We start from the raw sequence: 230,686 nt of genomic DNA, 5'->3' as shown, positions 1-230,686 counted from the left end.
GAGTAGGCTCCGCACGCGTATTGAACGCCGCGATCGGAATGATGCACGAGGCTCCCGGCCACGGGCTGGCGATCGGTGATAGCCATCTCGAGAGCTTCGATCGCAAGGCTTGCTCGGAGATGCGTATCCAATGCCCATCCGACCACCCGGCGGCTAAACGCGTCAAGCACAACGGCAAGGAATGCAAACTCCTCAGCGAGATGAAGGAAGGTGATATCGGCAACCCATAGCTGGTTGACCCCATTGAGGATCATGCCCCTGGCGAGGTTCGGCACGACTTGCCAACCATGCCTCGAGTTGGTCGTTGTAGGAACAAAGGGTCTTGCGCGCAGGCACAACAGATTGTCTTCACGCATGATGCGTAGAATGCACTTGTGGTTGACTTGCCACCCCTCCCGACGCAACAGGGCTCCGATCCGGCGGTAACCGTAGTGCGCGTTGCCGAGAGCCATCTTTTGAATGAGGTCTCGCAAACCTGTTTCGGCCCGACGAGGGGCCGAATCCAGCCAGTGACGGTAATAACTCGCGCGGCTGACGCCCGCGAGCCAGCACATTCGGTCGATGTTGAATTCGCCTTGCGACAGGCCGGTTGTCATCTTTTCGATGACTTTGAAGATCCCGTTTCGCCAGGAGCGCTGCTCCGACGCTGATCTTCCTCGAAGTGCCGCAAGGCTTCGCGAAAAAAATCGAGATCGAGCTGCTGTTGCCCGACTTTCTGCTCCAATTCCCTGATCCGGCGCCTGGCCTTGGTCAGTGCCTTTTCCTGAGGCGCTGGCTGTTCGACGGCGCTCTGCAGCTGCAAGTCCCCGTCAACTCCTGCTGTCGATCTGGCCGGCCGCCCGCGCCGACGTGACTTCAGATTACCATGAAGCCTCAGCTGATCACGCCACTCGTAAAGACGTTGGCGACTGATGCCAACCTCATCTGCCAACTTGCTGACGGTTTCACCCGCCTCCATGCGCTGGAGAAGCTCCAGTTTTTGGTCCTCATCAATAATACCAACGAGCGGTGATCATGACCGATGCGCCCATTCGCGGAGTCCGATGGACATGATCTTCCACGGCTGGTCGACGAGCTTGTTCCACGCGGCGCAGCAATGGGCGACGATGTCGTCGTAGTCTTTGAAGATGCGGTTCGAGAGCCAGTTGTCGCGCAGGAACTGCCAGACGTTTTCCACGGGGTTCAGTTCCGGCGAACGAGGCGGCAGGAACATCAGGGTGATGTTGTCCGGCACTTTGAGCTTCGGCGTGACGTGCCATCCGGCCTGATCGAGGATGAGCACGGCATGCGCTCCCTCATCGACGGCCTGGCTGATCTCGGCGAGATGCTGCTGCATGGCTTCGGTATCACAATAGGGCAGGACAAGGCCCGCACCCTTTCCCTTCCGCGGGCAGACGGCCCCGAAGATGTAGGCCCACATGGTGCGCTGATCCAAGGGTGCGGAGGGTCTGGTTCCGCGACGCGCCCACCGCCGCGTGATCTTGTTCTTCTGGCCTATGCGCGCTTCGTCGGCCCACCAGAGCTCGAGGTCGGTGCCGCGCGGGAGCCGGCCTCGGATTTCCGCCAGAGCGGCGGGGAAGTCTTTTTAAAAGCTTCTGCCTCCAGCTCGTTCTGGGCGTAGTGGCGCGGGCGGGCCGACAGCTTGGCGAAGCCGAGCGCCTTCAACTCACGGCCGACAGTCGTCTCGTCCATCGCGATGCGGAATTCCTGGAATATCCACTGCACCAGGTCCTTGCGCCGCCAGCGGACGACACCGTGGATCGCAGGGATCGGGCCGCTTTCGACGATCTTCGCCAGCGCATGGCGCTGAGCGACGTTCAGCTTCGCTCGGCCGCCGGGTGCTTTGCCGTTCACCAGCCCGTCGGGGCCGCGCGCATTGAACCGCAGCACCCAGTCACGGACGATCTGCAGCGTCACGCTGCCGATCCGTGCCGCATCCGAGCGCGAGCCGCCGTCATAAATCTCGGCGAGCGCCAGCAACCGCCGCGCCTGGTTGGCATCCTTCGTTTGCCGTGCGAGCTGTCGAAGAGCACGCCCATCGAAATCATCACGCAACAAAATTGCTGAACCCATCGCAAACCTCCCGTTTGCTGCATGGATTCAGATTCGAAGCCCCGTGGGAATCCCTGAGAGTCGGAAACGGCGCTCGTTGGTATAACTCTTTGCCGTCCGGCCATGCCCCAGTTTCCTCTCCTTGCGGGGAAACTGTCCGCGATTTTCCTTGTCTCAGTCTGGGGTGCACTCCAACTGTGTCCGGAGATTACCGGAAACCCTGTCCGGACTTTGCCGAAACCCGCAGGTCAGGGCATGACCCAGTTCTGGCGGGCGCTTTGCGAGCTAAACATCGAGATTCTTTGCGCAAACTCCAGTCAGGCCAAAGGTCGCGTCGAGCGGATGAACCGGACGCTACAGGACCGTTTGATCAAGGATCTGCGGCTGGAGGGCATCTGCGGTATGGATGACGGCAACGCTTTCCTGCCTCGGTTCATGGAGCGCTATAACCGGCAGTTTGCCATTGCCCCTGCCCGATCTGATGATCTGCATCGGCCGCTGAATCTTGCACCGGATCGGCTGCGGGACGTCCTGTGCAAACGGGAGCAGCGTTATGTCGGCGCCCAACTGACGTTCTCCTACGAGCGCCAGCGCATCATGTTCGAGGAGACCGAGGTGACGCGCGGACTGGTCGGGCGCTATGTCGAGACCTACGCCTATGCCGACGGCCGGCTCGATGTGCGCTGGAAGGGGCATTCCCTGCCCTACCGGGTGTTCGACAAGGACCAGCGGGTGACGCATGCGGCGATCATCGAGAACAAGCGGCTTTCCGATGTGCTGGCCTATATCAAGGAGCGGCAGGATCAGTTGCCGTCGCCGAAGGTCAAGACCAACAGCGAGAAGATTGGCTACAAACCGCGGGGCCGCAAGCCGGGCAAGCGGACGGAATTTCGTGAACGATCCAGCGGTCATTGCTCGGCGGCGACAGGCGCTTTCCCAGCAAGGTGCGGTGGAGCAAGGGCAACCCTACCCGGCACAGTTCAATGGAGAGTGAGTTCGGATTGCATGTCGGAGTCCAGCTTTAAACAGGCAGCCCACAACGGTGTCTTGTGGTAGGTTCCATGCTGCCAAATAGTCAGCCCCTCGCGATCTTCGTGCAGCTATCCCAACCAGCACAGCGGGCGAATGATATCGTAGCGGAACGCCGACCGTTCCGCCCAGGCTTCGACAGTCATTTCTGCTGGCTCGGGGTACGATTCGCTCGGGTATAGCTCGTTCGCCAGGTCGTCCAACGAACAGCCCGTTTCTGCTTTGATATTGATAAGATTGAGAAAGACGTGCCACCAACGCATCCGATTACGGACAGCCTCCTGCGTCTGCCCGTAGTGGATATAAGCATAAAGATAATCCGTCGCGATCAGATCGAAGAAGGCCTGCGGTCTCGCCAGAAAGTCTCGGCCGCGTTGGGTTGGTACCAGTACGTCCTTGCGCCGCCGAAGAAGCCGCAAGTACTTGAGCATGTCACGGACGACCAAAAGCGGCGGCATATCGGCTTCGTTGAGAACCTTGTTGATGCTGTATAAGTCGTCCGACGTGTAGCCGGGCCAATCGAAGTGAACAGCGGCCCAGTGGACGAACTTGCGGTTCATCGCCCCCGACGCGGTCAGACCGATCCCTCCCTGGGTCTCTGCGTAGGAAACCGTCATGGCCATGCCGCGAAGCAGTGGCGACAAAGCGGCGACATCGACGTCACCCATCAGCCTGATTTCCGGAAGCATCGCGAGATCCTGGCCCTGCACATTCAGCTGCCAGCAACATCTACCAGGAACGCATTAATTGAAACTGAGAAAGCTAAAGCCGAAGGGGTGCCCTACGCCCGCCCCCTCCCTTCCCTTGCAACCCGGCCCAGCCGGTCCGGTCGGGGGCTTGCCTCAGCGCAAGTGGAGATGTCGGGTGTCGCATTTCTAAATGGCTGAAGACGTATCCAAAGTGACATTTCTACTTTGCGCCGGAACGGACATTTCAACCTGGCCGCCACATTTGAGCACAGAACGAGAACACCTGCCGCGCGATAGAAAAACCGCGTTTGGCTGTGGCCAGATCTGAAGCCGGCGAATGATAGTCGGGACATCAAGCAGTCTTTTGAAGCATCTCAAAAAGTGGAGTTCCACCTCGGTCGAAATGCTCTCGGCTCTCCCAAACGCGCCAACGGTTGATTGGGGCTGGGTCCCGGCCTAGCTCGCCATCTTCAAGATTGGCGAGGCTGTAGTAGTAAGTGTTATATCTTCCTCTGCCTTGCGGAGGGCGAAAAGCCATGACAAGGCCGGATTTCGCCAGAAACAAGCGGGCGCTTTCGTGCGTATAATGGTGACGACACGCTGTTTCGCTTCCGTGCTCCTCCTCTAGCACCCAATCGTGTCCGTACGACAAGCACGCATCATCCAAGGATGTCGCGTGCCACGTCATGGTCTCGGTGAAATCTTCGGACGGCAAAACACCGAAAAGACCTTCATCATCATTTAACCGCTTGAGGAAGAGGACGATGGCGGCGCTGCTTCCAAACGACATCCTCAACAACTCGCCGGGCTCGAGGTCCGCCATCCTCATTACGGCCAACTGACTTTTCCTATGCATCACGCTTAACCTTTGCCCTAAAGTCTCTGATGTTGGTGAACGTATCTTCGGCGTGGATGGCCTTTTCCATCTCTTCCCGCAGATCCGAATCCGCATTGATCATGTTCAGGAAATCGCAAATCAGGTTCTTGGCGAGCAGCCCCGTTCGGCCCGACATTTGGCCATCCAGATAGATTGCGCAGGCCATTTCGAGATCGTTGGCGAGCTCTTTAAACTCGCTCTCCCACGCAGCTAGGTCGTCGTTTGTTTTGGCTTGGTGCAGTCGATCAACTCTCTGCATGATACTGGCACGCATCTCTCCTATGGCGCCAGCAGACACAGCCAATCGATCGTTCTTCATTTGTCGTCCCACAAACAAAAGGCCGACGAGAGCGATCGGAAACCCAAAAACTGTAACGAGGTTAGACAAGAGCGAGAGATTTGCTGGCTCAAAAAGCCAGTCAAGCGCAGCCTTCATTTTCCGCTGCCAGGCTTGGGCTTTCCGATCTTGTCGGGCACGTAGTTGGTCGTGAATGACTTCTGAGTTTTAACGGACCCGATGCTTGATTCGCCAAATCGACCAGGACGTGGTGCTGGAATAGACGCGGGCTTTGGTGGTTTCTTGTCGGTCATATCGAATTCCAATTATTTATCTGCTGTAGCTAAAGAACGGCGAGCCGTAGCCCGCCGCCTTTTCACTCGTCACTTCGTCTTGGTGGGATCCGTAATACCAACGAGCGCCGTTTCCGACTCTCAGGGATTCCCACGGGGCTTCGAATCTGAATCCATGCAGCAAACGGGAGGTTTGCGATGGGTTCAGCAATTTTGTTGCGTGATGATTTCGATGGGCGTGCTCTTCGACAGCTCGCACGGCAAACGAAGGATGCCAACCAGGCGCGGCGGTTGCTGGCGCTCGCCGAGATTTATGACGGCGGCTCGCGCTCGGATGCGGCACGGATCGGCAGCGTGACGCTGCAGATCGTCCGTGACTGGGTGCTGCGGTTCAATGCGCGCGGCCCCGACGGGCTGGTGAACGGCAAAGCACCCGGCGGCCGAGCGAAGCTGAACGTCGCTCAGCGCCATGCGCTGGCGAAGATCGTCGAAAGCGGCCCGATCCCTGCGATCCACGGTGTCGTCCGCTGGCGGCGCAAGGACCTGGTGCGGTGGATATTCCAGGAATTCCGCATCGCGATGGACGAGACGACTGTCGGCCGTGAGTTGAAGGCGCTCGGCTTCGCCAAGCTGTCGGCCCGCCCGCGCCACTACGCCCAGAACGAGCTGGAGGCAGAAGCTTTTAAAAAGACTTCCCCGCCGCTCTGGCGGAAATCCGAGGCCGGCTCCCGCGCGGCACCGACCTCGAGCTCTGGTGGGCCGACGAAGCGCGCATAGGCCAGAAGAACAAGATCACGCGGCGGTGGGCGCGTCGCGGAACCAGACCCTCCGCACCCTTGGATCAGCGCACCATGTGGGCCTACATCTTCGGGGCCGTCTGCCCGCGGAAGGGAAAGGGTGCGGGCCTTGTCCTGCCCTATTGTGATACCGAAGCCATGCAGCAGCATCTCGCCGAGATCAGCCAGGCCGTCGATGAGGGAGCGCATGCCGTGCTCATCCTCGATCAGGCCGGATGGCACGTCACGCCGAAGCTCAAAGTGCCGGACAACATCACCCTGATGTTCCTGCCGCCTCGTTCGCCGGAACTGAACCCCGTGGAAAACGTCTGGCAGTTCCTGCGCGACAACTGGCTCTCGAACCGCATCTTCAAAGACTACGACGACATCGTCGCCCATTGCTGCGCCGCGTGGAACAAGCTCGTCGACCAGCCGTGGAAGATCATGTCCATCGGACTCCGCGAATGGGCGCATCGGTCATGATCACCGCTCGTTGGTATAAGCCGGTATGTTGATCCCGGCTTAGGAGTCGGCGGAAGAGGTTCGCCGCGGGTAACGGTTCTTTACGGGCCCTTGCCGCCGCGCGGACCTGTGATTTCATACTGGCCAGATCTGGGAGCAATCTGGCCAGGCTTAAAGGTTGGCGTCTTCGCCATCGTTTTAGTCTCCCTGGTCTTGCCAAAGAAGCCCCTGGGACCTATGACGGCGTTGTCTAGACTACCGCTGCAGCATCACTGTTCGTCTACGGAGACCAGTATAACCGCAGCCCAAACAAACAAAGGCACGCCCGAATCACTCGGCGCGTGCCTTTTTATTGCGCCACTGCCCCATTCTTAGCAAGTTCAATTAAGAGTTTTACCCCCAAGCTTTCACCTGAAAAATGCGAAGGAAGTATATTTCGAGTATACCATATGCTGATATCTTTATATGAGTATACGGATCTAAAGAAGAGATGCCTGATTGCTAAATCGCGTGAGTCTGACGCCACATGTAGTAGGTGAGATCGGTACAACCCGGCATATTCGGCCAACAGCAACGCACACGGCTGAACGCACGGCTTTGTTGAGGCGCTTATAGGTGGCCCCGTCCGCGTCGTTGCGTCGTTGCTCTATCGGGATGATGAGACTGCCGATCTCACCTGCCAATCAGCAGACCGGCGGTTAGCATCGAGATAAGTGCCGGCGCTTGGCACACATTTCCGCCCGATCCAGCGCGCGTGTTACACAGCTACTGGTAGAGTGCTTCTATGAGCGGTTAATCTGAGGACGAGCGAAATAGTCGCCTGCTACCAACGACGCTCAACCCACCAGTTGTCTCGAAGAGTAAGGGGGTCAAGTTGCGGGACGCGATGGGTTGCGACATGCGGAACGAGATATTAAACTCCGAGTATGTGAAAACTAGCGCGGTCGGAGCAATTCGGTGTGACCGAGGTACGAATTGCCAGGCTCTTTTCCGATCTCAGATCCGGCACCTCGAAACTGCTCATATAGGTCGGCCTTCATCGACCCATGTGCGCATGGCTTCGACCATTTGAACCGTTGGATAAGCTTTGATGTCGTCCTCTGACGCGCCCGTGGCGAGTTCACGCTCCCAGTACCATTCCTGAAACGCGGTGTAATGCCCTAAAATACGAGCGGGGCCGACGGGCTCAGCGCCCGCCTGTCTCACGACCAATTGCGAACATGACGAACTGCTGTGATGTGATCTCCGTCATGGGCGTGAATATCCCAACCGGATATATCAGATAGGCTCTTCTGGTAATCGTAACGCGCCTGCTCAAGGATCAAAATCGCCTTCCGGGAGGACTGGCCATTTCCGAATCGGTGTGCCCCGTGGTCTATGCCAAGCTCAAAAGGCATGTTCAGCCGGGCATATTCGTCTGCTGCAGCCGACTTGCATCGGCTCAAATCATGAATCCCGAATCTAGATCCGCGGATCAGTTCGATAATCCGATCCAATCGATTCGCGGCGTTGTCCGCATTCTCAGGAGCGAGCCGAGGAAAGAACCCTAGTGGTGAAAATCCAACGCTTGGTACCCGAGGCGAATACAACTCACGCCCCCTTTTCTACCCTTCCCGCCGAAGAGTCCGAAGGGGAAGTCGTGACCCATCCAGTCATTCGTTCGACCAGTCACTCAGCCTCTGGAATCCGCCTGCAAATATGTTCCCGTTACGAACTCGTGCGGTCAGCGCCGAGCTTTCAATCCAGGCCTGGATTTCGGTTGTCAGCGGGCCGAGAAAGATGACTTCCGCCAATGTCGCCGCCGCATGCAACGCGGTCATTTCGGGCCAGCTCATGGCGATGTCGTGGTGCCCGATCCAAGCGTCAGGATTTTTGTAGTCGATGACGCCGCGCGCTGTCCTCTCCGATGCGTTCACGAAGAACCTGTAGGACAGGACTCCCGGATGACCTTCGGCTTCGACCCGCCTTGCCAGCGCGCCTACCGCAATCTCGAAGTCTTCCGGCGTCTTCTTCAGCTCGTATAGATTCAGGACGGTGAGGCGGTTGTCGATCATGATTGAACCTCGGTCCGAAACAGCATCTCTTTGCATAACCCGCCCCAGCACTCCCCAGGTCGGCACGGGACCAATGTAGCAGGCACCCCATACCATCGACAGGCCGTTTCCTCGCAGTCATCGAAGTCAGCATAGTACGCTGGTTGCTCGTTCTAATGGCGAACGCGAACGGAAAATCCTACCCAGAGCGGTCTTCCACGACGGGTATCAACCGTCAGGTTTTCACCACTAGGTCCGTGACGCAGAATGCAATAGCTTGCAGCAACGGGGCGAAGTCTTCATCGAAAGGACAGTTGATGAAGACAGACCGCTCAAACGAAGGCGGCTCACTCATCCTTTGGGCGGAATCGGATCGTTGCCATACGAGTTGCGCTCGCGAATACGCCCATCTCGACCATGAATATAGAGTTCAGTCTTCTGCGCAATCTTAGTGGCGGCGGCAATCGCTTCAGCCTGGGTTTGGTGAGTGCTTGTAGCTCGCGCAGAACCCGCCTTCTTAACGCTCCAACCATCCGCGCTTGGAACGACGTGCTGCCCCTTCTTCGACATGCTCAAGGTACCTCCTGAACGAGATATAATCGCTTTTCGGGTATTCCGCTAGCTTGCAAACGCTGGCTTGGTGCGGACACTGAGATCCAAAGGTCGGCTGCAGACAGAAGCGCTGTTGCGACGCATTTAAACCGATGCTCGCGTCCATCTAATGCATGTGAGTCACAGAGCTCTTTTGCAACGTTGAGATGTGTTTCGGCATGCAAATTTGGCTCTGACTCACTTTTGATGAAATCAAGTGCTGGCTGATGTTGGTTTCACATAAGGAATCAGCACCATGGGTTATTCGCTGCGACCGTCGACGCTCCTCGCGGCTTTGTAGTCGACAATACAGCCGTTGATGACGAGGTTATGTTGATCGCGGTTCGGCCGGCGAGTAGAACAAGCCTTTGCCCGATCTGCGGAACAAGGTCGGAGCGAATCCACAGTCGATATCAACGACGCTTGGCTGACCTGCCCTTGGTGGGAAAGCCCGTTCGGCTTGTCATTGAAGCGCGACGGTTCCACTGCGACGCAGTGTTGTGCGGCCGGCGAATCTTCGCCGAGCGCTTCGACGGGGACGTTCTCGCGCCTTCAGCGCGGCGAACTGCGAGGCTCGACCACATCGTCCATCATCTCGGGCTTGCACTGGGTGGCAGGCCAGCGGCCGCCTTTGCCAAGCGGCTGATGTTGCCGGTAAGCAATGATACGCTGCTGCGCGTCGTGCGGCGGCGCGGCAGTCCGCGCTTTGTCCCGCCGATCGTGATCGGGATCGATGATTGGGCGTGGCGACGTAACCAACGCTATGGGACCATCATTTGCGATCTGGAACGGCGCAAAACCATTGCTCTCCTGCCAGATCGGGAGCCGTCGACGGCCCAGGCTTGGCTCTCGGACCAACCTCAGATCAGCATCGTCGCCCGCGACCGCGGCGGTGGTTACGCGACGGCTGCAGCCAAGGCATTGCCACAGGCGACCCAGGTCGCTGACCGCTGGCACTTGATGGAGAATGCCAGCCGGGCATTCGTCGATGCGGTGCGCAAATCCATGCGCCAGATCCGAACCGCGATCGGAGCCGCCACGATCAATCCCGAGCTGCTGACTGCCGCCGAGCGCATCCAGTACGAGGGATATCTTCGCCGCGAAGACACCAACGCCGCCATTCTCGACCTGGCCAAGTCGGGAGCCGCAATCAAGGAGATTATGCGCCGGACCGGATACAGTCGCGGCCTGGTCCGACGCGTGCTGCGTGGTCAACGTTCGGATGTCTTCCGCGTCCGCGAGAACTCGCTCGAACTCTATCTGCCATGGCTTGACGCTCAGTGGTCGGCCGGACACCGGAATGGAACGGAGCTATGGCGGCAACTCAAGAGCCAAGGGTTCCGTGGCTGCCTTCGAGTTGTCACCGAGTGGGCCACACGCCGTCGAAAAGCAGAAAAGGTCGATGACGGTGCCTTGAGCCGAGCGCCCTCGGCCAGGACCATTGCGCGTCTTATGACCATCGGTCGCGACGACCTCTCCAAATCTGAGACCGTGACGGTCGCGGCGATAGAGAGCGGTGTACCGTTGCTCGTCGAGGCGCGGGAAGCCATCGCCGCCTTCCAGGCGATGATCCGCAAGAAATCCCTCGCTGATCTCGATCCATGGTTGGAGAAAACCCGAACGGGTTTAGTAGCCTCCTTCGCCAACGGCATCGTCAAAGACCGCGCAGCCGTCAGCGCCGCGCTAACTTCGCCGTGGTCGAACGGCCAGACGGAGGGGCAAATCACCAAGCTCAAGCTCGTGAAGCGTCAGATGTATGGTCGCGGAAAGATTGACCTCCTCCAAGCCCGCGTCATTGGCGCGGGATAAAATCCGTCACCACCAAAACTGCGTCAGAGCCAATTTTGCACGCCGATTGACAAGCGCTCGACGCCAACTGTGCTAAGAACCGTCTTCCGCCACTTCCTGCTTTTGGACGGGTTCGGCAAGTGGGTAGCTTCCGTTAGTTCGACATTTTGTTCGGCCAGAGCCTTGCGAAAGGCTTTGGCCATGAATTTCGAGCGTGCGAAAACACTAATGGTTCTTTCCCTTTCTGGGGCGTAATGGAGGTCAGTGCTCGCGTTTCTGACGAGCCGCCCACAAGGGTCAAGCCATGAATTTGTGCATTCACCATTCCGGAGCGAGCGGCGGGCTTGATGGGCCGACTCGGATGGTAGCCAATTGCCGTTGAGGTCAACGAGGCACAGTCCGCTGTCGCGCCCAAAAAGAAGCGAAACTGTGATAGAAGTGTTCGTCAGGCCGGAGCAAAGGCCAACGAAGGGCAGCGCAGCAATGCTGAAAACCGATACCCGCCAAGCGAATTGGCGCCGTGCCAATCCAGGGAAGTATGATGCTCATCTCGCTGTGCAGCGCGCAGTGAATGCAGGCGAACTGGAGAAGCAAACGTGCGAAGTCTGCGGGATCGAAGCAGTCGATGCCCATCACGACCAATATGACGAGCCTTTGAAGGTACGGTGGTTATGCCGGCGGCATCACACACGACTTCACCACTACGGCGAAGACATGTTTCCGATCAGGGATGCATTTTAGTTGCCCTTTGGACTTGCCAGGCGGCAGACCTCGGGCTCCGTGGCTATCTCTGGGAGGTTTCGGTGTGACGGAGCATATGCTGCTTTCCAGGCAGCCCCGGTCGTCTATCGCGGGGCGACGCAGATGCTCGAGTGCCGCGGTATGAGGCGACACAAAAAAATTTGGTGGGCCCGGCAGGACTCGAACCTGCAACCAATCGGTTATGAGCCGACGGCTCTAACCATTGAGCTACAGGCCCCTCCTCCAGACGGCTTACGGCAGCAGTGAGAGATTTGCAATATTTCAATCTACTCCCGACCGACGTTTGCGCTTGGGCGCTGCGGTCTGCAGCGCGACATATGTGGAACGACCCGCTTGGCAAGGGCATTTTTCAGCGATTCATCCCGCGGGAACGGTGCGGTCATATGTCCGGCCTATCAGCGCGGTTCTGTGGACCGCTGGCCTCGATGAAGTCCGCGAAACGAGTGACTGATCAACCAAACGCGCTCGAAGCGCAATGGCGCGCTGGCCTCTCTCGCCTCGGGATTTCGTCCCGTTGTGGAATCATCGCTTGTTTGTGCACCTTGCCACTGGCGGCTACCGTGCCGCGCAGTTCGTGATGTTCGTTGTCAGCTTATGAGCTGGCCGCACTGCTCTCGAGACCGCGATATGTTCCGCCCTTGGTCAGGAGCGCCCAGATGATCCGCGCCATTTTGTTGGCGAGCGCGATCGCAACGACCTTGAAAGGCCGTCGCGCTAACAGTGCGACTAGCCACATTCAAGAACTCGTCTCGCAGCCGCCCATTGAAGCTTTCGATGAAGGCGTTCTGGATCGGCTTGCCAGGCGCGATGTAGTGCCAATCCACCTTGCCCCGGTCCGTCCATTGCAGGATCGCGTTGCTGGTGAATTCGCTGCCGTTGTCGCTGACGATCATCCTGGGCTTGCCGCGTGCCTGGATGATCCGGTCCAGCTCACGGGCAACCCGCAGGCCGGACAGCGAAGTATCGGCGATGAGGCCCAAGCATTCTCTGGTGCAATCGTCGACGACCGTCAGAATCCGGAACCTGCGTCCATCGGTGAGTTGATCCGACACGAAGTCCAGCGACCAACGATCATTGGCAGTCATCGGGATCAGCATCGGCGCTCGGGTGCCAATCGCTCGCTTACGGCCGCCGCGCTTGCGCACCGTCAGCTTCTCCTCCCGATAGAGCCGGAAGAGCTTTTTGTGGTTCACTAGGTGTCCCTCACGTCTGAGCAGCACATGAATGCGTCGATAGCCGAAGCGGCGGCGTTCATGTGCCAGCGCCTTCATTCGCTCGCGAAGGCCATGATCGTCGCTGCGCCTGGTTTCATAACGGATCGTCATTCGGCAAAAGCCGATGGCTTTACACGCCCGCCGTTCGCTCATCCCATGTTGGCTCATCAGATGCGCGACAGCACTCCGCTTGGCTGCGGGCGTCACCACTTCTTTCCCAAAAGGTCTTTCAGAGCAGCATTGTCGAGCATCGCATCCGCCAGAAGCCGCTTCAGCTTCGCGTTCTCGTCCTCCAGCGTCTTCAGCCGCTTGGCTTCGGACACGTCCATGCCGCCGAATTTGGCCTTCCATTTATAGATGCTCGCATCGCTGACGCCGTGCTTGCGGCAAAGCTCCGAGACCGGCGTGCCCGCCTCGTGCTCCTTCAGAATCCCGATGATCTGTTCGTCTGTGAAACGGTTGCGCTTCATTCTCTGGTCCTCTCAATGGGCCAGAGCTTACTTCAAAATGGATTATTTCAACGGGGCAAGGTCAACCACGTTAGCACGTTGATGCTGTGGTAGCGGGTCGTTCCACCTCATCAACCAAGATGAGACAGTCAGGCACCATGACGCTATGTCATCAATGCGGCTGGTGGCAAAGGCCGTGGCGGCTGCAGCGCGACGCGCTGTTCATTGACAGATCCGCATAGCGCACGATTGGGATGCGGCGCAGGAGACTTCCCGCTCGATCAGATTCCGAGCGAAGTTGGTATTACGGTAGCAAGCGCCATGCCTAACTATCGGCAGGTGGTCAGGCGGGCTTCACGCCGAAGCTTGCCGCCACTCTCAGTCCCCACACCGGGCATATCCGCCGTTTGGGAAAATATGCACTCGACATGGACGACCAGCCAGCGCCGCTCGTGCCAAAATGATTGCCGTTCGAATTGCCCGCGTGAATTTTACCCAAATGGGCGATATCCATTACTGCCAGGCCTTGCTAGTGGATGGAATCTAACACTTGGTGCCCCCGTTTGACGGCAGCGATGATTTTGTCGGGATCGGCGGTCCAGGTGAAGGGCTTGGGTTGTTGGTTGTGCTCTGTAAGGAAGCGGTTGATGGCGGCCTGGAGGTCAACGACCGAATGAAAGACGCCGCGCTTGAGGCGACGCTTCGACAGTTTGGCGAAGAAGCCCTCGACGGCGTTGAGCCACGAGCAGGACGTCGGCGTGAAGTGGAAGGTAAAGCGCTGATGGCGGTCGAGCCAGGCGCGCACCTTGGGATGCTTGTGGGCGGCATAGTTGTCGAGGATGACGTGGATCGCCTTGTCGGCCGGCACTTGGGCGTTGATGGCGTTGAGAAAACGGATGAACTCCTGATGCCTGTGACGCTGCATGTTCCTGCCGATGACGGTGCCGTCGAGCACGTTGAGGGCGGCAAACAACGTGGTCGTGCCATGCCGCTTGTAGTCGTGGGTCATGGTGCCGAGCCGGCCCTTCTTCAGGGGCAGGCCGGGCTGGGTGCGGTCGAGCGCCTGGATCTGGCTCTTCTCGTCGACCGACAGCACGATGGCATGGGCCGGCGGGTCGACGTAGAGGCCGACAACGTCTTTGAGCTTGGCGACGAACTGCGGGTCGTTGGAGAGCTTGAAGGCCCGCCAGCGGTGGGGCTGGAGACCGTGCGCCTTCCAGATGCGGCGCACCGCGCTGGCGCTGACGCCCACCTCGGCCGCCATCATGTCGGCAGTCCAGTGCGTCGTCTCGCCCGGCGGGTCGGCAAGCGAAAGCGCCACCACCTGCTCGCCGATCTCCGGCCCGAGCGGCGCAATGCGCGAGGGGCGCGTCTTGTCGCGCAAGAGACCCTCGAAGCCTTCCGTGGCGAAGCGCTCCTGCCAGCGCCACACGCAGGTCTTCGACTTGCCGGTCTGTCGCATGATCTCGACGGTGCCGACGCCATCGGCACTCAGCAGGATGATCTCGGCGCGCCAGACGTGCTTCTGCGGCGCATTGCGATCACTGATGAGGGCTCTCAGGCGTTGGCGATCGGTCGGCGAAACGGTGAAGGCTCTTCCTGTGCGCATGCGCCACACTCGCATACGCACTCGCCAAAGGGAATCCCATACAGACTCTTATGTTAGGCGGATACCACTAGCCATGATAGTCATAAGAGCTTTGTTACCGCTACAATCGCATTAATTCGGTCGCGAACGTAACCGCAATTGTTCGAGCAATAACGTTAATTGGTTTTCGAGTTCTCGAAGAGAACGTTCCGTTGCTATAAAGTGAACCTCGGCGCCCGCTACGGTTGAAATTGATAACATTCCCGAATTGGAGCCATCGGCGGCCAGACCAGCTCTGACGCTGAATCCGGCTGCAGCAAAGGGCTTGAACTTTCTTTCCTCCTTCCCCGTTCTCGTAGCGATTTGATGTTGGAGCTGTCCGCATGCGGCCATGAACGAAGCAGCTATTCTGCTGCCCATTTCTGGACCGAATGCTACTGTGGTTGTTTCCCCTTGATCAGCAATCAAACTGACAAATGCTAGTTGATCATCCGCGGTCGTTCCTATTCCGTTTACGTCTGTTATCAATATTGCGTCGATCTCGACCATCTTACCTCTTCCCAGAAGCCACGCTACCCGATAAAATACCTTCGAGTCAGATGTACTTAGCGCCGACCAGCCCATTGTTGGTTTTGGGGCCGAATTGGAGTTGCGCCTGATACGACAGGAAGCCGTCGCTTTTACACACGCCTGACTTCGTCAGGCACCATGGCACTCAGCCAACTCGATCCATTAGTTCCGATTGAATGGTCATTGCGGTATACAGCGAAGCATCCAAAGGCAAATCTCCAAACGCGACCTGACAAAGGAGATAGTTAGCACCTGCTTCGTCGACTTGATCAAGCAGAGCCCGTCGCACGACAGGCGCCGTTCCTACGACGCACAATTCACTTTCGATTGCTGCATCGAAGGTCAGAGGCAGATTTGGCGGAACTGGAATTGCATGGAGGTCGTACAGGAATTTGAAGTTATTCAGCCATCGTTCGAAGGCAGGAGCCGCAAGCGAGTATGCATGTTCTGCAGATTGCCCGACGACAATCATGCGGAGCAGTCCGAGAAATGACGCGTTGCAGTTCGCGCCAGAACTGAGTCCTTCCTCGGAACGGAAGGCATCAGTAATCCTGCGAACAAGCGAGGCGGGTCCCACACATGCGACATTTGCGCCGTTTGTAGCGGCCCAGCGTGCAGACTCAGGTCGGTTGGTGGCGATCCAAGTCGGCGGGTGCGGGCGTTGATGAGGCCTCAGGATCAAGGGGACATTGTTTAGTTCAAAGTGGTCGCCGCGGTAGGAAAGATTGCCGCCCCTCATCGCCTCCATCAGGATTTCGCTGGCTTCGAAATAGCGTCCAGCCACCGCGTCCGGATCGATCCCGAAGTAACCTAGCTCGATCGGAAGAGAGCCGCGCCCTATGCCCAACTCGGCCCTACCGCCGCTCAAATGGTCAAGCATGCAGATCTCCTCAAACGCACGCAGCGGATGAGAAAGGCTAAGCAGCATGACAAGCGGGCCAAGACGAAGTTGACGGGTGCGCTGCGCGACGCTCGATAGGAACAGATTCGGCGATGGGCTTCTCCCATGCGGCGAAAAATGGTGCTCCGCTAGGTGGTAAGCGTAAAAGCCGAGACGATCACATGCTTCCGTTAGCGTGAGGCGGTCTGCGTATTGCCGTGCCATGGCGTTACCGTCCTCGTCCAAATGGTCGAATATGCCGAAAGCTAGCTTTGAAGGAAGGATTTTTCTCATTTAACGTCTCACTTTACCCTGGTAGCCCCGGACTTCAATTCGAGCGAAATGAGACCTGGGGGCTTTATTTGGCCGAACATCGCTATTCACGGTGAGCCTGCCCTTGCAACGGTGGCGGAAGCCAAATCGTTAAGCCGCCGACGGCACACATCCCTGCGTGCTCGGCTATTGCTCAACAGTTTTTCAGTGCACCTACCGGCAGATGTTTCCGTCCCAGCGACCTTGTGTTGTGGAGCACGCCTTTAGACACATGCAGGCGCCAGGCTATGAACTCAGCTTCCTCACGGGCGTGGCGTAGTTAGCGCTGTGGGAGACCAGTCTTCCGGTCGTCGCTCTCTTTCCTGTCGCCACTGTCTTTTCCTACGTGCAAAAGAGCCGAGCCTGAAGCGGCTATACGTCCCATCATCGAGATTGTCTGAGCTCCCGAAATGTCCTCGACAGCCGCAAGAAACGCATCCATTTGTGGTTTCGTCCCGATGCTGACGCGAATGCAATCTTCCAGACCTTCATCGGGAAGAACGGCCACGAGTATCTTTTTCCGTTTCAAGCAGGCGTGCCACCAAACGCCGTCTCGTCCTGCAGGCACCCGCGCCAGCAAAAAGTTTGCATGGGAGGGCGTTACAGAGAACCCAAGTCGCGACAGCGCCCCCCTCACCCGCTCTCTCTCATGCCTGATATGGCGGTGGTTCTCATTATAGGTGGCGCGGTGGGCCAGGATGCTGACGCCAACCGCATGGCCGATCACATTCATATTGAACATGTTCTGGATATTGCGCAGCCTCCCTATCACCTCAGGATGACCGAAGCCGAAGCCGACGCGAATGCCGGCCGCAGCATAGCTCTTCGAAAACGTTCTTAAGAGCAGAAGATTCGAATAGCGGCTAACGAGGCGCAGAGCGCTGTCGGGAGCGAAGTCCACGTAGGCCTCATCGAGTACCACCAACTGGTCAGATAGTGCGACGAGGCTTTCAATATCAGCAATCGGGACAAATGTTCCTGTCGGGTTGTTCGGATTAGCCAGCAGGATGAACTTTGCCTGCTTTGCAGGACCGAAGAGCAATTCGTGTATCGGCAACAAGGAAGACTCGCCCCATTTTATTTCAAGTAATCGAGCACCTTGCAATTGGGCGAGCTTGCGGTTGTATGCAAAGCCGGGCGACAGCATCGCGACACTGTCACCCGGACCAAGGAATGCTTTATATATGAGCGAAAGAAGTTCGGACGAACCGTTACCGGCGATCACCTGATCCGCGGAAAGATCATAGGATGCAGCGGCGGCTTCCCGCAAACTGATGTTGTCATCCTCTGGATATAAATACTGCCGCTCGAGAGCAGCAACTGCGCTCTGCATTACCGCTTTTGGCAACGCAAATGGATTCTCGTTTGTATCGAGTTTGACATAGCCGGCGTCGGATGCCTGACTGGACGGCAGAGAATTTAGCTGTCTGTACACTTCCGTAAGAGACGAAAGTACGCGCTGCAGCTTTGCATCAGACATAGTTCTCTCCATTCAATTCGCAGAGGATAGTCGCTTTGTCCGACAGTCAACGCGAGTTGGGCTAACAGTGCCGCGCATTCACTGACTCCAACTTGATGAGCGTTCTTCTATTTCGCCCGCATCTATTCAGTAAAATCGTTTGTTTTCATCGCAGCTATTGATGATATGAATTTAACGCTTTATCGACTTTTGATTACTCATCTTCGTCAGTCCGATACCGCCGCTGGCCTCGGCCGGTCACCTCGATCCATTTCATGCCTGGTTCACCCATGCCTTCAAAAATGGCGTCTGTGATCTCCAACCCGTTCCGTTCCGCGCCTGCCGATGAAGAATACTCGCGGCCTCGGTCAGCAAAAGGCGGAGTATTCGTCGCTCTCATGACAAAACGCTAAAATCTCTCAAGGTGCGATAAAGCAGGCGGTGATTTCTTCTATTGCTTGAGCACTGGAGCCAATACTGCCACCAAGGCTGCGAATAGTCCGACGATAAAAAAGCATAAACGCATTGTGGTTGCCTCGGCGAGGAGTCCAATTGCAAAGGGCCCCAACGTCATTGCGCCATATGCGAAGATTGCAACGGACGCGATGGCTTTCCCCGCCGGCACTACAAGATCGGCTGCTGCCCGACTGAAAGCCAATGGTAGGACGGCCGCATAGCCGACCCCCATCAGCACGAAGCCCGCCACGACTAACGGCAAGGTTTCACCGAGGACGATCAACAAAATGCCAAAGACAGCCGAGAAACCGCTTATGCGTGCAACAGTGACTGATCCCCATCGCGTAACCAGAGAATCCGCCTTAAGCCTCATCATCACCATGGCCGCAGAAAAGCCCATGTACCCCAAGGCGGCGTCCGATTCTTCGGTCCCGACTACATCATGCAAATATACAGCACTCCAGTCGAGAGCTGTACCCTCTCCTAGTCCAGAGGCGAGAGCAATGAGCCCCACAAGAAAAAGGCCACTGTTAGGTAACACCAATCCCACTGCACCACTTTCATGCGTTCGGATGGTTGATTGCCAATCGAGCAGAAGGAAGGGTCCGAGCAACCCGCCGATCGTCACGGCCGTAACAAGAAAATGGACGTACACTGGGGTCTGAAAGACTGTAGCAATGTAACCGCCTGCTGCGCCGAGAACGGCCCCCACACTCCACATGGCGTGAAACGACGACATCACTGGCCGTCCCATGTGTTTCTCCACTTCGCTCGCCCAACTATTCACCGCTACGTCCATCGAGCCATGACACATGCCAAAGAGAAATAGGGCGATCGCCAGCAGCGGTATTGTGGGCGCAAGCCCTAGAGCGGCAATCGAAACCAGGAACGGGATCGCGATCATTCGGGCGACCCGCACTGCACCCAAGCTATCGGACAGCCTTCCGGTAATGGGGAACGAAATTAATGCGCCCAACCCTAAAAGCAACAGCAAAACCCCAAAGCTCGCTTTGGCAACGTGAAAGTGACCCATCACGGCGGGAACGCGAGAAGCCCAGGTCCCGAGGAGGATCCCGTTCAACAGAAAGCCTGCAGCGACACCGCGCCAGGGAGTAAGCAACCTACGCATTTCTTCTCCAACATCCCGTAGCTTCTGACGTCGATTGATTGTCCGGTCGTATTCCGGCGCTTGCGTAGCGGACCCTGAGAACTCAGGTCAGCGCTCGCCCATTCCGCGGCAGGCTACAAATGAAAAGATCTCGATCTCCCGTTCTGAGGTCTCAGAATAGGAAATCCGGGCCGGCTGGACTCTTCTTTTCCGCCCTGACCGGTGAAACCGGTGTAGAAAGCATCGCTCGCTTCAAGTCGGATCGTGGTCGGCGACTAAAGCTGCGCTCAAGCTAGCACGAATGAACTACAGATGAATTGATTGAGATCATAGACAGGTTTGCGCAAAAACCACGTTCAATGGCTTTTCAGTGTGGTGAGTCCCGGAGCGATTTTGCCTATAACGCTACTCGGCAATTGCAAATATCGGCCGCCACAATAGACCAACGAACGGCCGTTGCCCTTGCAAATGTCGACAAAACGGCCGAGCATATTCGCATGGGCGTGTCGTTCTATGACATCCTCAAGCTCGCAGTCGATGGTCGCCGCAGCATCCCGAAGGACGGGCGCGGCGCTCAGCCCGCCAAGATTCGGAGAATTGATCGGCGAGTATCGCCTTGGTATTTCAGGACGTTTAAAGGGTGAAGGGCCGTACGAGAGTATCGGACAGACTGGTGACTCATTTCCCAGTGCGGTGGTGCTTGTCTGACTTTATAGAGACACTCTGTCTCCACACAGAAGCGGCCCCATCCATACATCACCGCTCGTGTGCGCCCAAAGACTTGACCAGCATCACGATTCGGCGGCGCAGACGATAGTCGCCCACGCGAGAAAAGGCCCTGATGAGCTCGATCCCTTCCTTGCTTACAACGAATTCAACGACTTCGGGTGGGATGTTAATCTGATTTGAAGCGGACCGCTCCTCCGACCGGATTTTATTAAGCGTATCCTCAAAGAAGTAGGAAGGCTCCACTTTCAGAGCCTTCGAAATCTGCTGAAGCCGACCCGCACCGACGCGGTTCACGCCCTTTTCGTATTTTTGAACCTGTTGAAACGTCACCCCGATAGCTTCGCCGAGAGTCGTTTGGGACATGTTCTGCCACTCACGCCTCTGGCGGATTCGTTGACCGACATGGGCATCCACAGCGTTTGGCTTACGTCTTGTTTGTTCAGAGTTAGTACTCAGCACATTCGTCTCCTCAATTTCGGCTATCTTAGTTCTTCGGGAGATATGATATGAGCTCCACCTCCCGCACATACACTCCTTTAACATACCTCAACTGAAAGTCAGAAACTCAATTGAGACATCTGGAGTCTTCGGCGGCCACCCTAAGCACATTCAGATTATGCTTCAAGTGTGAAGCCTTAGCGGTGGTGCTGATGCGCTTTCGTGAGTAACGCGAGAACCGCTGCTGCAGGGTCAAGCAGTCTCGTTGCCAGCAGGTCACCAGCATCGCAGGAGCAGTCGTGCTAGAGAGCATTCGCCTGTTTGCGCCGAGACACCACATTCTCTCCTGCCGTCGGGCGGAGGGAGGCTGCGATGCGGGACCTCCCTTGCTGCTTCAGGAGTCGCATAGAGCCTGGAATCGAACATCTGGTGACCGCGAGAGGTGATCTTGACTACCCCCATCCCAAGGTAGGACGCTGCCAGCCTAGCTTTCCTTTGGACGGTCATCGGTTCGTTCCCTTGAGGGACGGTCCAACAGTCATTACGGTGGGGTCGGCGGAGAGCAGCCGTTTCGCGACTGCCCGTACGTCCTCCACGGTGACGGCCTGGATCAGTTGTTTGCGACGCTCGACGTAGTCGATGCCGCGATCTTCGAGTTGGATTTGGACCAATGTTTGGGCGACCGCACTAGATGAGTTCAGATTTTCGATCGCATAACCGCCGATGAGCTTTTTCTTTGCCGCAGTGAGCTCGTCCTCACTGACGCCCTCCTCTGACATTCGCCTGACCTCGGCTCGGATGAGGGAGAGCGTCTCTGCGGCCCGATCCGGGCGGGTTCCCGTGCCGATGACGAGCGCCGAAGCATGGTCGATGTTCTCCAAGGTTGAGTAAATGCCGTAAGCGAGGCCCCGCTTCTCGCGCACCTCATTCCAGAGCCTGGATGTGAACGCGCCTCCGCCAAGGATTTGGTTCATGAGATTGGCTGCAAAGAACTGCGGGTCCTTTCGGGGGATTCCCGGGTAAGCTAGGCTCAGTTGGGTCTGAGGTAAGTCATACGCGACGCGAATGGCGCGCCCCAGCTTAGGCACTGCGTCAACGACCGGCGTTAGGGAGGGGCCAGCAGGCAATCCGCCGAATATTCGATCCAGATCACGCTTGAGTGTGCCGGGATCGATCGCTCCCACCACGGCAATGGTAAGGTTGCCGCGCGCGAAAATCCGCTCATGAACCGCCTTCAGATCGGAGGTAGTGACAGCGGCAAGTGTTTGCACGGTGCCCTCCTCCCGACGCGAATACGGATGATCACCATAGATCGCCCTCATCCATGCGAACTGTGCGGCCGTCTCCGGATCCTTGGCTCTTGCCAGGATGCTGGAGACGATTTGGGCACGAAGGCGGTCCACCGGCTGTTGGTCGAAGCGCGGCTGCTCGATTGCCAGCCGGAGAAGTTGGAAAGCCTCATCCTTTCGCGCCGCAAGCACCCGCATATAGCCGTAGACTGCATCGGGCCCCGCCTCAAAGAGCATCTCGGCGCCAGCATCGTCCAGCCGCTCCTGAAAGGCATCGCTGTCAAGATTTCCGGCCCCTTCGTCCAACAGCTCTGTGATCAGATTCACAATGCCTTCCTTCCCAGATGGATCCTGCGTCCTGCCGCCCCGAAATGCGAAGCGGGTGGTGACGATCGGTAGCGAATAGTCCTGCACCAGCCACGCCTTTATCCCGCTCGATGTCTCGACCTCCTCTATGGCCATGCCCGCAAGCGCTGGACACGCGGCAAGGCCCAGCAATATGCATGCCACGACGAGTGAGGGCTTGGCCCCGATGCGCAGTCGGCTGAACGATATCATCGGCTTTTATCTCCTGAGGTAGCGCTTTCGCGGGGCAGCAGATACCCCGCTACGGACCGGTCGGGACTGAGGTATTTCCTGGCAGCCGCTTGCACCTCTGCCGCCTTTACGGCGCGGATCCTAAGTGGCCACGCCTCTACGTCGTGTGCAGTATCGCCTGTCGCAAGCGCCGCCCCATAAATGCCGGCCATTCCCGACTGGCTGTCGCGCGCGAAGATTATCGAGCGCACGAAGCGGTTTTTGGCCTTCTCGAGCTCGACATCCGTAATGCCGAACTCGATGATCTTCCGAATTTCAGCGTCTATCGCATCCTCCACCTCCTCAATCTTCGCCTCGCCGCGCGGCGAGCCAAAAACCGTGAAGCTCGACGGATCGAGCGACCTTCCGTTGAAATAGGCCCCGCCAGATGAGGCTATTGCCTGTTTGACTACCAGCTCCTGATAGATCCGGCTGCGCGTTCCCCCGCCGAGAATCTCCGACAGGATATCGAGGGCTTCCGCTTCGCCCTGCTCAGCTGTTCCGTAGGACGTCGTTACCCAGGATTTTTGGAAGCTCGGCACCGTGACGCGCGGGTCGGTGAGCGCGACGATACGTTTAGTGTTCTGCTCCGGCTCCTGCGGCCTCACCCGCGCCGGCAGATCCGGACCGCGAGGCAGGGTCCCGAAGGTCTCGTCCGCTAGCCGCCGCACCCTGCCGGCGTCCACGTCGCCTGCCACGACCAGAATGGCATTGTTGGGGGCATAGTAGCGGTCGTAGAACTTTAGTGCGTCTTCGCGATTAAGCTGTTCCATTTCATGCATCCAGCCGATCGTCGGGATGCGGTAAGGGTGGTTCTGATACAAGGTCGCCTGCATCTCCTCCTCAAGTAGCTGCTCCGGACTGTTCTCGACGCGCCAGCGTCGCTCCTCAAGAATGACATCGCGTTCGGGTACGATCACCGCATCGGTGAGAACGAGATGGCGCATCCGGTCAGCTTCGAATTCCATTATTGTTTTGAGCGACTCTGGCGTGACCGTCTGATGGTAGGCGGTGTAGTCGGAACCCGTGAAGGCGTTCTCCTCACCGCCGATCTCCGCGATCTTTGCGCTAAACTCTCCGGACGGATGCTTCTTCGTTCCCTTGAACATCAGATGCTCCAGGAAATGAGCAATGCCGGATTTGCCGGGTGGCTCGTCGGCATTGCCGACCTTATACCAGATCATCTGCGTGACGATCGGCGCCCGGTGATCAGGTATGACGACTACCTCCATGCCGTTGCCCAGCATGAAATTTGCAACCTCGGCTTCGCGAAGGGGGCTCTCGTCGGCCGCCATTGCTGAGGTCATCAGAAATTGCAGTGCGACCATACATAGGACAAATGCACAGATACGCGAACACACTCCATCATGGCTCGTCGACCGCTGTGGCAAATGCGACCGTGCAGTGCCAGCTCGACCATCGCTTGGCGAGTACCACCTCTTCCTTCTTCTCCAAGGTTCTGCAGTAGGGTGGCCGGGCGCGGGCCCCGACCCCGGCATAAAGAACGGTTCTGACATTTCGACATTCTTCGCACAATTCTCGTCGACGCTGGCACGTCAGCAGAGCAAAATACGTGCCACGGAAAAACCGTTTAGATTCAAGCACCTTTGGATCGAACTAGCTATGTCAGCATTCTAACATTGTCGTATGTCGAACAATGACAGCCTGGCGGCTAAAAGTGGACCGCCGCGTCCAAAACCGACAGGCGGCGATCCGTAGAGGCTGGCCTTCTGCCGAGTAGGCGAGCGCGCTCGGTCCCGCCCGACATGGTTCCGCGCGGTCATTGGCACTATAACGGTGCCATACTTCCCGTTCACGCCTGCCGATCGTCTTATTGCTCCGTTCCTGGGTCTATGCGGCGCCGCATATTCGTGTCCGCCAAGGCGCTCCCTGCGACATGCAGGGCTTCGTCGAAAAAGCCGATAAGAAACCCAAGCGCCGCAATGCGCTCTCTGTGCCGGCCATGATCAAGGCAATGGTAGCTGGGTCCGATTTGCAAGATGAATGGTGTTGAACCCAGTCTACCAATTTCTTCATCGGCATCGCCAACCGCCACTCGCCAAAGACATCGACGCGCTCATGCGTGGGTCCATGCACAACGGATCAGCGTCTCACAAGTAGCTGAGACTCCCCGACGTGCTCATGGCGATCTCACAACGGCAGAGCGCTTGGGCGGAAACGCCGCGTACGATCCATCGGACAATGAGATGGTTATTAGCCCTATTGCCGATGGGCCTTGATTCAAGTCAAGGCCCCGCACCACGCATTACCTCATCCTTGAGCACGGAAGATTACCTTAGAGAAATCACGGAAAGGGACTGGAGTGTATGATCGCTAGGATCAAGACGTTTGCGCCCCCCACAAACCGGTCATTAGCTCCAGCCACCGCCGATCGGCTGGCCTTATTGGCAGGTTCTCACGAGGACCAACTGGCTCTCTGTGACCGTCTCGAGGCCATTGCAAACGGCCTTCCGTACGGAGTCGACCGTAGTATATGCGCTCACGCCGGAAAGATGCTTGGCCCGCACTTACGGAATCTTCACGAGAGAGAAGAAGCTGCTGTTTTCGCGTGGACAGAGGAGAAGCTGGGGGACGATCCATCAGTGTTAAGTACTTTGGGTCTGCTCAAGTATGAGCATTGCGAAGACGAATGCTTCGCCGAGGAATTGGCGGAAGTGTTGGGTCGGCTGGCGACGGCGGATGCTACTGTCAATCCGGAGGCAGCGGGCTATATGCTCCGTGGTTTCTTCACCAATTTGCGTCGGCATGTGCGCTTCGAGCAGCAGTGCTTTCGTAACCTAACTGCTGATCGCTCAGGCTGCTGACGCATCCCGTTCCTGACCGATGCCAACGGGGCATTCGAAGATCCTCTCTGAGTGCCCGCGCCGCCAATTGCCTCCTGACTCCAAGGCAGGGATTCACCCTGAATCACGCGAGGAAATCAATGTCGTGCCAATTCTGTCTCATTCCGAGTTCGGCGGACTTGCTCTGGCTCTCAGGTGGCTGGGCAGTTCGTTGTTCTACGTCGGCTGCTAGCTGCGGGACGGGGTCGACGGTCGGCGATGTCTACGTCTTTCGTCAGCTTGCGCGACGGCAAAGGCTCTTTGGGGACTGTCGTTTCGACTACGATTGCATTTATAGCGGCCAAAGTCGTTTTCCGGAGTCCGTTCGTCAGATCAAGCAACAATTTTGTCGGCCGCTACATGGGTCTGGCAGTTCTTCGGGCAGACGCGGGCGCAGGCTCCGCAGCCGATGCAGCGGCCGGCGTGATCGACAACCATGATCGTGCGGCTGAGCTCGCCATCGAAGTCGTCGTCCTCGCCATCGCAGGCCCCGAGGATCTCACCGGATTCGTCGATGCCGTGCAGATGCATGACCTCGCGCGAGCAGACCTTGAAGCAGCGGCCGCAACCAATGCACGTCATGGCGTCAATGGCCGTCAGATATTGCGGCATCCATGTGGAGCCGTCGCGGGTAAAGAAATGACTTGTCATCGTTGGTTCTCCAATCAGGATCTGTCTCTCCGCATCCGCCACAGGCAAAAAAGTAAAATCTCTTCCGAGATCGGACGTGACCTCATCCGTCACATCCGCTGAAATTCCGGTCTTGTCGGCCGACTTTTCGGGGCGGTCTGCTAGTCAGCGGCCATTGCAAAGACTTGGCTAGGCATTTTTGAGCCTCGCCCTGTGGAAAGATCGCGGCAGCGGGACCGGTGCGCGTGGGGAGGAGTGGTCCCGCTGCCTGACGTCGGCTCTCCAGGGGAAATGAGAGCCGGCGGTTCGTCATCGCCTAGATCGACCGTCAACCGCGCCACTTGGGTGCGTGGATGGCGGTTATCGCTTCGGTCTCCGGCGAGCTTCCTATTGGAAGACTGACGGATGGTGTTCCGTCAATACGACTCTGCCCGGTCGTGAGAAGCACCCCGAAGCCCTCGTACACGGAGCGAACGGACGGTTCGAGCGCAAGCCCGGCGGTGGTGTGGAAAGCTTTGAGCCTCCACGGCACGTCCGCATCGAAATCGCGGATGATCGCGTACCACGCTGGCGCGCTGTCCCGCGGCATTGATTCCAGGATGAAGCGGCCGGAGTTACTCTTCAGGTTGCCGCCGACACTACCGACTTTCGGTCCGAGATCAAAAAAAACAGCGAGCGCATTCTGGGCGGCGGTGCACGTGTCGATGCCTCCCTCGCAGCCGAATGCGACCTGACCTAGACCTGCCACGTTGCTTGCCTCATTCGTACCCTGCCGATCCCCGGCTTTCCAGCCTCTTAGATGGCATGTCGGCAAGACTCGTGCCACTCGGGTGCTCGACTTGAAAAGAAGCTTGTTATGTTAGCATTTCAGGCATTTAGCCGGGAGGCAAGGAAGGGAACAGTCGACAAGAATGTGTCGCTTTACCGACAAGAGTGTCGAAGCGGCTGTTTGAATTACTACACATGGTTCTCATCGGCGGCTACCGAACTAGTACTCAAGCGGTACAGATAAAGTGCCCGGGGCAGACGGCGGCGCGCGTCGCTGAGGTTGATGCACGGGCTCATACCCTCCGTTTCGGAAAAATCCACTATTTACTCGCCCTCAAGCCGCCCACGGGCGTAGCCCTAATCCTTGGCCGATCGCCTTGGCGCCGGCAGCATGCCTTTTGCCGGATCGATCGTCAGGCCCGAGCCACTTCGGGATAGGTTTCAATGGCGGCGGTCGCATCATCCACCAGCTTTGCACCGGCTTCCGCGAGCTTGCGAAGTGTCGCGAAGCCGAAGCGGTGGACGTCGCGCACTGTTTTCGAAAATACGACCAGCCGTCCGGTCGTTAGAAGCACTCGTCCGAAGCCCTCATGGCTGATCATCGTGATCGGCGACGCTACCAAACCGGTACGTGCTTCGATTGAAAGCGCGACGGCGGTATAAAAGATATTGAACCGCAACATGACGTCCGGACCGGGATCGCCGATGATCGGGATTTCTCGACGCTGCTCTTCAGTGATGACGAAGTTGGCCAACAACTCCGCGTCCGATGCGCGGTCTTGCGATCCGTAGGTATCCTGCGCGCGGACCAGCCGCGCGAGGCATTTGACAAACGGCGTGACAAGGGCCGCCTCGTCCACCTTGACATCAGGCGTGCCCGTATTGATGGACGTTTTTTTCATGATTAAGTCCTCGTCCTCGAATGGTTTTTTCTCTGCGACGCCCGCTTGCGCCAGCACCTTGCGCAACCACGGCGGAGGGGCCGTCTTGAGCATTTTCTGGGTTCGTGAAAGTACGTCTTGAATGGCTTCCGGCTCTCCCACTCTAATCGGATGAATTTTCGCAGAGACGACCCTGGCTGCGGAAGGGCCGCCGATAGCCCGACAAAAGAGGAGATGACAGCCTGTCAACGCGGTCACCTTTGGGGTGATGCGGTCCTCGCCCTCGATCGGATGCTTCCCGGATTCGTCGGAGACGTCATCGAAGCTCACAGCTTCCACGAAATCCCAGCCGTCGCGCGACACGTCGTAGACTGCAAAGTGCTTGGCCGACCCGAAATGGGCGTTTAGGACTTTCATGTCCTGCGTCGCGATCGCTATGCGCAATGCGCCGGAACGCCGCGGCTGGATTTCGTCAGTGACGAGCGAGAGGCGACGAACGGAATTCATCCGGCATTTCTCCGCTTTCGCATTGCATCGATTTTCTCAAGCGACGGCGCGGGCTGGTTGGCCTGGATGATGTTGGCCGCCTCGAAGATCAGGTCGCGCGTGCCACGATAGAGAACTGTGAGTTTGTGCTGGCTGCCGAGGCGGTCGAATATCGGGAAGCCGATCCGCAGCAGAGGGATGCCGAGGCGCTCCGCTGCCTGGCGTCCGTGCGAATGGGTAACGAGAAGATCAGCGCCGCCTGCTAGCTCTTCGAGATCACCGAGATCGCCGATCTGGACCTTTTCGGCCGGGACTTTCTCGATAATTTCTGACTCACCCGTAGTCGTAACGGCCGAGATGATCTCGGCGCCAAGTCCCGTAAAAAAGGTGGCAAATTGGTACAGCTGGTCCGGCTCGGTGGCGATCGCGATCTTCTTGCCGGCGAAATGGAAGTGTCCGTCGAGAAGCGCGTCTTGCAGCTGTGAGCGGTGACGGTGGATTTTCGCCGGCGCCGGCACGCAGGAAATCTCGGAAAGAAGCGAGACAAACTGGTCGACGTTCTTCAATCCCGTTAGTGACTGGACCAATACGTAAGGCACACCCGTCAACGTCTGCAGTAGCTCAGCCGGGCGCCGCATATGTTCCCCGATGGCGATGCACTGCACCGCCCTACCCAACTCCTGTATATCCTCGATGCTTGTACCTCCATACGTTGTCGGCATCCAGCGGTCGGGCACCGTACCGTCGAGGGAGCCTGAGACGTCCGGCACGATCACCGGCCTCAGCCCGAAACCTTCCACCATCTCGCGCAGATGCTCGATATCGCCTACCGTGAGGTGCCATCCGGGCAGGATCGCAACCTTCTTTTGCTTCCACGGCTGCTCGCTAGGTTTTGTAATCCTCTCGATCAGTGTTGCCTTTCTCGAGCGAGGCGCCTGCTGACCCCGCAGTGTAATCTGTTGGATCATCGCGGCGACGGCCCTCGCCCAGCCCTCCTCCAAGGCGCCATCGAAATCCGGCGTGTTTGCCAGCACGACCTCTGTGCCTGCAAGTTTCTCCGCATGCGTCATTTTGATGTTGGCGATTTGCCTTGCGAAATCTTCAGAACGGGTTTCCACAAGTGCCGTCGTGCAGATCCCGATCAGCCGCGGATTCGCCCGCTTTTTCAAGTTCAGAATCGCCTCTTCCAGATGGGCTGCCCCGCCCAAGACTGTTGCCAATTCGTCCATTGCCGTCGTCTGCAGCGGGATCGTTTCCTTGAAATGGCGCACGCATAGCACTAGCGCGAAGCTAGTGCAGCCTTGGCTGCCGTGGAACAGCGGTATCGCGCCATCGACCCCGAGAAAGGCTAACGCGGCACCCAGCGGTTGGGACGACTTGAGCGGATTGACCGTCGCTGATTTAGATTGGCGATGGATGTGGACCATTTGCTTTCCTCAACACTCAACGAAGTAACCGGCGTCGTGCCGGCGAATTGAGCGCCCGACACTCGTAGCATCAGAGTCGGGGCGCGTGTTCGGCAGCGGTTCCTGTGTAGCAGGACGGCTTTCCCAGGGTGCCGGCTCCCTCACCTGCGACCAGACCGGGTTGTGAATCGCAAGGTCAATCTGGCGCACGAGTTCCACCGTGCCGTCATAGCCCGCATAGGGGCGGTGACGCTCTTGGTTGATATCAACCCAGGGCATCTTGGCCTTCAGCGCAATGAATTGCGTGCGCCCGCCCGACAGCATGATGTCAGCCTTATGTTCTGAGAGCATGGCATAGAGCTCTCGGGGCGACATCGACTCGAACATCTGGAGATCGTCCTTAAGCACCTGTCTGATGCGCTCCTTGTCCTCGACCGTCGATTTCTTGACCGAGGTGCCAACGATCTCCATGCCGATCTCCATCAGCGCATGAACAAGCGACCAGGATTTCACGCCGCCGGTGTTGATGAGCACCCGCTTGCCTTTAAGTCGCGGCCGGTATTCCTCGAGCTTTTTCCACGCAATCGCCTCCTCCTCCGCAATGAGTGCATCGGTGCGGTCGAGGATCTCTTGATCGGCACCCTTCTTTACGAGCAGATCGGCAATCTGTCGGAGTGCTTCCGAGGTGGCGGTGATGCCGTAGAAGGATCCCTCGAAGAACGGGATATCCCAGCGCTCCTCCATTTTGCGGGCAAGGTTGATCAACGCCGTAGAGCACACCAACATGGCTGCTCGAGCGCGATGAGCGGAGGCAATGTCGAGATAGCGGGCGTCACCGGGAATGCAGGCGCGAACACGGATGCCAAGCCTCTCCAAGAGTGGCCTTACCAACCAGAACTCACCAGACAGGTTGAACTCGCCAAGGATATTGATGTCGCAAGGGCCGGCATCATCTGGCTCCACCGTGCCGATGACATGGTCGAGCAACGCCTCGCCAGCCAGCTTGTTGCCGAGGTTCTTCGGACCGACGAAGCCCGGCGAATTGATCGGCACCACCGGTAGGCCGCACGTTTCCTCAGCGCGCTTGCAGACCGCTTCGATGTCGTCGCCGATAAGCGCCGTTACACACGTCGCATAGACAAAGATTGCCGGCGGCTGATACGCTTCTTTAATCTGGCGGATCGCTTTGAAGAGCTTCCGCTCGCTGTTCCCCATAACTATGTCTTGCTCGGTGAGATCGGTCGTGAAGCTGGTGCGCCAAAGCGTCGGACCGGACGACGCCGTACCTCGGTTGTCCCAGGAATTGCCTTCGCAGGCGAGTGGAGCATGAACCAGATGCGCAACGTCGGTGATCGGCTGCAGCACGATCTTGGCGCCATCGAAGGCGCAGCCTCCGGCCGCCGCGCCGGGGGTCAGCGGTTTCGAACAGCCTTTACTGCGTGCGTTGGAATCCTTGCTGCGATTTCTCTCACAGGCAGGCTCATCGAAGACATCTTGGATTTTGACATTGAGCGAAGACATTCGCTAATCTCCAGATTGCATCAGGAGACGGCCGGCGTTTTGCCGACCGCCGCTCTAGCGGGTCAGGTCATAGGAATAATCGGTCACCGCCGTCTGCATCGTTTCGCGATCGAGGCGGTCGAAGATCGTGTCGAGGATCGTCGTCAGCAGGCGCAGGCCGCCCTGGTAGCCCATGAGCGGAAAGCGGTGGTGGTGGTGGCGGTCGAAGATCGGGAACATCAGCCGGATCAGCGGCGTGCCGGTATCGCGCTCGAGATACTTGCCGTAGGAATTGCCGATCAGCAGGTCGACCGGCTCGGTGAAGAGCAGCGAGCGCAAGGCCCAGAGATCCTTTCCCGGCCAGACCTTTGCCTGCTTGCCGAAGGGAGAAGAGGCGAGCAGCTCGGTCATCTCGGCCTGCCAGGCCGCCGTGCCGTTGGTGGCGAGGCAATGCCGCGGCTCGCCGCCGGTCTCCATGACGAAGCGGGCCATGGCGTAGACGAAGTCCGGATCGCCGTAGATCGCGTATGTCTTGCCATGCAGCCAGGATTGGCTGTCGGCCATGGCGTCGACCAGCCGGCCGCGTTCCAGGCGTATCGTCTCGGGGATTTCCCGGCCGGAAATCGCCGACACCTTCATCAGGAACGCGTCGGTGGCGTTGATCCCGAGCGGGTAATGGAAGACGGCGGTGGCCTGACCGACCTCCCGGCAATATTCGAGCGTCTTGCGGCTGTTGTAGTGCTGCAGCGACAGCGTCGCCTCGGCATTGAGTGCCGCCCTCAGCGCCTTGATCGTCGTGCCCCGTCATACATGCGGTATTCGCCGTCGGACGGCGTATCGAACTGGTCGGAGGCATCCTGGATGAAGGTGTAGGACACGCCCATCAGGGTGAGCAGGCGCTGGAGCTCGCGGTTGTTGCCGACGCAAAAGCCGTCGAAGCCCGGGATGATGTTGATCGTGCCGGCCGCTTGCGTGCGCGCCTGGCCCTTCCAGAAGTGCTCCAGGATGCCCTTGACCATGCTGTCATAGCCGTCGACATGGCTGCCGACGAAGGCGGGCGTGTGAGCGAACGGCACGTCGAATTCGGGCGGGACTGCGCCTTCGCTCTTGGCGTTCTCAATGAAGCCATGCAGGTCGTCGCCGATGACCTCGGCCATACAGGTGGTGGAGACGGCAATCATCTTCGGATCGTAGAGCGCGTAGGTATTGGCGAGCCCGTCGACCAGGTTCTTCAGGCCGCCGAACACCGCCGCATCCTCGGTCATCGAGGACGAAACGGCCGAAGCCGGCTCCTTGAAGTGGCGCGACAAGTGCGAGCGATAATAGGCCACGCAGCCCTGACTGCCATGGACGAACGACATCGTCCGCTCGAAGCCGGCGGCTGCGAACACCGCCCCCAACGGTTGACAGGCCTTGGCGGGGTTGACGACGAGCGCCTCGCGGGCGAGGTTTTTCTCGCGATATTCCCAGCCCTTGCTGTATTCGCGCTGGTCCGTGACGAGCCGTTCGGGGTGCGGACATTCGAAGTTCAGCTTCTTCTCCGCGAGCATCTGCCGGTATTCCGGCTCGCGAAACAGCGGCGCATGGTCGAGTATCTTCTCAGCCGATTGCGGCATGGTGTTTGACCCTTCTTGATCTGGCCTCTTAGGCCAGGGATGTTCGAGAGGTTTCCGGTCTTGCCGCGGTCCTCGTGCCGCGCAAGACCGGACGATCATTCGGCTGCAACTGCGGCCGTCGGCACGGTCATTTTCTTCCAGGGCGCGTCGTAAAGATCCCAGACCGGATTGTTGATGGCGAGATCCATGTCGCGGGCGAAGATGGCGAAGCCGTCATAGCCGTGATAGGGGCCGGAATAATCCCAGGAGTGCATCTGGCGAAACGGGATGCCCATCTTCTGCACCGGATACTTCTCCTTGATGCCGGAGCCGACCAGATCGGGGCGGATCCGCTCGATGAACGTGTCCAGTTCGTAACTGGTCGCGTCGTCATAGATCAGCGTGCCCGTCTTCACGTAGTGGCCGGTGCGCTGATAGTCGTCGTTGTGGGCGAATTCGTAGCCGGTGCCGACGATCTGCATGCCGAGGTCCTCATAGGCGGTGATGACGTGGCGGGGGCGCAAACCACCGACATAGAGCATCACTCGCTTGCCCTGGAGGCGCGGCCAGTACTTGTCGATCACGGCGTCGACCAGCGGCCGGTACTTGGCGATGACCCTCTCGGCCCGTTCTTCGATCGTCGGGCCGAAATGCCTGGCTATCTTGCGCAGAGAGGCTTCGATCTGGGAGGGGCCGAAGAAGTTGTATTCCATCCAGGGGATGGCGTATCTTTCCTCCATGTGCCGGCAGATGTAGTTCATCGACCGGTAGCAGTGGATGAGGTTGAGCTTGGCCCTGGGGGCCCGCTCCACTTCCGCGAGCGTGGCGTCGCCCGACCAGTTGCCGACGACGCGCAGCCCGATCTCCTCGAGCAGGATGCGCGACGCCCAGGCGTCGCCGCCGATGTTGTAATCGCCGATGACGTTGACATCGTAGGGACCGGTTTCGAACTCGACGTCCGTCTTGTCGTCCGCCTTGTCGAACACCCAGTCGCGGATGGCGTCGTTGGCGATGTGATGGCCGAGCGACTGCGAGACGCCGCGGAAGCCTTCGCAGCGCACCGGCACGATCGTCGTTTCGTGTTCGACGGCCTTCTTGCGCGACACCGCTTCGATGTCGTCGCCAATCAGGCCGATCGGACATTCGGACTGGATGGTGATGCCGTTGTTGAGGGGAAACAGCTCCTCGATCTCGTCGATGACCTGTTCCAGCTTCTTGTCGCCACCAAAGACGATGTCCTTCTCCTGAAAGTCGGAGGTGAACTGCATCGTCACGAAGGTGTCGACGCCGGTGGTGCCGACATAATAGTTGCGGCGCTGCGACCAGGAATACTGACCGCAGCCAACCGGGCCGTGCGAGATGTGGACCATATCCTTGACCGGGCCCCAGACCACGCCCTTCGAGCCCGCATAGGCGCAGCCGCGGATCGTCATCACCCCGGGGATCGACTTGATGTTCGACTTCACGTCGCATTCGGAGAGGGTCTCGCCCTCCTCCCCGACCGCCTCGCGGTCCGATGCGACACTGAGGTGCTTTTGGCGACGCTTGGCCGCCTTGTGTGGGTACTGCGACAGCACTTGCGTGATCAGCTCCTGATGGAGCGCACTGTCATTCTCGTAATCGAGGCTCATTGGCCTGCCCCCTTTTTTGCGTGTCCTCCAAGAAGAGGCACCATTGGTGGAATGTCGCACCGGATCACCGTCCCGGGCAGCGTCTGCGGCGGCGGTCACTGGGCCGCTGCCGCCGCTTCCTTGGCCTGAAGTTCGGCAAGCATCTGCTCGTCGGTCTTCATGACGCCGAAATCGAGCAGCATGTCCTCCAGCTCCTCCATGGTGATCGGGGTCGGGACGGTGCCCTGGCCGGAATTGGCATGGATCTTGTCGGCCAGCGCGCGATACTCCGCAGCCTGTTGCGACTCCGGGGCATACTGGATCACCGTCATCTTCCTGAGCTCGGCGTGCTGGACGATGTTGTCGCGCGGCACGAAGTGGATGAGCCTGGAATTGAGCTTGGCCGCCAGCGCCTCGGCGAGATCGAGCTCGCGGTCCGTCTGGCGCTCGTTGCAAATCAGCCCGCCGAGCCGCACGCCGCCCGAATGGGCGTATTTGAGGATCCCCTTGGCGATGTTGTTGGCGGCATAGAGCGCCATCATCTCGCCGGACATGACGATGTAGATTTCCTGCGCCTTGTTCTCGCGGATCGGCATCGCGAAGCCGCCGCACACCACGTCGCCCAGCACGTCGTAGGAGACGTAGTCGACATCGTCATAGGCGCCATTTTCCTCCAGGAAGTTGATCGAGGTGATGACGCCGCGGCCGGCGCAGCCGACGCCCGGTTCGGGGCCGCCGGACTCGACGCATTTGATGCCCTTGTAGCCGACCTTGAGCACGTCCTCGACCTCGAGATCTTCCACCGATCCCTCCTTGGCCGCCAGATGCAGGACCGTGTCCTGCGCCTTCGCGTTGAGGATGAGCCGGGTGGAGTCGGCCTTGGGATCGCAGCCGACGATGAGGATCTTCTGCCCGAGGTCGACAAGGGCGGCGAGCGTGTTCTGCGAGGTGGTGGACTTGCCGATACCGCCCTTGCCGTAAAACGCGATTTGACGCAGACCTGCCATGTTGCTTTCCTTCGTTGTTCGAAACCATCGCGGTTGCCCGCAACACGAATACAGCGGCAGCTTCAAGCCGCCTGCACAAGAGTGGCTACAAGACCCGTGCCAAGTCGAGGAGGGTGAGCCCAGCAGAAGCTGGTTTACTTTCTTTTACAGCTACTTAGATTAGGAGAAGTAGCCGACCCAGACGCAAGCCTGTGTCGCGGAGCCGACAATTTCACAAACAATTGTCGAAAGCGTTGCCTATCAGGCGCTCGGAGCCCACTGCCGCTGATCAGGTACAAGCCGCGGGTTTGGGGAGCATCTTCTCGGAGGCTTTGCCAGCCCTAAGTGTCCGCCGTCCGATCAAGTTTGCTTAAGATGGCTATTTCCGGCCCTCGTCCGATTAAAATCGCGGACTGAACTATCGGAGCTCAAATGCGTACTGCCGCCGGTAGCCTGCTTGTCTGTCGTGCGAATGGTATGCGACCCATGACGCCCATGAGCCACTTTCACGAGGAGTTCAGCTGTAATCTGTGCCGACATTTACGATGGCTTTTGAAACTTGCCGGGCATTCTGACGGCGCCTGAGGAAGTGAGCTGACCCGAAGGTCAGGACGGTATAAACTCAAGCCTGCGACTGCCCGAGAGATTTCTGGACTGCCGGGATTATCTTGTCTCCCCAAAGCTCGATCTGGCGCAACATCGTGTTTTGGTCAAAATCTCCCAGCTGGGTCTGAATTGCAATCTGGTCCGGCTTCAAGACATCGATCTCCTCCAGAAGGCGATCAATCACGCGATTGATACTGCCAATGGGCAGGTTCTTGCGCATAGTGTCGAACGATAGATCCTGATGCGTCGGCATCTCCTCCAACATATAGCCGTCCTTACTTTGTTGCCGACGCTGTCGCAGTGCCTCGGACAGCCGGCGCTGGAAGCGGGCGTTATCGATATAGCTGTTGATTTCCGCTCCATCATCACTGGCATAGCAGCACCGCAGTAGCGATACCTTGGAGTCGCGAACCTCCTTGCCCTCGGATGCAGCGGCGGTCTTAATGATGCCACGCAGCAAGCCCAGAGTTTCCAAGCCGTCATGGAGAGCCGTGACGAAAAGATTGTGACCCTCACGATAGGCTCGGGCCATAGTTTTGGAGGATGCGCTAGCAATCCAGATCGGTGGCGTCGGCTTTTGGAGGGTGCGCACCGAAATCGCCGTCGGGGGTATCTGCATGTAGCGACCGCTGTGGGTGAAGATTCTTTGCTTTAGTCCCTTCAGCAAAATGTCCAGGCATTCCGAAAAGATGGCCGGCGCCTCATCTATATTGACGCCGAAGCGGTCGAACTCGAACTGCTGGTATCCCGAGCCAACGCCGAGTTCGAGTCGACCGTTGGCAACGACGTCGACAAAGCCGATTTCCGCCAGCAGGCGCTGTGGTTGGTAGAGCGGCAGCACGCAGACTGCGGTTCCGAGCCGAATGGTGCTCGTCAATCCGGCACAGTGGGCTACCATCAGTAATGGCGACGGGACGAGACTGTAGTTGTTGAAGTGGTGCTCGGCGAACCAGGCTGTGCTGAAGCCAGCCTGCTCCGAAAAAATTGCCTGCTCTATCGAGTTGCGGACGACGCTAGCGGAAGACTGATGATAGCCGCGCTGGGCAGCGAGAATGAACGTTGCGAACTCCATGGTGTCTCCTTGTTTTCGGATCTGGAATCGCGCAGTCGTGGGTCGCGCCTCGATTGACGAGAAGGTTTCCCTATGGCCCTGCTCATGGCCCCCTAACGCATTCAGAGCGCCAAGCGCTAAAAGCGTGCAAATGCAATTCAGGGAGAGAGCAACCGCCATCGCGCCGCCGGCCGGCGCTGCGGCCTCATCTCCGTCGAAATTGCTCCATCGACTTCGCTGCCCCACCCCGCTTCTCTGGACGAGATCAAGCCTCCGTCCACGTGCAGGATCGAGCCGTTGATGTAGGAGGCATCAAACGAGGCCAGAAAGTAGGCAGCCTCGGCGACTTCTTCTGCGTCCCCGACCCTGCCCAAAGGAATTCGCTGTCGGAGCGAAGCCGAATCCATGCCGGCGACCGCTGCCAGCCGGTTGGCGGCACATGTGCGGATGTAACCTGGAGCGACTGTGGCTGTGCGGATGCCCAATGGCCCGAGTTCGGCCGCCATGCAGCGGGTCAGCATGTCTATGCCAGCATTGTATGCTCCATAGGCGTGACTTGGCGCGAGCGGTGAAAGGCTTAAACTTGACCCGAGATTCAGGATTACGCTGCCAGAGCGCATCGATATGGCGGCCTCGCGAACGCAGGTGAAGGCGCCAGTAAGATTGACATCCAGTATGCGTTTGAGGACTTCCGGCGACTCCTCGATATTGGGGACGAGTATCTCATTCATGCCGTTGACGAAGACGTCGAGGTGGCCGAAGCGCTCCCGCAATTCTTCGAAGAGCGAGACTACCTCGGTTTCGACGGTCCTGTCCACGCGCCTTGACAGGTGCTTGTCGCCGAGCAAGCCGGCGAGCTTTACCGCTTCTTCACCGTCTCCGTCGGCGATCACAACCGTGTCGCCGTTTTCGGCAAAGCGCCGAGCGATGGCCGCGCCTACGCCTGTAGCGCCGCCCATGACGATCACTGTTCGCGCATCGGTGTCCTCGACCGGCCGCATGAATTCTGCTCCGGGCGTCCTATCCTGAGCCTGATGGGCACCACCCGGTTGGTTGACTGACATCCAGCCCCCATCGACCACAAGCGTCGACCCGGTTATGTAGCTCGCCTGTGCGCTCGCCAAAAAGCGCACGGCCCGCGCGATTTCGTCGGGGCGCGCTATTCGGCCCAACGGTACGCGGCGCCTTATCGCGCTGACGTCGAGCTTGCCAGCGCGTTCCAATTCGGCAACCATAGGCGTGCGCACGTGACCGGGCGCTACCGCTGTCACACGGATGCCGCGCGATGCCCATCGGCACGCCAGCGATTTCGTGATTGAGATCAGACCAGCTTTCGAAGCGGCGTAGGCACTGCGCTTCGGATTGCCGAGCAGCCCAGCCAGCGAAGCGACATTGACGATGGCGGCGCCAGGTTTCATCAGCTTCGCGGCTTCGCACGCCATCGAATAAGCCCCGACAAGGTTTATCGCTAGAGCGCCTTGAAAATCTTCGAGAGCAGTATCGGCGGTCGCAGCCATGGTCGGCCCAATCCCCGCATTATTGACGAGCACTTCAATCCGCGAGAATCGTTTTTCCAGAAGGGCACGCAATGCGACGACATCGTCCTCTCGCGACACGTCAACCTCGAGGCCAAGATGGGGCTCTCCGAGATTTTGGCCAAGTTCGATTACGCCGCTGTCCGGGAGGTCCACCGCGACAACGACATCTCCATTCGCGGCAAAAATATCGACGAGCGCGCGGCCGATACCCCCTGCGGCACCTGTGACGACGATGACCCGCCCTGGCTGAACCTGGCGATCGTCCATGCGTCTCTGTGCTCCACGGGCTCGGCCTCGAGGAATCGGAGGGTAGCGCAGTCGTATCATGGTTATTCTTCTCCACTGCCGATCAGGTCCTTTGGATGATTTTTCGCAGCAACTCGCCGCTTCGAAAGTTCGTAAACGGGATCATTCGGATGCGGTGCCCCAATCGGTTGGCGAGGACCGAACCGCTCTGCTTCCGAGGACTTCGGTGGTCTCTGTTTCTCAACCCAATCATAGACTACCGTCCGTTCGACGATGCGCCACTCCCCTTCCCTTTTCTGAAACAGATCACAGTAGCGTCCGCACAAGAGCACCTGCTTTATCTCGCCTGTTGCGTCGGGACCGCGCTGCAGCGCGGTGAAATAACTCTCGACGGCGGCCTCTGTCGCGCCCAGGAACTCAATGATTATGTTCGCAAGCTGGTGGATGTTGCGCGGCTTAGTTTTGAAGACGTTGAGTGCATGCTGAATAAACCCTGCGGCAGAGCCGGAGTAGCTTCCGTGATTGTCGCGTGCATCGGGCCAATAACAGCTGCGCAGTGCAGCCTCGTCTGCCCGGTCGATTCCTCGACAGTAGCGATGGAGACAGTCGCGGATTGCTTCTCGGTCGAATAGATTGGTTATGCTTTCTTCATTCATCATGGTGCGGTGAGATGCGGTAAGCGATGAAGACTTGGGAGCGATCGGCGCTTCATTGCTACCGCCTCGCCCGTCCAATCAGGCCCAAGTTAGGATGATATTACTGATCCCGAATACATGGCCGCCATGAGTTATCGGCGCCGTACCTTCCTTGATGCGGAAAGCTGGGATGCGCGCTAACCATTCACGTAGGCCAATGACGATTTCTCGCCGTGCGAGATGCGCTCCGTGGCAAAGGTGTGGTCCATAGCCAAAGGCGGTGTGCTGATTATCCTGTCGTGCCAGATCGATAGTGTTGGGGCACTTAAATTCAGACGGATCTCGATTAGCAATCATCGCGGGACAGGAAACATAATCACCCTCACGGATAGGCACGCCTTCGAACTCGGTGTCCTTCGTGGCCACGCGGATTATCTGAACGGTTGAATAGGCGCGCAGCAGTTCCTCAGCGGCGAGCCCGAGCCGATCCGGTTCGTTTCGCAACAACTCCTGGTGCTTTGGATTGCGTGCAAGATAGGCCATGTCAAAGCCAATGGCGGCGGCAACCGTGTCGAGCCCCGCGACCAAGAAAAGCACACCGATGCCGCGGACTTCCTCTTCTGTTAAAGAGCGGCCCTCGATTTTCGCCTGCAGGGCGAAGGTCATGAAATCGACGGCTGGCGACTTGCGGCGCATCGCTGCCATTTCGTCAATAAAGGCCACGACCGAGCGGGCTGCTGCCGTTCGCTTTTCTGCATTGCCGTGGAGCAAATCGCTTACCCAGCCGACAAGTACTTCGGATCGCCTCTGGGAAAGTCCCAGAAAGCTGAGGAAAACGCTGACCGTAAAGGGCAAGGCGAAATCCTTCATCACGTCACAGCTGGTCTTCTCTTTCGCAATGCAGTCGATCAGCGCGCCTGCTCTGGCATGGATAGTCGGCTCCAGCGCCAACACCCGCCTGGATGAGAACAGAGGGTTTAGCAGTGCACGAAACACTCCATGGGCCGGGGGGTCCAATTCGAGGGGGATGACCGGCCAGTTTTCGCCAAGTGCCGAGGCGAAGATGCTGCGATGGCTGGAAAAGGTCTCTGTATCCTCAAGGACCCGGCGCTGGTCTCTCGCCCGTGTTATGACCCAGGTACCTCGTCCATCGCGCGTGTTGGAAGGAGAGTAAAAGATCGGCGGGCCATTATCATGAACGCAAGCCACGGCGGCGTGCGGATCCCCGTTAGGCGTCGGCGCCATGCCAGGCGACGTGAAAAGACTGAAGTCCCGCACCAGTGCGGGCGGAACATGATCTGGAATGGGGTTGGTCTTCACTCGCTTTCTCCTTAAGTCACTCATAAGCTTAGCGGACCGCCGAAGACCTGAGCGGAATGATCGGGAGCAATTCGACGGGAATCGCGCCCCCCTGGGCGACCGGCAAGAGCACGATCTGCGGAGTTGGTTGCAACAAACAGCACTTTTTGTCCGAGTTCAACAGTGTCACTCCGCTGACTTGACAAACCCGACATGGTCTCGACCGGCGCCTTGCCTGCAAGGGTGGTTGCAAGCTGCGCCGGGGCAAGCTCGCCTTCCCACTTCGCCACCACAATCGTTGCGACCGCATTGCCGATTATGTTGGTGAGCGCCCGGCACTCGGACATGAAGCGGTCGATGCCGAGGATCAGCGCCATGCCGGCGACCGGCACGGAGGGAACCGCGGAGAGGGTTGCGGCAAGCGTGATGAAGCCAGCGCCGGTAATGCCAGCTGCCCCCTTCGAACTCAGCATGGCGATGAGGAGCAGCAGGATCTGATCGCCGTAGGAGAGCGGCGTATCGGTCGCCTGGGCGATGAAGAGCGCCGCGAGCGTCATGTAGATGTTGGTGCCGTCGAGGTTGAATGAGTAGCCGGTCGGAATGACTAGGCCGACAACCGAGCGCTTGCAGCCTGCCTTCTCCATCTTGCTCATCAGCCCCGGCAGCGCTGCTTCCGAGGAGGACGTCCCGAGCACGAGCAGCAGTTCTTCCTTGATGTAGCGGATGAGCGCCACGATCGAGAAGCCGTTGTAGCGTGCGACCGCGCCGAGCACCATGAAGACGAACAGGAACGAGGTGAGATAGAAGGTGCCGATCAGCATCGCGAGATTGGCAATGGATGCCACGCCGTACTTGCCGATGGTGAACGCCATAGCACCGAAGGCGCCGATCGGGGCGGCCTTCATCAGGATCGCCACCAGCCGGAAGATCGGCAACGTCAGCGCGTGCAGGAAATCGACGACGGCCTCGGCCTTCTTGCCGACCATCGCGAGCGAAATGCCGAAGAGGACCGAGGTGAACAGTACCTGGAGGATGTTGCCCTCGGCGAAAGCACCGACCAGCGTCGTCGGGATGATGTTCATGAGAAAGCTGGTGACCGACTGCTCATGCGCCTTCTCGGCATAGCTCGTGATCACCTTCATATCGAGCGAGGCCGGATCGATATGCATGCCCGCACCCGGCTGGACGATATTCGCGACGATGAGGCCGAGAATGAGCGCGAGGGTGGAAAAGGTCAGGAAGTAGATCATCGCCTTGCCGGCGACGCGGCCGACCTTGGCGAGATCGGTCATGCCGGCAATGCCGGTCGCGACCGTCAGAAAAATCACCGGCGCGATGATCATCTTGACGAGCATGATGAAGGCGTCGCCGAGCGGCTTCATCTTGGAGCCGACATCCGGATAGAAATACCCGAGCAGGATGCCCACGGCGATCGCCGCGAGGACCTGGACGTATAGATGTCTATAAGGGGGTGTCTTGCCGCGGACCACCGCCACGTTTTCTACGATCAAGATGATTTCCTCCACTTGGTGCATGCGCACTCGTAATCCGCGCATGCAGAGATCACGAAAAGGCCTCCCAGCCGTCTATAGCCGGCCTAGGCGGCGCTTAAGCTCAGCCTCTCCGCCAACTTTCCCGACCGGTGAAGCACTTTCGCCTTCCTCAGGGCCAAAGCAGCTCTCCAATTCCTTGCATTGCGGGCAAGAAGGCGCCGTGCACAGCGAATAGCCCTCGGCCTCACACAGCTTGCGATAAAAGTACTTCTTCCACCGCATGTTTTGGGTATTGCCGGCTGCAAGCGTTGGGAAATGGCTGGCGAGCAATCGGCTGAGTTCGACTCGATCAAAAAGACCAAGCTCCCTCCAGAGATGGTCGTGGCGCAAGGCACGCCGGGCTATGATTTTGGCGAAAAGCACGCTCGCCGAATCGCCCGCTCGAGCATGCGCGAGCAGCAGACCGCGCAGAAGTTCCTCCTCGGGGCCGGGCTCCGAATCTCTTACCTCTTCCAAGCGAAAAACATGAATAGTTGGGGCGGGAAAACTGCGGTTCAGGATGTCCCGCAGCTCTACTTGCGAAAGACCAGTTGCCTCTGTTGCCGTTGCCTCGCCGGCATCGATTTCCTCGAGTGCACGCGAAAGGACACATGCAAGCACGTACTGGTCGAAATCCATTTCGAGGTCCGTAGGCGGCCATGGTTCGAGGTCCAGCAATTCGGATAACTGTCGCCAACCGGGCCGATCGGTCATTCTGATTCCGAGTGTTACTCTCCCTTTCGACAAAGCGCGGACCTCAGCTAGATTTGACATGTTCCCATCCTTCCCTGCTTTCGTTCCACACGAGGGCGCCCCAGAGATGCCTGCACGGCAATTGTGCCCCCCGGGGGCGTTTCAAAATTCGTGCCAATCCAGTCTACTGAGCCGAAGGGTTAAGTTCGTGCGTTCCATTCAAAGGCTGAACGGAGGTCTGTAGGAAGCAGGGGGAAATGCGGCCGTGTCGGAAGGGCGACAAAGGCGACATGATGTCGGCCCTCTGACAAGAGCACGGGTCGAGTTTCTTAACCGGAAACGCGGAACGGTCGATTCGGCAAGTTCCTGTTAAAATGAACTTTGCAGGCGGCACGTTGATACGCGCGGCCGCCGCAGCTTGTCGCAGACGGGTTGAGCCACGAGAAGGTGTGTGCGCGTCCAGTTTACGCCAATAGCCAGTCCGCGCACAAGATTGCCATGCCCGTACCGAAGCAGTGCTGTTTGAGCTTGGATCTAAAGTGGCACGCCGCTTGCTGTCTGTTCGTTGGCCGACGAGCTGATTATTCAAGTAACGGTGCTTCGCCAGAGGGTCCAGAGGCGGCGAATGCTCAGTTCTTTTTTCGAAGGAGCGATGCTCAATGCCTGTGAAAAAAAGAATCCCTTTCGTTGCCTTTCGCACGCGTGTTCGCGACGAGACAATAGGAGGGCCAAACCCATACCGATGGGAAGTCAGAACAACCGAGGATTACTTCAGTGGCAAGCGCGTCGTTCTGTTTTCGCTTCCCGGTGCGTTCACCCCGACCTGCTCAACTCAGCAATTGCCTGACTTTGAGAGACTTTACGACGAATTCCGGAAGGTAGGAATCGAAGCGGTCTACTGCCTGTCAGTTAATGACGCCTTCGTCATGAACGCATGGGGCAAGGCGTTGGGCTTAGAGAAGGTCAGGCTTATCCCGGATGGTTCGGGCGAATTCACTCGCAAGATGGGCATGCTGGTTGCAAAGGACAATCTCGGCTTCGGAATGCGCTCGTGGCGCTACGCTGCCGTGGTCAATGATAGCGTGGTGGAGCAATGGTTCGAAGAAGAAGGTTTCTCGGACAACTGCGAGTCCGATCCTTATTCGGCATCTTCTCCGCAGAACATTCTTGAAACGCTGAGGACTTTCGATACCGCACGTCTCGGTCGTGTCCCGATTAAATTTTGATTTTTGCCATGTGAGCTATCCAGTCTGATGTTGCGGAGCCGGTGCTGACAGTGAGCGCCGCAGCTACCCACTGAGCAGCCCTCAGCGCAATTTCATGAACCCCGCGCAGCAGGAAAATCGCCGCTCAAGGTGACTTGCCGGTCTGCTCGCGGACGATCCCTCGATCCATTGAGCTAATGCGTGCCATCGAGATAATCGATTTCACCGAGATACTGCTTCCTGCTATGCCGCTTTTCGGGCACGGAACCGAAGTTAAAGGCGAGTTCCCATGAGCAAGTCTGTCATCACAATTGATGTCGTGATCGAACTCGCGTTCGCAAGAGGAGCATTTGGCCTATGTACACCGACATGAAGGAATTGCGCCGGAGCAGTTCATGCTGCGGCACGGGACGGTACGGCACATTCCCGCTGAGGGTTTAGTTTCCTTCAATCGACCGGGTATCCAATCTCCGCGCCGGAGTCTCAGCAGCCCCTGCCGAGGATAAACGTCGATGCTCGGCGCGTCGCGGAGAGCCTCACACGAACTCGGTTTAACACCCAAATGTCGTAACTACGACTGTGTCGTACAAACGACATGGCTGTGTTTGAACAACGTGTTGTTTTCGTGATGGTTTCTGGTTGGCACACTAGGTGCATCGTTCGCAAGCGACTCGAAACCAGGAGAAACGAACCCATGATAACGCTCACCGACAGTGCGATTGCCGCAATAAAGTTCGCGCTTTCACAGACTTGCGAGCCGGCGGATGGGCTACGCATCAAAGTGGAAGCGGGCGGCTGCTCGGGTTTTAAATACCACCTGGGCTTGGACCGCGAGTCGCGCGACGGCGACGCTGTCATTGAGGCGGGTGGGGTCAAGGTGTACGTAGACTCAGCTTCTCAACCTCATGTCAGCGGCATGACTGTGGACTTCACCACGGGTGTCGATTCCCCCGGATTCATCTTTGAGAACCCCAACGCGCGAGAGAACTGCGCCTGCGGGAAGTCTTTCGGCTGATCGCATCAACAGAGGGGAACGAGAATGCTAGGTCATCCACGAGAGGGATCAGCAACACACTTCATGCTGTCGCTTTCCGCGCACAAGTTCCAGGGGCCGAAGAGCTTCGGGGCACTTTACATAAAGCGGGAGTTTGCAACCACTTCGCCGTTATCACGTCGGATCTTTAGGATGCTAGAGGAGCGCAAGCGGACCAAAGCAGTGCGCCTAACCGCACATTTGTCATTGGGACTCGGCCTAAAATCATCGGGAAACGACACGTACGGAGCGGTTGCGACGATTCGATGTCATGAAGCCGACAACGCTATCACGCAGGCCGCCGTCCTGTGTGCCGAAAAAGCTCCTTAGATTTCATGGGCTTCTTGAACCACAGTTGGTTGGCATGGTTGGTGCTTGGAAGGGAGGCGAAAGACGTCATCTTACATGCGATCGGAGCCAGAGAGACCTCATGCACATCGTAGTCTGTATCAAGCAAGTCCCGGATTCGGCGCAGATACGCGTCCATCCGGTGACGAACACGATCATGCGCCAAGGCGTGCCGACTATCATCAACCCTTACGACCTGTTTGCCCTCGAACAGGCACTCCAAGTGCGTGACCACCATGGCGGCGAGGTCACGGTGCTCACCATGGGCCCGCCCATGGCCGAGGAATCTTTACGCAAGGCGCTCACTTATGGCGCAGACCGCGCGATACTTCTGACCGACCGGCACTTTGCCGGCTCCGACACGCTGGCGACTTCATTTGCTCTTTCTCAGGCAATCGCGAAGATTGGCAATAGCTTTGGATCGCCTGATATCGTCTTCACAGGTAAGCAGACGATCGACGGCGATACCGCCCAGGTCGGCCCCGGAATAGCCAAGCGCCTCGACCTCGTGCAGTTGACCTATGTCGCAAAGGTCACTTCCATTGATCTCCGCACGCGCGCGATTACGGTCGAGCGTCGCTCGGAAGGCGGCACGCACGTCCTGAAGAGCGAATTGCCTTGCCTGATCACCATGCTGGAAGGATCGAATGCCATTCGCCGCGGCTCACTTGATGATGCCTTGCGGGCCGCACGCAGCGAAATCGTCAAGTGGAATGCGGTGGAGGCTGGCATTGAAGACATCACAAAATGCGGGCTGCGCGGTTCGCCGACGGTCGTCAAGCGGGTCTTTGCCCCTACCCCGCGCGAGCAAAAAGCGGTGCAGATCGACACCGTCGAGAAGGCAGTGCAGGACGTAGCTAACGAGCTGGTCACTTCAATCTTCGCCCATCAGCCGGCACTGGAGCACGAGCTCTCCTCCACTCGTAGCGTGAGCAGATAGGAGCAGATTATGGGAACTCGAAAAAGTAAAGCACCACCACCGGCCCAAGCCCGTGCCAGCATGAAAAAGGACCTGCCTGAGCAATTCAGAGACTACCGGCACGTCTGGGTTTTCATGGAGCTGGAACGCGGCCATGTCCACCCGGTCTCGTTCGAACTTCTCGGCGAAGGCCGCAGACTTGCCGACCAACTGGGGGTTCAGCTCGCAGGTATTATTCTCGGGCCTCCGGGGGATTCTACCTTGCACGCCGCTGCTGAGGCCTTCGCCTATGGTGCGGATCTGGTGTATCTCGTCGAGGAGCCGCTGCTCACGGATTATAGAAACGAGCCTTTCGCCAATGCACTGACAGATCTGGTCATTACCCATAAGCCAGAGATTCTGCTTCTCGGTGCGACGACGCTGGGTCGCGACCTCGCCGGTTCCGTCGCGACCACACTGCTGACGGGGCTTACAGCCGACTGCACCGGACTTGATGTCGACGAGGACGGTTCGCTTGCAGCTACCCGGCCCACGTTCGGTGGCTCGTTGCTTTGCACGATTTATACGCTCAATTGCCGGCCCCAAATGGCAACTGTGCGGCCAAGGGTCATGCGCATGCCACAGCGGTCAAACAAGCCGATCGGGCGGGTAATCAGGCACGATTGGCGGATGTTGGAGGAAGATATCGTCACGAAGGTCGTCGGTTTCCTTTCCGACGACCGATCGGGCAACGCCAATCTCGCCTATGCGGATGTGGTGGTTGCCGGCGGGCTGGGCCTCAGCAATGCAGAGAACCTGCTGCTTATCAAAGACCTCGCGCTGACGATCGGCGGTGACTACGGCTGTTCCAGGCCGCTCGTCCAAAAGGGCTGGATGCCAGCTGATCGGCAGATCGGCCAAACTGGAAAAACGATCCGCCCGAAGCTCTATATAGCGGCTGGAATATCAGGCGCGGTCCAGCACCGCGTCGGTGTCGAGGGAGCTGACCTGATTGTCGCTATCAACACCGATCCACACGCGCCCATCTTCGATTTCGCCCATGTCGGTGTTGTCACCGATGCTGTCAGCTTTCTGCCGGCGTTGACGGAAGCTTTCACCAGACGGTTGGCGCCGGCCAATCGTCTGAGACTTGTGAACTGAGGTAAAACCTATGACCGAGGAAAGATTCGACGCCATCGTCGTCGGTGCCGGTATGTCTGGAAACGCGGCTGCATACACCATGGCAAGTCGCGGTCTAAAAGTGTTGCAGTTGGAGCGCGGAGAATATCCGGGCTCCAAGAACGTCCAAGGCGCTATCTTGTACGCCAACATGCTGGAGACAATCATTCCCGATTTCCGGGATGATGCACCTCTTGAGCGGCATCTGGTCGAGCAGCGATTCTGGGTAACGGACGATACGTCACACACCGGAATGCACTACCGGTCGGACGACTTCAATGAGCCGGCGCCAAACCGTTACACGATCATTCGTGCCCAGTTCGACAAGTGGTTTTCGCGGAAAGTCCGAGCGGCGGGCGCGATAGTTTTGTGCGAGACGACGGTGACGGAACTGGCTCTCGATGCTGCCGGCAAGGTGATAGGCGTCCATACCGATCGAGCGGGTAGCGTCATCCATGCGGACGTGGTCGTGCTCGCCGAAGGCGTAAACGGCCTCCTCGGCACGAGAGCACGATTTCGCAAGGTGCCGAAACCCGAAGCCGTGGCACTCGCTGTCAAGGAAATGCATTTCCTACCGGAAGAGGTCATCAATGAACGCTTCGGCCTTACCGGCGATCAAGGCTGTGTTATTGAGGCGGCAGGGACAATCTCGCGCGGAATGGCCGGCTTGGGATTCCTCTACACCAACAAGGAATCGATCTCGCTTGGCATCGGCTGCCTTGTCTCCCATTTCGCAGCGACCCTGGAAAGTCCTTACGCGCTACTTGACGCATTCAAGAACCACCCATCAATCCGGCCGCTACTTGCGGGCTCGGAGATTAAGGAATATGCGGCGCACCTCATTCCGGAGGGCGGATTCAAGGCAATTCCGCAGCTCTTTGGCGATGGCTGGGTCGTGGTTGGCGACGCGGCGCAGCTCAACAACGCCGTGCACCGCGAGGGCTCGAACCTCGCCATGACGTCGGGCCGCATCGCCGGCGAGGCGATCGCCGCAATCAAGAGCCGAAAACACCCGATGACGAGTGACAATCTCTCACTTTACAAGGCCATGCTGGACAAGTCTTTCGTTCTGAAAGACCTCAGAAAGTACAAGGACATGCCCGCCCTGCTCCACACGAATTCACGCAATTTCTTCACGACTTATCCGCAGTTGATGTCGCAAGCGGCGCAAAACTTCGTGCGCGTCGACGGCACACCCAAGATCGAGAAGGAAAGAGCGACCACAGCCGCTCTTATTAAAGCGCGTTCGCGATGGGGACTGGTCAGCGACGCAGTCCGCTTGGCACTGGCATGGCGCTAAAGGGGAGCATTGAGATGACAGCTTCAGTCGTTCGCATTGAAGACAAGCTTTACCAAAACCGTTACCTGGTGGACGCGGGGCGGCCGCACATCAAGGTGCGGCAGCATCAGTCTCCGAGCCCAAACCTGCTTGCGCTGACCGTTGTTTGCCCCGCGAAATGCTACGAGGTGAATGAAGACGGCCAAGTAGAGGTTACTGCGGATGGATGCATGGAATGCGGGACATGTAGAGTGCTGTGCGAAGAGAGCGGTGACATTGATTGGAGCTATCCGCGAGGTGGATTCGGTGTGCTCTTTAAATTCGGATGACTTGCATCTCACTTTTGTCTAACAAGATGGTTACGTTGACGGGCGCTCACAGGTGCAATCGCAAGCACTTGATAATGTCAGCAAGGCGGCATTTTCTCGTAGGGAGCCAAGAGCCGTTCGTACGACGCTCAGGGTGTTTCCTCGTAAGAATTGGCTCGATGAGTGTATGACTGAATTATCCCCTAAAACCATGCACAAACGGGACTTGGGGTGCAGCGGTCTCTATCGGATATCGAAGGTTTTGATCACTTCAGCCAGCCTCGAGATCAAGCTTGCCAATGTGATTAACACCCTCCCCGCACTTTTGCCAATGCGGCGCGGCGCAATCGTCGTTGTGGGCGCTGAAGGAGAGCCCGAGACAACTGCGACGTTCGGGGTTGAGCCTCCATCATCAGGCGCGCGCCACATTGCTGCGAAGGCTGCAATAGATAGAATCGTCGCAAAAGGTGCGCCGCTGGTCGTACCGGACACTTGCAGGTCGGAACTGTTCCAGGATGAGCTTCAGAGTATCGTGAGCGGCACTGGCCTAGTCACCTTCATTGGTGTCCCGATGAAGGCCGATCAAGAAACGCTTGGAACATTATGGATCGACCGCGCCAAGGATGGCGCAGCCACCAGAACACAATTTGAGGAAGAGGTGCGTTTCCTGTCGATGGTCGCCAACCTTGCGGCCCGAGCGGTTCGGCTGGATGGCCACGAGAGCCGCGATAGTCGGCCGATCGGCGAGGAGGGCGATCGCAAGATTAGTGCAGGCGACAAGGAACTGCCTGAACCAACCCGACAACGGCCTACGAGAATCGACTGGATTGTCGGGGAAAGCCCCGCACTCAGGCAAGTGGTTGAAAGCGTCAAAGTCGTTGCACAAACCAACTCTGCGGTGCTCCTCAGGGGCGAAAGCGGCACAGGCAAGGAATTCTTCGCAAAGGCAATCCACGAGCTTTCACCTCGCAGAAAAAAGCCGTTCGTGAAGTTGAATTGCGCGGCACTGTCTGCAGGCGTCCTGGAATCGGAACTGTTTGGGCATGAAAAGGGCGCCTTTACGGGGGCCATCTCTCAGCGCGCAGGCCGTTTCGAACTGGCGGATGGCGGGACGCTCCTGCTCGACGAGATTGGCGAGATCTCGCCGGCCTTTCAAGCGAAACTGTTGCGCGTCTTGCAGGAAGGAGAGCTTGAGCGAGTTGGCGGCACAAAAACGCTCAAAGTGGACGTCCGACTCATATGCGCCACCAACAAGGACCTGGAGACGGCGGTGGCCGAGGGGGAGTTCCGGGCTGACCTTTATTATCGCATCAATGTAGTGCCTCTCTTTTTGCCGCCTCTCAGGGAGCGAAATGGAGATATTCCACGCCTTGCGAAGGTTTTCCTCGACCGGTTCAACAGGGAAAACAATCGCAATCTCGAATTCACGCCTGCGGCACTCGAGATCCTGTCGAGATGCAAATTTCCCGGCAACGTCCGAGAGCTTGAAAACTGCGTCCGCCGGACCGCCACTCTCGCGCGTTCGGGGACGATTGTTCCATCGGATTTCTCCTGCCAGAATGCCCAGTGCTTTTCTTCAATGCTCGGGAAAACCGCTGATAGACCGCTTGGCACCCATTCGCTCAACGGATTGACTATGAGCAGACGTTTGCCAGTCGAATCGCCGGTCGGTCTCGGTTACCCCAATAGTCCTGGCGACTTAACGGTGGCACCAAATCTAACGGACCGCGAGCTTCTCATCAGCGCGATGGAGAAGGCCGGCTGGGTTCAGGCGAAGGCAGCTCGGATCCTCGGCCTCACACCGCGGCAAGTCGGCTATGCTTTACGCCGGCATGGTATACAGGTGAAGAAGATCTAAATTCGGTGAGCCCACTTATCATGGGCGTGGCCACCCGTCTTCCTCAGGCGCGCAGGTCTATTGTCCAATTTGGCAGCTTCCTGTCGCGACTTCGACAAAACCCGCTTCGGAGCATTGGCCTAAATCGAACACGGAACGCCAATCCTTTGAAATTCCCATCTTATTGTGTTGGCACAGCGCTTGCAGGTCCGACAACGACCCTTTGTCACCAGTGGAGCCGTTCGATGAGTGCACCAATAACGTGGCTTGAAAGCCTGACCAACACGACATCCTCTGGGCAGTTGCTGACAGCCGCAAAATCCGGTGACTGTGCATCCTCGTCCTGCGGTTCGTCCTCACGGCCAACCGACATGGATTCGGCCACCTGGGAGAAGGTCAAGGATCACCCTTGCTTTTCAGAGGAAGCGCACCACTATTTCGCCCGTATGCACGTCGCAGTCGCGCCAGCCTGCAATATCCAATGCAATTACTGCAATCGTAAATATGATTGCGCCAACGAAAGTCGGCCTGGTGTCGTGTCGGAAAAGCTGACACCGGACCAGGCGCTGCGCAAGGTGATTGCGGTTGCCAACGAAGTCCCGCAGCTTTCCGTTCTCGGCATCGCGGGTCCGGGCGACGCTTGTTACGACTGGAAAAAGACAAGGGCGACTTTCGAACGCGTCGCAAGCGAGATCCCCGACATCAAGCTATGCATTTCCACCAATGGACTTGCCCTGCCGGAGCATGTCGACGAGTTGGCGGAAATGAACATCAGTCACGTGACAATCACCATCAACATGGTCGATCCCGCAGTCGGCGAGAAGATCTACCCGTGGATTTTTTATGGCCATCGCCGCTACACTGGCATCGCCGCTGCCAAAATCCTGCATGAGCAGCAGATGTTGGGACTTGAGATGTTGAGCGAACGCGGCATCCTCACGAAGATCAATTCGGTGATGATCCCCGGCGTCAATGACCAGCACCTCATCGAAGTCAACAAATGGGTCAAGGAGCGCGGCGCGTTTCTGCACAACGTCATGCCGCTGATTTCCGAACCGGCCCACGGCACCTGGTTTGGCCTGGCCGGACAGCGCGGCCCAAATGCGCTCGAACTGAAGGCGTTTCAGGATCGTCTCGAAGGCGGTGCCAAGCTGATGCGTCACTGTCGACAGTGCCGTGCCGATGCAGTCGGCCTTCTCGGCGCTGATCGTGGCCAGGAGTTCACGCTCGACCAGATTCCGCTCGAACTTGATTACGACGGTGGCAAGCGACACGCCTACCGGGAGGTAGTTGCACGCATACGCGATGACCATTCAGCGGCTAAGAAGGAGGCGATCGCAACGGTCGCATCAGTGAACATCCCTGGTTCGCTTCAAGTGGCTGTTGCGACCAAGGGCGGAGGACGCATCAACGAACATTTCGGCCATGCGAAGGAGTTCCAGGTTTACGAAGCCTCGCAAACAGGGATCAAGTTCGTGGGGCACCGTAAGGTCGAGCCGTATTGCCATGGGGGCTGGGGCGAGGACGCCACGCTCGGCGACATTATCGCCGCACTCGAAGGCATCGATTTCGTGCTTTGCGCCAGGATCGGAGATTGCCCCAAAAAGCAGCTCTTGGAAGCTGGAATACAGGCAACGGACGCCTTTGGCTATGATTATATCGAAGCCGCGATCAGCGCTCTTTACGCCACTAAGCATGGTTCCGACCGATCGCAGCTAACCGCTTGAGGCGGCTCACCCGACCGAACCAGGAGTTCAATGATGGCCTACAAAATCATCGCATCCCAATGCACCCAGTGCGGCGCCTGCGAGTTCGAATGCCCTTCCAGCGCCATCGAGTACAAGGGCGAGAAGTACGTGATTGATCCTGACAAATGCACCGAATGCAAGGGAGCTTTCGAGCTACAGCAATGCGCCTCGGTATGTCCGGTGCCGAAGACCTGCGTGCCGGCTTAAGCGCCGAATGCAGTGGCCAGGCCTCCGCGCGCGGCAGGCCCTGGTTTTCCCTGCGTAGCCCCGACAATGAAAGGAATGGCGATGGGTCTTGGACGCGAAGAGGAGGTCGAAATCCATAATCCTCCACGTTTCATGCCGGGTGAGAAAGTCTGTGCCACACGCCACATCAAGAATGACGGCACCTACCCGGGCAAGGAAATCGGAGAACGCCTCGTCAGGAAAGGCGACGCGGGTTTTATACGCGATGTGGGGACCTTTCTCCAGCAGTTTTACATCTATGCCGTCGATTGGATTGATCGCGGCATCGTCGTCGGAATGCGTGCGCGTGAACTGATGAGCCTCGACGAGGTCTCAACCCTGGCAACTGCTGAATGCACTGATCGGAGCGAAGGAAAAGCCCGATGAAAGTAACAATCCGCAGAACTGGCAATGGTTTATCAGCGTATGTTCCCAAGAAGGATCTGGAAGAGCCGATCGTCCAGGTTGAGAATGAAGGCCTATGGGGCGGCATTGTGGTGCTCAGGAACGGCTGGCGGCTCTTATTGCCTGATCTTCCGAAGGACACTCAGTTACCCGTCACCGTCGAGGCAAAGAAGATGGTGGATGATGCAGCGCAAAGAAAAACATCATGAATACAACACAGACTTCCGGTCTGCTCGTTCGGAGCAGCCTTGCCGAAAGTGGTTTGAACTGGCGTGGCTGGACCTGCGGTTTCGAATGCCTCCGACAGCGCTATTGCCTCCGATCTGCTTGATGCCTTCTTGCCAACGCGCCCTCGAGCATCCGTCCCTTGCCCTTGCCCTTGCTTAAGCTTAACGACGCAGTGCGCCTGTTGGCCGAAGGGTACTCAAGGTCCCGGCGGCGCAATCGGTCCAGCGGGCGCCTGCGTGGCGACCCAAGCCCACTGATGAAGGAGTTCACAATGACGACCGGAAAGGCAGCTATCCTGCGCCGCCCTTGGGAGCTGAAGTCTAAGGACCGCACGCGCCGAACCGCTTGTCACGTGCGAGGTTTCGACCAGCGCGCTTAAGGGCGTTACCGTCTTGGGCGTCGGCGTCCCAATCGGCCTGCGGAGATCGCGTGATGGTTCTCGACGCCAAGCGATCGCACAAATCGGCGACGTCCACTGCGTGCTTATCCCGACGACGCGGCCTCGATCCGGCAAGGGCGCCGCACCGCAATCCGCTCGGCAATTCAATTGATGCGTGTCTATTTCGATCGCGCACAAACGTCACACATTCCGAGGCTGTGGCGTCCTATGGTCTATGATGCGTAATCCGGGTGCGTCAGTTCAGTTGCGACATTTTCCCTGACTCTCGCGCTGGCAGCGTTTGGCGGCTGGGTTATGTGGCATTTCGATATGCCGCTCGCCTGGCTCGCCGGCGCAATCATCGCCACCGGCGTGGGTGCGCTGTTCGGGCTGCCTGTGGCTATCCCTCCCTTCGCTCGACTGCCAATGACCGCCGCTATTGGCGCAATGCTCGGAACGTCGTTCTCGCCTGCAGTGTTCGAGCATGCCGGTTGGTGGCCTAGCGGTGTTCATCGTGGCCGCGAGCGCATTGGGCTACATCTATTTTTGGCGTGTGGCGGGATTTGACCATCCCACGGCCTTTTTCTCGGCAATGCCGGGAGGCGTTGTCGACATGGTGACACTCGGCCTGGAACGCGGCGGCGACGAGAAGAAGATCGCGCTCGTCCAGACCACTCGGATCATCTTGGTGGCACTTTCCTTGCCGTTCCTGATACCGAGCGTTGCCGGAGGCGCGCCGCATGGCACCCGCGTCGCTTTCGTTCCGCTCGCGAGCTTCTGCGTCAAGGACGTTGTGTGGTTCTCCGCAGCCGTTTTGCTCGGAGTGGTTGCCGGAAGATTGCTGCGCCTGCCAGCGCGCTATTTGCTCGGGCCCATGTCTGCAAGTGCCATCATGCATTGGGATTGACGCAATTCGAGTTGCCGACTGCGGCACGCGCCGTGGCGCAAGTCGTCATCGGGGCAACCATCGGCTGCCGTCTCGCAATGCCGCCGCCTCGAAAGATCGTGGAAGTCATCGGCTTGTCCTTCGGCTCTACAATCCTGTTTTGTCCGTGACGCTGGTCTTCGCGAGCGTTCTCTCCTTCCTGACAGGAGACCGGTTCACCGCTCTCATGCTCGCCTACTCGCCGGGAAATGTCGCCGAGATAAGCCTCATTTCTTTGTCGCTTGGCGTCGAGATGCCCTATGTTGTCCTCCATCAAATTGTCCGGCTCTTTCTGGTAGCAGCAGGAGCAGCGGCCGTGTTTCGGTGGGTGAAGCGCTAAAGAGGTCGGAATTCCCTGCAAGGCTACATAGGTTCGCGTGGTGCTGAAATCGGCGGGTCATGCAGATGGTGGGCGAAACCTTCGCCCGTGTTCTCTTCCCCAATCCTGACGCGCGACCTGCTCGGAGCCTGATGACCATCCTTATGTCTAACTGTTAGTAAGGCCGAACTTTTAACCTCCTTGGAGTGCGCCCTTTGGGCTGGACATGTATCAGGCTGCGGATTTGCCAGTTTTGGGGCGAGCCACCTCAACGGGCGTTATGATTTCCGGTGGATGTGGTTCTGTGCGTCAAGTTCAGGAAATTGAGGTGGGCATGGCGCTGGACATGCGGCGCGAAGCAGAATGTCTTGGACGGCGGCGACGGCAGTCCGATCTTCAGTCTTGGTCGGTTGAGTTCCTCGTGGGGGCATCAGGTGACGGGAACATCACCGGCCTGCCACCGCCCCTCTCAGAGAATTTGCAGAACTCTCAGCACATTACCGTGAATCTTTACGGAGCTTGGAGCAAAAGATCGCGCGTCCGTCGAAGTGCATCGGCGCTGCTCCTGGTTCGCACAGTCTATTCTAACGCTGCCTATGAGATCCTACCTTCCTAAGTAGGTGCACGGGGCCGACGCTGCCGTTTAAAGGTTCCAGGCCACCGCCAAAACTCCAGTCGTACTAAGGTTTGGGATCCACCTGAGAGCGGGTCGTTGCGGGCATATGGGCCGCACACGTCAGGCGGGGCCATCCTGATGGACTTGTGAACGGTCATGCACCAACTTTCAAGACGGCAGTACTCATACCGCGATCTTTTAAGAGCCTGACTCGAAAAGGTCTCAACAATATCCGTACCTTGCCAAGCGTCGTGTCAGGACCCGGATGTGGGCGATAGTGATCCAAGCCTCGGCTGATGCGATGGACTTCTCCCAATCCTTAGCCAATCGTCGGCATCTGCCAAGCCATGCGAAGGTGCGCTCCACGACCCAGCGCCGCGGCAGAACTTCGAAGCCCTTGGCCTTGTCGGTCCGCTTGACGATCTGGAGAGTGAAGGCAGCGATCTTTTGGAGTGCGCCCTTCAGCTTCGGTCCGGCATAACCACCGTCGGCGAAGATATGTCTCAGCCACGGCCAGCGCTTGAGAATGGTTTTGAGGACGGCAGGTGCGCCGTCGCGATCTTGGATATCGGCGCTGTGAACCCTGAGGCCGACCATCAACCCGAGCGTGTCGACGACGATATGACGCTTCCGTCCCTTGATCTTCTTGCCCGCGTCATAGCCCGAAATTCCGCCGCTTTCCGTGGTTTTCACGCTTTGACTGTCAATCACGCCAGCAGATGGCGAGGCTTCCCGGCCTTCCAATTCGCGCGCCTCCATCACAAGATGATGGTTGATCCGACCCCATAACCCTGTCGCTCGCCATTCGTAGAAATAGGACTGGACAGTTGTAAAAGGCGGAAAATCCTTGGGCATCATCCGCCACTGGCACCCCGTCGTGGCGATGTAAAGCAACGCATTCACGACCTCGCGAAGATCGGTGCTGCGCGGCCTGCCCAACCGCCGCGGTCCAGGCAGGCAAGGCGAGATCAATCCCCATTCCCGGTCCGTCAGATCGCTTGCATACCGCCTTGCGCGTCGGGCATATTGCCGACGGGTGAAATCAGTCCAGCCCATTGTGGTCTCCGTTCGTCCTAAGCAAACAAACAGAATCACAACTGGCTGATTTCACTCAACTCTTTTTCGGTCAGGCTCTAAGATGGTGCAAATTAGCGAAGGTGTTGGCTTGGACTGCAGCGAAAGTGTTCAGCGACAGTTCAAATCCCACCATCATTGTTGACTTGAAGACGGATCCGGCCAGTTCCTGTGACTCAATAGCATGCGTCAACTGCTCGCCCCTTTTGATTGCCGTGGATTGACCGACGATCGAGTTTTCGACAGTTTCGAAGGGCTTTTCTGCGGTCCTGGACATTTCGCTTTCCTCTCGTTACAGCGGCTCTGGCGACCATCTTGCACATCGTCAACGCCCATTTGTCGCAAGAACTCAATTGAATAGTATTGTGAAATCTTCATACGTGGCGCAGTCGAGGCATAGGATTGTTGCCGCAATGAGCAGCTCCGCCGCCTCGCAATGAGCAGTTTCAAGATTTGTGCCAGTTCTGTCGGTGGCGCCAAAAATCAGTCATCTCGCTATCCTCCACCCGGGTCTTTATCGACAATCGATGCAGCGGCTGCGGACTTTGGCTGGAGGCCGATTAAGATGTCTCGGCGGTCATTTGTTGGAGGCAAATAACATTTCTTGCCGGCCAAGGTTTGCCTTGAGACAAAGGTGAGAATTATGGACAGAAGGCGGTGAGGTGGCAGTCCCGTCGTGCCAGACCGATGGTGTTCGCGCACTCAAATTCGTGGATCACGTCGGCGGCGAAGAGCTTGGCGATAATGTCAGAGGCGTCGTCCTAATCGCCTGCACTACCATCAGTATGTCGCCGTGGCCGGTTACCGGGATGGCGGGGCTGGCCGGGTCGAGAACAGTAAGCACTTCGGGCGTCAGGATCTGCGGTTTAGTCGATCGTGAAGAACTCGCTTTCAGGCAGGTTGCTGCGGCATTGGTCGGCTCTGGAACGTGAGGAGTAGTGCGGCGAGCAGACACAAAAGCTGCCTGAACCATCGCAGCAGGAGGGAGAAGTTGTATCCGGCGGCGGCCAGAACGGCATTGACGGCATCCCCCTGTTCGCCAGCGAGATAATTCCGGTCCATTCTGTGTTCGCTCTTGAGGTGTCCAATGACGGGTTCGACCGCCGATCGTCGTCGCATCTGGCGTTTGATGGGGGGCGTGAGGCGGCGCTTCTGGCCACTGGTGAAGACCCTCAGCTTGTGCCTTTCGGGAGCATTATGGCCGCGGTATCCAGCATCGGCCAGAATGCGGGAGAGCTCGTTGCCAAGCATCTTTTCCATATCCGGAATGACGGTCGCGAGCGTATGGCCGTCGTAGGGATTGCCGGGCAGCGCCGTCGCGTGCAGGGCGAACTGCCCGCCCTTTGAACGGTTCAGTGTTGTGGCCACGGACACCTTCACTCCGAACTCATAGGGCTTGTGCGCCTTGCCTTTACCAATGCACTCGACTTCGTCGGCATGCAGGCTGTAGATCTTGCGGCCACGCTGACGTTGCCGCTGCGCGATGACCGTTTTTGCCTGATAAAGCGACCATTTGAAGATCGCGTCGAGTTGTTCGTCGCCGGCGATCTGACGCTCGATGTCGCGAACGGTCCGGCCGAGATAGGTCTTCAACTTGCGCAGCGCCTTGCCGGCCCGTTTGAATTGCTTCGCATGAGCGTAGCGCTGGTGTGAATAAGCTTGGCATCCGTCGGGAACATGACGTTCTTCGGTTGAACGGTCGTGTCCACGATCACCTGCCGCGTATCCTGCGGCTTCATCGCGCCTGTCTTGACTGCCACGGCCAAGCTCTCCTGCAAGAGCCCGCCGATCCGTTCCTCGCCCATGCGCTGCCGCCAGCGCGTCATCGAGGAGCGGTCGAACGATAGTTCGTGCCGAAAGAACTCCTCGCCGCACAGGTACTGAAAGTAGGGGTTCTCCACCCAGCGCTCGCACAGCGCCTCGTCCGACAGGTTGAACGTGTGCTTCAGAATGGCCAGCCCGCCATCAGCCGCGTCGGCAATGGCGGCATGCCCGCTCCGTCCGAATAGACCGTCCCAAAGCGGCCTTCCAACACAGGCCAGTCAATAGCCTGCGCCAGACGCACCAGTTCGTGCTTCATATTGATGATCTGGTCGAGCCGGGATCGGAATAAATCCTGTTCACCCGTTTGGCGCCGTTCGCGTGGTTTACCCATTCCTGGTTCTCCGATTCACCGCGATAAACCCAGTGAATCACGCTTCGCCAACCAGGCAAACCTCAAACTGATTTTGCAAGGAACAGCCCGTTCGGCGGCTGTTTCCGGCAATTAGAAGATCTGCAGATCCCTCGATTCTTACGTCAAATCAGCGGCTTCCGAGTTCTTCACGGCCGACGGTTTAATGGCAACTGGCACGGCCATTGCTCATCAGCTTCACATGACAGTCGCCGCTGTCGGCTTTCGGAAAATCGGCCTGGCAGGCGACCGGGCGCGCGCCATATGGAGGATCTCCTGATGACCATTGAGCATTCCGCGGAGACCCGCGCCAAGCCACCCTTATATCGCCATCTCTATGCCCAGGTTCTGGCAGCGATCGCGGGCATCCTGTTTGGATATTTCTATCCGGACATCGGAAAGCTTGGAATGATCATTGCACCGGTGATCTTCCTGAAGGTCGCGACGGAAATCGCAGGCATAACCGGTCTCGCCAAGGTTGGTCCCATCGCCGGCAAGGCGAGTTTGATACCTGACCTCGACTTTGGTACTTGCCGTCCACCTCGCGGTCATCAACGTGATGCAGTCGGGTGCGGGCAGTGCTTATCGATCCGGCCTCGCTCAATGCCGAGGCGGTCGCCGGCTGTGTGGAAAAGGCGCAAGAACAGTTGATGACCGGTTTCCTGATGCTGGTTATCCCGTCGACGCTTGTCAGCGACGAAGGAAGACTTTGCGACACTGGTCGACATCCACGTCATCGCCGCCGCCAGAAAAAGTGACAGCGGGTACAGCGACACAGGCCGCGACCCTACCAGGCAAAAAGCTCCGCATATCCATAGACGCTATGAACAGAATTTAGAAAATCAATTTTTGAGGAGTGTGAATTGCCCATATCTAGGGACGATCGGCCACTGGCATGCCGATCCTGCAACGACTTGGAGCCGCCCCACAAACACCGTGGCGGCGAATGGATAAAAACAAGGAGAAAGGACGAGATGCTGGACATCGGCGTCATTGGAAGACTGAAGTTTGCGACCGCGTTCATGGCCATGTCCTTACTACTGGTGCCGGCTGCGGAGGCTCATGAGCAGCCGGTCTGGCACTACGGACTGTCGCTCGTCGATGATCTCAAATATCCGCCCGGCTTCAAAAAGTTCGACTATGTGAATCCCGAGGCACCTAAGGGCGGAGATCTCAGGCTTTCACAGACAGGCACCTTCGACACGTTCAATCCCCTGCTGGTGAAGGGCGAAACGGCCGTCGGCCTGGATTTCGTCTTCGACACGCTCATGAAACCGTCAGAGGACGAGATTTCGACGGCCTACGGGCTTCTGGCCGAAGGCGTTTCCTTCCCCGACGACATCTCCTCGGCCACGTTCCGGCTGAGGCAGGAAGCGAAATGGGCCGACGGCAAGCCGGTGACGCCGGAAGACGTCGTCTTCAGCTTCGACAAGGCGAAGGAACTGAACCCGCTCTATCAAAGCTACTATCGGCATGTCGTGAAGGCGGAAAAGACAGGGGATCGGGACGTCACCTTTCACTTCGACGACAAAAACAATCACGAACTTCCTCATATCCTCGGGCAGATCCGGATTGTGCCGAAGCACTGGTGGGAGGGCACTGGACCGGACGGCAAGCCGCGCGACATTTCGCGAACGACGCTTGAACCGGTGATGGGGTCAGGTCCCTACCGGATCGCTTCGTTCGCCCCCGGCGGGACCATTCGTTATGAGCGCCGGCCCGATTACTGGGGCGTCGCGCTCAACGTCAATGTCGGGCAGAACAATTTCGATTCGATCACCTATTCCTTTTTTGGCGATCGCGACGTCGAGTTCGAGGCCTTCCGCTCCGGCAACACCGATTATTGGCGGGAGAACCAGGCGATGCGCTGGGCTACGGCCTTCGATTTTCCGGCGGTGAAGGATGGCCGCGTTAAACGCGAGGAAATTCCCAACCCCTTCCGGGCAACGGCCGTGATGCAGGCGATGGTGCCGAACATGCGCCGCAAGCCCTTCGACGACGAGAGGGTGCGCCAGGCATTGAACTATGCGCTCGACTTCGAAGAACTGAACCGGACCATCTTCTACAATCAGTATCAGCGCGTGAACAGCTTCTTCTTCGCCACAGAACTCGCTTCCTCCGGTCTGCCGGAAGGCAAGGAACTGAAGAACCTGAACGAGGTCAAGGACCTCGTGCCGCCCGAAGTGTTCACCACCCCTTATAGCAACCCGGTCGGCGGCACGCCGCAAAAGGCGCGCGAAAACCTGCGCAAGGCGATCGAGCTCCTGAACAAGGCGGGGTTCGAGCTCAACGGTAACCGGATGGTGAATACTGAGACGGGCAAGCCGTTCTCCTTCGAGATCATGTTGAGCAGCCCGTCATTCGAGCGCGTCGCCTTGCCCTATGCGCAGAACCTGAAGCGGATCGGTATCGAAGCGCGCGTGCGCACGGTGGACCCATCGCAATATACCAATCGCAAGCGTGCCTTCGACTACGATGTGACCTGGGAAGTTTGGGGTCAGTCCTTGAGCCCCGGAAACGAACAGGCGGACTACTGGGGATCGGCAGCCGCCACACGCCAGGGCTCCAGGAATTATGCCGGCATCTCCGACCCTGGCGTCGACGCATTGATTGAGCGCGTGATCTTCGCAAAGGATCGCGAAACGCTGGTTGCCGCAACGAAGGCACTCGATCGCGTCCTGCTCGCCCATAATTACGTCATTCCGCTCTATTACAAGCTGGCCGCCCAAATCGCCTATTGGGACGCGCTGGCCCGGCCGAAAGAGTTGCCGAAATACGGACTGGGCTTCCCCGAGGTGTGGTGGTCGAAGAGCGCTGCCTGTCATTTGCCCGCTTCGCTGTAGTTGCATTTGTGGGAGCTCTGGCGAAGCCGGGCGTCTCCAGTTCACGCCCAACCGTGTTCTCATCCGAAATGCGCAACTTCTGGACCAATCTGCGCGCCAGTGAATTTTTAGGATAGCCTGCTTTCGACGTCCTTTGCCAGCCCCGGGCGCTGACGTCATTCAGTGTCACTCGGTCGCGCGGTGCACCGTTCGTTGGGGTCCGAGTCGGATCGCAGCACCCGGCCCAACACTGCAGCATCTCGCTGGCGAATGGCGCTGCCTCCGAACGCGGGCCGCCATCGTAGAGTGAGGCAAGTGCCAGCAATCGCCGCTATGGCTGGCATCCTCCGTCTGCCATCAAGCTTTCGAAGAGCTGCGCCGCCGAAGTCATCACATCGCATCCTGTTTGCGGCACAGAGGCGCTCTTTGGTGTGGGCTAATTCGACAATGTCCGATTTCCGACATTATCGGACAAATGTCATACCGATGTTTGAGTTTCGGTGTTGTTTCAGAACCGTTTTTTCGTTGGCATAGTTTGTGCTTGACCGATTTGCAAAGGCCTTTTCGAACCAGGAGAAACGATCCATGATAGGTCTCAACGGAAGAGCCGTTAGTGCAGTGAAGCTCGCTCCTTCCCGCGATTCTGAACCCACCGATGGCTTATGCATATGACGGTTCAAGCGGACGGCTGTGCATATACCATTTTGCATTAGAGACTGAGTCGCGCGAGGGCGACACTGTTATCGAGAAGGATGGGATCAACATATTTGTTGACTCGGACCCCCAACCCCATGTGGCCGGCCTGGCCCGGGACGTCATCCCAAGGACGTCATCCCAAGGGTGGATTCGCCCGGGTTCGTCTTCAACGTTTCAACACGCGGGAGAGGTGAGCCTGCGGCAAATCGTTCGGCTGATCGCCACGCACGGGAGAACAGTAATGCTGGATCAAAAAGCACTTCTACAATGCCACGATCGCCATTTGTAAACCTTTCGTCGTTTCGGTAGCTGGAGAATTATCTTGAGGCCTATCTATCTCGACAACAACGCAACGACGCGCGTCGATGCGGAAGTTCTCCAGGCGATGCTGCCATTCTTCGCAGATGTGTTTGGCAACGCTTCCTCGATGCATGACGCTGGTGCTACTGCCGGGGCAGCGATTAACGTAGCGCGCAGGCAGTTGCAAGCACTGATCGGTGCAAAGTTCGACCCAGAGATCACCTTTACCTCGGGCGGGACCGAAAGCAACAATGCGGCGATCCTTTCGGGGCTCGAGGCTATGCCTGAGCGCACTGAGATCGTAACTTCGGCGGTCGAGCATCCTGCGGTGCTGACGCTCTGCACCCATCTGGAGAAGACACGCGGCACCAAGGTGCACAAGGTCCCAGTGGATCACCAGGGCCGACTTGACCTTGACGCTTATCAGGACGCCCTTACACACCGTGTAGCAATCGTTTCGATCATGTGGGCCAACAACGAGACGGGAACGCTCTTTCCTGTGGTAAAGCTAGCTGAGATGGCCAAAAAAGTCGGCGCAATTTTCCACACCGATGCGGTGCAAGCAGTCGGCAAGCTACCGATTGACTTGAAATCAACGGCGATCGACATGCTGTCGCTTTCCGCGCACAAGTTCCATGGCCCGAAGGGCGTCGGGGCACTCTACATAAAGCGCGGGGTGCCCTTTCACGCACTCATTAAGGGTGGCCACCAGGAGCGCGACCGGCGCGCGGGCACGGAGAACACGCCCGGGATAGTAGGTCTGGGCAAGGCGGCAGAACTCGCGTTGGATTGTATGGACAAGGACAATGCGATAATAAGATCATTCCGCGATCGATTGGAGAAAGGACTTCTCGAGCGTGTCCCCCAAGTCTTCGTAATGGGTGATCCGGTGACGCGGTTGCCCAACACAACGAGCATTGCCTTTGAAGGCGTCGGTGGTGAAGCCATGCAGTTTCTGCTCAATCGCCATGGCATCGCCTGCTCCTCCGGAACCGCCTGTACCTCTCGTTCTTTATCGACGAGCCATGTTCTAAAAGCCATGGGTACTCCCCACAGGCAGGCGGTCGGAGCAGTCCGCTTCTCGTTGTCAGGCTATAACTGTGAAGAGGATATAGATCGGGTGTTGCAGGTGATACCCGCAGTTGTGAAAAAACTGCGTGAATCTCGTCCAGTATTTGCCGGGTAGACGCTCTGCCGGCACATACGATCGTTTCAGCGCTTGGGAATGTCCGAATACCCGTCACTGATGGCGTCTCGATCACAGCTCTTCCCAGGGTCATCATGGGGTGCAGGGCCGGGACCATGTGTTGGAACGAAAGCAGCTATTCCGCGGCCAGTAGGAGAATGCAATGTCTTATGATGATGCGACCTTTGCCCCTGATGGCACTGACATTCTGACTTGGCTGAAGGATTTGTCGGCCGCCGAGGAGTTCTTCGATGCCCTCGGCGTCACCTATGACCCAAAGGTGCTAAACACATCACGGCTCCACATAATGAAGCGCATGGGTCAGTATCTGGTCGCGGAGGACTTTTCCGATCTCCCCACAGGCACGGCCGCCACCCGTGCGCGCGCCGCACTCGAGCGCGCTTACAGGGACTTTGCAACTTCGTCGCCACTCAAACATCGTGTTTTCAAGGTGCTTGAGGATCGCGAGCCGACCAAAGCTGCTGCGCCGATCCAAGTCTTCGTACCATTGGAAGAACTCTTGCAGCCATCCGAAATCAGTGACTGCGGCGGGGTTGCGACACAGCGATGTCATCAGTCCGACAAAGTAGTCGCGGCTCCGGACGCGCTGGAATGAAGCGGTTAGCAGGTTGTAATAAAACTCGTTGGCACGTGGTGCATGGAAGGGTCGGAAGACCAAGGCGATCGAAACCTAGACAGATCATAATGCACATCGCTGATACCGAGTCGGCGCAGATGCGCGTCCATTGCTAATGCGTCGGTGCCTAAAGTGCCAACCCGATGCCGTCGGCCTGCTTCAGCGCTGGTCGCGGTCAGGGTTGCATGAGCCTGGGTCATGTCCATGATACGCATACAGCTCTGATCTCCCCACCGCCGCGGGGGGTCGTCGACCTGCTGTGCCGGCCGTTTGGCAGTGCGTGATTCGTCGACGCTTCTCTCTGACGCCGCTACGCCGTCGTCACGCTTTTGAGCGTATCCCGATGTTTCACTGAATGAATCGACTGGCGGAATCCGCAACTGAGCGGGCAAAAAGAGAGCGCTGTCCTTAGTGAAGAATTTTGCGGATGTCTACATTTCGGAGCGGCCGATTGGCCGGTTCGGGACTAAAGGTCGGCAAGTTGACAATGCATGCACTCTGAAAATGCACAAAATGACGACATTTTTAGGTTGGCACGGCGCTTGCTCGTTCACGGCATCATCCACGCCGGCAAGAGCGAGGCGGTGTAATTGGCAACTATGAGCAAAGGAATTAGCTATGGCGCGAGCTGACGTAGAGCGATTCGTCAACGATTTGGACAAAGGCAGGCTGCCTGCAAACCTCAAGCCAAGTGCCACGGGTCTTGCACCAATCGTAGCGATCGGAAAGAGTCTCGGCTACAACATAACGCTTGACGAAGTTCAAAACTACATCCGATTGGACAGCCGACGGAAGTCTACTGGCAAGAAGCTCGACGCGATGGCGAACAGCAAGCGTGGCTCGCGCGTTCCGGCCTTGCCGCGCTTTGTACAATCTACTGCCTTAGATAGTCCCGTTACGGATGGACTCACGCGGCCGTTGCATATGGCTGAAAAGGGCGCCGCCGTCGCCGCGGTCGTTCAACTTGTTGTAATTGTTGTTCATGTTTCAAGCTGATTTTTTTACCGGAGCGCATTGGCTTGGACGATCGGTGCGAAGAGAGCATGACAGCAAATATCATCGGGAACGAGACATGCGATCTGGCCTACAAGAAACGGCTTCAAGGGCTCACCTTAGAGCCTGACTCGAAAAGGTCTCAACAATATCCGTACCTTGCCAAGCGTCGTGTCAGGACCCGGATGTGGGCGATAGTGATCCAAGCCTCGGCTGATGCGATGGACTTCTCCCAATCCTTAGCCAATCGTCGGCATCTGCCAAGCCATGCGAAGGTGCGCTCCACGACCCAGCGCCGCGGCAGAACTTCGAAGCCCTTGGCCTTGTCGGTCCGCTTGACGATCTGGAGAGTGAAGGCAGCGATCTTTTGGAGTGCGCCCTTCAGCTTCGGTCCGGCATAACCACCGTCGGCGAAGATATGTCTCAGCCACGGCCAGCGCTTGAGAATGGTTTTGAGGACGGCAGGTGCGCCGTCGCGATCTTGGATATCGGCGCTGTGAACCCTGAGGCCGACCATCAACCCGAGCGTGTCGACGACGATATGACGCTTCCGTCCCTTGATCTTCTTGCCCGCGTCATAGCCCGAAATTCCGCCGCTTTCCGTGGTTTTCACGCTTTGACTGTCAATCACGCCAGCAGATGGCGAGGCTTCCCGGCCTTCCAATTCGCGCGCCTCCATCACAAGATGATGGTTGATCCGACCCCATAACCCTGTCGCTCGCCATTCGTAGAAATAGGACTGGACAGTTGTAAAAGGCGGAAAATCCTTGGGCATCATCCGCCACTGGCACCCCGTCGTGGCGATGTAAAGCAACGCATTCACGACCTCGCGAAGATCGGTGCTGCGCGGCCTGCCCAACCGCCGCGGTCCAGGCAGGCAAGGCGAGATCAATCCCCATTCCCGGTCCGTCAGATCGCTTGCATACCGCCTTGCGCGTCGGGCATATTGCCGACGGGTGAAATCAGTCCAGCCCATTGTGGTCTCCGTTCGTCCTAAGCAAACAAACAGAATCACAACTGGCTGATTTCACTCAACTCTTTTTCGGTCAGGCTCTTATAAAGGCGAGTATTGGCGCCAGATCTTTAACCGGCGCACGCCGGAGCAACGGCGCACCTTGTCGCACATCAAGCGTTTCATGGAACGGCTGGCTGGTGACATAAAGTTCCGCACCGCGGTTTCGGAGAGCGCCGACGCCCCTCGCGCGGTAACAGAGCGCTATGGCATTGAAGTTGACCCACTGGAGATACTGCCGCTCTGGCGCGATGATCATCTTACTTACCGCTACAAGCCGGAGTCTGCACCATGGCCGCTGTCGATAATGTGGGACGAGTACATGCGCGACATGTTGCGCCATCGCGACCTCCTGCGCGACCATGGCGATATGTCAATGACCAACCCTCGCTTTCATGCCTGGCGCGAGCGCCAAATTCGGCGTTGTAATGACGAATTGGGCGGATCAGCACCGTCGATCACACACCCCATCATCGCTTTCGAGCTGAGGGAAGGGTGCACCGTCGGTTGCTGGTTCTGCGGCCTCTCGGCCGCTCCGTTCAAAGGCTATTACGAGTATAGCAAACAGCATGCAGAGCTTTGGCGCGGCGTGGTTGGTGTCGCGAGCGAGGTGTTTGGCCCGGCAGCTCGTACTGGGTTCTGCTACTGGGCCACAGAGCCAATGGACAACCCGCAGTACGACCGCTTTCTCTTCGACTACTATCAGATCACGGGCGCATTGCCGCAAACAACGACGGCCGCCCCGCTCAAGGATGAGGCACTCACCAGGCGCGTGCTCGGCCTCTTCAATCTTTATGGCACTACGATGAATCGCTTCTCTGTGCTCAGCACGGCACATCTCAATCAGATCCACAGGGCGTTTTCGCCTGAAGAACTGACAGGGGTCGAACTCATCATGCAGGGCAAGGACGCCCCGACCGCAAAGGCTTTCACGGGGCGTGCGCGCAAGCGGAAGGAGAAACTCAGTGCGAGGCAAGAGGCAATCGCCTTGACGGAGCGCAATCACACGACGATCGCCTGTGTTTCCGGCTTCCTCGTAAATATGCCGCAGAGACGTTTGCAACTAGTGACGCCGGTACCGGGTAGCGAACGCTGGCCCCTCGGGTATCGCATAGTGGGTCAACGGTCATTCAGGACGCCTGACGAGTTCCGGGACGGGCTCAAGAGCATGATTGATCAACATATGCTCGAGAGCCCAGCCCCCGACCTGCCGATCCGCTTTCGCAGGGACCTGGAGTACACAGCGGGAGACCGCTGCTTCCATCTCCGCTCGCGAAGCATGGAACACCGGGTGCTCGACTACGCTCCGATCTCGGTTGGCCATCTAATCGCGTGCGGCAACTTTACAGCCTCGGAGTTGGTTATGCGGGCCTCGACGGATGGAATGAGCGTACTTGCAGTCGCCGACCTGCTCGATCAGTTATACGCGGCCGGCGTGATCGAAGAGGACCTCGGTGACCGCTATGCTTGGCAGACCAGCGACGGCATGAAAGACCGCATTGAAGAAGCTCAAGGATAGCGGCAGGCGGGTTCCTTTACCTATCGGGACCACTGCAAATGGCACGGGCGGGTGCCACAGGAAAACCTTCAGCCGCCGATCCGGGACGATCCGCCACCCGAACCCGCGCGATCGTGCTGCAACATGCCAGATCACGGTGAAGAGAAGAAGCTCAATCCGTGACCAATTGAGCACTTATAGACCAGGCTCGTTCCTTTTCGCTCGTAACTGGGCACATTGAAGACGACCATGGTGAATTCGGCGCCACCGTCCGGCCGGATCCGGTAACGAAGAAACTGGACAACCGGCTTACCGTCACGATCTATGGTAAAATGCTGATCTGCAAAAGCGAGGGTGCCGTCAGATGTGATCCTATAGCCGTCTATGCTAACGCCTCCACGCGTCTTGGTCGACGGTGTATCGGCAGTCGCCGGAGTGCACATGCCTAAATCGACCGTCACACTCACCGGTTTGCCGGTAGTCAGCGCGCGTTCAAGCTCGCCAGTGCATGACTATCGCCGGCGGCATTGGCAGCTGTAGCAAACAGTATCCCGAATAAGGTTGCAACGATATGTTTCACAGGTGGTCCTCTTTAGAGCGACTATACGGTTGACACGGCCCCTGCGGGCGAACCGGGGCTCGGCGGTTTCAAACAGGGCGCGGGTGGATTCATGGTGAGAGTGCGGCTTCGGACCGGAGCAGTTTGCCGACAGCCCATACCACTCGATGCGGCAGCCGTGTGTGGAGAAGGCTCCGCGTCTACTGCTATCCTTGTCCCAATTGAATTCAACCCAAAATGCCACGCTATTCTAATGGGAAATCTCAGCTGCAGCGCGACAACCAAGATGAGACGAAGCGTCAATCAAGATGAGACTCGGCAGCAGCGGTGGAACGCAGAGAGGGCGTAGCCCGAACGGAGTTCTACCGCTGCTGCCGCGCCGATTCATCTGGTGATTGCGGTTCGACCGGTACGTTGGGTTCTTCGAAGAACGGGGAACCACCTTTGTGCCAGGTCGTCACATAACCGATCATCAGATGAGGCTTTTCATGAAGTTACGACAAGAGCACAGGGTTGAGGTCGCCGCCGCGAAGGCGTCGCTCAGCAGAGCAACGGCCTATCGCATCGAGAAGAACGCGCAACTGCCATCACAAGTGAAGAAGCCGCGCGGCCGTCGGCGTCCCGATCCACTCGCCGACATCTTCGATGCCGAGGTCGTGCCGCTGCTGAAGGCGGCACCTGGCATTCGTCCGGTCGCCGTCTTCGATGAGATGTTGCGCCGCCATCCTGAGCTCAGCGAAGGCGTTCGCCGGACAATGGAACGGCGGATCCGTGCCTGGCGGGCCATCAATGGCGACGAGCAGGAAGTCATCTTTCGCCAGGTTCATGAGCCCGGCCGACTGGGGCTTTCCGACTTCACCAACATGAACGAACTGGGGATCACGATCGCAGGCCAGCCGCTCGATCACCTGCTTTATCACTTCCGGCTCGCCTATTCCGGCTTCGAACACGCCCACGTCGTCCTCGGTGGCGAAAGCTTCGTGGCGCTGGCCGAAGGGCTGCAGAACGCTCTCTGGTTCCTCGGCGGCGCGCCGCTTTACCATCGCAGCGACAGCCTGTCGGCGGCCTTCCGCAATCTCGATGCCGATGCCAAGGAGGACCAGACGCGGCGCTACGCAGAGCTTTGCGCGCACTACCGAATGACGCCGACCCGCAACAACAAGGGCATTGCCCACGAGAACGGTGCGATTGAGAGCCCGCATGGCCACCTCAAGAATGCGATCCGCGATGCCCTGCTGCTGCGCGGCACCCGTGACTTCGACGATCTCGATGGCTATCGCGGCTTCATCGATGAGATCGTCAGCCGGCGTAATGCCCGCTATGGCAAGCGCATCGACGCCGAGCGGGCGGCGCTGCAGCCGTTGCCGGGAACGCGCACCAGCGATTTTGAGGAGGTTGTCGTGCGGGTCTCGCGCAGCGGCGGCTTCACCTTGCGCAAGGTCTTTTACACCGTGCCATCACGGCTCATCGGGCACCGGCTGCGCGTGCGCCTTTACGACGAGCGTCTTGACCTCTTTATCGGCGGCACGCATCTGATGACCCTCCAAAGAGGGCGTGCACATGCCAGCGGCAAGCACGACCAGGTGGTCGATTATCGGCATGTCATCCATTCGCTGCGCAAAAAGCCGATGGCGCTCCTTCAGCTTGTCTATCGCGACAAGCTGTTTCCGCGGCAGGAATACCGAAGGGCCTTCGAGACCCTGCTCGACCGGCTTTCCGACAAGCAGGCCTGCAAGATCACCGTCGAGCTCCTGGCCTTGGCCCACGATCGGGGCTGCGAGCGGGAACTGGCAGAGCGGCTCGCTAAAACACTCGATGCGGGCGAACTGCCGGACATCATCGCGCTGAGGACTTTCTTCGCGCCCGATCCGGCACAGTTGCCCACCGTCAACGTTCGTCTCGCCTCCCTCCAGGGCTATGAGGCCCTGATCGACGCGCGTCATCTGGAGGACGCCGCATGAGAAACGCCCCTGCCATCGACGCCGCCACGCTCAGCACGCTGCTCAATGAACTCCGCCTGCCGGCCATCAAGGTCCTTTGGCCGGACTTTGCCGAACGGGCCGACAAGGAAGGCTGGCCAGCGGCCCGGTTCCTGTCGGTGATCGCCGAACACGAACTGGCCGAACGCGATCGCCGCCGCATCGAACGCCATCTCGCCGAGGCCCGATTGCCACCGGGAAAGACGCTCGACAGCTTTGCTTTCGACGCCGTGCCGATGGTCTCCAAGGCACAGGTCATGGCGATCGCCGCCGGCGATAGCTGGCTCGCCAAGGGAGCGAACATCCTCTTGTTCGGCCCGCCCGGTGGCGGCAAGAGCCATCTCGCCGCCGCAATCGGCCTCGCGCTCATCGAGAACGGTTGGCGGGTGCTGTTCATGCGTACGACCGAGCTCGTTCAGAAGCTGCAGGTGGCACGTCGTGAACTCCAGCTCGAATCCGCCATCGCCAAGCTCGACAAGTTCGATCTGCTCATCCTCGACGATCTCGCCTATGTGACCAAGGACCAGGCGGAAACGAGCGTGCTCTTCGAGCTCATCTCCGCGCGCTACGAGCGGCGATCGATCATGATCACCGCCAACCAGCCCTTCGGCGAATGGAACAGGGTCTTCCCCGATCCCGCCATGACACTCGCCGCCGTCGATCGTCTCGTCCACCACGCGACCATCTTTGAGATGAATGTCGAAAGCTACCGGCGTCGATCCGCGATGGAAGCCAAACGCCAGCGCGGCAGGCCGGCTTCCTTCGCGACAATCAGAAACGCCGCCGAGATCGACGCTGCGCGACAATCAGAAACCAACGAAGCCCTTGCCAGCGACAATCACGATGATACCGTCGCCGACAACCGCGACACCAGAATCTCATCCAGATTGTCGCGCTGATCTCAGCCAGATTGTCGCTCTACACTCAGCAGATATGTAAAATCGCTTATTTGGATGGAGGCTATTGAGGAGATGGAAGAGTGGTCGCACGCAGGTGCAAGCCTATCGGCGCTGTCACTATCGCCTGCGGGTGCGGGGGTGCCGGAAAGAGAGACGATGAGCAGTTACCCGCTGGCGAGCGGTGGACAAGGAGGAGACCGATCCGCCACTACGAAACAGCGAACGCGTTCGTCGCGCATCCAGGCAACGTAGCGGTGGAGTTGCGCCTGGCACGACAATTATGGCAGTGGGCTCACGCCACCAGCCAAGCAACTTCGGCCAGGGGTCGCGCGACCGACGTGCAGCGGTAGCCGCGCGGCGAGGCTTTTGGCTAGGCTGAAGAGGATAGGTCAGCATGGCCACATATGTCTGGCCGCAAGCTAACCTTAGTAGCCGACCGCTTGAAGGATGCCCGCTTGTCTCACTGAGCTGATGATGGACGGGCACCAAGTGTTAGACTGCATTCAATAGCTGACGGCTGCCGCACACACTGGCAGCGAAGACGTCGCTTTGACAGACGTCTGACTTCGTCAGGCTGCAGCGCGACATATGTGGAACGACCCGCTTGGCAAGGGCATTTTTCAGCGATTCATCCCGCGGGAACGGTGCGGTCATATGTCCGGCCTATCAGCGCGGTTCTGTGGACCGCTGGCCTCGATGAAATCCGCGAAACGAGTGACTGATCAACCAAACGCGCTCGAAGCGCAATGGCGCGCTGGCCTCTCTCGCCTCGGGATTTCGTCCCGTTGTGGAATCATCGCTTGTTTGTGCACCTTGCCACTGGCGGCTACCGTGCCGCGCAGTTCGTGATGTTCGTTGTCAGCTTATGAGCTGGCCGCACTGCTCTCGAGACCGCGATATGTTCCGCCCTTGGTCAGGAGCGCCCAGATGATCCGCGCCATTTTGTTGGCGAGCGCGATCGCAACGACCTTGAAAGGCCGTCGCGCTAACAGTGCGACTAGCCACCGTGGGGCTTTGTGGTTGCCTCTTGCATGTCGCAGGACCGAGGTTGCACCGGCGACGAGCAGAGTGCGAAGCTCGGGATTGCCCATCTTCGATATTTTGCCCAATCGCTCCTTGCCTCCGCTCGAATGGGATCTCGGCGTTAATCCCAGCCATGCGGCGAAATGGCGCCCGGATTTGAACCCACCCGGGTCTGGGACAAGCGCCTTGATGGAGGCCGACGTAATGGCTCCGACGCCAGGGATTGTGGCCAGCCGCCGCATGTCTTCGTCATGCTTCACTTCGGCGACAAGCTCTCGCTCGAGTTTGTTGATCTGCAGCGCCAGTGCGTCGATTTGATCCGCAATTGCCGTCAAAGCGAAGCGGGCCGCGTTCGGGAGACGCGCATCGGTTTCATCACGCACGATCGCGATCAGGCTTGCAATTTTCGCCGTGCCGATGCCGGCAATGATCCCCAGTTCGGACAGGTGAGCACGTAGCGCGTTGATCGTCTGAGTTTGCTGACGAACCAGAAGGGCGCGTGTCTTCAAGACCATCGCCGCCGCCTGCTGTTCGGGGGATTTCACCGGAACGAAGCGCATCGTCTTGCGCGTCACTGCCTCACTAATCGCCTCAGCGTCGGCTGCATCCGTCGTCCCCCGTTTGACGAACGGTTTGACATAGGCCGGCGGAATCAAACGTACCTCGTGGCCGAGTGCGCCGATCTCCCGCGCCCAGTAGTGCGAACCGCTGCAGGCTTCGATACCAACCAAACATGCCGTGCCGTCACGGCTCATCGGGCACCGGCTGCGCGTGCGCCTTTACGACGAGCGTCTTGACCTCTTTATCGGCGGCACGCATCTGATGACTCCGCGGCTCGTTCACGGATTCGCGGTATCACACCTGGGTCTGTTTCGAATTCATCGACAAAACTGGCGTCAGCCGCTACGTCCGCTTCCGGCTGATCAACGCCGACCGCGGCCCCGATCGCGGCCTGCCGCGCCCCGAATTCAAGGCTAACGGCCATCCATCCATGGACGCTGAGGCTGACGACGATCGGGCTCCCGACTTCCTGCGCAAGGATTTCATTCACCGCGTCAGGCGCAGTGACGTGCGCTACATCCTGCAGGCGCAGCTGCGTGACACGCCGCCGCCGCCGGTCGGCAATCACGAGCTGTTCGACCCGTCCCAGCCGTGGAACGAATACTGGTTCCCCTGGGTGGACATGTTCGAAATTCGCCTTAACGAGGTCATCGACGACCAGGCGGCCGTGAGCCGGCTGGAGATGAATCCAAACCGGAGCCCGGAATGCATTCGCATTCCTTTGGCGACCAGTCCAGATGATTACGCATCGCTCGGTCACGCACGCGCAATCGTCTATCCGGGCGCGCGAGCGGCGCGGGCGGCAGTGCCGCCGCCCCAGAATAATTAGAGGACCACGCCGCACTGGAAGGGGCGCTTTCAAGCTTTGGGGGTAAAGACGCATGAAACGCAAGTCGCGATTTTGGCCTATCCTGCTCGGGTTCACCGTGCTGGTCGCAGCCGGCCTCTATTATGTGGTTCGGATGTTTAGCGTCGATCTTCCTGACTATCCGAAGGTGGACAAGGTCACCTGGCTCGAGCAGAACTGGTCACAATCACAACGCGGTTGGATGCACCATGCCGACCAGGGCACGGTGACCTTCTCGATGCCCTACGAATGGCTGGCGGCGTTGGAGCAGCCCACCTTCACGCTGACAGCCGGGCCGCCCTTCCTGTCCAGCGATTATCTCGACCGCTTCGGCTTCATTACGGCGGATTCATCCGGCCTTCCGGTCGGCTTTGCCCATGGCGGCGATCTTGTCGATCCCAAAACCGCCCAACCGTGGGTCAACCCAGCGACCGGCAGGCCGCTCACCACCGTCGGGCTCACCTGTGCGGCATGCCACACCGGTCGCTTCACTTACAAGGGTACTGCCGTGATGGTCGATGGCGGCCCGGCACTCACCGATCTTGGAAAATTCCGCAAGGCTTCAGGATTGGCCTTGTTCTTCACCCGCTATGCGCCTTTCCGTTTCGACCGCTTCGCCACGGCAGTGCTCGGGCCGCAGGCGGATGAAAAAGCCAGGGCCGTGCTCAAGAAACAGCTCGACAAGGTGCTTGCGGGTGGCAGGATCGAAGTCGATCTCGAAAAGAAGGTGGCCGAAAAAAGTATCGAAGAGGGGTTCGGCCGGTTGGATGCACTCAACCGGATCGGCAACCAGGTCTTCTCGCTCGACCTTGAGCGGCCGGAGAACTACGTCGCTCAATCCGCGCCAGTCGCTTTCCCACATATCTGGGACACGTCCTGGTTCGATTGGGTCCAATACAATGCCTCGATCATGCAGCCGATGGTGCGCAATGCGGGCGAAGCGTTGGGGGTCCGCGCCTTCATCAATCTCACCAAGTCGGAGCAGCCACTCTTTGCCTCGACGGTGAAGGTCGACACGATTTTCGAGATCGAGCAGCAGTTGGCCGGCAAGCAACCGACGGCAGAGAACGGCTTCACCGGCCTGCGTCCCCCGCGTTGGCCTTCCAACCTGTTCGGTTCGATCGATACCAAACTCGCAACCGAGGGCGCCGCAGTTTACGCCGACCGGTGCCAGGGCTGCCACCTGCCACCGGTCGGCAGTGAGGGCTTTTGGGAGCAGAAGCACTGGACGAACGAGAATTCGGCCGGCGAGCGCTATCTCCGCGTGCCCATCATCAACGTCGAGAATATCGGCACGGATCCGGCCCAGGCCCAAAGCATGGCGGAGCGCAAGGTCAAGCTTCCCTCCGAGCTCGGCATCGACACCGACTCGTTCGGCAGCGCGCTCGGCGCGCTCGTCGCAAAGACAGCCGCTCGCTGGTACGACAACCAGACCCCGCCGGTGCCGGCCGAGCAACGGGGGATCATGAATGGCAATCGCCAGAACGGCATCCAGGCGCCGCTTGCCTACAAGGGACGGCCGCTCGACGGCATCTGGGCGACGCCGCCCTTCCTGCACAACGGCTCGGTGCCGACCATCGATGCCCTGCTTTCCCCGGCCGGCGAACGGCCGAAGACGTTCTGGCTCGGCAATCGCGAATACGACCCGGACAAGCTTGGCTATCTAACGGACGAATTGAAGGGTGGCTTCAAGTTCGACACCGCAAAGCCGGGCAACAGCAATGCCGGTCACGAATTCAGCGACACCCCCGGCCCGGGCGTGATCGGCCCGGCGCTGAAGCCGGATGAGAAGGCGGCGCTCATTGCATACCTGAAGACATTGTAGGCAGCCGGCGGCAGCCGTGCACGAACGTCATGGCGCCCGCCGGGATCAATGCGGCGCCGCTCAACTGAGGGAACAGTGATGACCGACGGCTCCAAACCGACCTTCGAAATCGGCATTGCGATGTCGGGCGCGATTTCGGCGGGCGCCTATTCGGCCGGAGTCTTCGACTTTTTGATCCAGGCACTCGACGCATGGGAAAAGGCAAAGGCGGAGGGGGCCCCCGACTTGCCGGAATACGACGTTCGCCTGAAGGCGCTCTCCGGGGCCTCTGCTGGCGCGATCACCGCCGCCATTGGCGTGATCGCCGCCGGCGGCCGCGAGGCTCCCGCGACCTTCCCAAGTCCCGCCCCCGGCAGCCAGAACATCCGCTTCACTCTCGGACGTCTTTACCGGTCCTGGGTGACCCGCCCGACGCTGGTTTCCCCCGACGGCTCACCCGACCTGCTGTCGCTCAAAGACCTGGCGGGCGGGCGGCCCGTCATCTCGGTTTTAAACGCCAACGTGTTGACCGCGATTGGGGCTGAGGCGTTGGAGGCGACGGGTACCCTCAGCCCACGCCCCTATGTCGCCAGTTCGCTCCATTTCTACATGATGCTGTCGAACTTGCGCGGCGTGCCTTACGCGATCCACTTCAGCGGCGGTCAATACAACATGATGACGCACGCCGACCGCGTGCACTACGTGGTCGAGGGCATCGGCACGTGGAAGCCGTCCCCCAGCCCCTTCGCCGACACAGATTCGGGCACGTCGATCGCGGCCACGTCACTGTTCGGCGCAACGGGCGCGTCGACGCGCCCGCCGGAATGGCTTGCCTTCGCCAATGCCGCCCTCGCCTCCGGCGCCTTCCCGATTGGCCTTTCACCGCGCGTGATAGCGACGGCCACCTCGCAATATGCAAAGGCGAAGTTTCCGATTTCCGAGGATCAATCAGAGCTCAAACCAATACCCACGTGGCCGGACGCGTGGCATGTCCCGTCGTCGCAAGACTATCCCTTTTCGTTCGTCTCTGTCGATGGTGGCCTCATCAACAACGACCCGTTCGAATATGTCCGCTTCACCCTGATGAAGGACCCGCCCCGGCCCAATGAACGGAACGCCGAAAAGACCGATCGAGCCGTTATCATGATCGCGCCCTTTCCCGAGGGGCCACCTTTTCTCGGCGATGGCGAACCGCCGCTCGGGGTGCTCAGCATTGCCAGGCGCGTGGTGACGGCGCTCCGCCAGCAGGTACGCTTCAAGCCTGATCAGTTGCTCGCCGTCGCCGCCGAAGGCACCCACAGCCGGTTCATGATCTCGCCACACCGCGTGCCGCCTAGTACGCCCGGCGGCGAGGAGCGGGAGGAGACCTTCTCGATCGCAAGCGGTTTGCTCGGCGGCTTCGGCGGTTTCGTCCTGGAGGCGTTCCGCGACCACGACTACCAGCTCGGCCGCCGTAACTGCCAATATTTCTTGATGCGCCATCTCACCATCGACAAGAACCATCAGACGCTACACGGGCCGGAGGGCGCAGCCGAACGGCGAAACGCGGTGATCAGCAAGACCCTTTCGGACGGCAGCATGCATGACTATGTACCGATCATTCCCCTCGTCGGCGATGCCCTGCCGGAGGTGCCCTATCCTCGCTGGGCGCGAATAGACGAAAACGCCTTCGCATTGCTGGTCAAACGCATCGAGGCGCGACTGGTCGCCGTCGCGCGGCGTCTTGTCAGCACCGAGACGACGAGCGCTCGCATGAAGCTCGGGCTGAACTTCCTGCTGCTCGTCGGCCGGAATAGGATCGTCGACTATATCCGCCTGACACTTCTGCAGGAGCTGGTGATGCGCGACCAGATCGAAGGCTGGCCTCTCCCGGCGGCCGACTTACGGCCGGACTTTGTGCGCGCCGTCCTCGCGGCTCTTCTCGATCCCGCTTTCGACTTGCGCACAGAAGCAGGCATCGCCCGCACCACCAAACTTGATACCTCTCTGGTCCGAGAAATTCTCAGTACCCTCGCCGGCGCCGCGGGTGCGAACTGCCAGGTGTGGCTTGCGCCGTGGACCCGGACCGACGAGCCTTTGCTCTACACCCTGGTTTCACGCCGTCCCTCCTTCCTTGCCACATTACTGCAAGGTCGGACCCCTGCGCGATTATTCGCAAAGCCTGTCGTAGATCGGAAATAGCAAAGACTCGTGCGCTGCGAACTTCAGCAGCCAACTGAGACTTTCCGCTAGAGCATCGGACATTTAATCGGACGCATATCCAGCTTCCTTGAGGTAGTTCCAGCAATCGGTTCTGTTGAAGAGGTCGCAGATGTTGCCGATTGCCTTCCAGAGTGCGTCGAAGGTTCTGGCTGCGGCGGCGCGCAGGTGCGCCTTGAGTTTGGCGAAGGCCATCTCGATAGGGTTGAGGTCCGGACTGTAGGGCGGCAGGAACAGGAACCAGGCGCCCCTGTCTCTGAGGCATTCTGCGGCGCGTGCGCTCTTGTGGAAGGCGAGGTTGTCGAGGATGACGACGTCGCCCTTGGCAAGGGTCGGCGCGAGCTGGGTTTCGACCCAGGTGTCGAAGGCCGGCCGGTTGATCGCCTTCTCGATCACCCAGGGGGCGGTGATGCCATGGCAGCGCAGCCCGGCGATGAAGGTCTGCGTTTTCCAGTGGCCGAACGGCGCATCGGCGATGAGCCTCGTGCCGCGCAGGCTGCGGCCGCGCAGCCGCACCATCTTGGTGTTCACCGAGGTCTCGTCGACGAAGACGAGGCGATGGGGCTCGAGCCGCATCCTCGGCTGGCGCAGCTCGATCCAGACGCGCCGCTCAGCCCGGATCGCCGCGCGTGCGCGCTCCGACGCCATCAGGACTTTTTTTATATGTGAAGCCGCGCCGACACAGGAAACGGGAAAGCTCGGCCGGGGCGGCCTTCATGCCTCGTTCCGCCGAAAGCCGGGCCGCCAGTTCCGGCATGGTGATGTCCGGCTTTGCTTCAACCGCCGCGACCAGGAAAGCCTCGAAAGCCACAAGCCGACCGCCCGGCGGGCGGCCCTGACGGACCGGCGCCGCCGTCCCATGCCGCTCAACGCGCTGCATCAGCTTGACTGCAAAACTCTCACTGACCCCGAAATGGCGCGCCGCAGCACGCCGAGAATGCCCCGCCTCGACAAACCCAACAACGCGATCACGAAGATCCGACGAATAGCTCTTGCCCATGATCCACCTCCCATCACGGTGAATCACAAATCTCCGCAAAAGGGAATCGGGAGGGTTCTGTGAGGTCGCGCAGGGATGGGCTGGCGAACTGACGCCGGGCGCGACCTCATTGAAGCCGGATTGAACTGGCCCGCTGACGCTGGCACGGCGCTATGGATTTAGTGCTGCGGCGTTTGATCTTGGCGCGCCGATATTGATGGCGCGCGCCGCTGCGGCGGGGGCAATGGCCCGGTGCGGCGGCGTCCGGCGCTGGTGTTGTGGGGAACACTGGGGTCTTGAGCGCGGCTTTGGCAGCGCCAGAACCGCAGCGGGATGACGCAGGGGGCACAGATCCGCATCGCACCGACCTGGGCTGATACGGCAAGGCTGTCGGGACCAATGGGCGCGGCGGCAGGCACTCATGACGTGTCGGGCCATGCCCGCGCCCGCGGCAGCCTGGCGGTGATGCGCAGGATGCCGCCGCAGCAGGGACAGACGGAGGGATCGAAGCGGTCGCGCTGGTGCCCGGACTGACTGCCTTCGGCCCGGCGGCGTTGCGGCGGGGCATCGGCCAGCAACCGCCTGATGACGGCGAGGCGGGCGCGGCGGATGCCGTTGGCGAGGAAGCCGTAGTGGCGGATGCGGTGGAAGCCGTCGGGCAGGCAGTGGAGCAGGAAGCGGCGGATGAACTCGTGCGGCGCCAGCGTCATCGAGCGCGGTGCATTGCCATGGCGGTAGTCGCGCCAGCGGAAGGTCACGCCGGTGTCGTCGGCGCTGACGAGGCGGCTGTTGGCGATGGCGACGCGATGGGTGTAGCGGCCGAGATAGGCGAGCACCCGTTCGGGCGATCCGAACGGCGGCTTGGCATAGACGACCCAGCGCTTCTTGCGCAGCGGACGCAGCGCCCGGGCCAAGGCATTGCCGTCGCCAAGCGGTTCAAGGGCGCCGAAGAAACGCAGGCCTCCGGCCGTCTGCGCCGCCTGCAAACGCTCGAGGAACAGGCGGCGGAACAGCCGGGAGAGCACCCGGACCGGCAGGAAGAAACGGCGGCGGCGACAGGCGATCCAGCGTCCGCCATCGGCGGCCAGCACGCCGCCGGGGACGAGGCAGTGGAGGTGCGGGTGATGGGTCAGCGTCTGCCCCCAGGTGTGGAGGATGGCGAGGAAGCCGAGTTCGCCGCCGAGATGCCGGGGATCGGCGGCAATGGTCTTGAGCGTCTCGGCGGCCGCCTCGAACAGGATCGCATAGAGCTGCCGCTTGTTCTGATAGGCGATCGCGGCGATCTCGGCCGGTACGGTGAACACGACATGGAAGTACGGTACCGGCAACAGATCGGCCTGGCGGTCGGTAAGCCAGCGATCGCGCGTGGCACCCTGGCATTTGGGGCAATGGCGGTTGCGGCAGGAGTTGTAGGCGACGCGGCTCAAGGCGCAGTCGTCGCAGGTCTCGACATGGCCGCCGAGCGCCGCCGTCCGGCACAGCGCGATCGCCGCCATGACGCGGCGTTCCCCCCGGCCGAGATGACCGTCATGGGTACGACGATAAGCGGGGCCATGGCGGCGGAAGATATCCGCCACCTCCAGCGCCGGTCGCATGGCGCGATCTCAGACCGGCGGCACGACCTCGAGGCGCAGCCGGTCGAGCGGGCTCTCGGTCCGGGCGATCGTCGTTGTCGCCACCTGGGTGTAGTGCGCCGTCGTCGACAGGTGGGTGTGTCCGAGCAGCACCTGAATGATGCGGATATCGACGCCGCTCTCGAGCAGATGGGTGGCAAAGCTGTGCCGCAGCGTGTGCACGCTGACCCGCTTGGTCAATCCCGCCGCCTTGGTCGCCGACCGGCAGGCGGCATAAAGCACCTGCACATCGATCGGCTTGTCGCCCCGTCCGGGAAACAGCCAATCCTTGGGGCGCGCCAGCCGCCAATAGGTGCGCAGGATGCCAAGCAGCTGCGGCGACAGCATCACCGTGCGATCCTTGGCGCCCTTGCCGTGACGGACCTGGATCACCATGCGCTGGCTGTCGATGTCGGCCACCTTCAGGCTCACCGCCTCCGAGGCGCGCAGTCCGGCGGCATAGGCGGTCGTCAGCGCCGTGCGCGCCTTCAAGGACGGCACCGCTTCGAGAAACCGCACGACCTCGTCGGCGCTCAAGATCGCCGGCAGCTTGCGCGGCGTGCGCGCATAGGCAATTCGCTCGGGAAGCTCCGCCCGGTCCAGCGTCACGCCGTAAAAGAACCGCAGCGCGCAAACCGTCTGGTTGAGCGCCGGCCAGGAGACGCCCTGCGACACCAGGTACACCTGGAAAGCGCGCACATCCTCCAGCCCCAGCCGATCCGGCGAGCGGCCGAAATAACGGCTGAACTTTGTCACTGCATGCAGGTAGGATCGTTGCGTGGCCGGCGACAGGTTGCGGAGCGTCATGTCGTCGATCATGCGGCGGCGCAGCGGGTTCACCGCTGCCGGGGCGTCGGTCATCGGTCGGTCTCCTGGTCAAGGGTTGGTTCTCAACACCCCAACATCCCATCAGGAGACCGCGCCTCCAAACCCGACCTATCCCGCGTCAGCGGGTTAGTTCAATCCTTCGATTCCGGATTTCAATCCGATGCTCTAGTTGACGAAGCCTAACTTGGCCGCCGGTTGAAGCGATGATCTCCTTCTCAAGATCGTATAGTGCTGTCGGTCTTGAAAGACGGTCCCTCTTCCTCGCGTCCTCCATCGACGACTTGCACCGTTACTTGGTGATCTCATCACCACCGGCAGGCCGCTGATCACGAAGTGTTTGCTGGGGGTGAGCTTCGTCGGCGATCGCCATGAGTTCATCAAGCGTTAACGCATCACCAGAACGCTCCTTGAGATCGATGGTCGCCTTGATCGCCTTCAATTCGCCTGCGCTCGACTGATCGGCCAATTCCCCAGGCAACTGCACGAACGCGGCGTCCTTTCCTGTCATCTGGATGCAGTTCTTCCCAGCCGCACACTTCTCTCCGGGAACGAGATAGCCCCAGCGTGGACCAAAGGCATAGACGGCGTAGAACAGCAATTTCGCTTTCGGTTTCTCCAAGCCGCTGGCCAGCATGGCGTCATAGAAGACGCGATGCGTCTCTTTCCAAGTTCGAACGTGCCTGTCGCAGTACATGGATGACGGCTGCACGAATATAGCCGTCTTCCCATGGGGAACCGACAAACGGTTGCAATAGCGGCGGAATCGAAGCGCCGTCAGTCTTCGTCTCCTTGTTGGTCTGCCAACCCACTCCGTTCAAATCGACATATCCGAAATCTGCCTTGAGCAGCTTATGGCTTGCGTCACCGGGAATGTCGACAAGTCCGAAACTGCCGGTAAAGCAATTCCGGTCTTTGTTGGACTGGCAGAAATTAACCGCCAAAGTGCTGCTGGCACTGACTGCAACGCCAACCGCTGCAAGAAGCATTGCAACCATAGTTTTCATGAAAGCCCCTTCCATTTGAACGCGAGATTAGCAACTTTGCGTCTACAATCAACGCTAAATGGTATCGGATAAACTCGCTCCATGAAGATTGCGCGGCTCGGCTGAACAAGCGCGTTGCATTTCATTACTTGGCTGGCGGCCTTCCGGAAATAAAGCCCCACAGCGAGGATTTCCGCAACCTGGTGCTCGACCTGGTGCGTGAGCATTACCTGGATTTCGGACCGACGCTGGCGGCCGAGAAGCTGATCGAACGCCACCGGCTTGCCGGTATCCCCACGGTGACGGCCGTCTTGTGATGTGATGCCGAACATTGGAAGTCCTGGTGGTAGCACTGGGAGTAGTCCTATGACGAAGCAGCATATTGAGGTGATCACGTCGGTCGAGCGTCGCCGGCATTGGTCTCGCGAAGAGAAAGAACGGCTGGTAGCGGCGGCGTTAGAGCCTGGAACCGTTGTTTCGGATGTGGCGCGCTCGGCCGGGATTCATGTCAGTCAGCTATTCCGGTGGCGCAAAGAGCTCTGCCAAATGTCAGCGCCGTCCGTGCCTCCATTCATTCCGATTGAGGTCGTCGCGGCGTTGCCAGCGCCTGATCCTTTGGAGACGACACCGGCACCACGGGCGCGCAAGAAGCCAAGTATCGTGACGATCGAGCTTGGCCGCGGCCGGCGCATTCGAGTGGAGAGTGATGTTGACACCGAAGCTCTGGGCCGCATCCTCGATGTCGTGGAACGGCGATGATCCCGGTTCCGAGCGGCGTAAAGGTCTGGCTGGCGACGGGCTATACGGACATGCGGAGGGGATTTCCTGGCCTGTCGCTGATGGTGCAGGAGACACTGAAGCGTGATCCGCATAGCGGCCATTTGTTCTGCTTCCGCGGCAGGAAGGGCGGCCTAATCAAGGTGATCTGGCACGACGGCCAGGGTGCCTGCCTGTTCACGAAGAAGCTTGAGCGCGGCCGCTTTATCTGGCCGTCAGCGGCCGACGGCACGGTGGTGATCACGCCGGCGCAGCTCGGCTATCTGCTCGAAGGAATCGACTGGCGAATGCCGCAAAAAACCTGGCGTCCGAGCTCTGCTGGATAGTGGAAATGGCTGGAAAGGTCGGAGCGAATATGATTCCATCTCGCCATGACCGATGCGGCCGATCAGCTTCCCGACGACCTTGCCAGCGCGCATGCGATGATCCTCGCCGAGCGCGCGGCACGCCGTGAAGCCGAGGCCGTTGCTGCCCGAGCCCAGGCAGTGAACTCGCATTCGGATGCGCTGATTGCCAGGTTGAGGCTGGAGATCGAGAAGCTCAAGCGCGACATTCATGGCAGCCGCTCGGAGCGCAAGGCGCGGCTTCTTGAGCAGATGGAATTGCAGCTCGAAGAGTTGGAGGCGGACGCCAGCCAGGACGAATTGGCCGCTGAACTGGCGGCACGATCCTCGACGGTTCGGGCCTTCGAGCGCAAGCGTCCATCGCGCAAGCCGTTTCCGGAGCACCTGCCGCGCGAACGCGTCGTCATTGCTCCGCCAACAAGCTGCCCATGCTGCGGCTCGGCCAAGCTGGCGAAACTGGGCGAGGACATTGCCGAGACGCTGGAAGTGATCCCGCGCCAGTGGAAGGTCATCCAGACGGTGCGCGAGAAGTTCTCCTGCCGCGAATGCGAGAAGATCGCCCAGCCACCGGCCCCTTTCCATGTGACGCCGCGCGGTTTTGCAGGGCCAAACCTGCTGGCGATGATCCTGTTTGAGAAGTTCGGCCAGCATCAACCGCTGAACCGGCAAAGTGAACGCTATGCCCGCGAGGGTGTCGACCTCAGCCTCTCGACGCTTGCCGACCAGGTGGGGGCTTGCGCCGCGGTCTTGAAGCCCTTGCACGGATTGATCGAGGCGCATGTGCTGACCGCCGAGCGTCTACATGGCGATGACACGACCGTGCCGATCCTGGCGAAGGGCAAGACCGATACCGGGCGGATTTGGACCTATGTCAGGGACGATCGGCCGTTCAGCGGAACGTCGCCGCCAGCCGCCCTCTACTATGCCTCCCGCGATCGGCGGCAGGAACATCCCGAGCGCCATCTAAAGACCTTCACCGGCATTCTGCAGGCCGACGCCTATGGCGGCTACAACCCGCTCTTCAAAATGGACCGCGATTCTGGTCCGCTGACCCAGGCATTGTGCTGGTCGCATTCGCGTCGCAAGTTCTTCGTGCTTGCCGACATCGCCACCAACGCCAAACGGGGAAAGAACGCCACGCCGATCTCGCCGGTGGCGCTCGAGGCCGTGAAACGGATCGATGCCCTGTTCGATATCGAGCGTGACATCAATCGTCTCGCTGCAAGTGAAAGACTGGCGCGACGCCAGCGGGACAGCCGTCGTCTTGTCGAAGAGCTTGAGGCCTGGATGCGGGCCGAGCGGACAAAGCTGTCGCGCAGCTCTCCGGTCGCCGAGCCGATCGACTACATGCTAAAGCGCTGGGAGGGCTTTACGTCCTTCCTGGGCGACGGTCGGATTTGCCTGACCAACAATGCCGCCGAACGCGCTCTGCGCGGCTTCGCTCTCGGCAGGAAGTCGTGGCTGTTTGCGGGTTCTGATCGTGGTGCTGATCGCGCCGCCTTCATGGCGACGATGATCATGACGGCCAAGCTCAACGACGTCGATCCGCAGGCTTGGCTTGCCGACGTTCTCGCGCGTATCGCTGACACGCCGACAACAAAGCTTGCAGAGCTGCTGCCGTGGAATTGGACAGGTCCGCGGCCTATGATGGCTTTGGCATCATGACCGTCGATCGCATCGCCAGGCTACATATCCAACTCGACGATATCGAGCCTTTGATCTGGCGCAGGGTCGAGGTTCCACTCACGATGAGCTTGAAGGGGCTCCACGATGTCATTCAGGCCGTGATGCTGTTCGAGGATTATCATCTGTTCGAGTTCGAGGCTGGTGGGCGATGTTACGATGTGCCGGATCCAGAAGACCTCTACGAACGCAAAACCTTTGCTGCTCGCAACGTCCGCATAGCGGCACTCATCGAGCGTGGGATCGCGACCTTTAGCTACACCTATGACTTTGGTGATAACTGGCGGCACACTATCACGGTCGAGGCAGTGGAGGATGGAAACCCCAGCATCGAATATCCGCGCTTCATCGATGGTGAGCGCAGAGCGCCGCCGGAAGATGTTGGCAGCACCTCGGGGTTCGAGGAATTCCTGAACGTCATGGCGAAGCCACGGCATGCGCAGCATCGAGAGTTCGTGCGTTGGTATGGTGGCCGCTTCGACCCAGAAGATTTAAGCGTTGATATCATTCAAGACCGTGTCGCTAAAATTGCCCGCCGTCGGACACTTGGAAAAGCTGGATTTGCGAAGAGCCAAAACCAGCAGCACTGACCAAATCTGAAAACACAGAACGAGGCATCATGGGCTACCGCAACTCTGCCCTCTACACCCTGAAATATGTCGCCGCGATGCTTGATGAGGACGAAGACTTCTTGCGAGAATGTTCGATTGAGATGTTCTCTGAAGATGGCTGCTTGTGGGCATATGATGACTATCCGGCCTCGGAGCTCAGCGAGCACATCATCTTGTTCACCCAAGTGGGGATCGAAAACCTTCAACAGATTATCCGCAATCTTCGCGGAATTGGCGACCCGCCATCGAAACCAGTGGCAGAAAGAAATCGCAAAAAGCCTCGGCTACTGCGGTCCTGACCGGATGGTTACTCCTTGCCGTCAGCAAGGAGACGCTGCGTCAGTGGATGATGGAAGCCGGCATCTGGGTGTTGCGACGCGAACGCAAGAAGCGGGTTTTCCAGCCGCGCGGCCGGCGCGATTGCTTCGGCGAACTCATTCAGATCGACGGCTCGCCGGGGACAGATAAAAAGTCGATCGTGCTGCCAATTTTATCGACGGCGCGGTAAAGGTATGTCCATTGACCACGGACTTTCACACGCGCCAACTTGTCGACTGCAGCCGACGCCGGTGCCAACGCAGCCGCTTTTCGATCTCCGGCGCGTATTTCTAGCCCAGCGAAAGATCGTGTAGTGATCGACAGGCACGCCCCTTCCAACGTCATTTGTTCAAGACCCCTCCCAGATTCGGGTTTGTCTTTGATCCACGTCAAGGATTACTCCTTCAAACCCTGTAGCCTCTCTTATGGGTTCAGTGAAATACGCCATGAACAGACTCATCAGGCTTATCGGCGATTGCGCCGCGCTTCTGCTCTGACTACCGAGCCGTGCTTTCTCGTGTCTGGGATCGGCGACGGCATTCGGGGACTACGCGCACCACCTTCGTTTGCGGCGGTAAGTGCGTCAACTGGGGATCCGACGAGCCGTTAAAGAATCGAGAGGCGATCAGCTTGAGCTTTCTTGAAACAAGTTTGCAGCTGTTTCGGCAAAAGTATGCGCCTGACTTAGGTGCTGAACAATACGCTCACCACACTGGAGTCGACCGGAATGGCAATCCAATGAGTGGCGCGTTGTTATGGGCTAAGGCTGAAGCCCAGAGGATCAGTAATGTGCTCGTCACTGGCACAACCAATATGGTGGATGCTGAACTCAAGTTAGCCCAAAAACTTCACGGGAGAGTCAGAGATTATGTTCAATGGCATCACCAGGACGAACGATGTCGTAAAGGAATTTCGGTTCTGGAGTATGGGCCTGGAACAGTGCGAGCCTTCCAACAGAAAACGCTTCCGCTTGTTATACCAACGAGCGCCGTTTCCGACTCTCAGGGATTCCCACGGGGCTTCGAATCTGAATCCATGCAGCAAACGGGAGGTTTGCGATGGGTTCAGCAATTTTGTTGCGTGATGATTTCGATGGGCGTGCTCTTCGACAGCTCGCACGGCAAACGAAGGATGCCAACCAGGCGCGGCGGTTGCTGGCGCTCGCCGAGATTTATGACGGCGGCTCGCGCTCGGATGCGGCACGGATCGGCAGCGTGACGCTGCAGATCGTCCGTGACTGGGTGCTGCGGTTCAATGCGCGCGGCCCCGACGGGCTGGTGAACGGCAAAGCACCCGGCGGCCGAGCGAAGCTGAACGTCGCTCAGCGCCATGCGCTGGCGAAGATCGTCGAAAGCGGCCCGATCCCTGCGATCCACGGTGTCGTCCGCTGGCGGCGCAAGGACCTGGTGCAGTGGATATTCCAGGAATTCCGCATCGCGATGGACGAGACGACTGTCGGCCGTGAGTTGAAGGCGCTCGGCTTCGCCAAGCTGTCGGCCCGCCCGCGCCACTACGCCCAGAACGAGCTGGAGGCAGAAGCTTTTAAAAAGACTTCCCCGCCGCTCTGGCGGAAATCCGAGGCCGGCTCCCGCGCGGCACCGACCTCGAGCTCTGGTGGGCCGACGAAGCGCGCATAGGCCAGAAGAACAAGATCACGCGGCGGTGGGCGCGTCGCGGAACCAGACCCTCCGCACCCTTGGATCAGCGCACCATGTGGGCCTACATCTTCGGGGCCGTCTGCCCGCGGAAGGGAAAGGGTGCGGGCCTTGTCCTGCCCTATTGTGATACCGAAGCCATGCAGCAGCATCTCGCCGAGATCAGCCAGGCCGTCGATGAGGGAGCGCATGCCGTGCTCATCCTCGATCAGGCCGGATGGCACGTCACGCCGAAGCTCAAAGTGCCGGACAACATCACCCTGATGTTCCTGCCGCCTCGTTCGCCGGAACTGAACCCCGTGGAAAACGTCTGGCAGTTCCTGCGCGACAACTGGCTCTCGAACCGCATCTTCAAAGACTACGACGACATCGTCGCCCATTGCTGCGCCGCGTGGAACAAGCTCGTCGACCAGCCGTGGAAGATCATGTCCATCGGACTCCGCGAATGGGCGCATCGGTCATGATCACCGCTCGTTGGTATTATAGGTCTGCGAGGCGAAACCTCACGTTGCACGCTCGTCGACCGGTCAAGAGAATTCCTCGGGGACATAGCACAGTTGTCATCCGCTTTAGGGTTGAAAATCGAGTTCATACGCGGCGATATATTCTCTGGACGACGCTATTTTTCGACGATGAAGCGGCATTTATTGTCATGTTTGGCCGGACATTTGGAAATCTTGCTGTCCCAACAAATGATACGCACCCCATGGAAGCGGTCGTCGAGACGCTGAAGAAGATATCGAATAGTGCGAAGAGGTGCTGGGTTGCGATCTCAATTGGCTCAGATTTGAGGAGGGATGTGGCGAAGTCCTACTATGAAGCGCATCCTGAATTTCAGCTAAATGTGTTCTATAGAATGAAGGCAGAGCTGCCGGTCGACGGCAATTTCGATCCAGAGGCATTTGAGTATGAGCCGGATGTTATTGGTGGAGACCAATTCATGCAAGTCATACATACAGCGGTGGTCAAAAAGAACCTGGACTTTTGCATTGGCGGCAAGGATATCATCCTATTAAGTGGCGAGCGACTGCATCTGAAGAACTCTTTTTGTTTCTCTGAGTCGTTTTTCAAAAAATGTGCACACCGAGCGGGTTTTGTGCCAATAGATGTGCTCTCAGACGACGCCGGCTCAGCCATTCACGTGTTGCAGAAGGTGAATTAAACAAAACAGAAAGTGACCAGGAGTGATGTCAAGAGACAATGGGACCAGCGGCTCAGCGGCGCCTCGCCTTCGTCGATGCGCACGCTGACTTCGCCTTCCTGCTCCGCCTGAGCCAAGTGCGGAAAAGAGGTCGATGGCGGCGCCCTCGGGTGCAACAGGCGCAGCGAGTTCCAGCCGGTGCTCCACGATGACCTCTGAGCCTTGGTGGAGCACCGGCCGCTTTGATCCAGAGTTTGGGCGATGGCGAGTAAGCGAGTTAGGAAGCAACCAGAGTGTATCATAATTGGCTTGATCGTTGGGACGAGCGGCGGGCGCGGCGCGGTGAGGAAGCGAAGAAAGTAACGAATTTCATCCTCGACGCCGGCCGGGCCTTTCCGGCCGAGAAGAGGATAGAAACTATCGACGAGTTTTGTGTCCTTGCGGACCAGGCCCTGTCTGATTCATATGTGGACGCCCCCTATGGCAAGGGCTTTTTGTCGGGTGGTTTGATCGGTTGCTTTCATATGTCCGGCCTGTTTGTGCGGTATGAAGTTTGACCGCTGGCCCTGATGGAAATCCGCCGATGAGGACCCTGATCAAGCTGGCGCGCGTTTGAAGCGCATTGAATCAGACGGGTTGGCCTCACCATTGGCTCGATCGTTACACATCATCGACTGCCGTTACCAATTCCGGTTCTCTGGGATTGAACTCAGGCGATCATTTCATGGGCCCGATAGGCTTCCTTGCGGGTCAGCACGACCCATGCGATCCGCGCGAGTTTATTGGCGAGGGCAACGGAGACCAGCCTGAACGGCTTTTTCTCCAGGAGCTTTCTGATCCAGTTCGCCAGGGGCGTTGCCTTGTCCTTCGTATGACGGATAACGGCGGTGGCGCCGACGACGAGCAACCTCCGCAAGTATCGGTCTCCCTGCTTGGAGATGCCGCCGAGCTGGGTTTTTCCTCCGGTCGAACACTGCTGCGGCGTCAGGCCGAGCCAGGCGGCAAATTGCCTGCCGGAGCGGAATTGCTCGGGATCGGTGACGGTGGCGGCGACCGCCGTGGCTGTGACTATGCCGAGGCCGGGGATAGCGGAGAGCCGGCGACTGGCCTCGCTGTCGGCATGCCAAGCGAGAAGTTGCTGATCCAGCGCAGCGATCTCATCGGCAAACACCAGGATCTGCCGGATCAGAATGTCCAGCGTGGTCCGGGCATAGGAGGGCAAGCTGCTCTCGCCAGACAGCGCTTGCTGCGCCAACTTTGCCAGATTGGCAATGCCTGGATTGGCGACTAAGCCGAGTTCAGCCAGATGCGCCCGCAACGCATTTGCGACCATGGTGCGTTGGCGAACGAGCAGCGACCTGGCGCGATGAGTCATGAGAATGCTCTGCTGCGCCACCGTCTTCACAGGCACGAACCGCATCGTCGGGCGCTGCACGGCTTCGCAGATTGCCTCGGCATCCAGCGCGTCGCTCTTGCCGCGTTTGACATAGGGCTTCACGTAGGATGGGGGAATGAGCCGGACCTCGTGCCCCATGGCGGCGAGCGTCCGAGCCCAATGGTGCGCTGTGCCACACGCTTCCATTCCGATTAGGCAGGGTGGCAGCTTCGAGAAGAACGGCAGCATCTGCTTGCGATGCAGCCGTTTCACCAGCACGGTTGCGCCTGTCTCATCGACACCATGCGCCTGAAACACGCTCTTGGCCAAATCCAATCCAACGGTCGTGATCTGCATTGTCAACGCTCCTCTTTTGCTGCGGGTAACTGGCCGGCATCATAGCGGCAACCGCCGGCGCGGGGGCGTCCACATCATCAAGGTGCCAAACAGCAACGCGTCCGCCTGTTCGCTGCGCCAGACCTTCAGCCGGCGCTGAAGTGTTCGAAGCAGTTTGTCGGGGTAATCGCCGGGATACTCGGCCTGCAGTCGCGACAGAAGTTCGCTGCCGGTCCGCCATGGTTCGGCTTCGAACCAATTTCGCACGTCGGTAGTCGCCTCGACGAGAGCACGACGCCGCCGTCCTCTTTTGGTTTTCGCAAGCGGGCGATCCGTCCGCCGGTAGCTCTCTCTTTCCAGTCCGCAAACTCGCCAGGAAAAGGTCGATCGGCTGATCTACCCCGTCAGAGCGCATGGCCGGCGGAGTGTCGGCAAACGCAGCGAGTCGCTCCTGCACGGGCGCGGATATCGCGCAAATAGCGGGACAGGATCTAGCCCGGCGTAGATTTCCTGCAGACGGGAGCGGCTACATCTGACGCGTGAGCGTCGGCAACCAGACGCTGATGCGGCGTAGCCGATAATCTGCCACGGCTCGTCCTCCTATGATTAGGATCGGGTCGGCTCATCCGAGCAACCTTGGAAGTGCAGTGTAGGACGAGCCACTCGGCCACGAAGACAGACATACAGTGTTACGATTAATGTCAGGTTGAGGCTCGTCCTATGTACGACAATGTTGGACACGCGAGACCGCTGCTTGAGTCATTTCGTTGCATTAAGAAGAGTTCTTCCTTTTGGCACGCATATTGCTTCTAGGCATTTGCAGGACACGTCACGGACCCACCTTATCGCGCAGAGATTTCGACATGTTAGCCAATGGTTTCTGCCGAGCCCGCCTTCCGATCATCAAGGGGTGGATCGTTTCAGATGCAGACGTAACCGGCTGCGCGCGCCTGGTCGAGCCGAGGCAGCACAGGGGCATATCTCGCAGTCGAGCCCGGGCCGGCGGCACGACGGCGCCCGAGAACCTCCCCGCCGTGGCGACCTTCGACTCGCTTTATCAAGCGCGATTTGGATCAGACATTCGGGAGCTTGCTTGTCGAATCTTCTCTAATGCCGATTGCCGCAACCACGCCGAAGCCGAGGCAGTAAACTGAGCGTCTGGCGGGGGATTGGATATATGCAACAGGAGGAACTTAAATCATGGCTCACTCTTCGGACCTCGCCCTGTTCCGCCACCGCATCGCCGAGGCACTCCCTTCGGCCAATATTCCAACCCTATTACTCCTTCTGTATCAGTTCACGGGAAAAGAATACTGGCTCACCCCACCGTTTCTTCCCGTAAAGAGTGTCTGGGGCGACAACGATTCAGGGGGCTCGCGGCCGAATTACAGACGGAGATTCGTAATGCAGCACTGGACGCCATCATCTGTTGGCACAGCGGCGCACCAGTCACCAAGCAGGACCTGTCGGAAGAAGAGTTGATCCGCATGCTGACTGTGTCGGAGGCCGAGCCTATCCCGCCAGAATACGCTGACATGATGCTTCATAAGCTACGGAGATATGCAGGCGCCATTCCGGACCCCGTGTCCTTGCCGAAAGGATTTCGTGTACTCATCATCAGGGCGGGCATGTCCGGTGTCGCAGCGGCAATTCGGTTAAGACAATTGGGCATTTCCTACATCCAGGTCGAAAAGCAAGACAGCACCGGCGGGGTCTGGCACGCACATCACTATCCTGGCTGTGGAGTGGACACGCCGGGGCATCTCTACTCGTACACTCTTGCCAGTGGCAACTGGAGCACGTTCTTCCCGTTGCAAAAGGAAATCGACGACTATTTCAACCGTGTTGCCCGGGACTTTGGGATCGAGAGTTCCATCCGCTACGGCACGGAGTGCCTGGTCACCCGCTATGACGAAGAGAGCCTAACTTGGCACTCCCGGTTACGTCTGCCCAACGGCACGGAAGAAACCCTCGTGACCAATGTGGTCCTCTCGGCGGTGGGGGGCTTCACCACGCCGAAATGGCCCAACCTTTCGGGCCTGCGCAACTTCGACGGCCCGGTGGTGCACACCTCGGAATGGGATCCAGAAGTCGCGCTCGACGGTAAACGTGTGGCCGTGATTGGCAATGGCGCTTCGGCAATGCAGGTTGTTCCCGCCATCGCAGATCGGGTGGGTGCCTTGACAATCTTCCAACGCTCACGTCAATGGGTGGCGCCCTTCCCGAAATTTCAAAAACCGGTCCTGGAACCGATGCAGTTCTTGTTCCGCGAGGTGCCACACTATGAATGGCTGTACAGGCTCCGCCTGAGTTGGATTTACGACAGTGAAGTGCATGAGGCCCTGCACAAGGATCCGGCCTGGCCGCATCCGGACCGTTCCGTGAATGCGGTTAACGACCGCGACCGCGAGACTTACACACAATACATCGAGGGACAGCTGGCGGGGCGCCCTGATCTTATCGCCAAGGTCATCCCGTCGTACCCTCCATTCGGCAAGCGGATGCTCCTGGACAACGGCTGGTACAGAACCCTACTAAAGCCGCATGTTACGCTGGTAGACGGAGCTGCTGCGCGTGTTGAGGGCAGGTCGATCCATGCGATTGATGATGAAACGCATGAGGCAGAACTTATTATCGTCGCCTCAGGCTACGATACGACACGATATCTACTTCCGGTTGAGGTAATCGGACGCAATGGTCGGACGGTACGTGACGTCTGGGACGATGATGACTGTCAGGCTTATCTTGGCACCGTTGTGGCGGGGTTCCCAAATTTCTTCATGCTCTATGGTCCCAATACGGCGCTCGGCCATCGCGGCAGCTTCATCTTCACGATCGAGAGCCAAATCGATTATGTACTAAGTGTTCTGCGCCAGATGGGCGAGAAGAGACTTGTCGAAGTAGAATGCCGGCAAGATATATATCAACATTACAACCGGAAAATCCAACAAATGCACCAGCAGATGATCTGGAGCCATGAGGGTATGTCCACCTTTTTCCGCAACGACCGGGGCCGAATCGTGACAAACAGCCCTTGGCGTCTGGTCGATTATTGGAAGTTGCTGAAGGAGGCGGATCTCGATGACTACCGTACCATGCCGCAAGTTGATTCCCGATTAGAGACTTCGGGTGTACCGCGAGAGGGCGTTCAACGCCCCGGCTCGCGACTCCGGCGTCGACCTTCTTGACGCGGCGGCTACGGTCAGCAATCGAATGGCGACCGCCGGGTGAGGCCCCCTTCGGCGGTCATATCGAGTGTCTGATCGGCACTCAGACGGGAAAAATCCGCCTCCTGCCAGCCACGACGTTCAGCAAGGCGCAGAAGCTTGACGCGCACAATTCCAAGGGGCATTCGGCCCTCACTTTGCGCGACGCCATGTACCTTCAAACGCCGTCCGGCCGGGCACCGTGACGTGCAACCGGCGAATATCTCCCCTGAGGGGAGTGCACTGCAAGCACCGCGAAAATACGTTTGATTAGTCCGTCCATATGACGAAAAGATGTGATGGAAACTCACCGGACCCGTCCTGCCCACCGCCGAATGCGGCTCAAGGCGAAAACGAGAAAGTGCGTTGTCAATGACTGCGTGTCCTCAGGTCTTCAACCTTTACGTCGCTGTCGAAAACATAGCCCGCACCCCGCTGGGTACGCATATACTGCACGCTCCGGCCCGGGCCCCTGCCCCAGCTTGCGACGAAGGCGCAGGATTTGAACATGGGTAACGTCATCCCCTGGTCGCATTCGCCGGCACCATCAATCCATCGGCCGGCAGTGTAAGTGTCTTTGTGCCACTGGAGCATGCGGTACTCGCCCGCGAAATGGCAAGTGTCGAATGGACGACAATGTTCGCCCACTATAGTCTCGGGACGCTTGCAAGCGTCTCCGACGTGGCCGCGCCTTGCCGCCTGTTTTGTACCGCCATGCTGCCGATAATCAGCAGACGCCTAGCGTGCGCTCGCCCACTATCGAGATCGGCCGAGCTTCTGCTTGCCGCCCGTCGATTTCCGCAGCGGGGCAAGCCCGAGCCGCCAGCCAGCAGTGCGCAAAGTCGCCGACCAGATCAGGCCAAAGGTGCCCAAGCTCGCCTCAATCATGGATCATGCCGAAGAGGACGTGCTGGCCTACATGACCTTTCCACAAGCAGCACTGGGCCAAGTTGCACTCGACCCGATCGAGCGCCTCAACGGCGAGATCAAGCAACGCACCGAGGTCGTCGGCATCTTCCCCAACGACGACGCCATCGCGCGTCTCGTCGGCGCATTGCTGTTGGAGCAGAACGACGTGTATGGACCGCTCCCTGTTTGCAAGGCGAAATTGAACATAACGGCAGACACGGTTCTTGCGGTCGTGTATCCGGCCTGTTTACGCGAGCCACTCGGCCGCAGGCCTTGATGGTATTCGCGGATCGGCGGCCAGACAAATGGACGAGCTCATCTGGCTCGCATCGTTTCATGGGCCTTTGCCGAACCCGGATCATACCGGTTGCCATCACATTCGATTACCCTCGCAAGCCAGCACTGATCATAGGAACAGTGCTGAAGCTGCTATGCTGCAGACGGTGTCGCAGCAATTGGTTTGCGATACTTCTCATCCCGCGTCAGCATTGCCCATAAGGCGCGTGCCGTTTTGTGCGCGACTGCGACAGCGGTGACGTTCGTCGGTCTGCGTGCCGCGAGGGCAAGCAGCCACGGACGAGGCGGCACGTTTTTGCGGAACAGCGTTCCGACAATCGCTCTCGCGCCATGGATGAGAAGCGCCCGCAGATATCTGTCACCTCCCTTGCTAATCCTGCCGATACGCTCCTTCCTCCCGCTCGCATGCATCCTCGGAGTCAGCCCGAGCCAGGCCGCAAAGTGCCGGGCGGATTGGAACTGACAACCGTCTCCCACAGCTGCGACGATGGCGCTCGCAGTGATTGGGCCTACGCCGGGTGCAGTCGCCAGCCGGCGGCTATCTTCGTTGTTCTTGTGCCACTCGACAATTTGTCGTTCGACAGCAGCGATCTGTTCTTCGAGCATATCGATATGATCGAAGAGGGTATTGATAGCTTGGCAGGCGATCGCCGGCAGGTGGTCTGGCGTCATTGCGTTCGTTCGCTGCCGCAGCTCTGACATGCGGTAGCGGCCTTTTGCGGCGATGAGCCCAAACTCACCGACCAATCCACGAACAGCATTGATCGATGCTGTTCGTTGCCGAACCAGCAATGAACGAGATCGATGCAAAGCGAGCACGGCTTGCTGGTCTCGGGTCTTGATTGGAACGAAGCGCATGTTTGGCCGAGTCGCCGCCTCGCATATCGCCTCTGCGTCTGCGGCGTCGGTCTTATTCCGTTTGACACAGGGTTTGACATATTGCGGCGGAATGAGCCGAACGTCGTGACCAATCGTGACCAGCTCGCGAGCCCAGTGATGAGCGCTCGAGCATGCTTCCATCGCAATCAGACAAGGCGGCAGCTTAGCGAAAAACGCGAGCAACTCGCTTCGTCCAAGGCGTCGGCGTAGAACGGTTTGACCGGCGTCATCAACGCCGTGAGCTTGGAAGACTGTCTTTGCGAGATCAAGACCAACGGCAACAACAGGCATGGAAACATTCCTCCTTGGCTAAAAGACGCCCGCCATCTTCGCTGAGGGGAAGGGAGCGGTCCATGCCATCAAATGGGCGGTGCAGCGGTCCATCTACATGACCCTTGAGCCATCGCCGCTATGAGCTATGATCATCCGCAAATCAGCCTGGCCGCTGTGGCAAGCTGCCCCCGCCCGGCTCCTGCTGGAAGCACGCCTTGCTGCCGACTGCTACACCACCCCCTGGGACATCATCATTTGGCTGAAACCTATTACAGTGGAGGACCCGTCGCGTGCCGATCACTGGTATGTCATCCTCGACCGAACGTGCACAATGCCTCCCGCGTTGAGCTCGGTGATGTCAGCAGACGAATCATTGCGCAACACCAACTGCGCATATCGCAACGACCCAGGGTTCACCAATACTGTCCGGCTTCGCGTCGGAATCACCGGAATGAAATCGAAATGGGTGGCCCGCTTCGTTTCGGAATCATTGTCCGACTGGACACGCAGTCACTCGTGAATTAAAACCAAAAGCGCAATACACTGATGTGCTTGAACGCAATCCGTCCCACATTCCATGGTGTGGATAGGCCCCATACAAAAAATCGATTTTCCCAATCTTGGCAAATGCTGCATAGCGAAAGACCACCCGACGTGCGCTTCACGCCGCTGTTTGATCCTGTGACGGATGCCTTTTGTTGGGTCACGCCATTTATGACAATGGAGAAAGGCTGGGACATGAAGAATGTCGCATACCTCTTAGACCCGGAGACGACACTCTTTCGCACCGTCGAGGTTGCCGACGGCACCGGACTTGCGCCAATCTTTAGTCTGCTCGGTTGCCGACTGGTGCAGATGATCCGCTTTGACGACTCGCATGCACTATTCTTAGATGACGAAGGACTGCGGGATGGGATAACAGCCTTCACTGTTTTTGCCTCCTACCCTCAGCCTCTTGGGGGGAGAATCGTTCTTATCCGAGGTGATGGAAGCGAACCTCATTTTTCCCCCTCGATAAAAATCGAGGACGCTGCCGTTCATTTCAAATGCTGTCGTCCGGTGCTTGACCCAGTTTTTGTCACGGCAGATGATGCTACTCCGAAGGGTCTCATCCTTCCCGGCGCTTTGTCAGACTTGAAAGTTCGAATCGAGCAACGTCCGCCCATGCTTATGGACGGAAGGCATGATGTATATCGCGCTCACGGCGACGGCTTGAACTCTTAGAGCCTGACTCGAAAAGGTCTCAACAATATCCGTACCTTGCCAAGCGTCGTGTCAGGACCCGGATGTGGGCGATAGTGATCCAAGCCTCGGCTGATGCGATGGACTTCTCCCAATCCTTAGCCAATCGTCGGCATCTGCCAAGCCATGCGAAGGTGCGCTCCACGACCCAGCGCCGCGGCAGAACTTCGAAGCCCTTGGCCTTGTCGGTCCGCTTGACGATCTGGAGAGTGAAGGCAGCGATCTTTTGGAGTGCGCCCTTCAGCTTCGGTCCGGCATAACCACCGTCGGCGAAGATATGTCTCAGCCACGGCCAGCGCTTGAGAATGGTTTTGAGGACGGCAGGTGCGCCGTCGCGATCTTGGATATCGGCGCTGTGAACCCTGAGGCCGACCATCAACCCGAGCGTGTCGACGACGATATGACGCTTCCGTCCCTTGATCTTCTTGCCCGCGTCATAGCCCGAAATTCCGCCGCTTTCCGTGGTTTTCACGCTTTGACTGTCAATCACGCCAGCAGATGGCGAGGCTTCCCGGCCTTCCAATTCGCGCGCCTCCATCACAAGATGATGGTTGATCCGACCCCATAACCCTGTCGCTCGCCATTCGTAGAAATAGGACTGGACAGTTGTAAAAGGCGGAAAATCCTTGGGCATCATCCGCCACTGGCACCCCGTCGTGGCGATGTAAAGCAACGCATTCACGACCTCGCGAAGATCGGTGCTGCGCGGCCTGCCCAACCGCCGCGGTCCAGGCAGGCAAGGCGAGATCAATCCCCATTCCCGGTCCGTCAGATCGCTTGCATACCGCCTTGCGCGTCGGGCATATTGCCGACGGGTGAAATCAGTCCAGCCCATTGTGGTCTCCGTTCGTCCTAAGCAAACAAACAGAATCACAACTGGCTGATTTCACTCAACTCTTTTTCGGTCAGGCTCTTAGATTCCATCCACTAGGGTGAGCGTTTGTACGACGCTTAGCGCCTCTCTTTTAGACTAAGGTGTGGGGATTATCCGCGTGTCGCGGCGTCTAGCTGCTTGCATATTGTGTGGATCTGCGCCGCGTTACTGATTTCGGCGCCGGGGGCGGAGATTAAGCACCGCGTCGCGGTCGGGCTAATTGACTTTTTGGTAAACGCGCACGTAGTCAATGTCCATTGAAACCGGGAAGATTGCGTCGTCAATCTTGCCGGCCATGTCGCCACCAATAGCTAGGTTCAAGAGGAGAAAGTGGGGAGTATCGAAAGGCCAACTGCTGCTGCCCTCTTGAGGGTTCTTGTAGGTGAAGTAGGAGTGCCCATTAACACCGATGGAAATCGCGGTGGGAGTCCAGGTTAGTGTATAGATGTGGAAGCGACGGCACGCGTCTGATAGAACGGTTTCACCCCCGATGCCGAACGTGCGCGCTGTTGCCTTAGTGTGAATTGTCCCCTTGATCTTGTCTGGCGCACTGCCGACCTGCTCCATGATGTCGATCTCCCCATTTTCAGGCCAAGGCGTTTTATCAGCGCCAAGCATCCAAAATGCCGGCCAGGTACCTCGGCCACAGGGCAGGCGTGCGCGGATTGCGAAATGCCCGTAAACCCAAGCGGCCTTTCCGCGTGTGATAAGGCGCGCGGAGGTGTAGTTCTGTCCGCCGTAGTCGGATGCGCTCGTCAGCCGTTCCTTACGGGCAGTGATGATGAGTTTACCGTCCTTACCCCGGCCGTTCTTGCGTCTTTTTACCGCATAGTATTGCTTCTCGTTGTTGTACCAGCCCGATTTATTGCCCTCCGTATCGTAAACCCATTTCGCGGGATCCGGCAGGCCGGCACGATCGAATTCGTCTGACCATACAAGTCTATACCCTTCTGGTATCTTAGCTTCTTGCGCGCCGGCTGTTGGAGCGGCGAAAACAAAAAAGGCGAAGCAAAGAAGATTGTATTGTCTGTAAATGACCGTACGCATCCGAGGTGGGCCGCCTTGTAGGAATTGTCGGATTTGGCACTGACTGTCCTTATTGACGTCAAAAAGGACAGTGCGGCTATGGATCGAGTTGAGATTGTCGACACGGGTCGGCGTCGTCGTTTTAGCAAAGAGATGAAGCTCCAGATTGTCGCGGAGAGTTATTTGGAACCTGGCTTGTGTGCGACGACGGCGCGGCGACATGGTATATCGCGTTCGCAGTTATATGAATGGCGCCGGCTCGCACGAGCGTGGCAACTGGATGTTGCGTCGCCTGTGGGCGGCTTTGTCCCGGCGCTGCTTGTTCCAGAGGTAGAGCCGGCAGCAGGGTCATTGCCGAACGCCGGCCGGATGGAGGTTGTCAGCGCGAATGGTCGCCGTGTGATCGTGGACCGCGATGTCGACGTTGAAGCGCTGCTTCGGATCATGCGCGGACTGGAGGCGCTGCGGTGAATCCGTTTCCGATGGGAACAGGCGTCAAGGTCTGGCTTTCAACGGGGTATACGGACATGCGCTGTGGCTTTCCCTCCCTGGCGCTTCGGGTGCAGGAGGTTCTGAAACGTGATCCGTTGTCAGGGCATCTCTTCGTCTTCAGGGGCCGCAGATCGGATATTTTGAAGATCATCTGGCATGATGGTCTGGGCGCCTGCCTTTTTACCCGGCGGCTGGAGAAGGGCCGGTTCATCTGGCCGAATATGGAGGGCGGCGCGGTAGCGATCTCACCGGCGCAATTGTCTTATTTGTTGTCCGGGATCGACTGGCGCAATCCGCAGGAAACCTGGCGTCCGACACGGGTCGGATAGCATTATTGCATTGAAAATATTGAGTGAATCTGATCGAATGGCTTCATGACTTCGAAGCCTGTGGACCTTCCTGCGGACCTTGCGAGCGCCTATCTGGCGCTGCTTTCCGAGCGTGAGATGTTACAGGCTGAACGTGATGTCGTTGTTGCCGAGCGCGATACCGTCGTCGCCGAGCGGGACATTGCGGTGGCGCAAGCCGCCAATGCGCAGGCCATGCTGTCGGACAGTGAGGCCTTGATTGCCAGTCTGGAGCTGGCGATCGAAAAGCTGAAGCGCGAACTGCGCGGCCGGCGATCCGAGCGCACGGCGCGCCTGATCGACCAGATGGAATTGCAGCTCGAAGAACTGGTGATGGCAGCGACGGAGGATGAAGCCGCAGCGCAGGCGGCTGCCGCCAAGACCTCGAGCGTGCGTTCGTTCACGCGCAAACGGCCGGTCCGAAAGCCGTGGCCGGAGGATATCGAACGCGAGCGCGTGGTGATCGATCCCCCAGTCACCTGTGCATGCTGCGGCGGGTCGCGCCTGTCGAAACTGGGCGAGGACGTCACTGAGACGCTCGAGGAGGTTCCGCGCCGGTTCAAAGTGATCGAGACGGTGCGGGAGAAATTTACCTGCCGTGACTGCGAAGCGATCAGCCAGCCGCCGGCGCCGTTCCATGCCACGCCGCGCGGCTTCATCGGTCCTCATCTGCTGGCGACGATCCTGTTCGATAAGTTCGGCATGCATAGTCCGCTGAACCGCCAGAGCACCCGGTTCAAATGCGAGGGCATCGAGCTTTCGACCTCGACGCTGGCCGACCAGGTCGGGTATGGAACGGCCGCGCTCCTGCCGATCTTTGATCTGATCGAGGCGCATGTCTTCGCGGCCGAGCGCCTTTTTGGCGACGACACCACCATTCCCATTCAGGCCAAAGACAAATGCACGACCGGGCGCATATGGACCTACGTGTGCGATGACCGGCCCTACGGCGGAGCGGCAGCGCCGGCGGCCATATACTATGCTTCGAGCGACCGCCGCGGCGAGCATCCGCAGAAGCACCTGGCCGGGTATGGCGGCATTCTGCAGAGTGATTGTTACAATGGCTTCGAGCCGCTCAGTGTCGCCGAAAAGAAAGCGGTACCGATCACCTTCGCCTTTTGTCATGCGCATGCGCGGCGCAAATTCTTTGAACTGGCCGACATCCAGAAAAATGCCCGCGACCGCAAACGCAAAGGCAAGCCGATCTCGCCGATCGCCCTGGAGGCCGTCCAACGGTACGATGCGTTGTTTGAGATCGAGCGCGAGATCAATGGATTGAGCGCCGAAGAACGACTGGCCGCGCGGCAGGAAAAGAGCAAGCCGCTGTTCGATGACATGCACGAGTGGCTAAAACGGGAGCGCGCCATGCTCAGCAAATCGTCCGAGGCGATCGAGCCGATCGATTACATGCTGAAGCGGTGGGATGGTTTTGCCCGTTTCCTCGAAGATGGCCGGATTTGTCTCACGAACAATGCCGCCGAGCGCGCTCTGAGAGGTATTGCACTCGGGCGTCGAAACTGGACCTTTGCCGGTTCCCAGCGTGGCGCCGATCGTGCCGCCATCATGCTCTCCGTCATCACGACCTGCCGTCTCAACGACGTCGACCCAAAGGCGTGGCTCGCCGATGTGTTCGCCCGCATCGCCGATCTTCCCGTCTCCCGCCTGCACGAACTGCTGCCTTGGCAATGGAAGACACACAAAGGGACGGCTATTGCGGCGGCCGCGTAAACAGCTCCCGGAACAACGCTTCCGAACGCTCCAAGCCTTCATCGGTCAGGATCAATGACTTCGACTTGTTGACTGGGTCGCCGATCATGCCCTTCTTGTGAAGCCTATCCGTCGTTGCCCAGTCGAAGCCTTTCCAGGCACAACGCTCGTTATGCAGCGTCAGCCATAACAGCGCCAAAACGGCATCGTCGATCTTGTCCTCATCGATCTCCATGGACCGACGTTACCACGCGCGGCGCCCAAAATCCCGCGGCCCTGCTCGGATGGATACAAATGACCATTCCCAGCCTTCCTTCATAACTCAGACCCTCTCTGTTTAGAGGATGGGTGACGGCAAAGACGACGCACTTATATCACAGCTGGAATGACGACGACCTAAGGCTAGACGAAGGGTTTACCGCCGCGGCGCCGCAACGCGACATGGAGTGGCTGATTACAGTCTAACCACTTAAATGTTCATGATGCGAGCCACCCTCGAAGCCCTTCCACCATGCATCGGAATAGTGAGCTTCTCTGAGAACGTCAGGCAGATCGTTGATGCTCTTTTCAGTATAGACGGCGAGCGGAACCGAATTGAACGGGTTTGGATCACAGGGTGTCGCGGTCGTCTACATCGCGCACAACATGGACGACGTCATGCGAGTAACCGACCGCATCGCCGTCATGTACCGTGGCCGAAAGGGCCGACGAGATAACCACCAAGGACACCACCAAAAAGGACGTGGTGCACATGATTATCACCGATCTGGCCTACTAAGGTGAACCGCGGTGCACACGCGCCGCGTTTCATGTCGATTTTGCACGGTAGCCGTCTCCGTGGCAACTATCGCCGCGCGATGACCACGATTCGCCTAAGTCGCCCTTCGATCACAGGTGTAAAGCGATCGTGACCAACCAACTAACCAACTGGCATAGGTTTCCGGTGAGAAAGTTAGTCGCAAACGGGCTACGTTTTGCTATTTGGTAAGGAATCGTATTGGGCGTACGCATCCAGCATCATGCGTATATTCACTCGTGCTCGAGGTTAGCTCACCCAGTCCTGGCCAGTGGAAAGGTATTGTCGACCACATCGATTCGAGTTCGACCTCGAGACCCAGCTGTGCCGCTACAATCAAGGCCTGAACCGGCTCTTTGTCGTGCGGCCACAAATCCTCCTCAAGCGAGATCCAGACGTCACTCTCGTCCTCGACAGTGATTTCAGCCTGAAGCGCGCCCAGTTTCTCGCTGATGTTCGTCGCATCATCTAGCAATGCGCTTCGGATGAGGAGAGTGATCTTCTCTCCATTCAACTCAAGTTTGGGTCGGTCATCGACAACCCGGAAATCGGGTTTGTCACCCTCAACGGCGCCGTCAGTTCTCACTGACGGCAGAGACTTCCCCTCGTCTTCACACCAGAAGGCCTTGTCGAAGATGTCGAGGGGCGATGCGCCACACCCGGGCAGTGCCAGAGGTTTTGAGCGATCTGAATACCGGTAATCTTTCCGCTACAATGTAAGCAGAACCACGCGTCCGACTCGCGCCCCCACAACGGGCGGCGAACAACCCCGTCGAGGTCGGGTTTCGTGGACCGTCGGGGCCAATCCGTGGAGATTTCGCCCCGAACCCGAGCAGCCCGATCTCTCACTAGGCTAAGTGCTTTCTGGAGGAATTCCAGCTCAAACACCGGGCATTTGCCATCATTTTCGGTGACTGTCTGGACGATCGGCCGCGCACCAGGGTTTTCTGGCACTGTGATGCTCCACCCATCTCCCACCATGATGACATCGTGTAAAGCCACCTGAAGGCGGTATGGGTGATCGCCGATCATGCCATGTTCGGCGTTATCCAGGTACGCCAAGCGGTGGGCCATTGCTGCAGGATGCCCAGCCTGAAAATCTGCTGGAAGAGCTCCCTCAACGATGGCTTCGACGCTCGCCATCTGTTCGGGACTGGGGATCCAATCCTTTTTGCTGGTGGAGACGAGTTTGGTCCAGCTAACGAATCCCAATTCCCCCGCAAGCAAGTCGAGAGCTTGGTGTAGCGAGACCCTGTTGGCCCGCGCGTATCTTTTAGCAAGACGCCTGAGAGCCTGACCGAAAAAGAGTTGAGTGAAATCAGCCAGTTGTGATTCTGTTTGTTTGCTTAGGACGAACGGAGACCACAATGGGCTGGACTGATTTCACCCGTCGGCAATATGCCCGACGCGCAAGGCGGTATGCAAGCGATCTGACGGACCGGGAATGGGGATTGATCTCGCCTTGCCTGCCTGGACCGCGGCGGTTGGGCAGGCCGCGCAGCACCGATCTTCGCGAGGTCGTGAATGCGTTGCTTTACATCGCCACGACGGGGTGCCAGTGGCGGATGATGCCCAAGGATTTTCCGCCTTTTACAACTGTCCAGTCCTATTTCTACGAATGGCGAGCGACAGGGTTATGGGGTCGGATCAACCATCATCTTGTGATGGAGGCGCGCGAATTGGAAGGCCGGGAAGCCTCGCCATCTGCTGGCGTGATTGACAGTCAAAGCGTGAAAACCACGGAAAGCGGCGGAATTTCGGGCTATGACGCGGGCAAGAAGATCAAGGGACGGAAGCGTCATATCGTCGTCGACACGCTCGGGTTGATGGTCGGCCTCAGGGTTCACAGCGCCGATATCCAAGATCGCGACGGCGCACCTGCCGTCCTCAAAACCATTCTCAAGCGCTGGCCGTGGCTGAGACATATCTTCGCCGACGGTGGTTATGCCGGACCGAAGCTGAAGGGCGCACTCCAAAAGATCGCTGCCTTCACTCTCCAGATCGTCAAGCGGACCGACAAGGCCAAGGGCTTCGAAGTTCTGCCGCGGCGCTGGGTCGTGGAGCGCACCTTCGCATGGCTTGGCAGATGCCGACGATTGGCTAAGGATTGGGAGAAGTCCATCGCATCAGCCGAGGCTTGGATCACTATCGCCCACATCCGGGTCCTGACACGACGCTTGGCAAGGTACGGATATTGTTGAGACCTTTTCGAGTCAGGCTCTAACACTTGGTGCCCCCGTTTGACGGCAGCGATGATTTTGTCGGGATCGGCGGTCCAGGTGAAGGGCTTGGGTTGTTGGTTGTGCTCTGTAAGGAAGCGGTTGATGGCGGCCTGGAGGTCAACGACCGAATGAAAGACGCCGCGCTTGAGGCGACGCTTCGACAGTTTGGCGAAGAAGCCCTCGACGGCGTTGAGCCACGAGCAGGACGTCGGCGTGAAGTGGAAGGTAAAGCGCTGATGGCGGTCGAGCCAGGCGCGCACCTTGGGATGCTTGTGGGCGGCATAGTTGTCGAGGATGACGTGGATCGCCTTGTCGGCCGGCACTTGGGCGTTGATGGCGTTGAGAAAACGGATGAACTCCTGATGCCTGTGACGCTGCATGTTCCTGCCGATGACGGTGCCGTCGAGCACGTTGAGGGCGGCAAACAACGTGGTCGTGCCATGCCGCTTGTAGTCGTGGGTCATGGTGCCGAGCCGGCCCTTCTTCAGGGGCAGGCCGGGCTGGGTGCGGTCGAGCGCCTGGATCTGGCTCTTCTCGTCGACCGACAGCACGATGGCATGGGCCGGCGGGTCGACGTAGAGGCCGACAACGTCTTTGAGCTTGGCGACGAACTGCGGGTCGTTGGAGAGCTTGAAGGCCCGCCAGCGGTGGGGCTGGAGACCGTGCGCCTTCCAGATGCGGCGCACCGCGCTGGCGCTGACGCCCACCTCGGCCGCCATCATGTCGGCAGTCCAGTGCGTCGTCTCGCCCGGCGGGTCGGCAAGCGAAAGCGCCACCACCTGCTCGCCGATCTCCGGCCCGAGCGGCGCAATGCGCGAGGGGCGCGTCTTGTCGCGCAAGAGACCCTCGAAGCCTTCCGTGGCGAAGCGCTCCTGCCAGCGCCACACGCAGGTCTTCGACTTGCCGGTCTGTCGCATGATCTCGACGGTGCCGACGCCATCGGCACTCAGCAGGATGATCTCGGCGCGCCAGACGTGCTTCTGCGGCGCATTGCGATCACTGATGAGGGCTCTCAGGCGTTGGCGATCGGTCGGCGAAACGGTGAAGGCTATTCCTGTGCGCATGCGCCACACTCGCATACGCACTCGCCAAAGGGAATCCCATACGGACTCTTATGTTAGGCGGATACCACTAGCTTTGCGTGGCGGGCACACCGGCCCGCGTGTAGGGCCAAGCTTTGTATGCCAGGCAGGGCGTCGTCGGTCAAGCGAATGCAAATTTACCCACGGCGATTTGACACAGCACGCCGGCAACCGCGGAACGGTGATGACACTGTCACAGTATTTCAATGCTTTAGTTTGAATTGGCCGGCGGGCCGCGGGTTCATATCCCTTCAAGGCGAAGGACCGGAGACATCCGGACTGAGCGGCATGCTGCCGGCTTCCAGTCTCAGGCGGATGGAGAGTTCGCGTTGCTGCCTTTGATCTGGACGCCCGGGAAGCGGGAAGAACGGATTCTTGGTCCGTATGAATCCGAGCGTCTCAATTGGGGCCGGAAGCGGTCCGGCAAGTTTCGGAATAGCAACGAGAATGCCGGACATTGCGTGAAACGCGGTAAGCGGTTAGCTGACGGCGTCCGACCTGAAGTTCCAGGGCATGAGGGCTTCGATTTCGGATGCTGGCCAGCCTTGAGCAATGCGGGTCAGGGTCTGCGAGAGCCAGTCGAGCGGATCGGCGCCATTCATTTTCCATGTTTTATGCCGACCGTCGAACTATGCCGAGCACCTCTTCCAACATACCGGTTGAAACGCGCTTCTCTTGCCGTTTTGGTCGAAGACCAGTCGTTGGCACTCGGCATAGTTCTCATGCTCAGAGGGCGTTCAGGAATTCCAGAAGCCGGTCATTTGGTCGAAATCGCTTGGTCTTGGCGCCTTCGTACGGCTTCAGCTTTGCGAGTGCGGATTCCTTCAGTTCAAGATGTGCATGAAGATAGGTCAGCGTCGTTTCCATCGCCTCATGGCCCAGCCACAGGGCAATGACCGAGCAATCGACGCCCGCCTGTAGCGGCTCCATGGCAGCGCTGTGCCGCAAGACATGGGGCGACACCGCTTCGAGCGAAGGGAGACGCAGTGCTCGCGCGCTTTGGCGACATATTTGTTCAGCAGGGCCTGCACGCCGTCGGCGCTGAGGCTGCCACCGTGCATATTCGGAAAGAGAGCCGTTGCGCCTCGCTTCCCTGGTTCCTTGAGCCAACGCCGGAGGGCTTGCTGTGCAACCTTGGTGAGCGGCGTACTTCGCTCTTTGCGGCCCTTGCCGACGCATTGCACATGCGCGCCCTGGCCCAGCATTACCGAGTCTCGGTCAAGATCGATGATCTCGGAGACCCGCAGCCCCGTTTGCGCGGCCAGCAATAGCAGAGTGTAATCGCGGCATCCCAGCCACGTGCTTCGATCCGTGCAGTCCAGGATCGCTCCAATCTCGGGCCTGGTTAGAAACTGAAGCTGCCGCTTGTCACATCGCTTGCTGGGGATCGCGAGCACACGCTGAATGTGGGCGCTATGTGCCGGCTCCTCGAACCCCGCATATCGGAAGAAAGATCGAATGGCTGTGAGGCGGAGGTTCCGGGTCCTCACCGAGGCGGATCTCTTCGTCTCAAGATCCTCCAGGAATGCGCCGATGAAAGGAGCGTCCAAATCCCGCAGTGTCAACTGAGATGGGGATCTCCCAAGGCGCGTCTGTGCGAACGCAAACAGGAGCCTGAAGGTGTCGCGATAGGAGGCAATGGTGTTGGAACTTACACCTCGATGCTTCATGAGCCGATCTGTGAACCACCGCTCGATCAGCACGGCCAGGTCGTTCGTGCGTCTCATGACCGAATCTCCCAGCGCTTATCCAATCGCCGTACGGCATGGTTCATCAGTTCCGGCGCGGCGGACAGGTACCAGTAGGTGTCGCGAACATTCGCATGGCCGAGGAAGGTCGAGAGAACCGGCAGCTCGCGTTCCACATCTTCGCCAGCGCGATGCCAGTTGATCAGGGTCTGGACGGCGAAACGGTGACGAAGATCATGAATCCGTGGGCCATCGCGATTCCCCTCCTGCCGTAATCCGATTTGCCGGGAAAGTCGCCAGAACACGCGGTGCACGTATTGATGCAGCAATCTGCCGCCCTGTTCGGCGACGAAGAAATAGGGACTGCGCGGCGTACCAAGGTGTGCATCGCGTCGGACGGCATAGTCTGAAAGGACAGCGATTGTCGTGGCGTGCAGCGGGACCAGCCGTGACTTGCCGAACTTTGTCTCTCGGATAGTAAGGACGCCCTGGTCGAGATCGACGTCGGCCCGGAGCAGGCCGAGCGCTTCGGAATGGCGCAGTCCGGCCACCGCTATCAGTCCGAACCGGCAGTGATTCCAGCGTCGAGGGCCGGCGGCAGCGAAAGTGCTGCCGCCACAAGCGCCTGAATCTCGATCTCGCTATAGATGTAGGGCTTTGTCCGCCGTGCCGGCGGCACAGCGTCGCTTGGTGGCACTTCCGTCAGAGGATCGAAATGAGTGAGGTGCTAGGCAAAGCAGCGCACATCAGCCAGGCGGATGGACCAACTCGGCTGTCGGCCCATCAACGTCACCCATTCCATCGCCAGATCAGTCGTGATGGTATCGGCGCCGCGGGCTTCCATGAAGGTGACGAATGACGACAACCGTCGTGCCGGACCGTCGTATTTGTATCCCAGCCCTTGGCGCATGCCGACATAGCGCTTGAGCGTTGTGCGAAGCCGGCTCATTGGACACCTCCCGGCCAGGGTAGGCTCAGTTCACGCAGCTTCTCAATAGGTACTGTCACATTGATTGAGCGGTGGTTCTTGTAGGTCGGTGCACTCACGGTCATGGGTGCGCTGCTACCTCAATTTCCTTACCGCTCAATCAATGTGACAGTACCCGTCTAGCCGCACTAGCGCTTCATTGACCATCAGCCGGATCGGGCGCAGTGGATGATCGGCTGGCACGAAATCCTCCAACCGCTCATCGTGAACAGCTGCTCCATGAACACATCGCTCCTGCGCATCGAACCCCTCGCCAAGGGGATCGGTAGTCTATCTTTGGCGTAGGTATTTCAGCAGTCTGCTAGGCGCCCGCCGCCACGTGCGGGCGACGCCGGCATCAACCGGCGGGCAGATGTGCCGAGGGCAACAAGCGCGCCTGACGTAACGCCGCCAGATCAGCCGAGCCGGTGCAGAAGCAGGCGACGGCCAACTGGCGGATGACGATCTCGAAATGTGAGACAACCGCCTCGGTGGACACCGTCGCCGCGCCCAGCACGCCGGCCGCCTGCCCAGCGATGTCCGCGCCCAGGCGGATGGCCTTGGCCACGTCGACGCCGTCGCGGATCCCGCCCGACGCGATCAGCTTCACCGTTGGCAGCGCCCGACGTACCGCCTGCACGCTGGCCGGGGTCGGAATCCCCCAATCAGCGAACGCCATCGCCACGGTACGGTCGGCGGCATCGCGGGCGCGCTCGCCCTCCACCGCGGCCCAACTGGTGCCGCCGGCGCCGGCGACATCGATTACCGCCACGCCCGCCTCGACGAGCGCACAGGCCACCGAGGCGGACAGGCCCGACCCCACTTCCTTAGCCACGATCGGCACGCCCACGCTGCGCGCGGCGCGAGCGATCTGCGCCAGGACGCCGCGCCAGTCGCGGTCGCCCTCCGGCTGTACCGCTTCCTGCAGCGGATTGAGATGGATGATGAGTCCATCGGCCTCCAGCGCATCCACCGCCCGGCGCGCCAGGTCCAGGCCGTCGGCCTCGCGAAGTTGCGCGGCGCCGATATTGGCCAGCAAGGGAATGTCTGGGGCCAGGCGGCGCAGCGCGCGCGTCAGCCCCTGGGAGTTGCGGGATTGCAGGCTCAAGCGCTGCGAACCGACGCACATGGCGATCCCCAAGTCTTGCGCTGCCTCGCTCAGATGCCGGTTGATGGCCTCGGCGCGTGGCATGCCGCCGGTCATGGAGCTGATCAGCAGCGGCGCGCGCATGGTCTTGCCCAGCAGCGAGGCGCGCAGGTCGATCTGCGTCAGCTCCAACTCGGGCAATGCGCAGTGTTCGAAACGGATGTACTCCCAGCCGGCGGCGACCGTGGCCGGCGCCGTTCGCCGATCCAGCACGATGTCCAGATGGTCGTCCTTGCGCCGGCTCAGGGCGGTGTCGCTCATGCTCGCTCCATCCGTCGCATCGGGCGACGGCGTTGCGTCGGATCGGACCGACGGCAGCGCGCACACGCCGCCGCCTCCCGCGCATTCAGGCCGGCGCACGCTGGCCTCCCCCCGCAGCGTCGCTGCGGTAGCGGCTGGTCGAGGTCTGGTAGAACTGCGCGCGGATGGCCGCCATGGCCTCGATCAAGGGTCCCCACGGCGCGGGAAAGCGTTCTTCCGCCATCACCCGGTGCAGCATGCGCGTATGGCCGGCCAGCTCGTCGTTGAGGAACTCCACCGCAGGCATAGCCGGATAGCGCTGCTGCACCAGGATCGCCGCGTTGTCGGCCTCGCCGGCCGACCTGTCCTTATCGCGTCCATGCAGATCGTTCTGCAGGCGCCCTATCGCGGAGATGAGCCGCAGGACATGGCGAAACGCCGGACGCGCGCGCAAGGTCGCCATGTCCAGCCCCCACAGCAACGACAGGCAACAGAACACGTTCGCGTAGCCGATCGAATCGATACCGTTGTGCAGGTACTCGGCGTAGGACCAGCGTTCCGCCCCTGCCGCCTGCGCGTGTCCGGCGCGCAGCGCCGCGCAGTAGCACCGGGTATCGTCGAGAAGCTGAGCATAGTCGCGACGATCGTAGGCGAGCGCGGCCAGCGAAGCGCGCAGCACAGCGCAGCCCTCGAATCCGGGGAGCGCGCACGGCACGCCCTGCCCCACCGCCAGCTCCACTGCGGCGAGCTGCTCCGGCGCGATCAGGCCAAGGTCGTTGCAATCGTCGAGCCAGAACAGCAGCGCCAGTTCGCGATAGAACGCCACGATCAGCGTTTCGTCCTGCGGATCGCGGCCGGTGCGGGCGCTGGTGTCGCGCAGGCTCGGGTGGATGCGCTGCAGGATGTACTGGCCGCCCCTGACTGCTTCCTCGGCATGCTCGTCGGCGAACCCGGTCAGGGAACGCCCCCACTCCAGCACCTGCTGCAGCGCGCGTTCGGTCTGGATCATGGCGCCGCTCCTGCTCCCTCGGCCAGGACGCGCCGCCCCCAACGAAGCGCCAGCCACAACCCGGCGAGTTCGGCCACGCGCACGACCCGGGTGGGGCAATACAGTTCCTTGCCGATCCACAACGGCGTCTGCGGCAATGCATGCGCCGCATGGCGGGCGAGCATCCACTCCAGCGCACGCGCCACCGCCTGCGCGATGCGCCGGCGCCCTGTCGGCTCTTCGCTCCCGTCCATCACGTGCAACGCGAACAGCGCATAGGCGGTTTCCTCGAATGTGGACGCGCGACCGGCGCCCCAGCCGCCGTCGTCGCGCTGCGCCTGCAGCAGCGCCGCTAACGCGCGCTCGTCGCGCCACTGGGGCTTGCCTTGCGCAAGCGCAGCGACCGCATGCGCGGTGGGATACAGCCACGAAACGTGCCATTTTTCGTTGTCCCATAGACCGTGCGGGTTGCGATTGGCCTCGACGTAGGCGCTGGTGCCGGCGGCGGGCTTTCCCAACAGTCGCAACGCATGCAGGGCATGGATGTTGGTCGACACCGAGGCATTGCGCTCGCCGGGGAAGGTGACGAACAGCTCGCCGATTTCGAAATGGCGCAACGCATCGACCGCCGGCTCGCGGCCTGCAAGGCGCAGGACGCACAACGCAACGGCGGTGTCGTCCGCATCGGCCGCGAAGTGCAAGGCCGGGCCCAGACCGCGCACGCCCAGGCGGGCGTCGAGCTGCGCAACGATCACGCGCACCGCCTCGGCGAGCGCGGGATGCGCGAACAGCCCGGCCAGATGCAGGGTGTACAGCGACCAGCATGGCTCGAACACATTGATCGGCCAGACGTTGGGAACGACGCCTTCGATGCCGCTGCGCGTCGCCCGCGATGCCGCTTGCAGATACGCGTCGGCGCGCCCGACCTGCGTCGTGCTCCCCTGTGTGACGGCGTGCGCACGCCACGCGGCGGTGGCCGCCGGACTGATGCCGATGCTGCCGTCGTCATCAGGGCATGCAGTGGTCGGCGACGTCCCCCAGGCTTCCCAGGAGTGCAGCAACGGATGGCCGCTCGGCAACGTCGCCACCGCCCGCAGCTTGACCAGGCACGCTTGCCGCAACGGCAACAGCGCCGGATGGCGCGGAAACTCCACGCCGCCCAGCAAGGATGCGGCCTCGCCGCACAACTGCGGCAGGATCAGCTCCGCGCCGATCGGCGCGTCTTCCGGCACCACATGCGAGTAGGGATCGGGCTGGCGCTCGAGGAACCGGGTTGCAGTCTGGACTGCGTCGGCAGCGCCGAGAAGAGGATCGGCACGCTGCAATGCCAGCAACGCCGCCCACGTGGGCGCATGGCGGAACAGCGGGAAGTCCGCGCTTCCCCATCCGCCATCGGCCTGTTGCTGCGCGATGAGCCACGCGTATGCGTCCTGCCGACCGGTGACGTTGCCGTGGAACTGTAGAGCTCGCGCCGTGTCATAGACGGACGGACCGACGCTGCCGCCGTCGCTCATCTCGCTCAGCAGGTGGCGCAATTCGGAAAGGATCTGTTCGGACAGCGCGTTCACGCGGAATGTTCCTTCTGCAGACGGTTGACGAGAACCAGGATCGGGCAGTCGCCGCGAACTCGGACACAGTGCTGCATGCACCGCTGCCGCTGGTCGATCCAGCGGCACACGGGCGACTCCATGCGGACGGCGCGCTTATGCGCATGGCGCGTGCTTGAACAGATACGCGTTGGCCCGCTGCAGCATCTGCGCCATGCGTTCCGCACGCGGCCCCAGCGGGGCGATGGCCTCCCCGGCGTCGCGCAACAGATCCAGCGCGAACTGGCGCGCTGCCTGCAGCCCCATGATCGACGCGCAGGTCGGCTTCTGCCCCGCCGCGTCCTTGCCGGGGGTCTTGCCCAGCGTCGCGGTATCCGCAGTCGCGTCGAGAATGTCGTCGACCACCTGCAACGCCAGGCCGAAACAGGCGCTGTAGCGATCGAGCGCACAGTACAGCGCAGCGTGCGCGGCATCCTCCGCGATGGCGCATAGCGCGCCCATGCGAACGGATGCGCGCACTAGCGCTCCGCACTTCATCCGGTGCATTGCCACGATCCTGTCCAGCTCGACGTGCTTTCCGACCAGCGACAGATCCATGGCCTGCCCGCCTGCGGCACCCTCGGCGGACACCGCCCGCGCCAGTTCGCGCACGAGCGCGATACGGTTGTCGCCCGGCGCATCCAGGCTCGCCAGGGTGAGGAAGGCGTGCGCCTGCAGCGCATCGCCGACCAGGATCGCAGTGGCTTCGCCGAACCTGACGTGCACGGTCGGAAGGCCGCGGCGAAGCACGTCGTCGTCCATCGCGGGCAGGTCGTCGTGGACCAGGGTACAGGCGTGCATCATCTCGATGGCAGCGCCGACGTCGTCGAGCATGTGCGCCGGCGTGTCGGCCAGTGCGCCGGCAGCCAGACAGAGCAATGCGCGGGTGCGCTTCCCGCCATGCAAGGTGGCGTAGCGCATCGCCGCCATCAGCTCGGTCTCACCGTCGTCTTCGGCGCAGAGAAGACGCGCTAGCGCCTGTTCGACCCGCTTTGCGCCGTCCTGCATCCAGATCTCCGGCAGCAGCCTGCCGGATGCGCCGCCGCCGAGCGCGGAAACGCCAGTTCGGTCGTCGTGTAGCGTGGAATCGGTCTGCATGTTGTTCATGTCCTTGTACCTGACAGGAGACGGCCACGGCGAGCGGCGATCCGCCGCGGCCGGCGCCGCTGCCTCGCCACACGGGGCATGCGATGCCAGCTCATGAGATATGGGTGCCGCGGGAATGCGCCGTTGGCCGAGTTGCAATTCCTGCAGCGCGCGACGCGGCAGGAGCGTGATTGCCGGATGCACGCGCAGCGTCTCGCGGAATAGCGCCTCGGCGACCGGACACTGCGCCAGGTCCTCGTGCCGGGTCGGCGCCGCGCCCACGCGTTGCGCCTCCTCGACCAGGGCGTCCCACAGCACAGGCTGCCGCGCCAGCTCGATCACCATCCAGGCCATCGTCGAGGCGGTGGTGTCGTGACCAGCAAGCAGCAGCAAGCGGATATTGGCGACCAGGACGTCATCGGAGAGCGCATCGTCGCTGCGATCGAAGGCGCTCACCATGTCGTTGATCAACCCGGTGCGCGCGGCATGCGCGCGCGCGTCGCGGACGAACTGGCGCAACCGCGCATCGATCCAGTCGCGGGCGGCGCGGCCGCGCCGCAAGGGCAGTCCGGGCAGGTCGACCGGGGGCGCGACGATCAACTGCAGCAGTTGCCGGTACTTGCGATGCCATCCCGGCAGGTCCTGCGCTGGGATTCCCATGAGGCGGAAGATGAGCTTGAGCATCAGGTCGCCGGTTTCGCGCAGGATGGCTACGTCGCCGCGGTCGCGCCACGCCTGCACCCGCGCCCGGATGACGGGCGCGAACAGGGCGCCGATGCCGGCCTGGGTCAGCCCCTTGGGCAGGAGCGCCGCCTTGATTGCATCGCGCGCCTGCCGGTGCGCGCCGCCGTCCTGGGCGACCAACGTTCCGCCAAGTAATTCGGGCGCGATCTCTTCGATCAGCGCCGAGGACACATCCTTGTGCCGGAGTAGTGCGAACGCATCTGGATCCACGCAGGTCATCAGGTGTCCGGCAGGCCCGAAATCCAGCCAGAAGTGGCTGCCCAGCGTCCGTTCCGCGCGCCGCAGCAGGCGCGGCAGGTCGCAGACGATGGCGGGAAGATGCCCGACCAGGGGGAAAGCGCCGGGCACGACCGGGATGTCGTACCGCAGCCGGTGCCGACGGTCCAGCGGGTTGAGCAGCATGTCCATCAGCAGCGCCCCGCTTCGGCGGTGTCGCCGGCAGCCCGCGCGGCGCGGCTGTTGCCACCGTCGGCGTACGTCGGGACATGCGCCAGCATGCCGCCGTCGATGCACACGACCTGGCCGGTGATGAACGCAGCATCGTCGGAGAGCAGGAAGGCCACCAGCGCGGCCACGTCCCTTGCCGATGCCGGCGCCGGTCACCACGGCCACTTTGCCTTCAAACCGTCCCATCGTGTCCTCCTGGATTGCGTTGGTCTTTCGCGGCATGCCGCTCAGCCTCCGCCGGAGAAGGCGCAGGGTCCGCGCTGGCGCGCTCGCCATCGCCAGTGTCGCTTTCGATGACCCGGATGGCGGCGACCGGGCACTGGCTGGCCGCGAGCAGCACGGCGGCGTGCAGCGCCTGCGGGACCGTCGCCACGCACACTTCGGCCACGCCGTCCGGTTTGCGCTGGCGAAAGGTGCCCGGCAGCGTCAGCACGCACTGCCCGGTGGTTCCGCACAGATCCTGGTCGACCACGACGCGCATCTCAGCCCCCCCCTTGCGCATGCAGCCGCACCGGCAGCGCGCGGAACGTCCTGAGGAACGCGGAGGGCTCCCGGGTCGGCTGCTCGGCCAATGCCAGCGTGGGGAAGCGCGCCTGGATCCGCGGCAGGCTCTCGGCCAACTGCATCCGGGCCAGTTGCGCACCGGGGCAGAAGTGGATGCCGTGGCCGAAGCTCAGCATGATCTTCCCGTCGGTCGACATGCCAGGATTGGTGCCGCCAGGATTGGTGCCGTAGAACCGCGCGGGATCGAAGCGGTCGGGATCGGCGAAGGCGTCCGGGTCGCGATTGCCGGCCGCGATCAGCAACCGCACGTCCGCGTTCTTCGGGATCACCACGCCGCCCAGCTCGATGTCGCGCTGGGCGATACGCGGAGTGGGGCTGAACAGGACGGGCGCGTCGCAGCGCAGGACTTCTTCGACGAATGCCTTCACCCCCACGGCGTCTCCCTGCAGCCAGTGCCGCTGTTCGGGATACGCCCGCATCGCCAGGACCGCATGGTCGATGGTCGCAGCAGTGGTGGCGAAGCCGCCCAGCAGCATGCCCCACAGCATGCTGATCAACTCCGCATCCGACAGCGTGTCGGCATCGTCGTCGTGTGCGCCGACCAGCATCGACACGATGTCGTGGCGGGGATCGGTGCGCTTGCGCTGTATGAGGTCGCCAAAGTAGGCCAGCACCCTGGCGCTGGCCGCGTCCGCCGCGGCGAGCTGGGGATCGCTGGCGTGCGGGCCCAGGCCTTCCACAATGGCGCCGATGCCGGCGGCGAGCCCCAACATGTCGTCCTGGGGCAGGCCGAACAGTTCGGCGAAGACCAGCATGGGCAAGGCTAGCGCGAATTCCCGATGCAGGTCCACCGCCTCCCCGCGCTCTAGCGCGGGCGCCATGCCGTCCAGGCGCGCTGCGACGATGCGCGCGGTGCTCGGCCGCAGGTTGTCGATCTGGCGCATGGTGAAGTCGCGCGAGATCAGCCGGCGCAGACGCGTATGCGTCGGTGGGTCCTTCATCGCTAGCGTGGATGCCATCAGATTGACCGACAGGCTCGTCGCGGCACGCGGGAAATAGCGCGCCAGTTCGCCCGGCGCCGGTCCCCGAAACGCATCGCCCGTGGCCTTGAGCGCCCAGTAGATGTCGGCGTGGCGGCTCAACAGAAAGAGGCCCGACGCCGCGCGATGCACGGGATCGTGCTCGCGCAACCACCGCATGAACGGATACGGGTCGTGGATGCACGCTGGCGACGCCAGTTCGGCGAAGGCGTCCCGGCATGCTGCAGTGGTTTCTTGCGCGTCCATCTTGGTTACCTGTTGGCTGGCTGATCTGACAAGCGATGGAAGGGTATCCGGCGTGTGCCGCCGTTCAACTAAGGCAGCAAGAGTTGTGCCAACTGCGCAGAGAGCGCCTCAGATAAGCTGCTCTGCACATCATTCTATGACTTAACTGAGCGCGGCACGCGCGGGCCGAACATCACTATGTCGCGGACGCGACAAACCCGACAGTAGGTCAACGCAAGGTATGTCGGTCGCCTTAGCTTGGCGCAGAAGTCAGGGTTCGTCTGTCGGGCATGATCGGACGTCCAGTATGGAACCGAAGCTATGTCATCGAAGGGAGGAAGGTGACCGGCAGGCGCTGCGGGAGCGAATGACGTAAGACGAAGCTATACTAGTGGATGGAATCTAACACTTGGTGCCCCCGTTTGACGGCAGCGATGATTTTGTCGGGATCGGCGGTCCAGGTGAAGGGCTTGGGTTGTTGGTTGTGCTCTGTAAGGAAGCGGTTGATGGCGGCCTGGAGGTCAACGACCGAATGAAAGACGCCGCGCTTGAGGCGACGCTTCGACAGTTTGGCGAAGAAGCCCTCGACGGCGTTGAGCCACGAGCAGGACGTCGGCGTGAAGTGGAAGGTAAAGCGCTGATGGCGGTCGAGCCAGGCGCGCACCTTGGGATGCTTGTGGGCGGCATAGTTGTCGAGGATGACGTGGATCGCCTTGTCGGCCGGCACTTGGGCGTTGATGGCGTTGAGAAAACGGATGAACTCCTGATGCCTGTGACGCTGCATGTTCCTGCCGATGACGGTGCCGTCGAGCACGTTGAGGGCGGCAAACAACGTGGTCGTGCCATGCCGCTTGTAGTCGTGGGTCATGGTGCCGAGCCGGCCCTTCTTCAGGGGCAGGCCGGGCTGGGTGCGGTCGAGCGCCTGGATCTGGCTCTTCTCGTCGACCGACAGCACGATGGCATGGGCCGGCGGGTCGACGTAGAGGCCGACAACGTCTTTGAGCTTGGCGACGAACTGCGGGTCGTTGGAGAGCTTGAAGGCCCGCCAGCGGTGGGGCTGGAGACCGTGCGCCTTCCAGATGCGGCGCACCGCGCTGGCGCTGACGCCCACCTCGGCCGCCATCATGTCGGCAGTCCAGTGCGTCGTCTCGCCCGGCGGGTCGGCAAGCGAAAGCGCCACCACCTGCTCGCCGATCTCCGGCCCGAGCGGCGCAATGCGCGAGGGGCGCGTCTTGTCGCGCAAGAGACCCTCGAAGCCTTCCGTGGCGAAGCGCTCCTGCCAGCGCCACACGCAGGTCTTCGACTTGCCGGTCTGTCGCATGATCTCGACGGTGCCGACGCCATCGGCACTCAGCAGGATGATCTCGGCGCGCCAGACGTGCTTCTGCGGCGCATTGCGATCACTGATGAGGGCTCTCAGGCGTTGGCGATCGGTCGGCGAAACGGTGAAGGCTATTCCTGTGCGCATGCGCCACACTCGCATACGCACTCGCCAAAGGGAATCCCATACGGACTCTTATGTTAGGCGGATACCACTAGCTTAGCTAGATCAGCTTCGGCCATCAACGATCCCGAAACCGCCGAATATGTCTCCAGGCGCTGCGGCGCTACGACTGTGGAGGTCAATCAACTAAGCCGGTGGACGCAGTCCTCCGGCTCGTCGAGAACCCGCTCGAAGCAACTTGTCAGCCGGCGGCTGATCCTGCCGCATGAAGCGTGGCATGCGCGCCGACGAACAGTCTTCACCGCCGGCAATGCGCCTCTTAGGTGCGGGCGCGCGATCTGGTTTCGCAGAGCGGATATGAAAGCATGCGTGAAGCCAAACGCGTCTTTCATGCTAACGCGGAGAGGCAGTGCAGCTTCTGTCTTAGGTAGCGTCCTGGTCCTCTGGAATTTCCTCCAGAAGTCCGTCATAGACTTCGAGCAGCACATCTGTGATCGCCTTACCCAAAGCATTGCCGGCCGCGCGGACGTCATCCTCCGTTCCGTCACGCGCGGCCTTGGCAAGCTCAAAGCCCTGCTCGCCGACAATCTGCTTGGCAACTTCAATCGCCCAGAGGCCGAAGTCGCCACGGCTCCCGATTTGAACAGTTTCTTCCATGCTAAAACCTCGAATGTCTTCTCCGCGCCGAAAACCAGCGCGCGGCTACTAACCGGTGTATTCATCATTGTTGTGAATCGATCAAGACGCATCGATTCACAAGTGCCGTTGGACTGTGACCCGGCATTTGCGAGTCCCATCTAATGATCTCGCAACCCTACCATCTTTGCCGTGCCCACGATGACACGGGTATTGATTTCCTGTCGCCCTTCGCCAGCACCGCGCGACGTGCCGCCACGGCATCATGGAGCGTCACTGAAGGCAAGGTCAAATCAGCAAACGGGCTTCCACGAAATTCTCCGAAGGCCTATGAAGATACGGGCCATTTCCCCGCGGGTCATATTTCACTAGCAGACGACGGTTCGAGCGACCGGCGTCGGCGCTAAGCGCAGGTGACCAGTAGCACAGACCAAACAGATTGGCCGCAATGTGCGCTCCTGCTCGGGCAGGAATTTCAACCAGAAACGCATCCGATCTTGTGCCAGTCGAAGCGGAATCTCGCCCTCGTGTTCCCGCCAGACGGCATTCGGCGGGCGGCTCAAGCGGCACCGTAAAGTTAACCGACGGCTGAGGAAGATGTGCGTACATGGGCTATGTCAGAAGTTGCTCGTGATCCGCTTTATCGTCGCCACCGCTATCCCGCTGAGATCATTGCGCACGCGGTATGGCTCTACTTTCGCTTTCCGCTCAGCCTGCGCATGGTTGAGGACATGCTGGCGTCCCGCGGCATCATCGTCACGCATCAGACCATTCGAAGCTGGGCGGAGAAATTCGGACGGCATTTCGCCCGGGAGATCAAGCGACGGTCAGCCGGCTGCCTGGGCGACAAATGGCATCTCGACGAATGTGTGGTGGCCATCAATGGCAAGAAGCAGTGGCTCTGGCGTGCCGTCGATCAGGACGGCTTCGTCCTCGAAGTGCTGGTGCAAAGCCGCCGAAATGCCAAGGCGGCAAAGCGCCTGATGCGCAAGTTGCTGAAGGCTCAAGGGCGGACACCACGGGTCATGATCACCGACAAGCTCCGGTCCTATGATGCCGCCAGGCGCGACCTCATGCCCGGTGTCGAACACCGGTCGCACAAAGGCCTAAATAATCGAGCGGAAAATTCGCACCAGCCGACCCGACGACGCGAAAGGACCATGAAACGCTTCAAGTCGGCACGCCAGCTTCAGCGGTTCGTTTCCATGATCCGATTGCCAACCTGTTCCACTTTCCCCGCAATACGCTGTCATCGGCTCAACATCAAGACCTGCGTAACGCCGCCATGCAAATCTGGAGCAAAATCGCGTGTGTCGCCGCAGCCCGACAGCCGTCCCCGCCAGCTATCGCTGCATCAATCCGCTGATAACTTTACAGTGCCCGCTCGGCCCATCAGGCGCTCCGCAATATGCAGAACGTGCTGTGGGCAAAGCGGCTCTATTGGGTGATCGATCTCGACATACAGAAGTACTTCGATTCGATCCCGCACTCTTACCTCCGGGCGTTCCTCGACCAGCGAGTCACGGACGGCGTCATCCGACGGATGATCGATAAATGGCTGAATGCTGGGGCCATCGAAGATGGTCTCCTGCGCCGAACGACAGAAGGATCCCCGCAAGGAGGCGTCGTCTCGCCCTGCCTCTCGAACATTTTTCTGCACTATGTGCTGGATGAATGGTTCGAGACCGAGGTGCGGCCGCGGCTTCGTGGGGGCTGCACCATTGCCCGCTATGCTGACGATGCGATCATGGCGTTTGACAACATCGTCGACGCCCAACGTGTCCTGGCAGTTCTGGGCAAACGTCTTGGACGGTACGGGCTTACGCTCCACCCGGACAAGACGCGCCTCGTCGACTTTCGCCCGCGAAGGACGGAGAGCACACGGCATCCGGAGACGGATGGCACCAGCTTCGACTTTCTCGGCCTGACCCACGTGTGGGGACGGTCGCGCAGAGGAAAAGCCATGGTGATGCAAGTCACGGCCAAAGGCCGCTTTGCTCGTGCGCTGGCAGCGGTGAGTGACTGGTGCCGGAAACACCGGAACTGGTCGATCCGCGATCAGCACCGCCATCTCTCGTCCATGATGTGGGGCCACTTCGCCTATTATGGCGTCGGAGGAAATGCTCGGCGATTGCGATGGTTCGCCCATCAGGTCGTGAGGATATGGCAGAAATGGCTATCTCGACGAGATCGTCAAAGCGTGTTCCGATGGACCCGTCTTAACGAGATCCTGAAACGCCATCCGCTGCCGCCAGCCAGAATTGCTCATTCATTTGCTGCCGTGAGCTAAACTCTACCATGAGGAACCGGATGCGGGAAAACTGCACGTCCGGGTCTGTGAGGGGTGGGGCGGTAACGCCCCCACCTACTCGGCAGCGCTTCTTGCGCAGCGGACGCAGCGCCCGGGCCAAGGCATTGCCATCGCCAAGCGGCGCGAGGGCGCCGAAGAAACGCAGGCCTCCGGCCGCCTGTGCCGCCAGCAAGCGCTCGAGGAACAGGCGGCGGAACAGCCGGGAGAGCACCCGGACCGGCAGGAAGAAACGGCGGCGGCGACAGGCGATCCAGCGTCGGCCAGCACGCCGCCGGGGACGAGGCAGTGGAGATGCGGGTGATGGGTCAGCGTCTGCCCCCAGGTGTGGAGGATAGCGAGGAAGCCGAGTTCGCCGCCGAGATGCCGGGGATCGGCGGCAATGGTCTTGAGCGTCTCGGCGGCCGCCTCGAACAGCATCGTATAGAGCTGCCGCTTGTTCTGATAGGCGATCGCGGCGATCTCGGCCGGCATGGTGAACACCACATGGAAGTACGGTACCGGCAACAGATCGGCCTGACGGTCGGTAAGCCAGCGATCGCGCGTGGCACCCGGGGGCCCTCAAGCCGATGTGTTGGAATGCATTCGTTCGCACATTCCATGGTTTGAATAGGCCCCATACAAAAAATGGATTTCCCAGTCTTGCCACATGGTGCATAGCGAAGCTCCCCACGCGTGCCTCGCCTACGCTACCTTTCGTTGGGACATGACACCACGACAATAGAGAAAGGCTGATAGATGAAGAACGTCACATACCTCTTGGACCCGGAGTCTTTCGCACTATTGGGATTGCCGACGGTGTCGGCCTCGCGCCGATCTTTGGTTTGCTCGGTTTTGCCGCCTAGTGCAGATGATCCGCTTTGACGATTCGCATGCGCTATTCTTAGAGATGAAGAAGGACTGCGCGATGGGGAACAGCGTTCACGGTTTTTGCCTAGGCCGGTGGAACACGAAGGTAAGGGCACTTGTCTGCCGCGCCTGCCAGACAATCGGAACCGAAAACACGGTCCACCGCTATTGCACGCCTCTTACTGCCGCCCATGTTGCAAATTTAACCCGAATTTTCGGAGGTATATCTCATGAATCGCAGGACCGTGCTGATGCTCGCATGCACCGCAGCAGTCGCCACATGGCTCGTAGCCTCGCCGGACGTGCGGGCGGACCCCGTTGCGGATATATGTTACCTTTTTTGCCCATCGGAGCAGGATGACACCGTTGGCGCGTTTTGTTCATCTTTTTGCTCCTCATCTTCGTCCCTTCCGCTTCCAACGGACCCTCAGAGCGGAAGCCAGGTAGAGAGACAAAATCCGACTCGAACCACAGACGCTGCGAGCCGAACGTCAGAGAGGCCGTGACAGGAGTAGTACGATTCAGGCCTTGGCGGATCGTCTGGGTCTCGAAAAAACGCTCTCCAGTTGCAGAGCCGCTGTCAAAGATCGGTAACGCTAGCGATTGTTTCGGCGAGCGATGTGGCTCGACGCGCATCGCGATCTGGTTGGCTTAATGGCGCGAGACCTGTGTCGGCACAGCGGTCAAGGTAACCGGGCGCCAAGGCCTGCCTGCTGAGGCGGTCTTGGGCTGGGACAGCCCGCAATATGGAAGAGAACAAGCCGACTGGTGCTAAAGCCTCGTGTTTCTGAGCAAAACGTCACCCTCCACTCCGCGTGGAAACTGAGCCACCAATTCGAACGAAGGCAGTAGGTCAAGAATTGCGCGCAGGGGCAGTTGACCTTCATACAGCTCCTGGTCACTATATTCAGTGTAGATGAAGCGCGTATTGTTTAGAGTCTCTTTGCCGCCAGCGATGACGTCGGACTCGGCCCCCTGCACATCCATCCAGATCAGGTCGATACTCTCCAAGCCAGCCTCACTGCACCAATCGTCCAGTCTCCGAGTCTCAACTGAGATGGGTCCGTCAAACCGGACCCACTGATATTCGGAAAGGTGATTCTTGGGCTGGCGTATTGAGCCTGACAGATCCCATTCCTTTGCATCTCCATTACTGGGGTGGAAATCGATTCTGCCGTTTCGATCACTGATCGCGACTTCAAATAGCCTCATCCTGTCCAAAGGCCCCATGTTTTCCCTACAGCGAGCAGCGGCTCGGGGGTCTGGCTCAAAGCAGAAAAGCTGGGCCTTCGGACGAAGCTGGAGAAAGCGTCGCGCATCGCTTCCATCATTGCAACCGATGTCCAGAATCACGGGGTCAGGCTTTTCAAGGAGCGAAACGATCTGTCGATGGACCTTCAAGGAAGACGTTGGCTTTCCTATGCCCTCCGCAAATTCGCGAAGGCGTTGCTGAAGAGAGATTAGCAGGCCTTCTTTAAGATACCGTCCTACTTCCATGAAATTACACCTCAATATTGATTGCAGATGCGGGTGCTGACCGCTGGTGAGACATTGAGTGCTCGTGCCGCGCTTCGCTGGAGCCTCAACGAATGCCGCCCATCACTCATGAGCGTCTCGGCCCCACCAGCATGGGTGAAGGAGAGGGACGGAACTACCGCGATTGTCATAGGCGGGCACCGCTTGACAGATTGATTGAACTTGATAGTGGTTCCGCTGCAGAGCCGGCGCGCATTGGATGCAGTCGCACGCTACGCTGCTCCCAAAGCCCACGCAGTTCATTTAGGAGCGCTTCACGCTGGTTCTGATTGGGCGCGATGAGGTCCAAGATATCGCCGAGCGGAGCTTCTCCATCAATCCGCATTAGCAGTTCGAACAACTCGGATGAAATCCGCACGGCTTCTCGGCTGGAGGGACCCGTGCGGATCTCGCATACCGTCTCTTGGCGGTCTAACGCCGTAAATGCACGCACTTGATGGAGGCTTGAATAAGGCGGCAACGAAAGCGCAAGTCTACTCCAGTCCTCCGGTGACGCAGTCCGCTTCTTGATGAGATACGACCCAACCACGAGTCCATCCAAGTCGGTGGTCAAAAATGTGGTCACCGCATCCGCAACCGAATCCACTATCGGCTCAACATTATTGTTGAAGGACGTGTTGAGCAGAATCGGGACACCTGTTCGTTTCCTAAAGGCGGTGATGACCTCCCAATACGCTTGATTGATGTTGCGCGATACTGTTTGCAAGCGCGCCGTACCATCGACGTGCGTGACGGCACCGAGCAGATTGCGCTTGGATTCGCGCACAGGCACTACGAAATTCATAAAGGGAAATTCCTGCCTGCTATCTGGCAATTCAAAGAACTCGTTGGCGTCCTCCTCCAACACGGATGGCGCAAAGGGGCGATAGCCTTCGCGCTTCTTGACAATCGCGTTGATCCGATCCTTGTTTGTGGCCGGCCTAGGGTCGGCAAGAATGCTACGGTTGCCAAGCGCACGCGGTCCGAATTCCGATCGTCCCTGCATCCAGCCGATAACGGCGCCATCGGCGATCCACTCGGCTGCTCTGCTGGCCACATCATCGCAGCGTTCGATTTCAATGTGGCCGCCCCATGCAATTAATTCCTGCTCCACGGCGCGGTCGCTCCCGAGATCAGGACCCCAATAGACCTCCTGCAAACGCTCTCGAGGTGCGGACTGCCCTAGTTCATTAGACATCATCAATGCAGCGCCTAATGCGCAGCCAGCGTCGTGTGCCGCGGGTTGCACGAAGATGTCTTGGAAGATTCCCGAGCGCAACAGCTTACCGCTCAAAGTGCAGTTGTGAGCTACTCCTCCGGCCAAGCTTAAGCGCTTTATGCCGGTGATCTCGCTGTGATGCCGTAGAACGTGAAACACAATCCGTTCGAGTGCTTCTTGCAACGAAGCACTCAAATCTTTATGCTGCTGAGTGAACGGCATCCCTTTTCGGCGTACCTCAATGCTGCGAAGCAGCGTGGGACCAATCCGGTCCAGATAGATCCGGTAGCCACCGTTGTCTAATAGCTCGTAGAACTGTTCGAAGAGGTCGCGATGGGGAGCGGGGTCGCCGTACGGTGCAAGCCCCATGACCTTGTATTCATCAAACATGCCGTAACCGAGATATTTTATGGTCTCAAGGTACAAAAGCCCTAAAGAATCGCTCTCCGGAAATGTCGCAAGCGGTGTGACTTCCGTGCCAGATCCTATCGCCAAAAGACCCGAGGCGAAGTCTCCACCGCCATCAATTGTCAAGATGAGACTTTGTTCGAAACCCGACATAGAAAACGCGCTCCAGGCGTGCGACAGGTGATGGCTTACGAATGAGATTCGCGACGGATCGACCTCAGTACCAAATTCCTGCGCGAGCAACCCACACAACAACAGCTTGGCATACAACGGTATTGACATGTGCGGCTGAGAAACGAGCAAGCGCTCGAGCATAGCATTGCAAAATGCCTCGGTTGCATAATACGCGAGCAGTCGATGTCGCTGAGCTGAACCCCGGCGTATTCAAGGCAGTATTGAATCGAACGGCGCGGCAGCTTGTTGGAATGTTTGATTCTATTAAGCCGCTCCTCTTCGACAGCAGCTATCACTCGGCCGTCTCGGACGAGAACCGCTGCACCGTCGTGCATAAATGTATTCGGCAGATCGAGCGTGTTTTCGTAAATCTTGCTTAGACCGCCACTCAGTCCTAGACACAGCATGTTGCTCTCCAATCTCTCGTCACTTGTAACAGGTAGGCCCTGTGCTCCGACTGAATTTAGTCGTTTGCTAAGCTCAAGCAGTGCTCTTTCTGCCGTAGGTCAGGACATTAAACGCCGCCGAAGAAGTCCCACAGATAAGAAGAATGGCATCACTGCAAATATACAAAGCGCGCTGATGTGCAGAGCGACGCCTCCGCCTGGGCGATCTAGCATCGCTGGACGAATGAGCTCGATTGAATGTGACAGCGGCAGCAGATGCGATAGCTTCTGAAAAATGTCGGGCAGTTGGCTGACTGGGAAGACCGCTCCTGACAAAAACAGCATGGGTGTAAGGAAGAGCGTCTGGTAAAATATGAAATAGTCGTAACTGGGCGCAAGTGCTGTGACGATCATCGCCAGGCTTGCAAAGGCGAACCCCGTGAGTGCGATCACTGGCAAGGCAAAGAGAACGGACGGCCACGATGCAAAGCCCATTGTGGCTGCAACGAGCATCATTGCTGTCCCGGCCAATAACGCCTTGCTGGCTGCCCACGCCAGTTCACCGAGGACGATGTCCCCGAGCGTGAGTTGGGTGCACAGGGCTGATTCCCAAGTTCGTTTTGCGTGCATGCGAGCGAAGGTCGCGTGAATAGTCTCGAACGTCGCGGAGATCATTGCGCTTGTTGCAACCATGCCAGCCGCCAAGAACGCGACATATGGAATGCCGTCGACGCGACCCACCATCGCACCCAGGCCGAAGCCGAGACCAAACAGCGAAGTCACGGGCTCGGCGAGGTTACCGAGAATTGAAGCGATCGCGGCTTTCTTCCATGCCATATAATTACGGCGCCACACTGCAATCCAATTCCAAGGATTGGCGGGTAGGACCGCCGCGTAACGTTTCCACATCGCTCAGTCCTTCATTTCGCGCCCGGTCAACCGCAAGAACACATCTTCAAGATTCGGTGGACGCTGCAATAGGCGTAGACCGGTTCGCCCGCGCAATTGCAAGCGCACCTGTTCTGGATCGGACGAATAGCAAAACAGCGTCTCACCGCTCACTTCGACACGCTGAGCATATGGTCCGACAACTGAAGTCAGCTCCCGCGGATTGCCGCCGTAGATCTCAATCACGTCGCACCCGATCTGCTCGTCGATCAGCGCGTGAGGGCGGCCTTCCACGATCTTCCGTCCGTGCTCTATAACACACAAGCGGTCACATAATCGGTCCGCCTCTTCCATGAAGTGGGTAGTCAGTAGAATCGTCTTGCCAAGCGCCAACAAGGACCGCAGCCGTTCCCATATTAGGTGGCGAGCATGCGGATCGAGGCCGGTAGTCGGCTCATCCAGTATCAGGAGCTGTGGGTCGTTGATCAGCGCACAAGCCAGCGTCAGCCGTCTCTGCATACCGCCGGATAATTGCGCCACGGGTACATCCGCCTTGCTCTCGAGCCGAGCGAAATCGAGCAGTGGTGGAATGGCTTCCTCGAGCTCGCGAGTACGCAGGCCGAAGTAACGTCCGAACACCAGTAGGTTCTCGCGCGCCGTGAACTCGCGATCAAGTGTGTCGAATTGCGGAACCACCCCTATGCGGCTGCGCGCCAAACGCGCGCGGGCTGGCACCGGCTCTCCGAGCACTGTGATCGTGCCTTCATCAGGCGGTGCCAGGCCGAGAACCAGACGCGATACCGTGCTTTTGCCCGCACCGTTCGGTCCCAGCAAGCCGAAACATTCTCCTGAGGTGATGGTGAATGACAGTTGGTCGACAACGACTTTGTCGCCATAAGACTTACTGACGTTGGTAAGCTCGATTGCCACATCTGATTTGGAGCAAGATAGCGAATTATCCGCATTGCTATGCCCGTGGCACTTCTGCTTGCGTGCATTGCTCTCAGGCCGCCGCGACGGTGAGCTTGAGACATTTGCTCGAGTCAATAGCTGCAATTTCTCGTCCTATCTTAAATTCGCTTGCCTGTTTGGCAAAGCCGGCTACCGCCACCGCAGTGACTGACTGATGTCAGCAGCCTCGCAAGCTGCGCAAGGCTGAGCCAGCGACGCGGGTGCCGCAGTTTCAGACGGCTCCGCAGCGCTTGTTTTAGCAATGGGGTTCAGGAGAATCCTTTACGCCGTTGGGTGCGGCAGCCGGGGAACCACGCGACAGCCAGTCGCTGTTGCTCAACGTGCACAACGCATATGCTTTGAGGGGGAGCAGGAGAGCGACGTTGAGGAGGGTGTGCAGCGAAAACCCAAGGAATCGCAGCTCTCGCGCTCGAAACGCCGCCACGCCGCAGCGGACCATTGTCATAGATGCAATCATCAGGATCGTCGACCAAGGCACTGTGGCCGTCAGAGCGAGCTGTGCTAGCCCCGTCAGGACCGAGAGGGCTAGGAGCAGCGGACCAAGATTCTGTCCGATCACGTCCAGCGTAAGATAGCGATCAAGGCCCGGCAGTAGGCGGAGCGCGAGCAATGTGTCGCGAAACGTGCTGCGTGCCCAGCGCAGTTGTTGGCGCAGATAGGCCCCCATCGAGTTTGGAACGACCGTCGCCGCGATGGCGTCCGGAACGTACTCGGTTCGAAAGCCTGCATTCAGCATGAGGATTGTGAGGTGGCGGTCTTCCCCGAAGTCGCTTGGCCTGCCTCGAAACAGTTGCGTCTCGTATTTATCGAGCAGCAATAGGAGTGCGGACCGCCGGTACATGGCACACGGGCCGCAGCAACACATAACGGCTCCAAAGCGAGCCTGTGCTGCTCGTTCCTCGTTGCAGGCGAGCCAGTACTCCATGTCGATCAACCGCGTCAGCCATGTGTCGCTGCGGTTGCTGGCCGTCAACTGACCCATCGCCGCGCCGACCGCGGGACTGTACATCTTCAGGGCAAGTTTCGTGACTACGTCCGGCGCAATGGTCGTGTCCGAGTCAACGTTGAGCACCAAATCTCCCGATGATTCCCGTATTGCGACAATCTGCGCCTTGCGCTTTCCGACGTTCTTTGGCATCAGGATAAAGCGGAACCTCGGGTCGCACGCATAATGATCGTGTACAGGTATGATGGCGTTGCGATTGCCAGAACCGTCGTCAACCACGTAGACCCGCAACTCTCCAGCGTAGTCTTGCTTTGCAATGGAAGCTAGGCACGCCGAGAGCGCGCGCGGATCCTCATTGTAGCAGGGGACGATAACATCCACGCTCGGCGGTGCACCGGAGCCGGTCACGGGCGTTGACGCAGCTGTGGTGTTTGTTGGCAAAGCGTATATAGCTTGCATGCCTTTGTAAGCCGTCGAGAGTGCTGCATACAAGGAGATGGCTACGGCGCCGGTCGTGCCAAGCAGATCCATGAAAAACCGTCCGTTTAATGATTCTGAGGAAGCGAGCGGATTATAAATCCGCGGTCGTGCAAGGCAGGGATGAGACGAGACAACGCCGCCACCGTCTGGTCGCGAAAACTGGCGTCAGTGTTCGCCAACTCGTCGGGAGGGCACCCATCGTGCAGGAGAATGATTGAACCGGGCCGGACCGAGGCGAGTACCGCATCGACGATTGCGTCGATACCGGGGCGGGACCAGTCCCGCGGGTCCACAGACCAGTGCACAGCCGCCAGTCCAGCGTTTGCCGATGTTGTCAGCACGTCATCGCTCCAAATTCCGTAAGGCGCACGTATGTGCCGCACCGAAGCCTCGGGGCAGGCCATCCTGATGGCCCTGTTCGCCTCGAGTACTTGGCGTTCCACGTCCCGACGTCCGCAGGCAGACAGGTCCGGATGGGTCATTGTATGGTTGGCGACCTCGTGCCCTTGCGCAACCATGCGTCGGATGAGTTGCGGCCGGTCCTTAGCATAAGCCCCGATGACGAAGAAAGTCGCCGGGACACGGTGTTCGGCCAGCACATCGAGGACCTCAGGGGTAAAAACCGGGTTAGGACCGTCGTCGAAGGTCAGGTAGACGCTCGGGGCCCCAGTGCCGCTTCTGGGCACTGTCCGGAGATAGTCAAGCTGTTTCATAGTTCCGGACCGTTTCGTTCGATCAGTGTGCCGGATGGCCATTCGCTCATTGGACGTCCAATCGGAAAGACCACAACGAGTACGTCTTCAGTGCGCGTTGGCGGCAGGTTGAGATAGACATCTGAAAGGGTGGACCGCACGCGAACGCCAGCCACAATTGTACCGAGACCGTTTCGGCAGAGTCTGCCCACAAGCTTGTACAGCGCGTGTCGAACGGCGCCAAATGCGAACGGAACGCCAAGCTGCTGCAGCACCGGATACATGACGCGGATGGAGTGGTTGAGCCCGAGTCCTTCGAGGTCCGGGCGAACCCCCCACAAACCCAGTTCCGCCACCAACAGATCGGCATCGCCCACCCTGATAAAGCGGCGCAACAGCCCCATGTGAGCAGCCACTCCGTGAGCGTCGTAGCCGATTACACGGAACTCCGGCCTTGCTCCGGCCCAACTGTGCCCACCTTCAAATGGTCTTGCGTTGAACGTCCCGGTCGGTCCATAGGTCTTCCGGAAGAACTCAGCGAGTTCAGTGTGGTCGGAGAGCTCCAGCTCATTTTCCCAGCACAGTTTCCACCGCATCTGAGGACGCATATCCAAAGAACTCCACATCTTGCTGCTTCTTGAAACGTACATCAAACGTCCGAAGTGGCCGGGGTCGATGGACGCCCGACACTGTCGTCGAACCCGCATTGCGGACCAAGTTGGTTGTTATAACCTGCACAGTGAGTGGGGGACATTTCCCGACCTTCCCGTATCACTCGCAAATCTCTACCAGCGACACACTTGATTTCTTCAAACGTGAGCATCTTCTAATAGTGATTGGACGGATCCGTAAAATTGATTGTTTGGATTATATCCATTCATACTGTGGATACACCCGGCCCAAGTCTCCCTGCTAGCAACGGTTGATGAACGAACCCGACACCGCGGCGGGAGCATCAGCTTCGGCCAGCCAATCACGGGCGTGCGGCCACGCTCTCGAAAACAAGGAAGTTGGATCAAAGAACAGGCTGAGACTTGGCCGCCAACGGCAAAGAAGCTAATACCGCTACTGCTCCCGCGCCGTTCGGCAGATACGTTTCGGCCACAGCCACGGCTTGTTCGGCTCGGGCAGCTATATCAGGCAGTGCCGTCTCGTCGATCATGATGCGCTGATTTTTCCTGTAGGATGGAACGTGGGCGTAGCCAAATACGGCAAGCCGGTCGCGGCGCATTGCGACCGCTGCCGTCGCGCTCTGAACGCAGGACTGCACGGTCTGGTGCGGGAGGCCGTACATGAGGTCGAAGTTGATGCGACTTATCCCAATCCGGCGCAGGTTTTCAATAGCCGCGGTCGTCTGCGCCTTTCTCTGGACCCGGTTGGTTGCTTTTTGAACAATGGGATCAAAGCTTTGCACGCCGAGACTCACGTGGCTTACCTCGGCCGCTCCTAAGGCTTCGGCCATCTCGGCCGTGAAGGTGCGCGGCTCGATCTCGACAGCGATGGTTTTCCTGAAGGCGAAACTGCGACGCAGAAGATCCATCAGAGCCAGAAAATCTTCTGGCTTGATGATGGTTGGTGTTCCACCGCCGAAGTGCACGTCGCTCACGGGCAGCGCCTGCGGCGCTTGGGCTGCTACCAAACTTATCTCCTCACTAGCGCCGTCAGATAGTCGAGGATCGATGCGTCTCGACGAGTTATGCTGTTGGGAAATCCGCAATACCAGCACATCGACCGACAGATCGGAATGTGGAGATACAACGACACCGGATCTGACGCCGGCAAGTTCCTCAGCCACCCCTTACTAGTGGATGGAATCTAACACTTGGTGCCCCCGTTTGACGGCAGCGATGATTTTGTCGGGATCGGCGGTCCAGGTGAAGGGCTTGGGTTGTTGGTTGTGCTCTGTAAGGAAGCGGTTGATGGCGGCCTGGAGGTCAACGACCGAATGAAAGACGCCGCGCTTGAGGCGACGCTTCGACAGTTTGGCGAAGAAGCCCTCGACGGCGTTGAGCCACGAGCAGGACGTCGGCGTGAAGTGGAAGGTGGGGCTGTTGAAGAAGTGCTATGTATCTGATTCAATTGAGCAGTCGTTGATTCTCTGGAGCCTCCACGATGCTCGGCCGTAAGGAACGCGATCAGCTTGAACTGTACATGTGCGGCTCGCTTCGGGATCTGGTCCCTGACGATCACGTATTGGTAAAGGTCGATCGAGTTCTCGACCTCTCCTGGCTACACGAGGAGGTGGCTGAGCTTTATGCGGCGGGCTTCGGCCGACCCGGCATCGACCCGGAAGTAGCAGTCCGGCTGATGCTTGCAGGCTTTCTTCTCGGAATTGTCCATGACCGTCGGCTGATGCGCGAGGCTCAGGTAAACATCGCTATTCGCTGGTTTATCGGCTTCGGTCTGCACGAAGCTCTCCCGGACCATTCGTCGTTGACCCGTATCCGTCAGCGCTGGGGTGCAGAACGTTTCCGAACTATCTTTGAGCGGACGGTAAAGGTCTGCGTAGCGGCCAAAGTCGCCAAGGGTGAGGTCGTTCATGTCGACGCCTCACTCATTCGGGCCGACGTCAGTTGGGAAAGTCTTGCGGTCCGCCATATAGATGCGGTCACCGACGCCAACGAAGCCGCTGAGAGCGAACGAAAAAGCCGCAAAACAGGCAAATACAAGAAAGTCTGCGTCACCGACCCTGACGCGTCCATGGCGACCAACGGGCGTAATCGGAGACTGGAGCCGGCCTACAAGCAACATGCCGTGGTGGATGATGCTTGCGGCGTAATTTTAGATGTGGAGGTCACCACAGGCGAGATTAATGAGGGGCAAGTCATACTCAGTCGTCTCGACGCGGTCGCCGCGATGACCGGCACGATAATCAAAACGGCAACGGCCGACGCCGGCTATGCGTATGCTAAGGTGTTCGCAGGAATGGAGCAACGCGCGATCGAAGCGGTTATTCCGGCAAAGGCAGAGCCAATCCGTAGCCCTGTGCCTATGCGCCGCTTTCGTTATGACGCCAAGCACGACACCCTTAAATGTCCGCGTGGCAAGATGCTGAAGGCGGGCCGTGCCGTTAAACATGGGCGCTTCTTTACATCTCGCGCGGCCGACTGTCGGCACTGCGATCTGGCGCGACTTTGCCTTTCCAATGGCCGTGTGAACAAGGCGGTAGTGCTCGGCGATGACTATCCGGCACTCCTGCGAGCTCGTCGCCGAAGAGAACGATGGTCGGACGAGGACCGAGCTTTGTACCAGCGTCACCGCTGGCGCTCAGAGGGATATCACGGCGAAGCGAAGACTTGGCACGGGCTATCGAGAGCGATCCGGCGCGGCCTCATAAATATGAAAATCCAAGCCTATCTGACGGCTGCGGCAGTCAACTTGAAACGACTGGCGAGTGCTTTTCTGTCAATTTTGCTGTTCGTGTACAGCCAAGAAGCTACCAGTTCAGCCCGACATCCCTTCAGGCAAAGGAAAGTTTTTGGAATTGGCTTGTCGGTGGCTTCCGCATAGCTCCGCCGACGATTGGTTCTTCAACAGCCCCAAGGTAAAGCGCTGATGGCGGTCGAGCCAGGCGCGCACCTTGGGATGCTTGTGGGCGGCATAGTTGTCGAGGATGACGTGGATCGCCTTGTCGGCCGGCACTTGGGCGTTGATGGCGTTGAGAAAACGGATGAACTCCTGATGCCTGTGACGCTGCATGTTCCTGCCGATGACGGTGCCGTCGAGCACGTTGAGGGCGGCAAACAACGTGGTCGTGCCATGCCGCTTGTAGTCGTGGGTCATGGTGCCGAGCCGGCCCTTCTTCAGGGGCAGGCCGGGCTGGGTGCGGTCGAGCGCCTGGATCTGGCTCTTCTCGTCGACCGACAGCACGATGGCATGGGCCGGCGGGTCGACGTAGAGGCCGACAACGTCTTTGAGCTTGGCGACGAACTGCGGGTCGTTGGAGAGCTTGAAGGCCCGCCAGCGGTGGGGCTGGAGACCGTGCGCCTTCCAGATGCGGCGCACCGCGCTGGCGCTGACGCCCACCTCGGCCGCCATCATGTCGGCAGTCCAGTGCGTCGTCTCGCCCGGCGGGTCGGCAAGCGAAAGCGCCACCACCTGCTCGCCGATCTCCGGCCCGAGCGGCGCAATGCGCGAGGGGCGCGTCTTGTCGCGCAAGAGACCCTCGAAGCCTTCCGTGGCGAAGCGCTCCTGCCAGCGCCACACGCAGGTCTTCGACTTGCCGGTCTGTCGCATGATCTCGACGGTGCCGACGCCATCGGCACTCAGCAGGATGATCTCGGCGCGCCAGACGTGCTTCTGCGGCGCATTGCGATCACTGATGAGGGCTCTCAGGCGTTGGCGATCGGTCGGCGAAACGGTGAAGGCTATTCCTGTGCGCATGCGCCACACTCGCATACGCACTCGCCAAAGGGAATCCCATACGGACTCTTATGTTAGGCGGATACCACTAGCTTCAGCGCCGACGGCTGCGGAGAAATCCGGTATAGTCGATCGTCACCATGGTAGGTGCGCCTCGCAGTACTTTTGCAAGAGTGGAGGTCAGCGGCGCGACACTTTTGATTAAACGCGTTGCCGCGCCTGTCTTTTCGCCGTCAGCCATTATGGTCTCCTGCTCAAGCCACTCAGCAGGCCCCGCTGCCGTTCGACGAGGATCTCAAAATCCATACCAGTTGGGTCGAGAACATTGCCGGTCAGATTAGCCGGTACTTTTCAATTCATTAGTCGAGACCGAAACATCAAGGGACATAAAAAATAATCTCTGTCGCGGATTCGACAAACGGGACAGAGTTGTACGCAATCGATTTACATTTCAATTGCCAAAGGCCGACGGCATATTCCCGCAGAGGTTGAGGTACCTGCGTGAGCTTGCTGCCGGGGACATGCCTTGGCGAAGGTGGAGAATGGTCTGTTCAGAAGTAGCTCAGTTGAATATCCAACAAACGCCAGTGGCCTTGCTGTTTCGCGGAGAAGGAGGCTAGGCGGAGCCGTTAGTCCCGGCGCCCGCCGGGTTGCACCCCGCCGTTGCATTTCTGCCACTGAGGAGCAGACAGTCGGGTTGAGGTCCTTCCGTGGTCAAGTTGTGGACCAGACAGCAGAACGCTGAGACGGTGAGCAGATGAATGCGGCGTCGGCAGCCCACAAGAGGAGACGCATCCGAGCGTTGAGAGGGGATGGATGGTTGCCGGCCAAGCGGTAACACGCAATAGCAAGCGACGGTGGGGAAGAATTCCGACATGGTCCATTTATTGCAATTGATAGCATTGTGAAAGCAGCCTTGGCCATTCTGTAACTTGAACTAATCGTCGGATCCCCGCTTTCCGCGACTACAAAATTGCCGCACCTTCACGCGCTGGCATGCTCGGATTCTCATAGAGGCTAAAACAGCAATGGACACGGAAGCAGTCGGGCTCGCAATAGCTTTTTTCTTCATTGCACTGGCGTATGCAGCAGTCGGACAAGCTGGCGCATCAGGCTACATTGCCGCCATGGCGCTTTCTGGCTATTCGCCGTTGGCCATTAAGCCGACAGCTCTTGCTTTGAACCTGATGGTCTCAGCGATCGGCACGGCCCAATTCCTGAAGGTGGGGCAGGTGTCCTGGCGTAACGTGTATCCTTTCGCAATTCTGGGCTTTCCGGCTTCGGCTCTCGGTGGCTCAGTGCACCTTCCCGAGAGAATCTATCACCCGGTTCTCGGGCTGATCCTGGTAGTTTCCGCCATTCAAATGGCGCGATCCGCGCTTCGCAAGAGCGCCTTGGTCATAACCATTCCGAAAACGCCGCCACTTCACGCTGCATTGATCACGGGAGCTGTTATCGGTTTCGTCTCGGGCACGACCGGGAGCGGAGGCGGCGTATTCCTCGCACCAGTGATCCTTTCCAAGAATTGGGGAACAGCACATCAGACTGCTGCAACCACGGCCGTTTATAATTTAATGAACTCAACCGCTGCCTTGATTGGAGCGTGCGCTTCCTGGAATGCACTTCCAAACTTTCTCTCGTGGTGGTTGATTGCGGTAGCGGCAGGTGGATCGATAGGCGCTTTAATCGGGAGCCGATATCTTTCCGCTTCCTCGCTTCGCGTCATTCTTTCCGTGCTTCTGATGGTATCAGGCCTCAAGCTGCTTTGGTGATGGAGTGCCCATTTGCTTGCACGGAAAACCTTTGCCCAGCATCACGCAGGAGCACGCGCGAAGGCGCACCATTCTCATCCGCGGCTAAGACCGAGAGGGCCAATTGTCGCTGAATGTAATCTCCGATGACCGAACTCCTCACCAGCACGGTACCTGGAACGTGGCTGCAACGCTTGTGGCGCGCTTCCGCCGGAGGTCGAGAATTCAGCACATCATGACGCCGACAGCCACTCTGTCGTGTACGATGCCCGATATGACAAGCGTCCCGAAAACCACCTTGCCGCCGTCGTCAAGCTGGTCGGCACGAATCTGAATGGCGCGATCTCTAAAGAACATCGCAAATTCGAGAGCGGTCGCCGCTCATAAGATAAGGCTCGGCGTCACGGGTCATCGGACAGCTCTCTGCCATACGGCAGGCTGTCGGCGCCATATCCAAAGTGCGGATAATCGTGATGCAAAATATTTATTTTACTGGCCTTAGCAATGCTGCAAAAACGACCACGCTTGATTTGCATCGATATTAGAACAGTTCCAGAGTGCTGGCGTTGAAACCGCTTTGCGGCTCAAAGAAAGGATTACCCGTGGAAAGCATCATCGGTTCGGCATGTACAAGAATCCGATTGTCCATAAGGTGGTGGACAGGTTTGGGCAGATGTAGCCGTCCTGTACGTTACACTTGACCTAATCATTGCGTGAATGAGTTTTGCCGGCAGTTGGGGCAACCAGGGCCCCCGTTTATGCGGCGCCCATCTAGAAGGCTGCGGGGAGCAGTCGCGCTTTCTGCCCGGCAGGGCTCGGCATGTGACTATTTCGGAGTTTCTACATTGCCTTCAAATATGAGCTTAACGGCGGATCTCATTGCAGATTTGCTCAGCGCGGCAAACGAGGTCGACAAACTCAACCCCTATGAAGTAAGCGGCCTCCTAGACCGCTCGATTGACACCATCCGCGATGTGCGCGAACAGACTGGTGTCGCAAGTTCATATATGCAGGGCGTTGTGGTTTGTCTTCGAATATCCTCAGAGCGCGTTGGCCACCTCTCTGAGGAGGATGTCAGGCGGTCCCTCGTCACTGCCGCGGAAGTCCTGAGTGCATTGGTGTCAAACCGTGTCGATTGAGCTGTTCGCGCCGCCGGAGTCCGGATCACTCCAGCTATCATCGATCCCGCAAACCGATGCGGCGAATTCGGCTGCAATCTCGACAGGTTTTGCCGAAGATCGCTTCAGTCGACGCTGCTTATTGGAACCGGCGTATCCGATTCGCGACGATGTCGAATACACGACATAGGCGTGTCGAGAGGCAGCTTCTTGTTTGGAAACGATTTCTCGTTGGCATGATACATGCAGGCTAACCCGCAAATGCCCGAGTTGATGACTTGTGAGGAGGATGCAGGACTAACCCGCAAGAGTGCAGTTCGGGGTGCGTCAGCCTTCCCCGGGCAACGAGGATCCGAACAGCAAGGGGGCGGCAAATAGGAAAGCAACGGCCGCGAGGGCATTTAACAGTGGGTGCTGTGCGAGGATCAGTCCCTTGCAATGGCTAGCCGCCGATAACGTTGTAGAAAAATAGACAAGGAGTGCTCAATGGTCTTCACTGGAAAATGTGATCTGCGGAGTCCGCTGCTCGGACGACGCCTGCGCTTAGGATTCATCGGCGGCGGAAAGGGGGGGCTTGTTGGACGATGGCATTTCGCTGGGGCCCGGCTGTCGAACCACTGGGAAATTGTTGCGGGAGCTCTTTCTTCGGACCCGGAAAACGCGCACGCTTCGGCTGCAGAGTGGATGATAGCGCCGGACCGGTCGTACAGCGACTGGAACGCTATGGCAACAGCAGAAGCCGCAAGGGACGATGGTATAGAGGCAGTCTCGATCGTGACGCCAAACTGGACACACCATCGGATCGCGACGGCATTTCTGAAGGCCGGCATTGATGTAATACTAGACAAGCCCATGACCACAACAGTTTCCGACGCCCGAGAACTCGTGGAGTTACAAAGAGCGACGGATCGCCTGGTCATCATGACTTACCCGTATGCACATCACGCGATGGTTCGCCAAGCTAAGCACATGATCCGAAATGGGGCCGTCGGCACGGTCCGGCAGGCCCATGTGGAGTATGTTCAGGAGTGGGCGACAGCGCCCTTCCCGTCCGACGCGAAGGGGGCAATGTGGCGGCAAGATCCCGAGAAGGTGGGCCGCGCGTCGGCCACCGGAGATATCGGCACGCACGCTTATCATCTCCTGCACACAATGACCGGACAGGACATTGCCAGGCTCAGGGCTGAGTTTCACACCTGTGGCGCTGTGAAGGCGATGGAAGACACCGCCTACGTCACTTTCCGTCTCGAGAATGGTGCACCTGGGATCCTTTGGGTAACGCAAGCTGCTCCTGGCCAATATTGCGGTCTTCGAATTCGCGTGTGGGGCGACAGAGGCGGGCTTGAGTGGGATCAGGAAAAACCTGAAGTGCTGCGCTATGTGCCTTTAGGGGAGCAGGAGCAGATTTTTGTGCGAGGCCACGGTAGTGGAATAGTACCCGAAGCAGAACGCCTGATACATCTACCGCGGGGACATGGCGAAGCTTTAGTGGATGCATGGGCAAATCTCTATGCCGAGGCTGGCGTGGCGGTAGCCGCACGCCGCGCAGGGTATGCTCTCCCGAAAGATAGCGTTGAGCTTTCCGGGGCTGAGGACGGGCTCAAAGGTATGTTGTTCATCGATGCTTGTGCCGACAGCCACGAATCTGGCGGATCTTGGGTTTCGATAAGCGGTGAATCCATTCCCAACTTTTGCTGAGCTGAGCGGCCAAAGTTCGGGCGCCCGCTGTTTGGCTGAAGCGTCTTTGAGCGCTGCGAGGCTTTCGCCCGATCCACGATGTTTTCGGCTCCGATTGTCCGGAAGGCGCGCCAGATAAGGGCACTATGTCTCCATAGACCTCTTCGCTGTTTCGCCGGGGAAACGGGATCGGGCGAGCGGATCCTGCTCCTGCGCCGGTGATTGGCAACCTCGGCTGTGTTTAGAGCGGGATGATTTTAGATCCGTTCATATCCGCTCTTTGAATAGTTCTGGCATTCTTTAGGTGAAACGGTTTGGAGGATGGTTGCGAGCGCGTCATGGATGGCGTTGCGGCTTCTGGCCTGCGCCTCGCGTAGCCGGTGCTTGATCTTGGCGAAGAGCTTTTCGATCGGATTGAGATCGGGGGAGTATTGCGGCAGGACGAACAGCCGCGCGCCGGCCTTGCGGATGGCGGTGCGGATCGCCCCGGCCTTGGGCGAGCCGAGAGTAAGCGCGATTTTCCCCGCACATTGACGCCGGCCATTTCGACGGATCGTCTTGGCGTTGGGAACGGCATCTGGTCAGGCGGTGGCAGTCTGTGCGAAGTTGAAGGGTAGCAGGTCGTCGATATCGGCGTCGACAGCGCGTTGGGGCAGTTCGGTTAGGGCGTGGCGCAACCACGTTAACGGTTCGACGCCGCAGGCGCGGCAGGTCAGCATGAGGCTGTAGATGACGGCGCTGGCCTTGGCTCCATCGGTGGTATCGCTAAACAGCCAACTCTTTCTGCCGGTCGCAAAAACTCTGATGTCGCGCTCCAGGAGGTTGTTGTCGATCGGCATCCTGCCATCGTCCGTGTAGCGCGTCAGATAATCCCACTGGTTCAGAGTGTAGGACACGGCATCGCCCAGCTTGGTGTCCGGCAAGACCTTCGGCGCGATTTCATCGAGCCATACCTTGAGAGCGGTGAGGACGGGTATGCTGTGTTGCTGTCGGAATCGGCGAACGCTGTCGGCCTTCGTCTCGCCGGTATCAGGCTTCTTGCTTCTTGTCTCGCGCTTGCCTTTCAATCCGATAGAGTTGTTCGAAGAACCGGAGAGCCTGCTCGGGTGGACCGCCACCTTTCTTTCTGGCCTTGAGGGCATCGACGAAGCGCCGCCTCGAATGGGCCATGCATCCGATATGGATCGCGCCATTCAGCGTGCGCCAGGCGGTGTAGCCATCGCTCATCAAGGTGCCGCGGTAATCGCCGAGGAAGGTCTGGGGGTGAACCTGGCCGCGGCCCGGCTGATAATCGAGAAGCACGATCGGCTCGTCACTGTCGTCGCCGCTCCGATAGGCCCACATATAGGGGTCAGAACAAGAACTGTTCCCCCAGACACGCGGCCTTTATCAACCAAAGACAGCGACTGCTGATTTGACGATGATCCCACCATCCGGACTTCTGCGCATTTGACGGCCGGTAGCAGCGCGAAAGACTTGCAGCAATTGCAGCGCCGGCGGCACCCGTGACCACAGGGTTTTCATGCGTTCCCTGCCATTTCGGCTTTTCCGCACTGCCTGGCCCGTAACAATGCGCTGTGACCAGCGGAAGCCGATCTCGTGGAAATACAAGTCGGCATGCTGCGGGCTGATATGATGAAAGACGCCGGCAATTGTGCGGCGGACGCGGGAATTGAAACCTTCGACCGAATTGACATGGACGGCGTCGCGAACGTATTCGCGGCTGGAATGCTTCACGGTGTCATGCCTGGCATAGTTCTCGCCAAGGGCTATGAACGCTGTCGCCTCATCGCTCATCAAGCAGGCATGGGGTTCGATCTGCGTTTCGACGGCGCGCGCCGCTGCACGTAGCGAAAGACCAGTCACCACCGCAGCCCGCGCGTCACCGGCCGGAGTGCCGGGTGTGACGTCATCTGGTCGCTGCACCATCACCATGACCGGTGTCTTCTGGGTATTCGGCAGACCTTTTCGGCCTCGTCCAGGCGGCGGATCGTCCGGATTTATTCTCGGTCGCCCACCAAGATGAAAATGGTCGATCTCCACCGTGCCATCGAGCATGTGCTCGCGCGCCGCCATGAGACGCAGCGCGTGTCCCATCCGCCAGGCCGTGGGTTGGCTCACCCCCAGAGCCTCGGCCAAGCGCACCGAGGACAAACCTTTATCCGACTGCAGCATCAGCCACATGCCCTTCAGCCAGACACGCAAAGGAAGCTTTGTGGAATGCAGAGGCGTGTGGGTCGTCACCGTGAACTGGAACCGGCAATCGCCGCTGGAGCATTGATAGAGACCCGGACGCGCACGCCGCTTGCCGGTATCGCGCCCGGCTATCGCGATCGAACGTTTGTAACCACAGGCAGGGCAAACTCTCCCAGCCGGCCACACCATGCTTTCCAGCAACCTCCGACACTGCTCCTCATCGCGAAAGGCCACGATCATATCTTCCGCGGTCCGAATGTTGGTAAGCGCTGCAAGCATCGTTTCCGACATTCTCATCTCCCTCGGATCATGCCCGAAGAATCGCATGGTAACCCTTGGATAGCAAGCCTATTGCTGTCTTTGGTTGATAAAGGCCGCGTGTGACTAGGAACAGTTCTTGTTCTGACCCCATATACGATGTGCTGGTGGCCTCTTTGTCCTTTTCTTTCAGGACCTGAACGGTCGTCTCGTCGCCATGGATGAGGGGTTGCAACCTGAGCCTCAGTTTCAGCGCGTCATAGATGCGATGCAGATGCTTCTCGCTCGAACCGATCACCCAGTGACCGAGAGCACCACGGCTGACAGGAACACCGGCCCGTTCGAAGGTCTGCGCCACTCGGTAGAGCGGTGTGCCGTCGACGTATTTGTGAACGAGTGCGAAGGCCAGCGTCGAGGCCGTGGCAATGCTGCCCGGCAGGGGCTGCGTTGGCATCGGTGCGATCACGACAGGCGTGTTGATCCCGGTGCGGTCGCAAAGGCGGCAAGCATACTTGAACCGCACATTCTGCAAGACCTTTGCCTTGACCTCGATATGAAGCTGCTCGGTAACGGCCTCACCCATGCGATGCATCTGGTGACGGCAGCAAGGACAAGCCTTCTGATCGTCGGCAAGGTCATACTCGACGCGCTCGCGCGGCAGGTTCTGCGGAAGTGGTCTGCGGCCACGCTTCTGACCCGTGATGCTTTCGACAGGTGGCAGACCTGTGTCCGGAATGTCGATGAGCTCGCTCTCGTGGCTGTCCGCTCCATCCTCGTCCGCACCCTCTTCGGCTTCGTTGAAGATGCGATCAACGTGCTTTTCGCTGCGCGGCGCAAAGCGATGGAGCCGCGCAAGCGCCAGCTCTTCTTCCAACTTGACGACCCGCTGCGAGAGCGCTTCCTTCTCGGTTTTAAGCGCGGCGATTTCGGCAGCATTTGCCGCCAACTGCGCCATCAGCTCTGCAACATCAGGTTCGCCGGTTCGAGTCATCGTAGTTTTGAATCTGAACCGCCACCCCGCGTCAACCGCAGAGTTCGCCGCCTCAGCCCGCGACCTGGTATTGCCGCACCGGGTGGCGGACCATCGCATCGATATCGATGCCGTCGAGTATCCAATGCAGCTGCTCGGTTGAAAGCGTGACCACCGGCACCTCACGGCGGGGCCATCGGAACTTGTCCTCTGTCAACCGCTTCAGGATCAGCACAAAGCCCGATCGGTCGAAGAACAAGAGCTTCATCCGGTCACGACGGCGATTGCAGAAGGCAAAAACCGCTGGAGCAAACGGATCGAGCGCCATCGTCTCCTGGACCAGAACCGCAAGGCGGTTGATGCCAGCCCGAAAGTCGATCGGTTCGCGATGCAGGTAGACCTTGATATCAGCGCTCAGTCTGAACATGACCCAACGCTCCGATGATTGCCGTCAATGCATCCACGTCACCGCATTCCAGCGTTAGCTTCACGCCGTTCGGCAGTGACGCGCTCACCTTCGCTGGAGAGGACAGCGGGCCGATCCTCTCTGCCTTCGGCGGCAGCTCTTCACCATCCGTGGCAGGCATCTCCAACGCGAACTCGCTGCTCGCCGCGGTGATCTGAACCGGAAGAAACGCCGATGTCGAAGACGGCGGGAATGGAGGGGCCTGGGTGTGTTTCCTTATCCATTTCCAAACGAGGTTCGCGTTGACCCCGTGTTCGAGCGCAAGTTTCGATACTGATGCGCCAGGTTCAAGGCAGGCCGCAATAAGACGGTCTTTCGATGCCCGATCGAACCGGCGTCGTCCATTCCGACCAACGAGCCGCACGACAAGTTTTTGACCTTCTTCCATCATTTGGTGTCCACCTCTTTTAGGTGGACACCTCATGCCAAAGCTCACTCAATCACAGAAGGTGCGGGGAAATTCGCGCTTACAGCCGAGATTGTCCATCACGAGGATGTCGCCGGGCTTCAGCTCCGGCGCCAGCATTTTTCGACATAGACAAGGTGCGTTGATCGGCCCGTCGATGACCCATGGCGCGCTGACGCGATCGACACGCAGGGTGGCAATGAACGTCATGGGGTTCCACTGCGCGGCGCCCAGCCTCGCAGCGGTGCCATGTTCGTCTTCGTCCAGGTCTCGTCGATGAAGACGAGGCGGGCCGGATCGATGCGATGGCGATGCTTCAGCCAGCGGCTGCGTCGGGCGGCGACATCGGGGCGGTCGCGCTCGCTGGCGACCAACGTCTTTTTTTATAACTCAGCCCTTCCTCATGCACGAAGATCCAGACGGAGCGGTAGTCGACCTGCAGGCCCCGCTCCGCCAATTCCGCGACCAGCCCGCGCCAGGTGAACGCCTGCGCACGGCAGCGCTCGATCAGCCAGACCCGATGCTCACCGGCGATCGCCCGCGGCTTGTGCCCGCCCATCTGGCCGGGGGCGGCGCTGCCCGTCTCACGCCAGCGCCGTACCCAATCGATCGCCGTGCTGATGCCGATCCCGAAGCGCTTTGCCGCCGCCCGGCAGGACAGCGCATCGCGCGTAACTGCACCACAACACGGTCCCTAAGGTCATCCGAAAAAGGTTTCGCCATCCTGGCCGGCCTGAATGGTGAATCTGATTTGCTCACAAAGGATCCTATGGGGAGTGGATAGCAACCTGCACCATGACAGAGTGGATTCGCTAAAATCTCTGGAGGCCAATCATGCATCTTTCGACTGCCGATAGACCCGAGGCACCTGCCGCTATCCGCATGGATATTGGCGCGATCTTCGTCTCGTTGGAACTGAGTAGATCGACCTGGCTGGTCACGTCGCTTTCACCTGGCAGCGAGAAGATGTCGCGCCACACCGTCGCCGGCGGCGATAGCCCCGGACTACTCGCCTGTCGCGCCGATCTGCGCCAGAAGGCGCAGGCGCGCATAGGCAGGTTTTATCCCTTGGTGGTGATCCAGGAAGCGGGGCTGGACGGATTCTGGATCGACCGGGTGCTGAACCGGGAAGACTGGATCGAAAGTCACATTGTCGATGCCGCCTCGGTTGCGGTGGCCCGCCGCCACCGACGCGCCAAGACCGATCGGCTCGATGGCGAGGTACTGGTCCGCGCCCTGATGGCCTGGAAGCGGGGAGAACCGCGTGTTTGTTCGATGGTCAGGGTGCCGACGCCGGAGGACGAGGATCGTCGCCGGATTGGCCGGGAGCGCAAGGCGCTGGTCGCCGAACGGGTTGTCCATGTCAACCGCATCAAAGGCCTCCTCGTCAGCCAGGGCATCCGGGACTACGAGCCGTTGCGCCGTGATCGGCGTGATCGCCTGGACGAACTTCGCACCGGCGATGGCCGTGCTACCTGCATGAAGGCCCAGATCGGAGCGGCGACCGGATGTGAGGTTGATCCGGCTCGGTGATCGGGCCGGGATACGTGATCGGGCTCAGACTTGGATACCGAACGGCAAAGGCGGAACATTCACTTGACCACAAAATCCCCACGTAAGGGAATCCCAATGCCGATTCCGCCTAAATCATCCCGCTCTAAGAGCCTGACCGAAAAAGAGTTGAGTGAAATCAGCCAGTTGTGATTCTGTTTGTTTGCTTAGGACGAACGGAGACCACAATGGGCTGGACTGATTTCACCCGTCGGCAATATGCCCGACGCGCAAGGCGGTATGCAAGCGATCTGACGGACCGGGAATGGGGATTGATCTCGCCTTGCCTGCCTGGACCGCGGCGGTTGGGCAGGCCGCGCAGCACCGATCTTCGCGAGGTCGTGAATGCGTTGCTTTACATCGCCACGACGGGGTGCCAGTGGCGGATGATGCCCAAGGATTTTCCGCCTTTTACAACTGTCCAGTCCTATTTCTACGAATGGCGAGCGACAGGGTTATGGGGTCGGATCAACCATCATCTTGTGATGGAGGCGCGCGAATTGGAAGGCCGGGAAGCCTCGCCATCTGCTGGCGTGATTGACAGTCAAAGCGTGAAAACCACGGAAAGCGGCGGAATTTCGGGCTATGACGCGGGCAAGAAGATCAAGGGACGGAAGCGTCATATCGTCGTCGACACGCTCGGGTTGATGGTCGGCCTCAGGGTTCACAGCGCCGATATCCAAGATCGCGACGGCGCACCTGCCGTCCTCAAAACCATTCTCAAGCGCTGGCCGTGGCTGAGACATATCTTCGCCGACGGTGGTTATGCCGGACCGAAGCTGAAGGGCGCACTCCAAAAGATCGCTGCCTTCACTCTCCAGATCGTCAAGCGGACCGACAAGGCCAAGGGCTTCGAAGTTCTGCCGCGGCGCTGGGTCGTGGAGCGCACCTTCGCATGGCTTGGCAGATGCCGACGATTGGCTAAGGATTGGGAGAAGTCCATCGCATCAGCCGAGGCTTGGATCACTATCGCCCACATCCGGGTCCTGACACGACGCTTGGCAAGGTACGGATATTGTTGAGACCTTTTCGAGTCAGGCTCTAACACTTGGTGCCCCCGTTTGACGGCAGCGATGATTTTGTCGGGATCGGCGGTCCAGGTGAAGGGCTTGGGTTGTTGGTTGTGCTCTGTAAGGAAGCGGTTGATGGCGGCCTGGAGGTCAACGACCGAATGAAAGACGCCGCGCTTGAGGCGACGCTTCGACAGTTTGGCGAAGAAGCCCTCGACGGCGTTGAGCCACGAGCAGGACGTCGGCGTGAAGTGGAAGGTAAAGCGCTGATGGCGGTCGAGCCAGGCGCGCACCTTGGGATGCTTGTGGGCGGCATAGTTGTCGAGGATGACGTGGATCGCCTTGTCGGCCGGCACTTGGGCGTTGATGGCGTTGAGAAAACGGATGAACTCCTGATGCCTGTGACGCTGCATGTTCCTGCCGATGACGGTGCCGTCGAGCACGTTGAGGGCGGCAAACAACGTGGTCGTGCCATGCCGCTTGTAGTCGTGGGTCATGGTGCCGAGCCGGCCCTTCTTCAGGGGCAGGCCGGGCTGGGTGCGGTCGAGCGCCTGGATCTGGCTCTTCTCGTCGACCGACAGCACGATGGCATGGGCCGGCGGGTCGACGTAGAGGCCGACAACGTCTTTGAGCTTGGCGACGAACTGCGGGTCGTTGGAGAGCTTGAAGGCCCGCCAGCGGTGGGGCTGGAGACCGTGCGCCTTCCAGATGCGGCGCACCGCGCTGGCGCTGACGCCCACCTCGGCCGCCATCATGTCGGCAGTCCAGTGCGTCGTCTCGCCCGGCGGGTCGGCAAGCGAAAGCGCCACCACCTGCTCGCCGATCTCCGGCCCGAGCGGCGCAATGCGCGAGGGGCGCGTCTTGTCGCGCAAGAGACCCTCGAAGCCTTCCGTGGCGAAGCGCTCCTGCCAGCGCCACACGCAGGTCTTCGACTTGCCGGTCTGTCGCATGATCTCGACGGTGCCGACGCCATCGGCACTCAGCAGGATGATCTCGGCGCGCCAGACGTGCTTCTGCGGCGCATTGCGATCACTGATGAGGGCTCTCAGGCGTTGGCGATCGGTCGGCGAAACGGTGAAGGCTATTCCTGTGCGCATGCGCCACACTCGCATACGCACTCGCCAAAGGGAATCCCATACGGACTCTTATGTTAGGCGGATACCACTAGCTTCGATCAACAGCGAGAACGTTGGTAGCTCTGATACCTGAGCGACGATTTCAGCATGTAACTCCGCCCCTCGACGACAAACCCGTCAAGCTGATGCTGTAAGGTGTAAGCTGAAAGGTCAGATATTGTGTTAGTGAAGCCCTTGTTCTTGAAATTCAGGGAAGTATTGCACAACACGCCGTAGCCCGTTAAGGCTTTAAAAGCAGACAGCAACTCGAACAATGGAAGATTAGTGAGCGCAGATACCGTTTGAATCCGCGCAGTCCGGTTCACATGAGTCACCGCTTCAAGCCCATCTGTGGTGGCCCGAAAGGTGTAAAGCATGAACGGGCTGGGGTGACTACATGCGAACCATTTGTCAGCATCGTCTTCCAAGCAGACGGGAGCGAGTGGACGAAATTGCTCACGCTGTTTGATGACGTTCAGCCGCTCTCTGGTGCTGGTTTTAAAAGGCGCAGCCAAGATGGAGCGATTACCGAGAGCGCGTGGTCCGATTTCATACCGACCGCTTGCCCATCCCAAGATCATATCGCTGGCCAACATCTCGGCAACGGTCGAAGTACTCGGCTCCCATTCGTCAAACAGGGCGCTATCGACAGCTCTGTCGGACACGAAATGCAATCCAGAGTATACGTCCCACGAGATTTTTGGGTCGCCAGTGAACTGGAACTGTGCGTCGATGGCTGTACCAATCGCTGAACCGGAATCATTAGGGACGGGAGGGACAAATACATCGCTGAATAGCCCCGAATCTCTCCACTTAGTGTTCCAATCGCGATTAAGCCCACACCCCCCAGTTATCAACAATGGCATTCCTCGTTTGAGATTTGCCTCGGCGAACAGACGAAAGCGGTCAAACAGATGGTCGCTGAAAATGCCTGCAAAGTTTCGGAATTCAGGGTCTTCCACGCCCACATTGTAGTGCGGCAAATCTTTTAATGCTTCACAATCACGGGGCTTAAGGTGGTTGCAATCCTGCAACAGAAAGGACGTGATTTTCTTCTCCTCGCTCGTAGGCTGGCTTCTTTTCGAGAGCGAAGCGAGCGCCATCAATTTTCCGGCGTCGGATAAGCGAGAAAACTCCCCTGTGCTTTTGTCGAAAGTAGGATCCGCTAACGCGTAGAGCATGGCATAGCGATGGCCAGGCTCTGGCATCACATCAGCTATCTTCGTTATATTCAGTTGTAACCATCCGGTCAGGACCGCAGTAGCCGAGGCTTTTTGCGATTTCTTTCTGCCACTGGTTTCGATGGCGGGTCGCCAATTCCGCGAAGATTGCGGATAATCTGTTGAAGGTTTTCGATCCCCACTTGGGTGAACAAGATGATGTGCTCGCTGAGCTCCGAGGCCGGATAGTCATCATATGCCCACAAGCAGCCATCTTCAGAGAACATCTCAATCGAACATTCTCGCAAGAAGTCTTCGTCCTCATCAAGCATCGCGGCGACATATTTCAGGGTGTAGAGGGCAGAGTTGCGGTAGCCCATGATGCCTCGTTCTGTGTTTTCAGATTTGGTCAGTGCTGCTGGTTTTGGCTCTTCGCAAATCCAGCTTTTCCAAGTGTCCGACGGCGGGCAATTTTAGCGACACGGTCTTGAATGATATCAACGCTTAAATCTTCTGGGTCGAAGCGGCCACCATACCAACGCACGAACTCTCGATGCTGCGCATGCCGTGGCTTCGCCATGACGTTCAGGAATTCCTCGAACCCCGAGGTGCTGCCAACATCTTCCGGCGGCGCTCTGCGCTCACCATCGATGAAGCGCGGATATTCGATGCTGGGGTTTCCATCCTCCACTGCCTCGACCGTGATAGTGTGCCGCCAGTTATCACCAAAGTCATAGGTGTAGCTAAAGGTCGCGATCCCACGCTCGATGAGTGCCGCTATGCGGACGTTGCGAGCAGCAAAGGTTTTGCGTTCGTAGAGGTCTTCTGGATCCGGCACATCGTAACATCGCCCACCAGCCTCGAACTCGAACAGATGATAATCCTCGAACAGCATCACGGCCTGAATGACATCGTGGAGCCCCTTCAAGCTCATCGTGAGTGGAACCTCGACCCTGCGCCAGATCAAAGGCTCGATATCGTCGAGTTGGATATGTAGCCTGGCGATGCGATCGACGGTCATGATGCCAAAGCCATCATAGGCCGCGGACCTGTCCAATTCCACGGCAGCAGCTCTGCAAGCTTTGTTGTCGGCGTGTCAGCGATACGCGCGAGAACGTCGGCAAGCCAAGCCTGCGGATCGACGTCGTTGAGCTTGGCCGTCATGATCATCGTCGCCATGAAGGCGGCGCGATCAGCACCACGATCAGAACCCGCAAACAGCCACGACTTCCTGCCGAGAGCGAAGCCGCGCAGAGCGCGTTCGGCGGCATTGTTGGTCAGGCAAATCCGACCGTCGCCCAGGAAGGACGTAAAGCCCTCCCAGCGCTTTAGCATGTAGTCGATCGGCTCGGCGACCGGAGAGCTGCGCGACAGCTTTGTCCGCTCGGCCCGCATCCAGGCCTCAAGCTCTTCGACAAGACGACGGCTGTCCCGCTGGCGTCGCGCCAGTCTTTCACTTGCAGCGAGACGATTGATGTCACGCTCGATATCGAACAGGGCATCGATCCGTTTCACGGCCTCGAGCGCCACCGGCGAGATCGGCGTGGCGTTCTTTCCCCGTTTGGCGTTGGTGGCGATGTCGGCAAGCACGAAGAACTTGCGACGCGAATGCGACCAGCACAATGCCTGGGTCAGCGGACCAGAATCGCGGTCCATTTTGAAGAGCGGGTTGTAGCCGCCATAGGCGTCGGCCTGCAGAATGCCGGTGAAGGTCTTTAGATGGCGCTCGGGATGTTCCTGCCGCCGATCGCGGGAGGCATAGTAGAGGGCGGCTGGCGGCGACGTTCCGCTGAACGGCCGATCGTCCCTGACATAGGTCCAAATCCGCCCGGTATCGGTCTTGCCCTTCGCCAGGATCGGCACGGTCGTGTCATCGCCATGTAGACGCTCGGCGGTCAGCACATGCGCCTCGATCAATCCGTGCAAGGGCTTCAAGACCGCGGCGCAAGCCCCCACCTGGTCGGCAAGCGTCGAGAGGCTGAGGTCGACACCCTCGCGGGCATAGCGTTCACTTTGCCGGTTCAGCGGTTGATGCTGGCCGAACTTCTCAAACAGGATCATCGCCAGCAGGTTTGGCCCTGCAAAACCGCGCGGCGTCACATGGAAAGGGGCCGGTGGCTGGGCGATCTTCTCGCATTCGCGGCAGGAGAACTTCTCGCGCACCGTCTGGATGACCTTCCACTGGCGCGGGATCACTTCCAGCGTCTCGGCAATGTCCTCGCCCAGTTTCGCCAGCTTGGCCGAGCCGCAGCATGGGCAGCTTGTTGGCGGAGCAATGACGACGCGTTCGCGCGGCAGGTGCTCCGGAAACGGCTTGCGCGATGGACGCTTGCGCTCGAAGGCCCGAACCGTCGAGGATCGTGCCGCCAGTTCAGCGGCCAATTCGTCCTGGCTGGCGTCCGCCTCCAACTCTTCGAGCTGCAATTCCATCTGCTCAAGAAGCCGCGCCTTGCGCTCCGAGCGGCTGCCATGAATGTCGCGCTTGAGCTTCTCGATCTCCAGCCTCAACCTGGCAATCAGCGCATCCGAATGCGAGTTCACTGCCTGGGCTCGGGCAGCAACGGCCTCGGCTTCACGGCGTGCCGCGCGCTCGGCGAGGATCATCGCATGCGCGCTGGCAAGGTCGTCGGGAAGCTGATCGGCCGCATCGGTCATGGCGAGATGGAATCATATTCGCTCCGACCTTTCCAGCCATTTCCACTATCCAGCAGAGCTCGGACGCCAGGTTTTTTGCGGCATTCGCCAGTCGATTCCTTCGAGCAGATAGCCGAGCTGCGCCGGCGTGATCACCACCGTGCCGTCGGCCGCTGACGGCCAGATAAAGCGGCCGCGCTCAAGCTTCTTCGTGAACAGGCAGGCACCCTGGCCGTCGTGCCAGATCACCTTGATTAGGCCGCCCTTCCTGCCGCGGAAGCAGAACAAATGGCCGCTATGCGGATCACGCTTCAGTGTCTCCTGCACCATCAGCGACAGGCCAGGAAATCCCCTCCGCATGTCCGTATAGCCCGTCGCCAGCCAGACCTTTACGCCGCTCGGAACCGGGATCATCGCCGTTCCACGACATCGAGGATGCGGCCCAGAGCTTCGGTGTCAACATCACTCTCCACTCGAATGCGCCGGCCGCGGCCAAGCTCGATCGTCACGATACTTGGCTTCTTGCGCGCCCGTGGTGCCGGTGTCGTCTCCAAAGGATCAGGCGCTGGCAACGCCGCGACGACCTCAATCGGAATGAATGGAGGCACGGACGGCGCTGACATTTGGCAGAGCTCTTTGCGCCACCGGAATAGCTGACTGACATGAATCCCGGCCGAGCGCGCCACATCCGAAACAACGGTTCCAGGCTCTAACGCCGCCGCTACCAGCCGTTCTTTCTCTTCGCGAGACCAATGCCGGCGACGCTCGACCGACGTGATCACCTCAATATGCTGCTTCGTCATAGGACTACTCCCAGTGCTACCACCAGGACTTCCAATGTTCGGCATCACATCACAAGACGGCCGTCACCGTGGGGATACATTCAGTTCCGCATCGATCTCATAAAACGCCCCAATGATACCTTCCCAAAGCAACGCGTAACACGGAGTGCCCTTCGGTACGTTAGACATCCCAAACGCGCACAGAAGGTGCGATCGTTCATGGGACGATGAGAAGAAATCGATGGTCTTTCCCAAGAAGCGCTTCTTGCTGACGATCACCTGATCGCTACCGCGGTAGTCAGCCGCTGCTTCACCTACGCGCGGAGAGTCGCCGGGCCACCAACCCCCTTCACATAGAACGTCGGGAACGGCATGTAGTTCGGCAAGTGCGTCGAATGCATCGAGGACAGATAACGACGAATGTCGGTACTTCGAACTCTTCTCGGCCTCGATGGAGAATACCAAGCGGCCTTCCTCGACATACGCAAATGCGCCATCATGGCCTGGGTTGTAAGAAAGTATTTTCATATTGAAAACCCGCTGATAGCTGCCTCGTTTGAATCTAGGAGAACCCTCTCGCTCTTATCGAGTACCAATGGGCCGTGGCCGGAAGCCTGCGGGTCTTAAGGCGGCCCGCAAGGTCGGAGGAGCGAGAGGCCAAGCGTTGAAATGCAGTTTCATCGGCAAATGGGGGATCGGGGTTGGGTTCCAAAGAACCCGCCGGTGGACCAGATCGTGTCCCGTGAGGTGGTGTAGCAGACGGCATTGGTCGCCGTGCTCTCCGGCATAGGCCGGGATGATCAGCGCGCCACGGCGGGCAGGCTGATGAGCGGATCATCGCTCATCTGGCTGATGGTTTCCAGATGCTATGGGGGAGCACCGCGTCATTGTACGCTGGTGCCTTTGATTAGTTCATGGAGATGCCCCATGCTGCAGCAGCGCGACATTGGCCGCTCGACGGCCGCCTTCGCTCCGGATGAGACGCTTGTCGTTGTCGTAGAGATGAGCCGTTCCACATGGCTCATCGCCGGACTCCTCCCGGGTGTTAATCGCCGTCCTCTGAAGAAGCTCAAACCAGACGAGAATGTTCTGATGCGCCTGCTGGAAGGCTGGCGCCAAGAAGCTCTTGCCGCTGGTCGGACGATCGCGCGCGTGGTGGTTGCCTACGAAGCGGGACGTGACGGCTTTTGGCTGGCCCGATGGCTGCGAGCCCACGGGATCGAGGCCCACGTGATCCACGCAACCAGTGTCACCGTGTCCCGCGATCGCCGGCGCGCCAAGACCGACCGACTCGACACCGCCCTTCTCATGCGTGTTCTTCTCGGCTGGCTTCGGGGCGAAGTAGGGCACTGCACGATGGCCGCCGTCCCGGAGATCAGCGAGGAGGATGCCAAGCGCCCGACAAGGGAACGCGAGAACCTCGTCGCCGAGCGCACTCGCCTGGTGAACCGGATGAAGGCAGCGCTTGCCCGCCTCGGCATTCGTGACGTCAACCCGGCCCTGCGCAAGACGGCGGGTCGTCTCGACACGCTACGGACTGCGGAGGGAACAAAGATCCCTGGCAATACCCTGGCGGAGATGCGCCGCGACATCGCGCGGCTGCGGCTCGTTGAAGATCAGATCGCCGAGATTGAGCGTGAGCGGCTACAGCGGCTTGCGAAGCTCAATCCGGAACGCAGCCGCGCCGCCGCTATGGTTCATATGCTTTCGCGCGTCGTCGGCCTCGGCGTGGAAACGGCCGACATGCTGGCACACGAGATCCTGCTTCGCGATCTGCGCGACCGTCGCGCTGTCGCCCGCTACGCTGGGCTCACTGGGTCGCCCGATGATAGCGGTGCTCGCCGACGTGAGCGCGGATTATCGCGCGCCGGGAATGCCCGGGTCCGCAGAGGCATGGTCCAACTGGCTTGGCGGTTCCTTGTCTTCCAGAAGGAAAGCGCCCTGGTTGCGTGGTACCGAGAGCGAGGGAGTGCGCGTTCGACCGCATGCCACGGCAGCTGCCGCATAGTCGCGAGAGGACAGGCGAAGAGTTCCGTCTGCCTGTTAGCGAGCCCGAGGTGGCGGGCGCCCGTTACATGACATGGTTCCAATACCGCTTTCCAGATGGGGACCGCCGCCCGGAGCCTGGTTGTCGATGCGGATGACTGCATCATGGTTCGGGCTTCCCTACGGCCCACCGAATACAAGGTCGCAGCGCACCTTGTGCGCCTCGCAAACCGGCTCCGCCTTTGACCACCTCGGCCCGTTCGACCCGAGATTGAAGCGCCGTGCTCAGGACCGTCAAGGACGCTTCGCGCTGCTGTGCAGTGCCCTGCGGGCCTCCTTGACCGCCCCTGCGCGCGGCGCTGGTGAGAAGTCAGGCCGGAACGAAGGAATGCCCGCCCCGGCCGAACAAAGGAATGGAGGTAACGATGCAGGCGTCTTGACTTCGAGGTCCCCATACAAGCGTCATGTATCTGGCGCGCTGGACGGCCCATTCGTCGTTTTGCTCGAGCAGGAGCGCGCCGACGAGGCGGACAATGGCGTCATCGTTGGGGAAGATGCCGACGACCTCGGTCCGCCGCTTGATCTCACCGTTGAGCCGCTCGATCGGATTTGTCGAGTGCAGCTTGGCGCGATGCTCTCTGGGGAAGGTCATGTAGGCCAGCACGTCGGGCTCGGCGTCATCCATGATGGCGGCGAGCTTGGGCACCTTCGGCCGGATCTGATCGGCGACGGCGCGCCATTGTGTGCTCGCGGCTTGCGGCGTCTCCTGGGCGAAGGCGGTGGCGATGAAGGCGGAGACGACACGGCGGCCGCTCTTGCCGGCATGCGCCAGCACATTGCGCATGAAATGAACCCGGGGGCTGTTGAAGAACCAATCGTCGGCGGAGCTATGCGGAAGCCACCGACAAGCCAATTCCAAAAACTTTCCTTTGCCTGAAGGGATGTCGGGCTGAACTGGTAGCTTCTTGGCTGTACACGAACAGCAAAATTGACAGAAAAGCACTCGCCAGTCGTTTCAAGTTGACTGCCGCAGCCGTCAGATAGGCTTGGATTTTCATATTTATGAGGCCGCGCCGGATCGCTCTCGATAGCCCGTGCCAAGTCTTCGCTTCGCCGTGATATCCCTCTGAGCGCCAGCGGTGACGCTGGTACAAAGCTCGGTCCTCGTCCGACCATCGTTCTCTTCGGCGACGAGCTCGCAGGAGTGCCGGATAGTCATCGCCGAGCACTACCGCCTTGTTCACACGGCCATTGGAAAGGCAAAGTCGCGCCAGATCGCAGTGCCGACAGTCGGCCGCGCGAGATGTAAAGAAGCGCCCATGTTTAACGGCACGGCCCGCCTTCAGCATCTTGCCACGCGGACATTTAAGGGTGTCGTGCTTGGCGTCATAACGAAAGCGGCGCATAGGCACAGGGCTACGGATTGGCTCTGCCTTTGCCGGAATAACCGCTTCGATCGCGCGTTGCTCCATTCCTGCGAACACCTTAGCATACGCATAGCCGGCGTCGGCCGTTGCCGTTTTGATTATCGTGCCGGTCATCGCGGCGACCGCGTCGAGACGACTGAGTATGACTTGCCCCTCATTAATCTCGCCTGTGGTGACCTCCACATCTAAAATTACGCCGCAAGCATCATCCACCACGGCATGTTGCTTGTAGGCCGGCTCCAGTCTCCGATTACGCCCGTTGGTCGCCATGGACGCGTCAGGGTCGGTGACGCAGACTTTCTTGTATTTGCCTGTTTTGCGGCTTTTTCGTTCGCTCTCAGCGGCTTCGTTGGCGTCGGTGACCGCATCTATATGGCGGACCGCAAGACTTTCCCAACTGACGTCGGCCCGAATGAGTGAGGCGTCGACATGAACGACCTCACCCTTGGCGACTTTGGCCGCTACGCAGACCTTTACCGTCCGCTCAAAGATAGTTCGGAAACGTTCTGCACCCCAGCGCTGACGGATACGGGTCAACGACGAATGGTCCGGGAGAGCTTCGTGCAGACCGAAGCCGATAAACCAGCGAATAGCGATGTTTACCTGAGCCTCGCGCATCAGCCGACGGTCATGGACAATTCCGAGAAGAAAGCCTGCAAGCATCAGCCGGACTGCTACTTCCGGGTCGATGCCGGGTCGGCCGAAGCCCGCCGCATAAAGCTCAGCCACCTCCTCGTGTAGCCAGGAGAGGTCGAGAACTCGATCGACCTTTACCAATACGTGATCGTCAGGGACCAGATCCCGAAGCGAGCCGCACATGTACAGTTCAAGCTGATCGCGTTCCTTACGGCCGAGCATCGTGGAGGCTCCAGAGAATCAACGACTGCTCAATTGAATCAGATACATAGCACTTCTTCAACAGCCCCACCCGGCATCGTTGCCAGGTGGCGCTGAGAACCCTGGTAACGGCCGCCTTGAGTCCCTCATGGGCGTCGGAGACGACGAGCTTCACGCCGCGCAAACCTCGGCGCGTAAGCCTGCGCAGGAACTCCGTCCAGATCGGCTCGGCTTCGGATGTGCCGATCTCCATGCCCAGCACCTCGCGCCGGCCATCGGTGTTGACGCCAACGGCGATGATGACGGCAACGGAAACGATGCGGCCGCCACGGCGGACCTTCAGGTAAGTGGCATCGATCCACAGATACGGCCAGTCGCCTTCGATCGGTCTTTCGAGGAACGCTTTGACCTTGCCGTCGATCTCCTCGCACAGCCGGCTGACCTGGCTCTTCGAAATACCGCTCATGCCCATGGCCTTAACCAGGTCGTCGACCGAGCGGGTCGAGATGCCCTGCACATAGGCTTCCTGGATGACCGCCGTCAGCGCCTTCTCGGCCATGCGCCGCGGCTCCAGGAACGAGGGGAAGTAGGAGCCTTTCCGGAGCTTCGGAATGCGCAGCTCGACCGTGCCGGCCCGCGTCTCCCAGTCGCGCTCGCGGTAGCCGTTGCGCTGGGCCAGCCGCAGCGGGGTCTTCTCGCCAAAGGCGGCGCCGGTGGCGGCCCCCACCTCAAGCTCCATCAGGCGCTCGGCGGCGAAGCCGATCATCTCGCGCAGGAGATCGCAATCCGGGGTCTTCTCCACGAGCGCGCGCAGGCTCATCATGTCGTCGGTCATCGATGGTTCCTTCGAATCAGGTTGGTGTCAGCAAACCCGACCCTACCGGGGAACTTCGATGACCACCGCTACGCCGCTCGCTCGCTACGGCGCAATCGAGGGCGCGCTCGCGAGCGGCTTCGCTACAGCCCAGCTACACCACTGGTGGGGACGCGACCTTCACCAGCCATCGGATCTCGCTCGGAGTCCATTCGATGGCATACCGATGCTCACCCTTCGACGCATCGAATCCCAATTCGATATAGCTCGGAGAACATCGGTAGCCGTTGTCGTTTTGCATTTAATCGTAAGATTCTGCCCACAACGGTTTCAACAAGATAGCGTGGCACTTAATTTGAGACTTAGCACTTAATTTGAGATTTTCCCTTGGATTTTGGCACTTATTGTGAGATTCAGTCGTCGGCGAAGTCGACGGTGTTTCTGCAATGAATGATCCATTTCCCAACGAGGTTGACGAAGTGCTTTGGGATGAGGCGTGTCGACGAGCCGAGGCCATCCGAGGATTTCTGATACGTCAGTCTGGCAAGGTAATAGCGGGGGATATGGCGCTGCTAGCTGCCGAACTAGACGTCAGTCGGGCAACTGCATTCCGCCTCATCAAGCTATTTCGAGCTGGAGGAACGGTGATGTCGCTGGTGGAGCGCAAACCCGGCCGGCCTGACGGCCGCAGGATGCTCGACAACAGGCGAGAGGAAATCATCCGCATCAGCATCAAACGATGCTACCTGAATAAGAACCGCCCGGGCGTTTCTCAATTAGTTCGGGATATACAGACGAACTGCGTCTCAGCCGGGCTCAAGCCGCCACATCGCCGGACGATCGAAGCACGTCTCGAGGACATCGACCTTCAGAAGCGCGCCAAACGACGGGGCGAAGCCGAAGTCGTGAAGCGGACAACAGCTGTTCCAGGAGCGCTCGCTGCCTCACGTCCACTCCAGATTGTCCAAGTCGATCATACCAAAGCAGATATCTTTGTCGTCGACGAGGAAACTCGCCTGCCTATCGGGAGACCGTGGCTAACTCTTGCGATGTACGTTTGCAGCCGGATGGTGACCGGGTTCTACCTCACGATGGAAGCCCCTTCCCGGCTCTCGACCAGTTTATGCTTGCTACACTCCGTCTTTGACAAATCGCCTTGGTTACGCGAGAGCGCGAGATCATCGAACCGTGGCCGGTTGCCGGTCTGCCTGAGACATTGCATGTCGATAACGGCAGCGACTTTAGGAGTCGTGCTTTCCAGAGGGGGTGTGAGGATGCCGGCATAGCGATCAACTGGCGCCCACCCGGCGAACCGCGCTTTGGTGGCCATATCGAACGGTTGATCGGCACCCAGATGGGAAAACTCCACTTACTACCCGGCACGACCTTCAGCAATGCCCAGGAGCTTGGCGAATACGATTCAAAGCGGCATTCGGCGCTGATATTGCGCGAACTTGAGCGATACATCGCCCTCGACATTGTCGGTAACTACCATCAGTCGATCCACGGCACTTTGGGCCGCCCGCCAATCGCGGTCTGGCGCGAGCACGAGGGTGAAATTCCACTCCGATTGCCCAAGGATCGCATGCGTTTTTGGCTGACATTCCTGCCCGAGCAGGAGCGCACGCTGCAACCAACCGGGATCCATCTCTTTGGACTGCGCTATTGGTCGGCAGCCCTAAGTGCCGATGTCGGGAGTGCAAATCGCCGGCTGCTCGTCAAATACGATCCTCGGGACATGTCTCGTGTCTTCGTGCGGCGACCATCGGGCAATTTCGTGGAGGCCCGCTACGCGGATCTTACCTTGCCTTCGATAACACTGCACGAAGCCTTGGCAGCGCGCCGTGCGCTTCTGGCGAAAGGGCGACGAGAGGTGAACATTCGCACGATCGTTGGTACAGCTATTGAGCAGCGCAAACTGGTGGATGCAGCGATCAAGGCAACAGCGACTGCGCGACGTGGCCGCCTTGCCAGCGCGAAAACGAAAGTGGATGACGGCAGTTGGGGCTCGCTTCGGGGGATCGACTCCAGCAAACCTGTTGCTTTCGAGGACACAGAATGAGCTTGCATGAACACAGAAATCTCTCACCTGACTGCGAATGCCGCGGCACTGCTCGGTGAAGCAGACAAACAGTGCATCCGCGAGATAAGATCACGTCGCTGGCTCGTTTATCCGCGTGCCAAGCAGGTACTCGATCGCCTCAACCTCCTGGTCGATCATCCACGCGGGACGCGAATGCCTTCCATCGCCATATACGGTGACAGTGGAATGGGCAAAACAATGATCATGAAGCGTTTCCGTGACCAGCATCCGCCAAGCTTCAATTCGCTCACCGGCAGGCTGAAAACGCCGGTTCTCGCAATGGAGATGACCAGCCGGCCTGGCGAGAGACGGTTTTATGCCGAACTTCTGACCCTCCTCGGAGCACCACAGCGGCCCCGTGCCGATATCGCACAAATGGAGCAAGCTGCGTTACGCATCATGGAAGCAATCGGCGTGCAGGTGCTGGTAATCGACGAGGTGCACAACATTCTCGCTGGAACATATCGCGAGCAACGCATCGTCCTCAACACATTGCGCTTTCTGAGCAACCGCCTTCAGATCTCGCTCGTCTGCTTCGGGGTCAATGACGCCCGTGAGGCCATTGGTGGCGATGTACAATTGGCGCGCCGCTTCGAACAGTTCACGCTGAGCCGCTGGGTTGCAAATGAGCCGTTCGAAATCTTGGTCGCCTTGATCCTGCGCAACACGCCACTGCGTCACCCATCGGTGTTAACCGCAAAATCATTGCGGCGGATACTGCAGATCACCGAGGGCATCACTGCCAACATCTTCCACATAATCAACTCACTGGCTATCGAGGCAATCGAAAGCGGAAGAGAGCGGATTACCGATGAAGCCATTGAGAAATGGGAGCCGGAATTTGACGCCGAAGCAGCGTTCGCATGAGATGGGAATATCCGCACGGCAATTGCCGGTAAGGCTGGCTCCCTACCCCGATGAACTTCTGTCGTCGTGGATCATCCGGCATGCCGCGTTCTATGAGGTCCCTCCCTTGGCTATGCTTCAGCATTGCCTTCCCGAGGTACAATCTTTGCGCACGTCGGATCTAGACATGACCGAAAGTCAGGTTGCCCGCATCGCCCGTATGTTCTCTGCTGATCCCGCTAGGGTCCTGCGCATGACGTTCTCGAACATCGCGCGGTCGTCGCGGCGCCTGATTGCCAGCGAGCCCCGGCAATTATGTTGCAGCTGTAGTCCGATCACTAACGAGTTGCAGCCCGTTCTTCGTAGCCAGTTTCTCGGCTGGCGCATCACCTGTCCGCTTTGTGGTAACGTCATTCAGAACACTGACGGGGGTGCCCGCCCCTCTCCCTTCAGTCGCTATCACAATAGTGCCCTTATAGGAGAACAGCTTCTCGACGACGAGGCCGAGCGCGGTATGCAAAACTGGATGGCACCAAGCGAGATTGCCGGCCTCCTGCTGATGCGACGCGTTCCGAAGGCTTTCCCCGCTTATTACGAACGGTCCGGCTATAGAGTGCTCGGCGTGATCATTCCTGATCTCGATGACGTTCTCAGGATGGAAACAAGCAAACTTCCGTCGCGAGCAAGTACGCTCTTGCCGCTGCACTTGAGGCCAGCTCTTTTAGCTGGTGTGGCCATCGTCCAGCGCGCCGGGCCGGAGATGCTTCACATGCTGCGTAGCCATATGATGGGCGAGAACAAAGCTCGCTTCGGCAGCGCTATAGACGAGATCTTGGACTGCGCACGTCAGTCGCGGACGTCTTCGCAGTTGCACTTAATTTGAGATTATCGGCGCATAAAATCTCAAATTAAGTGCCAACCAAGAAAGAAGCGGCCGCATTCTTACGTTTAAGTGCCAAACGACAGGTACACAGCAGCTCAATCGGGATATCTCATACCAACGAGCGCCGTTTCCGACTCTCAGGGATTCCCACGGGGCTTCGAATCTGAATCCATGCAGCAAACGGGAGGTTTGCGATGGGTTCAGCAATTTTGTTGCGTGATGATTTCGATGGGCGTGCTCTTCGACAGCTCGCACGGCAAACGAAGGATGCCAACCAGGCGCGGCGGTTGCTGGCGCTCGCCGAGATTTATGACGGCGGCTCGCGCTCGGATGCGGCACGGATCGGCAGCGTGACGCTGCAGATCGTCCGTGACTGGGTGCTGCGGTTCAATGCGCGCGGCCCCGACGGGCTGGTGAACGGCAAAGCACCCGGCGGCCGAGCGAAGCTGAACGTCGCTCAGCGCCATGCGCTGGCGAAGATCGTCGAAAGCGGCCCGATCCCTGCGATCCACGGTGTCGTCCGCTGGCGGCGCAAGGACCTGGTGCAGTGGATATTCCAGGAATTCCGCATCGCGATGGACGAGACGACTGTCGGCCGTGAGTTGAAGGCGCTCGGCTTCGCCAAGCTGTCGGCCCGCCCGCGCCACTACGCCCAGAACGAGCTGGAGGCAGAAGCTTTTAAAAAGACTTCCCCGCCGCTCTGGCGGAAATCCGAGGCCGGCTCCCGCGCGGCACCGACCTCGAGCTCTGGTGGGCCGACGAAGCGCGCATAGGCCAGAAGAACAAGATCACGCGGCGGTGGGCGCGTCGCGGAACCAGACCCTCCGCACCCTTGGATCAGCGCACCATGTGGGCCTACATCTTCGGGGCCGTCTGCCCGCGGAAGGGAAAGGGTGCGGGCCTTGTCCTGCCCTATTGTGATACCGAAGCCATGCAGCAGCATCTCGCCGAGATCAGCCAGGCCGTCGATGAGGGAGCGCATGCCGTGCTCATCCTCGATCAGGCCGGATGGCACGTCACGCCGAAGCTCAAAGTGCCGGACAACATCACCCTGATGTTCCTGCCGCCTCGTTCGCCGGAACTGAACCCCGTGGAAAACGTCTGGCAGTTCCTGCGCGACAACTGGCTCTCGAACCGCATCTTCAAAGACTACGACGACATCGTCGCCCATTGCTGCGCCGCGTGGAACAAGCTCGTCGACCAGCCGTGGAAGATCATGTCCATCGGACTCCGCGAATGGGCGCATCGGTCATGATCACCGCTCGTTGGTATCAGTCGGTAATTCTTGACGCTCGAACGCAAGTGCTCTTGAAAAGATACGAACCTACCGCCCCTCAATTATCTTGACCGCGAAAAGGCGATATTTGCTGTTTTCCAGCGGCTTGCAGACTCCAGTCCTCGTCTGCGGTCATCCGCCATCTCGCGGCCACGCCCGGCTGCCTTCGGGCGGCGGAAATTGGTTGAGAGTAGCGATAATCTCCCGCCGTACGATATACTTTCGATTGCATATGCCCTTGCTATTGGTAAAACTTACACCTTACCCACACTACCATCTTGCTTCGAGAACAAGGCTGCAATGCAGGCAACTCTGATGTCGTTACAGAATGCGGTGAAAGACCTGCCGTCAGCTAGTGGATGGAATCTAACACTTGGTGCCCCCGTTTGACGGCAGCGATGATTTTGTCGGGATCGGCGGTCCAGGTGAAGGGCTTGGGTTGTTGGTTGTGCTCTGTAAGGAAGCGGTTGATGGCGGCCTGGAGGTCAACGACCGAATGAAAGACGCCGCGCTTGAGGCGACGCTTCGACAGTTTGGCGAAGAAGCCCTCGACGGCGTTGAGCCACGAGCAGGACGTCGGCGTGAAGTGGAAGGTAAAGCGCTGATGGCGGTCGAGCCAGGCGCGCACCTTGGGATGCTTGTGGGCGGCATAGTTGTCGAGGATGACGTGGATCGCCTTGTCGGCCGGCACTTGGGCGTTGATGGCGTTGAGAAAACGGATGAACTCCTGATGCCTGTGACGCTGCATGTTCCTGCCGATGACGGTGCCGTCGAGCACGTTGAGGGCGGCAAACAACGTGGTCGTGCCATGCCGCTTGTAGTCGTGGGTCATGGTGCCGAGCCGGCCCTTCTTCAGGGGCAGGCCGGGCTGGGTGCGGTCGAGCGCCTGGATCTGGCTCTTCTCGTCGACCGACAGCACGATGGCATGGGCCGGCGGGTCGACGTAGAGGCCGACAACGTCTTTGAGCTTGGCGACGAACTGCGGGTCGTTGGAGAGCTTGAAGGCCCGCCAGCGGTGGGGCTGGAGACCGTGCGCCTTCCAGATGCGGCGCACCGCGCTGGCGCTGACGCCCACCTCGGCCGCCATCATGTCGGCAGTCCAGTGCGTCGTCTCGCCCGGCGGGTCGGCAAGCGAAAGCGCCACCACCTGCTCGCCGATCTCCGGCCCGAGCGGCGCAATGCGCGAGGGGCGCGTCTTGTCGCGCAAGAGACCCTCGAAGCCTTCCGTGGCGAAGCGCTCCTGCCAGCGCCACACGCAGGTCTTCGACTTGCCGGTCTGTCGCATGATCTCGACGGTGCCGACGCCATCGGCACTCAGCAGGATGATCTCGGCGCGCCAGACGTGCTTCTGCGGCGCATTGCGATCACTGATGAGGGCTCTCAGGCGTTGGCGATCGGTCGGCGAAACGGTGAAGGCTATTCCTGTGCGCATGCGCCACACTCGCATACGCACTCGCCAAAGGGAATCCCATACGGACTCTTATGTTAGGCGGATACCACTAGAATCCTCTTGGCAAGCGATTTCGAGAACGGGCCAAAGATTGACCCTCTCAAGATCATCCAGATTTATGAAGCCAGCGAATGGGAAACGTTCATTGACGAATGGGTCCATTCGCTCAAAACCACATATGTCAACGTTATGCGGCCGACCGGTGCAGGAGACAAAGGCATCGATATTGCTGGCTTCTGTGACGCCGACCAGCTGCTCGGCATCTGGGACAATCACCAGTGCAAGCACTATACTTCACCCTTGAGTTTCGGCGTGGTCGCGCCTGAGATCGGGAAGATGCTCTGGTACTCTTTCTCAGGAGAATACAAAGCTCCGAGAGCATGCCGGTTCATCGCGCCGAAAGGCGCTTCGACATCGTTGTCGCTGTTGCTCTCCAATGCGAACAAGCTGAAAGCGAAGGTTCTTGCGGAATGGGACAAAGCCATCTCCGGAAAAATCACCTCGACCGGGCCGGTCACCCTAGAGGGAAAGTTTCTCGACTATGTCGGGGATTTCGATTTTCGGATCTTTTCGGCCGAGCAACCTCGAACGATCATCGAAGCCCATTCCAGAACGCGCTATCACATCGGCCGCTTCGGTGGCGGATTGCCCTCCCGTCCGCGGCCCGACGCTGTCCCTGTCGAGATCGGAGAGACGGAGGCGACCTATACAAGCAAGCTGCTCGATGCCTATGCAGAGCACAAAGGCGAGACGATTGCCTCGGTCTCGCATCTCGACAAGTGGGGGAATTTGAAATCCCATTTTCATCGCTCTCGCGAGGCCTTTTATCATGCGGAGTCCCTGCGGGTCTTCGTGCGCGAGAAAGTGGAGCCTGGTACTTTCGAGGGGTTGCAGACCGAGATACTGGACGGGGTCCTGGACACTCACGACGGCGAACACTCGGACGGATATGCGCGCGTCGTCGCCGTAACCGAGAAAGCGCAGTCCTTGGTTCTTGACGCTCATCCTTTGAACAGAAGCGCTTCTCCCACCGACCGTCGGGGAATCTGTCATCAGCTTGCGAACGATGGGAAGCTGACATGGCGCCGCTAATGCCTACGGCCTCGGCTTTCAACGGTTCGCTCGAAACGGGTGTGAGGGCCGTCTTCGTTCTGCACGCGCATTTCCCCCGGGCGGTAGATCTGAACCGGCTGACCGCGATGGATTATCTTGTCGTGCGAACCAGTGTCCTCGATGGACCCGCCGACCTGCATCCCCCGACACCGATCATGTCACCTGTCACGCAGGTCCGAAGAAAGTCCGTTCAATCTGCCGTAGCCCTGATGATGTCCCGAGGGCTAGTCGAGCAGGTTGTCGATGAAAGTGGGATCCTGTTTCAGGCCGGAGACAATGCGGAGTTTTTTGTCACCGCGCTTCAGACGCCATATCTCCGCCAATTGTACGAGCGCGCCGAATGGCTCGCTGGTTACTTCCAGGACTACAACGATTCCGGCCTCAACGTCGTCTATGGGGCTTCCGACACCGGGAAGTCCTATATTGTCGAAGCGATCGATTTTATGCTCGGTGGCAAGGGCCCTCTTCCCGATATCCCGCAGGCGAACGGCTATGATCGCGTACTGCTTGCGATTGCTTTCGACGACGGATCGGAAACGACATTGCTTCGAAGCATGGCCGGTGGACGGTTCCAGGCATTCGAGGGTCTGCACACGTCGATCCCGGATGCTGAGGGGAGTCCCCTTGGCGAAATTCACAACGAGCGCGATGAAACGAACCTCTCGTCGTTTCTTCTCTCCAAGATCGGCCTTGCAGGCAAGCGGATCAAAAAGAACGCAACGGATGAAACTCAGGCGCTGAGCTTCCGAAACATTGCGCGGCTGGCGATCGTCAACGAGGAGGAGATCATCCAGAAGCGTTCGCCCTTGTCCGATGGGAACTATACGGCGAATACGGCAAATACGTCCGTCTTCACGATGTTGTTGACCGGCGTCGATGAAACAGCGCTCCTGTCACGCAAAAGCACGTCCGCCGAAGACCAGAAGCGACTGGCCCAAATCGATCTTCTCGATCAGCTTATCGCGGACGCTCAGAAACGTATCACGACAATATCCGGCTCACGCGACGAACTGTCTGGTCAGGAGGAGCGGCTTACGAGAGCGATGGACAATCGCGCCGAACAGCTCGCCTTCACCGAGGAAAAATTCAAGGCGATCTCCTCCAGAAGGCGGGCCATCATCCAAAAGCTCGAGATTACCAACGATCGATACACGGAAATTGCCACTCTGCTTGACCGCTTCAATCTTCTACGGGACCACTACGTTTCGGACTATGAGCGCCTCTTAGGTATCCGCGAGGCGGGTAGCTTTTTTTCGGTTCTCCAACAGGAGGTCTGCCCGACATGCGGTGCTTCGCCCGACCATCACGATCCCACCGCGGTCTGCCACGGCGATGTAGCGGTGACCGTCGCAGCGGCCGAGGCGGAGATGCAAAAAATCGAGTCTCGGCAATCCGAGCTGACGACTACAATCGCCGCGTTGAACGCGGAGGCGCAATCAATTCGGAAATCGCTTCCCAATATGAGGAATTCACTGAGCGAACTCTCGATTGAGATCGAGACCGTTGTATCACCTGACCTTAGAAGACAACGCGCAACATACAAGGAGCTCGCGGACAAGGGCGCGAATGTACGCGAAGCGCTCGGTCTCTTCAGCAATCTGAATGATCTCACCAGTCGCAAGGCCAACCTGGAACGGCAGAACGAAAGGGGGGCAGGCGATGCCACATCCAACAATCGCCTGACAAATACCGTGGTCGCCCCGTTCGCTGAACGTGTTGAGAGCGTGCTCCGGCAATGGGGTTTCCCGGCAGTCGAGCAGGTGCACTTCGACACAACCGCCAAAGATCTTGTGGTGTCCGGGAAAGCGAGAACGTCCTACGGAAAAGGGCTCAGGGCCATTACGCAGTCGGCGTTTACGATTTCTCTTATGCAATATTGCGCCGACAATGATCTGCCTCACCCCGGGATCGTTGTGCTTGACTCTCCTCTGCTTTCTTACCGCGAACCCGATAGTGCAGAGGACGATCTCAGCGACACCAATCTAAATGGGAACTTTTACAGGTACCTTCTCGGCCTCGAGAGCGACCGACAAGCCATCATCGTTGAGAACATGGATCCGCCGTCCGATGTCGAACTCGGCAATCGGGTCGTTCATTTCTCCGGAATGGCTGATGAAGGCCGCTTCGGCCTTTTTCCTCTCTAGCCGGGCCGCCGCAGGCGCCCGGCTCGCCATATGGTCATTGGTGATATAGCTTATCCTCAAGATGATCATCACGATGCGATAGTTCGCTTTGGCGAATCAATCGTATTCCCGCGCCATACGGGATCAAAGGAGACCTCTAGCACGCAAGTCGGCCGCGAAGGTGATGAGCGGCATTACGAGAGTTAGCGGCTTGTCCTTTAGCGGTTCGGCACCATAGGAAGCGTACCAGTTGGCGGCTCGCTCGCCTTTGGCATCGATGATCAGTAAAAGTCCCCCGCCCTCTCCTGCAAGTCGCAGGCAGCGGAGCGCGGCGGCGGCTAGGAGCCGGCCTCCCAGTCCCTGCCCGGCAACCGCGCGGTCGGTAGCCAATCGCGCGAGCTTGAAGCCTGGCACGTCATGGCGGGAAAGACCGCGTGTCATTGCATCTGGCACAGTCGCATGCTCGACTGCCGAGGGCGCGATCGTATAGAACCCAAGAATACGGCCGGGCACTGCGTCGTCGATAGCACAGAAGGTTTTCGAGGCATTCTGCTCATGGCTCTGTCGAGCAAAGCGGAGCAAAAACTCGTTCATCTGACCGTCGCCGCAATCGAAAACTGCCCGACCGTGAGACTTAGCGATCGGTTCCTCATGCCATGCAGGTAAAGTCATAGGCTGCCAGGCAAACCGGCAATCGCCGCGCGCAGCTTGGCGTTAGGTTTAGGCGGATTTTCCAGAAGCTCAAGAATGCGAAGATGATCGCGCTTCGACACTTTGATCGTCTCGGCTTCCTCGATCACAGCCTCTGCTTCTCGCAGCGCGGATTGCGTCACGAAATCCGTCAGATCGGTATTACGAAGTGCCGCAGCGCGTACGAGTTTAGCCTTGGCCGTGGCAGGCACCCTCAAACTCATACGTTCGCTGTTCTCGTTCGCTATGCTCGGCATGTCAGCCTCCATCTTCCAACAGAATATAGGCGTAACTCCTCTTGTCGTCAATGGTGTGCGCCTTCAAGGCGTACAGGCCACCCAGGCGCACTTCTATATCTTCTTGGCTTGCCTCAGGGCGTGAAGAACGTTGGGATCACCGGTCAGCTGTTCAGCGATCTGCAGACCATCGCGAACGCCCTCAGGGGCAACGGGCGCCCGATCTCGCCAATTGACGCCCAGTACGGGCGCAAAGTCTGCCGACAGGCCGAGCCTTGGATGCGACCAATTGATTGGTTCGCCAAGCGTAATCCAGCCCAGCCCTGGTTGATCGAAAATCGCCAGATCGACGTAGAAATTTGCACCGCCGATCCCGCCCGCCTTTCCTGACGACTCGGCGACATAGGCCTTGGTAAAGGCAAAGTTCGCCTGGAGTTGCGGGATGATGTCAAAGGTGGGGCGCACTGATGCCGCTTCACGAACGGCCTGTTCAGTGTTGATCCGACCCTCCTGCAATCGGGCGAGTATGGATCGCAACTGGCCAGCCGAGGCATCCATGCCGGCCCGCCGGCCGCGCATGCGAAATCCGCAGGCCAAAACCATGCGCGCGCCGGGATGTCCGGCGGCGGCTTCGAGGGATTTGATTTCGCTGAACAGTTCCCACGAGCGTATCAGGAAATCGAACGTTACCGACGGCGATCTCAGCGAAAGATCGCGATAGGCGACTGCTCCGTCGTTCATGACCAGCGTCGGAAAATGGCGCGCACTGTGGCTTGCAACGACTTTATGAAAATCGCGGAGCCGCCTTAACGCTTCCCTTGATTTGATGTGAAGCGGATTGAAATCCGCGGCTGCAATCATGCCGCCATAACCCAGCAGATCAATCCAGCATGCGATGGAGACCTGGAACGGATATGACGCTCTCTTACCGACAATGGGTTGCGCGATTGGTCTGGCTACTTTGTCTTCCATGTCGACCAGTTTCCATTCTGCTTCGAGCCGCTGTCCCAGACTTGGGCAAACCCCTGAGATCGGCTTTGACTGGTGAGAACTAGAATTCGTTCTGCGCGCGAACCGCATCGATTTCAGCGCGTCCCGTTGTGCCACCATGTCGATAGGATTCGAGAAAGGATAGGCGGTAAGAGTTCGAAACGGCAAAGTCATTGATGTCGCTGCGCTGACGTTCGCTGCGGATAAGCCCGTTCACAGACAGGAATGTCAGCGCGTCGGGGATCTTCTTGCGGCTGATGCCGGAGTAGTCGCTGATCTTGTCGTAGCTGAGATCGATGACGTTACGGTTGATATCGCGCCGGGACACGAACAGCAGATAGGGCACTGTAAAGTTATCAGCGGATTGATGCAGCGATAGCTGGCGGGGACGGCTGTCAGGCTGCGGCGACACACGCGATTTTGCTCCAGATTTGCATGGCGGCGTTACGCAGGTCTTGATGTTGAGCCGATGACAGCGTATTGCGGGGAAAGTGGAACAGGTTGGCAATCGGATCATGGAAACGAACCGCTGAAGCTGGCGTGCCGACTTGAAGCGTTTCATGGTCCTTTCGCGTCGTCGGGTCGGCTGGTGCGAATTTTCCGCTCGATTATTTAGGCCTTTGTGCGACCGGTGTTCGACACCGGGCATGAGGTCGCGCCTGGCGGCATCATAGGACCGGAGCTTGTCGGTGATCATGACCCGTGGTGTCCGCCCTTGAGCCTTCAGCAACTTGCGCATCAGGCGCTTTGCCGCCTTGGCATTTCGGCGGCTTTGCACCAGCACTTCGAGGACGAAGCCGTCCTGATCGACGGCACGCCAGAGCCACTGCTTCTTGCCATTGATGGCCACCACACATTCGTCGAGATGCCATTTGTCGCCCAGGCAGCCGGCTGACCGTCGCTTGATCTCCCGGGCGAAATGCCGTCCGAATTTCTCCGCCCAGCTTCGAATGGTCTGATGCGTGACGATGATGCCGCGGGACGCCAGCATGTCCTCAACCATGCGCAGGCTGAGCGGAAAGCGAAAGTAGAGCCATACCGCGTGCGCAATGATCTCAGCGGGATAGCGGTGGCGACGATAAAGCGGATCACGAGCAACTTCTGACATGGCCCATGTACGCACATCTTCCTCAGCCGTCGGTTAACTTTACGGTGCCCCCCTTCCTGCAGGAGGGCGAAAGAAGCCGTAGATAGCGTCCGGGATTTCCCACACCTATAACGCAAGCCGATGTCATCAATCCGACAAATCGACGGAAATTATCGAATGGTACTCCAGGCTACTCAGCGCAAAGCCGTGGCGGGTCACGGCCTGCCACGGCGGGGATCGCTGACGATCAGGCCGTCTTGAGGTCTGCTATAACCTTTTCAAAGAATTCCTTGATTGGCTTCGACATATCAATCAAAGCCTTGGTGCTGAGCGCCTGGGATTCTTTGACCTGCTCGACACCCATGTCTATACGCTTGCGCAGGAAGGAACACTGTAGGTCGAAAACTTGGGACGGCGATTTTGCCCCGATCAACTCGCTAAGATGGAAGTCGTCCTCTCCGGGCCGGAACGTCGGCGGCGCTGGAGCACAGCAGAGAAGCTGGCGATCATCCACGAGACCTATGAGGCGGACGCCACGGTGAGTATCGTCGCGCGTCGACACGGCATCCAGCCGAACCGGTTGTTTGCCTGGCGCAAGCTGGCGTCCCAAGGGGCACTGACGGCGACGGCCGCCGAAGAGGAGGTCGTTCCGGCTTCCGAATATCGGGCGCTTCAGGCCCAGGTGAAGGAGTTGCAACGCCTGTTGGGCAAGAAGACGATGGAGAGCGAAATCCTGAAGGAAGCCCTCGAAATCGCCGGTGGCCCAAAAAAACATCTGTTGCGCTCGCTCTCTCTTCCCAGGGGGATTTTGGAATGAAGACCGTCTGCGAAACTTTAGGGGTCGCCCGCTCGAATATCGCCGCGCGTGCCGCAGGCTCCCCTTCCAGAGCCAGAGGACGCCCGCCGCTACCCTGATCGCGAGCTGGTGGAGGACATCAAGGCCGTCATCGCCGATACGCCCACCTACGGCTATCGGCGTGTCCATGCCATCCTGCGTCGGAATGCTCGGAAACTGGGGCGTTCGTGGCCCAATGCCAAGCGCGTCTACCGGGTGATGAAGCTACACAATCTGCTGCTGGTGCGTCATACCGGAGCGGTCGATGATCGCCTTCACGACGGCCAGGTCGCCGTCGAACGTTCGAACATCAGATGGTGCTCCGATGGCTTCGAGATCGGCTGCGACAACAAGGAGAAGGTCCGTGTCGCCTTCGCCCTCGACTGCTGCGACCGCGAGGCAATCGCCCATGTCGCCACCACGGAGGGCATCAAGAGCGAAGACGTGCACGACCTCGTGATCACCGCTGTCGAGAACCGCTTCGGCCGCATCAACATGCTGTCCGAACCCATCGAATGGCTTACCGACCACGGCTCCTGCTTCATCGCCAAGGACACCGAATCCTTGCTGCGCGACATCGGCATGGAGCCGTGCACGACGCCGGTGCGCAGCCCGCCGAGGCGTTCGTCAAAACCTTCAAGCGCGATTACGTCTCGGTCAATCCCACCCCGGATGCTGAAACCGAAATCGCTCAACTGCCGTTCTGGTTCGAGCATTACAACAATCTTCACCCGCACAGTGCTTTAGGATATCAATCGCCGCGCGAGTTCATCAGCTCGCAATCTCAAACCTGAGCATGTCCGGTCTTTTGGGGGCAACTCCATCCCAGGGCTAAGCGGTGAAGTGCAGGTTTAACACTTCTGTCAAACGAAGTTAGGAGTTGAGCCAAGCTATTGGCTCATCGAATAATGCTATCTAACGATGTGGTGGCCGCTGCTGCACGATGGCTGCCGAGAGTGTCGGATCGGTGTGTTTCGGCGTGCAAATTTGGCTCTGACTCACTTTTGATGAAATCAAGTGCTGGCTGATGTTGGTTTCACATAAGGAATCAGCACCATGGGTTATACCAACGAGCGGTGATCATGACCGATGCGCCCATTCGCGGAGTCCGATGGACATGATCTTCCACGGCTGGTCGACGAGCTTGTTCCACGCGGCGCAGCAATGGGCGACGATGTCGTCGTAGTCTTTGAAGATGCGGTTCGAGAGCCAGTTGTCGCGCAGGAACTGCCAGACGTTTTCCACGGGGTTCAGTTCCGGCGAACGAGGCGGCAGGAACATCAGGGTGATGTTGTCCGGCACTTTGAGCTTCGGCGTGACGTGCCATCCGGCCTGATCGAGGATGAGCACGGCATGCGCTCCCTCATCGACGGCCTGGCTGATCTCGGCGAGATGCTGCTGCATGGCTTCGGTATCACAATAGGGCAGGACAAGGCCCGCACCCTTTCCCTTCCGCGGGCAGACGGCCCCGAAGATGTAGGCCCACATGGTGCGCTGATCCAAGGGTGCGGAGGGTCTGGTTCCGCGACGCGCCCACCGCCGCGTGATCTTGTTCTTCTGGCCTATGCGCGCTTCGTCGGCCCACCAGAGCTCGAGGTCGGTGCCGCGCGGGAGCCGGCCTCGGATTTCCGCCAGAGCGGCGGGGAAGTCTTTTTAAAAGCTTCTGCCTCCAGCTCGTTCTGGGCGTAGTGGCGCGGGCGGGCCGACAGCTTGGCGAAGCCGAGCGCCTTCAACTCACGGCCGACAGTCGTCTCGTCCATCGCGATGCGGAATTCCTGGAATATCCACTGCACCAGGTCCTTGCGCCGCCAGCGGACGACACCGTGGATCGCAGGGATCGGGCCGCTTTCGACGATCTTCGCCAGCGCATGGCGCTGAGCGACGTTCAGCTTCGCTCGGCCGCCGGGTGCTTTGCCGTTCACCAGCCCGTCGGGGCCGCGCGCATTGAACCGCAGCACCCAGTCACGGACGATCTGCAGCGTCACGCTGCCGATCCGTGCCGCATCCGAGCGCGAGCCGCCGTCATAAATCTCGGCGAGCGCCAGCAACCGCCGCGCCTGGTTGGCATCCTTCGTTTGCCGTGCGAGCTGTCGAAGAGCACGCCCATCGAAATCATCACGCAACAAAATTGCTGAACCCATCGCAAACCTCCCGTTTGCTGCATGGATTCAGATTCGAAGCCCCGTGGGAATCCCTGAGAGTCGGAAACGGCGCTCGTTGGTATTATTCGCTGCGACCGTCGACGCTCGTTCCTCGCGGCTTTGTAGTCGACAATACAGCCGTTGATGACGAGGTTATGTTGATCGCGGTTCGGCCGGCGAGTAGAACAAGCCTTTGCCCGATCTGCGGAACAAGGTCGGAGCGAATCCACAGTCGATATCAACGACGCTTGGCTGACCTGCCCTTGGTGGGAAAGCCCGTTCGGCTTGTCATTGAAGCGCGACGGTTCCACTGCGACGCAGTGTTGTGCGGCCGGCGAATCTTCGCCGAGCGCTTCGACGGGGACGTTCTCGCGCCTTCAGCGCGGCGAACTGCGAGGCTCGACCACATCGTCCATCATCTCGGGCTTGCACTGGGTGGCAGGCCAGCGGCCGCCTTTGCCAAGCGGCTGATGTTGCCGGTAAGCAATGATACGCTGCTGCGCGTCGTGCGGCGGCGCGGCAGTCCGCGCTTTGTCCCGCCGATCGTGATCGGGATCGATGATTGGGCGTGGCGACGTAACCAACGCTATGGGACCATCATTTGCGATCTGGAACGGCGCAAAACCATTGCTCTCCTGCCAGATCGGGAGCCGTCGACGGCCCAGGCTTGGCTCTCGGACCAACCTCAGATCAGCATCGTCGCCCGCGACCGCGGCGGTGGTTACGCGACGGCTGCAGCCAAGGCATTGCCACAGGCGACCCAGGTCGCTGACCGCTGGCACTTGATGGAGAATGCCAGCCGGGCATTCGTCGATGCGGTGCGCAAATCCATGCGCCAGATCCGAACCGCGATCGGAGCCGCCACGATCAATCCCGAGCTGCTGACTGCCGCCGAGCGCATCCAGTACGAGGGATATCTTCGCCGCGAAGACACCAACGCCGCCATTCTCGACCTGGCCAAGTCGGGAGCCGCAATCAAGGAGATTATGCGCCGGACCGGATACAGTCGCGGCCTGGTCCGACGCGTGCTGCGTGGTCAACGTTCGGATGTCTTCCGCGTCCGCGAGAACTCGCTCGAACTCTATCTGCCATGGCTTGACGCTCAGTGGTCGGCCGGACACCGGAATGGAACGGAGCTATGGCGGCAACTCAAGAGCCAAGGGTTCCGTGGCTGCCTTCGAGTTGTCACCGAGTGGGCCACACGCCGTCGAAAAGCAGAAAAGGTCGATGACGGTGCCTTGAGCCGAGCGCCCTCGGCCAGGACCATTGCGCGTCTTATGACCATCGGTCGCGACGACCTCTCCAAATCTGAGACCGTGACGGTCGCGGCGATAGAGAGCGGTGTACCGTTGCTCGTCGAGGCGCGGGAAGCCATCGCCGCCTTCCAGGCGATGATCCGCAAGAAATCCCTCGCTGATCTCGATCCATGGTTGGAGAAAACCCGAACGGGTTTAGTAGCCTCCTTCGCCAACGGCATCGTCAAAGACCGTGCAGCCGTCAGCGCCGCGCTAACTTCGCCGTGGTCGAACGGCCAGACGGAGGGGCAAATCACCAAGCTCAAGCTCGTGAAGCGTCAGATGTATGGTCGCGGAAAGATTGACCTCCTCCAAGCCCGCGTCATTGGCGCGGGATAAAATCCGTCACCACCAAAACTGCGTCAGAGCCAATTTTGCACGCCGATTGACATCAGGCCACTGCCGAAGCGAACACAGCCGGGATCGCGTTGTTCATGAGGCTTGATTGGCGGCGACTGGATCGATGCGCACGACGATCTGGCCATGCGAGGACCGTCCGGCGTCGGAGAGAGCTGGTTGGCTTGCGCTCGGGCACAAAGCCTGACGCGATGGTTGCGCCGTCCTTTACCAGTGCGGCGCAAGGCCGTTTGCCCAACTGACGCTTGCTCGTGGAGGGCGATATGCGCGCCTGCCGCGCACCATTTTCAGCTGTTGATCCTGAACGATTGGCGCCTCGAACCTCTCTTTTGATCAAGCGCGAAAATAATCTCCTCGAGATCGTCGAAGGCCGTGACGGACACTGCTCCACCTTCACCGTCGGCTGGGCACACCACTGGTTCCCCGCTTTCGAGCAGGCCTCGGAACTCGCGGCGAATAACGTCCTGCAGCATTTTCTCGGTCCGGCGTCAGTTGACGCGAACTCACGAGGCGTCGAAACGCTCAAGCATCTTTTTGAGCTGAGCGTTCTGCAGATAAAGTTTTTGAGCCAGCAGACGTCGCAGCTCTTTGATTTCCTCGTCGAGGATTGCCACTTCGTTGAAGAAAGTATCCCCGGACGACGAGGTTTGTACGGTCTCAGCTTCATTTGTGGCGACAGCGCTCTGCGCAACCCCCTCGGCGCGCGCGTTCTTGGAGCGTTCTCGACGTCTGATCTCCGGCTTCTTTTGGGAATTTGCGCTTGTCTGGCTTTGCGGCCCCAGCCTCTTCCCAGCCGCATCCGATTGTTTGGTTTCACTTCGTGCAGGGGTTCCAGGCTCTTGAATGTCAGCTGTGAGGTTCATTTCCTGCAGGGGATTGGGGTCGCTTTCCAGCTGGTCCGAAAACATCGACCCGCGATCAACCGCGGAATCGTGATCAGGAGTGCCAGAAGCTTGCGTTGGCTTGTCGAACGGAAGTGGCGACTTGTTTTCCGTTTCGCTTTCGATCACTTCGGGATCAGTGTCAGGCGCAATAAAATTCTCTTGCACGCTTGCCGATCGTCGTCGCGACGCCAATTGAGCAAGAAATTTCCACGGTGTCTTCATAATGTTCCTACCCTCGAAATCGTGGCCTGCGAACGCGCTGCAGGCATGTGCCTTTCCAATGCCCCTCAGCCGGGCATCGTAACGTGCCATCGTCGAATATCTCCCCTCCTCAACATGGACTGGGGGACATTGTCTCTACAAGCGCCTTTTTGCTGGTGATCGCGTGCCAGCATACACAGCCGCATTGCGGTATCGTCCCGGCGTGTGGACCTCGGCTCCGGACCGCCCCATGGAGTGCTTGGAGCATTCTGATCACTGGTTGTGAAGGGGAGCGCACCGCAAGCACTGCGAAGGTTGAAATGGTCCCCTCCATATGACGAAAGGAGGCGATGCAAATCCACCAGCCCGCTGGCGAGCTGGCGAAGACGCGAATTAAGGGAAAATTGACGCGCATCATCCCCAGAAGCTGCTCATGCGAGAGGACACTGATTTTGAGAAAGGCCATCAGAAGAGTGAACTCGCAGAGAGCTTGAGTTTACAATCCGTTCCTCGATGCAAGCGGCGCCCATTCGCCAGACATCGAAATGGAAAATCCTGTTGCAGTGACGCTTCCGGCGGCCCGCATAACGCGGCACGCACGCGGGCCAGGGCCTCCGGCGAGGCAAAGGGTTTGGTGATGTAGTTGCGGGCGCCGGTTTCGAGCCCGGTCACCTTGTCAGCCCGGATAGCGCTGTATAGCTGCAGAAACGGTCGAGACCCGAGATCTCGCGGAAAAGCCGCCGCGCGGTCCGGACGGGACAAGCCTTCACGCGTTCGCGAAGATAGGTCGCGAGCCGGTCGCCAAACATTGTGTTTTGCTTGCGTTGGCCATATTTCGGAGCCTCTAGCCCCCGCTCGACGTACTTGCGCGCGTTCTTGCGATCCATAGCCAATCTGTTTGGCGGTCGCTGACACCGATAGCCCTTGCCCGTGTAGATCCAGGATTATCGTCGTCTCCCCCAGCTTGATTGGCGAAATCCCCTCCCGACCATCGGGAGTAGTATCAGTGACGACGCGCCGAGGATACTCCGGACCCCGCCTCGGAAGACCGGCTACGGCGCAAACTGGCGCAGATCCCGCCACGTTTGAGTTGTTCCAGTATCGAGAACCATTCTGCATATGTCCGTCAGGCCGACTTCCTAATCCTGCTCTTGAGAGTCTCACGCAGATGCGGTCGCGGCGTCTGGGAGAAGCAACAGTTCGACCCTCCGCCAAGTCCAATCGTGTAGTTCCAGGACTTCGAGAAATTGATCGGTAGTTCCGCTCGTCATTCATATCCGGGTCGGACCCAGCTCAAGTTACCGAGTTCCCGGCATCAGAGCACCTCTAGTCTAAAAGCGATCGCGAAAGAATTTCGCCTTCTCTCTTTCAGTTTAAGTCAACTTTCTCTATCGCCGTTCAGAAGATTGCGATAGCTGTTTATTTGGATGGCAAAGATCCACGCCATGGATGAATGCGTATCAAGTCGGGTACGGTGGATGATGCTGGAGACATGGCGCATGAGAGCGCACACGGCCGCTGGGAGAGCTTGAAATGGCCGGGTCAAAGGAACCGGCGTTCCTCAGACAACTGAGCCTCGATTGTTTTGTCTGGTCTTCAATTATCGAGATCGGCCGAGCTTCCTTCAAGGAAGGAGTGAGGAGATTCTTGGGTGGCGACATCAGGCGCATCGCCAGCAGCACACAAGAGTACGCGGATTTCGTATCCTGACATCCTGAAGCGGCGGCCTTCATAGGCGCTGGTGCGACCTCCCAGTCTAGCAGCCACCCTCCCGTCCAGCAAGAACAGCTGCTCCCTCAACAGGCGCAGGATCGATCGGGCCGTCTGGGAATCCCAGACGCATCTGCCACATGCGCCTGGAACACGTTCTTCATCATATCCACCCAATTGTGATTTCGACATGGACGCCTCCCTTGGATAGCTCCCGCCGTATGGCCCGATTTCACCCGATCGAGAATACACACTCTCAAAGCTCAAAGCCTTGTTGAGAAAAGCCGCTGAACGATCCATCGAGAGCCTCTCAACGATGACGTCCCAGGGAGTGGTGTAGCTCGATAGCGGTGGTCACCAGTGTTTTCCGGTAGGGTCGGGTTGTTCAAGACCAACCTGATGGAAAGACCACCGATGACCGACGATATGATGAACGTGCGCTCGCTTGTTGAGAAGAGTGCTGACGCCGATTTGTTGCGTGAGATGATCGGCTTTGCGGCCGAGCGGGTGATGGAGCTGGAGGTTGGCAGTGCGACCGGTGCTGGCTACGGCGAGAAGAATGCGATGCGGTTGGCGCAACGCAACGGCTACCGCGACCGGGATTGGGAGACACGCGCCGGAACGGTCGAGCTTCGCATTCCGAAGCTGCGCAAGGGCAGCTATTTCCCAAGCTTCCTCGAACCGCGTCGGATGGCGGAGAAGGCTCTGACAGCGGTCATCCAGGAAGCCTATGTGCAGGGCATCTCGACCCGCTCGGTCGACGACCTGGTTAAGGCCATGGGCATGAGCGGTATTTCGAAGAGCCAGGTCAGCCGGCTGTGCGAGGAGATCGACGGCAAGGTCAAAGCGTTCCTCGAAAGACCGATCGAAGGCGACTGGCCGTATCTGTGGATCGATGCCACTTACCTGAAGGTCCGCCGTGGCGGCCGCATCGTTTCCGTTGCCGTCATCATCGCCGTTGGCGTCAACACCGATGGCCGGCGCGAGGTTCTGGGCATGGAAGTTGGCACATCCGAAGCCGAGCCGATCTGGACGGAGTTCCTGCGCAGGCTTACGCGCCGAGGTTTGCGCGGCGTGAAGCTCGTCGTCTCCGACGCCCATGAGGGACTCAAGGCTGCCGTTACCAGGGTTCTCAGCGCCACCTGGCAACGATGCCGGGTGGGGCTGTTGAAGAAGTGCTATGTATCTGATTCAATTGAGCAGTCGTTGATTCTCTGGAGCCTCCACGATGCTCGGCCGTAAGGAACGCGATCAGCTTGAACTGTACATGTGCGGCTCGCTTCGGGATCTGGTCCCTGACGATCACGTATTGGTAAAGGTCGATCGAGTTCTCGACCTCTCCTGGCTACACGAGGAGGTGGCTGAGCTTTATGCGGCGGGCTTCGGCCGACCCGGCATCGACCCGGAAGTAGCAGTCCGGCTGATGCTTGCAGGCTTTCTTCTCGGAATTGTCCATGACCGTCGGCTGATGCGCGAGGCTCAGGTAAACATCGCTATTCGCTGGTTTATCGGCTTCGGTCTGCACGAAGCTCTCCCGGACCATTCGTCGTTGACCCGTATCCGTCAGCGCTGGGGTGCAGAACGTTTCCGAACTATCTTTGAGCGGACGGTAAAGGTCTGCGTAGCGGCCAAAGTCGCCAAGGGTGAGGTCGTTCATGTCGACGCCTCACTCATTCGGGCCGACGTCAGTTGGGAAAGTCTTGCGGTCCGCCATATAGATGCGGTCACCGACGCCAACGAAGCCGCTGAGAGCGAACGAAAAAGCCGCAAAACAGGCAAATACAAGAAAGTCTGCGTCACCGACCCTGACGCGTCCATGGCGACCAACGGGCGTAATCGGAGACTGGAGCCGGCCTACAAGCAACATGCCGTGGTGGATGATGCTTGCGGCGTAATTTTAGATGTGGAGGTCACCACAGGCGAGATTAATGAGGGGCAAGTCATACTCAGTCGTCTCGACGCGGTCGCCGCGATGACCGGCACGATAATCAAAACGGCAACGGCCGACGCCGGCTATGCGTATGCTAAGGTGTTCGCAGGAATGGAGCAACGCGCGATCGAAGCGGTTATTCCGGCAAAGGCAGAGCCAATCCGTAGCCCTGTGCCTATGCGCCGCTTTCGTTATGACGCCAAGCACGACACCCTTAAATGTCCGCGTGGCAAGATGCTGAAGGCGGGCCGTGCCGTTAAACATGGGCGCTTCTTTACATCTCGCGCGGCCGACTGTCGGCACTGCGATCTGGCGCGACTTTGCCTTTCCAATGGCCGTGTGAACAAGGCGGTAGTGCTCGGCGATGACTATCCGGCACTCCTGCGAGCTCGTCGCCGAAGAGAACGATGGTCGGACGAGGACCGAGCTTTGTACCAGCGTCACCGCTGGCGCTCAGAGGGATATCACGGCGAAGCGAAGACTTGGCACGGGCTATCGAGAGCGATCCGGCGCGGCCTCATAAATATGAAAATCCAAGCCTATCTGACGGCTGCGGCAGTCAACTTGAAACGACTGGCGAGTGCTTTTCTGTCAATTTTGCTGTTCGTGTACAGCCAAGAAGCTACCAGTTCAGCCCGACATCCCTTCAGGCAAAGGAAAGTTTTTGGAATTGGCTTGTCGGTGGCTTCCGCATAGCTCCGCCGACGATTGGTTCTTCAACAGCCCCCGGGTTCATTTCATGCGCAATGTGCTGGCGCATGCCGGAAAGAGCGGCAGGCGTGTCGTCTCCGCCTTCATCGCCACGGCATTCGCCCAGGTACGGCGGAATCTGCCAGCACGCAGTGGCGCAATGTTGCCGACCAGATAAGACCAAAAGTGCCGAAGCTCGCCGCCATTATGGATGATGCCGAAGAGGATGTGCTCGCCTACATGACTTTCCCGAAAGAGCACCGGGCAAAGCTGCACTCGACCAATCCAATCGAGCGCCTCAATGGCGAGATCAAGCGCCGCACCGAGGTCGTCGGCATCTTTCCCAACGACGAAGCCATTGTCCGCCTCGTCGGCGCATTACTGCTCGAGCAAAACGACGAATGGGCCGTTCAGCGGGCCAGGTATATGACACTTGAGACTATGGCGTCGATGAGCGATGATCCGCAAATCAGCCTGCCTGCAGTCGCACGCTGATATCCCCTCCGGCCCTTGCCGGAAAGCACGGCCATCAGGCGCGAGCTACACCACCCATCGGGACACCATCCTCTCAACGATCGGGCGACTACTCCAACTCTTCACTCCAGACGAATGCGATCAAGCCGAGCAGCCCCCAACACGCCCGCCCTTGGAGTGACCGGAACTGGCGAAACTTCCATAACCTGGATGTTTGGCATCACAAAAATCGATTTTACTTCGAGCGAACTCAAGGGCCCACAAGTAGCAGTATTGACGGAGCCATCGTTGCCGGCGACCGCTTTCTCGGGAATTCGCGTGCATTCCACGCCTCCGGATTCGCCTCGCTCTCCCCACCCAGCAAAATCGTGCACAGTGTTTCGGAGCCAAATTTGACGCGGGTCAACAACTATCATTTATTGCACCGTGAGCTGGCGGAGGAGGACCCATGGCGGCTCGACGCCAATGCGTTCGAGCAGGAGCGACATTCGCAGATGCTTCGGTTGTCGTTTTCCCAAGGTCCTATCACCAACGCACTCGAAGTCGGGTGCGCGGCCGGCGCATTCACGGAAAACTGGCGCCTTATTGCAAGCGGCTGACTGTGATTGATGTGGTGCCGCGAGCGATTGCTCGAACGAGGCAACGGATGAAGGAATCGTCTCACATCAACTGGATAGTCGCTGACGTTCGACAGTTCTCGACTCAGCAGCTATTCGATCTGATCGTCGTGGCCGAAGTTCTTTATTATCTCGAGGATGTAGCCGCGATACGCACCGCCGTTCACAACCTGGTGAGCATGCTGGCGCCAAGTGGGCACATGGTTTTTGGATCCGCAATCGATGCTAATTGCCGGCGCTGGGGGCATGTGGCCGGTACCGAGACCGTCATCGCGATGTTGAACGAAACGTTGATCGAGGTGGAGCAGCTTTATTGCCGCGGCGCATCGGTCAATGAAGACTGCTTGCTTTCCCGTTTTCAGAAATCGACTACCTGATTTGGATAGAGACACTAAGCGCGTCTGTGGCATCAAGTTAACCCATGACGGGGCTATCGCCGTTGTCGAGGATGGAAGGCTCGTCTTCTGTACTGAGCAGGAGAAGCGGAATAACAATTCGCGCTATCAAGAAATCAACAATCTCGATGCTGTTGTGGCGGCTCTGGCGGAAAACGGGGTCAATGCAAGAGATGTTGATCAGTTTGTCATCGACGGCTGGGACGGTGAGGCCGAGTCGCGGTTCAAGGTCCTCAGTGGGGAGACTCCTGTTATCCTCAGAGGCGCGCCTTACGTTGAACGTCACGCCGAGGGACTTCTCGATTGGATCGGCGGCTCCGGCCTCACACTTGGTGATCGGGTTTTTAGCTACAGAAGCTATCCGCATGTGACGAGCCATGTCGCCTCTGCATACTGCACCAGCCCCTTTGCCAAATCCGGAGACCCTGCGCTTTGCCTGGTGTGGGACGGCTGCATATTTCCGCAGCTCTACCATGTGGAAGGCAAGCGAGCCAGCTTCGTCAAATCCTTGTTCCCGGTAACAGGTCAGGCCTACGCTGCCGCGGGCCACTACTTCGGCCCCTATAAGCAGACGAGCCGCGGGGGCTGGGACCTTGGCGTTGCCGGCAAACTGATGGCCTTTATCGCACTGGGATCAGTTCACGTACGCATCGTTGCTGTGTTCCAAAAGCTCTATCAAGAACACTTTGCCGGCGATACTGCGCTTGCCTGCGCCTTCCGTGCGAACATCAACAACTCGGAATCCTCACTTGCGGCCGTGCACGATTTTTTCGCTGCGAGCGCGCTCCAATTGGGGCAGAGGCGCCCGAAGACGTGCTTGCATCGTCTCATTTTTTCCTCGAACGTCTCCTCGTTGACGAAATGGCGAACGCCTTGCAGCACCATCCCCTGCCGGGAGCACGCAATCTGTGCATAGCTGGCGGCTGTGGACTCAATATTAAATGGAACAGTGCGCTGCGCGAGACAGGCCTGTTCGATTCGGTTTGGGTACCGCCCTTTCCTAATGACAGCGGCTCTGCGATTGGTGCAGCCTGCTGTGAAATAGTGGCCCAGCAAGGGTTCGTGCCATTAGACTGGTCAGTCTACAGCGGCCCGAGCCTGCAAGCAGGCGAAGTACCAGCTGGGTGGCATGCTAGCCCGTGCAGCATCTCGGAAGTGGCCGCCATCCTCGCCAGCAACAAACCCGTGGTTTTCCTTTCCGGGCGCAGCGAGCTTGGACCACGGGCACTGGGAGGAAGAAGCATTCTGGCGGCTGCGACCTCGCCGGAAATGAAAGATCATCTTAACGAAATCAAATTCCGCGAACACTTCCGGCCAGTTGCGCCAATATGTCTGGAGGACCGTGCACCGGATATATTTAGTCCCGGAACGCCCGATCCATACATGTTGTTCGATCACCAGACGAAGATGCCGTGGCAGGACAAAGTTCCTGCAGTTGTACATCTTGACGGATCTGCGCGGCTGCAAACCATTTCTAGGAACTCTCAGCATAAGGTCGCCGAGGTACTTGTCGAATATGAAAAGCTCACGGGCATTCCGTTGCTTTGCAACACAAGTGCCAATTACCATGGGCGTGGCTTCTTCCCAAGTGCAGCCGCAGCCTGCGAGTGGGGCCGCGTTGAACACGTATGGTGCGACGGCATGCTATACAGGAAACCGTCCGCAACCGCGTGATCCTATCGGGCGCGGGCTTCGCGCAAGATACGTGTATGTCAACGCATAAGGTTGCTGCCCCACGGCGAAAGGTCACTCTTCCACTGGGGAGCAGCGAACTCCTGGATCGAATGTACAAGTTGAACTTCCGTTCGCCGTTTTCGATCTAACCAAACGCTCGTATATCATTGCGCAGGGCAGTTCCTATGAGCGCCCTTGGTACGAGCAGGCCTATGACGGTGGCTGGGGCGGCTCCGCTGACAACCGAGATTGCAGCTCAAGCGCATTCCTCAGCCAGTCACAGGATAAATACGAACCCGTGAGCGACCGTTCTCTTCCAGCAACTCGGCCCTATAAGGCACGCCGCGGATGTTGATATATGTCGGGCGCCCGGCTTCCGGCATGAGGCGCTCGCTCTCTAGTGCACGGTCAAGGTAAGGTGGAAGCTTGCCTTGGACCGAACTGGTTTGGCAGTAGATTGATATCTACCAGTACGTCGATCACGACATTCTAGGCTGGTTCGGAGCCGTGGCGCCAATTCTCGCCAATGATAGGTCCGATATCCGGAAGCTCCTGAGGGGTCCCCGACGGCCTGATGAGCGACAGCGGTCTGGCGGAGGTGTCAATCGGCACTGAACTTTGACCCTTATTGGAGTGCGCCCTTGGGTGGACAGTCCGGGATGACGAATTGACCGGCCTACCAGGTTTTCGGAAAAATCCCCCGAGCTTGTTGACCAAATTGCCGCTGACGGCGCGGCTCTTCATACGCAGAAGCGCGGTTCTTCCACAAAGCAAGGCTGGGTGTCGACAATCCCGAGTCAACCCTATAGCGCGAACTCCCTGAAGTGCCGGATCCGACCGCGCCCGACGTCGTCCAACGCCGTTTCGCGGTTGCGACACACAGTGCCACTTCTCCTACAACGGCCTCCCAATGACCCCGAAAAAACCGGGCTGGCACAGCTCTTGCCCACACAGACTGGCACAGCTTTTGCTAAGAAGGGTGCGAAGCGGTTGATTTTAAACGCTTCCAATACGTTTATCGAGGCTTTCGAAGAGGCAAACCATGCTCACTACATTTCTGAACAACTTGATGATGGCGATGACTATGGTCACCATGACGGCTCCCGCCCAGCCCCAGATGACCACCGTCGCCACGGCGATTGATTCCAACCCCAACAAAGCTTCCAAGGACGCCTCCGATCCTCGCGCCTATCTGAACGAGATCGACGGCGACAAGGCGATGACCTGGGTCGAGGCGCATAACCTTTCGACCGTCGATAAGCTGTCGAAAGATCCGCGTTACAGCGAGTACCAGGCCGACGCTCTGACGATCCTACAGGCGACCGACCGCATTGCTTCGCCCAGCTTCGCGCGCAACGGGATGATCGACAACTTCTGGCAGGACGGCACGCACGTGCAGGGCCTGTGGCGGCGCACGACCTGGGAGTCCTACAGGTCCGGCAACCCGCAATGGCGCACAATTCTCGACGTCGATGCGCTATCCAAGGCCGAGGGCAAGACCTGGGTATTCGAAGGCGGGGACTGCCTGCCGCCCACGAGCAATCTCTGCCTCATCCGCCTGTCCGATGGCGGCAAGGATGCGGATGTGGTCCGCGAATTCGACATTGCCAAGGGTGAATTCGTTAAGGAAGGCTTCGTCCTACCCGAAGGCAAGCAGTCCGTGACCTGGGTGGACGAGAACACCATCTACGTGACCCGGGAATGGACGCTGGGTGAAGTGACCTCTTCCGGCTATGCCTACGTCACCAAGGTGGTAAAGCGCGGCCAGAGCTTGGATCAGGCGGTCGAGATTTTCCGCGGCCAAAAGAAGGACGTCTCGGCTGAGCGCGGCGTGCTACGCGACATCGATGGCAAGTATGTTATGGACACCTCGTATCGCGGCCTCGACTTCTTCAATACCGAACTAGCCTTTTACCCAAACGGCCACACCGATACGCGCAAGGTGGTCCTGCCCCTACCGACCACGGCCGTCTTTAGCAGCTACTACAAGGGCCAGGCAATCTATTGGTTGAAGTCGGACTGGACCTCGGCCAAAGGCACCGTCTTCCACAATGGTGCGATTATCGCTTTCGATCTCAAGGCGGCGCTCGCCGATCCAGCGCGCGTTGAACCGCTTGTGCTGTTCATGCCAAACGAGCATCAATCTGTCGCAGGCACTACCCAGACCAAAAATCGTCTCGTGCTGTCGATCCTATCGAATGTCACCAGCGAGGTGCGCAGCTTCGATTTCGGCAAGGGCGGCTGGTCGTCTTTCAAGCTGGCTCTGCCGGAAAATTCGACGCTGTCCCTGACGTCTAGCGACGATGAGAGCGATCAGTTGTTCGTCTTCTCAGAAGGGTTCCTCGAACCTTCAACTCTGTTTTGCGCCGATGCTGCAACCGGCCAAGTCGAGAAGATCACTTCGACCCCAGAACGCTTCGATGCCGGAGGCCTGCAAGCACAGCAGTTCTGGGCGACCTCGAAGGATGGAACGAAGGTTCCATACTTCCTCGTAGCGCGCAAGGACGTCAAGCTGGACGGCACGAACCCGACCATCCTCTATGCCTATGGCGGTTTCCAAATTCCAATGCAGCCCAGCTATTCGGCGGTGCTCGGCAAACTGTGGCTGGAAAAGGGTGGTGCCTACGCGCTCGCGAATATCCGCGGCGGCGGCGAATTCGGCCCGAAATGGCACGACGCCGGTTTGAAGACAAATCGTCAGCGCGTCTATGACGACTTCCAGGCCGTTGCGCAGGACCTGATCGCCAAGAAGGTTACTTCGACACCGCATCTCGGGATCATGGGGGGTTCGAACGGCGGCCTGCTCATGGGCGTGCAAATGATCCAGCGCCCCGACCTGTGGAACGCAGTCGTGATCCAGGTGCCGCTTCTCGACATGGTCAATTTCACCCGCATGTCGGCAGGAGCCTCCTGGCAAGGCGAATATGGCAGTCCCGACGATCCGGTTGAAGGCGCCTTCCTGCGCTCGATCTCGCCTTATCACAACGTCAAGGCGGGCGTAGCGTATCCGGAACCCTTCTTTGAGACTTCGACAAAGGATGACCGCGTCGGCCCAGTGCACGCGCGCAAGATGGCCGCCCTGTTCGAAGACATGGGCCTGCCCTTCTACTATTATGAAAATATCGAGGGCGGTCATGCCGCCGCCGCCAACCTGCAGGAACACGCCCGCCGCTACGCCCTCGAATACACCTACATGTTTCAAAAACTCATGGATAATAAGTGAGTGCGTAAAGCCTTAGAGCCTGACCGAAAAAGAGTTGAGTGAAATCAGCCAGTTGTGATTCTGTTTGTTTGCTTAGGACGAACGGAGACCACAATGGGCTGGACTGATTTCACCCGTCGGCAATATGCCCGACGCGCAAGGCGGTATGCAAGCGAGGCACTGTAAAGTTATCAGCGGATTGATGCAGCGATAGCTGGCGGGGACGGCTGTCGGGCTGCGGCGACACACGCGATTTTGCTCCAGATTTGCATGGCGGCGTTACGCAGGTCTTGATGTTGAGCCGATGACAGCGTATTGCGGGGAAAGTGGAACAGGTTGGCAATCGGATCATGGAAACGAACCGCTGAAGCTGGCGTGCCGACTTGAAGCGTTTCATGGTCCTTTCGCGTCGTCGGGTCGGCTGGTGCGAATTTTCCGCTCGATTATTTAGGCCTTTGTGCGACCGGTGTTCGACACCGGGCATGAGGTCGCGCCTGGCGGCATCATAGGACCGGAGCTTGTCGGTGATCATGACCCGTGGTGTCCGCCCTTGAGCCTTCAGCAACTTGCGCATCAGGCGCTTTGCCGCCTTGGCATTTCGGCGGCTTTGCACCAGCACTTCGAGGACGAAGCCGTCCTGATCGACGGCACGCCAGAGCCACTGCTTCTTGCCATTGATGGCCACCACACATTCGTCGAGATGCCATTTGTCGCCCAGGCAGCCGGCTGACCGTCGCTTGATCTCCCGGGCGAAATGCCGTCCGAATTTCTCCGCCCAGCTTCGAATGGTCTGATGCGTGACGATGATGCCGCGGGACGCCAGCATGTCCTCAACCATGCGCAGGCTGAGCGGAAAGCGAAAGTAGAGCCATACCGCGTGCGCAATGATCTCAGCGGGATAGCGGTGGCGACGATAAAGCGGATCACGAGCAACTTCTGACATGGCCCATGTACGCACATCTTCCTCAGCCGTCGGTTAACTTTACGGTGCCACTGCGTCAGGCAGGCGTGCCGGCTTGACCCACGCTCTCGCTGGCAATTAATCTGAGCACGTGGCCGTCGTTTGCGAGCAGCCTCGGATGTTGGCGAGCACGTTGGCAAAGAGCGTGAGCAGGGCACGTTCTCCATTGTCAGATAATCTGAGCAGAAAATGCCGATGTTGGCGAGCACGAGCCGTTATGTTGGCAAGCGGCTACAGTTACACTGCCCATTGGACGTTTTCACGCGGGTATTTCCGGGCGCTTGAGCTATCAGGCGGCCTTGAGATCCCTGAGTGACTTGTCGAAGACGTCCTTGGCCAATTTGGAAATATCGGTAACCGCCTTGGTAGTGAGCGCCCGAAAATCCTTGGCCTGCTCGACTCCCATTTCGACGCGCTTGCCTAGGAATTTGGTCTGCAGCTCAATGATCTCGGACAGCGACTTCGCACCGGACAGCGCTTCGAGATGCGAAAAATCGACTTCGACATTGGCGCGCAGCGCGGCGATCGTCGTCAGCGACAGCTCATTGCCGACCGACCTGGCGGTTTCGAAGGTCGACTTGAGCACTTTCTGGGTCTCTTCGACGCCGAACTGGAATTTGGCAAGCGCTTCTTGCGATTGTTCGATGCCCTTTTCGGCGACCGCGCGGAACTGATCGGCGGCCTTGCTGGGGTCGATTGCCTGGAATTCCACGGTCTCAGCGGGTTGGTTGGGCTTGTCTGCGGGCTTGGACATTTCCGGATCCTTCTGGTTACGATGGTTTGTTGCCTACGAATGCTATGCATATGCCGTGCCAAAGGAGAAATCGTTTCGGAACAATACGATGGCTCGAACACAACTGTGTCGCATGTCCGACATCGTCGGATGCTGTCATCCAATCACGCCGTAAAATGCGCAAATGTCGCGTTGGTGCGCGGATATGAAATCGAACGCATTGGATGTTGTCGGTTATGCCTGCCTGATTTGATGCCGGACAGACTCCGAGCGTCCACACCTCGGCATGCGGTTGAGAACGATGAAAATCGATGGCAGCGGCACCGTAAAGTTAACCGACGGCTGAGGAAGATGTGCGTACATGGGCCATGTCAGAAGTTGCTCGTGATCCGCTTTATCGTCGCCACCGCTATCCCGCTGAGATCATTGCGCACGCGGTATGGCTCTACTTTCGCTTTCCGCTCAGCCTGCGCATGGTTGAGGACATGCTGGCGTCCCGCGGCATCATCGTCACGCATCAGACCATTCGAAGCTGGGCGGAGAAATTCGGACGGCATTTCGCCCGGGAGATCAAGCGACGGTCAGCCGGCTGCCTGGGCGACAAATGGCATCTCGACGAATGTGTGGTGGCCATCAATGGCAAGAAGCAGTGGCTCTGGCGTGCCGTCGATCAGGACGGCTTCGTCCTCGAAGTGCTGGTGCAAAGCCGCCGAAATGCCAAGGCGGCAAAGCGCCTGATGCGCAAGTTGCTGAAGGCTCAAGGGCGGACACCACGGGTCATGATCACCGACAAGCTCCGGTCCTATGATGCCGCCAGGCGCGACCTCATGCCCGGTGTCGAACACCGGTCGCACAAGGCCTAAATAATCGAGCGGAAAATTCGCACCAGCCGACCCGACGACGCGAAAGGACCATGAAACGCTTCAAGTCGGCACGCCAGCTTCAGCGGTTCGTTTCCATGATCCGATTGCCAACCTGTTCCACTTTCCCCGCAATACGCTGTCATCGGCTCAACATCAAGACCTGCGTAACGCCGCCATGCAAATCTGGAGCAAAATCGCGTGTGTCGCCGCAGCCTGACAGCCGTCCGCGCCAGCTATCGCTGCATCAATCCGCTGATAACTTTACAGTGCCGCGAAGAGTTCTTCCCGGGAAAGTGTCCGTCGTGGCATCTTCGAGCATCTTCACTATTGAAGTACGAGTCTTACGATTAACTGCAAAACCACACCACGCTATCTTGAGGGGCAAGAAGACCGCCGCGCAGTCCTTAAATCCGCTACGTCACGGGAGTTGGTCGCAACAGGGTTAGCCAGCTCTATTGCTGCGAAAGGACGCATCCGGCACTCGATAGATACGCCGGTGCAACATTGCCGAAAATGGCTCCTTTGCATCGGCCATTCTTCGAACTTCCCCTATTGCCCGTGCCGCCGCTCGCCGCGCCTGCGCGCCCCCCGCGCCGATCTTCACTTCGAGGTCACAGACCAGTTGTTGAAATTGAAGTTCTTTCCCCCCGGGGACGAGGTAATCTCGACGCCGTATTGGACGCTACCGACTTCTATGTCGCCAAAGTACCCCTTCGACTTGATCCACTGCAGGATACTCTTGATGTCCACTGTCCCGCTGTTGGTCTTCGAAGTGCGCAGCAGTGAGATGACCTTGTGACCATCGGGCCCTTCACCTTCAAACACGTTCCAAGTCGCTCCGCCTACATTGACATTGCTGTAGACCGGAATGGCCGCACCGGAAGGGGCATAATGATATGAAATGGGCTTAACGTTGCCGCTCCCGTCCGAGTTTCCGGTGTAGTTTGTCCAGAGCATTATCTCATGCTTGTTTGAGCTGTCCCAGATATCGTAGGCGACATCCCAGGCGCCGCCAGTGGGAACTTCCTGATTGAAGCTCGAGCTCAGAGTGTTGATTGAACTGAGCGGTTTCCCGATATTGAAAGCCACGTGCGGGTAGCTCTTGATGCCAGGAGTATTAGGCTGGTCCGACCACACGCTCCACCGGTTGACTCCACTCACCGAAATCGTCTGAGGCCCAGGGCGCGGGCCCCATACGTCGTTGTTCCAAGAGTAGCCATCGCGTGAAAAGCTTCCGTATGGAGCGTGCGAACTCCAAATCGGAGCCCGTGCCGATACAAGCGCGGCAGATGATAATGACCCGGCTTCATTCGCGGCCTGCCTAAATAGATCATGATCCTCCTGTGTCCGGACGTACCCCGTTGGGGATCCTTTCGCGGCGCCACCGTTTATCCGATTGGAATCCATAAAGCTCTCCTTTCTACTATGATGACAAAGTCTCCTGCAGATCCGCCCAGCGGGTACCCAAGTTCAGTATAGGCGGTATCGGCATAGAGACTAGATTGGAATGCTAGGAAGGTTGGCTTTCGAGAAGCTGACGAGCTCGAGGAGAAAGGTGGACCCGCGCCCGGGTTTGCCGTCTTTCGGATGACAACGCCGGCACGGTCTATCAGGTACGCAACGGTGCTTCCGAATGAGCAAGGCCAACCGCATCACCCGTTTGACATCCGCCGCCTGCGAGCAGATTCAGGCCCGCATGCTTGAGGCTTGCAGGCAGATCGCTTCAGATCACGGACTGGTCATCGAAAGTACCGGGTGGCGTGGCCTGAAACCTGGCTTCTCATTCGAAACCAGCATTCCGCATCAGCATTCCCACGCCAGATGGCAAGCCCACCAATCTGGATAGGAGATGTTCGCCGTGTTGGCCGAACGGTACGGCCTGGAGGGACTTCGAACGCGAGTTTATCGCTGGCGGCGAACGCTTCCGGATCACCGGCATTGATCCGCGGCGGCCGAAATACCCTATATCCGTTGAGCGTATTCCCGATCACAGGGGTCAAGTTCACCGCTGACAACGTTGCCATGCTGCTCAAAGCTCAGGCCAAACCCTGACGTTCACCAATCGTTCTTCAACTTGGCCAAAATCACAGCTTCGAGCCGACGGGGCCCACAAGCGGGATGAGCAACCATACCGCGGTCCGATCATGTCTTGGACGAGTGGCTGAACAGATCGAGGTTCGTGACAACAAGGCGCCATACCGAATGAGCCGAGCCACGAAAGGCCTGGTCTCGGTGTTCATGGACGGCACATATGTCCGAGCAGTTCCGGGTTCCAGACGCGTCATTTCGAGGTCGTCATGGGGCGCCTCGAGGCGTCCGGTCGCAGCCCCTCGCATTTCGCAACGATGCCAAACGTCAAGACTGCGCGACACCAGACAATCCGCGCCTGCTTGAGGACGCAAGGCTGGTTGCCAGGACGCGAGATTGTTGTGTTCAGCGATGGTGATCCGTCGCTGGCCGATGCGGTCCGGCATGCGGCCAACTCCGACGCGGTGCACATTCTGGACTGGTTTCACGGATCGATGCGCGTTCAGCACCTTCTTGCCGATCGCTGGTGAAGGCGGACGAAGCCGGTCAGTTCGAGTTCCAGTTTGCTGCCCGCGATCTCGATCAAATGCGAGCGAAGTTGTGGTGCGGAAAAGTCACGACAGCACGCTGGCTACTATGTGCGGCGGCTGGCGAACTGCGCCGCGTGGATCGCAAACAGCATTCCCGACGCGTCGTCGCGAAGATCAATCGCTTGGCACAGATGATCATCGAATTCGACAGGTATCTCGAAATCAACCAATCTTCCATGCCGAACTACGCCAAACGGTCGCTGCAGGGGCTACCCGTGTCGAGTTCGCGTGCGCAATCATCCGCAAATGCCTTGGTCAACAGGCGCATGAACAAACGTCGACAAATGCGATGGTCACCACAGGGCGCGCAGCGCGTGCTCCAGACGAGAGTAGCAGTGCTCGATGGACGCCTGCAGGATGGCCGGTTTTCTCTCGCCGCCTAACCCCACGGTTCCTTCCACTCTCGGGGTCGAGACGGCCCGCGTGATGGCACGTCTCTACGCCGCGGCGCGCCTGCTGGTGAACTTCTTCCAGCCGTCATTCAAGCTCAAAGAGAAGCGCCGCGAGGGTCGCCCACGGCGACATCAACCCCTGAGTCGCGCTTGCAGTGCCTGCCGATTGGCAACGACGTTGCTGAGGTTCAGCAGGTCTGGCTCCCGTCCTTGCGCCAATTGCCTAACCAGCTCCCGCGTGCCGTCCACGACAAAGACGCCGCAATCATAAGTGTTCTGCTGCTGGGCCATGCCGGCTGGCTCCAGGGCGAGGTTCAGCCTTTCTGCGAGTTGTCTTGCATGCGTCTCGTTGTATCTCCCGTAGGAATCGTAGTGATGGGCGACAGGCCGTTGCCGGTTGCTGCGATCAACGAACAGCAGCGACCAATGCCTGCCGCGGTCCGTAGCACTGGCATCGTTCACTGGCAGGAACAGGAAGTCGGCTGTATCGTTATCACGCCGATCATGGACGATGCGATGGAAGACGCGTAGCACGTCGCTCTCCGCGCCCAGGCGCAGCCGCAGCGCTTCGAGGGGATCTACGAACCGCGTCCGGGCGGCGAGATCCGAATCGCTCCTCTGCAAATCCAGCTCCTGAAGCTGGTAATCCCTGAGGATATGCTCGTCGCCCAGCCATTCCGTATCCTCGAGCACCAGCCCGCGGTTGTGGGACAAGGCTATCGGATTCAACGCCCCGATCTGAGCATCGGACGAGGTGATCGGAAACCGCCGCACGATATCGTCGCGCAATGGGGACGGTGCGGGCGCGGTCAGATCAACCAATGGAAGACCGCCGTAGGTGTCTGAGCGAGCCCTGGCAGAAGGCGCTGGCGCAAAGTGAGCACTGTCATCCAACTCGGCCGCATCCGGATCAAGCAGTGCCCCAAACCCACGATAGAGATCCTGAGCCCTGGCAGTTGATGGTGATGCCGGTTCTTGCATCTGCCGCGCAAGCTCCTCGCTCAACCACGCCAAAGCGTCATCGTCCGAGTGGGCGGACACCGGAGAAAGCCCCTGCGGCGAGCCGAGCTGTCGAGCGCCCTGGTGATGCCCCGGTACCGGCCCGGCAAACGGCGGCGGAAAGCCAGGCGCCGGGCTCCAAGCATTGTCGCGCAACTCAAATGATGCGGGCGAATTCGGATTAAACGATACCGCAAGACCGCCGTAGGTGTCTGAGCGAGCCCTGGCAGAAGGCGCTGGCGCAAAGTGAGCACTGTCATCCAACTCGGCCGCATCCGGATCAAGCAGTGCCTCAAACCCACGATAGAGATCCTGAGCCCTGGCAGTTGATGGTGATGCCGGTTCTTGCATGTGCCGCGCAAGCTCCTCGCTCAACCACGCCAAAGCGTCATCGTCCGAGTGGGCGGACACCGGAGAAAGCCCCTGCGGCGAGCCGAGCTGTCGAGCGCCCTGGTGATGCCCGGTACCGGCCCGGCAAACGGCGGCGGAAAGCCAGGCGCCGGGCTCCAAGCATTGTCACGCAACTCAAATGATGCGGGCGAATTCGGATTAAACGATACCGCAAGACCGCCGTAGGTGTCTGAGCGAGCCCTGGCAGAAGGCGCTGGCGCAAAGTGAGCACTGTCATCCAACTCGGCCGCATCCGGATCAAGCAGTGCCTCAAACCCACGATAGAGATCCTGAGCCCTGGCAGTTGATGGTGATGCCGGTTCTTGCATCTGCCGCGCAAGCTCCTCGCTCAACCACGCCAAAGCGTCATCGTCCGAGTGGGCGGACACCGGAGAAAGCCCCTGCGGCGAGCCGAGCTGTCGAGCGCCCTGGTGATGCCCCGGTACCGGCCCGGCAAACGGCAGCGGAAAGCCAGGCGCCGGGCTCCAAGCATTGTCACGCAACTCAAATGATGCGGGCGAATTCGGATTAAACGATACCGCAAGACCGCCGTAGGTGTCTGAGCGAGCCCTGGCAGAAGGCGCTGGCGCAAAGTGAGCACTGTCATCCAACTCGGCCGCATCCGGATCAAGCAGTGCCCCAAACCCACGATAGAGATCCTGAGCCCTGGCAGTTGATGGTGATGCCGGTTCTTGCATCTGCCGCGCAAGCTCCTCGCTCAACCACGCCAAAGCGTCATCGTCCGAGTGGGCGGACACCGGAGAAAGCCCCTGCGGCGAGCCGAGCTGTCGAGCGCCCTGGTGATGCCCCGGTACCGGCCCGGCAAACGGCAGCGGAAAGCCAGGCGCCGGGCTCCAAGCATTGTCACGCAACTCAAATGATGCGGGCGAATTCGGATTAAACGATACCGCAAGACCGCCGTAGGTGTCTGAGCGAGCCCTGGCAGAAGGCGCTGGCGCAAAGTGAGCACTGTCATCCAACTCGGCCGCATCCGGATCAAGCAGTGCCTCAAACCCACGATAGAGATCCTGAGCCCTGGCAGTTGATGGTGATGCCGGTTCTTGCATCTGCCGCGCAAGCTCCTCGCTCAACCACGCCAAAGCGTCATCGTCCGAGTGGGCGGACACCGGAGAAAGCCCCTGCGGCGAGCCGAGCTGTCGAGCGCCCTGGTGATGCCCCGGTACCGGCCCGGCAAACGGCAGCGGAAAGCCAGGCGCCGGGCTCCAAGCATTGTCACGCAACTCAAATGATGCGGGCGAATTCGGATTAAACGACACCTCAAGACCGCCGTAGGTGTTTGAGCGAGCCCTGGCAGAGTGCGTTGGCGCTGCTTCCACGGTCGGCCAGGCAGGTTCCTGCCCAGCTTGGACTATGTCCTGCGCCTGCTCAGGGGGAACGTCGGGCCACGATGGGCCGTCTTCCACCATTAAGCGCAGATCCTGATCGTAACCTTCCAAGAGGACCAATGGCCGACTGACAGCTCGCTGCCGCGCGCTGTGCTGCGCAGCGGCGTCCCCGACGTACGTCGCGACCGCATGCGGCGCCGTGACATCTTCGTAGCCGCTCCGCAGCAGCATCGGCTGCGTCTCCCATGACGACGTACCCTGTTGATGGGTAGGCGCCGGTGTCGGCTGGCCGCCTGAATTGGCGATCTCGCCCAGCTGCCGCTCGCCGGCAACGCCTTGCGGATTGTTTAGGGTCCTCTGCCTCTTCGCTGGCCTCAACTCAGCTGTGTCATGCTCGTCGTTGATGAGGACCTCCTTGCTTGGCAGGCGGTTGCTCCTGGCAAGCGCAGCCATCGGCTCGTCCGGGGACTGCTGGCGGTCGGGCTCTCCGGGATCCGGTGCCTGGTCATGGCGCGCGGCTGGCTCGAGAGATGACGACGGGCCGGGTTCGTCCATCAGCCCCAAAAGCAAATCCTGATCGCGGCCTTCCGCGGGAAGCTCCTCTGGCCGACTGCCAGTTTTCTGCGACGCGCTGTGCTGCGCAGCGGCGGCGTCGACGCGCCTCGGCTCCATCAGCACCGTGTCTTCGGGATTGATAAGGGCCACGTTCTGGGGGTGAGGATTCAGCTTAGCGCGTCGTGAGATCGGCACTTCGCCCGTCGACCGCAAGGTCCGGAGATAGTCGATTGCCTGAACGAGTCTCTTTGGATTACCCTGTCCGGTGAACTCGAGCACCTCACCGCCATCGGTCAGCGACTGGTTGTCGAGCCGAGCACGAATGCTCGGTTTTTCTTTTGCGAAAAGCCAACGGCTAAAGCTACGAAGAGAACCTCCGTGCTGCTCGGCAGCGGATTTGCTGAACCCGCCCTTGATGAGGGCCCCCTCAAGCCCCGAAATAAGGGGAGCATCCTCGGAATAAAGAGGCCGATTGTCGCGCCCTATCGCAATCCCAGGTGACTGAGCCGGCTGCGGCGCCGAGGATTCCATGGCCTCGGCGCCGGCCTGCGATTTTCGGAGACGAGCCAGTGCGGCACCAATCCTGGAATCAGCACCGGCGACCTTCCTATAGCTCTCGACATCTCCATCAAACGACGTGCCGAGCCCAGCAGCAATGCCCGGCCTGTTGTTGTCACGCAGGTAGTCGCTGAAACTGCGAAGAGCAGTTGCATCCTTCCTGCTTGCATCCTTCTTGCCGGGATCTGTCGCTGCTTCGTTTTTGTACTCTTCGATGAGAGCCGCGTCCTGGGGATAAGGATGATACTCAGTGCGGCCTGCGATCCGCACGACTCCGCCCGTCGACTGCGAGGTTCGGAGATGAACTATCGCCGCAAGAAGTCTTAAGGGATTATCCTTTCCGATGAACTCGCGCGCATCAGCGGTCAGCGGGTCTTCGTCCTCGAGCCGAGCAGCAATGGGATCTTTGTTATTTGCGAAGAGCCACTGGCCAAAGCTGCGAAGAGTACGTACATAGCCCCTGGCGGTGCGTTCGGCGGCCCCGCCCTTGATGAGGGCCTTCTCAAGCCCCAAAATAAGGGGAGCATCCTGGGAATAAAGGGGGCTTTTGCTGAGCCTTCTCAGAATCCCTTTTGACTGAGTCGGCTGCGGCGCAGCGGCGGCCGGCATTGCTCCACCACCCCCACCTGAACTGCCGATCTCTTTCAATTGCCGCTCAAAGGTCGCCGCGGCTGCAGACGGAGCCGCGGGTGAGCTCTCTTGCGGACCCGTGCTGTCCGATTGTTCATGCACCGACTTGGTCGAGGGGAAATCCATCCCGTCCTCTTCTCAAATATGAACCTGGGCTATCGATCTGACATGCCGGCAGTCAGCAACAAACCGCCCTTTACAGCGCTGGCAGGCATGCACCGGGAGCATCGGCAGCCGATGTTCTTCCAAGGGGATCAGCCCTGTATGTTTGTTAAATTTAAATGGGGAAGCTATCGAGAACCTGATGACGACAATTGCCGCGCCAAGACAGCATGGCGCATGTGCCTGCGCGCTTCGCCGTCAACAGCCGATAGACCGAAGATTCAGAGACAAAATACTGCTCCTCATCGGTGAGGCGTACGGCCAGCTTTCGCGGCGAGGACTATCTCCAGCCCATTGCGTCGCAGAAGGGTGGCAGTTGGCCAGAGGAATTGCTTCCTGCGGAAGGCCATGATCAGGATCCATATTTCCCCCGTTCCTGCTCCCGAGGACGCGGCACTGATGGAGTCTAGGCGGGTCGGCGCCGTCGCTGCGCAGCACAACATCTTTGTAAATCGACGCTGAACATTGACCCATCAAGCACTTGGGACGCCGATCGGCGTCCGGACCCCATATGTGGACGTATATGGACCCCCGCCCGATTGCAACGACCGGCTTGATCAGGATCGACGGCCACAACTGCTGACGTATATCCGGCTTCTTGATGCGGCTGGACAACGTCTCCGCCGCGAGCCTCGATGGTTTTCGCCCGCTTCCACCTCAACGGCGCCGAGACATCGGCGCAAGCCGTGCCGGTCCAGACAGGTTCGGGAAGCGACGGGGTGACCGTTTCGCCATCTCCTGCCATTTGTTGCAATTGCCGGGTGAGACCTCCTTTCCTTGGTAAGCACTCGATTGGCACCGCCTGCCGGATAGCGCCTTGATGGCCTAAGACACGTCAGGCGTTGGGGTGACGAGAAGAAGCTCGACGTTGTCATGTCGGTTGGGCTCGACGGTGCGACGGTCACAGAGGTTGCACATCGGCACGATGTGACCCGGCAGCAAATTTACGCTTGGCGGCATGAGCTGAAGAAGAAGGGTTTATTGCCGCCCACGGCCGATACGGTCTTCCTTCCCCTAGATACCTCCGCCATGGACGACGCCCCGCTCGGGCGTGAGGAGGTTGCGCGCGAGCCCGCGCTCACGGCTGAACTACGGCCGTTTATAGCAAGAGAGAAAATCTGTGATGCCGTCCTGGTCGGGTGCAAGCCATGTGTCCGGCCTTTACGAGGCGGCACATACAGCCGCAGGCCCTGATGAAGTCCGCAGATCGGGTTCCAATCAAATTAACGCGCTCGAAGCGCCTTGAGAATGTCGGATTAATCCAATCCCCGGTTCGACCGGTTTGCCATCACTGCAGCGCGACAACCAAGATGAGACGAAGCGTCAATCAAGATGAGACTCGGCAGCAGCGGTGGAACGCAGAGAGGGCGTAGCCCGAACGGAGTTCTACCGCTGCTGCCGCGCCGATTCATCTGGTGATTGCGGTTCGACCGGTACGTTGGGTTCTTCGAAGAACGGGGAACCACCTTTGTGCCAGGTCGTCACATAACCGATCATCAGATGAGGCTTTTCATGAAGTTACGACAAGAGCACAGGGTTGAGGTCGCCGCCGCGAAGGCGTCGCTCAGCAGAGCAACGGCCTATCGCATCGAGAAGAACGCGCAACTGCCATCACAAGTGAAGAAGCCGCGCGGCCGTCGGCGTCCCGATCCACTCGCCGACATCTTCGATGCCGAGGTCGTGCCGCTGCTGAAGGCGGCACCTGGCATTCGTCCGGTCGCCGTCTTCGATGAGATGTTGCGCCGCCATCCTGAGCTCAGCGAAGGCGTTCGCCGGACAATGGAACGGCGGATCCGTGCCTGGCGGGCCATCAATGGCGACGAGCAGGAAGTCATCTTTCGCCAGGTTCATGAGCCCGGCCGACTGGGGCTTTCCGACTTCACCAACATGAACGAACTGGGGATCACGATCGCAGGCCAGCCGCTCGATCACCTGCTTTATCACTTCCGGCTCGCCTATTCCGGCTTCGAACACGCCCACGTCGTCCTCGGTGGCGAAAGCTTCGTGGCGCTGGCCGAAGGGCTGCAGAACGCTCTCTGGTTCCTCGGCGGCGCGCCGCTTTACCATCGCAGCGACAGCCTGTCGGCGGCCTTCCGCAATCTCGATGCCGATGCCAAGGAGGACCAGACGCGGCGCTACGCAGAGCTTTGCGCGCACTACCGAATGACGCCGACCCGCAACAACAAGGGCATTGCCCACGAGAACGGTGCGATTGAGAGCCCGCATGGCCACCTCAAGAATGCGATCCGCGATGCCCTGCTGCTGCGCGGCACCCGTGACTTCGACGATCTCGATGGCTATCGCGGCTTCATCGATGAGATCGTCAGCCGGCGTAATGCCCGCTATGGCAAGCGCATCGACGCCGAGCGGGCGGCGCTGCAGCCGTTGCCGGGAACGCGCACCAGCGATTTTGAGGAGGTTGTCGTGCGGGTCTCGCGCAGCGGCGGCTTCACCTTGCGCAAGGTCTTTTACACCGTGCCATCACGGCTCATCGGGCACCGGCTGCGCGTGCGCCTTTACGACGAGCGTCTTGACCTCTTTATCGGCGGCACGCATCTGATGACCCTCCAAAGAGGGCGTGCACATGCCAGCGGCAAGCACGACCAGGTGGTCGATTATCGGCATGTCATCCATTCGCTGCGCAAAAAGCCGATGGCGCTCCTTCAGCTTGTCTATCGCGACAAGCTGTTTCCGCGGCAGGAATACCGAAGGGCCTTCGAGACCCTGCTCGACCGGCTTTCCGACAAGCAGGCCTGCAAGATCACCGTCGAGCTCCTGGCCTTGGCCCACGATCGGGGCTGCGAGCGGGAACTGGCAGAGCGGCTCGCTAAAACACTCGATGCGGGCGAACTGCCGGACATCATCGCGCTGAGGACTTTCTTCGCGCCCGATCCGGCACAGTTGCCCACCGTCAACGTTCGTCTCGCCTCCCTCCAGGGCTATGAGGCCCTGATCGACGCGCGTCATCTGGAGGACGCCGCATGAGAAACGCCCCTGCCATCGACGCCGCCACGCTCAGCACGCTGCTCAATGAACTCCGCCTGCCGGCCATCAAGGTCCTTTGGCCGGACTTTGCCGAACGGGCCGACAAGGAAGGCTGGCCAGCGGCCCGGTTCCTGTCGGTGATCGCCGAACACGAACTGGCCGAACGCGATCGCCGCCGCATCGAACGCCATCTCGCCGAGGCCCGATTGCCACCGGGAAAGACGCTCGACAGCTTTGCTTTCGACGCCGTGCCGATGGTCTCCAAGGCACAGGTCATGGCGATCGCCGCCGGCGATAGCTGGCTCGCCAAGGGAGCGAACATCCTGTTGTTCGGCCCGCCCGGTGGCGGCAAGAGCCATCTCGCCGCCGCAATCGGCCTCGCGCTCATCGAGAACGGTTGGCGGGTGCTGTTCATGCGTACGACCGAGCTCGTTCAGAAGCTGCAGGTGGCACGTCGTGAACTCCAGCTCGAATCCGCCATCGCCAAGCTCGACAAGTTCGATCTGCTCATCCTCGACGATCTCGCCTATGTGACCAAGGACCAGGCGGAAACGAGCGTGCTCTTCGAGCTCATCTCCGCGCGCTACGAGCGGCGATCGATCATGATCACCGCCAACCAGCCCTTCGGCGAATGGAACAGGGTCTTCCCCGATCCCGCCATGACACTCGCCGCCGTCGATCGTCTCGTCCACCACGCGACCATCTTTGAGATGAATGTCGAAAGCTACCGGCGTCGATCCGCGATGGAAGCCAAACGCCAGCGCGGCAGGCCGGCTTCCTTCGCGACAATCAGAAACGCCGCCGAGATCGACGCTGCGCGACAATCAGAAACCAACGAAGCCCTTGCCAGCGACAATCACGATGATACCGTCGCCGACAACCGCGACACCAGAATCTCATCCAGATTGTCGCGCTGATCTCAGCCAGATTGTCGCTCTACAGCCATCACATCTCATCACCCTCGCTATCTACGCGTCCAGCGTTTCTATTCGAGTTTGCCAAACGGAAGATTCGATTATGCAGCGCCAACGTGAGCGATATAGGCTTGGTTGCGCGCCAACAATGCCCAGGCAACACGCGCAGTCTTGTTGGCCAGGGCCACCGCGACCAGCCGGGCCGGTTTACGCGTGAGCAGCTTTGCCGCCCAACTCTTGCTGGCATTATCCTGCCGTGCCCGACGGATCACCGCCGTGGCACCGATAACAAGCAGGCGCCGAATATAGCCATCCCCCTGTTTGCTGATGCCGATAAGTTTCTCCTTGCCGCCACTGCTATGCGCGCGCGGCGTTAGACCAAGCCACGCCGCGAAGGAGCGGCCCGAGGAAAACAGTGTTGCATCTGATACCGTCGCCACGATAGCGCTTGCCGTGATCGGCCCGATGCCGGAAATGCCAGCCAGCCGCCGGCTTGCCGCATTATTCCGATGCCAGGCCAAGATCTGCTCTTCGATCTTGTCGATTTCGCTGGCCACGACGCGCATTTGTTTGATCAATCCATGCAGCGCCTTACCCGCCAATGTGGGCAGGCTGTCTTGCATCGCATGAAAAGCCTCGATCGCCGCTTTCACTCCGGCGGTCCCTTGCGCGGCGATGATGCCGAACTCAGCAAGGTGTCCGCGCAGGGCGTTGATCAACATGGTGCGCTGGCGCACCAACAGGTCGCGGGTTTTATGCAGCATCAACACGCCCTGCTGTTCCATACTCTTGACCGCGACGAAACGCATGGTTGGTCGTGTGACTGCCTCGCAGATCGCCTCCGCGTCGGCCGCATCTGTCTTGCCTCGCTTGACATAGGCTTTCACGTAAGCTGGCGGCATCAGCCGGACCGTGTGGCCAAGCTTTCCCAATTCCCGGCCCCAATGATGAGCCGTCGCACACGCCTCGATGCCGATCAGGCAGGGAGGAAGGCTCGCGAAGAATTTCATCACCTCGCCGCGGCGCAATGGCTTACGGACGACTACCTTGCCGCAAGCGTCGATGCCGTGCACCTGGGAAGATATTCTTGGCAAGGTCGAGTCCGATTGTAACAATCTGGTTCATGGAGTGGCTCCTTTCCCTGTTTCTCACAACAGCGATGCTAGACGCCGTTGGGAGGCCGCTCCACCCCATCAAACTAACTGCCCGTTCTCGAATTTAAGTGTCACGTCAACAGATTGAAATCATTGGCACAGTATTCTCATAATTAAAGGGTCTTCCTCAATTTGTGTGGTTCATTCGCCGTTAGCGACGATGCCGCTATGGGCGGGCATGCGAACGAAAACGAAATGGTCGCCCGGCCCAGGGGTCAAAGTTCTGGGTGTTGCACTCACCGATGATGACAGCTGGGTTGTTTCCGCTGCAGGACCAGCCTTTGGCGTTTGCCCCGATTGTGGACGGCGGAGCCGAAATCGGCATGGCTGGCTTACACGCAGCCTTCAGGATCTGCCGGTTCAGGGCAGGACCGTGACGGTGAAGCTTCGGCTGAGCCGTTGGCGATGCGCATATCAAAAATGTGAACGACAAACATTCACCGATCGGCTGTAAGCGGTTGCTTCCCCTTATGAGCGCCGGACAAGGAGGGTCGCGGAGATTGTCGGTCTGCTCGGACACAGCGCCGGCAGGCGTCCTGCAGAACGTCTGATGAGGCGGCTGGGTCTGCCGGTCAGCGACGACACGATCCTGCGGCACCTCAAACGCCATGCCGCAGGCAACAGGCCAATCTCTTCCCGGATTATCGGGATTGATGACTGGAGCTGGCGGCGATCATGGCGCTACGGCACGATGATCGTCGATCTGGAGCGCCGTGAAGTCCTCGACATTTTGCAGGACCGAAGCGTAGCAAGTACGGCTCAATGGCTGAAGCGGCACCCTTCTGTCGAGATCGTCAACCGAGACCGGTGCGGTCTCTATGCGCAAGCTGCTCGTGAGGGCGCACCGCAAGCGCGCCAAGTCGCGGATCGGTTTCATCTCCTGCAAAACCTTCGGATCGCAATCGAGGAGCAGATGAGCCTTTCCGGGCGCGCGACAGGGCGGGCACTGCGGCCCGATAAGGATAACGAGCCGTACGCCGACACAACGCACCGGCGCCGCGCACGTCACGCTCATCGACAATCGAGACAGGTGGTGTTCGATGCTGTTCATGCCTTACGCAAGGAAGGGCTGCCCTGTTCCGAGATTGCTCGTCGCACCGGCTACGGCCGCCGCAGCATCGCCAAATGGCTGACCTTCGACGCGCCGCCGGCCCGACGCAGGGCCGCGTTGAAACCTACGTCACCTTTATACTTCGAGGCGTTTCTGGCCGAGTGCTGGACAGCTGGAAACCGCTGCGGGCGGCATCTCTTCCACGATATCCAGGCGCGCGGCTACACTGGCAGTTTCTCGAATCTTGAACGGCTGCTCGCAAAGTGGAGACGCGCCGAGAAGGTGGATCAGGACAGCGCTGCGCTTGCCTCAGTCAATGACCATCAGTTCGCCCGCGATGCCGTTCCTATACGGGATCCGGAGACGGGCCATCTGATCTCGCCCGTAGTCGCCGCCGCACTTTGCGTGAAACCGCGTGCTGCGCTGACGGCCAGTCAGGCGAGAAAGGTCGATGCCTTGAAGCGGGAATCGCCGGATTTCGCTTTGATGCGTAGTCTTGGCATGCGCTTCCGCGGACTCTTTCGCAGCGGTGATTCATATGTGGACGCCCCCTATGGCAAGGGCTTTTTGTCGGGTGGTTTGATCGGTTGCTTTCATATGTCCGGCCTGTTTGTGCGGTATGAAGTTTGACCGCTGGCCCTGATGGAAATCCGCCGATGAGGACCCTGATCAAGCTGGCGCGCGTTTGAAGCGCATTGAATCAGACGGGTTGGCCTCACCATTGGCTCGATCGTTACACATCATCGACTGCCGTTACCAATTCCGGTTCTCTGGGATTGAACTCAGGCGATCATTTCATGGGCCCGATAGGCTTCCTTGCGGGTCAGCACGACCCATGCGATCCGCGCGAGTTTATTGGCGAGGGCAACGGAGACCAGCCTGAACGGCTTTTTCTCCAGGAGCTTTCTGATCCAGTTCGCCAGGGGCGTTGCCTTGTCCTTCGTATGACGGATAACGGCGGTGGCGCCGACGACGAGCAACCTCCGCAAGTATCGGTCTCCCTGCTTGGAGATGCCGCCGAGCTGGGTTTTTCCTCCGGTCGAACACTGCTGCGGCGTCAGGCCGAGCCAGGCGGCAAATTGCCTGCCGGAGCGGAATTGCTCGGGATCGGTGACGGTGGCGGCGACCGCCGTGGCTGTGACTATGCCGAGGCCGGGGATAGCGGAGAGCCGGCGACTGGCCTCGCTGTCGGCATGCCAAGCGAGAAGTTGCTGATCCAGCGCAGCGATCTCATCGGCAAACACCAGGATCTGCCGGATCAGAATGTCCAGCGTGGTCCGGGCATAGGAGGGCAAGCTGCTCTCGCCAGACAGCGCTTGCTGCGCCAACTTTGCCAGATTGGCAATGCCTGGATTGGCGACTAAGCCGAGTTCAGCCAGATGCGCCCGCAACGCATTTGCGACCATGGTGCGTTGGCGAACGAGCAGCGACCTGGCGCGATGAGTCATGAGAATGCTCTGCTGCGCCACCGTCTTCACAGGCACGAACCGCATCGTCGGGCGCTGCACGGCTTCGCAGATTGCCTCGGCATCCAGCGCGTCGCTCTTGCCGCGTTTGACATAGGGCTTCACGTAGGATGGGGGAATGAGCCGGACCTCGTGCCCCATGGCGGCGAGCGTCCGAGCCCAATGGTGCGCTGTGCCACACGCTTCCATTCCGATTAGGCAGGGTGGCAGCTTCGAGAAGAACGGCAGCATCTGCTTGCGATGCAGCCGTTTCACCAGCACGGTTGCGCCTGTCTCATCGACACCATGCGCCTGAAACACGCTCTTGGCCAAATCCAATCCAACGGTCGTGATCTGCATTGTCAACGCTCCTCTTTTGCTGCGGGTAACTGGCCGGCATCATAGCGGCAACCGCCGGCGCGGGGGCGTCCACATCATCAAGCAGGCTCGGCATCTGGATTGACGAAGCGGTCAACTCGGGTCTCGTCGCGATCGCGCGGTTCGCCCGAGTTTTGCGTCGTGACATTGACGCCGTCCACAACGCAATCGAACTGCCGTGGAGCAACGGCCAGGCGGAAGGCCAGATCAATCGCCTGAAGACGATCAAGCGTGCAATGTATGGCAGAGCAGGCCCAGAACTCCTTAGAGCTCGCATGCTGCCCCCTCAACCAACTGCACGACCACACAAATTGATGGTGTGGAACGGCCCTCCGAAACGGCATCGAAGGTGCCTATTGTGGTGATGCCAATCGCCACGAAACAGAAGGAACCGTTCCATGGAGAAGATCACCACACTCGGTCTCGACCTGGCTAAATCGATCTTTCAAGTTCACGGCGTTGCCGAAGACGGCCACGTCGTTGTCCGCCGAGCCTTGCGGCGGTCGCAGATGTTAGAGTTCTTCCGCAGCCTTGAGCCGTGCCTCGTCGGGCTCGAAGCCTGCGCGAGCGCTCACCACTGGGCGAACGCCATCAGTCAGTTCGGGCATACAGTCAGGATGATACCGCCGGCCTACGTGAAGGCGTATGTCAAGCGGAACAAAACCGACGCTGCCGACGCCGAAGCGATCTGTGAGGCGGTAACGCGTCCCACAATGCGGTTCGTGCCAATTAAGACGCCCGCCGAGCAAGCCGCAGGCATGGTTTTGAAGACCCGCGAGTTGTTCGTCCGCCAGCGAAGCCAGACGGCGAACGCCATGAGAGCTCATATGGCCGAATTGGGCATCATTGCTGCGACGGGCATGACGAGCATCGCCAAGCTCATCGTCATTCTGCGAGACGATGATGACACCCGTCTCCCATCGGCGGCTCGGGCTGCACTTCTCGAGATGGTCGCGCAAATTGAGATGCTGTCGGCTCGCATCGAGGCGCTTGACGCGAAGATAGTCACGGCAGTGAAAGCAGATAACACCGCTAGGCGGCTTACCAGTATCCCGGGCGTCGGCCCCATCATCGCCGCGACAGTTCGAGCGACGATCCAGGATCCAGCAGCCTTCCCAATCGGACGTGATCTAGCCGCCTGGATCGGAATTACCCCGAAAACGCACTCGAGCAGCGGCAAGGAGCGGCTGGGCCGTATATCGAAACGCGGGAACAAACAGTTGCGAACGCTGCTGATCGTCGGCGCGACATCCATCCTGAAGCAAGCTCGCAGAGGAGTGACGCTTCCCTCTTGGATCGTCTCGCTGATGGCACGAAGACCTTACAAGGTCGCCGCCGTCGCCAAACGACATCCGGCACCCCGCAAGTGAATTATTGGCTTCTTTCCTCTTCCGTAAGGATCTCGAAAGCTGCACTTGCATAAATGTTCGCCAACAACAGCCGTACTCGGAGGGAAAATGAACATTGATCCACGAAATGCCGCAGAATCTCAGGTTGGCGTTCACGATCTCCTGCCGCGGCCGGACCCGGCGGACCGACGGCCAGACAAGCTGAGCGCGCAGACCAGCTCACCGGCGCACCCTCCGAATCAAGCAAGCTTTGAGCAGCAGCTAGCTGACTTACATTTGATTCACCCAACGCCGGATTCTGTCTCCCTTGCGGCAGATCCCGGGACTGCCAACTTCTCGAATGCGCCGAACGAGGTGGCCCCAGAACCTGGCTGCTATCCGGCCGAATCATTTGTGAGAGCGCGCGCCCAGCTTGCCGCAAAGCTGACGGGTGCCCCTCTTGATGTGCTTAGAAACGAGATCGAGCTTGCCTACCGGCAATCAGGGCGGTGGTCACCAGCGACCGCAGTTGGCGACGGCAGTATCGATCGGGGCCGTATTTTCGACGACGTGGCAGGGTCGTCATATGTGATACTGCGGCGCTTTCAGAACCAGGACAGCGATTGCAATCCACGCATCGAAAACGACACGAGCGCAATATCGCATGTTCGTAGCACGGCGCGGGATCATTTCTCCCATGGAGATCCTCTGGAACGATATCCTATGGATCGAGCGCGCCAAGCCGGATGGCATATGCGCGGCAAGACAACAGCGTCTCCTTTCGTGTCGTTGGTTGAGGATCCTTCGAAGCTGGTTGTTTCGCGCGACCACTGGGCGAGAGCGATCGCCAACAATGCGAGCACACTGCACACCTACACCGTTCCGAAGTCCTCGGTCTGGACGCCCGACGATGTACTGAGCAGTATTGGGCTCGGAATGAATGTCGAGGACCAGGACAACATCGATGCGGATGTGGATCTGATGTGCTCGCTGGGCAGAACGCCAACACGAGAGACCGAACGCTTATTTCTGGGCAGCAACCTTGATGACTACCGGACTGACAGTGAAGCAAATCCATACAGGCGTGATGGTAATGAATAGATAACCTATCGACGGTCCCAATCGCGGTAAGTGCGTTCATGGGCAAACACTGCAACACCATGCCTAACGAAGAGCCGAAGGAGGGGCCGCGCGTCTTCGAGCACCACGGGTTCATCATTCTTGGTAAGAGGGATGGACGCGCGGAGCGGGACCGGTTGAACAGGTTTGTTAGTTGGAAACGGATCGATCCTGATCCCTTTCTATCACGCCAGAGGGCATCGTCAACTTAATCGACCGCCGAGCTGAAGGAGGCGCTTCTCAAAGGTTCGAGATTCATGCAGGCACAAGGGCAGTCTGATGGGCACTGTAAAGTTATCAGCGGATTGATGCAGCGATAGCTGGCGGGGACGGCTGTCAGGCTGCGGCGACACACGCGATTTTGCTCCAGATTTGCATGGCGGCGTTACGCAGGTCTTGATGTTGAGCCGATGACAGCGTATTGCGGGGAAAGTGGAACAGGTTGGCAATCGGATCATGGATGGAAACGAACCGCTGAAGCTGGCGTGCCGACTTGAAGCGTTTCATGGTCCTTTCGCGTCGTCGGGTCGGCTGGTGCGAATTTTCCGCTCGATTATTTAGGCCTTTGTGCGACCGGTGTTCGACACCGGGCATGAGGTCGCGCCTGGCGGCATCATAGGACCGGAGCTTGTCGGTGATCATGACCCGTGGTGTCCGCCCTTGAGCCTTCAGCAACTTGCGCATCAGGCGCTTTGCCGCCTTGGCATTTCGGCGGCTTTGCACCAGCACTTCGAGGACGAAGCCGTCCTGATCGACGGCACGCCAGAGCCACTGCTTCTTGCCATTGATGGCCACCACACATTCGTCGAGATGCCATTTGTCGCCCAGGCAGCCGGCTGACCGTCGCTTGATCTCCCGGGCGAAATGCCGTCCGAATTTCTCCGCCCAGCTTCGAATGGTCTGATGCGTGACGATGATGCCGCGGGACGCCAGCATGTCCTCAACCATGCGCAGGCTGAGCGGAAAGCGAAAGTAGAGCCATACCGCGTGCGCAATGATCTCAGCGGGATAGCGGTGGCGACGATAAAGCGGATCACGAGCAACTTCTGACATGGCCCATGTACGCACATCTTCCTCAGCCGTCGGTTAACTTTACGGTGCCCCGCTTTGTGGTAACGTCATTCAGAACACTGACGGGGGTGCCCGCCCCTCTCCCTTCAGTCGCTATCACAATAGTGCCCTTATACCAACGAGCGCCGTTTCCGACTCTCAGGGATTCCCACGGGGCTTCGAATCTGAATCCATGCAGCAAACGGGAGGTTTGCGATGGGTTCAGCAATTTTGTTGCGTGATGATTTCGATGGGCGTGCTCTTCGACAGCTCGCACGGCAAACGAAGGATGCCAACCAGGCGCGGCGGTTGCTGGCGCTCGCCGAGATTTATGACGGCGGCTCGCGCTCGGATGCGGCACGGATCGGCAGCGTGACGCTGCAGATCGTCCGTGACTGGGTGCTGCGGTTCAATGCGCGCGGCCCCGACGGGCTGGTGAACGGCAAAGCACCCGGCGGCCGAGCGAAGCTGAACGTCGCTCAGCGCCATGCGCTGGCGAAGATCGTCGAAAGCGGCCCGATCCCTGCGATCCACGGTGTCGTCCGCTGGCGGCGCAAGGACCTGGTGCAGTGGATATTCCAGGAATTCCGCATCGCGATGGACGAGACGACTGTCGGCCGTGAGTTGAAGGCGCTCGGCTTCGCCAAGCTGTCGGCCCGCCCGCGCCACTACGCCCAGAACGAGCTGGAGGCAGAAGCTTTTAAAAAGACTTCCCCGCCGCTCTGGCGGAAATCCGAGGCCGGCTCCCGCGCGGCACCGACCTCGAGCTCTGGTGGGCCGACGAAGCGCGCATAGGCCAGAAGAACAAGATCACGCGGCGGTGGGCGCGTCGCGGAACCAGACCCTCCGCACCCTTGGATCAGCGCACCATGTGGGCCTACATCTTCGGGGCCGTCTGCCCGCGGAAGGGAAAGGGTGCGGGCCTTGTCCTGCCCTATTGTGATACCGAAGCCATGCAGCAGCATCTCGCCGAGATCAGCCAGGCCGTCGATGAGGGAGCGCATGCCGTGCTCATCCTCGATCAGGCCGGATGGCACGTCACGCCGAAGCTCAAAGTGCCGGACAACATCACCCTGATGTTCCTGCCGCCTCGTTCGCCGGAACTGAACCCCGTGGAAAACGTCTGGCAGTTCCTGCGCGACAACTGGCTCTCGAACCGCATCTTCAAAGACTACGACGACATCGTCGCCCATTGCTGCGCCGCGTGGAACAAGCTCGTCGACCAGCCGTGGAAGATCATGTCCATCGGACTCCGCGAATGGGCGCATCGGTCATGATCACCGCTCGTTGGTATTATAGGAGAACAGCTTCTCGACGACGAGGCCGAGCGCGGTATGCAAAACTGGATGGCACCAAGCGAGATTGCCGGCCTCCTGCTGATGCGACGCGTTCCGAAGGCTTTCCCCGCTTATTACGAACGGTCCGGCTATAGAGTGCTCGGCGTGATCATTCCTGATCTCGATGACGTTCTCAGGATGGAAACAAGCAAACTTCCGTCGCGAGCAAGTACGCTCTTGCCGCTGCACTTGAGGCCAGCTCTTTTAGCTGGTGTGGCCATCGTCCAGCGCGCCGGGCCGGAGATGCTTCACATGCTGCGTAGCCATATGATGGGCGAGAACAAAGCTCGCTTCGGCAGCGCTATAGACGAGATCTTGGACTGCGCACGTCAGTCGCGGACGTCTTCGCAGTTGCACTTAATTTGAGATTATCGGCGCATAAAATCTCAAATTAAGTGCCAACCAAGAAAGAAGCGGCCGCATTCTTACGTTTAAGTGCCAAACGACAGCCCACGATCGCGGTGATCTGATCGGGAGTGGGAATCCCCGTGAAGGAGGTGAAGGCGAGGCCGCCCGCCTTTTTGGCAACTTTGAGCCAGTCGATGCGTCGGAAGACGTCCTCTACGGCTTCTCCCGCCCTCGTCAGCGCGGGCCGCTTCTCGATCAACCCCGTGACGATGCCCTCGATCACCGCAATCTTGGCGTCTTCGAAGCCCTGGAAGCGCCATCCGTTGAATTTGAGGCAGAGGACCTTGGATTCCTTTTCGAAGCCGGCCTCGATCATCTCGAGGACACTGGATTTGCCGGCACCCCAATCGCCATGCACGCCGATCGTTACCGGTTGATCTGGCCGGTCCCGCAGGAGCTTTATGATCGTCGTCGCGATCGCCTCGTTGTTGAGGAGATCGACCTTGGTTTCGTTATCGGTCAGGATCATCGGCTGCCCCCGTGTTGATCGAAAAGTTCCCGCGCCGGGATGAAGGGGCGACCCGTTTCAGCAGCCCTGCGCACTTTGCGTTCGAGGACCGCCTTCAGCGGGATCTGACGATCGAGTGCGTCGTAGATGTCGCGGCCATCCATGCAGATGAGCCGCTTGCCCGAACCGAACGCCGCCAGGCCCTCGGTCGTGAAACCGTTGTAGCTCACGAATAGACCGCGGGCCCACGCGGCCTTCTGGTCGAGCTTACCGTGGAAGACATGGAGGTCGGCGACACCCGTCGGCTGTGAATGCCATTTTGCCTCGAGGAGGTAGGTTTCCTCGCCGAGCAGGAAACTGCCGTCGATCTGCTCGCCGGTGTTGCGGAACGGCTCACGCGCCGTCAGGCCCGCCATGTCGAAGCACCGCCTCAGGAAGGCCTCGAAGGCATAGCCTCGCTCATGGGCTTGCAGCGGCACCGTAAAGTTAACCGACGGCTGAGGAAGATGTGCGTACATGGGCCATGTCAGAAGTTGCTCGTGATCCGCTTTATCGTCGCCACCGCTATCCCGCTGAGATCATTGCGCACGCGGTATGGCTCTACTTTCGCTTTCCGCTCAGCCTGCGCATGGTTGAGGACATGCTGGCGTCCCGCGGCATCATCGTCACGCATCAGACCATTCGAAGCTGGGCGGAGAAATTCGGACGGCATTTCGCCCGGGAGATCAAGCGACGGTCAGCCGGCTGCCTGGGCGACAAATGGCATCTCGACGAATGTGTGGTGGCCATCAATGGCAAGAAGCAGTGGCTCTGGCGTGCCGTCGATCAGGACGGCTTCGTCCTCGAAGTGCTGGTGCAAAGCCGCCGAAATGCCAAGGCGGCAAAGCGCCTGATGCGCAAGTTGCTGTGGCTCAAGGGCGGACACCACGGGTCATGATCACCGACAAGCTCCGGTCCTATGATGCCGCCAGGCGCGACCTCATGCCCGGTGTCGAACACCGGTCGCACAAGGCCTAAATAATCGAGCGGAAAATTCGCACCAGCCGACCCGACGACGCGAAAGGACCATGAAACGCTTCAAGTCGGCACGCCAGCTTCAGCGGTTCGTTTCCATGATCCGATTGCCAACCTGTTCCACTTTCCCCGCAATACGCTGTCATCGGCTCAACATCAAGACCTGCGTAACGCCGCCATGCAAATCTGGAGCAAAATCGCGTGTGTCGCCGCAGCCTGACAGCCGTCCCCGCCAGCTATCGCTGCATCAATCCGCTGATAACTTTACAGTGCCATCTCACCGGCATCTATTCCTGGGAGGATGAACAGAAAATACCGGAGGGCTTCAGACCTTTGCGACTTCCCGCACGAATCCTGCGCGCCGCGTGATGCTTACACTCTGTTCGGCCTTATATTAGCGTACGATTTCGCGCAGTTCTTGTTTCGACCCCATGATGCCATGCTCGTCAATGCTCGAAACTGTCAATCGGCGTTGCCAACGCCGATTGACACTCTTGGGAAGTCTCATTGTTCTAGGCCACGCTCTGAGAGCAGCCGGTTCATGACCTCGCCTTTGATCTCGCCTGCGATTTGGTTTCGGACTTGGGCTCCGAGCACCCGCTCGGCATCGACATCGCCTACCAGACCATGTTCGGCCAGTCGCTGATCCAGACGGCTCTGAAACTCTTCGCCCATGGCTTCGACGAGCCGGTCCTGCATCGCTGCATGTTCGTCCGGTGCGATGCGCCTCAGCACCGTCTCCCAAGGTTGCCAGCGGGTTGCCATGTAGTCGGTGAATTGGTTCGCTTCCCGCTCCCGGATCAGGTCCAGCGCCTCCGTCGCATCATCCTCGCTTACGTGAGAGACCGCCAGGAAGCGCATGTCAGGGGCGACGTGACTGAGCTCCAGCGGCTCGCGCAGCCGATGTTGATAGGCCAAGTAGACTTCGACGTCGTCTATGTTCGGGTCGAGGCTGAGGAGCGAGTTGACCCTGTCGCGCGCGATCTCGTCGAGCGCCTCTAAGCGGAACGCAACACGGCCGCGCTGGATCAGTTCGCCAAGACGATCGTCATAGACGCCGCCCTCGACATCAGCGTTGAGGCGCGCGGTCTGCATACCGTTCCAGTGCAAGGTAACTCGATCCTCGCAGCTCGCGTTGGCGTCGGAAGCCTGTGCAAAAAACTGCTCGCGCAATCTCGGATTGGCCGCCGTCTGCCGCAGATCATCAGCCACTCTCTGCCGAAACTCGTCATTGCCATAATTCACGGTCCCTCGTAGCCTCTCCAGGAACTGCGCGTAGTCCTGGGCGCCTGGCTCATCCGCAAAGTGCTGCCATTCGGCCAGCGTCGCCGGGTCGTCTGCGAGCCAGTGCGCGGCAGCCTCATATAGAGATTGCTGCGCAAGCTGCGGTGGCGCTTCAGCCGCCGCCAGATTAGCGAGGACGTCGTCCGGCAGCGGGTTATCCCCGAACTCGAGGTTCTCCAAATGCGGGTAGCTGAGACTAAGATTCGGTACACGACCCTCAAGAAGATCCTCAGGCAGGCCGGTCAGCCGGTTACCGCTGAGATTGAGCGATTGGAGCGTGCTCGGAAGGGGGTCGGGGAGGTTGGCCAATTGATTGCTGCTGACATCGAGTTCAATAAGCCCCGATGGGAGGGAGTCGGGGAGGTCGGTCAGCTGATTGCCACTAACCGCGAGCGAGGTGAGCCTGCTCGGGAGAGCGTCCGGCAGGCTAGTTAGTCGGTTGTCGCTTGCGTTCAGGATCTCGAGCCCAGCCGGAAGGTTGGCCGGCAGACTGGTCAAGCTGTTATCGGCCACCTCCAGCCGAGAGAGGGTCGCCGGAAGAGCGTCCGGCAAACTGGTCAACCGGTTATGGCTAATGAGAAGATGCTGAAGACCGGGGGGGAAGCTAGCGGGCAGGCTGCTTAGTTCGTTGTGCCTGGCGCGCAGTTCCAGCAATCTTGGCGGCAGGGCGGCGGGCAAAGCGGTCAGGGAGAGGGAGGACAAATCCAGCGAGTGCGAGCCCGTGTTGTCCGAACCCCTAATTCGTGTGCGCCCCTGTCGCCGATTCTCGGCTTCGCCCTGCCCCTCTTCGGCAACCCAGTTGTCCAGGATCTGCGCGCGCGCGGAGGCCGGGGTCCGATATCCTGTCATGGCTTCGACCAAATCCGCCACGGCTCGGGCGAAGCCGCTGAGGTAACTTTCCTGCTCCCCCTCTTCAGAAGTGGCCGGGGAAGAACCTGCACTCTGCTGTGCGTCTCCTATGTTCATCGATATCTTTCTTCGTCGTTAGAACAAATAGCACGCCCGCCGCTTCTCAAGGCCGCGAGGCAGGTGGTTGCGCAGCGCAATTGATCATTCGAGAGCAAGTGCAAGTGCGCTGCGGCTCCTGCCCCGAGCCGGGACAGGTTCACACGACTCCCGCCGCAGCAAATAAAGCGATACTGCTGCGAGGAGTCCTGCCATTTCGTTGGCCAGATAAGCCTGGAGGACCCGTCAACGTGGCAGCGTGCTGCCCTTAGCAGGCCTTCCTGTCGATCAGCTGACGAGTGTCGCTGCAGAACCCCGGGTGGCACCGTAAAGTTAACCGACGGCTGAGGAAGATGTGCGTACATGGGCCATGTCAGAAGTTGCTCGTGATCCGCTTTATCGTCGCCACCGCTATCCCGCTGAGATCATTGCGCACGCGGTATGGCTCTACTTTCGCTTTCCGCTCAGCCTGCGCATGGTTGAGGACATGCTGGCGTCCCGCGGCATCATCGTCACGCATCAGACCATTCGAAGCTGGGCGGAGAAATTCGGACGGCATTTCGCCCGGGAGATCAAGCGACGGTCAGCCGGCTGCCTGGGCGACAAATGGCATCTCGACGAATGTGTGGTGGCCATCAATGGCAAGAAGCAGTGGCTCTGGCGTGCCGTCGATCAGGACGGCTTCGTCCTCGAAGTGCTGGTGCAAAGCCGCCGAAATGCCAAGGCGGCAAAGCGCCTGATGCGCAAGTTGCTGAAGGCTCAAGGGCGGACACCACGGGTCATGATCACCGACAAGCTCCGGTCCTATGATGCCGCCAGGCGCGACCTCATGCCCGGTGTCGAACACCGGTCGCACAAAGGCCTAAATAATCGAGCGGAAAATTCGCACCAGCCGACCCGACGACGCGAAAGGACCATGAAACGCTTCAAGTCGGCACGCCAGCTTCAGCGGTTCGTTTCCATCCATGATCCGATTGCCAACCTGTTCCACTTTCCCCGCAATACGCTGTCATCGGCTCAACATCAAGACCTGCGTAACGCCGCCATGCAAATCTGGAGCAAAATCGCGTGTGTCGCCGCAGCCTGACAGCCGTCCCCGCCAGCTATCGCTGCATCAATCCGCTGATAACTTTACAGTGCCGGTCAAAGCGTTTGCCGGGAAATTCCGGGACAACCGATATATCGGGCATTATATCGCCTATCCGAAATCGGGCAGCCAGAGGCGACTGGCACGCATTTTTGCCGACTGGCTGACCGACCAGCGTTGCTAAGCGACAATACCCGTGCGTTCGGCGTCGCCGGGATTATCTGGCCGCCATGCTTGCAACGAGATCGCTGAACCGCTCGCCCTGAATGCCGACATGTCCCCGCAGCAGGCGGCGGGCGTCCTCTCCGTTTCCAGCAAAGATCGCATCGACGATGGCGCAATGTTCCGAGAAAGACGTCGACAACCGATTGCGCACGCGCAATTGCAGGCGGCGGTAGGGCCGCAGGCGCCGGTGCAGTTGCAGGCATTGTTCCTCGAGAAACTCGCTTCGGCTGGCCGCATAGATCGCCTTATGGAATTCCTCGTTGTCGTAGTAAGAGCTGGCTCGGGAAATCTGCACAGCTAGGATAAGTGGAATTTCTGCCTGACTTCGGCTTAGATGCCGGGAACAGGAGAGACCATACAAGACGACCGCTCCTTGAGGGGGCGACAGGCGTATTCGGTGATGAAGCGAAGGCGGAACCGGCGCGTCCAACCGTCGATGTGAAAACGCTGCACGCCAAAATCGGCGCACTGACGCTGGAGAACGATTTTTTATCCGGTGCGCTGGGCAAGGCGGATTGATGCGGGACAACAAATGATCGACCGCGATCATAGGCTATCCGTCGTGCGCCAGGTGAAGCTTCTCGGCTTCAGCCGTGGCAGCCGTCTACTATTCTCCACGTTCAGTGTGGCACAGCGATCTGGCTCTGAGGCGGCGGCGGACGAATGCGTCGCATTCGCTCGGGGATCGACGAACTACATCTCGACTACCCTTTTGCCGGAAGTCGTATCTTGCAAGGGCTCTTGAGAGGAGAAGGCCTGGAAACTGGGCGGCGGCACGTCGCCACACTGATAAACAAGGTGGGCATCGAGACAATATACCGTCGCCCTAACGCCTCCAAACCAGCGCCAGGTCACACACGCCCGAAACTGTTCAGACAAACCGAGCCGTGCGAGCTTCTCCTGTCTGGTTGGTGATCATCGATGATCGATGAATATCGAACATGCGTGTTCGAACGCTTCCAATGCAGCAGAAATGGCGGGCCGAGCTTTGCTTCCCTTTGCGAATGCCGAAAAAAGTCGCCGCTGTGTTACAGGGCGTAGGTCCAGGCACCGAAAATCGGGATCGAGCAGTATATTGTGCGTCGCAAGACCTGGAAGAACGGTAACGAAGCTTCCGGTTCGCACAAACTCCAATGTCGCTGCAATGTTGCGGCAGCTCGACATGATTTGTGGCGTATATCCCTCCGCATGGCACGCGTTCACGATGAACGTCTGATAGCCAATGGCTGATTGGTTCAGGGCCCATTTTTCCTGGGCAAGTTCCCATAGTTCGACCGACTTTCGTCCAGTGCCCGCTAATCTGTGATCGACTGAAACAACGGCTTTAAAGGGGTCGATGTAAAGGGGCTGGAAGTCCAGCTGGTGCGCGAAGTTTTCCGTCCCAGTTAGATCGTCTACGATTGCGATGTCGACCTGCTTCGTCGCAGTCGCTTTGAGGCCGTCACCCGGCTCCATTTCGTTGAAAAAGATCTCCAGCGAGGGGTGCTGTTTTGCCAGCTGGGTAATCGCTTGTGGGATGATAGTTGCAGCTGCTGAACCGAATGCAGCGATACGCAAGTCGCCGGTCACCGTTTGTGCAGTTCGCGCGAGATCCGCTTCTACTTCGTTCACGGCCTGAAGTATTCCGCCAATGCCGGCCAACAAACGCTCGCCGGCCGATGTCCAGCGTACACCTCTCCCCGAGCGCTCGAACAGAACGAGGCCAAGCTCCTTCTCAAGGAGAGAGAGTTGCTGCGAGACAGCGGGCCGCGTCAGGTTCAGGGATCTTGCAACCGCCGAAATCGTGCCAAGGACCGAGAGCTCATGAAGAAGTTGCAGCCGTGAGAGATTGAGCATGATAAACGCAGTCCGTAAGTTTTTCTTACATGTAGTGTTATCAAGCGTCGCCTTTTCTTTCACTCATTTTCTGTGATCAATACGTAAAAAAAGGGGAACAATTAGAGAGTGATCGCTCGACCGCGCGTGCTGTCGGATCGTCTTTCTTGGCCTCCCCTTTTTTGGACAGAGTCTATTGGCTCATCACGAGGAAGGTACAAGATGACTACGGTTGCTTTTATTGGTGTTGGTCGGATGGGTTCGAGAATGGCGCTTCGCCTACTCGATGCAGGTCATGTGGTCCACGTTTTTGATCCCAACACGGCGGCTACCGCTGAGCTTGCTGTAAAAGGCGCTGTCGTTGAGGCATCGCCGAGTGCCGCCGCCGCGCCAGCCATGTTTGTTCTCAGCAGCCTGCCGAGTCCTGCCACTCTTCGCGACGCCATTACCGGCGAGAATGGTATCCTCAAGAAAGTGGCCGCGGGCGCTACGGTTATCGACTTCAGCACAGTCGATGCATCGACAACCAAGGCCATTGCAGCACAGTGCGAAGCGAAGGGCGTTCACTTCATGGACGCGCCGGTCAGCGGCGGTGTCGCCGGCGCCAGCGCCGGGACTCTTCTGGTTATGGCTGGCGGAAGCCAAGACGTTCTCGATGCAGCCCGCCCGGTCCTCGGCCCGATCGCCGGCCGCATTGTGCATTGCGGCCCTGTCGGTTCTGGCCAACTGACCAAACTCGCCCATAACCTCCTGACGGCAATCAATACCGTTGCCCTAGGCGAAGTGCTTTCCGCCAGCGTCAAATCCGGCGCGAACCTATCTGTTCTGACGGAAGTCCTGTCCGGCGGACTCGCGGGCAGCAAGATGCTCGACTACCTCCCAAAAACGCTTTTCACCGAAGAGCGTCCTGCAAACTTCGCACTCGATCTGATGCACAAGGACATCTCCCTGTGCCTCGAGGAGTTCTCGGCTTACCCCATGCCGCTCGGTCAGATGGTCCGCCAAATCTACAATATGGCACGCGCCGAAGGTCTTGGAGGCAAGGATTCCACGAGCGTAGCAGAAGTTTTCGAAAATCTTCTGAAAGTCGAACTGCGCCTGCCCGCAAGCGCCTGATCACCCGCATTCAACCAAGGAACGAACAATGTCTCAGACAGCTAAAGTCCGGAATGACACGGCGGAAGTCATTTTGCCAACCGCTGGCCTTTCCGGTCAACTGATCAATGGAGCATGGGTCAAGCCCGTATCTGGCGCGATGCTCGACATCATCAATCCCTGCCGCAGCAGCGTCATTACGACGATCGGCGCGGCGGACAGAGAAGATGTCGATGCTGCAGTTGCCGCGGCGAAGGCAGCGTTTCCCTCGTGGCGGCGTCTGGCATCGCGTACGCGCGGCGCGCTCCTGACGGAGCTTGCCAATCGTGTCTCAGCGCATTCGGAAGAGATCGCTCGCATTCTCGCTGCAGAAACCGGAAACGCGCTGCGTACGCAGAGCCGTCCGGAAGTCATGAGTTCCATTGAAGTGCTGCGTTACTATGGCGGAACGGTCGCCGAACAAAAGGGCGAAACGCTTCCGCTTGGCCCGGGTCTGTTCAGCTACACGACGCGCGAGCCGCTTGGCGTCGTCGGTGCGATCATACCGTGGAATTCACCGCTGGTTCTCGCCGCCGTCAAGATAGGCATGGCTCTTGGCACTGGCAATACGCTCGTCCTGAAGCCTGCCGAAGACGCGCCGCTTGCGGTCATCCGAGTCGCAGAGCTTGCAGCCGATCTGTTCCCGAACGGCGTCTTCAACGTCGTGACCGGCGTAGGTGAAGTAGCAGGTGCTGCCCTATCCGGCCATCCGGACGTTGCAAAGATCTCTTTCACGGGTTCGGTCGAGGTCGGTAAACTGGTCGCCCATGCCGCCGCCGACCGTATTGCTCGCGCCACATTGGAGCTTGGGGGCAAGAGCCCAACCATCGTCTATCCGGACGCCGCGACCGACGACAGGATCGATGGCCTTGCAGCGAACATCATTAATGCGATGCGGTTTGCTCGTCAGGGGCAGTCCTGCACTGCCGGTTCACGTCTTTATGTCCATCAGGATGTATTCGAGCCTGTCTTGAAGAAGGTCGTCGAGAAGCTTGCCGTAATGAAGATCGGCGACGCCCTTGACGAAGAGACCGATATCGGCGCGATCATCAACGAGGAGCGCTACAGCGCTGTTCGGGAGTTCATCTCCGAGGCGGTTAACTCGGGCGCCGAAGTGGTAACCGGTGAAGTCCCGCCCGCGGCTGGCAGGAACGTCGGATTCTTCCCGAAGCCGACCGTCCTCAAAGGCCTCACCAACGACTGGCGCATCGTGCAGGAAGAGGTGTTCGGCCCTGTTCTCGTTGCCATTCCATGGACGAGTGAAGTCGAGGTTATCGAGTGGGCAAACAACACCCACTATGGCCTTGCCGCCTATATCTTTGCCAATGACCTAACCACGGCTCTCAATGCGGCGAGCCGGATCGACGCCGGTTGGCTCCAGATCAACCGCGCCGGCGGCCAGATCCCCGGCATGTCCTATGGCGGCATCAAGCAGAGCGGTATTGGATCCGAATACTCCATCGAAGGTGCTCTTGAGGCCTACACGGCCCGCAAAAGCGTCACGGTCAACCTCTGAAGTTACGGATAAGAGCCAAGTCGATGCCCAAAACGCTTTCCATCAATAGCAAGCTGACGACGGCCGATATCGAGCGCCTATGCGTATTTGGCGAGCGTTTCGATCGACTTATGACACTAGAGGTCCGCCCGCTAACGGGCGGGCTTCCGGCTGGAATCGTCGTCCCGACGTATCTGGCCTGTCGCGCGGTACAAGGCGAGCCTTCCTCGACGCTCGCGGCAAGAAAGCTGCTTGCAGCAATACGCCCAGGATCAGATGTTATTGTCGCGACCGGCGCAGGCGTTGCGCCGAAGCTGCCTCTCGGGGAGACCGACGGTCCGCCCGGTGCTGTGGCGCTGGCGCGCAGCCTGGCGCTCGGATTTGGCGCGAATGTTACGCTTGTCGCCCAGGACGAGCATATGCCCGCTGTCGATGCCTGCGTTCGAGTCATCGAGGACGTTGCGCAGTCGCAGGGCTCGATCACCACAGCCATTTTTCCGAAAGGCGAGGCAGAAGGTCTAGCCGCCGCCACCGATATTTTTGATCGTCTGAAACCGACGGCCGTCATTTTCGTAGAGCGCGATGGTCCGAACGAAGCTGGCCACTATCATGGCATTCGTGGCGATCGCCGCCCGCCGGGAACCGTCGCAGATGTCTATCGCCTGGCCTACGAGGCGAAACAGCGAAACGTGCTGACGGTCGGAATCGGCGACGGCGGTAACGAAATCGGGTTCGGAAAAATTCGTGAAGCGGTCGCCGCCCTCTTGCCACGCGGTGGTCGCTCGCAGCCTGACGAGACGGGTGTGGTCACCATCACCGAAACCGACGTTCTCGTCAGTGCATCCGTATCCAATTGGGGAGCTTATGCGGTCTCCGGGGCTCTCGCGATAGCGCTCGACGATGAGAATCTCGCGCACAGTGGCGATCGGGAACATGCGTTCATTGTCGCTTGCATTGCAGCGGGCGCGCTCGACGGGGCGACTTCGCGTCCCGCACTCGCTGTCGATGGTATCGACTGGCGAGGCCACTCAGGCGTCTCCGAGCTGATGCGTAGCATCGCAATTTCTGCAACTTCGAAATCCGAACTCAAAAACGCGGCCACAGCATCCAGCGAGGCGGACCTACCGATTTTTTCGGTGCTCGATGATGCCCAGGCCAAAGGAGGTTATCACCTATGAGCCTATCCACGCAAAAGAGCGAAAGTCAGACAGCTCGCCGGGACACCTTCGGTAATGAGATCGATCCGGTCGTCGGTTTCGCGCGTGGCTCGATCATCAAATCCAGTATCGAGGAGGCTAAACGCCTTCGCCATGGACAGACCGTCGCGGCAAAGCGCGTCCAGGCACTTGGACCGCGATCGATCGGCGTTTTCACAGGAAACCAGCGCGATTTTCCAGTTCGTCCGGAAGACCTGAACACAAATTGCGAGGAATGGATTGGTCCTGGTCTTTATGCCGAGGAGCTCCGCGCGGTCGCCATCGAACATCTTGGCGGACGAAGTGATGACGGATGTGCCGTTTTCAATCGCACCAGCGCCGGGATCGTAGCGACGATCGCCGCACTCGCCGGCGGAAAGCCGGTACTTTCGGTCGTGCCTGCCGGCGATCGATCTCACGCGTCGGTCGTACGTGGATGTACACTCGCCAGGGTCGGGCTGAAGGAAGTTACCTCGGACAAAGATTGGCGCACTCACATTGCGGATTGTTGTCTGGTTATCGTAACCACCGTTACGAGCGCTCTGGCTCGGCTCGATGACGCTTTTACGATAGCCGTGGTCGAGGAAGCCCACAAAGCTGGAGCCATTGTCCTTCTCGATGAGGCCTACGGGGCTCGCCTTCGCCCTGTACTGCACGGAGGGCAGAAAGCTCTTGCACTCGGTGCGGATCTCGCGATCACCAATTGCGATAAGGCCGGACTTTCGGGGCCGCGCGCTGGCGTGCTGGTCGGCCGTTCCGGTCTCGTCATGGCCGCAGGCGCCAAAGCTGCCGAGTATGGTATGGAAGCTCGTGCTCCAATCGCGGCGGCCGTGCTTCGCTCTCTTCAAAAATTCGATCCTCATCATCTGACACAGGAGGCGGCGGCCGGTCAGGAACTTGCCGCCGCACTTGAGGCAGCGATGGGCGCGGGCGTTGTCATGCGCAGCGACCTTGGACCCATGGTCAATGAAGACGCCGTGCTCGCTATCATTCTCGAACGTGCGTCGATCTCGGCCGATGCGCTCAATGTCGTGCCCTGCGAGGCGACTGCGGCACTCGGCATGCTCCTTCTGGCAGACCACGGCATTTTGACTGTCAACACGCATGGCCAGCCCGGTGCGCGCGTTTCGCTGCGTCTGAAACCGACTCTTGATGCCCTTGCAAGTGTCGGTGGCGTGAGCGCCGTCGTCGATGCGGTCGATGACTGCATTACCAAGGTTGCAGACATTGTCACTGATGAAAACGCCATGAAGACGCTGATCCTGGGAGATTTCGCATGACCACTTCGAATTTCGCCGCCATGGACGACCGGCTCGACCGGCTGGTCAATCTCGACCTGGGCGGCCGCGGCGTCGAGCATCTTTCTGCGGCTACCCGTCTATTGCTTGGAGCATCGCCGGTGGGAGCAGCGGCCGATAAACTTGCCGCGCTGAACCACGAGGATGTCGTACTGGTCACAACGGGTTCGGTTTCGCGCGCCTGGATCTCCCCAGAGATCGGCGAGAATGACGGTCCGGCTGGTCTGGCGGCGGTGGTGCGCGCAATCAGCCTTTCCCGCAAGGCGCTGTGTGTCGTTCTCGCGGAGGCGACCTTGATCGAGCCAATCGGCAAGCTCATGACGACGGCGGGCCTGACCGTCGTTCCAGTCGAACAGGCTAAGATTGCCGCCCGCGACAAGAGCCTCGCCGTCGTATCGCTTCTGCCATTTACGACCAAGGATGAGGACGCCCCCGCCGAAGCTTGCCGCATTCTGGACGAATTAAACCCCGTCCTGCTGTTTTCGACCGAACGCGTCGGTCGCAATGCCGACGGCATCTATTGCAGCATGCGTGGTGTGGACTACGGCATGGACCGCGCGCGCATCGATTATGTGTTCGATGAAGCCAACAAGCGCGGCGTTTTGACCGTGGCAGTCGGCGACGGCGGCAATGAAATCGGAATGGGTGCGATCAAGGAAGCAGTTCATAAGCACGTCCGTTTTGGTGACGCGCGACCGGAAGGTGGCGCCGGGATCGGCGCCATGACCGGCTCCGATATTCTCGTCACGGCGGCGGTCTCAAATTGGGGTTGCTACGCTATCGTCGGCGCGCTCGCCGCTCGGTTGAAGGACATCCGGCTCCTTCACAAGCCAGAAATGGAAGCCACTCTTCTCAAGCGTGGTGTCGATATCGGCCTGATCAACTCTGTCGACGGACTGATCGACGCAAATGTCGATGGTATACCACTTTCCACCCATCTTGCGATTTCCGAGATTATCGAGGGGATCGTTCGACCCGCGCTGCGCTGATTGTGCAGGCGCAATACAACCACAAGGGGAATGAAAATGAAAAATGGATTTCTTTCTAAGCTGCGTTCGGTCTTCGCCGGCGCGTTGGCAACCATGGTCGTTGCGGGAGCAGCCCATGCCCAAGAAACATCGCGGCTTGATGAGCTTCTGTCTCGCGGAAAACTGATCGTTGGCGTGTCGAGCGAATCTCCGCCGTTCGGATTTGTCGATGAGAAGGGCGAACTGGTCGGCTTCGATATCGACATAGCCAAGCTGATTGCTAAGGCGACATTCGGCGACGAAACCAAGGTCGAGTTTGTACGTCAGAGTGCAGCCCAACGCTGGCCGAATGCTCAGAACGGCACAATCGACTTCGGCGCGCAGACTACGAGCATTTATGCTGATCGCGCTCAGAAGGTCGCTTTCACCCGTAGTTACATCGACGGTGGTGTCGTGATGATCGTTCGCAAGGACGCGCCGTTTCAGAAGCTCGCCGACTTCAACAAGTCGGACGTCACGATTGCCAATCTGACGACGCCGACCCAGGAGGAACGCGCCAAACGCCTCTTCCCGAGCGCACAGATCGCCACCTTCGACGGCATTGCGGCCCAATTCAATGCCGTGAAGCTTGGTCGTGCGCAAGGGGCACAGTTGGATGGCCCGGTCGCCGCCTGGTATGTCAAACAGAACCCCGACATGCGCGTCATCGAGGAGCGACTGACAGATGTCGTAAATACTGGCATCTTCATGAAACCCGGCGACTTCCGCCTGTGGCAGTATCTAGATCTCACGGTCAGCGAAATGACCGGTGGATACCTCTTTGCCGACTACAGCAAGATTTATGAAAAGTGGTTCGGTACGAAGCCCTTGAACGTCAAATGGTATCTCAATCAGCCACAGAAGTAGTCGGTCTTTGGGTTCAAAATAACAAGGGGAACACCATTGGACGCGTTCGTAATTTTCTTCACCAGATATCTTCCGGCGTTTGCCGACGGGTTCCTGATTACTGCGGGGGTAGCGGCTCTCGCCGCCCCTGCGGCACTGATTTGGGCCATTGTATTGATTATACCCCGGCTCGCCCAATGGACATGGGCCAGCAGATTGGTTGATGCCTATGTCGAGGTTATGCGCAATTCGCCGCTTCTGGTGCAAATGTACCTGCTTTATTTCGGGCTGCCTCTTCTCGGCCTCTTCTGGAGCAGCATCGTCTGCGGTGTAATCGCAATCGCCTCGCAGCACGGCGCATTTCTTTCCGAGATCCTGCGTTCCGGAATTCAATCCCTAAGCCAGAGGCAATGGGAAGCCGGTAGCGCGATTGGCATGCGCAGATTCGCGGTCATCCGTCTCGTCATTCTGCCGCAGGCGTTTATCAAGGTGCTGCCGGCGCTCGGTAACCAACTCATCGTCCTCGTCAAAGACACCTCACTTGTATCGGCCATCGGCGTCATGGATCTGACCTTGACCGGTAAGATGACGATCGAACGATCGGGCGCGTCCTTTGAAGCCTTCATTGCAGTCGCGTTCTTCTACCTCATTCTCACAAGCACGCTCGGCCTGGTCCTTCGTATCATCGAAGTGCGTGCGGCCCGGAGGTATGGCTGATGTTTCCTGTCCTTCAATCGAATTTGCCTTACCTGCTACAAGGCGCGGTATACACCGTCATACTGTCAGCAATCGTCGTCTCCTGCGGCACGGCGCTTGGCGTCGGGATTGGTGTCCTGGCATCTGTTGGCGGAGCAATCCTCCGTTCCATCATCACTGCCTACATTTTCCTGTTCCGTGGCGTGCCGGTTCTGGTGATCATGTTTCTCGGTTTCTACAGCTTTCCCGCTTTGGGTTTGCGGCTGGATGCATATACGGCGGTCGCCATTTCCATGATCGTTTATGTGGGTGCTTTTGTTGCCGAAGCGACGCGCGGGGCGATTGCCGGCGTGCCGACGGGACAGACAGAGGCTGCCAAAAGCCTTGGAATGCGCAAAGGCAAAATGATGCGGGAGATTGTCCTTCCGCAGGCAATGCGCCTGGTTATCGCGCCAGTCCTCAATATCTCACTTATGGCAATCAAGCAGACATCCTATGCATCCATTGTAGGAGCGTGGGAGCTGTCCTTCGCTGCCCGCGAAGTGGTGGAGCGCACTCTTGCTGCATTCCAGATCTTTCTCGGCGTTATGCTCATCTATTTCATCATCTGCTACCCGCTTTCGCTCGCTGCACGCGCGCTCGACAAACGTTTGGCCTTTGACAGTTAAGGAGACCAACATGAACCAAGCTGCTGCCCCGATTTCTCAGAGCGACGATATTGTTGCTATCAGAGGTCTCCGCAAATCCTACTCGACACTCGAAGTCCTGAAGGGCATCGACATATCCGTCAAGCGCGGTGAAGTCGTCGTCATCCTTGGGCCGAGCGGGTCGGGAAAATCCACAATGTTGCGTTGTGTGAATTTCCTTGAGAACTTCGACCAGGGGACCATTACCGTTGAGGGCCGCCCGGTCGGCTACAAGATGGTGAACGGCACGCGCAGGCCGGTAAGCGAAGTTGACAACGCCAGCCTTCGCCAACACGTCGGCATGGTGTTCCAGAGCTACAATCTTTTCCCCCATCGTACCGTTCTTCAGAACGTAATGATGGGTCCGGTCAAGGTGAAGGGCATGGACAACAGCAAGGCGCGTGACATCGCCATGAAGCTCCTTGCCAAGGTCGGAATGGAACACAAGGCCGACGCCTATCCAGGGCGACTTTCGGGTGGTCAACAGCAGCGCGTAGCTATCGCCCGGGCGCTTGCGATGGAACCATCCGTCATGCTCTTCGACGAGGTCACGTCGGCGCTCGATCCCGAACTCGTCGGGGAAGTACTCAAAGTCATGCGCGAGTTGGCCGAAGAAGGCATGACAATGATTGTTGTTACCCACGAAATGGGATTTGCGAGGGGGGTCGCCGATCGGGTTGTCTTTATGGATGGTGGCGTTGTGGTCGAGCAAGGTCCGCCAGAAGAGATCATGACCAATCCCCAAACGGATCGGTTCCGTGGTTTTCTGTCACGTCACCTCTCTCATGAAGGGTGAATGCTTGTCTCCACGATCGACACCCAGCAGAATCATCGCCTCTTGCATCTGGGACATGCTTCGGAAAAGTGGAGAGGCATTTTTTGATCATGCGGCCAGTCTCTCGAACTGTGCGGGCCAAGCACTTAAGCTTGGCCGTCCACGGCCGGGGCAGCGCTAGAAGTTCCATAAATTTGATTACGCGATATGTTATAACATAACATGCGAATGTTGAAGACGAGATATCGAACTCCCAGCCTCCTCCCGGGGCAACTCGGCTGCCGTCGCACAGGTCTCGACGGCAGCCACTTTTCTCGGAGGCATCGCAGTCTTGGCTTCTACCGAGATTTCAATGCTGCCGTCCGGTACCAAACCTGCCGCCGACCGCGGCGCAACTGAGCGCGATTTTTGTCATGAAGGAATGGACACTCTCGCCACTTGAAAAGACCTGCCTTCGATGGATTTCTCGAGGTAGGACCGTCGCCGAAATCGCTTCGCTGGAGGGCAAGAGCGTCGCCGATATCGAGGGTTATCTCCAGCGCGCGCTTGCCGCGCTGGAGGTAAGATCAACGGAAGAAGCTATCGCGAAGGCCAATCTCTCAGAGCCCGAGTGACCGGCTCCGCTGGCGGGACTGGGAACGAAGAATGCGACGCGCTCGTTGCGCTGCGTTTGGCAAGTTTTGGAGGGTTCGTTGCCGTATCGTGCGCTCTCAAAATATGAAGTTGAACGGGCTGACGCCGGTGCGATGCCGGCGCACGACGCGAGCGCGTTGCTTTCGACGAGCGTTGAACCGCTCCGCCACGGGAGCGCTGGCCAAGATCGACACTACATCGTCGGCCGTTTCAGCGCTTGGGAGGGGAAGTGCCGTTCAGCCCTGAAACTTGGCTTCGATGACGCGCCCGACGCATTCGTTCTTTACCTGCCGTCCACCAACGCGCCGGAGATACGTGCCGGGACACAAAGCTTCCCGACGACGAGAGCAACAGGTTTTCTGGAGGATCTCGCGTACTTCGACGAGCTAACCCCTCATGAACATTCCAACCATATCGGCCTTTCCTTCGAAAAGGCGGCGATGGTGCAGCAGGTGAGTGAACTGCTGGATGGTCCTGTCACGACGGATCTCGAATTCGATCGTATTGTCGATCTGACTTCCGAGAAAGGATTGCGGTTGGCGGCGCTCGGCCATCTTGTTTGGAGTTGCCTCAATCTTTCCGAAGCAGATCGACTATCACCGGCCGCTATCGAGCGGCTATTTCAGGCGACGATGATCGCACTTCTGGAGGTCGCTCCCAACAGCTACATGCCGCGGCTCGAACAGTCGCTCTCGCCGGCTGTCTCGTGGCAGGTGAAAAGAACGATCGAGTACATGCACTCGAACCTGGCGCAATCCATGACGGCTGCTCTGATCGCAGCCGAGACGGGTACAAGCGTCAGGGCATTGCAGGCGGCCTTCCAGCGTTTCAAAGGCACCACGCCTTTAGGCTATCTTAGAACGATCCGCCTTGAAGCTGCCCGCAGAGCTCTCCTAGGCGATGACGGCTCACGATTGATTTCCGATGCGGCGCGCAATGGAGGGTTCACCCATATGGGGCGGTTCGCCGCCGCCTATTATCAAGCTTTCGGCGAAACGCCTTCGGATACGCTCCGAATGCGCTGAGTGTCCGGTCGGTGGGTAGGGTGAAGGTGGACACGATTGTTGTGGCGCGGGAAACTGCCGCAGACCAATAGGCGTGCGTGATCCTTTATCTCCTTCGGAAGCAGCCCAATCCCGCTCTTTTGTGATGGCGTCCTGGCCCGGCGCCGGATCTTCCACGATCAACCCGTAAAGGGTCCGCTAGCAAGCTGCGGCCGCTTCGGCTTCGCCTCGCGGTGATCGCGCCCGCCGTCGGGCCTTTTGAGGAGCCATCGAGCGGGATTGGCCCGCTCCCGAAGGAGCCTCTCACATGTCGCACGATCTTTCCCTCGCTCAATCCCACGCCTTCCAGCTCTCCCGCGACCTGATGGTCCCGGTCACCCTCTTCTCGGTCGGCGGCGAGTACGGCGTGCTTCCTTCCGACGAGATCGACGCCGATGACGATCTTGAGATCGTCCATGAGTTCTTCCCATGGCCGGCTCATTGAGCCGGCCTGTGCCTCCGGCGTGCCGCTTGCGAGCGGCAGGCCGCAAGGGAGGCTGCGCCGCGGCCGGGTCTTGCATGATCCGACAATTGCCAGCCGTGCCCTTGCCGCCTTTGCTCTTCGCGGCTGGTGGAAGTGCGCCCGCGAAGCGACGGGCAAGCAAGGCAAAGAGGAAGAGGCATGAACAGGAAGGAAATAGAGGCGCTGCGCGAACGGGTAGGCTGTGCGGCTGTTCTTGAGCATGCGGGCTTCGCCATCGATGCGAAGGAGAGTACCCGGCGGGCGGTGAAGTTTCGGCGTGGCGCTGAAATCATCATCGTGGTTCATGAGGGGCGCGGATGGTTCGATCCGCTCAGCGATGCGAAAGGGGATGTGTTCGGACTTGTCGAACATCTCGATCATGTCGGATTTCTCGAAGGCGCCGGGAGGGTCGCCGACCTCGTCGGTTTCACGATCGACGAGCCGGAATGGCAGGCGCCCAGGCCCGATCAAAACCACGACCTTTCTCTGCCCGAGCGTTGGCAGGGACGCCGCTATCCGTGGCCCGGCTCGTCGACGTGGGCTTATCTCTCCGGCGAGCGTTTCCTGCCAGCCAACGTGCTCCGCGCGACAATCCGGCAAGACCGCCTCCGGGAGGGTCCCTATGGCAGCATGTGGGCAGCGCATACGGACAATGCGGGCGCTGTGACCGGCTGGGAGGCGCGAGGGCCTGAGTATCGGGGCTTTGCCTCCGGAGGAACGAAGGGTCTCTTCCGTCTGGGGCCGGACACAGCGTTGCGCCTGGCCGTCACTGAAGCTGCTATCGATGCCATGAGCCTTGCCGCCATCGAGGGGCTGCGTGATGGAACCGTATATCTCAGTAATACCAACGAGCGGTGATCATGACCGATGCGCCCATTCGCGGAGTCCGATGGACATGATCTTCCACGGCTGGTCGACGAGCTTGTTCCACGCGGCGCAGCAATGGGCGACGATGTCGTCGTAGTCTTTGAAGATGCGGTTCGAGAGCCAGTTGTCGCGCAGGAACTGCCAGACGTTTTCCACGGGGTTCAGTTCCGGCGAACGAGGCGGCAGGAACATCAGGGTGATGTTGTCCGGCACTTTGAGCTTCGGCGTGACGTGCCATCCGGCCTGATCGAGGATGAGCACGGCATGCGCTCCCTCATCGACGGCCTGGCTGATCTCGGCGAGATGCTGCTGCATGGCTTCGGTATCACAATAGGGCAGGACAAGGCCCGCACCCTTTCCCTTCCGCGGGCAGACGGCCCCGAAGATGTAGGCCCACATGGTGCGCTGATCCAAGGGTGCGGAGGGTCTGGTTCCGCGACGCGCCCACCGCCGCGTGATCTTGTTCTTCTGGCCTATGCGCGCTTCGTCGGCCCACCAGAGCTCGAGGTCGGTGCCGCGCGGGAGCCGGCCTCGGATTTCCGCCAGAGCGGCGGGGAAGTCTTTTTAAAAGCTTCTGCCTCCAGCTCGTTCTGGGCGTAGTGGCGCGGGCGGGCCGACAGCTTGGCGAAGCCGAGCGCCTTCAACTCACGGCCGACAGTCGTCTCGTCCATCGCGATGCGGAATTCCTGGAATATCCACCGCACCAGGTCCTTGCGCCGCCAGCGGACGACACCGTGGATCGCAGGGATCGGGCCGCTTTCGACGATCTTCGCCAGCGCATGGCGCTGAGCGACGTTCAGCTTCGCTCGGCCGCCGGGTGCTTTGCCGTTCACCAGCCCGTCGGGGCCGCGCGCATTGAACCGCAGCACCCAGTCACGGACGATCTGCAGCGTCACGCTGCCGATCCGTGCCGCATCCGAGCGCGAGCCGCCGTCATAAATCTCGGCGAGCGCCAGCAACCGCCGCGCCTGGTTGGCATCCTTCGTTTGCCGTGCGAGCTGTCGAAGAGCACGCCCATCGAAATCATCACGCAACAAAATTGCTGAACCCATCGCAAACCTCCCGTTTGCTGCATGGATTCAGATTCGAAGCCCCGTGGGAATCCCTGAGAGTCGGAAACGGCGCTCGTTGGTATAACGGGGGCGGATGGTCGCCGTCCACGGAGGGGGCGCTGCGGCAGTTGGCCTCGCGACCCGATGCTCTCCTCCTCGCCGCGACAGACGCCAATCCCCAAGGGGAGTTGTTTGCCGAGCGGTTGCGGGCGCTCGCTGTCGAGACCGGGTGCGACTGGTCGCGGCTCCGCCCGCCCGAGGAGGACTGGAACGAGACCCTGAAAATCAGGGAGAAAGAAAAGAGGGAAAGAAAGGAAGACGGCGTGCCGCATTCGCACCGCCCGCGTCAAGGGAAGCTTCGCCCGGCGGAGCCGGCCCTTGACCCGGCCGGCCGCGATGCCGGCGGCCCGGAAGGTGTCATGAAGGACTGAAGAGGATGGCAAGGTCGATAGGACAGTGCTGCGCTTCGGTCCCGAACCATCTCGAAGGAGCCGCAGATGAATCCCTCTCCCGCAATCCGAAAGGTCTTCCAAGGCGTCGCGTCACGCCAGCAAATGTTCCGGATGTTCGACCGGCACGCCCAGCGTCCGAACCGTTGGGAGGGCGACGCCTCGCCCCTTTGTGCCGGCGAATGGTTCGAGATCACGGAAGTCGAGCATGACTACATGTTCGAAATCCTGCCACCGCTCTGGATCCGCGGCGCGATGTTCGCTATGCGCGAGTATCTCGCCGGTTCCGTGACATCAGTGTTCTTCGCCTTGCGGATCGATGGCGACATCCGACACTTCCATGGCTATTGCGATCTCTCCGATGGGCAAGCGGTCGAGCGCATGCGCGTGGCAATCATCGAGCGTGAGAGCCGGCCGGTGCGCGCCATGACCCGCGAAGAACGCCTGGAACATATCTGGAGCATCACTGCGGACGACTATCGTGGCTATGCCGGCGATCGCTGGCCGGAAGCCGCGTGCGGCAAGCGCACAATCTTGCTCTACGGCAGCAAGACGGGCAGCATGTTGAAACTGCTCGACGATCTGACTGACGACGAAATCGCCGGCAAGCTGCCGGTGCAACTGCGCCACCTTCCCTCGCCGATTGCCGCATGAAGGAGGCTTCACGATGCTTTCTTTCCCGCTCACATCGGTCCGCGAGGCGATCGCCCGCGGACGTGCCGACGCGGAAGCCCATGGCGGCTTTCGTAACCCCTATTACGGCCTGCGCCCTGGCAAGGACGAGCAGCCCGGGCTCTGGCTCGTCGGCGACCAGGGTGTCTACCTGATGTCCAACGGCAAACTGCCGATGGTGCCAAGCCCTTTGTCGTCTATGCCGAGGAATGCGATCCCCGCACCAATGACGACTGGTTCGCTGTCAAACGCCGGACATTCGGCGGCGATGACGGTGTCGATTTCATCGATGCGGAACAGCTCGAAGCCATGATGGCGGCGGCTCCGGAGGCGACGCACCTTCGTGTCGCATTCCTTCAAGACTCGATGCAGCTCTATCTGATCGCGAAATCCTAGACATTTCGCGACCAGCCCGGCCCGTTTGGCCACAAAACCCAAAACCCTGAGCGTCCTTCAGTCCCGCAAGTGCTCCCCCGCGGGGTGATGACGCTCGCCTATCTGCGAGGAAAATTTCATGAGCAACGATCCCTTCACTCTCGACATGTTCGGCAGCAGCGCGCTGTCATCAGGCCTCGGCCTAGGTGTCAGATCGTTCGGCGGCTTCGATACGGTCGCGGCCAATGACGACGACCCCGAACCGACGCCGCCCTCTCCCGCTCCGGCTTTGCCGGTCGCGGCGATTGAACGTCCGGCGCCCCGGCGGCAGTG

172 protein-coding genes, 1 tRNA gene and 61 pseudogenes (2 of these 234 only partly in view) are annotated in these 230,686 nt (G+C 59.2%); 111 read left to right on the top strand and 123 right to left on the bottom strand.

All coding sequences use genetic code 11. From position 1 onward, the window contains the following. The 3 genes from SJ05684_RS28705 to SJ05684_RS28695 all read right to left on the bottom strand — a co-directional run. Positions 1-596 carry the 5' portion of an IS3 family transposase gene (locus SJ05684_RS28705; RefSeq protein ID WP_015633379.1) on the bottom strand. Its footprint begins 274 nt before the window's first position, so the window shows 596 of its 870 coding nt (coding positions 1-596); the start codon lies at positions 594-596; its stop codon lies beyond the left edge, outside the window. Next, entirely contained in the window at positions 593-994 is a 402-nt protein-coding gene (locus SJ05684_RS28700) for a helix-turn-helix domain-containing protein (RefSeq protein ID WP_274532338.1), read from the bottom strand. The genes SJ05684_RS28705 and SJ05684_RS28700 overlap by 4 nt, the downstream gene beginning before the upstream one ends. Positions 995-1,012: 18 nt before the next feature. Next, positions 1,013-2,073 (bottom strand): IS630 family transposase gene (locus SJ05684_RS28695; protein WP_085939171.1). Its coding sequence is split into 2 segments (ribosomal slippage): positions 1,013-1,581 and positions 1,581-2,073, totalling 1,062 coding nucleotides; the frame shifts between segments, so codons are not numbered across the junction. A 225-nt stretch (positions 2,074-2,298) separates the two neighbouring features. Here SJ05684_RS28695 and SJ05684_RS28690 point away from each other — a divergent pair. Next, positions 2,299-3,046 (top strand): annotated as a pseudogene (locus tag SJ05684_RS28690) (transposase family protein); the annotation flags it as partial. On the opposite strand, the pseudogene SJ05684_RS28685 reads toward SJ05684_RS28690, so the two are convergent. From SJ05684_RS28685 to SJ05684_RS28675, 3 genes and pseudogenes are all read right to left on the bottom strand, one after another. Further along, positions 3,033-3,770: pseudogene (locus SJ05684_RS28685) on the bottom strand (hypothetical protein). The pseudogenes SJ05684_RS28690 and SJ05684_RS28685 overlap by 14 nt on opposite strands. Before the next feature lie 352 nt (positions 3,771-4,122). Next, positions 4,123-4,593 (bottom strand): hypothetical protein, encoded by a 471-nt coding sequence (locus tag SJ05684_RS28680; RefSeq protein WP_015633375.1) that lies wholly within the window; start codon positions 4,591-4,593, stop codon positions 4,123-4,125. 25 nt (positions 4,594-4,618) lie between these two features. Then, on the bottom strand, positions 4,619-5,083 hold the full coding sequence (locus SJ05684_RS28675; RefSeq protein ID WP_048655401.1) for a hypothetical protein: 465 nt from the start codon (positions 5,081-5,083) through the stop codon (positions 4,619-4,621). A gap of 332 nt (positions 5,084-5,415) precedes the next feature. On the opposite strand from SJ05684_RS28675, the gene SJ05684_RS28670 reads away from it, so the two are divergent. Next, positions 5,416-6,476, top strand: a protein-coding gene (locus SJ05684_RS28670; RefSeq protein ID WP_086018031.1) for an IS630 family transposase whose coding sequence is annotated in 2 segments (ribosomal slippage) — positions 5,416-5,908 and positions 5,908-6,476 — 1,062 coding nt in all. Because the reading frame shifts where the segments join, the coding sequence is not laid out codon by codon here. Positions 6,477-8,107: 1,631 nt separating this feature from the next. Here SJ05684_RS28670 and SJ05684_RS30180 read toward each other — a convergent pair. Together SJ05684_RS30180 and SJ05684_RS28640 are read right to left on the bottom strand one after the other, a co-directional pair. After that, positions 8,108-8,605: a hypothetical protein gene (locus SJ05684_RS30180; protein ID WP_015633433.1), complete on the bottom strand. Its 498-nt coding sequence runs from the start codon at positions 8,603-8,605 to the stop codon at positions 8,108-8,110. Between the two features lie 234 nt (positions 8,606-8,839). Beyond that, on the bottom strand, positions 8,840-9,058 hold the full coding sequence (locus SJ05684_RS28640) for a DUF2188 domain-containing protein (protein WP_080577876.1): 219 nt from the start codon (positions 9,056-9,058) through the stop codon (positions 8,840-8,842). A 261-nt stretch (positions 9,059-9,319) separates the two neighbouring features. Here SJ05684_RS28640 and SJ05684_RS28630 point away from each other — a divergent pair, with 261 nt between their 5' ends. Continuing rightward, entirely contained in the window at positions 9,320-10,888 is a 1,569-nt protein-coding gene (locus tag SJ05684_RS28630) for an ISL3 family transposase (RefSeq protein ID WP_048655403.1), read from the top strand. Positions 10,889-11,350: 462 nt separating this feature from the next. Next, positions 11,351-11,608, top strand: coding sequence for a hypothetical protein (locus tag SJ05684_RS28620; RefSeq protein WP_014857619.1), 258 nt, complete (start codon positions 11,351-11,353; stop codon positions 11,606-11,608). A 162-nt stretch (positions 11,609-11,770) separates the two neighbouring features. Here the strand turns inward: SJ05684_RS28620 and SJ05684_RS28615 are convergent. From SJ05684_RS28615 to SJ05684_RS28575, 7 genes are all read right to left on the bottom strand, one after another. After that, positions 11,771-11,846, bottom strand: a tRNA-Ile gene (locus SJ05684_RS28615). Between the two features lie 370 nt (positions 11,847-12,216). Beyond that, a protein-coding gene (locus tag SJ05684_RS28605) for an IS3 family transposase (protein ID WP_369983262.1) occupies positions 12,217-13,313 on the bottom strand; the annotation gives its coding sequence in 2 pieces (ribosomal slippage) (positions 12,217-13,052 and positions 13,052-13,313; 1,098 coding nt in all). Between the two features lie 508 nt (positions 13,314-13,821). Further along, positions 13,822-14,901 (bottom strand): IS630 family transposase, encoded by a 1,080-nt coding sequence (locus tag SJ05684_RS28600; RefSeq protein WP_041415762.1) that lies wholly within the window; start codon positions 14,899-14,901, stop codon positions 13,822-13,824. 111 nt (positions 14,902-15,012) lie between these two features. After that, positions 15,013-15,429: a hypothetical protein gene (locus SJ05684_RS28595; RefSeq protein ID WP_223843489.1), complete on the bottom strand. Its 417-nt coding sequence runs from the start codon at positions 15,427-15,429 to the stop codon at positions 15,013-15,015. A 166-nt stretch (positions 15,430-15,595) separates the two neighbouring features. Then, a complete protein-coding gene (locus tag SJ05684_RS28590) occupies positions 15,596-16,624 on the bottom strand; it encodes an LLM class flavin-dependent oxidoreductase (protein ID WP_014857626.1) in 1,029 nt (342 codons plus the stop codon). Between the two features lie 298 nt (positions 16,625-16,922). Beyond that, a complete protein-coding gene (gene hisC / locus SJ05684_RS28585) occupies positions 16,923-18,122 on the bottom strand; it encodes a histidinol-phosphate transaminase (protein ID WP_014857627.1) in 1,200 nt (399 codons plus the stop codon). 430 nt (positions 18,123-18,552) lie between these two features. After that, a complete protein-coding gene (locus SJ05684_RS28575; RefSeq protein WP_034859526.1) occupies positions 18,553-19,686 on the bottom strand; it encodes an MFS transporter in 1,134 nt (377 codons plus the stop codon). Between the two features lie 296 nt (positions 19,687-19,982). Between SJ05684_RS28575 and SJ05684_RS29920 the strand changes: the two genes are divergently transcribed. Beyond that, positions 19,983-20,309, top strand: a complete 327-nt coding sequence (locus SJ05684_RS29920) for a hypothetical protein (RefSeq protein WP_153458739.1) — start codon at positions 19,983-19,985, stop codon at positions 20,307-20,309. Positions 20,310-20,421: 112 nt separating this feature from the next. On the opposite strand, the gene SJ05684_RS28570 is transcribed toward SJ05684_RS29920, so the two are convergent. From SJ05684_RS28570 to SJ05684_RS28560, 3 genes are all read right to left on the bottom strand, one after another. Continuing rightward, the gene (locus SJ05684_RS28570) at positions 20,422-20,853 is read right to left on the bottom strand and encodes a helix-turn-helix domain-containing protein (protein ID WP_014857631.1); all 432 of its coding nucleotides are present in this window, start codon (positions 20,851-20,853) and stop codon (positions 20,422-20,424) included. A 482-nt stretch (positions 20,854-21,335) separates the two neighbouring features. Then, complete coding sequence (locus tag SJ05684_RS28565; RefSeq protein WP_014857632.1) at positions 21,336-22,679, bottom strand: M16 family metallopeptidase; 1,344 nt, start codon at positions 22,677-22,679, stop codon at positions 21,336-21,338. Beyond that, the gene (locus SJ05684_RS28560; RefSeq protein WP_014857633.1) at positions 22,676-24,214 is read right to left on the bottom strand and encodes a M16 family metallopeptidase; all 1,539 of its coding nucleotides are present in this window, start codon (positions 24,212-24,214) and stop codon (positions 22,676-22,678) included. Before SJ05684_RS28560 ends, SJ05684_RS28565 begins: the two co-directional genes overlap by 4 nt. 810 nt (positions 24,215-25,024) lie before the next feature. Between SJ05684_RS28560 and SJ05684_RS28545 the strand changes: the two genes are divergently transcribed. Then, positions 25,025-25,522 carry a hemerythrin domain-containing protein gene (locus SJ05684_RS28545; RefSeq protein ID WP_015633443.1) on the top strand — a complete coding sequence of 166 codons (498 nt, stop codon included), beginning with the start codon at positions 25,025-25,027 and terminating at the stop codon, positions 25,520-25,522. A gap of 351 nt (positions 25,523-25,873) precedes the next feature. Here SJ05684_RS28545 and fdxB read toward each other — a convergent pair whose 3' ends face one another. From fdxB to SJ05684_RS28470, 15 genes and pseudogenes are all read right to left on the bottom strand, one after another. Beyond that, positions 25,874-26,191, bottom strand: coding sequence for a ferredoxin III, nif-specific (gene fdxB, locus SJ05684_RS28535; RefSeq protein ID WP_015633444.1), 318 nt, complete (start codon positions 26,189-26,191; stop codon positions 25,874-25,876). A 307-nt stretch (positions 26,192-26,498) separates the two neighbouring features. Next, positions 26,499-26,918 carry a hypothetical protein gene (locus SJ05684_RS28530; protein WP_034859525.1) on the bottom strand — a complete coding sequence of 140 codons (420 nt, stop codon included), beginning with the start codon at positions 26,916-26,918 and terminating at the stop codon, positions 26,499-26,501. A 433-nt stretch (positions 26,919-27,351) separates the two neighbouring features. Continuing rightward, entirely contained in the window at positions 27,352-27,840 is a 489-nt protein-coding gene (locus SJ05684_RS29915) for a NifX-associated nitrogen fixation protein (protein WP_034859528.1), read from the bottom strand. Between the two features lie 6 nt (positions 27,841-27,846). Further along, positions 27,847-28,326 (bottom strand): annotated as a pseudogene (gene nifX / locus SJ05684_RS29910) (nitrogen fixation protein NifX); the annotation flags it as partial. After that, on the bottom strand, positions 28,323-29,732 hold the full coding sequence (gene nifN, locus SJ05684_RS28520; protein ID WP_014857641.1) for a nitrogenase iron-molybdenum cofactor biosynthesis protein NifN: 1,410 nt from the start codon (positions 29,730-29,732) through the stop codon (positions 28,323-28,325). The gene nifN and the pseudogene nifX, both read right to left, overlap by 4 nt. 9 nt (positions 29,733-29,741) lie before the next feature. Next, the gene (gene nifE, locus SJ05684_RS28515; protein WP_014857642.1) at positions 29,742-31,232 is read right to left on the bottom strand and encodes a nitrogenase iron-molybdenum cofactor biosynthesis protein NifE; all 1,491 of its coding nucleotides are present in this window, start codon (positions 31,230-31,232) and stop codon (positions 29,742-29,744) included. A 54-nt stretch (positions 31,233-31,286) separates the two neighbouring features. Further along, a pseudogene (gene nifK, locus SJ05684_RS28510) lies at positions 31,287-32,827 on the bottom strand (nitrogenase molybdenum-iron protein subunit beta). Positions 32,828-32,922: 95 nt separating this feature from the next. Beyond that, positions 32,923-34,437 carry a nitrogenase molybdenum-iron protein alpha chain gene (nifD, locus tag SJ05684_RS28505; protein WP_014857528.1) on the bottom strand — a complete coding sequence of 505 codons (1,515 nt, stop codon included), beginning with the start codon at positions 34,435-34,437 and terminating at the stop codon, positions 32,923-32,925. 95 nt (positions 34,438-34,532) lie between these two features. After that, the gene (nifH, locus tag SJ05684_RS28500) at positions 34,533-35,423 is read right to left on the bottom strand and encodes a nitrogenase iron protein (protein ID WP_010875130.1); all 891 of its coding nucleotides are present in this window, start codon (positions 35,421-35,423) and stop codon (positions 34,533-34,535) included. A 601-nt stretch (positions 35,424-36,024) separates the two neighbouring features. Continuing rightward, entirely contained in the window at positions 36,025-37,080 is a 1,056-nt protein-coding gene (locus tag SJ05684_RS28495) for an LLM class flavin-dependent oxidoreductase (RefSeq protein ID WP_014857644.1), read from the bottom strand. A 137-nt stretch (positions 37,081-37,217) separates the two neighbouring features. After that, positions 37,218-38,864, bottom strand: a complete 1,647-nt coding sequence (locus SJ05684_RS28490) for an SDR family oxidoreductase (protein WP_034859517.1) — start codon at positions 38,862-38,864, stop codon at positions 37,218-37,220. 62 nt (positions 38,865-38,926) lie between these two features. Then, complete coding sequence (locus SJ05684_RS28485) at positions 38,927-39,499, bottom strand: nuclear transport factor 2 family protein (protein WP_034859521.1); 573 nt, start codon at positions 39,497-39,499, stop codon at positions 38,927-38,929. Between the two features lie 78 nt (positions 39,500-39,577). Continuing rightward, positions 39,578-40,798: a cytochrome P450 gene (locus SJ05684_RS28480; RefSeq protein WP_014857647.1), complete on the bottom strand. Its 1,221-nt coding sequence runs from the start codon at positions 40,796-40,798 to the stop codon at positions 39,578-39,580. 20 nt (positions 40,799-40,818) lie between these two features. After that, a complete protein-coding gene (locus tag SJ05684_RS28475) occupies positions 40,819-42,312 on the bottom strand; it encodes a dicarboxylate/amino acid:cation symporter (protein WP_034859520.1) in 1,494 nt (497 codons plus the stop codon). A 51-nt stretch (positions 42,313-42,363) separates the two neighbouring features. Further along, positions 42,364-43,083, bottom strand: a complete 720-nt coding sequence (locus SJ05684_RS28470) for a nitrogen fixation protein NifQ (protein WP_014857649.1) — start codon at positions 43,081-43,083, stop codon at positions 42,364-42,366. 578 nt (positions 43,084-43,661) lie between these two features. Between SJ05684_RS28470 and SJ05684_RS28465 the strand changes: the two genes are divergently transcribed. The 13 genes and pseudogenes from SJ05684_RS28465 to SJ05684_RS31140 all read left to right on the top strand — a co-directional run bounded on the left by SJ05684_RS28465 (position 43,662) and on the right by SJ05684_RS31140 (position 55,339). Continuing rightward, the gene (locus SJ05684_RS28465; RefSeq protein ID WP_014857650.1) at positions 43,662-44,228 is read left to right on the top strand and encodes a peroxiredoxin; all 567 of its coding nucleotides are present in this window, start codon (positions 43,662-43,664) and stop codon (positions 44,226-44,228) included. A 673-nt stretch (positions 44,229-44,901) separates the two neighbouring features. Beyond that, positions 44,902-45,222, top strand: a complete 321-nt coding sequence (locus SJ05684_RS28460) for an iron-sulfur cluster assembly accessory protein (RefSeq protein ID WP_014857651.1) — start codon at positions 44,902-44,904, stop codon at positions 45,220-45,222. Positions 45,223-45,670: 448 nt separating this feature from the next. Beyond that, complete coding sequence (locus tag SJ05684_RS28455; protein ID WP_034859514.1) at positions 45,671-46,528, top strand: electron transfer flavoprotein subunit beta/FixA family protein; 858 nt, start codon at positions 45,671-45,673, stop codon at positions 46,526-46,528. A 9-nt stretch (positions 46,529-46,537) separates the two neighbouring features. Further along, entirely contained in the window at positions 46,538-47,647 is a 1,110-nt protein-coding gene (locus SJ05684_RS28450) for an electron transfer flavoprotein subunit alpha/FixB family protein (protein WP_014857653.1), read from the top strand. A gap of 10 nt (positions 47,648-47,657) precedes the next feature. Beyond that, positions 47,658-48,965 (top strand): NAD(P)-binding protein, encoded by a 1,308-nt coding sequence (locus SJ05684_RS28445; protein ID WP_014857654.1) that lies wholly within the window; start codon positions 47,658-47,660, stop codon positions 48,963-48,965. A gap of 14 nt (positions 48,966-48,979) precedes the next feature. After that, on the top strand, positions 48,980-49,273 hold the full coding sequence (locus SJ05684_RS28440; RefSeq protein ID WP_014857655.1) for a ferredoxin family protein: 294 nt from the start codon (positions 48,980-48,982) through the stop codon (positions 49,271-49,273). A gap of 166 nt (positions 49,274-49,439) precedes the next feature. Beyond that, positions 49,440-51,110 (top strand): nif-specific transcriptional activator NifA, encoded by a 1,671-nt coding sequence (nifA, locus tag SJ05684_RS28435; protein WP_153458923.1) that lies wholly within the window; start codon positions 49,440-49,442, stop codon positions 51,108-51,110. Between the two features lie 224 nt (positions 51,111-51,334). Next, on the top strand, positions 51,335-52,816 hold the full coding sequence (gene nifB / locus SJ05684_RS28430; RefSeq protein WP_034859513.1) for a nitrogenase cofactor biosynthesis protein NifB: 1,482 nt from the start codon (positions 51,335-51,337) through the stop codon (positions 52,814-52,816). Between the two features lie 33 nt (positions 52,817-52,849). Further along, complete coding sequence (locus SJ05684_RS28425; RefSeq protein ID WP_034859518.1) at positions 52,850-53,044, top strand: 4Fe-4S dicluster domain-containing protein; 195 nt, start codon at positions 52,850-52,852, stop codon at positions 53,042-53,044. Positions 53,045-53,125: 81 nt separating this feature from the next. Continuing rightward, on the top strand, positions 53,126-53,449 hold the full coding sequence (locus SJ05684_RS28420) for a nitrogen fixation protein NifZ (protein ID WP_014857659.1): 324 nt from the start codon (positions 53,126-53,128) through the stop codon (positions 53,447-53,449). After that, positions 53,446-53,676, top strand: coding sequence for a putative nitrogen fixation protein NifT (gene nifT, locus SJ05684_RS28415; RefSeq protein WP_014857660.1), 231 nt, complete (start codon positions 53,446-53,448; stop codon positions 53,674-53,676). Before SJ05684_RS28420 ends, nifT begins: the two co-directional genes overlap by 4 nt. A gap of 713 nt (positions 53,677-54,389) precedes the next feature. After that, positions 54,390-55,130 (top strand): annotated as a pseudogene (locus tag SJ05684_RS31145) (AbrB family transcriptional regulator). Then, the gene (locus SJ05684_RS31140; RefSeq protein WP_014857666.1) at positions 55,127-55,339 is read left to right on the top strand and encodes an AbrB family transcriptional regulator; all 213 of its coding nucleotides are present in this window, start codon (positions 55,127-55,129) and stop codon (positions 55,337-55,339) included. Before SJ05684_RS31145 ends, SJ05684_RS31140 begins: the two are co-directional and overlap by 4 nt. An 817-nt stretch (positions 55,340-56,156) precedes the next feature. On the opposite strand, the gene SJ05684_RS28395 is transcribed toward SJ05684_RS31140, so the two are convergent. The 3 genes and pseudogenes from SJ05684_RS28395 to SJ05684_RS28380 form a co-directional block, all read right to left on the bottom strand. Beyond that, the gene (locus tag SJ05684_RS28395) at positions 56,157-56,990 is read right to left on the bottom strand and encodes an IS5 family transposase (RefSeq protein ID WP_014327878.1); all 834 of its coding nucleotides are present in this window, start codon (positions 56,988-56,990) and stop codon (positions 56,157-56,159) included. A gap of 70 nt (positions 56,991-57,060) precedes the next feature. Continuing rightward, positions 57,061-57,285, bottom strand: a complete 225-nt coding sequence (locus tag SJ05684_RS28390; RefSeq protein ID WP_014857667.1) for a hypothetical protein — start codon at positions 57,283-57,285, stop codon at positions 57,061-57,063. Between the two features lie 614 nt (positions 57,286-57,899). Further along, positions 57,900-59,163 (bottom strand): annotated as a pseudogene (locus SJ05684_RS28380) (transposase). A 297-nt stretch (positions 59,164-59,460) separates the two neighbouring features. On the opposite strand from SJ05684_RS28380, the pseudogene SJ05684_RS28375 reads away from it, so the two are divergent. The 5 genes and pseudogenes from SJ05684_RS28375 to SJ05684_RS28345 all read left to right on the top strand — a co-directional run. Then, positions 59,461-59,873 (top strand): annotated as a pseudogene (locus SJ05684_RS28375) (C4-dicarboxylate transporter DctA); the annotation flags it as partial. A 282-nt stretch (positions 59,874-60,155) separates the two neighbouring features. Continuing rightward, positions 60,156-62,024 (top strand): extracellular solute-binding protein, encoded by a 1,869-nt coding sequence (locus SJ05684_RS28370; RefSeq protein WP_015633453.1) that lies wholly within the window; start codon positions 60,156-60,158, stop codon positions 62,022-62,024. A gap of 997 nt (positions 62,025-63,021) precedes the next feature. Then, positions 63,022-64,185, top strand: coding sequence for a cysteine desulfurase NifS (nifS, locus tag SJ05684_RS28360; RefSeq protein ID WP_014857675.1), 1,164 nt, complete (start codon positions 63,022-63,024; stop codon positions 64,183-64,185). A gap of 163 nt (positions 64,186-64,348) precedes the next feature. Beyond that, a pseudogene (gene nifW / locus SJ05684_RS28355) lies at positions 64,349-64,720 on the top strand (nitrogenase stabilizing/protective protein NifW); the annotation flags it as partial. A gap of 720 nt (positions 64,721-65,440) precedes the next feature. Then, on the top strand, positions 65,441-65,818 hold the full coding sequence (locus tag SJ05684_RS28345; protein WP_014857677.1) for a hypothetical protein: 378 nt from the start codon (positions 65,441-65,443) through the stop codon (positions 65,816-65,818). A gap of 139 nt (positions 65,819-65,957) precedes the next feature. On the opposite strand, the gene SJ05684_RS28340 is transcribed toward SJ05684_RS28345, so the two are convergent. Next, positions 65,958-66,791: an IS5 family transposase gene (locus SJ05684_RS28340; protein ID WP_014327878.1), complete on the bottom strand. Its 834-nt coding sequence runs from the start codon at positions 66,789-66,791 to the stop codon at positions 65,958-65,960. Between the two features lie 139 nt (positions 66,792-66,930). Here SJ05684_RS28340 and SJ05684_RS28335 point away from each other — a divergent pair, with 139 nt between their 5' ends. Further along, on the top strand, positions 66,931-68,346 hold the full coding sequence (locus SJ05684_RS28335; protein ID WP_080577877.1) for a radical SAM family RiPP maturation amino acid epimerase: 1,416 nt from the start codon (positions 66,931-66,933) through the stop codon (positions 68,344-68,346). A gap of 131 nt (positions 68,347-68,477) precedes the next feature. On the opposite strand, the gene SJ05684_RS28330 is transcribed toward SJ05684_RS28335, so the two are convergent. After that, on the bottom strand, positions 68,478-68,768 hold the full coding sequence (locus SJ05684_RS28330) for a VirK family protein (RefSeq protein WP_014857679.1): 291 nt from the start codon (positions 68,766-68,768) through the stop codon (positions 68,478-68,480). Between the two features lie 562 nt (positions 68,769-69,330). Here SJ05684_RS28330 and istA (SJ05684_RS28320) point away from each other — a divergent pair. Both istA (SJ05684_RS28320) and istB (SJ05684_RS28315) read left to right on the top strand, forming a co-directional pair. Next, complete coding sequence (istA, locus tag SJ05684_RS28320; RefSeq protein WP_014331811.1) at positions 69,331-70,845, top strand: IS21 family transposase; 1,515 nt, start codon at positions 69,331-69,333, stop codon at positions 70,843-70,845. Further along, positions 70,842-71,762 (top strand): IS21-like element helper ATPase IstB, encoded by a 921-nt coding sequence (istB, locus tag SJ05684_RS28315; RefSeq protein WP_014328473.1) that lies wholly within the window; start codon positions 70,842-70,844, stop codon positions 71,760-71,762. The genes istA (SJ05684_RS28320) and istB (SJ05684_RS28315) overlap by 4 nt, the downstream gene beginning before the upstream one ends. Before the next feature lie 863 nt (positions 71,763-72,625). On the opposite strand, the pseudogene SJ05684_RS28310 reads toward istB (SJ05684_RS28315), so the two are convergent. After that, a pseudogene (locus tag SJ05684_RS28310) lies at positions 72,626-73,522 on the bottom strand (IS110 family RNA-guided transposase); the annotation flags it as partial. A 254-nt stretch (positions 73,523-73,776) separates the two neighbouring features. On the opposite strand from SJ05684_RS28310, the gene SJ05684_RS28300 reads away from it, so the two are divergent. The 3 genes from SJ05684_RS28300 to SJ05684_RS28290 all read left to right on the top strand — a co-directional run bounded on the left by SJ05684_RS28300 (position 73,777) and on the right by SJ05684_RS28290 (position 78,178). Beyond that, positions 73,777-74,175, top strand: a complete 399-nt coding sequence (locus SJ05684_RS28300; RefSeq protein WP_014857746.1) for a catalase family protein — start codon at positions 73,777-73,779, stop codon at positions 74,173-74,175. Positions 74,176-74,227: 52 nt separating this feature from the next. Then, positions 74,228-76,018 (top strand): di-heme-cytochrome C peroxidase, encoded by a 1,791-nt coding sequence (locus tag SJ05684_RS28295; protein ID WP_014857747.1) that lies wholly within the window; start codon positions 74,228-74,230, stop codon positions 76,016-76,018. Between the two features lie 78 nt (positions 76,019-76,096). Continuing rightward, on the top strand, positions 76,097-78,178 hold the full coding sequence (locus SJ05684_RS28290) for a patatin-like phospholipase family protein (protein ID WP_015633459.1): 2,082 nt from the start codon (positions 76,097-76,099) through the stop codon (positions 78,176-78,178). 63 nt (positions 78,179-78,241) lie between these two features. On the opposite strand, the gene SJ05684_RS28285 is transcribed toward SJ05684_RS28290, so the two are convergent. The 5 genes from SJ05684_RS28285 to SJ05684_RS30785 form a co-directional block, all read right to left on the bottom strand. Continuing rightward, a protein-coding gene (locus SJ05684_RS28285; RefSeq protein ID WP_086018849.1) for an IS630 family transposase occupies positions 78,242-79,196 on the bottom strand; the annotation gives its coding sequence in 2 pieces (ribosomal slippage) (positions 78,242-78,847 and positions 78,849-79,196; 954 coding nt in all). Positions 79,197-79,594: 398 nt separating this feature from the next. Beyond that, positions 79,595-80,770, bottom strand: a complete 1,176-nt coding sequence (locus SJ05684_RS28280) for an IS91 family transposase (RefSeq protein WP_037437088.1) — start codon at positions 80,768-80,770, stop codon at positions 79,595-79,597. 9 nt (positions 80,771-80,779) lie between these two features. Next, positions 80,780-81,649 carry a tyrosine-type recombinase/integrase gene (locus SJ05684_RS28275; protein WP_014857771.1) on the bottom strand — a complete coding sequence of 290 codons (870 nt, stop codon included), beginning with the start codon at positions 81,647-81,649 and terminating at the stop codon, positions 80,780-80,782. 256 nt (positions 81,650-81,905) lie between these two features. Then, a complete protein-coding gene (locus SJ05684_RS30790; protein ID WP_014857773.1) occupies positions 81,906-82,250 on the bottom strand; it encodes a hypothetical protein in 345 nt (114 codons plus the stop codon). 4 nt (positions 82,251-82,254) lie between these two features. Then, entirely contained in the window at positions 82,255-82,620 is a 366-nt protein-coding gene (locus tag SJ05684_RS30785) for a DUF1353 domain-containing protein (protein WP_014857774.1), read from the bottom strand. Positions 82,621-82,748: 128 nt separating this feature from the next. Between SJ05684_RS30785 and SJ05684_RS29890 the strand changes: the two genes are divergently transcribed. The 7 genes and pseudogenes from SJ05684_RS29890 to SJ05684_RS28240 form a co-directional block, all read left to right on the top strand. After that, a complete protein-coding gene (locus SJ05684_RS29890; protein ID WP_014857776.1) occupies positions 82,749-82,916 on the top strand; it encodes a hypothetical protein in 168 nt (55 codons plus the stop codon). Between the two features lie 49 nt (positions 82,917-82,965). Further along, positions 82,966-83,358, top strand: coding sequence for an IS66-like element accessory protein TnpA (tnpA, locus tag SJ05684_RS28265; protein WP_014330939.1), 393 nt, complete (start codon positions 82,966-82,968; stop codon positions 83,356-83,358). Continuing rightward, positions 83,355-83,702: an IS66 family insertion sequence element accessory protein TnpB gene (gene tnpB / locus SJ05684_RS28260; protein WP_014330938.1), complete on the top strand. Its 348-nt coding sequence runs from the start codon at positions 83,355-83,357 to the stop codon at positions 83,700-83,702. The genes tnpA (SJ05684_RS28265) and tnpB (SJ05684_RS28260) overlap by 4 nt, the downstream gene beginning before the upstream one ends. Positions 83,703-83,747: 45 nt before the next feature. Next, positions 83,748-85,385, top strand: a complete 1,638-nt coding sequence (gene tnpC / locus SJ05684_RS28255) for an IS66 family transposase (protein ID WP_014330937.1) — start codon at positions 83,748-83,750, stop codon at positions 85,383-85,385. Further along, on the top strand, positions 85,382-85,993 hold the full coding sequence (locus tag SJ05684_RS28250; protein ID WP_014857805.1) for a plasmid pRiA4b ORF-3 family protein: 612 nt from the start codon (positions 85,382-85,384) through the stop codon (positions 85,991-85,993). Before tnpC (SJ05684_RS28255) ends, SJ05684_RS28250 begins: the two co-directional genes overlap by 4 nt. Before the next feature lie 29 nt (positions 85,994-86,022). Further along, positions 86,023-86,313 carry a hypothetical protein gene (locus tag SJ05684_RS28245; RefSeq protein WP_014330935.1) on the top strand — a complete coding sequence of 97 codons (291 nt, stop codon included), beginning with the start codon at positions 86,023-86,025 and terminating at the stop codon, positions 86,311-86,313. Between the two features lie 14 nt (positions 86,314-86,327). Next, a pseudogene (locus SJ05684_RS28240) lies at positions 86,328-86,468 on the top strand (ISNCY family transposase); the annotation flags it as partial. Between the two features lie 14 nt (positions 86,469-86,482). Here the strand turns inward: SJ05684_RS28240 and SJ05684_RS28235 are convergent. After that, a pseudogene (locus SJ05684_RS28235) lies at positions 86,483-86,666 on the bottom strand (DDE-type integrase/transposase/recombinase); the annotation flags it as partial. A 724-nt stretch (positions 86,667-87,390) separates the two neighbouring features. Here SJ05684_RS28235 and SJ05684_RS28225 point away from each other — a divergent pair. The 3 genes and pseudogenes from SJ05684_RS28225 to SJ05684_RS28210 all read left to right on the top strand — a co-directional run. Beyond that, a protein-coding gene (locus SJ05684_RS28225; protein WP_085939171.1) for an IS630 family transposase occupies positions 87,391-88,451 on the top strand; the annotation gives its coding sequence in 2 pieces (ribosomal slippage) (positions 87,391-87,883 and positions 87,883-88,451; 1,062 coding nt in all). Then, the gene (locus SJ05684_RS28220; protein WP_244426760.1) at positions 88,433-89,149 is read left to right on the top strand and encodes an L-histidine N(alpha)-methyltransferase; all 717 of its coding nucleotides are present in this window, start codon (positions 88,433-88,435) and stop codon (positions 89,147-89,149) included. The genes SJ05684_RS28225 and SJ05684_RS28220 overlap by 19 nt, the downstream gene beginning before the upstream one ends. 272 nt (positions 89,150-89,421) lie before the next feature. Continuing rightward, positions 89,422-89,619: pseudogene (locus SJ05684_RS28210) on the top strand (hypothetical protein); the annotation flags it as partial. A 218-nt stretch (positions 89,620-89,837) separates the two neighbouring features. Here the strand turns inward: SJ05684_RS28210 and SJ05684_RS28205 are convergent. Together SJ05684_RS28205 and SJ05684_RS30170 are read right to left on the bottom strand one after the other, a co-directional pair. Next, positions 89,838-90,860 carry an IS110 family RNA-guided transposase gene (locus tag SJ05684_RS28205; protein WP_014328393.1) on the bottom strand — a complete coding sequence of 341 codons (1,023 nt, stop codon included), beginning with the start codon at positions 90,858-90,860 and terminating at the stop codon, positions 89,838-89,840. Between the two features lie 39 nt (positions 90,861-90,899). After that, a pseudogene (locus SJ05684_RS30170) lies at positions 90,900-91,414 on the bottom strand (ISNCY family transposase); the annotation flags it as partial. A 912-nt stretch (positions 91,415-92,326) separates the two neighbouring features. On the opposite strand from SJ05684_RS30170, the gene SJ05684_RS28190 reads away from it, so the two are divergent. Then, positions 92,327-94,027, top strand: coding sequence for a flavin-containing monooxygenase (locus SJ05684_RS28190; RefSeq protein ID WP_014858075.1), 1,701 nt, complete (start codon positions 92,327-92,329; stop codon positions 94,025-94,027). 14 nt (positions 94,028-94,041) lie between these two features. Here SJ05684_RS28190 and SJ05684_RS30165 read toward each other — a convergent pair whose 3' ends face one another. Next, positions 94,042-94,191 (bottom strand): hypothetical protein, encoded by a 150-nt coding sequence (locus tag SJ05684_RS30165; protein WP_161623565.1) that lies wholly within the window; start codon positions 94,189-94,191, stop codon positions 94,042-94,044. A gap of 379 nt (positions 94,192-94,570) precedes the next feature. Between SJ05684_RS30165 and SJ05684_RS30780 the strand changes: the two are divergent. Together SJ05684_RS30780 and SJ05684_RS28175 are read left to right on the top strand one after the other, a co-directional pair. Beyond that, a pseudogene (locus tag SJ05684_RS30780) lies at positions 94,571-94,756 on the top strand (MFS transporter); the annotation flags it as partial. Positions 94,757-94,880: 124 nt separating this feature from the next. Beyond that, positions 94,881-95,120: pseudogene (locus SJ05684_RS28175) on the top strand (transposase); the annotation flags it as partial. A 263-nt stretch (positions 95,121-95,383) separates the two neighbouring features. On the opposite strand, the gene SJ05684_RS28170 reads toward SJ05684_RS28175, so the two are convergent. Further along, positions 95,384-96,421 carry an IS110 family RNA-guided transposase gene (locus SJ05684_RS28170; RefSeq protein WP_014858080.1) on the bottom strand — a complete coding sequence of 346 codons (1,038 nt, stop codon included), beginning with the start codon at positions 96,419-96,421 and terminating at the stop codon, positions 95,384-95,386. A 127-nt stretch (positions 96,422-96,548) separates the two neighbouring features. Between SJ05684_RS28170 and SJ05684_RS30160 the strand changes: the two genes are divergently transcribed. Next, positions 96,549-96,923, top strand: coding sequence for a hypothetical protein (locus SJ05684_RS30160; protein WP_083846293.1), 375 nt, complete (start codon positions 96,549-96,551; stop codon positions 96,921-96,923). A gap of 107 nt (positions 96,924-97,030) precedes the next feature. Then, on the top strand, positions 97,031-97,627 hold the full coding sequence (locus SJ05684_RS28160) for a DUF3846 domain-containing protein (protein ID WP_223843497.1): 597 nt from the start codon (positions 97,031-97,033) through the stop codon (positions 97,625-97,627). 19 nt (positions 97,628-97,646) lie between these two features. Here SJ05684_RS28160 and SJ05684_RS28155 read toward each other — a convergent pair whose 3' ends face one another. Beyond that, a complete protein-coding gene (locus SJ05684_RS28155) occupies positions 97,647-98,480 on the bottom strand; it encodes an IS5 family transposase (RefSeq protein ID WP_014327878.1) in 834 nt (277 codons plus the stop codon). Positions 98,481-98,735: 255 nt separating this feature from the next. Then, the gene (locus tag SJ05684_RS28150) at positions 98,736-99,566 is read right to left on the bottom strand and encodes a glycoside hydrolase family 16 protein (RefSeq protein ID WP_034859935.1); all 831 of its coding nucleotides are present in this window, start codon (positions 99,564-99,566) and stop codon (positions 98,736-98,738) included. Between the two features lie 78 nt (positions 99,567-99,644). Between SJ05684_RS28150 and tnpA (SJ05684_RS28145) the strand changes: the two genes are divergently transcribed. Genes tnpA (SJ05684_RS28145) through tnpC (SJ05684_RS28135) form a run of 3 tightly spaced genes read left to right on the top strand, consistent with a single transcriptional unit; the run spans position 99,645 to position 102,112 of the window. After that, positions 99,645-100,016, top strand: a complete 372-nt coding sequence (tnpA, locus tag SJ05684_RS28145; RefSeq protein WP_014330860.1) for an IS66-like element accessory protein TnpA — start codon at positions 99,645-99,647, stop codon at positions 100,014-100,016. Between the two features lie 11 nt (positions 100,017-100,027). Continuing rightward, positions 100,028-100,366, top strand: a complete 339-nt coding sequence (gene tnpB, locus SJ05684_RS28140; protein ID WP_080577875.1) for an IS66 family insertion sequence element accessory protein TnpB — start codon at positions 100,028-100,030, stop codon at positions 100,364-100,366. Between the two features lie 45 nt (positions 100,367-100,411). After that, positions 100,412-102,112 (top strand): IS66 family transposase, encoded by a 1,701-nt coding sequence (tnpC, locus tag SJ05684_RS28135; protein ID WP_014330862.1) that lies wholly within the window; start codon positions 100,412-100,414, stop codon positions 102,110-102,112. Here the strand turns inward: tnpC (SJ05684_RS28135) and SJ05684_RS28130 are convergent. After that, positions 102,093-102,326: a DUF6429 family protein gene (locus SJ05684_RS28130; protein ID WP_014330863.1), complete on the bottom strand. Its 234-nt coding sequence runs from the start codon at positions 102,324-102,326 to the stop codon at positions 102,093-102,095. The two genes, tnpC (SJ05684_RS28135) and SJ05684_RS28130, sit on opposite strands and share 20 nt — an antisense overlap. A gap of 742 nt (positions 102,327-103,068) precedes the next feature. After that, complete coding sequence (locus tag SJ05684_RS30260) at positions 103,069-103,473, bottom strand: hypothetical protein (protein WP_014858092.1); 405 nt, start codon at positions 103,471-103,473, stop codon at positions 103,069-103,071. A 781-nt stretch (positions 103,474-104,254) separates the two neighbouring features. Between SJ05684_RS30260 and SJ05684_RS28115 the strand changes: the two genes are divergently transcribed. Continuing rightward, positions 104,255-105,088 (top strand): IS5 family transposase, encoded by an 834-nt coding sequence (locus SJ05684_RS28115; protein ID WP_014327878.1) that lies wholly within the window; start codon positions 104,255-104,257, stop codon positions 105,086-105,088. A 17-nt stretch (positions 105,089-105,105) separates the two neighbouring features. On the opposite strand, the pseudogene SJ05684_RS28110 reads toward SJ05684_RS28115, so the two are convergent. The 14 genes and pseudogenes from SJ05684_RS28110 to SJ05684_RS28045 all read right to left on the bottom strand — a co-directional run. After that, positions 105,106-106,173: pseudogene (locus tag SJ05684_RS28110) on the bottom strand (IS630 family transposase); the annotation flags it as partial. Positions 106,174-106,670: 497 nt separating this feature from the next. Further along, positions 106,671-106,805 (bottom strand): annotated as a pseudogene (locus SJ05684_RS28100) (transposase domain-containing protein); the annotation flags it as partial. A gap of 112 nt (positions 106,806-106,917) precedes the next feature. Beyond that, positions 106,918-107,918 (bottom strand): annotated as a pseudogene (locus SJ05684_RS28095) (tyrosine-type recombinase/integrase). Continuing rightward, positions 107,915-108,828: pseudogene (locus tag SJ05684_RS28090) on the bottom strand (tyrosine-type recombinase/integrase). Before SJ05684_RS28090 ends, SJ05684_RS28095 begins: the two co-directional pseudogenes overlap by 4 nt. 153 nt (positions 108,829-108,981) lie before the next feature. After that, positions 108,982-109,109 (bottom strand): annotated as a pseudogene (locus SJ05684_RS30775) (IS5/IS1182 family transposase); the annotation flags it as partial. A gap of 95 nt (positions 109,110-109,204) precedes the next feature. After that, complete coding sequence (gene fni, locus SJ05684_RS28080) at positions 109,205-110,254, bottom strand: type 2 isopentenyl-diphosphate Delta-isomerase (RefSeq protein WP_015633476.1); 1,050 nt, start codon at positions 110,252-110,254, stop codon at positions 109,205-109,207. Positions 110,255-110,339: 85 nt separating this feature from the next. Next, positions 110,340-111,242: a terpene synthase family protein gene (locus SJ05684_RS28075; RefSeq protein ID WP_014857758.1), complete on the bottom strand. Its 903-nt coding sequence runs from the start codon at positions 111,240-111,242 to the stop codon at positions 110,340-110,342. Next, a complete protein-coding gene (locus SJ05684_RS28070; RefSeq protein ID WP_014857759.1) occupies positions 111,239-112,789 on the bottom strand; it encodes a hypothetical protein in 1,551 nt (516 codons plus the stop codon). Before SJ05684_RS28070 ends, SJ05684_RS28075 begins: the two co-directional genes overlap by 4 nt. A gap of 135 nt (positions 112,790-112,924) precedes the next feature. Continuing rightward, positions 112,925-113,905 (bottom strand): polyprenyl synthetase family protein, encoded by a 981-nt coding sequence (locus SJ05684_RS29885; RefSeq protein ID WP_034859625.1) that lies wholly within the window; start codon positions 113,903-113,905, stop codon positions 112,925-112,927. A gap of 117 nt (positions 113,906-114,022) precedes the next feature. Beyond that, a pseudogene (locus tag SJ05684_RS29880) lies at positions 114,023-115,045 on the bottom strand (cytochrome P450); the annotation flags it as partial. Further along, positions 115,045-115,218, bottom strand: a pseudogene (locus SJ05684_RS28060) (SDR family oxidoreductase); the annotation flags it as partial. The pseudogenes SJ05684_RS28060 and SJ05684_RS29880, both read right to left, overlap by 1 nt. A 38-nt stretch (positions 115,219-115,256) precedes the next feature. Further along, on the bottom strand, positions 115,257-115,565 hold the full coding sequence (locus SJ05684_RS28055) for a ferredoxin (protein WP_034859623.1): 309 nt from the start codon (positions 115,563-115,565) through the stop codon (positions 115,257-115,259). A 1-nt stretch (position 115,566) separates the two neighbouring features. Continuing rightward, on the bottom strand, positions 115,567-116,874 hold the full coding sequence (locus SJ05684_RS28050) for a cytochrome P450 (protein WP_014857763.1): 1,308 nt from the start codon (positions 116,872-116,874) through the stop codon (positions 115,567-115,569). A gap of 367 nt (positions 116,875-117,241) precedes the next feature. Further along, complete coding sequence (locus SJ05684_RS28045) at positions 117,242-118,321, bottom strand: IS630 family transposase (RefSeq protein WP_037446536.1); 1,080 nt, start codon at positions 118,319-118,321, stop codon at positions 117,242-117,244. An 81-nt stretch (positions 118,322-118,402) separates the two neighbouring features. Between SJ05684_RS28045 and SJ05684_RS28040 the strand changes: the two are divergent. Then, positions 118,403-118,687 (top strand): annotated as a pseudogene (locus SJ05684_RS28040) (type IV secretory system conjugative DNA transfer family protein); the annotation flags it as partial. Between the two features lie 33 nt (positions 118,688-118,720). On the opposite strand, the gene SJ05684_RS28035 reads toward SJ05684_RS28040, so the two are convergent. Further along, on the bottom strand, positions 118,721-118,954 hold the full coding sequence (locus SJ05684_RS28035; RefSeq protein WP_015633479.1) for a hypothetical protein: 234 nt from the start codon (positions 118,952-118,954) through the stop codon (positions 118,721-118,723). 593 nt (positions 118,955-119,547) lie between these two features. On the opposite strand from SJ05684_RS28035, the pseudogene SJ05684_RS28025 reads away from it, so the two are divergent. Both SJ05684_RS28025 and SJ05684_RS28020 read left to right on the top strand, forming a co-directional pair. Further along, positions 119,548-120,299 (top strand): annotated as a pseudogene (locus SJ05684_RS28025) (IS6 family transposase). Positions 120,300-120,341: 42 nt separating this feature from the next. Beyond that, the gene (locus tag SJ05684_RS28020) at positions 120,342-121,223 is read left to right on the top strand and encodes a reverse transcriptase domain-containing protein (RefSeq protein WP_015633482.1); all 882 of its coding nucleotides are present in this window, start codon (positions 120,342-120,344) and stop codon (positions 121,221-121,223) included. A 40-nt stretch (positions 121,224-121,263) separates the two neighbouring features. Here the strand turns inward: SJ05684_RS28020 and SJ05684_RS28015 are convergent. The 10 genes and pseudogenes from SJ05684_RS28015 to SJ05684_RS27965 all read right to left on the bottom strand — a co-directional run. Continuing rightward, a pseudogene (locus SJ05684_RS28015) lies at positions 121,264-121,787 on the bottom strand (IS91 family transposase); the annotation flags it as partial. Between the two features lie 1,074 nt (positions 121,788-122,861). Then, on the bottom strand, positions 122,862-123,587 hold the full coding sequence (noeI, locus tag SJ05684_RS28010; protein ID WP_014858065.1) for a 2-O-methyltransferase NoeI: 726 nt from the start codon (positions 123,585-123,587) through the stop codon (positions 122,862-122,864). 166 nt (positions 123,588-123,753) lie between these two features. After that, positions 123,754-125,813 (bottom strand): annotated as a pseudogene (gene nolO / locus SJ05684_RS28005) (nodulation protein NolO). A gap of 99 nt (positions 125,814-125,912) precedes the next feature. Further along, complete coding sequence (gene nodJ, locus SJ05684_RS27995) at positions 125,913-126,701, bottom strand: nodulation protein NodJ (RefSeq protein WP_015633485.1); 789 nt, start codon at positions 126,699-126,701, stop codon at positions 125,913-125,915. A gap of 3 nt (positions 126,702-126,704) precedes the next feature. Next, positions 126,705-127,736 (bottom strand): nodulation factor ABC transporter ATP-binding protein NodI, encoded by a 1,032-nt coding sequence (gene nodI / locus SJ05684_RS27990; protein ID WP_015633486.1) that lies wholly within the window; start codon positions 127,734-127,736, stop codon positions 126,705-126,707. Positions 127,737-127,887: 151 nt separating this feature from the next. After that, positions 127,888-129,129 (bottom strand): chitooligosaccharide synthase NodC, encoded by a 1,242-nt coding sequence (gene nodC / locus SJ05684_RS27985; RefSeq protein WP_014858070.1) that lies wholly within the window; start codon positions 129,127-129,129, stop codon positions 127,888-127,890. A 14-nt stretch (positions 129,130-129,143) separates the two neighbouring features. After that, positions 129,144-129,791: a chitooligosaccharide deacetylase NodB gene (gene nodB, locus SJ05684_RS27980; RefSeq protein WP_010875356.1), complete on the bottom strand. Its 648-nt coding sequence runs from the start codon at positions 129,789-129,791 to the stop codon at positions 129,144-129,146. Next, a complete protein-coding gene (nodA, locus tag SJ05684_RS27975) occupies positions 129,788-130,378 on the bottom strand; it encodes a nodulation N-acyltransferase NodA (protein ID WP_015633488.1) in 591 nt (196 codons plus the stop codon). Before nodA ends, nodB begins: the two co-directional genes overlap by 4 nt. Before the next feature lie 470 nt (positions 130,379-130,848). Next, positions 130,849-131,585, bottom strand: a pseudogene (locus tag SJ05684_RS27970) (radical SAM protein); the annotation flags it as partial. Then, positions 131,572-131,814, bottom strand: a pseudogene (locus SJ05684_RS27965) (IS630 family transposase); the annotation flags it as partial. The pseudogenes SJ05684_RS27965 and SJ05684_RS27970, both read right to left, overlap by 14 nt. A 68-nt stretch (positions 131,815-131,882) precedes the next feature. Here SJ05684_RS27965 and SJ05684_RS27960 point away from each other — a divergent pair. Further along, positions 131,883-133,280 (top strand): IS1182 family transposase, encoded by a 1,398-nt coding sequence (locus SJ05684_RS27960; protein WP_014328799.1) that lies wholly within the window; start codon positions 131,883-131,885, stop codon positions 133,278-133,280. A gap of 6 nt (positions 133,281-133,286) precedes the next feature. On the opposite strand, the pseudogene SJ05684_RS27955 reads toward SJ05684_RS27960, so the two are convergent. Both SJ05684_RS27955 and SJ05684_RS30155 read right to left on the bottom strand, forming a co-directional pair. Then, positions 133,287-134,153: pseudogene (locus SJ05684_RS27955) on the bottom strand (IS630 family transposase); the annotation flags it as partial. Between the two features lie 73 nt (positions 134,154-134,226). Then, positions 134,227-134,373, bottom strand: a complete 147-nt coding sequence (locus SJ05684_RS30155; protein WP_014858052.1) for a hypothetical protein — start codon at positions 134,371-134,373, stop codon at positions 134,227-134,229. A gap of 787 nt (positions 134,374-135,160) precedes the next feature. Here SJ05684_RS30155 and SJ05684_RS27950 point away from each other — a divergent pair. Beyond that, positions 135,161-135,904 (top strand): sulfite exporter TauE/SafE family protein, encoded by a 744-nt coding sequence (locus SJ05684_RS27950; protein ID WP_014858053.1) that lies wholly within the window; start codon positions 135,161-135,163, stop codon positions 135,902-135,904. A 204-nt stretch (positions 135,905-136,108) separates the two neighbouring features. Here the strand turns inward: SJ05684_RS27950 and SJ05684_RS30880 are convergent, their stop codons facing one another. Next, positions 136,109-136,240: a hypothetical protein gene (locus SJ05684_RS30880; RefSeq protein WP_269845049.1), complete on the bottom strand. Its 132-nt coding sequence runs from the start codon at positions 136,238-136,240 to the stop codon at positions 136,109-136,111. A gap of 1,247 nt (positions 136,241-137,487) precedes the next feature. Here SJ05684_RS30880 and SJ05684_RS27935 point away from each other — a divergent pair. Beyond that, positions 137,488-138,699 (top strand): Gfo/Idh/MocA family protein, encoded by a 1,212-nt coding sequence (locus SJ05684_RS27935; protein WP_014858057.1) that lies wholly within the window; start codon positions 137,488-137,490, stop codon positions 138,697-138,699. A 236-nt stretch (positions 138,700-138,935) separates the two neighbouring features. Here SJ05684_RS27935 and SJ05684_RS27930 read toward each other — a convergent pair. From SJ05684_RS27930 to SJ05684_RS27895, 7 genes and pseudogenes are all read right to left on the bottom strand, one after another. Further along, positions 138,936-139,205, bottom strand: a pseudogene (locus SJ05684_RS27930) (transposase); the annotation flags it as partial. Positions 139,206-139,259: 54 nt separating this feature from the next. Beyond that, positions 139,260-140,034 (bottom strand): annotated as a pseudogene (gene tnpC / locus SJ05684_RS27920) (IS66 family transposase); the annotation flags it as partial. A 33-nt stretch (positions 140,035-140,067) separates the two neighbouring features. Then, positions 140,068-141,165, bottom strand: coding sequence for an IS1595 family transposase (locus SJ05684_RS27915; protein WP_014328441.1), 1,098 nt, complete (start codon positions 141,163-141,165; stop codon positions 140,068-140,070). Positions 141,166-141,283: 118 nt separating this feature from the next. Further along, positions 141,284-142,123 (bottom strand): annotated as a pseudogene (locus SJ05684_RS27910) (transposase); the annotation flags it as partial. A 52-nt stretch (positions 142,124-142,175) separates the two neighbouring features. Continuing rightward, the gene (gene tnpB / locus SJ05684_RS27905; RefSeq protein WP_015633495.1) at positions 142,176-142,529 is read right to left on the bottom strand and encodes an IS66 family insertion sequence element accessory protein TnpB; all 354 of its coding nucleotides are present in this window, start codon (positions 142,527-142,529) and stop codon (positions 142,176-142,178) included. Next, on the bottom strand, positions 142,510-142,959 hold the full coding sequence (gene tnpA, locus SJ05684_RS27900; protein WP_014858061.1) for an IS66-like element accessory protein TnpA: 450 nt from the start codon (positions 142,957-142,959) through the stop codon (positions 142,510-142,512). Before tnpA (SJ05684_RS27900) ends, tnpB (SJ05684_RS27905) begins: the two co-directional genes overlap by 20 nt. 81 nt (positions 142,960-143,040) lie before the next feature. Next, a pseudogene (locus SJ05684_RS27895) lies at positions 143,041-143,697 on the bottom strand (transposase); the annotation flags it as partial. 111 nt (positions 143,698-143,808) lie between these two features. On the opposite strand from SJ05684_RS27895, the pseudogene SJ05684_RS27890 reads away from it, so the two are divergent. Both SJ05684_RS27890 and SJ05684_RS27885 read left to right on the top strand, forming a co-directional pair. Further along, positions 143,809-144,444: pseudogene (locus SJ05684_RS27890) on the top strand (transposase); the annotation flags it as partial. A 269-nt stretch (positions 144,445-144,713) separates the two neighbouring features. Beyond that, positions 144,714-145,547, top strand: coding sequence for an IS5 family transposase (locus tag SJ05684_RS27885; RefSeq protein WP_014327878.1), 834 nt, complete (start codon positions 144,714-144,716; stop codon positions 145,545-145,547). A gap of 17 nt (positions 145,548-145,564) precedes the next feature. Here the strand turns inward: SJ05684_RS27885 and SJ05684_RS27880 are convergent. From SJ05684_RS27880 to SJ05684_RS27845, 8 genes and pseudogenes are all read right to left on the bottom strand, one after another. Next, positions 145,565-146,632 (bottom strand): annotated as a pseudogene (locus SJ05684_RS27880) (IS630 family transposase); the annotation flags it as partial. 77 nt (positions 146,633-146,709) lie between these two features. Further along, the gene (locus SJ05684_RS27875) at positions 146,710-147,858 is read right to left on the bottom strand and encodes a carbamoyltransferase C-terminal domain-containing protein (RefSeq protein WP_153451451.1); all 1,149 of its coding nucleotides are present in this window, start codon (positions 147,856-147,858) and stop codon (positions 146,710-146,712) included. 41 nt (positions 147,859-147,899) lie between these two features. Further along, positions 147,900-148,190, bottom strand: coding sequence for a hypothetical protein (locus tag SJ05684_RS27870; protein ID WP_014330935.1), 291 nt, complete (start codon positions 148,188-148,190; stop codon positions 147,900-147,902). A 29-nt stretch (positions 148,191-148,219) separates the two neighbouring features. Further along, the gene (locus tag SJ05684_RS27865) at positions 148,220-148,831 is read right to left on the bottom strand and encodes a plasmid pRiA4b ORF-3 family protein (RefSeq protein ID WP_014857805.1); all 612 of its coding nucleotides are present in this window, start codon (positions 148,829-148,831) and stop codon (positions 148,220-148,222) included. After that, on the bottom strand, positions 148,828-150,465 hold the full coding sequence (gene tnpC / locus SJ05684_RS27860; protein WP_014330937.1) for an IS66 family transposase: 1,638 nt from the start codon (positions 150,463-150,465) through the stop codon (positions 148,828-148,830). The genes SJ05684_RS27865 and tnpC (SJ05684_RS27860) overlap by 4 nt, the downstream gene beginning before the upstream one ends. A 45-nt stretch (positions 150,466-150,510) precedes the next feature. Further along, on the bottom strand, positions 150,511-150,858 hold the full coding sequence (tnpB, locus tag SJ05684_RS27855) for an IS66 family insertion sequence element accessory protein TnpB (protein WP_014330938.1): 348 nt from the start codon (positions 150,856-150,858) through the stop codon (positions 150,511-150,513). Beyond that, positions 150,855-151,247 carry an IS66-like element accessory protein TnpA gene (gene tnpA / locus SJ05684_RS27850; protein WP_014330939.1) on the bottom strand — a complete coding sequence of 131 codons (393 nt, stop codon included), beginning with the start codon at positions 151,245-151,247 and terminating at the stop codon, positions 150,855-150,857. Before tnpA (SJ05684_RS27850) ends, tnpB (SJ05684_RS27855) begins: the two co-directional genes overlap by 4 nt. A 63-nt stretch (positions 151,248-151,310) precedes the next feature. After that, on the bottom strand, positions 151,311-151,754 hold the full coding sequence (locus SJ05684_RS27845; protein WP_015633501.1) for a hypothetical protein: 444 nt from the start codon (positions 151,752-151,754) through the stop codon (positions 151,311-151,313). Positions 151,755-152,153: 399 nt separating this feature from the next. On the opposite strand from SJ05684_RS27845, the gene SJ05684_RS27835 reads away from it, so the two are divergent. After that, the gene (locus SJ05684_RS27835) at positions 152,154-153,305 is read left to right on the top strand and encodes an IS110 family RNA-guided transposase (protein WP_014857807.1); all 1,152 of its coding nucleotides are present in this window, start codon (positions 152,154-152,156) and stop codon (positions 153,303-153,305) included. Positions 153,306-153,582: 277 nt separating this feature from the next. Here the strand turns inward: SJ05684_RS27835 and SJ05684_RS27830 are convergent. The 4 genes and pseudogenes from SJ05684_RS27830 to SJ05684_RS27815 all read right to left on the bottom strand — a co-directional run. After that, positions 153,583-154,068, bottom strand: a pseudogene (locus SJ05684_RS27830) (IS256 family transposase); the annotation flags it as partial. 31 nt (positions 154,069-154,099) lie between these two features. Next, positions 154,100-155,497 (bottom strand): IS1182 family transposase, encoded by a 1,398-nt coding sequence (locus SJ05684_RS27825; protein ID WP_014328799.1) that lies wholly within the window; start codon positions 155,495-155,497, stop codon positions 154,100-154,102. Positions 155,498-155,552: 55 nt separating this feature from the next. Next, a pseudogene (locus SJ05684_RS27820) lies at positions 155,553-156,311 on the bottom strand (IS256 family transposase); the annotation flags it as partial. A gap of 133 nt (positions 156,312-156,444) precedes the next feature. Then, positions 156,445-156,591 carry a family 16 glycosylhydrolase gene (locus SJ05684_RS27815; protein WP_015633573.1) on the bottom strand — a complete coding sequence of 49 codons (147 nt, stop codon included), beginning with the start codon at positions 156,589-156,591 and terminating at the stop codon, positions 156,445-156,447. A 145-nt stretch (positions 156,592-156,736) separates the two neighbouring features. Here SJ05684_RS27815 and SJ05684_RS31215 point away from each other — a divergent pair. The 5 genes and pseudogenes from SJ05684_RS31215 to SJ05684_RS27795 form a co-directional block, all read left to right on the top strand. Further along, a pseudogene (locus SJ05684_RS31215) lies at positions 156,737-157,611 on the top strand (TnsB C-terminal domain-containing protein); the annotation flags it as partial. 33 nt (positions 157,612-157,644) lie between these two features. Then, positions 157,645-158,352, top strand: coding sequence for a Mu transposase C-terminal domain-containing protein (locus SJ05684_RS30770; RefSeq protein WP_488803563.1), 708 nt, complete (start codon positions 157,645-157,647; stop codon positions 158,350-158,352). 6 nt (positions 158,353-158,358) lie between these two features. Next, entirely contained in the window at positions 158,359-159,240 is an 882-nt protein-coding gene (locus SJ05684_RS27805; RefSeq protein WP_014857716.1) for a TniB family NTP-binding protein, read from the top strand. Further along, positions 159,185-160,102, top strand: a complete 918-nt coding sequence (locus SJ05684_RS27800) for a TniQ family protein (RefSeq protein ID WP_309568606.1) — start codon at positions 159,185-159,187, stop codon at positions 160,100-160,102. Before SJ05684_RS27805 ends, SJ05684_RS27800 begins: the two co-directional genes overlap by 56 nt. A gap of 194 nt (positions 160,103-160,296) precedes the next feature. After that, a protein-coding gene (locus SJ05684_RS27795; protein ID WP_085939171.1) for an IS630 family transposase occupies positions 160,297-161,357 on the top strand; the annotation gives its coding sequence in 2 pieces (ribosomal slippage) (positions 160,297-160,789 and positions 160,789-161,357; 1,062 coding nt in all). A 373-nt stretch (positions 161,358-161,730) separates the two neighbouring features. Here SJ05684_RS27795 and SJ05684_RS27790 read toward each other — a convergent pair. Continuing rightward, entirely contained in the window at positions 161,731-162,810 is a 1,080-nt protein-coding gene (locus tag SJ05684_RS27790) for an IS630 family transposase (protein ID WP_037446536.1), read from the bottom strand. Between the two features lie 78 nt (positions 162,811-162,888). On the opposite strand from SJ05684_RS27790, the gene SJ05684_RS27785 reads away from it, so the two are divergent. Continuing rightward, positions 162,889-163,920 carry an ABC-three component system protein gene (locus SJ05684_RS27785; protein ID WP_014857789.1) on the top strand — a complete coding sequence of 344 codons (1,032 nt, stop codon included), beginning with the start codon at positions 162,889-162,891 and terminating at the stop codon, positions 163,918-163,920. Continuing rightward, positions 163,908-166,085 carry an ABC-three component system middle component 2 gene (locus SJ05684_RS27775; RefSeq protein WP_244426750.1) on the top strand — a complete coding sequence of 726 codons (2,178 nt, stop codon included), beginning with the start codon at positions 163,908-163,910 and terminating at the stop codon, positions 166,083-166,085. The genes SJ05684_RS27785 and SJ05684_RS27775 overlap by 13 nt, the downstream gene beginning before the upstream one ends. Positions 166,086-166,208: 123 nt before the next feature. Here SJ05684_RS27775 and SJ05684_RS27770 read toward each other — a convergent pair whose 3' ends face one another. From SJ05684_RS27770 to SJ05684_RS27750, 5 genes and pseudogenes are all read right to left on the bottom strand, one after another. Further along, positions 166,209-166,736: a hypothetical protein gene (locus SJ05684_RS27770; protein WP_014857792.1), complete on the bottom strand. Its 528-nt coding sequence runs from the start codon at positions 166,734-166,736 to the stop codon at positions 166,209-166,211. Further along, positions 166,733-167,011 (bottom strand): type II toxin-antitoxin system TacA family antitoxin, encoded by a 279-nt coding sequence (locus SJ05684_RS27765; protein ID WP_015633362.1) that lies wholly within the window; start codon positions 167,009-167,011, stop codon positions 166,733-166,735. Before SJ05684_RS27765 ends, SJ05684_RS27770 begins: the two co-directional genes overlap by 4 nt. Before the next feature lie 93 nt (positions 167,012-167,104). Then, entirely contained in the window at positions 167,105-167,962 is an 858-nt protein-coding gene (locus tag SJ05684_RS27760) for a hypothetical protein (protein WP_014857794.1), read from the bottom strand. Positions 167,963-168,041: 79 nt separating this feature from the next. Further along, positions 168,042-168,392, bottom strand: a complete 351-nt coding sequence (locus SJ05684_RS27755) for a hypothetical protein (protein WP_100209425.1) — start codon at positions 168,390-168,392, stop codon at positions 168,042-168,044. A 1-nt stretch (position 168,393) separates the two neighbouring features. After that, positions 168,394-169,088 (bottom strand): annotated as a pseudogene (locus SJ05684_RS27750) (IS6 family transposase); the annotation flags it as partial. 421 nt (positions 169,089-169,509) lie between these two features. Here SJ05684_RS27750 and SJ05684_RS27740 point away from each other — a divergent pair. Beyond that, positions 169,510-170,696: pseudogene (locus SJ05684_RS27740) on the top strand (IS3 family transposase). A 286-nt stretch (positions 170,697-170,982) separates the two neighbouring features. Here SJ05684_RS27740 and SJ05684_RS27735 read toward each other — a convergent pair. Continuing rightward, positions 170,983-172,043 (bottom strand): IS630 family transposase gene (locus SJ05684_RS27735; RefSeq protein WP_085939171.1). Its coding sequence is split into 2 segments (ribosomal slippage): positions 170,983-171,551 and positions 171,551-172,043, totalling 1,062 coding nucleotides; the frame shifts between segments, so codons are not numbered across the junction. Positions 172,044-172,132: 89 nt separating this feature from the next. Here SJ05684_RS27735 and SJ05684_RS27730 point away from each other — a divergent pair. Further along, positions 172,133-173,677: an ISL3 family transposase gene (locus tag SJ05684_RS27730; protein ID WP_041409929.1), complete on the top strand. Its 1,545-nt coding sequence runs from the start codon at positions 172,133-172,135 to the stop codon at positions 173,675-173,677. Between the two features lie 102 nt (positions 173,678-173,779). Further along, positions 173,780-174,087: pseudogene (locus SJ05684_RS27725) on the top strand (ATP-binding protein); the annotation flags it as partial. Between the two features lie 111 nt (positions 174,088-174,198). Here SJ05684_RS27725 and SJ05684_RS27720 read toward each other — a convergent pair. Beyond that, the gene (locus SJ05684_RS27720; protein WP_080579325.1) at positions 174,199-174,891 is read right to left on the bottom strand and encodes a hypothetical protein; all 693 of its coding nucleotides are present in this window, start codon (positions 174,889-174,891) and stop codon (positions 174,199-174,201) included. 1,422 nt (positions 174,892-176,313) lie between these two features. Between SJ05684_RS27720 and SJ05684_RS31210 the strand changes: the two genes are divergently transcribed. The 8 genes and pseudogenes from SJ05684_RS31210 (at position 176,314) to SJ05684_RS27670 (ending at position 185,493) form a co-directional block, all read left to right on the top strand. After that, complete coding sequence (locus tag SJ05684_RS31210; protein ID WP_014857801.1) at positions 176,314-176,490, top strand: hypothetical protein; 177 nt, start codon at positions 176,314-176,316, stop codon at positions 176,488-176,490. A 211-nt stretch (positions 176,491-176,701) separates the two neighbouring features. Beyond that, a pseudogene (locus tag SJ05684_RS31135) lies at positions 176,702-176,800 on the top strand (IS630 family transposase); the annotation flags it as partial. Positions 176,801-176,904: 104 nt separating this feature from the next. Then, positions 176,905-177,663: pseudogene (locus tag SJ05684_RS27705) on the top strand (IS256 family transposase); the annotation flags it as partial. 55 nt (positions 177,664-177,718) lie between these two features. Continuing rightward, on the top strand, positions 177,719-179,116 hold the full coding sequence (locus SJ05684_RS27700) for an IS1182 family transposase (protein ID WP_014328799.1): 1,398 nt from the start codon (positions 177,719-177,721) through the stop codon (positions 179,114-179,116). A 31-nt stretch (positions 179,117-179,147) separates the two neighbouring features. Next, positions 179,148-179,605, top strand: a pseudogene (locus tag SJ05684_RS27695) (transposase); the annotation flags it as partial. Between the two features lie 344 nt (positions 179,606-179,949). Then, positions 179,950-180,578, top strand: a pseudogene (gene nodS / locus SJ05684_RS27685) (nodulation methyltransferase NodS). A gap of 1 nt (position 180,579) precedes the next feature. Then, positions 180,580-182,270 (top strand): annotated as a pseudogene (nodU, locus tag SJ05684_RS27680) (nodulation protein NodU). A gap of 1,042 nt (positions 182,271-183,312) precedes the next feature. After that, on the top strand, positions 183,313-185,493 hold the full coding sequence (locus SJ05684_RS27670) for a prolyl oligopeptidase family serine peptidase (RefSeq protein ID WP_014857788.1): 2,181 nt from the start codon (positions 183,313-183,315) through the stop codon (positions 185,491-185,493). Between the two features lie 170 nt (positions 185,494-185,663). Here the strand turns inward: SJ05684_RS27670 and SJ05684_RS27665 are convergent. Both SJ05684_RS27665 and SJ05684_RS27660 read right to left on the bottom strand, forming a co-directional pair. Beyond that, a pseudogene (locus SJ05684_RS27665) lies at positions 185,664-186,415 on the bottom strand (IS6 family transposase). A 307-nt stretch (positions 186,416-186,722) separates the two neighbouring features. Next, entirely contained in the window at positions 186,723-187,187 is a 465-nt protein-coding gene (locus tag SJ05684_RS27660; protein WP_034859947.1) for a phasin, read from the bottom strand. 347 nt (positions 187,188-187,534) lie between these two features. Here SJ05684_RS27660 and SJ05684_RS27655 point away from each other — a divergent pair. After that, positions 187,535-188,246, top strand: a pseudogene (locus SJ05684_RS27655) (IS6 family transposase). A 383-nt stretch (positions 188,247-188,629) separates the two neighbouring features. Here SJ05684_RS27655 and SJ05684_RS27645 read toward each other — a convergent pair. After that, positions 188,630-189,436 (bottom strand): glycoside hydrolase family 12 protein, encoded by an 807-nt coding sequence (locus SJ05684_RS27645; RefSeq protein WP_015633421.1) that lies wholly within the window; start codon positions 189,434-189,436, stop codon positions 188,630-188,632. Between the two features lie 226 nt (positions 189,437-189,662). Between SJ05684_RS27645 and SJ05684_RS30765 the strand changes: the two genes are divergently transcribed. The 4 genes from SJ05684_RS30765 (at position 189,663) to SJ05684_RS29860 (ending at position 191,030) form a co-directional block, all read left to right on the top strand. Further along, the gene (locus SJ05684_RS30765) at positions 189,663-189,875 is read left to right on the top strand and encodes a hypothetical protein (RefSeq protein ID WP_223843498.1); all 213 of its coding nucleotides are present in this window, start codon (positions 189,663-189,665) and stop codon (positions 189,873-189,875) included. Beyond that, positions 189,802-190,041, top strand: a complete 240-nt coding sequence (locus SJ05684_RS31205; RefSeq protein ID WP_490243281.1) for a hypothetical protein — start codon at positions 189,802-189,804, stop codon at positions 190,039-190,041. The genes SJ05684_RS30765 and SJ05684_RS31205 overlap by 74 nt, the downstream gene beginning before the upstream one ends. Before the next feature lie 417 nt (positions 190,042-190,458). Then, the gene (locus SJ05684_RS30875) at positions 190,459-190,587 is read left to right on the top strand and encodes a hypothetical protein (RefSeq protein WP_280109819.1); all 129 of its coding nucleotides are present in this window, start codon (positions 190,459-190,461) and stop codon (positions 190,585-190,587) included. After that, positions 190,584-191,030: a hypothetical protein gene (locus SJ05684_RS29860; protein ID WP_015633423.1), complete on the top strand. Its 447-nt coding sequence runs from the start codon at positions 190,584-190,586 to the stop codon at positions 191,028-191,030. The genes SJ05684_RS30875 and SJ05684_RS29860 overlap by 4 nt, the downstream gene beginning before the upstream one ends. Before the next feature lie 141 nt (positions 191,031-191,171). On the opposite strand, the gene SJ05684_RS31130 is transcribed toward SJ05684_RS29860, so the two are convergent. Both SJ05684_RS31130 and SJ05684_RS30760 read right to left on the bottom strand, forming a co-directional pair. Then, positions 191,172-192,389, bottom strand: a complete 1,218-nt coding sequence (locus tag SJ05684_RS31130; protein ID WP_374193098.1) for a Ulp1 family isopeptidase — start codon at positions 192,387-192,389, stop codon at positions 191,172-191,174. A 20-nt stretch (positions 192,390-192,409) separates the two neighbouring features. Next, positions 192,410-195,643 carry a hypothetical protein gene (locus SJ05684_RS30760; RefSeq protein WP_374193097.1) on the bottom strand — a complete coding sequence of 1,078 codons (3,234 nt, stop codon included), beginning with the start codon at positions 195,641-195,643 and terminating at the stop codon, positions 192,410-192,412. Between the two features lie 885 nt (positions 195,644-196,528). Here SJ05684_RS30760 and SJ05684_RS30145 point away from each other — a divergent pair. The 3 genes and pseudogenes from SJ05684_RS30145 to istB (SJ05684_RS27600) form a co-directional block, all read left to right on the top strand. Then, positions 196,529-196,873: pseudogene (locus SJ05684_RS30145) on the top strand (transposase); the annotation flags it as partial. 276 nt (positions 196,874-197,149) lie between these two features. Further along, on the top strand, positions 197,150-198,664 hold the full coding sequence (gene istA / locus SJ05684_RS27605) for an IS21 family transposase (protein ID WP_014331811.1): 1,515 nt from the start codon (positions 197,150-197,152) through the stop codon (positions 198,662-198,664). Further along, complete coding sequence (gene istB, locus SJ05684_RS27600; RefSeq protein WP_014328473.1) at positions 198,661-199,581, top strand: IS21-like element helper ATPase IstB; 921 nt, start codon at positions 198,661-198,663, stop codon at positions 199,579-199,581. The genes istA (SJ05684_RS27605) and istB (SJ05684_RS27600) overlap by 4 nt, the downstream gene beginning before the upstream one ends. Positions 199,582-199,679: 98 nt before the next feature. Here the strand turns inward: istB (SJ05684_RS27600) and SJ05684_RS27595 are convergent. Beyond that, positions 199,680-200,703 (bottom strand): annotated as a pseudogene (locus SJ05684_RS27595) (IS110 family RNA-guided transposase). 207 nt (positions 200,704-200,910) lie between these two features. Here SJ05684_RS27595 and SJ05684_RS27590 point away from each other — a divergent pair. After that, positions 200,911-202,308 (top strand): annotated as a pseudogene (locus tag SJ05684_RS27590) (ISL3 family transposase); the annotation flags it as partial. Between the two features lie 257 nt (positions 202,309-202,565). Here SJ05684_RS27590 and SJ05684_RS27585 read toward each other — a convergent pair. Then, entirely contained in the window at positions 202,566-203,588 is a 1,023-nt protein-coding gene (locus SJ05684_RS27585) for an IS110 family RNA-guided transposase (protein ID WP_014328393.1), read from the bottom strand. An 86-nt stretch (positions 203,589-203,674) separates the two neighbouring features. Between SJ05684_RS27585 and SJ05684_RS29855 the strand changes: the two are divergent. The 3 genes and pseudogenes from SJ05684_RS29855 to SJ05684_RS27565 all read left to right on the top strand — a co-directional run. Then, positions 203,675-203,971 (top strand): annotated as a pseudogene (locus tag SJ05684_RS29855) (transposase); the annotation flags it as partial. A 33-nt stretch (positions 203,972-204,004) separates the two neighbouring features. Continuing rightward, positions 204,005-204,949, top strand: a pseudogene (locus SJ05684_RS27570) (IS110 family RNA-guided transposase); the annotation flags it as partial. Between the two features lie 114 nt (positions 204,950-205,063). Further along, positions 205,064-206,035, top strand: a complete 972-nt coding sequence (locus SJ05684_RS27565) for a hypothetical protein (RefSeq protein ID WP_015633430.1) — start codon at positions 205,064-205,066, stop codon at positions 206,033-206,035. A gap of 354 nt (positions 206,036-206,389) precedes the next feature. On the opposite strand, the gene SJ05684_RS27560 is transcribed toward SJ05684_RS27565, so the two are convergent. Continuing rightward, positions 206,390-207,106, bottom strand: a complete 717-nt coding sequence (locus SJ05684_RS27560) for an IS6 family transposase (RefSeq protein ID WP_109023434.1) — start codon at positions 207,104-207,106, stop codon at positions 206,390-206,392. 213 nt (positions 207,107-207,319) lie between these two features. Between SJ05684_RS27560 and SJ05684_RS27555 the strand changes: the two genes are divergently transcribed. Together SJ05684_RS27555 and SJ05684_RS27550 are read left to right on the top strand one after the other, a co-directional pair. Next, positions 207,320-208,380, top strand: a protein-coding gene (locus SJ05684_RS27555) for an IS630 family transposase (RefSeq protein WP_085939171.1) whose coding sequence is annotated in 2 segments (ribosomal slippage) — positions 207,320-207,812 and positions 207,812-208,380 — 1,062 coding nt in all. Because the reading frame shifts where the segments join, the coding sequence is not laid out codon by codon here. Positions 208,381-208,437: 57 nt separating this feature from the next. Next, complete coding sequence (locus SJ05684_RS27550; protein WP_014857718.1) at positions 208,438-208,806, top strand: hypothetical protein; 369 nt, start codon at positions 208,438-208,440, stop codon at positions 208,804-208,806. An 82-nt stretch (positions 208,807-208,888) separates the two neighbouring features. On the opposite strand, the pseudogene SJ05684_RS27545 reads toward SJ05684_RS27550, so the two are convergent. Together SJ05684_RS27545 and SJ05684_RS27540 are read right to left on the bottom strand one after the other, a co-directional pair. Beyond that, positions 208,889-209,317 (bottom strand): annotated as a pseudogene (locus SJ05684_RS27545) (KAP family P-loop NTPase fold protein); the annotation flags it as partial. Further along, complete coding sequence (locus tag SJ05684_RS27540; protein WP_015633373.1) at positions 209,314-209,814, bottom strand: restriction endonuclease; 501 nt, start codon at positions 209,812-209,814, stop codon at positions 209,314-209,316. The gene SJ05684_RS27540 and the pseudogene SJ05684_RS27545, both read right to left, overlap by 4 nt. Before the next feature lie 5 nt (positions 209,815-209,819). Here SJ05684_RS27540 and SJ05684_RS27535 point away from each other — a divergent pair. After that, positions 209,820-210,615: pseudogene (locus SJ05684_RS27535) on the top strand (IS6 family transposase). Between the two features lie 199 nt (positions 210,616-210,814). On the opposite strand, the gene nopM reads toward SJ05684_RS27535, so the two are convergent. After that, a complete protein-coding gene (nopM, locus tag SJ05684_RS27530; protein WP_014330979.1) occupies positions 210,815-212,560 on the bottom strand; it encodes a T3SS effector NEL-type E3 ubiquitin ligase NopM in 1,746 nt (581 codons plus the stop codon). Positions 212,561-212,909: 349 nt separating this feature from the next. On the opposite strand from nopM, the gene SJ05684_RS27525 reads away from it, so the two are divergent. Beyond that, positions 212,910-213,626, top strand: a complete 717-nt coding sequence (locus SJ05684_RS27525) for an IS6 family transposase (RefSeq protein ID WP_109023434.1) — start codon at positions 212,910-212,912, stop codon at positions 213,624-213,626. 217 nt (positions 213,627-213,843) lie between these two features. Here SJ05684_RS27525 and SJ05684_RS27515 read toward each other — a convergent pair. Continuing rightward, positions 213,844-214,122: pseudogene (locus SJ05684_RS27515) on the bottom strand (FCD domain-containing protein); the annotation flags it as partial. A gap of 35 nt (positions 214,123-214,157) precedes the next feature. Between SJ05684_RS27515 and SJ05684_RS27510 the strand changes: the two are divergent. Continuing rightward, positions 214,158-214,706, top strand: a pseudogene (locus SJ05684_RS27510) (IS3 family transposase); the annotation flags it as partial. Between the two features lie 60 nt (positions 214,707-214,766). Here the strand turns inward: SJ05684_RS27510 and SJ05684_RS27505 are convergent. Further along, positions 214,767-215,750 (bottom strand): LysR family transcriptional regulator, encoded by a 984-nt coding sequence (locus SJ05684_RS27505; RefSeq protein ID WP_014857727.1) that lies wholly within the window; start codon positions 215,748-215,750, stop codon positions 214,767-214,769. Positions 215,751-215,888: 138 nt separating this feature from the next. Here SJ05684_RS27505 and SJ05684_RS27500 point away from each other — a divergent pair, with 138 nt between their 5' ends. From SJ05684_RS27500 to SJ05684_RS27490, 3 genes are read left to right on the top strand one after another with little or no spacing between them, the layout of a single operon-like run. Then, positions 215,889-216,782 (top strand): NAD(P)-dependent oxidoreductase, encoded by an 894-nt coding sequence (locus SJ05684_RS27500; protein WP_014330974.1) that lies wholly within the window; start codon positions 215,889-215,891, stop codon positions 216,780-216,782. 28 nt (positions 216,783-216,810) lie between these two features. Beyond that, positions 216,811-218,316, top strand: a complete 1,506-nt coding sequence (locus SJ05684_RS27495) for an aldehyde dehydrogenase family protein (RefSeq protein WP_014330973.1) — start codon at positions 216,811-216,813, stop codon at positions 218,314-218,316. A gap of 23 nt (positions 218,317-218,339) precedes the next feature. After that, on the top strand, positions 218,340-219,473 hold the full coding sequence (locus SJ05684_RS27490) for a glutamate cyclase domain-containing protein (protein ID WP_014330972.1): 1,134 nt from the start codon (positions 218,340-218,342) through the stop codon (positions 219,471-219,473). A gap of 2 nt (positions 219,474-219,475) precedes the next feature. Here SJ05684_RS27490 and SJ05684_RS30755 read toward each other — a convergent pair whose 3' ends face one another. Continuing rightward, positions 219,476-220,354, bottom strand: a complete 879-nt coding sequence (locus SJ05684_RS30755) for a hypothetical protein (RefSeq protein ID WP_223843494.1) — start codon at positions 220,352-220,354, stop codon at positions 219,476-219,478. Positions 220,355-220,411: 57 nt separating this feature from the next. On the opposite strand from SJ05684_RS30755, the gene SJ05684_RS30750 reads away from it, so the two are divergent. The 11 genes and pseudogenes from SJ05684_RS30750 to SJ05684_RS27440 all read left to right on the top strand — a co-directional run. Then, on the top strand, positions 220,412-220,771 hold the full coding sequence (locus SJ05684_RS30750; RefSeq protein ID WP_223843495.1) for a hypothetical protein: 360 nt from the start codon (positions 220,412-220,414) through the stop codon (positions 220,769-220,771). Next, a complete protein-coding gene (locus SJ05684_RS27480; RefSeq protein ID WP_014330970.1) occupies positions 220,768-221,778 on the top strand; it encodes a glutamate cyclase domain-containing protein in 1,011 nt (336 codons plus the stop codon). The genes SJ05684_RS30750 and SJ05684_RS27480 overlap by 4 nt, the downstream gene beginning before the upstream one ends. A 36-nt stretch (positions 221,779-221,814) precedes the next feature. Further along, a complete protein-coding gene (locus SJ05684_RS27475; protein WP_014330969.1) occupies positions 221,815-222,663 on the top strand; it encodes a transporter substrate-binding domain-containing protein in 849 nt (282 codons plus the stop codon). A gap of 36 nt (positions 222,664-222,699) precedes the next feature. Further along, positions 222,700-223,359, top strand: a complete 660-nt coding sequence (locus SJ05684_RS27470) for an amino acid ABC transporter permease (RefSeq protein ID WP_014330968.1) — start codon at positions 222,700-222,702, stop codon at positions 223,357-223,359. Next, positions 223,359-224,006 (top strand): amino acid ABC transporter permease, encoded by a 648-nt coding sequence (locus tag SJ05684_RS27465; protein ID WP_014857731.1) that lies wholly within the window; start codon positions 223,359-223,361, stop codon positions 224,004-224,006. The genes SJ05684_RS27470 and SJ05684_RS27465 overlap by 1 nt, the downstream gene beginning before the upstream one ends. A 10-nt stretch (positions 224,007-224,016) precedes the next feature. Further along, complete coding sequence (locus SJ05684_RS27460) at positions 224,017-224,820, top strand: amino acid ABC transporter ATP-binding protein (RefSeq protein ID WP_014857732.1); 804 nt, start codon at positions 224,017-224,019, stop codon at positions 224,818-224,820. A gap of 392 nt (positions 224,821-225,212) precedes the next feature. Further along, the gene (locus SJ05684_RS27455) at positions 225,213-225,413 is read left to right on the top strand and encodes a LuxR C-terminal-related transcriptional regulator (RefSeq protein WP_014330966.1); all 201 of its coding nucleotides are present in this window, start codon (positions 225,213-225,215) and stop codon (positions 225,411-225,413) included. Between the two features lie 45 nt (positions 225,414-225,458). Then, positions 225,459-226,457, top strand: coding sequence for an AraC family transcriptional regulator (locus tag SJ05684_RS27450; protein WP_244938039.1), 999 nt, complete (start codon positions 225,459-225,461; stop codon positions 226,455-226,457). A gap of 286 nt (positions 226,458-226,743) precedes the next feature. Then, positions 226,744-226,920, top strand: a complete 177-nt coding sequence (locus SJ05684_RS30140) for a hypothetical protein (RefSeq protein ID WP_014330964.1) — start codon at positions 226,744-226,746, stop codon at positions 226,918-226,920. Next, on the top strand, positions 226,892-227,101 hold the full coding sequence (locus SJ05684_RS30135; protein ID WP_014330963.1) for a hypothetical protein: 210 nt from the start codon (positions 226,892-226,894) through the stop codon (positions 227,099-227,101). The genes SJ05684_RS30140 and SJ05684_RS30135 overlap by 29 nt, the downstream gene beginning before the upstream one ends. Further along, positions 227,098-227,778 (top strand): annotated as a pseudogene (locus tag SJ05684_RS27440) (DUF3991 domain-containing protein); the annotation flags it as partial. The gene SJ05684_RS30135 and the pseudogene SJ05684_RS27440, both read left to right, overlap by 4 nt. Before the next feature lie 18 nt (positions 227,779-227,796). On the opposite strand, the gene SJ05684_RS27435 reads toward SJ05684_RS27440, so the two are convergent. Beyond that, positions 227,797-228,857 (bottom strand): IS630 family transposase gene (locus SJ05684_RS27435; RefSeq protein WP_086018031.1). Its coding sequence is split into 2 segments (ribosomal slippage): positions 227,797-228,365 and positions 228,365-228,857, totalling 1,062 coding nucleotides; the frame shifts between segments, so codons are not numbered across the junction. Positions 228,858-228,943: 86 nt separating this feature from the next. Between SJ05684_RS27435 and SJ05684_RS27430 the strand changes: the two are divergent. The 4 genes and pseudogenes from SJ05684_RS27430 to SJ05684_RS27415 form a co-directional block, all read left to right on the top strand. After that, positions 228,944-229,288: pseudogene (locus tag SJ05684_RS27430) on the top strand (toprim domain-containing protein); the annotation flags it as partial. Positions 229,289-229,354: 66 nt separating this feature from the next. Further along, positions 229,355-229,960, top strand: coding sequence for a DUF1419 domain-containing protein (locus SJ05684_RS27425; RefSeq protein ID WP_014330959.1), 606 nt, complete (start codon positions 229,355-229,357; stop codon positions 229,958-229,960). Positions 229,961-230,132: 172 nt separating this feature from the next. After that, a pseudogene (locus tag SJ05684_RS31125) lies at positions 230,133-230,374 on the top strand (DUF3085 domain-containing protein). Positions 230,375-230,492: 118 nt separating this feature from the next. Next, a pseudogene (locus tag SJ05684_RS27415) lies at positions 230,493-230,686 on the top strand (helicase-like domain-containing protein) (its annotated part continues 3,872 nt past the right edge of the window); the annotation flags it as partial.

Source organism: Sinorhizobium sojae CCBAU 05684 (assembly GCF_002288525.1).
Classification (GTDB): Bacteria; Pseudomonadota; Alphaproteobacteria; order Rhizobiales; family Rhizobiaceae; genus Sinorhizobium; species Sinorhizobium sojae.
This window is presented reverse-complemented; position numbering and strand designations above follow the sequence as displayed.

Excerpts from the sequence above, each read along its gene's own strand:
- SJ05684_RS28370 (WP_015633453.1), top strand. The coding sequence starts at position 60,156 with ATGCTGGACATCGGCGTCATTGGAAGACTGAAGTTTGCGACCGCGTTC.
- nifA (WP_153458923.1), top strand. The coding sequence starts at position 49,440 with ATGACTGAATTATCCCCTAAAACCATGCACAAACGGGACTTGGGGTGC.
- nodC (WP_014858070.1), bottom strand. The coding sequence starts at position 129,129 with ATGGATCTGCTTGGCACGACCGGCGCCGTAGCCATCTCCTTGTATGCA.
- tnpA (WP_014330939.1), top strand. The coding sequence starts at position 82,966 with ATGACGAAGCAGCATATTGAGGTGATCACGTCGGTCGAGCGTCGCCGG.
- SJ05684_RS27550 (WP_014857718.1), top strand. The coding sequence starts at position 208,438 with ATGCAAAACTGGATGGCACCAAGCGAGATTGCCGGCCTCCTGCTGATG.
- SJ05684_RS27460 (WP_014857732.1), top strand. The coding sequence starts at position 224,017 with ATGAACCAAGCTGCTGCCCCGATTTCTCAGAGCGACGATATTGTTGCT.
- SJ05684_RS27660 (WP_034859947.1), bottom strand. The coding sequence starts at position 187,187 with ATGTCCAAGCCCGCAGACAAGCCCAACCAACCCGCTGAGACCGTGGAA.
- SJ05684_RS30155 (WP_014858052.1), bottom strand. The coding sequence starts at position 134,373 with ATGGCTGACGGCGAAAAGACAGGCGCGGCAACGCGTTTAATCAAAAGT.
- tnpA (WP_014330939.1), bottom strand. The coding sequence starts at position 151,247 with ATGACGAAGCAGCATATTGAGGTGATCACGTCGGTCGAGCGTCGCCGG.
- SJ05684_RS27885 (WP_014327878.1), top strand. The coding sequence starts at position 144,714 with ATGGGCTGGACTGATTTCACCCGTCGGCAATATGCCCGACGCGCAAGG.
- SJ05684_RS27490 (WP_014330972.1), top strand. The coding sequence starts at position 218,340 with ATGCCCAAAACGCTTTCCATCAATAGCAAGCTGACGACGGCCGATATC.
- nifD (WP_014857528.1), bottom strand. The coding sequence starts at position 34,437 with ATGAGCCTCGATTACGAGAATGACAGTGCGCTCCATCAGGAGCTGATC.
- SJ05684_RS27875 (WP_153451451.1), bottom strand. The coding sequence starts at position 147,858 with ATGCCAGAGCCTGGCCATCGCTATGCCATGCTCTACGCGTTAGCGGAT.
- SJ05684_RS28545 (WP_015633443.1), top strand. The coding sequence starts at position 25,025 with ATGATCGCTAGGATCAAGACGTTTGCGCCCCCCACAAACCGGTCATTA.
- SJ05684_RS28075 (WP_014857758.1), bottom strand. The coding sequence starts at position 111,242 with ATGATCCAGACCGAACGCGCGCTGCAGCAGGTGCTGGAGTGGGGGCGT.
- nifE (WP_014857642.1), bottom strand. The coding sequence starts at position 31,232 with ATGTCTTCGCTCAATGTCAAAATCCAAGATGTCTTCGATGAGCCTGCC.
- SJ05684_RS27560 (WP_109023434.1), bottom strand. The coding sequence starts at position 207,106 with ATGTCAGAAGTTGCTCGTGATCCGCTTTATCGTCGCCACCGCTATCCC.
- SJ05684_RS27835 (WP_014857807.1), top strand. The coding sequence starts at position 152,154 with ATGCTGCAGCAGCGCGACATTGGCCGCTCGACGGCCGCCTTCGCTCCG.
- SJ05684_RS28330 (WP_014857679.1), bottom strand. The coding sequence starts at position 68,768 with ATGTGCACTCCGGCGACTGCCGATACACCGTCGACCAAGACGCGTGGA.
- SJ05684_RS27775 (WP_244426750.1), top strand. The coding sequence starts at position 163,908 with ATGGCGCCGCTAATGCCTACGGCCTCGGCTTTCAACGGTTCGCTCGAA.
- SJ05684_RS27455 (WP_014330966.1), top strand. The coding sequence starts at position 225,213 with ATGAAGGAATGGACACTCTCGCCACTTGAAAAGACCTGCCTTCGATGG.
- SJ05684_RS27500 (WP_014330974.1), top strand. The coding sequence starts at position 215,889 with ATGACTACGGTTGCTTTTATTGGTGTTGGTCGGATGGGTTCGAGAATG.
- SJ05684_RS30750 (WP_223843495.1), top strand. The coding sequence starts at position 220,412 with ATGGGCGCGGGCGTTGTCATGCGCAGCGACCTTGGACCCATGGTCAAT.
- SJ05684_RS28050 (WP_014857763.1), bottom strand. The coding sequence starts at position 116,874 with ATGGACGCGCAAGAAACCACTGCAGCATGCCGGGACGCCTTCGCCGAA.
- SJ05684_RS31210 (WP_014857801.1), top strand. The coding sequence starts at position 176,314 with ATGGCCGGGTCAAAGGAACCGGCGTTCCTCAGACAACTGAGCCTCGAT.
- nifB (WP_034859513.1), top strand. The coding sequence starts at position 51,335 with ATGAGTGCACCAATAACGTGGCTTGAAAGCCTGACCAACACGACATCC.
- SJ05684_RS27425 (WP_014330959.1), top strand. The coding sequence starts at position 229,355 with ATGAATCCCTCTCCCGCAATCCGAAAGGTCTTCCAAGGCGTCGCGTCA.
- SJ05684_RS28620 (WP_014857619.1), top strand. The coding sequence starts at position 11,351 with ATGCTGAAAACCGATACCCGCCAAGCGAATTGGCGCCGTGCCAATCCA.
- SJ05684_RS30785 (WP_014857774.1), bottom strand. The coding sequence starts at position 82,620 with ATGAAAACTATGGTTGCAATGCTTCTTGCAGCGGTTGGCGTTGCAGTC.
- SJ05684_RS30765 (WP_223843498.1), top strand. The coding sequence starts at position 189,663 with ATGAGCAAGGCCAACCGCATCACCCGTTTGACATCCGCCGCCTGCGAG.
- SJ05684_RS28460 (WP_014857651.1), top strand. The coding sequence starts at position 44,902 with ATGATAACGCTCACCGACAGTGCGATTGCCGCAATAAAGTTCGCGCTT.
- SJ05684_RS28295 (WP_014857747.1), top strand. The coding sequence starts at position 74,228 with ATGAAACGCAAGTCGCGATTTTGGCCTATCCTGCTCGGGTTCACCGTG.
- tnpC (WP_014330862.1), top strand. The coding sequence starts at position 100,412 with ATGACTTCGAAGCCTGTGGACCTTCCTGCGGACCTTGCGAGCGCCTAT.
- SJ05684_RS27950 (WP_014858053.1), top strand. The coding sequence starts at position 135,161 with ATGGACACGGAAGCAGTCGGGCTCGCAATAGCTTTTTTCTTCATTGCA.
- SJ05684_RS28390 (WP_014857667.1), bottom strand. The coding sequence starts at position 57,285 with ATGTCCAGGACCGCAGAAAAGCCCTTCGAAACTGTCGAAAACTCGATC.
- SJ05684_RS27720 (WP_080579325.1), bottom strand. The coding sequence starts at position 174,891 with ATGGCACGTTACGATGCCCGGCTGAGGGGCATTGGAAAGGCACATGCC.
- SJ05684_RS27760 (WP_014857794.1), bottom strand. The coding sequence starts at position 167,962 with ATGGAAGACAAAGTAGCCAGACCAATCGCGCAACCCATTGTCGGTAAG.
- SJ05684_RS28170 (WP_014858080.1), bottom strand. The coding sequence starts at position 96,421 with ATGCCTGTTGTTGCCGTTGGTCTTGATCTCGCAAAGACAGTCTTCCAA.
- SJ05684_RS27960 (WP_014328799.1), top strand. The coding sequence starts at position 131,883 with ATGCTCGGCCGTAAGGAACGCGATCAGCTTGAACTGTACATGTGCGGC.
- SJ05684_RS27870 (WP_014330935.1), bottom strand. The coding sequence starts at position 148,190 with ATGGGCTACCGCAACTCTGCCCTCTACACCCTGAAATATGTCGCCGCG.
- SJ05684_RS28440 (WP_014857655.1), top strand. The coding sequence starts at position 48,980 with ATGACAGCTTCAGTCGTTCGCATTGAAGACAAGCTTTACCAAAACCGT.
- SJ05684_RS28250 (WP_014857805.1), top strand. The coding sequence starts at position 85,382 with ATGACCGTCGATCGCATCGCCAGGCTACATATCCAACTCGACGATATC.
- SJ05684_RS28150 (WP_034859935.1), bottom strand. The coding sequence starts at position 99,566 with ATGCGTACGGTCATTTACAGACAATACAATCTTCTTTGCTTCGCCTTT.
- SJ05684_RS28205 (WP_014328393.1), bottom strand. The coding sequence starts at position 90,860 with ATGCAGATCACGACCGTTGGATTGGATTTGGCCAAGAGCGTGTTTCAG.
- SJ05684_RS28445 (WP_014857654.1), top strand. The coding sequence starts at position 47,658 with ATGACCGAGGAAAGATTCGACGCCATCGTCGTCGGTGCCGGTATGTCT.
- SJ05684_RS28495 (WP_014857644.1), bottom strand. The coding sequence starts at position 37,080 with ATGGAGTTCGCAACGTTCATTCTCGCTGCCCAGCGCGGCTATCATCAG.
- SJ05684_RS27865 (WP_014857805.1), bottom strand. The coding sequence starts at position 148,831 with ATGACCGTCGATCGCATCGCCAGGCTACATATCCAACTCGACGATATC.
- SJ05684_RS27645 (WP_015633421.1), bottom strand. The coding sequence starts at position 189,436 with ATGGATTCCAATCGGATAAACGGTGGCGCCGCGAAAGGATCCCCAACG.
- SJ05684_RS28220 (WP_244426760.1), top strand. The coding sequence starts at position 88,433 with ATGGGCGCATCGGTCATGATCACCGCTCGTTGGTATTATAGGTCTGCG.
- SJ05684_RS28640 (WP_080577876.1), bottom strand. The coding sequence starts at position 9,058 with ATGTCGAAGAAGGGGCAGCACGTCGTTCCAAGCGCGGATGGTTGGAGC.
- SJ05684_RS28115 (WP_014327878.1), top strand. The coding sequence starts at position 104,255 with ATGGGCTGGACTGATTTCACCCGTCGGCAATATGCCCGACGCGCAAGG.
- SJ05684_RS29885 (WP_034859625.1), bottom strand. The coding sequence starts at position 113,905 with ATGCAGACCGATTCCACGCTACACGACGACCGAACTGGCGTTTCCGCG.
- SJ05684_RS28485 (WP_034859521.1), bottom strand. The coding sequence starts at position 39,499 with ATGAATGAAGAAAGCATAACCAATCTATTCGACCGAGAAGCAATCCGC.
- SJ05684_RS27525 (WP_109023434.1), top strand. The coding sequence starts at position 212,910 with ATGTCAGAAGTTGCTCGTGATCCGCTTTATCGTCGCCACCGCTATCCC.
- istB (WP_014328473.1), top strand. The coding sequence starts at position 198,661 with ATGAGAAACGCCCCTGCCATCGACGCCGCCACGCTCAGCACGCTGCTC.
- SJ05684_RS28300 (WP_014857746.1), top strand. The coding sequence starts at position 73,777 with ATGGACGCTGAGGCTGACGACGATCGGGCTCCCGACTTCCTGCGCAAG.
- SJ05684_RS28590 (WP_014857626.1), bottom strand. The coding sequence starts at position 16,624 with ATGAGAAAAATCCTTCCTTCAAAGCTAGCTTTCGGCATATTCGACCAT.
- SJ05684_RS29915 (WP_034859528.1), bottom strand. The coding sequence starts at position 27,840 with ATGAAAAAAACGTCCATCAATACGGGCACGCCTGATGTCAAGGTGGAC.
- tnpA (WP_014858061.1), bottom strand. The coding sequence starts at position 142,959 with ATGATGGAAGAAGGTCAAAAACTTGTCGTGCGGCTCGTTGGTCGGAAT.
- SJ05684_RS28160 (WP_223843497.1), top strand. The coding sequence starts at position 97,031 with ATGCTGCATAGCGAAAGACCACCCGACGTGCGCTTCACGCCGCTGTTT.
- SJ05684_RS27540 (WP_015633373.1), bottom strand. The coding sequence starts at position 209,814 with ATGTACGCACATCTTCCTCAGCCGTCGGTTAACTTTACGGTGCCGCTG.
- hisC (WP_014857627.1), bottom strand. The coding sequence starts at position 18,122 with ATGTCTGATGCAAAGCTGCAGCGCGTACTTTCGTCTCTTACGGAAGTG.
- SJ05684_RS27825 (WP_014328799.1), bottom strand. The coding sequence starts at position 155,497 with ATGCTCGGCCGTAAGGAACGCGATCAGCTTGAACTGTACATGTGCGGC.
- SJ05684_RS28450 (WP_014857653.1), top strand. The coding sequence starts at position 46,538 with ATGGGAACTCGAAAAAGTAAAGCACCACCACCGGCCCAAGCCCGTGCC.
- SJ05684_RS28345 (WP_014857677.1), top strand. The coding sequence starts at position 65,441 with ATGGCGCGAGCTGACGTAGAGCGATTCGTCAACGATTTGGACAAAGGC.
- SJ05684_RS30160 (WP_083846293.1), top strand. The coding sequence starts at position 96,549 with ATGATCATCCGCAAATCAGCCTGGCCGCTGTGGCAAGCTGCCCCCGCC.
- nodA (WP_015633488.1), bottom strand. The coding sequence starts at position 130,378 with ATGCGTCCTCAGATGCGGTGGAAACTGTGCTGGGAAAATGAGCTGGAG.
- tnpB (WP_014330938.1), bottom strand. The coding sequence starts at position 150,858 with ATGATCCCGGTTCCGAGCGGCGTAAAGGTCTGGCTGGCGACGGGCTAT.
- SJ05684_RS28280 (WP_037437088.1), bottom strand. The coding sequence starts at position 80,770 with ATGCGACCGGCGCTGGAGGTGGCGGATATCTTCCGCCGCCATGGCCCC.
- tnpB (WP_080577875.1), top strand. The coding sequence starts at position 100,028 with ATGGGAACAGGCGTCAAGGTCTGGCTTTCAACGGGGTATACGGACATG.
- SJ05684_RS31130 (WP_374193098.1), bottom strand. The coding sequence starts at position 192,389 with ATGCAAGAACCGGCATCACCATCAACTGCCAGGGCTCAGGATCTCTAT.
- SJ05684_RS28155 (WP_014327878.1), bottom strand. The coding sequence starts at position 98,480 with ATGGGCTGGACTGATTTCACCCGTCGGCAATATGCCCGACGCGCAAGG.
- SJ05684_RS28560 (WP_014857633.1), bottom strand. The coding sequence starts at position 24,214 with ATGTCAGAACCGTTCTTTATGCCGGGGTCGGGGCCCGCGCCCGGCCAC.
- SJ05684_RS28290 (WP_015633459.1), top strand. The coding sequence starts at position 76,097 with ATGACCGACGGCTCCAAACCGACCTTCGAAATCGGCATTGCGATGTCG.
- SJ05684_RS27670 (WP_014857788.1), top strand. The coding sequence starts at position 183,313 with ATGCTCACTACATTTCTGAACAACTTGATGATGGCGATGACTATGGTC.
- tnpC (WP_014330937.1), top strand. The coding sequence starts at position 83,748 with ATGACCGATGCGGCCGATCAGCTTCCCGACGACCTTGCCAGCGCGCAT.
- nopM (WP_014330979.1), bottom strand. The coding sequence starts at position 212,560 with ATGAACATAGGAGACGCACAGCAGAGTGCAGGTTCTTCCCCGGCCACT.
- tnpC (WP_014330937.1), bottom strand. The coding sequence starts at position 150,465 with ATGACCGATGCGGCCGATCAGCTTCCCGACGACCTTGCCAGCGCGCAT.
- noeI (WP_014858065.1), bottom strand. The coding sequence starts at position 123,587 with ATGGAAGTAGGACGGTATCTTAAAGAAGGCCTGCTAATCTCTCTTCAG.
- SJ05684_RS28020 (WP_015633482.1), top strand. The coding sequence starts at position 120,342 with ATGCAGAACGTGCTGTGGGCAAAGCGGCTCTATTGGGTGATCGATCTC.
- nodB (WP_010875356.1), bottom strand. The coding sequence starts at position 129,791 with ATGAAACAGCTTGACTATCTCCGGACAGTGCCCAGAAGCGGCACTGGG.
- SJ05684_RS28565 (WP_014857632.1), bottom strand. The coding sequence starts at position 22,679 with ATGATATCGTTCAGCCGACTGCGCATCGGGGCCAAGCCCTCACTCGTC.
- SJ05684_RS28475 (WP_034859520.1), bottom strand. The coding sequence starts at position 42,312 with ATGCACCAAGTGGAGGAAATCATCTTGATCGTAGAAAACGTGGCGGTG.
- SJ05684_RS30180 (WP_015633433.1), bottom strand. The coding sequence starts at position 8,605 with ATGGTATGGGGTGCCTGCTACATTGGTCCCGTGCCGACCTGGGGAGTG.
- SJ05684_RS28395 (WP_014327878.1), bottom strand. The coding sequence starts at position 56,990 with ATGGGCTGGACTGATTTCACCCGTCGGCAATATGCCCGACGCGCAAGG.
- SJ05684_RS28425 (WP_034859518.1), top strand. The coding sequence starts at position 52,850 with ATGGCCTACAAAATCATCGCATCCCAATGCACCCAGTGCGGCGCCTGC.
- SJ05684_RS28465 (WP_014857650.1), top strand. The coding sequence starts at position 43,662 with ATGCCTGTGAAAAAAAGAATCCCTTTCGTTGCCTTTCGCACGCGTGTT.
- SJ05684_RS28470 (WP_014857649.1), bottom strand. The coding sequence starts at position 43,083 with ATGTCAAATCTAGCTGAGGTCCGCGCTTTGTCGAAAGGGAGAGTAACA.
- SJ05684_RS27765 (WP_015633362.1), bottom strand. The coding sequence starts at position 167,011 with ATGCCGAGCATAGCGAACGAGAACAGCGAACGTATGAGTTTGAGGGTG.
- SJ05684_RS27845 (WP_015633501.1), bottom strand. The coding sequence starts at position 151,754 with ATGAAAATACTTTCTTACAACCCAGGCCATGATGGCGCATTTGCGTAT.
- SJ05684_RS28575 (WP_034859526.1), bottom strand. The coding sequence starts at position 19,686 with ATGCGTAGGTTGCTTACTCCCTGGCGCGGTGTCGCTGCAGGCTTTCTG.
- SJ05684_RS27770 (WP_014857792.1), bottom strand. The coding sequence starts at position 166,736 with ATGACTTTACCTGCATGGCATGAGGAACCGATCGCTAAGTCTCACGGT.
- fni (WP_015633476.1), bottom strand. The coding sequence starts at position 110,254 with ATGAGCGACACCGCCCTGAGCCGGCGCAAGGACGACCATCTGGACATC.
- SJ05684_RS30790 (WP_014857773.1), bottom strand. The coding sequence starts at position 82,250 with ATGCTGGCCAGCGGCTTGGAGAAACCGAAAGCGAAATTGCTGTTCTAC.
- SJ05684_RS27815 (WP_015633573.1), bottom strand. The coding sequence starts at position 156,591 with ATGCAAAACGACAACGGCTACCGATGTTCTCCGAGCTATATCGAATTG.
- SJ05684_RS27480 (WP_014330970.1), top strand. The coding sequence starts at position 220,768 with ATGACCACTTCGAATTTCGCCGCCATGGACGACCGGCTCGACCGGCTG.
- SJ05684_RS27465 (WP_014857731.1), top strand. The coding sequence starts at position 223,359 with ATGTTTCCTGTCCTTCAATCGAATTTGCCTTACCTGCTACAAGGCGCG.
- SJ05684_RS27495 (WP_014330973.1), top strand. The coding sequence starts at position 216,811 with ATGTCTCAGACAGCTAAAGTCCGGAATGACACGGCGGAAGTCATTTTG.
- tnpB (WP_015633495.1), bottom strand. The coding sequence starts at position 142,529 with ATGTTCAGACTGAGCGCTGATATCAAGGTCTACCTGCATCGCGAACCG.
- SJ05684_RS30760 (WP_374193097.1), bottom strand. The coding sequence starts at position 195,643 with ATGGATTTCCCCTCGACCAAGTCGGTGCATGAACAATCGGACAGCACG.
- SJ05684_RS27805 (WP_014857716.1), top strand. The coding sequence starts at position 158,359 with ATGAACACAGAAATCTCTCACCTGACTGCGAATGCCGCGGCACTGCTC.
- nifT (WP_014857660.1), top strand. The coding sequence starts at position 53,446 with ATGAAAGTAACAATCCGCAGAACTGGCAATGGTTTATCAGCGTATGTT.
- nodJ (WP_015633485.1), bottom strand. The coding sequence starts at position 126,701 with ATGTGGAAACGTTACGCGGCGGTCCTACCCGCCAATCCTTGGAATTGG.
- SJ05684_RS27935 (WP_014858057.1), top strand. The coding sequence starts at position 137,488 with ATGGTCTTCACTGGAAAATGTGATCTGCGGAGTCCGCTGCTCGGACGA.
- SJ05684_RS28490 (WP_034859517.1), bottom strand. The coding sequence starts at position 38,864 with ATGGACGATCGCCAGGTTCAGCCAGGGCGGGTCATCGTCGTCACAGGT.
- SJ05684_RS28245 (WP_014330935.1), top strand. The coding sequence starts at position 86,023 with ATGGGCTACCGCAACTCTGCCCTCTACACCCTGAAATATGTCGCCGCG.
- SJ05684_RS28455 (WP_034859514.1), top strand. The coding sequence starts at position 45,671 with ATGCACATCGTAGTCTGTATCAAGCAAGTCCCGGATTCGGCGCAGATA.
- SJ05684_RS28340 (WP_014327878.1), bottom strand. The coding sequence starts at position 66,791 with ATGGGCTGGACTGATTTCACCCGTCGGCAATATGCCCGACGCGCAAGG.
- SJ05684_RS28680 (WP_015633375.1), bottom strand. The coding sequence starts at position 4,593 with ATGGCGGACCTCGAGCCCGGCGAGTTGTTGAGGATGTCGTTTGGAAGC.
- SJ05684_RS28420 (WP_014857659.1), top strand. The coding sequence starts at position 53,126 with ATGGGTCTTGGACGCGAAGAGGAGGTCGAAATCCATAATCCTCCACGT.
- tnpA (WP_014330860.1), top strand. The coding sequence starts at position 99,645 with ATGGATCGAGTTGAGATTGTCGACACGGGTCGGCGTCGTCGTTTTAGC.
- SJ05684_RS27700 (WP_014328799.1), top strand. The coding sequence starts at position 177,719 with ATGCTCGGCCGTAAGGAACGCGATCAGCTTGAACTGTACATGTGCGGC.
- nifH (WP_010875130.1), bottom strand. The coding sequence starts at position 35,423 with ATGGCAGGTCTGCGTCAAATCGCGTTTTACGGCAAGGGCGGTATCGGC.
- SJ05684_RS27585 (WP_014328393.1), bottom strand. The coding sequence starts at position 203,588 with ATGCAGATCACGACCGTTGGATTGGATTTGGCCAAGAGCGTGTTTCAG.
- SJ05684_RS28675 (WP_048655401.1), bottom strand. The coding sequence starts at position 5,083 with ATGAAGGCTGCGCTTGACTGGCTTTTTGAGCCAGCAAATCTCTCGCTC.
- fdxB (WP_015633444.1), bottom strand. The coding sequence starts at position 26,191 with ATGACAAGTCATTTCTTTACCCGCGACGGCTCCACATGGATGCCGCAA.
- SJ05684_RS28045 (WP_037446536.1), bottom strand. The coding sequence starts at position 118,321 with ATGCGCACAGGAATAGCCTTCACCGTTTCGCCGACCGATCGCCAACGC.
- SJ05684_RS30140 (WP_014330964.1), top strand. The coding sequence starts at position 226,744 with ATGTCGCACGATCTTTCCCTCGCTCAATCCCACGCCTTCCAGCTCTCC.
- SJ05684_RS28275 (WP_014857771.1), bottom strand. The coding sequence starts at position 81,649 with ATGACCGACGCCCCGGCAGCGGTGAACCCGCTGCGCCGCCGCATGATC.
- SJ05684_RS27565 (WP_015633430.1), top strand. The coding sequence starts at position 205,064 with ATGAACATTGATCCACGAAATGCCGCAGAATCTCAGGTTGGCGTTCAC.
- SJ05684_RS30755 (WP_223843494.1), bottom strand. The coding sequence starts at position 220,354 with ATGAGGATCGAATTTTTGAAGAGAGCGAAGCACGGCCGCCGCGATTGG.
- SJ05684_RS28055 (WP_034859623.1), bottom strand. The coding sequence starts at position 115,565 with ATGCGCGTCGTGGTCGACCAGGATCTGTGCGGAACCACCGGGCAGTGC.
- SJ05684_RS30770 (WP_488803563.1), top strand. The coding sequence starts at position 157,645 with ATGGGAAAACTCCACTTACTACCCGGCACGACCTTCAGCAATGCCCAG.
- SJ05684_RS27800 (WP_309568606.1), top strand. The coding sequence starts at position 159,185 with ATGAAGCCATTGAGAAATGGGAGCCGGAATTTGACGCCGAAGCAGCGT.
- SJ05684_RS28130 (WP_014330863.1), bottom strand. The coding sequence starts at position 102,326 with ATGGAGATCGATGAGGACAAGATCGACGATGCCGTTTTGGCGCTGTTA.
- SJ05684_RS27915 (WP_014328441.1), bottom strand. The coding sequence starts at position 141,165 with ATGTCGGAAACGATGCTTGCAGCGCTTACCAACATTCGGACCGCGGAA.
- SJ05684_RS27475 (WP_014330969.1), top strand. The coding sequence starts at position 221,815 with ATGAAAAATGGATTTCTTTCTAAGCTGCGTTCGGTCTTCGCCGGCGCG.
- nifN (WP_014857641.1), bottom strand. The coding sequence starts at position 29,732 with ATGGTCCACATCCATCGCCAATCTAAATCAGCGACGGTCAATCCGCTC.
- SJ05684_RS28190 (WP_014858075.1), top strand. The coding sequence starts at position 92,327 with ATGCTGACTGTGTCGGAGGCCGAGCCTATCCCGCCAGAATACGCTGAC.
- SJ05684_RS28035 (WP_015633479.1), bottom strand. The coding sequence starts at position 118,954 with ATGGAAGAAACTGTTCAAATCGGGAGCCGTGGCGACTTCGGCCTCTGG.
- istB (WP_014328473.1), top strand. The coding sequence starts at position 70,842 with ATGAGAAACGCCCCTGCCATCGACGCCGCCACGCTCAGCACGCTGCTC.
- SJ05684_RS28600 (WP_041415762.1), bottom strand. The coding sequence starts at position 14,901 with ATGCGCACAGGAAGAGCCTTCACCGTTTCGCCGACCGATCGCCAACGC.
- SJ05684_RS30165 (WP_161623565.1), bottom strand. The coding sequence starts at position 94,191 with ATGCCCCTTGGAATTGTGCGCGTCAAGCTTCTGCGCCTTGCTGAACGT.
- SJ05684_RS27790 (WP_037446536.1), bottom strand. The coding sequence starts at position 162,810 with ATGCGCACAGGAATAGCCTTCACCGTTTCGCCGACCGATCGCCAACGC.
- SJ05684_RS30135 (WP_014330963.1), top strand. The coding sequence starts at position 226,892 with ATGAGTTCTTCCCATGGCCGGCTCATTGAGCCGGCCTGTGCCTCCGGC.
- SJ05684_RS30880 (WP_269845049.1), bottom strand. The coding sequence starts at position 136,240 with ATGTTCTTTAGAGATCGCGCCATTCAGATTCGTGCCGACCAGCTTGAC.
- SJ05684_RS28595 (WP_223843489.1), bottom strand. The coding sequence starts at position 15,429 with ATGGTCGAGATCGACGCAATATTGATAACAGACGTAAACGGAATAGGA.
- tnpB (WP_014330938.1), top strand. The coding sequence starts at position 83,355 with ATGATCCCGGTTCCGAGCGGCGTAAAGGTCTGGCTGGCGACGGGCTAT.